This window comes from Bacteroidota bacterium (genome assembly GCA_039821555.1).
Lineage (GTDB): Bacteria > Bacteroidota > Rhodothermia > Rhodothermales > Rubricoccaceae > JBCBEX01.
Window position 1 is genome coordinate 1 of record JBCBNX010000006.1, and the last position, 230,686, is coordinate 230,686.

A 230,686-nucleotide genomic window follows, 5' to 3' on the forward strand; every position below is an offset into this window, starting at 1 on the left:
GGTGCCGATGCCCGAGAAGCCCCGCAGGCTGCCGGTGCCGGAGACGTTGAAGGCGGCTGCGTTCTCGAAGCGGGCGCCGTCGTAGACGTAGAGGATGCCGGAGCCCTCCCAGGTGGTGGTGCCTTGGTTGCGGAGCACGGCGGTGGCGCCGCGTGCGCCGCGGCTGGCGTTGGCGCCGGTGAAGCGGAGGAGGCCGTCGTTGACGAGCGTCCCCGCCTCCAGATAGCCGCTGATCCACTCCACCACCGCGTTAGCTCCCAGGGTGCTCGGCTCGGACAGCGTGACGGGGCCAGTGAGCACGAGCGTCTGCGTGCCAGCGTCGCCACCGAAGCGCAGCGACAGCGCGTCGATGCGGTTCGAGGTGATCGTGTAGGTCCCCGCGAGGAGGACGCATGCGCGGTCGGCGGTCGTGGGTATACCGCCGGACCAGTTCGAGGCGTCGCCCCACGCGCCGCCGCTGGCGCGGGTCCACGTGGTCGTACATCCGTCCTGCGCAGCGGAAGCGGGAGCGCATGCAAGGCACAGGATAACGAATAGAATATTGGTAGCTGTACGCATGACACTTGTGGGTAAGGAGGGGTCTGGTCACAATTACGTGCTTGCCTCGGCGATCTCCTCACGGTGGGGAATTTTCCCGAGGCGGCACCCGCCACCTTGCCTACCGAATCCAGATCTTAGGCCAAAGCGTAGAGCCCTCCCTCTGTCTTGACCCTCGCACGCATGTCTGTCCACGAGGACGCTTCGCCGACATCTTCCAGCCGCATGGTACGCGGAGGGTGGCTCGTCGTTGGCTTGTCGTGCGTCGGACTAGGAGCGCTGGGCGTGGTGGTGCCTGGGCTTCCCACGACGGTATTCTTTATCGGCGCGGCGGCGTGCTTCGCCCGGTCGAGTCCGCGCCTGGAGCGCTGGGTGCTCGGGCTGCCCACCATCGGGCCGCTGGTGCAGGGCTACCGCGACGGCTTGGGAATGCCGAGGCGCGCCAAAGGAATGGCCATCGCTGCCATCGCCGTGGCCGTCTCGCTGAGCCTCTGGTCGATCCCGTCGTGGATCGGGCGCTCAGCCGTCGCCACGCTCGGACTGGTCGGTGTGGCCTACATCGCCCTGCAGGTGCCCACGCGCGAACGGGTCCTGGCCGAGCGCGTCCGGCGCGACCGGATCCAACGCGAGCACGGCCGCCACGAGCGCGACCGCCACGAGCACGCAGAGTAAGCCCACGCAGAGTAAGCACGCCCGATGCTCGGAGGAAGCGCTCAGGTCGGGCGTATCCTCTGCCACTGTTCTACGTAGCTGCTCACGCCACCTACCTGTTTGTGCTATGCCTCGTTCAAGTCGTCTCGCTCTCCTCCTGATTGCTGCGTGCCTGAGCGGTTCGCACGGGTCTGCTCAGTCGGGCGCGGACTACACCGAGGTCGTGCAGGGCGTCCCGTTTGTGATGAAGGCGATCCCCGCCGGGACCTTTCAGCAAGGCTGCGGCGAGGCCGACGAGCCGTGCATCGAAGAGGAGTGGGTGGACTACGAGGCCGGCATCCGGCAGCAGTCGGTGTCGGTGGCGGCGTTCTACCTCGCCGAGACGGAGACCACCTGGGCGCTCTACCAGCGCTGCATCGACGCCGGGGCCTGCCCCGACAACACCGCCGACGGGGGCGACAACGGCTGGGGCAAAGGCACCCGTCCTGCAATCGAGATGAGCTGGAACGACATAACGACGGCGTTCCTCCCGTGGCTCAACCGCGAGACGGGCGGAGCCTATCGCCTGCCCACCGAAGCCGAATGGGCGTACGCCGCCCGCGCAGGCACGACCACCCCCTACCCCTGGGGCGATGAGGCTGATTGCTCGAAGGCGCGCTACGGCTTCATCACCGAGGACTGCGGCCGCCCGACGTCCACGGTGCCGGTCAAGAGCTACCCGCCCAATGCGTTCGGGCTCTACGACATGCACGGCAACGTGTGGGAGTTCGTCTCCGAATGCTGGCAGTCGGGGCACGCCGACGCGCTCGGGCTGCAGACGAACCTGTTTGGCGGCGAGGCCTGCGAGGAATTCGTCCTGCGGGGCGGCTCCTGGCTCAACGCGCCGCACGAAATCCGCACCACCATGCGCGCCCGGCACGTCCGCACCTACCGCGAGAGCGGCGACGGCTTCCGCCTCGCTCACGACCTGGGCTGACGGGGACGATGCCGTCCCCGCTGAAGAGAATGCCATGACGAGGCTGTTTCAAGAGGCAAAGGAGGCTTCGGCCGCGTGGAACCTGGCTAAAACGGCGCTCCAAACATCGGTCTTCTGGGCGGTGTTGCTGTTTCTCGTTCCCGGTCTGCTCGTGTGCATCGAGGCGATGCTCGGCGTGCCGTCGTTTGCGCCGCAGCGGGGGGGCGGCGTCGCCGTGTTCGTGGTGGCGAGTGCGCTCGGCCTCTGGAGCGGGGCCACGATGGCCGTCGTGGGGCAGGGCACGCCGCTGCCGCTCGACACGGCCCGGAAGCTGGTGATCCGCGGGCCCTATGCCTGGGTCCGCAACCCGATGGCGGTCGCTGGGCTGACGCAGGGGGCAGGCGTCGGCCTCGTCCTCGGCTCGTGGGGCGTGCTGCTCTACGTCCTCGCCGGGGGTCTTCTCTGGCACACGCTCGTCCGACCCGTGGAGGAAGCCGACCTTGCCGCGCGGTTTGGGGCCTCGTTCGAGCAGTACCGGCGCGCCGTGCGGTGCTGGTGGCCGCGATGGCGACGGTAGCGTGCGACGCGGCAACCTGTGGCGCGAGCGGGCGTCTCAACGCGCACACTTCTCCCCGCTGCCATGCTGCCCGTTTTCCTTTCGCTCCTCCTCGCCCTCACGACTAGCCCGGATCAGGGCGAGCCTGAAGCGCATCAACAGTCTGATCCCACCATGACCCTGTTCGAGTTCGACGCCCCCGACGACGCGGCCTGGCAGGTCGTCAACGACGGCGTCATGGGCGGGCGCTCGCAAGGTTACATCAACATCGAAAGCGGCGTCCTCCGCTTTCACGGTACGCTCGTCACGCAGGGCGGCGGCTTCACGTCCATCCGCATCAGCCGGGCAGCAGACCTGAGCGCCTACGACGGCGTCGAACTGCGCGTGCGCGGCGGCGGCCGGACGTTCGAGGTCGAGGTGGACGACGGGACGATGCGCGGGTGGCGGCGGGTGTCGCGGCAAGCCCCCTTCGAGACGACGCCTGAATGGACCTGGGTGCGCGTGCCCTTCAGCGCCCTCGGCACGACGGTCTGGGGCCAGCCGGTCAACGCCACGCCCATCGACGTAGCGTCCGTGGAGGCGTTCGGCTTCTACATCGTGGACGGTATCGATGGGCCCTTCGAACTGGAGGTCGAGGCCATCCGGGCCTACCGCGATACGACTGATTGAGGCGAGGAAGTGGCTCTCACGTGCCAGCTTCGGAAGGTGGCGCTTCAGGGGCCGTGGCTTCGGCGCATACCTGCCCGGCTCGGACCATGAACAGCCCCGCCGAGGTCGCCTCCTCGAACGACAGCTCCGGGCGGATGCGAGCGGTCTCAGCCTCGCTGTCCTTCAGGGTCGCGACGACGAAATCGTAGGCGGTGTCCGTCAACTCGGCGCGCGCGAGGTCGTCGGCGCACGTGCAGAGCGCCTCGTCCCAGTTGAGCGCGTCCAGGCAGGCCTCGACGAAGCGGTCCTCCATAGCCGTCGGATTCGGGGTAGCGTCGTCGTCCGAGTCGGAGCTACAGCGGGCGCCGAGCAGCGGAAAAACGACGAGCAGGGCGATCAGGAGCGGGGAGAGCCGACGCGGTTGCATAGGAGTGCGGGCAAGACGAAAGGGGGAACCGACAATAGGCGTCACGGCGTGCGGAGGGCGATGGTCTGCTCCGAGCCTGCCACGACCTCGAAGACGAGCGTGTCGTAGGTGCCCGGCCAGCCCTCGGCGCGGTAGGTGCCTGGGACGAGCGCGATGCGCTCGCCGGACTGCTTCGTGCGCGACCGCCCGCGCTCGCCCCGCCCGATGAACACGCGGCGGTCGCCCTCCCGCGTCCCGTCGGCGCTCTCGTAGACGAACGTTACGAACCCGACGGGCACGTCGAATTCGATGTGCTGCTCCTCTGGCGACGCAGGCACCACGACGCCCCGCTCGACATGGGGAATGAGGTCGTTGTCGAGGTGGATGTCGTAGGTGCCCGGTCGGATGTCGGCGCCGTTCGACGTGTGGACATCGTAGCGCTTCTCGCCGTCCTGGTAGAGGTCGTAGTTGCCGCGCAGCCGGACGTCCGACGAGCCCGCGTGCATGCTGAAGCGCGCGCGGACCGTGGCGACGGCCTCGAAGCGCAGCGTCTTGTGCTCGCCCGCTGCGAACGACGCGGTGACCTCCAGCGTGTTGTCCTGGTTGAGCGTGCTCTGGAACGTGTAGGTGCCCTCGTCCACGTAGACGGTGTCGAACGGGCGGAAGGTGAAGACCTCCGCGCCGTCCTGGTAGGCGCGGATGAGCGCGCCCCGCCGCTCCTCGCCGTTCTCGATGAACACGGCGCTGGCCGACGGCGGCACGACGACCTCGACCTCCACGACCATGTCGTCCGTCGCGCTGGTGGTGAGGGGGCGCGTCACGGGGCGGTAGAGCGTGCCGTTTTGCGTGCGCACGCCCACGACGAGGTCGTAGGGGCCTGCCTCTACGACGTTGCGCCCGTCGCTCGTGACGGCGAAGCGCTCGACGCCGTCCTGCACGAGATGGCCTTCGATGGGCATCGCGTTGCCCTGGGCATCCACGCCGCGCAGGGTGAGCGCCACGGAGCCGCCGCTGGGCGGAGGGCCCGGCTCGGCTTCGGTCGGGGATTCCTCGACGACGTCCTCGCGGATCTGCGCCAGCTCGGCCGCGAGTTCGTCGGCGGAAGATGCGTCGCGGTACGCGGTACCCGCGGCCTCGGCGATGCACTGGAGCGCCCCCCGTTCCTGTGCTTCAATGCCGAACCCGACCACGTGCACGTTGACGGCGATGTCCTGCTCGCGCCAGGCGCGGACGAGCGTGCACGGGTCCTCGTCGCACGTCTCGTTGCCGTCGGTGATGAGGATGATCTCGCCCGCGCGCCCGTCCATGTCATTGAGAGCTTCCCGGAGGCTATAGGCGATGGGCGTCATGCCGAGCGGGTTTAACTCGCGAGCGAACGCCTCGACCTGCGGCACGGCCGTCGCGGCGTCGCCGAGGGGGACGACGAGCTCGGAGTCGCGGCAGTTGCGGCGCTCGCGGTGGCCGTAGACGCGCAGTGCAAGGTCGGCGCTGCCGAAGTCCTGCGCCACGAAGTTCTGGAGCACGGCCTTGGCGACCTCGACCTTGCGCGAGGCGTCGGGCAGCGCGCCCCACATCGATCCCGAGCCGTCCATGATGACGTAGATCGCACGGCCCGGCGCGTCTTGCGCCAGAGCGCTCGGGCGTCCACTGACGAGCAGGAGGAGGACGGGCAAGAAAAACAGAGGGGCGCGAAGCATCGCACGGGAGGGCATCTGGGCCAAGGCACGGTGAGCAAGGTGGTCACAGAGAGATGGGACAAAGACGGGGACGAGGGCTCACCCCGTGTGACATCGTCGACCGGCCCGACCCAGGAGGGCGGTCAGTCCTGCTCCGAGCTGGATTGCAGGAAAGCAGGCCAAGCACTATGTTTTCAGTTCTCTGGGCTTGCCGAGGCGTCCCATGCCCCCACCGTCCTCTCCTGCGGTCACCCAACTCCTGCACGAGTGGTAGGGGGGCGACGAGGCCGCGCTCGACCGACTCATGCCGCTGGTCTACGACGAGCTTCGTCAGCGGGCGCACTACCACATGCGGCACGAGCGCGACGGGCACACGCTGAGCACGACGGCGCTCGTCCACGAGGCCTTTCTCAACCTGGCGGGCGACGGGCCCGCGGCGTGGGAGAACCGCGCGCACTTCTTCGCCATCGCCTCGCGCGTGATGCGGCGGGTGCTAATCTGGTATGCCCGACAGCGCAATGCGGCCAAGCGCGGCGGCGGCGCGGCACGGCGGTCCCTCGACGAGGCGATGCTGCTCACCGACGCCCGCCTCGACGACCTGCTCGCGCTCGACGATGCGCTGGAGCGACTCGAACGGCTGGATCCGCGCCTCTGTCGTGTCGTCGAGTGCCGCCACTTCGGGGGGCTGAGCGTGCAGGAGACGGCCACAGCCCTGTCCATCTCGCCCGCCACCGTCAAGCGCGACTGGCAGACGGCCCGGGCCTGGCTCCGCCGGGCACTGCACGATGAGCCGCGTGCCATCGATGCTGCACAGTAGAGAGGGACGGGATCTACGTTCCAGCTTGCAGTTCTCGCGATGAGCGCCGGGATGGACAACGATCCTTCGACTCGCGGCGCTCGCTCAGGATGACATCATTCCGAATCAATCCTCTGCAAGCTGTAGGGCGTGCATTGGGGCGAGGACATCCAAGCTCATGGAAACGCAACGCTGGCACCAGGTGAAAGCCCTCTTCGAGGACGCCGTCGGGCGCCCCCGGGCGACGCGGTCTGCCTTCCTAGACGAGGCGTGTGACGATCCCGCGCTACGCGCCGAGGTCGAGGCGCTGCTGGTCGCGCACGACGACGACACGCCCTTTCTCGACGAGCCTGTGCCGGCGGCTGTGTGGTCGCTGCTGGACCAGCCCGTGCGCCTGCCCGAGGGGACGCGCCTAGGGCCGTACCGGCTGCTCCAGCCCGTCGGCGAAGGGGGGATGGGCGTGGTCTACCTCGCCGAGCGCGCCGACGGGCAGTTCGAACGCCGCGTTGCGATCAAGCTCGTCCGCCGCGGTGCGCTGGACCGGCGGCTCGTGCGCCGCTTCGAGGCGGAACGGCGGCTGCTCGCCACGCTCGACCACCCGGGCATCGCGCGGCTGCTGGACGGCGGCGTGACGCCCGGACTCCCCGGCGCGCCCGACGGGCTGCCCTACCTCGTGTTGGACTACGTCGAGGGCGAGCCGCTCACGGACTACGCCGACCGGCACCGGCTCTCCGTCCGAGACCGCCTCGGGCTCTTTCGCCACGTGTGCGACGCCGTCCAGTACGCCCACCAAAACCTGATCGTCCACCGCGACCTCAAGCCGTCCAACATCCTCGTGACGCCGGAGGGGCACGTGAAGCTGCTCGACTTCGGCATCGCCAAGCTGTTGGAGGGCGAGGAGTCGGTCGAGAGCCCCAGCGAGAGCGCGGGCGTCCGCGCGCTGACGCCGTCCTACGCCGCTCCCGAGCAGGTGCGCGGCGAGGCGGTCACGACCGCGACCGACGTCTATGCGCTGGGCGTGCTGCTCTACGAACTGCTCGCGGGCCGCCGCCCCTACGACGTACCAGGCCGCGTCGTCGCCGAGGTCGAGCGCGTGATCTGCGAGGAGGTCCCGTCGCCGCCGAGTGCGACCGTGGGGTTGGAGGACGCCGATGTGGCTCGGCTGCGTGGCACGACTCTGCGCAGATTGCGCCGACAGCTCAGGGGCGACCTCGATGCCATCGTTGGGAAGGCGCTCGCGAAGGACCCGGCCGCGCGCTACGCCTCCGCCGCCCACCTCGACGACGACCTCCGGCGGCACCTCGACGGCTTCCCCATCCGCGCCCGACGGTCCGCGCCGCTCTACCGCGCCTCGGCGTTCGTGCGTCGCCACACGGTCGGTGTCGGAGCGACGGTGGTGATCGCGCTGGTGCTGCTCGGCGGCATCCTCGCCACCACGCGCCAGGCCCGCATCGCCGCGCAGCGGTTCGAGAGCGTGCGCGCCCTCTCCAACACGCTCCTCTCCGACATCCATGATGGCATCCGCGACCTGCCGGGGGCCACGCCAGCCCGCCGGACGCTCGTCGCCAGCGCGCTCGCCTACCTCAACGAGTTGTACCAGGAGGGGCGCACCGACCCTGCGCTGCAGTTCGAACTGGCCGAGGCCTACGCACAGGTCGGCGAGGTGCAGGGGCACCCGCACTACACCAACCTCGGCGACCTCGAAGGGGCGATCGAGAGCTACCGCCGGGCGTTCGAGCTGCGGGCTGCGCTGTGGCGCCGCGACTCGACCGACGCCCGCGTGCGGCTGGTGCTCGCCGACAGCTACGGCCACCTGGCCGCCGTTGTCGGCTGGCGTGGGGGCGAAGACGACGTGACCGCGATGCGCCGCCGGGCGATGGGGCTGCTCGCGCCCCTCGTCGCGCAGACGCCGCCCAGCGCTGACGCGCGCCACGTGCACGGCCGAATTCAGAGCGAGCACGGCTGGGGCCTCGTCTTCGACGGGCAGTACGACGAGGGACTGGCGGCGCTCCACGCCAGCATCGCCACACTGGAGCCGCTCGTGAACGATGCCCCCGACGACCTCGCGCTCGCGCTCCACCTCTGGCGGGCCACCTCCTACCTCGCCGACGGCCTGCGCTTCTCGGGACAGAACGCGGCGCTCCTCGACCTCATGCAGGCGGACGGGCTCCCACTCCTGCATCGCCTGGAAGAGCGCCATCCCAACCACGCGCGGGTGCAGTACGGTCTCCACATCGCCTACGGGTACCTCGGGCTGGCGCAGGGCCGCCTCGGTCTCCGCGACGGCGACCAGGCCCCGGCCTCGATCCGCCGCTCGCTCGCCTACGCCGACGCGATGGCGCAGACCGACCCGACCAACCAGAAGGGCGAGGAGGCGCAGGCCCGGGCGCTCTCGGCGCTCGCGCGGGTGTACGCCAACCGGGGCCGCACCGACGATGCCCTCGTGGCGCTTCGCCGCTCGCTCGCGCTGGCCGAGCGTCGCTACGAGGCCGACCTCGACAACGTGGAAGCGGGCAACCGCGTCGCGCTGCTCCACCGCTCCATCTGCCGCATGCTCGCGGGCGTCGACCGACCGGCGGAGGCGCTCCCCGCGTGCGAAGCGGCCGTGCGGGTGCAGGAGGCGGTCACGAGCGCCACGACCTCGGTGGTCTACCTCGGCAACCTGGGCTCCGCCTACGCGCACACGGCTCGGCTGCACCGCACCCTCGCCGAGCTGGCCCTCGATGCCGACCAGCGTGCGGCGCACCGCGCTGAAGCGCTGCGGTGGTATCGACTCGGCGTGGAAACGCTGCACATCGTCAAGGCCCGCCACGCCGACGCCGATAACGAGGACCACGCCTGGGAGGTGCATCCTGACTCGCTCGCAGCGGAATACGCCACGGTCCGATCGGGTAGGTGAAGTCCTCCCAATACGCGTCATGCGCCCTGGCCTGTACGAACGAGCACGTACGGCCAGCGGAAGCTCAACGGACGCGCCTATGTTGCCCCGGCCCTGAGACGCAACGTGATTGCACGCCGCCCTATGCGCACCTTGAGAGCAAAGCTCCTCCTACCACTCCTGCTATTGCTGCCGGTCCAGCTGTGCGAGGCCCAGGTCTACACAGAGAAGCAGACCCGGCACCGCTTCGCGCAGCTTCACCTGGGGCTCGACGTGGAAGCCAGCGTCGGGGGGACCACGCGGTACCTCGACGGCGCAGGCCGCGTCCAGTCCTTCGACTTGCCCAGCGCCTACGCCCCTCGCTTTGTGATCGGCGGCACCCATTTCTGGGGGCACGCGGACTTCCACATCGCGATTCCCCTCTACGCACCGCAGACCGAGGAGCGAGGCCAGGAGATCCAGTTCTTGCGCGGTGTGGAGACCGTCTTCAAGTACTACCCCTGGCGGATCCAGCACGCCAAGTTCAGACCCTACGTTGGTGTCTCCGTCGCCCCGTTCTACTTCGAGCAGTCCAACAGCAACCTAGCTTTCGGGAATGGGCCTGAGTTGTACCAGACCGCCTTTCCGCTTCTCGGTGGCGTCACCTTCAACGCCCGGAACCACCTGGTCGAACTGGGGCTCGCTTGGAATTATGCCAACGAGAACGACTATGCCATCGACCGGGCGACCCGCCAATCCGTCAGCCTCCCGCCGGTCTATGTGAACCTGGCCTACAGGTACATACTGGACACGACGATCAGCGCGGAGGCGACCTGGGAGTCAGGCCAGACGCAGGCTGTCACGGACCGTCTTGCGAGCCAGGGCAAGCTCGACGGGGTCTTTCTCGGGGTAGGCATGTCCTCCGCCTTCTGGTTGGGCCAGAGCAGCTACAACACAGCCGCGCGGCCCTACCTGGAGCCCTACGGCATCTCGCTCATGCCGGACCTCGGCATCGGGTACTATCTCCACCGGCCTGACCTCAACATCGGCCTGGCGTACCGGAGCTACGGGACCTCCACGAACGTCTACGGCGCGTCGCAGGCGCTAGAGCGGCGCTCCATGGTCTTCGAGGTCACCAAGTACCTGTTCGACTACCACGGCTTCGTCCCGTTCGTGGGGCCCGCCATCAGCTATGAACGACTCAGTTTCGAGGAGGCCTTCGAGCAGCAGCGGACCGCCGACGTGGAGGAACAGCAGGTCGGCTTCGGGCTCACCTTCGGCTGGGACATCCGGCCGAACCGGCTTCAGTCGTGGATTCTGCGCACCAACCTTCGGTGGTACCCCACCCTGAGCCTGCCGGTGGCCGAGGGTCAGGACATCGCCTTCGGCAACGTCGAGTTCAACTTCATCCAGTTGATCTTGTATCCGAACCGGATCTTCTGAGGCTAGAAGGAGAGGGTGGCGAATCGGTTTGCGTGTCCGTTACTCGGCCCCAAGGTGCACCCATGCCGAGTCGCGGCTGAGAGGTGTGTGGTCAGAGTCCACACGTCGGGCCCCTAGGCGGAATTCCGGTCGAGACGAACTCGGTCGATAGAGGGCACGTCAGACTAGCCATCCCATCGTCCAGTGCACGCGCCTCATGAAACCGGTCCTCTTGCTTTCCCTGGCACTTCTCGTTGCGGCGCCCGTCAGTGCGCAGGGCGACGACCCTGCGGCGGTGGACGTGGTCCCGGTGGCGGAGGTCGAATGGACGCCGCTCAACCCGGCGCGGGGCGATGCCAGCCCGAGGGCCGGAACGCTCTGGGGCGACCGCAACGGAGCCGGTCCGACCGGCTTCCTCGTGGCGTTCAACGACGGCTTCTCGTCGCCGCCGCACATCCACAACGTGACCTACCGAGGGGTGGTCATCCACGGTCTCGTCCACAACGACGACCCCGAGGCCGAGCCGCTCTGGATGCCGACCGGCTCCTACTGGACGCAGCCCGCGGGCGACGTGCACATCACCTCGGCGCAGGGCGTAACCAACGTGGCCTACATCGAGATCGACGGCGGGCCGTATCTCGTCAAGCCTACCGAGGAGGCTTTCGCCGCCGACGAGGTTGAAGTCAACGTCGACGCGTCGAACGTGGTCTGGCTGGGCACGTCGGACCTCGTCTGGTTGGAGGGACCCGAGACCGGTCCGGAGGTGGCGCTGCTGTGGGGGCTCCCGCGCGGCGACGACCCGAGCGGCGCGCTCGTCAAGGTGCCCGCTGGGACGGCTGCACGCGTGCACAGCCACGGCCCACGCTTTCGGGCCGTTGTCGTACAAGGAACGCTCGTCCGTCATACCGACGACGTGAGCGAGGGCACTGCGATGGAGCCCGGCAGCTTCGTCGGCTCGACGGGCGCGGTCACGCACGAGGTGGCCTGCCGCGGTGAGGTGGCCTGCATCGCCTACGTCCGCTCCACAGGCGGCTTCGATGTGGCTGCGGTCACGCCCGCTGAGTAGCCAGCCTCACGCGTAGCCTAGCCTCACGCGTAGCCTAGCCTCACGCGTAGCCTAGCCTCGCCAGGATGGCTTCGATGCCCGCGACCACGGCCTGCACCGTGGCGTCGTTGAGCGCGTCGGGGTGGGGCGGGGCGAACCGGCGGGCGTCGTTGTCGAAGTAGCGCCCGGAGGCGTCAGCGAAGTCGTCGGCGAGCGCGGCCCGCACGAGGACGTCGGCCCCGATGCCGATGTCGTGCCCGGCCATGCCGAAGGCGTCCTTGACCATCTTGGTGCCGAGGAACGAGCCCGGATTCACCGAGACGACGACGGGGTCCGTATCGCCTCTGGCCTGCCCCACCTGCCGCGACCACATCGTGAGCGCGAGCTTGCTCTGAGCATACGCTGCGCCGTCGGCGAGCGCACGGCGTCCCGCAAGCGCATCCAGGTCAACCGGAGCCTGTGCCGCCGAGGACAGGTTGACGACGCGCCCGTCGGCGGGCAGTAGCGGGCGGAGGCGCTCGGTCAGCAAGAACGGCGCGACAGTGTTGACAGCGAACCGGATGTCGAGGCCGTCGGCTGTGCGCGGCGCCGCAGCGTTGTAGACCCCGGCGTTGTTGATAAGCACGTCGAGGTGTGCGTGATTGGCAGCCACCGCATCCGCGAGGCCAGCAACCTCGGCCATGACGGAGAGGTCGGCGAGGTAGCCCTCGACGGTACCGGCCTGTGTCATCTCGGCTTGGACGCGGGCCAGCTTGTCGGCGCTGCGCCCATGGAGGAGCACGCGGTGGCCGCTCGCGACCAGCCGCCGGGCGGTTTCGAGGCCGATACCGTCGGTGGAGCCGGTGAGGAGAATCGTCTTGGGTACGGCAGTCTGGATGGACACGTCAGTCGTGGTGCGTCGGGAAGGCGGGGAGAAGGGCGTCGGCGAGGCGGCGGAGCGTGGCCTCGGTGTCGGCGCGGTTGAAGCGGAGGTTGAGCGCGACGTGGTTCACCCCCGCGTCCTCCAGCGCGCGGAGGTAGGCCGTGAGGGCGTTGGCCCCGGACCGGAAGCCAAGGTGGAGCGGGCGCGGCGGCGCATCGGGGTCGCCGTCGAGATCGACGTAGAGCGGTTGCATCACGGGCTTGTTGAAGGGGCCCGTCGCCAGGACGCGCTCGCGGTAGGCACGCACGGCCTGCGCCTGCACGGCGCTGTGGCGCGGGTAGAGCATCCAGCCGTCGCCGTGCGCTGCGATCCAGTCGGGGGCCTGGCGACTGCTGCCCGTGACGAGGAGCGGTAGCCGCTCGCCGACGGGCTTGGGCAGCAGGTCCATCCCCGCGCCGACGCGGCCATAGGGGCTGTCCACGGTGGGCGTGCGCTCGGCCATACGTCGCAGGTAGGCGTAGGCATCGCGGAACCGTTCGCCCCGCTCCTCGAAGGGCTGCGCGAGCGCGGGGTACTCGTCCGGCCGGTCGCCCGACGCGATACCGAGGAGCAGCCGCCCGCCCGAGAGTACATCGGCGCTGGCCGCCGCCCGGGCGACGTGCGCCGGGTGCCGCAGCGGGAGGATGATGCTCGCCACGCCGAGCGCGATCCGCTCCGTTGCCATGGCGAGCGCGCCGAGGTAGACCAACGGGTCGAATGGCTGCCCCGCGTCGCCGAACGACGGCACGTTGAACGGGACGTCGCGCAGCCACAGCGCGGCGAAGCCGAGGTCGTCGGCCAGCCGCGCGCGGTCGAGGTGGCGCTGCATCGTCGGCACTGGCCCGCGGTCGTACGTCTCGATCGGCACGACCAGCCCGAGCGTCAGCCGCCCAGGCTGGAAGACGGAGCCGTAGCCTCGGTTGATCGGACGAAACCCCGGAGCCTCCACCCGCTCCTCGGGGGCAGGCTGGGAGTCGGGTGTCACAGCATTTGGCATCGTAGCGTTCGGCGGTGCAGGCATACGGCTTCGCAACGTCACAGCTTTAGGCGGTAGCAGCAGGTCGAATCTGGGTTACGCAGTGTTCTCGCGAGCGAGGGTGACCTTGCCGACGGCTGCGCCGGACTCGGCGTGGGCATGGGCAGCGGCGGCGTCGAAGAGGCCGAAGCGCCGGTCGTCGAGCAGGGGGCGCAGTTGGCCCGCCGCGACGAGGCGCGCGGCTTCGCGGAGGGCGTCGCCGTGGCGCGCGCGGCCCTGTCCGCTCAGCATCGGCAGGAGCATGAACACGACGTGCAGCGACAGCCCCTTCATGTGCATCGGCGTCAGGTCGAGCGCCTGGCTGGACGTGGTCGTGACGACATGCCCGTTCGCGCGGACCGCGCCAAACGCCGTCGCGATGTTGTCGCCGCCCACCGTGTCGAAGACGACGTCGAACCCCGCGCCGCCTGTCACGCGTTCGACGAGCGCCTCGGTCGTCTCGGTGCGGTAGTCCGAGACGTAGTCTGCTCCGAGGTCGCGAGCCGTCTGGCCCTTCTCGTCAGACGAGGCCGTGGCGGTGACCTCGGCGCCGAGCGCCTTGGCGAGCTGCACCGCCATGTGCCCGACACCGCCCGTGCCGCCATAGACGAGCACGCGGGTGCCCTCGCCGACAGCAGCCTTCGTCCAGGCGAGCCCCTCCCACGCCGTCAGCCAGACGAGCGGGAGGGCCGCGGCCTCACGAAACGAGAGCGACGGTGGCTTCAGGGCGAGGAGCGCCGGGTCGCATACCATGTAGTCAGCGAGCGCGCCCTGGAGCGGCCCCTCGGCCCCGGCGATGCCGCCCGCGCAGCCGAAGACAGCATCCCCGACGGAGAAGCCCGTCACGTTGGCACCGACAGCCGCGACGGTCCCGGCAACGTCCATGTGGAGCACACGGGGGAGGTCTGGCGCGAGCATCGCGGCAGACCCGTCGCGGATCTTATAGTCGACCGGGTTGACGCTCGTCGCCTCGACGCGGACGCGGACGCCGTCCGGGCCGGGCATGGGCGTGTCAATCGTGGCCGTGCGGAAAGCCGAGGGCGTGCCGAAGTCATCGAGGACGACAGCGGTCATGGCTGCTGGGAGGTCGGGCATGTCGAAAGGGGAGAGCAGAGGTAGATGGGAGAGGCAGGCCCGCGGTGTGGACGTATGCAGGTGTGCGCGTGTGCAGGGGACCGTGTGCGTCTACACGTTCACACCTGCGCACAAGCACGAAGGCGACGATGGCTGGTCAGCAGCGAACGGTTCGGCCTGGTTGTGATGGAACCGGAACGTCCCACATCCGGTCCATCGATTGTTTTCATCCAACCCATTCGCTCTCGTTATGGACTTCGGTACGCTCGACCTGCGCCACCTGCGTCTCGTCCGCGCCATCGTGGAGGAGGGCACGCTGACGGCGGCGGCCGAGCGCCTGATGCTCTCACAGCCTGCCCTGTCTCACCAACTCCGCGACGTGGAAAACCGCCTGGGCATCGCGCTGTTCGAGCGGCGTGGACGTTCGCTCGTGCTGACCGAGGCCGGCGCGCGCGTGCTCGACTCGGCGCGCGTCGTGCTCGCCGAGGTGCAGCGGACCGAGTCTGACCTTGCCGTGCTGGCGGCGGGTCGCAGCGGGACGCTCCGCGTGACCGCCGAGTGCTACACGACCTACCACTGGCTCCCGCCAGTGCTCAGCGCGTTCCGCGCGGGCTGGCCGCTCGTGGACGTCGAGATCGCGGCCGGAGCGGCGGAGCGACCGGGGGCCGCCTTGCGCGAGCGCGCCGTCGATGTGGCATTGCTGACAACGAACGACAGCCTCGACGACCTCCGCCTCGTCGAGTTGTTCGAGGACGAGGTTGTCGCGGTCGTGGCGGAGGGGCATCCGTGGGCCGCGCAGCCGTGGGTGGAAGCCGCTGACTTCGATGGGGCGCACCTCTTCGTGTGGCACGACTGCATCGAGCGCGATTGCGTGCTGGGCCTCGTCGCCGAGGCTGGGGCCGTGCCAGGCCGCGTTACTCCGGTCCCGCTCTCGACCGAGGGGGCCGTCGGGATGGTCCGCGCCGGGCTGGGCGTCACCGCGATGGCGCGCTGGGCCGTGGCACCGTACCTGGAGCGCGGCGGCCTCGCCACCGTGCCCGTGACCGAATCGGGCGTCCGACGGCGGTGGTACGCCGCGACGCGCACCGGCGCAGAGCCTGCCTACGTTCAAGCGTTCGTGGACGTGCTCACGCGCATCGACGTGGCCACGGGCGCGGTTCGTGGTGAGGCGGTTCGTAGCGGGACGGAAGTCCAGGCCGTAGTGGGGTAGGTAGTGTCGCCGCTTACCGGCACGACATCGCCGCCTGTCGATGCGACCAACAGATTTGGTTCGTAGGCGTTACACTGCGGTGTCGCCCTTCTACCGTTGCCGCCCCGTTGTCAGCTATGCGCCGTCTTGCGTTCGCCGTCCTTTCGCTACTCACCGTGAGCGTGACCACCGGGGTACACGCTCAGTCCGTCGAGATCGAGAACGTCCGCGTTCATCTCGCCGACCAGGACACGGCGGCGCAGTCGGTCCCCGTCACCTTCGAGGTAAGGTGGGAAGAGTCGTGGCGCGATGGCGAGAGCTGGGATGCCGTGTGGCTCTTCGCCAAGTTCGAGCGCGAGCCCAGCGTGTGGAGCAGCCTCCGGCTCACGCCCGAAGTCACAGCCGAGGGCCGCACCTCCGCAACCGCGACGCCCTCGATGCTGCCCGCCGGATATGCGAACGGCCTCGTGCTGCACCGCGCCGCCGACGGCCGAGGCGAGGTCCAGGCCACTGTCCAGGCCACGTGGACCTACGGCGCGAGCTACTTCGACCTGCCCGAAGACGGCGTGCCGATCCGCGTGCTCGGCGTCGAGCTGGTGCACGTGCCCGGCGGCCCGTTCGAGGTCGGCGAGGCGGTCGTCGACAGCCTCCGCCAGCCCAACGCGTTTCGCTCGGCCGACGGCGGGACCTACCGTATCGCGTCCGAAGACGAGATCGCCGTGGGCGCGGGGCCGTCGGCGCTGTACTACGACGTGCCCGACGGCGAGGCCTACGTCGGCGGTGACCAAGCCGGGCCGATTCCCGCTGCGTTTCCGAAGGGGACTGCGTCGTTCTACGTGATGAAGTATCCCATCACGCAGGGGCAGTACGCCGACTTCCTCACGCTACTGTCACCGCGTGCCCGGTCCGCGCGTGACATCTCAACGTATCCGGGCTACGCGGACAAGGGCGGCACCGTCTCATGTGGCGATGCGGGCTGCGCGGCGCGCCTGCCGGACCGCGCCGCTAACTTCCTCGGCTGGGCCGACGGCATCGGCTGGGCCTCCTGGGCGGGCCTCCGCCCGATGACCGAACTCGAATACGAGAAGGCCGCCGCAGGCACGCCCGCCGACTCCGCCCGCTATGCCGACGGCGCACTTCCCGAGCGTGTGGGCGCGTCCGAGCGGCGCTCGCGCTGGGGCGTGGTCGATCTCCGCGGTGGGCTGTGGGAGCGCGTCGTTTCTGTCGGCACGCCGGAGGGCCGCGCGTTTCGCGGGACGCCCGGCCAGGGCTACGTGGACGACTTCGGCTACCCGTATGGCTTCGTCAACGCGGACTGGCCGGGGCCGCGCGCACTCGGCAGCGGCTACCGGGGCGGCACGGAGGGGCTGCTCGCCCTCGCCGAGGTAGCCGACCGGACGTACGGGGCCTACGAGGCGAGCTACGGCAACGAAGGGCAGGGCTTCCGGGCTGTCTTGGACGCGCCGTAGCACAACGTGGTGATTCGTCGCTACCGACAGAGTCATCCCTGCGAAGGCGCTGACAAGGGTAGGCTTCCACAAAACGAGGGTATCCTGAGCGAGCGTAGCGAGTCGGAGGATCTATCGATCAGCATCCAAGTCACTTCTTGGCGGAGAGATACGAACCAGGTCCTTCGGCTTCATCCGCTGTGCGGATTGCGCTCAGGATGACAAGGAGAGCGGATCTGAGTGAACACCTACCCTTACCGGCGCGAAGGGAGGAGACGAAGGCTGACGCCGTCAATCCACACGGTGGATGGTATGGATCCCGAAACCGCGGGTTCATGCAGTAATCAAGTCCGGGATGACAATGGTGGAGAGAAGCGGCTCCCCTGGCGACGTGGCCCAACGCCCTCAGAGGCATTGATTACCCCGTGGCTTGGAGGCGTATCATCTTCGGCCTACGGAATGATCTCACGTTGGCCCACATACCACCACCTCTCGCTGCACCTTCTCCGGCCCATGTCTCCGTCGTCTCTCTTCCGAATTGCCGTCGCTGTGTTGCTGGCGGGTCTTGTGATGCCCGCCGCGCAGGCCCAGGTCGCTGGGGGCGAGGTGGGCTATGACGAAAGCCTCGAAGCGGTCTCGCCCGATGGGGAGACGCCGGGAGCAGGACTCGCGGGGAGCGACCCGGCGGACATCGGGCGCTACCTGCTCGCCCAGAACGGCGGCGTGAGCAGCGCGCGGCTCTCGCCCGACGGCGAGACGGTCGCGTTCCTGTGGTCGATCACCGGCGAGGCGCAGGTGTGGACGATGCCCGCGACGGGCGGCCAGCCGCAGCGCCTCACCTACGGCACCGGCATCCGCTTCTTCCGCTGGACGCCCGGCGGCAACCTCCTCTACGGCGCCGACGACGACGGCAATGAGCAGGAGGCCTACTTCCGCATCAACGCTGCGGGCACCGACGAGCGGCGCGTGCTCCCAGCCGTCAGCGGTGGCTTCCGCGTCTTCGGCGACTTCCTCGCGGACGACACCATCGCCTACGCCTCCACCGAACGCAACCGCCTGGACTACGACCTCTACGTCGCGGACTTGAACGGCGGTACGCCCGAACTTGTCTTCGAAGGCACCTTCGGCTTCTTCGTCCGCGCTGTCTCGCCGGACGGGCGCTACGCCGTCGTGAGCGAGACAGTCGGCGAGGACTCGGACAACCTCTACCTCCTCGACCTCCAGACGGGCGATCTCGATACGCTCTCGACGCCGGAGCGGCGCGCCAACCACACCCGCGGCGGCATCGCCTGGGCCCCCGACGGCTTGGGCTTCTACCTCGCCACCAACCGCGACCGCGACTTCGCGGCGCTTGCGTTCTACCGTCTCGGTGCCGATGGTGAGAGCGGGGGCTTCGAGAACATCGCGGCGGCCGAGGGCGACGCCGAGGAGGTGACGCTCTGCGGCGACGGCGGTCGCTTCCTCGTGTGGAGCGTCAACGACGGCGGCTACAGCCGACTCCAGGCCCGCGACCTGAGCGCGGAGGGCAGTAATTCGGAAGAGAACGCCGCCATGCTCGACGTGCCTGATCTCCCTGATGGCGTCTACCGCCTCCAGTGCACCACCGGCTCGGACCGGCTGGCGATCACCGTCAACGGCTGGCGGACGCCCGGCAGCGTCGTCGTGTGGGACCTCGGCAGCGGTGCCGTGCACCAGCCGTTCACGGCGAGCCTGGGTGGCCTCGACCCGGACCGGCTCGTCCGGCCGCAGAGCGTCACGCTGCCCGCCCGCGACGGCGTGACCGTGCAGGGCCTGCTCTACCTCCCTGACGATGCCTCCCGCGCAGCCGCCCACACAAATGGTACAGTCACCAACGACGGCCTGCCGCCCGTGGTGTTCTTCGTCCACGGCGGCCCGACCGCGCAGTCACGGCCCACATTCGACCCCGTCGTGCAGTACCACGTCGATCGCGGCCTGGCCGTCTTCGAGCCCAACGTGCGCGGCTCGACGGGCTTCGGCCACACCTACGTCACGCTCGACGACCAGGAGCGCCGCCTCGACTCCGTGCGCGACCTCGTGGACATGCTCACCTGGCTGGGCGAGCAAGGCTTGGTGGACGCCGACCGCGCCGCCGTCGTAGGCGGCTCCTACGGCGGCTATGCCGTCAACGCCGTGCTGGCGGCCTACCCCGGCTACTTCGCCGCTGGGGCCGCGCTCTACGGCGTGGCCGACTGGGTGACCGCGCTCGAAGTCGCCTCGCCCGGCCTCAAAGCCTCCGACCGCATCGAGTACGGCGACATCACCGAGCCGCGCTGGCGGGCCTTCTACGAGGAGAACTCGCCCATCCGCCAGGCCGACCGCATCGACGTGCCGGTGCTGTATTCGCATGGCGCCCGCGACCCGCGCATCGACATCGCCGAGACGGAGGTGATGGTGCGCAACCTCCGCGCGCGCGGCGTGCCCGCCCCGTACGTGCGCTTCCTCGACGAGGGGCACGGCTGGCGCAAGCTGGCCAACCGGCTGTTCTACTATCGCTACCAGGCTACCTTCCTGGAGGACGTGCTCGGTATAGGAAGTGGTGACGTAAGCTCTGCTGCTTTAATCGAATAGCCCACTATAAGCAATCGTAGATGTTGCATAGCTCCGAGTAGCCCTAGGTTCGAAGTCGGAGCTCGATCTTGGGTTGTAGCGGGGTTAAAACATTCTGATACGAGCGGACAATTTGGTCGTAAAGGTCTTGCATGCGGTGTGCCCTTACCGTCACCACCAGAGCATATCTGAGAACGTCTGAATCTGTGGGGGCTGCTCCCTCTTCACGCTCGAACCGGTATATATCGAAGCATGGTTTCTTCAGCGATTGGGATCGCTTCCTGACTTTTGATTTCAGAACAGGCTCCCATTTATGGCTGTCACTCCTTAAAACGTAATCGGGTGGGTACATTTGCCGTTGAGTGAAGAAAGCTGCTGGTTTAGCATGATTTGAGTGGCTTCCGTCACGATACTCTGTAAAAACTTCCTCGTGAGGGCGAAAGACTACTTCCAGCCCAGAGCGCGTATATGTATTGGCATGGTTGGGATCTACTGCTGATGCTATGCAGAAAGTTGCAGCGATATCGACCATGCCTTGGTACCCTCCCTGCGGTTCGGGAATGTCCGCACGAACTTGGATCCCAAATGGGACCTCACCTTGATAGACTACGTGAACTGTGTCTCTATCTGACGTCAAGAGATCAGCAATCCCATCTGGCACTCGACCCCATCCAGCGCGTTTCTGGGTTTCATCCCCGCGATCTGAGTGATGTATGAGAAGAGCGCGGATGGCGAGTGGGCTAAGTTCGGATCCAAGGGCTGCTTTAACGCCGACACCTAAGCGCAGTACTGAAGGTGCCGCGAAGGAAGTGCCCGCCGTTGCTCCCAACTCGTCCTCTTTAGAAAGAGCAAGGAAGGGCTCAGGTGGGCTACCCCCGAACCCTACAACGTCTGGTTTGACTAAGCCCGGGCAACGCCCAGGGCCAACGCAACTGTAGTCTGCAACAGACCAATTCGGACCCGCATAAGCACTTGCTCCTACCGCAAGCACATTCACACCGTCAGAAGGCGGCTGGACTCGATTCAAGCCCAGGGCGTCGTCTAGCTGTCCATCATTACCGACAGCAACTGTCGTTAGGATATTTTTTCGACCTAACACCTCGTCTAGTTGAGCTGTCCAAAGAGTTACATCATCATCGTCTATCTCCATTCTTGGACCAAGGCTGATGTTGACAAACTCGTATGAGTTGGATTCGGATTCAATCACCTCTACGATTCTGTCGAGTACGTCGTATAGCTTGGATTCTTGTGAGCCTGCATCATCGCCTAGTACACGGTAATGGTCTACGTTGGCATAAGGAAGCTCGATGGGTAGCCTCGGGTCGAGATGGCCAAACAGCACGGCTGAAGTCACCATTAGGCCATGCTCGGTGCACTCTTTGTCCTTCGGGCCTACGCCTGTAGTGTCATATTCGGTTACCCAGTCGAGTGTAACGCCTTCCGGAATGCCACCGTCAAATACAGCAATACTCGTTTCTGAGTCTTGAGGGGCTCCATCTGGGATTGAGACGTGACTAGCTGCAGTTGAGACACGAAATACTGGGGTAATGAGCGGGCGCAACTGTGGCATCCCGCGAACGACTCGTAGGAAAGTAAATTCTGCGAGTTGCTCTATTTGCTCTCTCGCAGCATTGGCAGGCATAAAGCAAAGATTACCGACCACTCTACTGCGATCGAGATCGAGTGATACGCCCGTTGCATTTGCGTAAGCCTCAAAAGCGTCAACGATGAGACCAGATGGATCAGAGTGGAGAACAAGTTCCAACTGAACCTCTGAAGCGTCCGGTATGGCACGAATTCGCTCAGCTGAAGTCAGTGGATCTACAGACTCGAACTTCATAATGTCCCTCGCAGCACCACTGTCAGGCCAAGAGGTAAAAGCATTCGACCAATCATCGAAAGACCCTCTCTTCCCGGCCACAAATAGTACGGTCGTGACTGCTTCCTGCGGAGGGTTTGCTACACCCCAGCTATCCGGCTTGATAATAGCAGATTTACTACCAAGGGCACGTAGGCCAATCTGGTTAAGAAAATTAGCTGGATGATCGCTTTTGGATATGTAGCGGGGATGCATCGTGATAGATGCTACCGCTTCGTCTCGTGGACAAGCCAAGTCCGGTAGCGATTCAAACACGCGTGTTGCTTGGGCGACATCGGCTCCTATACGCTCAAGGGCAGTATTAAAGTCGTATGCCGGTTTTTTGCTGTCACCGCCTTGGTGACGTGCGACCCGATAGGTCAAACGCTCGCCATGTCCAAGGAGATAGTTCGTTTGCTCACTCATAGCTATGATCTGCTGAGGTACTTGGAGACGGTGTTTCGAGAGATCCCAGCGACCTCTGCTGCTCTGGTTTGGGTCTTACCGATTCGAACCAATTCAAGGGCAAGTCTGATGCGATCATTCTTATTGAGATCTCCTGACAGACCGCTCCGTCCTAGAATAGCTGCCTCAATGAGCGCTTCCTCAGGATCTATGTCTTTGATGACCGCTGCCCTCAGTGCCCGGCGTACAACTCTGTCAGCGTCTGCATAAGACTTTCCAGAGAGAGCGGACGCTACTGCATCTACAGTCGAGTTAGACACAGTAAAGGCGTCGTCGATGAATTGACGGATAGCCATTCCAATGGAATCAGATTCTGGGATAGGTAACTCCAGGACTATGTCAAACCGCCGCCACACAGCTGGGTCGAGCAGCTCAGGGTGGTTCGTGGCGGCAACCAAGAGGCCATGCGCGGGCCACTCATCGACAGATTGGAGTAGGACAGTAACGAGACGCTTGAGTTCGCCAAGCTCCACGTCGTCTCCGCGGCGTTTCGCGATGGCGTCGAACTCGTCGAGAAGCAAGAGGCATGGAGTCTTCGCGGCATAATCCAGCACTGAGCGCAGGTTACTTCCAGTCTTGCCGAGATAGCTGCTCATCACCGCTGCGAGGTCAAGCGTCATCAGAGGCAACTCGAGTGACTGAGATATCCATTGGGCTGCAAGGGTTTTCCCAACACCAGGCATGCCGGTTAGCAGAAGAGTCCTAGTAGGGAGCAACCCTCGCTCGGCAAGCTCATCAGCACGTTCCCTTTCCTGAATAATGTCAGATAGAACCTTCCCTACCTCTTCAGTCCAAACAGGCTCAATACCCAACCTAACCGAAGGCTCAAACTTAACGAGGTGAAGTCGGCTGTCCTGATCTGTTGGGAGCGCTGGGACAGCGGCCTTGCGAAGAGGCGTAGTGCTACCCGACACTAGCTCGTAGAGCGTAGCAGCGGCTTCTGGATCAGTCTTCGAAAGACGGCGGCTTATCCGTCGAACCAGAGCAACCGCGCTGGCAGAGTCACCGCTAATGGCAAGACGACTTAGGTGTGTAAAATCTTTCAGGCTAATCGGCATTTGGGCAAGAAGTTGCATTTGGGGCTGAAATGTACGGAAATAGCTGCGCAATTTTAACAACTATACTGCTGCATTGAGCATTGTATGCTACTTGCCTAAGGTGACATCTTTGTGTCATACACTTGCTTAGATGGTCGATGTGACCTTCGGGGCGTGGTCGTCCTCAGTTTCCTGCTCATCTACATCGAGACATGCGCGTACCCGGATTCGTGGGCCCGTACGCGTACGGCTTTGCGACGGAGGCGGACCGGACGACGCGGTTCTGGGGCTAGGTCCTCGCGCTCGACACGTTCTCCAGCAGATTGCCTATGCTCTAGGGCCGGGGTGACCGTCGTTCTCGGCACCTCGCTTGCACGAAGTCTGCCCTCGCCTGAACCGCCCCATGCCTACCGAATCGACCGAGCGGGTGGACAGCGTAGCGGCGCAGCGCGAGGCACCGACCACGCGCCGCCCGCGCATCACCTCCATCGATGTCATGCGCGGGCTCGTCATCGTCCTGATGATGGTGGACCACGTGCGGGAGCGGTTCTTCTACCACATCCGCATCGGCGACCCGGTGGACCTGGAGGCCGCGAGCGCGGGGCTGTTCTTCACGCGGCTGTCGTCGCACCTCTGCGCGCCGGTCTTCGTGTTCCTCGCCGGGCTGGGCGCGTGGCTGTATGCGCACCCCCGGTCGGGCGAGACGCGCTCGCCGAGCCGCTTCCTGTTCACGCGCGGGCTGTTCCTGGTGGCGCTGGAGGTCGTCCTCATCAACCAGGCGTGGTTCTGGGGCTTCCCGCCGGACACGATCTACCTGCAGGTCATCTGGGTGATCGGGCTGAGCATGATCGCGCTGTCGGTGGCCGTGCGCCTGCCGCACCGGGTCATCGCCGCGCTCGGCCTCGCGATCGTCGTCGGCCACAACCTGCTCGACCCGATTGACGTTGCCCCGGGCGAGGTCGGGTACGCGCTGTGGACGATCCTGCACGACCGCGGGATGCTGGTCGAGGGCGACGTGGTCTCGCTGTGGATTTCCTACCCCGCGCTGCCGTGGATCGGGGTGATCCTCTGCGGCTACGCGCTCGGCCCGCTCTACGGGGCGGCGGTCGACGCGAAGCACCGGACGCGGCGGCTCGTGCAGCTCGGCGGGGGCTGCCTGGCGCTCCTCGTCGTCCTGCGGGGCTTCAACCTCTACGGCGAGGCGCTCCCGTGGACGGTCGGCGCGACGCCCCTCGACACGCTGGTGACGATGCTCAACTACACGAAGTACCCGCCGTCGCTGGCGTTCCTGCTGCTCACGCTTGGCGTCGCGTTCCTGCTGCTGGCGTGGTTCGACACGCGCGACACCGCCGCCACGCGCGTGCTTCAGACGTTCGGTCAGGCGCCGATGTTCGTCTACACGCTGCACCTCTACGTGCTGCTGGTTTGCTACAAGCTGGTGCTCGTGACCGTCGGCCCCAACGCGGGCGACCTCTACCACATCGACCACGTGTGGCAGATCTGGGCACTCACGTTCCTCCTCGCTGCCGCGCTCTACGTCCCGACGCGTGCGTTCGGCGAGTACAAGCGCACCAGCGACCGGTGGTGGATTCGGTACTTCTGAGCGTTGTGTGCCGTGGCTGACGAGAGGCACCAGCGCCGAAGCTCGATGGGGCATCGCAGCGCGGCGGCTCCCCCCGCTTGACGCGCCTGATACGGCGGTCAAGCTGTCCCCCTCACGCGTGAGGGGGACAGTTTTTGGTAATGCAGGAGCGGAGCGACTGTCGCCAAAAACGGGGGGAGCCAGCCGAAGCGCAATGCATGCGGAGCCGTGGAGTAGTATAGACGCAGATCCAAGCCCTACCTCTCTCACCCGCTATCGCCATGCCTCGATATCGTGTCTTCCTCCTGCTCGCAGTCGTCCTGCTCCTCGTGGCTCCGGCTGCGCTCGCGCAGACGCCGTTCACCTACGCCGATGTGTTCGAGTTGGAGTGGGCCGACGACCCGCAGATCAGCCCGGACGGCGCGCAGATCGTCTACGTGCGGACGGGGATGGACCGGATGAAAGACAAACGCCGCCGGTCGCTGTGGATTGTCGGGGCGGACGGCGAGGGGCACCGCAAGCTGACGGCGAGCGAGGCGAATGAGTCGGCGCCGCGGTGGTCGCCGGGCGGGGGGCGCGTGGCCTACGTAGCCGCGACGGGCGAGGGCGCGGAGCTGTTCGTCCGCTGGATGGACACGGGCCAGACGGCGCGGTTGACGCAGCTCGACCGGTCGCCGCGCGGCCTCAACTGGTCGCCCGACGGGACGATGCTGGCGTTCTCGATGCTGGTCCCGAAGCCCGATCCGACGTTCGACGTGGCCCTCCCGTCGCCGCCGAAGGGCGCGGAGTGGGCCCCGAAGCCGCGCGTCGTGGACCGCGTCAAGCACGAGGCTGATGGGTCGGGCAACATCGAGCCCGGCTTCCGCCACGTGTTCGTCGTCCCCGCCGACGGCGGCACGCCGCGCCAACTCACGCACGGCGACTACCCGCACGGCACCGACCTCGCCTGGCTGCCCGACGGCAGCGGCCTCGTGGTTTCCGGCAACCGCAGTGACAATTGGCAGCTGGAGTACAACGTCACCGAACTCTACCGGGTCAGCCTGACCGACACCACGATTATCGCGCTCACCAACCGTGATGGGCCGGACCGCAGCCCCACCGTGTCGCCAGACGGCCGCCACGTCGCCTACCTCGGCTACGACGACCGCGTCCGCACCTTCCAGAACACGCGCCTCCACGTCCTCGACCAGGATACGGGCGAGATCCAGGTGCTGGCGGGCGACCTCGACCGGAGCCTCGCCAACCTCACCTGGCACGACGACGGGCTCTACGCGACCTATCTCGACCGCGGCCTCACGCACCTCATGCGGGTCACGCTCGATGGCACCGTGCGCGAGATCACGGACGCGCTCGGCGGCACGGCCATCGGGCGGCCCTACACGAGCGGGGCCTACTCGGTGTCCAACGATGGCGCGGTCGCGTTCACGCACGGCACGGCGGAGCGCCCGTCCGACGTAGCGATTGTCGAAGATGGCGAGACGCGCGTCCTGACCGACCTCAACGGCGACCTGCTGCCGTACCGCGACCTCGGTGCCGTCGAAGAGATCACGTGGACGTCCGAGGACGGGCTGGAGATTCAGGGCTGGCTCGTCCGTCCGCCGGGCTTTGAGGAAGGGCGGCAGTATCCGTTGCTGGTCGAAGTCCACGGTGGGCCGATTGCCGCCTATGGGCCGCAGTTCTCGCCCGAGGTCCAACTCTACGCGGCCGACGGTTACGTGGTGTTCTACCCCAACGCGCGCGGTAGTACCGGCTATGGCGAGGCCTTCGCCGACCTCCTCTACCACGACTACCCCGGCGGCGACTACGGCGACATCATGACCGGCGTCGACGCCGTGCTCGCGACGGGCGACGTGCACCAGGACTCGCTCTTCGTGACCGGCGGCAGCGCAGGCGGCACGACGACGGCGTGGATCGTCGGCAACACGGACCGCTTCCGGGCGGCGGCGGTCGTCAAGCCCGTCATCAACTGGATCTCGAAAACACTCGTCGCCGACAACTACTACGACTACGCCGACTACCGCTACCCCGGCCAGCCGTGGGAGAACCCGATGGCCTACTGGGAGGAGTCGCCCATCTCGGTCGTGGGCAACGTCGAGACGCCGACGATGGTTATGGTGGGCCTGTCTGACCTGCGGACGCCGCCCTCGGAGGCGCGCCAGTTCTACCATGCGCTCCGCCTGCGCGACGTCGAGACAGCGTACGTCGAGATCCCGGACGCCCCACATTTCATCGCCAACCGCCCCAGTCAGCTTGCTGCCAAGGTCGCCTACATCCTCGCCTGGTTCGACCGGTATCGCGGCGACAGCATGGGCTCCGACGAGTGATGGTGCATATCGGCACGACCGCTCCCCCCGTTTCGGTTGACAGTCGCTGCGCTCCCGTGTCAACCAAAACTGTCCCCCTCACACTCTGGACGAGAACGCAGGGGGACAGCTTGACCGCCGTCCAGGCGTGTCAAGCGGGGGGAGCCGAGCGAAGCGCGGAGTCCGTACAGCAAAGCTCTCCAACAAACATGAACCCCGAACTCCGCGCCCTCTACGAGGCCGACTACCGTGACCACGGGCAGGGGCTGCAGCACGGCACACCCGAATACGACGCCATGCGGGCCCGCGACCGCGACCGGCGGCAGCGCGCGGCCGAGATTGTGGCGGAGGAGCGCAGCTTAGTGGCGGAAGACTACTACCACGCGGCCTGGCTCTTCAACCACGGCGACACGCCCGACGACGCCTGGCAGGGCCACGTCTGGGCGAAGCAGGCGGCAGAACGCGGGCATCACCCCGCGCGGTGGCTGGCAGCGGCGGCGTACGACCGGTGGCGGATGTACAGCGGCCGGCCCCAGAAGTACGGCACGCAGTTCGTCCCCGACGGGAAGCGGCACCGGCTGTGGGACGTAGAGCCCGCGACCACCGACGCCGAGCGCGCGGCGTGGGACGTGCCGCCGCTGGCCGAGCAGCTGGAGCGCGCCGAGGCGATGACGCGAGCATGCCCGCCCGACCCCATCGGCGAGGGCGCCCCGCAGTGGCTCCTCGACGCGATAGAACGGTGGGACGCAGAGGGGGCGAGCGGTGGGCGCTAGTACGCCCGGGCGAACACCACGCGCTGCTTCGACGGCTGGCCGGTGAGCATGTCGACGCCTTCGGTGGGGTCGTAGTGCGGGTCGGATTCGAGCGGGAGGCAGCGGATGGTGGCCTTCGTCTCCTCCTTGAGGCGCGCCTCCGTCTCGGGCGTGCCGTCCCATGGGGCGAGCACGAAGCCGCCTTGCTCGATGGCCTCCTTGAAGGCGTCGTAGGTGTCGACGGTCGTCGTTTTCTGCTGGCGGAAGTTCTCGGCGCGGGCGAAGAGGTTGGCCTGGATCTGCGAGAGCGTGTCCGTGACCACGTCGGCGAGCTGGTCGCGCGGGACGCTTTCCTTGCCCGGCTCGTCGCGGCGGGCGAGCTCGACGACGTTGTTCTTCACGTCGCGCGGGCCGACCGCGAGGCGGAGCGGGACGCCCTGCACCTCGTACTCGTTGAACTTCCAGCCGGGGCGGTAGGCCTCGCGGGCGTCGGTCTTGACGCGTACACCCGCCACGCGCAGCTCGCGCTCGATTTCGGCGACGGCCTCCATGACGGTCTCCTTCTCGCCGTCCTTGCGATAGATCGGCACGATCACGACCTGCGTCGGCGCGAGGCGGGGCGGGAGGACGAGGCCCTGGTCGTCGGAGTGCGTCATGATGAGCGCGCCGATGAGCCGCGTCGAGACGCCCCAACTCGTCGCCCAGACGTGTTCGAGTTCGTTGTCCTTGTTCTGGAAGGTGCAGTCGAACGCTTTGGCGAAGTTCTGCCCGAGGAAGTGGCTGGTGCCGGCCTGGAGCGCCTTGCCGTCCTGCATGAGCGCCTCGATGCAGTAGGTGTCCACGGCCCCCGCGAAGCGCTCGCTGGCCGTCTTGACGCCGCGGATGACCGGCACGGCCATGTATTCCTCCGCGAACTCGGTGTAGACGTCGAGCATGCGCAGCGTCTCCTCGACGGCCTCGTCCTCGGTGGCGTGCGCGGTGTGACCTTCCTGCCAGAGGAACTCCATCGTGCGCAGGAAGAGCCGCGTGCGCAGCTCCCACCGGACGACGTTGGCCCACTGGTTGATCAGGATGGGGAGGTCACGCCAGGACTGGATCCAGCGGCTGTAGGTGTCCCAGATGATCGTCTCCGAGGTGGGCCGCACGACGAGGTTTTCGCCGTCGGCGAGCTTCGAGGCGGGATCAGGTTCGACGCCCGTGCCGTCGGCCGTGGTGCGTAGCCGCGAGTGGGTCACGACGGCGCACTCCTTCGCGAAGCCTTCGACGTGCTCGGCTTCTTTGGAGAGGAACGATTGCGGGATGAAGAGCGGGAAGTAGGCGTTCTGGTGGCCCGTCGCTTTGAACATGCCGTCGAGGACGCGCTGCATGTTCTCCCAGAGCGCATAGCCGTTGGGCGGCAGGATCATCGAGCCGCGCACGGGCGAGTAGTCGGCGAGCTTGGCGGCCTGCACGACATCGAGGTACCACTGCGAATAGTCTTCGGAGCGCGGGGTGATCTTGTCAGCCATCGGGAAAGGCGGTCGGGAGAGCGGAAGGGTAAAACAGACGACCAAGAAACGGCGCGCGGGCTGCGGCGTGCCATGCGGAGGTCGCCCGAGCGTGGCTTTCACGTGCTCTTTGGCACCGCGCACGGCGTTGGCACACGGCTATCGTCCCAGCCTCGTCCTTGAACAGGCGTCCATTTTCTGTGGTGACGCTGTTACTTTCGCGCTCGCCTCTGCGGCCAGGCTGCACGAGCCTGTCTCCCATCGTCCTCCCGACCCACCGCTGCCATGATGCGCCCTCCGCTACGCCCCCGGCTCTCTTCGCTGCTGCCCGCGCTCTCGCTGGCGCTCATGGCGCTGCTGCTTTCGGGCTGCTATACGCAGCTCGCCAACGCGTCCGACCGCTACGACCGGCGCCCGACCTACAGCCCGCGCTACGAAGACCCGAAGACGGACGCCCGTGACCAGGGCTATGCCGACGAGGGCTATGCAACGGCACCCGTGGAGGACGCCGAGCCCCTCTCGGCCCGCGTCGGTGTGCAGGCGCCGGTCTACACCGAGGGCGAGGTCTACGGCCAGGACGCGTACGCCACCGACGGCTATACCGAGGAAGGCTATGCCGAGGAAGGCTATGTCGGCGACGGCTACTACGACGAGGGCACTTACGAAGGCGGCTATGGCGAGGACGACGTCAACGTCACGCGCTACTACTACGACGACGAGAACGTCTACTACGAGGACGCCTACCATGGCGGCTCGTATGGCGGTGGCTATTACGATAGCTACTATGGGGGGGGCTACCACCGCCCGTATCGCTGGTCGCGCTGGCGTCCGCTGTGGTACCGTCCCGCCTGGGCCTTCCACGATCCGCTGCTCTGGGACCCCTTCTTCTACGACCCGTTTTTCCATGACCCGTTCTACCGGCCTGGTTTCTCGGTCAGCTTCAGCTTCGGGTTTGGACGCGGCTTCTACCATCGTCCGTTCTTCCACCGGCCCTTCTACCATCGTCCGATCGCGTGGTATGGCGGAGGTTACTACCAGCCCGTCTTCGTCCAGTACCGCGATGTGTACTACCGAAACGACCACTACTACGTCTTCGACGACGGCCGCGACCGCGTGCGCCAGACGACGCTGCGCCCGATCCGGTCCACGGGCCGAGACGGGCGTCTAGACCGGCCTGTCACGGGCTCCATCCGCCCGGTCCGCGGCGCCGATGAGCCAGTACGTACCGTCGTGCGCCCGACGCGTCCGGGCGCCGTATCCCCGGCGCGACCGAGCTCTGAGGGGACTCGCACCGTACGCCCGACCCGTGCGCCGGAGACACGGCCGGGCACTGTGCGCACGCCGCAGACGCGCCCGGCTCCAGGCCGCGCGCCGAACACACGCCCAACGCCGGGCCGAACCACGGAGACGCGTCCGGCGCCTCGCCCTGCGACACGCCCGACCCCGGGCCGCACCACGGAGACGCGTCCAGCACCCCGCCCGCAGACGCGCCCAACACCGTCGTCTCGTCCGGCGCCTTCGTCTCGTCCGGCACCGTCGTCGCGCCCGGCACCGTCGTCGCGCCCGGAGACGCGCCCCGCACCGAGCCGGACTCCGCAGACGCGGCCGGCACCCGCGCGTCGTCCTGAGTCGCGCCCCGCCCCGAACCGGACGCCGCAGACACGTCCCGCACCCAGCCGCCAGCCGCAGAGCCGCCCGGCGCCCAGCCGTACCCGCCGCGGTGGGAACGACGATGGCGACAACGCCCGCTCCACGCCACGGACGCGCCCCTCGTCGCGCTCGTCGGGCAGCAGCACCCGCTCGGCGCCGCGTCCGCAGAGCCGCCCGGCCCCGGCACCGCGCCCGCAGACGCGCCCGTCGCCGTCGTCGCGTCCGCGCTCGACGCCGAGCACCCGAAGCGGCGGGTCGAGCAACCGCTCGTCGGGCAACGCGCGCTCCGGTGGGTCCAGCAACCGCTCGTCGGGCAACCGCTCGTCAGGTCGCTCTAGCCGCCGCGGCGGAGGCAACGTCTAGTCGCCGGCTTCCGCTCTCCTTTCGTCTGATTGCCAAGTAGGAGGCCCGTGCGCCCCGTGCGGGCCTCCGCTATGTCTAGTCCTCACGGTGCGCGCTGCCACGTCACAGGGCCGCCCCGACCTCGCATCGAGCCGCCACGTCTCACCCGACACTCGCCCCCATGCGTAGCCTCTGCTCTCTCAAGCTTCACAGCCTTGCCCTCATGGCTCTCTTGCTCACGCCCGCCGCGGCGGCTCAGACGGCCGAGGACGTGCTCCTGCTCAGCCGCCGCCAGGCCACGCTCGGCGCCGAGTTGGCAGGGCAGGGCGGCGCGGCCATCGGCGGCATGCCCGGCTGGACGGCCTCGTTCTCCAACCCCGCCAACCTGGGCTGGCTGCGCACCTCTGAGGCCACGGCGTCCGTCGACCTGACGGGCACCGAGAGCGACGCGGCCTACCGCCTCTCCGGCGACGACGCCAGCCTCGGGCTGGACGGGCGCACCTTGGAAGGCTCCACGCGCTCCAGCGGGGCGCGCCTCGGCCACCTCGGATATGCCGCCAAGGTGCCCACCGTGCGCGGCTCGCTCGTGGTCGGGCTTGGCTACAACCGCACCAGCACCTACGACCGCGCGCTCTTCTACGACGCCGAGGTCACGGGCACGCTCGGCGACGGCACCGTCGTCGCAGACCGATTCGAGGAAGACGTGTTCGCGGAGGGGCAGGCGGGCGAACTCTCGGCGGCGGCGGCGGTGGAGATCGCCCCTGGCGTGATGGTAGGCGGCTCCGTGAACTTCCTCTTCGGCTCCTACTTCACCGAATCCATCGGCGCGGCCAGCTTCTTCGGCGACGACCCGGTGGTGTTCAGCATCGACCAGGAGGCGCGCGGCGTGAACGCCCGGGTGGGGATCTCTGCCGAAGCGCAGCGGGGGTTCCGGCTCGGCTTCGTCGTGGAGACGCCGACCTATGTCAACGTCGTCGAGGAGACCATCGACTCGTTTGGCGACCTCTTCCCTGTGGACTACGACTTCACGACGCCGTGGCGGCTCGGCGCGGGCGTCGTCTACCAGATCGCGGGCGCGACGCTCGCCGCCGACGTGGAGTACGTCGACTGGAGCCAGGCCCGCCTCCGCACCGACGGTTTCACGAGTGAGGACGACCTGCTCTTCATTGCGGACCAGAACAGCACGCTACGCCGCACCTACGACGACGCCTTCACGACGCGCTTCGGCGCCGCCTACGACTTCGGCATCGCCACGGCGCGCTTCGGGCTTGCCTACCAGCCCGATCCGCTCCGCGACGCGACGGGCCTCGTGGTGGACCGCGCGCGGCGCGAGGTCGCAGTGGACGCCGTGGCTGACCGCCTGCGGCGCACCGTCACGGCAGGCGTCGGCATCCGGGTGGGACGGTCGTCCGAGATCAACATTGCTCTCGTGAACACGCGCTTCGAGGACCAACTCGTCGCCATCGACAACGTCTTCCCGGACGGCGACGACCCCGGCACGCTGAGCAATCCGGAGAGTCTGCGCCTCGTCCTCGAAGACGTAACCCGCACGACGCTCGTTGTCGGTGCCACGTTTGGATTCTAGGGCTGACGTCTGGATTCTAGGACCTGTAGTTTGGGTTCTAGGGTCGACCTAGAGAAGGCCGGACGTGGCGCGGAACGGCATACGGTGCCTCTGCGGTAGTATCGCGGAGACACCACGTTGCACCACCCAGACGCTGCACCGCCCAGACGTTGCACCGCCAAGCACGCCGATGCCTTTTATGCCGACCTCGTACGCCGACAGCCCTGCCGACTACGTCCGCGCGCTGCTCGCGCTGCTCGGCGACCGCGATCCGGTGGCGGTGCAGCGCGCTACGCCCGACGCGCTACGAGCGGCCGTCGCGGGGCTGACCGAGGCGCAGTCCCAGCAATCGGAACAGCCGGGCAAGTGGTCAGTCGTGCAGGCCGTGCAGCACCTCGTCGATTCAGAGTTGGTCTACGGCTACCGCATGCGCGTCATTGTCGCGGAGGACGGTCCAGCGCTGGCGGGCTACGACCAGGACGCGTGGGCGGCAGCGTTCGGCCCCGACGGCGTCACGCTCGCCGAGGCCCTCGACGACTTCGCCGCGCTGCGGGCGCTCAACCTGCGCTGGCTCGCCCGGCAGCAACCCGAGGCCTGGGCGCGGGTCGGTCATCATGCCGAGCGCGGCGAGGAGTCGGTAGGCCGCATCGTCACGTTGCTCGCGGCGCATGACTTGGTGCACCTGCGGCAGGTCGAGCGCATCCGGACGGCAGTGGACGGGTAGCGACGGCCGGGCGAAACGCGGCGCGGGGTTACGGGACGTACGCCCTCGGGCGATTTCGGAAGCACTGGCCTGGACGCGTGGGCGAGTCGAGCGAGCGAGAGGGCACAGGGAGCGGCATTCTGGTTCACCAAAACGCGCTGGGAGGGCCCGTCGCACGGAAATCAGACCGGCTGACAGACATCGGCACAGCATTCGCCTCTGGGGAGATGGGCCGCTCACATCGGGGCTGCGGGTAGAAACGTGCAGGTCGAATCGCTGCATCTACCCATGCCTCTCCTCGCCGACTTGTCGATCTCCATGTATCCGAACATGCCTCGTTTCCTTCCTCGCCCTTCCTCGCTCCTGAGCGCCGCGCTGCTCGGGGTCGTCCTTCTGCTGGGCGGTTGCGACTCGCTCTCCGAACTCGACTCGGTCACCGTCGACGGGCGCGTGATCGATCAGAATGGCGACCCGGTGCAGAATGCGCTCGTGGACCTCGTCGCCAACCAGTTCGTCCGGCAGACCCGTACCGACTCGATAGGGGCCTACGCCTTCTCCTTCGAGATCAGCGACGCGGTCCAGAACACCAACACGACGCAGCAAACACAGCAGGAAGAGGCCGTCACGGTCTCGATCGAGGCCTCCTTCGGCTCCGCCGTCTCGGCGCCTGTCACCAAGCTCGTCTCCAGCGGGCAGGGCTATACGATGCGGGACCTTCAGATCACCATCGCCGAGAACACCGGCGGTCCGGCCGACGGTGGCACGACCGGCGGCGTGGAAGGCACGACGGCAGCGAGCATCACATTCGACGAGCGCTCGGCGCAGCAGGTGAGCGTCAGCGGGGTCGGCGGCTCCGAGATCGGCAAGCTGATCTTCGTGGTGTTCGACGCCAACGGCAACCCCATCACGAGCGAGAACGCCGCGTCCGTCCGCGTCCGGATCGACGCCGCGCCGGACGGCCAGGGGGCCGACGGGAGCTTCATCTTCCCCGAGGAAATCCTCACCGACAGCGACGGCAAGGCGGAATTCACCTTCACCAGCGGTACCGTCGCTGGCACGGCCCAGATCGTAGCGGAGGTCGTCGACGCCGTCAACCCGGCCGGCAACCCCGTTCGCACGGCCCCTGTCACCCTCGTCGTGCACGGTGGCCTACCGGACGCCACCCACTTCTCGGTTGTCAACGAGACGCCCAACTTCGGCCCGGCCCTTGAGCTCTCCGGGCTGACCAACGCGGTCACAGCCTTCGTAGGCGATAAGTATGGCAACCCCGTCGAAGATGGCACGCAGGTCTACTTCACCACCGATCAGGGCATCGTCGTCGGGTCCGCACCCACGGATGGCGGCATCGCCAACGTCGAACTCATCTCGGCGCAGCCTCGCCTGGACCGAGGCGGCCCCGGCACCGTCCGGGCGCGCACGAGCAACGAGAACCAGGAGGTGATCGAGGCTACCACGCGCGTCTTGTTCACGGGCTACCCGATCGTCACGATCCTCGACCAGCGGCAGCAGGAGTTCGTCGTCTCCGGCGACACGACGGGCGCCACCAACGCCTTCGACAACGTCCCCGACGGCGTGGCCGACACCGTCTTCGTCAGCTCCGTCCGGTTCGACTACCGCGTGGCTGACCGGAACACCAACCCCCTCTCGGCAGGCACCACGATCAACGTGACCTCGGAGGGGGAGAACATCGACCAGGCCGGCAATGTGAACGCCGAAATCTCGCGCCACATCATCGCCTATGGCCCCATCGCAGGCGTGACGGACTACAGCTTCTCGGTCTTCATCAACGACCAGGCGTCGGAGACGGTGCCGGTCCACGTGGAATCGAAGATCTCGGTGTCAGGACCCAACGGTGAGGGCACGGCCTCGTTCGCGGGCATCGGCCCGATGCGAAGGATCGAGGACCGCTGACGGCCCACCGCGTGCTCAGGGGAGCGCTCAGCCCCCGCCACCAAGACGAACAGGCCCGCGCTTCGGCGTTGGGCCTGTTTCTGTGAGAGCCTGCTTTCCGTGGGAGGAGGCCTAGTTCGGGGGCAGTCGGAGCGACGCCCGCGCACGGTCCGCCGTCTGTGCGGATCTTGGACGGCGCTCGTTGGTCGTCGCCCCATGCCCATCCCTGACACCGTCATCGAAGAAGTCCGCCGCTCCGTCGACCTGGTCGACGTGGTGGGCGACTACGTGCGGCTGAAGCGGCGCGGAGGTCGGTTCTTCGGGCTCTGCCCGTTCCACAACGAAAAGTCGCCCTCGTTCTCTGTCGACCCGGGCGAGAACCTCTACTACTGCTTCGGCTGCCGCCGGGGCGGGGACCTCTTCAAGTTCGTGCAGGAGGTCGAGGGGATGGAGTTCCTGGAGACGGTGCGGCTGCTCGCCGAGCGCGCCGGCATCGAGATCCCGGAGAGCGAGGGCAAGAGCGAGGCCGCCAGCGAGCGCGAGGCGCTGCACGGGGTGCTCCGGTTCGCAGCGAGGTTCTACTACGACCAACTTCGCACCGAGGTCGGAAAGCCGGGCCTCGACTATTTCGTGCAGCGCGGCTTCAGCAAGAAGACGATCACCGGCTTCGGCCTCGGCTTCGCGCCCGACAGCTGGGACGCGCTCGTGAACGCCGCGCAGGCCGCGCACTACGCCCCCGACCTGCTCGTCAAGGCCGACCTCGCGCGCGAGGGCAGCCGCGGCGTCTACGACCGCTTCCGGGGCCGCGCGATGTTCCCCATCATCAGCCACGTCGGCAAGGTGCTCGGCTTCGGCGGGCGCGTCATCCCCGGCGTCACGCCGCCGTTCAAAGACGGCGACCCGCCGAAGTACCTCAACTCGTCCGAGACGCCGGTCTACCACAAGTCGAGCGTGCTCTACGGGCTGCGGCAGGCCAAGCAGGCCATCCGCGGCGAGGGCGAGGCGCTACTCGTGGAGGGCTACACCGACGTAATCTCGCTTCACCAGGCAGGCGTCGAGCACGTGGTGGCCAGTAGTGGGACCGCGCTCACCGCCGAGCAGATCCGCCTGGCAGGCCGCTACGCGCAGGCAATCGTGCTGCTCTACGACGCCGACTCCGCAGGCCTCGACGCCGCCTTGCGCGCCATCGACCTCGTGCTGGGCGAGGGGCTCGGCGTCTTCGCCGTGGCGCTGCCCGACGGCGCCGACCCCGACGCGTTTGTGCAGCAGTTCGGCGCGGAGGCGTTCCGCAGCGTCCTCCGCGACGACCGGATGGACTTCGTGGCTTTCCGCGTAGCCGTGGCCAAGCGGCGCGGCGAACTCGACACGCCCGAGGGGCAGAGCCGCGTCGTCCACAGCCTCATGGCGTCCGTGGCGAAGATCCCCGACCCGATTGTGCAGGAAGGCTATGTCCAGCGCGCCGCTCAACTCCTGCGCGTCCCCGACGCAACGCTGCGCCCGCTTTTCCGCAACGCCCTCGCCGAGGCGGGCCGTGAGCGTACCCGCTCAGCGCGCCGCGATGGCGCGCGCCGTGACGGGTACGCTCGCGACCAGGTTCGGGGCAACGCTCGCCCGCGCGACGCCGCCCACCGCAACACAGACGGGCCGCCCCAAGAATCCTGGGCGGAACGGGCGCCGGACCTCACCACGCGGCGGCCCACGCCTCGCCCGGCGGCGTCCCCGGCCGAGCTGCTGCTCGTCAAGCTCATGCTGGAGCACGGCATGCCCATGGTGGAGCACGTCCTGACCCGCATGGCGCTTACCGAGTTCAGCGAGGGCGGACCGCAGACCACCATCGAGAAGCTCATCGAGCAGGCGCAGCAGGATCGCATTGAGGCGACGCCGTTCAAGGACGGCACCTTCGGCCCCGCCGTGCAGCAGACCGTGGCCGAAGCGCTCGTGGAGCGCCACGCCGTGTCCGACAACTGGTCGCGCGTCGGCATCGACGTGAAGGACCCGCACCGCGACCCGTTTGCGGCGGCCACGAGCGCGATGCAGGTGCTCAAGCTGCTGCGCCTCGACCAGGCCATCGCCGACGTGCAGCGCCGCATCTTCGCCGCCGACCAGGCAGGCGAGGACCTGCGCCCGCTCCAGGAACTCATGCTCCGCTACCAGCACATGAAGCGCGACGTGCAAACCGGCGCGTTCCTGGAGTGGGGCGCGGACAGCGACGCCCAAGCAGCCTGAGGCCCCGGTGGTCCCCTGACAGCGAGTGCCCGGGTGGCACGGCCGGGCCAGATCGAACTAGATTGAGCACCTCGCGTGTATGCGCATCTTGTTTGTGCTCTGTCTTTCTCCTGCCCTATGTCCGAGACGCCCGCCCCTCGTCAGGCCCCTGAGACCCCGCCGCCCGGCGCAGAGGCGACCCATGCTGGAACGACCCAGACCGGGGCCGCCCGCATGCCGGAGACCGAGGGGTCTGACGCCGACGTGCGCTGGGTCAAGTTATACGGCGATCTCTCGGAGCCCATCCGTCTGGAGGCCGAGCCGCCGCCGCCAGCCCGCTCGCCGACGGTGCCTCGCGCCGTGGTGCCGCAAGACGTCCCGGACAACCCGGACCTAGACGACCCCCGCCTGCTCTTTAACCGCGAGCTGTCCTGGCTCGACTTCAACTGGCGCGTGCTCGCCCAGGCGCAGGATGAGCGGCTGCCGCTCCTGGAGCGCGCCCGGTTCATCGCCATCACGGAGTCCAACCTCGACGAGTTCTTCCGAAAGCGCGTGGGCGGGCTGAAGCGGCAGCTCGGGGCCGGCGTGCGGATCCCCTCCCCGGACGGCCGCTCGCCCGGCGAGCAACTCGCGCTCTCGCGGGCCGCCGTCTTGCCCGTGATCGACGCCATCGCGGAGACGTGGGAGCAGGCCATCCGCCCGGCCCTCGCCGAGCGCGCCGGGGTCCAGATCCACCGCTACGCGGAGCTGTCGAAGAAAGACCGCGCCGCGCTCGACCAGTACTTCCTCGACCAGGTCTTCCCGATCCTGACGCCGCTTGCCGTCGACCCGGGGCACCCGTTCCCGTTCATCTCGAACCTGTCGCTCTCGCTCGCGATCCTCGTCCGGCATCCGGTGCGGGGTACGGAGCACTTCGCGCGGCTCAAGGTGCCGCCCAGGCGCGGTCGCTGGGTGCCACTCCCGGACCGTCCCCATGAGGTTGTCCCGCTCGAAGACCTCATCCGGCACAACGCGCACGTGCTCTTCCGCGGCATGGAGGTCGTGGCCGTGCACGCCTTCCGCGTCACGCGCAACGCTGACCTCCGGCGCAACGAGGAGGAAGCCGACGACCTGCTCGCGATGATCTCCGAAGAGGTCCGCGAGCGCCGCTTCGCCGATGTGGTCCGCCTCGAAGTGGAGGCCGCGATGCCGCAGCGCGTGCGCCACCTGCTCATGCGCGAGCTCGAACTCGACGCCGCCGACGTCTACGAGTCGCGCACGCTGCTCAACCTCACCGACCTACACGGCATCGCCGACTTCGACCTGCCGACCCATCGCTTCCCCGACTGGGAGCCGACGGTGCCGGTCCGCCTCCGCCACCGAGGCGCGAGCGAAGAGGAGGCCGACATCTTCACCGCCATCCGCGCGGGCGATCTGCTCGTCCACCACCCGTTCGAGTCGTTCGCGGCGAGCGTCCAGCGGTTCATCGAAGAGGCCGCCGATGACCCGAAGGTGCTCGCGATCAAGCTCACGCTCTACCGCACCAGCAAGGGCTCGCCCATTATCGACGCGCTCAAGCGGGCCGCCGAGAACGGCAAGCTCGTCGCCGCGCTCGTGGAGCTGAAGGCGCGCTTCGACGAAGAGAACAACATTGAGTGGGCGCAGCAGCTCGAAAAGGCGGGCGTCCATGTCACCTACGGCCTCGTCGGGCTGAAGACGCACACCAAGACGACGCTCGTGATCCGCGAGGAGGAGGACGGCCTGCGCACCTACTGCCACATCGGCACGGGCAACTACAACCCGAAGACCGCACGGCTCTACACCGACCTCGGCCTGCTCACCTGCGACCCCGTCGTCGGGCGCGACCTCGTGAGCCTCTTCCACGTCCTCACGGGCTACGCCTACGAGCAGGAGTATGAGCGGCTGCTCATCGCCCCGCGCGCCATGCGCCCGGCGTTCTACGCGCTCATCGATCGGGAAATTGAAATCGTCCGCTCCGGCAAACGGGGCCGCATCGTGGCGAAGATGAACGCCCTGGACGATGTGGGGATGATCCAGAAGCTCTACGCAGCCAGCCAGGCGGGCGTCGAGATCGACCTGATCGTGCGCGGGCACTGCCGCCTGCGTCCTGGCCTCCCCGGCGTCTCGGAGAACATCCGCCTCTGCTCGATCCTGGGGCGCTTCCTGGAGCACAGCCGCATCTACTACTTCCACAACGACGGCCAGCCAGAGCTCTTCACCGGCTCCGCCGACTGGCAGCGCCGCAACCTCGACGACCGCGTCGAGGCCATCGCGCCCGTCCTCGACCCGCACCTGCAGGGGCGGCTCGTCAGCACGCTGAAGTGCTGCCTGGAAGACAACCGACTCGCGTGGGACCTACGGCAGGACGGCCACTACGTCCAGCGTCATCCCGCCGAGGGCGAGCCGGTCCGCGCGCTCCACGATAGGCTGATGAAGCGTGCCCTCGCCCGCCAGCTGGAAGACGACGCCACGTGGGTGCTATAGCACAGTACCGCGCTCCGCAGGCAATGCCCCCGGTTTAGGCTGCGATGGCGATGGACCGGTCGCACAGCGCCGCCTCGGCCGGGTCGTTCGTGGCCACGACGACGAGCGTGCCTGCAGCTTGCTGCCCGGCGACGATGTTCCGAATCAGCGTGCGGCCCTCCGCATCGAGCGTCGCGCCGGGTTCGTCGAGGAGCAGCACCCGCGGCGCGGCGAGGAGCGCCGTAGCGAGGCGGAGCCGCTGTTGCATGCCGGAGGAAAAGGTCCCCACGCGGTCGTCAGCGCGGGGGCCGAGGCCGACGCGGTCGAGCAGGGCGAGGATGGGCGCATCGTGCAGGCCGCGAGCCTCGGCAAGGAAGGCGAGCGTCTCGCGGGCGCTGTAGCCGTCGTAGAGGCCGAGGTAGGGGCCTGCCAGGCCAACGCGACGCGGGCGCTGCGCCGTCGGCACGTCCGCGCCGTCGAGCACGAGGCGGACGGTGCCACGCACGGGCGAGACGAGGCCCGCGAGGATCTTCAGCAGCGTCGATTTGCCAGAGCCGTTCGCGCCCGTCACCGCGAGCGAGGTACCGCCCGCCACCTCGAACGATAGCGCGCGGAAGAGCACGCGCCGTCCGTAGCGCATCGCAAGAGTGTCGACGTGGAGGTGGGTGTCAGGCATGGAGCGGAGGAGTAGGCGCGGAAGCTACACCCAGCAACAGCGGCGGCTGCGAGGGGAGCGGGGCACGAAGGCGAAGCGCGAGCGAAACCGCAGGACGGGCGCGGGGTAGGGCGTGCATGTTCCGCCTCTTTGCGCTCCTCGTTTCCATGCCTGCTGCGTTGTACGCGCAGCCGACCGACGCTTTGGCCCGGCTGGACGCTGTGGCCCGGCTGGACGCTGTGGACGGCAGCGGCGTGACGGGGCAGGTCATCGCGCAGCGCATGGGCGAAGGCACACGGCTCCTCGCCCGCGTCGACGGCCTCGCGCCGGGTGAATATGGCTTTCACGTGGTCGACGCCGTCGCCTGCGCGGCCGTGCCCGGCGCCCCCACGTTCGACACGCGGGACCGCCCCCACGGGGGACCGCTTGCGCCGGCCGAAGCGCGCCGCCCCGGCGACCTCGGCAACCTCCGCATCCGCCACCGCGACCCCGTCGGGCGCTACGACCGCATCGTGCCCGACCTCCCGTTCGACCGCGCGCTCGGCCTCGCCGTCGTCGTCCGTGCGGGCCTCGACGACCTCCACACGCAGCCGCTCGGTAATGCCGGGCCAGCCGTTGCGTGCGGTCTCATCGAGGTAGAGTAATGCGCGCCAGATCGCTACTCCTCGCCTCGCTGGTGCTCCTCGCAGGCTGCGCCGAGACGGCGTCTACGGACCCGGCATCGTCGGCGGGGATCACAGATGCCGTCCTCGCCGCCGCGCTCGATTCGCTCGACACGGTCATGCAGAGGCAGCATGCCGCGCTGGAGCGCATCCGCCCCCTCGACAACGAGGAGCAACGCCGCCTACGCGACCGGCCCTACCGCCCGTCGTACAGCGCGCACCTCGCCGCAGGCCGACGTCTCGGCGTGGCTCCAGTCTCCTCCGACACGGAGTTGCAACAGCATCTTGAAGCCGGGCGACTCGTGCCACTCGTCGATACGGAGCACTACACGGTCGTCGTGCTGGAGCACTCGGCGCCGTTCGTCACGCCTGCTGCGATTGAGGCCCTCGCTGAAATCGGGCGTCGCTTCCAGAGACGGCTCGCCGAGCAGGGCCTGCCGCCGTTCCGCTACGCCATCTCGTCGGCCCTGCGCACGGGGGCGAGCCAGGCCGACCTCCGCAAGGTCAACCGCAACGCCACCTCAGGCACGTCGAGCCACGAGTACGGCACGTGCGTCGACCTCGTGTACACGCGCTATTTCTACCACCCGACCGCGCCCGACAGCACAGCAGCGCCTCTTGACGCATTTGTGCACCGCGCTCGCGAGCGCGAGACGGCGCTGCTGACCGGCGCGTACTGGGACCACCTCTCGGGACTGATGGGGCGCGTTCTCGCCGAGATGCAGGCCGAGGGCACCTGGCACGTGCTGCTCGAAGAGCGCCAGCCGGTGTACCACATCACACTCAATCGCCCATTGTAGGGCGTGCGGCGGTGCTACAGGGTGAGGCGGTGTTGCGGTGCTTTAAGCTTGATACGACGACTAGGTAGAGGCACCTTCGCCTCACCGCCTCACCGCCTCACCGCCTCACCGCGCTAGGCTGCCACGACCGGGTCCCTCAGCGCCGGGAGCGACGCTTCGAGGTGGGTGCGGCGCGACTCGTACTGCGGCGGCAGCTTGAGCGCGGTGCCGAGCGTCGACAGGTCCTCGTCGATGAGAAAGCCCGGCGGGTCGGTGGCGACCTCGAAGAGCACGCCGCTCGGCTCGCGGAAGTAGAGCGAGCGGAAGTAGTTGCGGTCCTGCACGGTCGTGACGCCGAGGCCGAGGCTCATCAGCTGCTCGCGGACGGTCGCCTGCGTCTCGTCGTCGGGCGTGCGGAAAGCGACGTGGTGCGTCGTGCCATGGCCAGAGCGCCCGCGCGTCGTGATCTGGTCGGGGGTGAGCAGGTCGATGTGAACCGCGCCCTCGCCCGCGACGGTGAAGCGCGTGCGGTGGCTCTCCGTCGCGCGTTCCTCATAGCCAAACACGTCGGTGAGGATGCGCGCCGTCTCTGCGGGGCGGTCGACGAGGAGCGTCGCGCTGTGGAAGCGGCGGATGGCCGCTTCGGCGTCGACAGGGCCATCGGTCCAGACACGCTCGGTCTCGTTCGACTCGGCGGTCAGGCCGACCGTCTCGATGAGTTCGAACGGCATGCCGTCGGCGTCGCGGAAGGCGAGCACGCGCTGGCCGAAGCGCTCCGTCGGCACGTCGAAGTCGACGGCGAGGTCGGCGAAGCGGTTCATCCAGGCGTCGAGGGCCCCCGTGGGGACGGCGAAGGCCGTCGCGATCGACTCGCCGACGCCAAGCTTGCCTGCCGCCGCCATCGGGAACGGGAAGAAGGTGAGGATTGAGCCGGGCGTGCCGACGCGGTCGCCGTAGTAGAGGTGGTAGACATCAGGCGCATCGAAGTTGACGGTGCGCTTGACGAGCCGGAGGCCGAGCGTGCCGACGTGGAAGTCGAGGTTGCGCTGGGGCGGCCCGGCGAGGGCGGTGACGTGGTGCAGGCCCGTGATTGGCGTTGACATGGCAAATAGGGGCTGGATGAAAGAATTTAATTGTTGTAACAAATAAAAGAGATGAGGTTCCCAACGTGTCTACGAGTCGTGGGTCCGGTCTTGGATCAGCGCGGCTAGCGTGGCTGTCTGGCTCCGCAGCCGCTCCGTGACCAGCGCGAGCATCCGCCGTCGCACTTCCGCGCGGTGGTGCAGGAAGAACGCGAACTCTGGCTCCGTGCACAGCCCTGCAACGAAGCCATAGAGCGTGCGCTTGAACCGCGCGTCTTGCCGGAGCATTTTCACGAGGCGCTCCTCTTGGTCGGCTGGGGCGAAGTCGGGGAAGCCCGGCGTGGTGCGTCCGAGGTGGTCGGCGACGAGCGCGAGAAGCAGGGGATTCTGGAGCTTTAGCAGCGGGCGGAGCGTGCGCGTCTGAAACGCTTCGAGGTCGTCCGGCAACGGGACGCCGGGAGCCGCTTCAGCGTAGCGCGCCTCGGCAGGAAGCGTGGGGCGCAGCGGGAGAAGGACCGCGTCTCGGTCGGACAGCGGATCGGAGAGGGTAGACATGGCGGGCGAAGTCGGGGCGAAGAGCAGAGGCAGGTTGGAACCGCATAGGAGGTGCCCCGTGCCGACGCCACCGCGGCGCGTCAGGATTCCACGCCAGGCACCGTGCGCGGCGTTTTTCCCCACCATCGCGCCCCATCGCATGCCTACCGCTGCCACCGGCCAGACCGTCCGCATCCACTACACCGGCACCCTCGCCGACGGCACCCAGTTCGACTCGTCCGAGGGCCGCGCGCCGCTCGAATTCACCCTCGGTAGCGGCCAAGTCATCCCCGGCTTCGACGTCGCCGTGACCGGCATGGAGGTTGGCGCTTCGAAGACCGTCACGATTCCTGCGGCGCAGGCCTACGGCGAGCCACGCCCCGAAATGGTGCTGGAGGTCGGACGCGACCAGTTCCCGGCGGGCGTCGTCCCGGAAGTCGGGCAGGAGTTGCATCTCCAGACGCCCGAAGGGCAGCACGTTCCCGTGCGCGTCGTGGAGGTCGCCGATGACACCGTCATGCTCGACGCCAACCATGCGCTCGCGGGCGAGGACCTCACGTTCGCGCTCGAACTCGTCGAGATCGTGTAGCTCGAACCGCCGTGTAGCTCGGACCAGGGTGAAGCGTGAACCGGGGTGGAGCGGTGAGCACACCGAACAATCCGGGGGCCGGGCGGGTTTGAAGGAGCCTCACCCTATCGGCTTCACTACGCTCTCGTCGTCATGGGCGGCTCGCTCCGCGTCGGCCGGTTCGTCGGCATCGACGTCTTTCTGCACTGGACGTTCCTGCTTCTGATCGCGGGCGCGTTCGTCTACTACGTCCTCAGTGGCAACGACCTCGCCACGGCGCTGGCGGGCGTTGGGCTGATCCTCGCCGTGTTCGCATGCGTGGTGCTGCACGAGTACGGCCACGCGCTCGCAGCCCGGCGCTACGGCGTGCCAACCCGCGACATCACGCTCTATCCCATCGGCGGGGTGGCGCGGCTGGAACGCATCCCTGAGAAGCCGCGGCAGGAGTTGGTTGTGGCGCTTGCCGGGCCAGCAGTCAACTTCGTGGTCGCGGGCCTCATCGCAGGGGGCTATCTCGTCACGCGCGGCAGCCTGCCCGACTTCAACGAGTTCGGCGGGCTCGCGGCTCCGGCAGACTACTTCCTGCCCAGCCTCATGTGGATCAACGTGGCGCTGCTCGTCTTCAACCTGCTCCCGGCCTTCCCGATGGACGGCGGGCGCGTGCTCCGAGCGCTCCTCGCCTTGAAGCTCGACTACCCGCGCGCCACGCAGATCGCGGCTAGTGTGGGACAAGGCATGGCCATCGTCTTTGGCTTTTTCGGGCTGATCCAGTTCAACCCGTTCCTGCTCTTCATCGCGCTCTTCGTCTACCTCGGCGCCCAGCAGGAGTCGAGCGCTACGCAGCTTCGCGTTGCCACGCGCGGCGTGCACGTGCGCCAGGCGATGGTGACCGACTACCACGACCTCCACCCGTGGCAGACGCTCCAGGACGCCGTAGACCTGCTGCTGGCCGTCTCGGAGCAGGATTTCCCTGTGATTCAGGACGGGCAGATGGTGGGCGTGCTCACGCGCAAGCGTCTCGTGCAGGCCCTCTCCGAGCAGACGATGCAGACGCGCGTGCAGCAGGTGATGCTGCCCGCCCCGGCGCCCGTCAACGCGGGCAACATGCTCGACCAGGCGCTCGAACGCCTCCAGGCCGACGACGTCTCGATGCTGCCGGTTGTGGATCAGGAAGGCGCGCTCGTGGGCTTGCTCACGCTCGAAAACGTCGGCGAGATGATGATGCTGGCCTCAGCGATGAGGCGGCGCACGGGCATGGCACCGTCGCTCGATTCTCTAGCGGAGGGGCGATCCTAGGGCACGAGTCCAGATCACTCGGCGTGGCTGTGGGAGGTGGGCCGACCTCGCGCCGTGCTCAGCCGCAGCATTCTGCCTGACCCGACCACGTGCTAGCTTTTCCCGCTCCGTGGCTGGGTTGGTAAGTTCCAAGCAGGCCCTCGACCTCTGCGCTACCGTCCCAGGCTCGCATCGTCCACAGGTCCTTGGCTCCTCGCTTTCTCGTTCCCGGCCGCATTGAGACGCGCATGTCAGCCCCTCACCCCGCCATCGCCCTGCTCGCCGAGACACGCGGCTTCGTGCTGCGCATCGCCGACAGCTTCACCGACGCCGAGTTGCGGACGATCCCGGATGGGTGGAACAACCACGCGCTCTGGCACCTCGCACATCTCGCCGTCACGCAGCAACTGCTGCACTATGGCTTGTCCGGGCTACCGCTATTCGTGGACGACGTCCTCGTGGCGCGCTGCCGCAAGGGCACCAGCCCCCGCGACTGGCCCAATGGCTGGAAGCCCGACGTGGCGCATGTCCGCACCTTGCTCACGGACCTCCCGCTTCGCCTCGCCGAGGATCATGCGGCGGGACGGTTCGCCAGCTTCAGGCGCTACCCGACCTCGACAGGTATCACGCTTGACTCGTTTGAGACGGCGCTGCACTTCAACAACCTGCATGAGGGCATCCATGTCGGCCTGCTCCTCGCGCTGCGCCGGGCGGTTCGGGGGTAAGTCCTCTCAGAATGGCTTGGTGACTGCTGGACATGGAGACTTGCCTAGAACTGAGGCGCCATGGTCGGTTTGGTTGACTTGAAGATGAGGGGGGACTATACTCGTTTACCCCGTGTTTTTGGTGAGCGCCTGCCGTCCCTCTGCTCACCGTGGAGGGGAACGCGGGACTAACAGGGCGGCCTCGACTATCCATCTTAGACAAAGATCTAGATCGTAACACTTTTGTTACATCTGGCCGATTTGAAAGAGGTTGGAGCCGCTGTTGTACGGTGGCAGGACGAGTCTGTCCTTCTCTAGTACATGGCCCCCTCTCGCCATGGTCGCCCTACCCGGCGCTGCACGCCCCGCCCTCAGCCGCCTTCAGCCCAGTCGCACAGCCATCGTGCACGACTGGCTCCCGGTCTATGCCGGGGCAGAACGCGTGCTGGAGCAGATGATTGCGGTGCTGCCCGAGGCCGATCTGCACAGCCTGATCGAGTTCCTCCCAGACGACCAACGGGACTTCCTGGGCGGGCGCGAGGTCAAGACCTCGTTCATCCAGCGGCTGCCGTTCGCGCGCAAAGGCTACCGCAACTACCTGCCGTTCACGCCGCTCGCCATCGAGCAGTTCGACCTCACGGCCTACGACCTCGTCCTCTCGTCGAGCTATGTCGTGGCCAAGAGCGTGCTCACGTTTGCGGAGCAGCTCCACGTGAGCTACGTCCACAGCCCGATCCGGTACGCGTGGGACCTGCAGTTCCAGTACCTCCGCGAAGGGGGACTCGAACACAGTCTCAAAGGCAAACTTGCGCGCCTCATCCTACACTACATGCGGACGTTCGACGCGGCGACGGCAGACCGGCCCGACCTCTACGTCGCCAACTCGCACTACGTCGCCAAGCGCATCCGCAAGCTCTACCGCCGGCCCGCCGCCGTGGTGCACCCCGCTGTCAACGTCGAGCGCTTCACCGTTGGCTACGACCGGGACGACTACTACTGTACCTGCTCGCGGCTCGTGCCCTACAAGAAGATCCGGCTCATCGTTGAGGCCTTCGCCCAAATGCCCAACAAGCGGCTCGTGGTGGTAGGGGACGGTCCCGAGATGGGTCGCCTGCAAGCCATCGCGACGCCGAACGTGGACCTGCTTGGGCACCAGCCGCTGGAGGTACTCGAGTCTACGCTTCGCGAGGCTCGCGCCTTCGTGTTCGCCGCGCTCGAAGACTTCGGCATCGCGCCGGTCGAGGCGCAGGCGTGCGGCACCCCGGTCATCGCCTACGGACGGGGCGGGGCGCTCGAAACCGTGCGAGAAAACGAGACTGGCATCTTCTTTGACCAGCAAACCCCCGAGGCTCTCGTCGCTGCAATTTCTCGATTTGAGAAGGACGACGCGCGCTTCGACCCCGACGCGATCCGCGCCCACGCCGAGACATTCGCCGCCGAACGCTTCCGTGCACGGCTCGCCGACCTGCTCGACCAAGCCTGGCTGGCCTTCAGCCGCGACGGCGACGCCGAGCAGATCCTCCGCTCTCCGGTGCAGTCCGCCATGCTGCCCACCCCCTCCGACGCCCTCCCTTCGCTCTCGTAGCCATGAGTCCTGTACTCGAACTGATCCGTCCCGACGCGCCGTCCCACGGCGAGGGCGTCCGCACCTCTGCCCCGACGGCCGTGAGGCCGCGCGTGCTCCGCGCCCCCGTCCGCCCATGGGCGCGCACGCTGGTGCTGATGCTCTTCGATGCGGTGACGCTCGCGCTCTGCATCGGGCTGGCCATGGTCTTCATGGAGGCCATCGGCGCGGCCCAGGAAAACCTGCGCGTGGCCGTGGCAACCGTCGTCATGGCGCTCGTGATGTTCGCGGCGTTTGGCTGCTACGCCACGTTCCCGCTGCCCCCGGTCAAGGAGGTGCGCAGCCTGAGCATCGCCTCATCGCTCGCGTACCTGATCGTGGCAACGGTGCTGATGTCGGTGCTCGGCAAGGTGTCGCCGATGGTGGGGACGCTTGCGCTTGCCTGGGTGCTCGCCATCCCGACGGTGCCCTTCGCGCGTGCGCTCGCCCGCTCCTTCTTCGGCTCGAAGTCGTGGTGGAGCTGCGCCGTCGTCGTGTTCGGAGCGGGGCGGACCGGCAAAGGCATCGTGCGCATCCTGCAGGGCCGCCCGGAGCTTGGCCTCCGGCCGGTCGCCGTCTTCACCGACACGAAGGGAGCCCCTCGCGAGATTAGCGGCGTGCCCGTGGTGGGACGCCTCTCGCGGGCCTCGACCTACGCGCGCCGCCTCCGCGTCCCGTACGCCATCGTGGCGATGCCGTCGGCTGACCGCGAGCACCTCCTCGAACTCATGGAAGAGCACGCGAGCGGTTTCGAGCGCGTCCTTGTGGTGCCGGACCTGTTCGGCTTCGCAAGCCTCTCGGTGACGGCCCGCGACTTTAGCGGCGTGCTCGCCTTCGAGGTGCGCGACCACCTGCTCAACCCGATGCACCAGCGCGTCAAGCGGGTCATCGACATTGTGCTCTCCCTGATCGCGATCGTGCTGCTGGCTCCGGTGCTGGCGCTCATCGGCCTGCTGATCCGGCTCGACTCGAAGGGCGACATCTTCTACGCCCAGGAGCGCATCGGACGGGACGGCCATCTGTTCCGGTGCCTCAAGTTTCGCAGCATGTACGTCGGCGCGCACGAGCGGCTTCAGGAGGTGCTCGACCGCGATCCCGAGGCGGCCGCCGAGTACGCCGAGTTTAAGAAGCTCACCAACGACCCCCGCGTGACGTCGGTGGGGCACTGGCTCCGCAAGCTCAGCCTCGACGAACTGCCGCAGCTCTTCAACGTGCTGCGCGGCGACATGAGCCTCGTCGGACCGCGTCCCTACATGCCCAATGAACTCTCCGAGATGACCGGGAAGGAGCGAATGATCCTCCGTACTTTGCCCGGCATCACCGGCCTCTGGCAGGTGCTCGGCCGCAATGAGTTCTCGTTCGGCAGCCGCTGCGATCTGGACGTCCATTACGTCCGCAACTGGTCGATGGCACTGGATTTGTACCTCCTCGCGCGCACCGTCCCGACCGTTCTTTCGCGCAAGGGCGCCAGCTGACCCTGCGTCCGCTGGTCCCGTCGCGTGACTTGCTGCACGCGACGAGCGGCGGTTGCACCGTTCGTCCTCTCGACCTCCCGCGACACTACCTCCCTGTATGTCTACTCCGACTAAAAAGACGGGACCCTCGGCCGCCACGGCTTCCAGCACTACCGCCTTTAGCGCAGCGGCCTTTGCGCAGATGCTCAAGCGCAACTGGCTTGTGATGGCGCTCACGGCGATGGTGACCTTTGGCGCGGTGGCTACCTGGACCTACTTCCAGACGCCGATCTATGCCACCGGCGCGATCGTCTCCATCGACACGCAGCGCACCGGCGGCGACCCGATCCAGGGCATCCTCGGCATGCGCGAGACGCGCACGCTCGCCAACGAAATCGAGACGCTGCGGCAGTCGCTCTCCATCGGCGAGCGCGTCGCAGAGCGTCTCCTGGAGCGATACAACTCGCGCGAACTGATCAAGGACGAGGCCACGCAGGAGCGCCTCGACGCGATGATGCGCAACCCGGAGACGGACGTCAACCAGGCCGTCGCCATCGGGATGCAGCAACTCGGCTTTGTGACGATTGCGCCGCTCAACCCGCAGGTGGACATGATCCGCATCGGGGCGAAGCACCACAACCGTCGCGTGGCGCGCGACATGGCGCAGTTCTACGCCGAGGAATACCGCGAGTACGCCCGCTCTAAGTCGGCCGCCGGCCGCGAAGCCGCCAGTGAGTTCCTGGAGGACCAGGTGGCGAGCAAGCGAGCCCAGCTGCGCGCGCTCGACCGGGAGATCACCGTATTTAAAGAGCGCGAAGGCTTTGTTGCCCTCGACACGGAGGCTGAGACGGCTGTGCAGCGCTCGACCGAGCTCGGCATCGCAATTAGTGACGCGGACGTAGAGCGTCAGACGGCGCAGATCCGACTAAACGCCCTGAACAACCAGCTGGCCGCGGTCACGCCGTCACTCGTCAGCGCGACCGCCTCCGGGACGCAGCGCGAGATCGACGCGCTCAAGGACAAGATCACGGGCTTCGAGACAACGCTCAGCTCCTACTACGCCAACAACCCGGCGCTGCTTCAGGACCCCTCCGGTGTGCCTGAGGTGATGCAGCTGCAGCGGCAGATCCAACAGGCGCGCCAGCAGATCCAGGTGCTCAGCGAACAACTCGTCGAGGAGAGCCTCTCGCTCGCCGACATCTCGCTCGACGGGGATGCGATGGCGGGTCTCGCTGTCAAAAAGCAGGAAGCCCTCGGGCTCGAACTCGACATCTCGCGGCTGCAGTTGCAGGCGGCCGCGCTCGGTGCGCAGCAGGCGCGCAACGACCAGCGGCTCCGCGAACTGCCCAGCCAGCAGGCGACGCTGGCCAGCCTGGAGCGCGACCTCGCCGTGGCGACCGAGTCGTTCCTGATCCTGCAGGAGAAGTACAACGACGCTCGCACGCAGGCCCAGTCAGAAGTGAGCTACGTCGAGCTGCTCCGCGTCGCGCTAACGCCAGCGGCCCCGATGTCGCCGAACATCCCGCAGAACCTCCTGCTCGGCGCGATGCTGGGCCTCGTGCTGGCCTTCGGGTTGGCGCTGCTCCGCCACGCCACCGACCACCGCATCCGCGTGCCGGAGGACGTGAAGGGCCATGGGTTTAGCCTCCTCGGTACGATCCCAGACCTGCGCGGCCTCGTCAAGAAGCACTTCAACGGGCAGCCGTTCGTCAACGTGGAAGGACGCGAGGTGTCCTCGTTGGTGGTCGCTGCGATGCACCCGCTATCGTCGGTCACGGAGGCGTTCCGCCACCTCCGCACGAGCGTGCAGTACAGCCTCCCTGACTCGAAGCTGGAGGCGATTATGATCTCGAGCCCTGGTCCGGGCGAAGGCAAGTCCACAACCGCCGTCAACCTCGCTATTGCGCTCGCGCAGGCGGGCAAGCGTACGCTCTACATCGACGCCGACCTGCGCCGCCCGACAGGCCACCGCCTCCTCGGCGTCAACCGCGACCGCGGCCTCGCCGAGTTGCTCTTCCAGGACGCCCCCATCGACTGGGAGAACTACCGCCGCCCGCTCCACATCGACTGGGGCCGCTTCGACAACCACCTCGACAACCTCTACGTGCTGCCCGCGGGGCAGGTCGTGCCAGACCCGGCCGAACTGCTCGGCTCGCATAAGATGGAGCAGCTGCTCGCGGCAGCCCGCGAGGAGTTCGATGTCGTCATCCTCGACACCTCGCCGATCCTGGCCGTCACCGACGCCGTGCTGCTCGCCACCTACTGCGACGCGACGCTCCTCGTGGCCCGTGCCGAAGAGACGAGCTGGCGGTCGCTGCAGCGTGCACGCGAACTGCTGCTCACCACGGGCGACGCGGGCGCCCCGGTCATCGGCGCTGTGCTCAACAGCATGAAGGAGAGTGGCGAGTCCTACGGCTACGGCTACGGCTACGGTTACAAGTATGGCGACAGCTACGGCGGGCGCTCTGCTGACTTCGCCGACTTCATGAAGCTGCAAGGCGGCGTCAGCGGCGATGGGGCGGGCACGGCCCGTGTGCCCACCCTCGCCAAGAAGGAAACCTCCGCCGACGCCTGAGCCGGTTGGCTTGACCCCCTGCGCGGCGGGCGAGAAGCCGCTCTCGCCCGCCGCTTTTTGTATCCCCCCGCATCTGACCACACCCCGATGCTGCTGCCCTCCGCGCTCCGGCGCGTCCTCCTCCTCTGCGCGCTCCTTGCGCCGTTCACGGTCTCCCAAGCCTTCGCGCAGAGCGGGACCCCTGGCATCGACGGGGGCACTGGTCTTGCCGCTGTCTACAGCTACGTCCCGCCCGGCATCCCCGCGATGGAAATCGACGTGTGGGGCGCCATCCGGCAGCCCGGGCGCTACCGCGTGCCACGCACCATGGAACTCCTCGACGTGCTCTCGGTGGCCGGTGGTCCCGTCATCGGCACGGACGAGGAAGGGCGGACCCAGGAAGCCATCGTTCGGCTCTCCCGCGAGGGTACCAACGGCCGCGACCTCCTCTTCGAAGCGCAACTCGCCGACGTAGAGCGTGGCACGGCCGTCCCGCCGCCTGTGACGGAGAACGACATCCTCTCGGTGCAGGTCCGCGTGCGCGCCCGCCTCTACTGGCGCGACGTGCTCTCCGTGACGACCTCTGTGGCTGCGCTGACGCTGCTGTTCCTCAACATCTTCGACCGGGGTAACTAGCCCTCTCCGCCGATCCGCCGCTCGGTTTCACCCTCCGACCCGACCCTCATGCCGATCCCGGAATTTGTCATCGTCGGTGCCCCGAAGTGCGGCACCACTGCGCTCTTCGAGTACCTCGGCGAGCACCCCGAACTCCACCTCCCGTTCAAGGAGCCGCACCACTTCGGCAGCGACCTCCGCCCCGAGTTCTACCGCGGGGGGCGGCGCGACCTCAACTGGTACTACGATAAGCTCAAGGGTGCGGCTCCCGGCCAACTCACCGGCGAGGCCTCGGTGTGGTACCTCTACTCGAAAAAGGCTGCCGAGGAGATCTACGCGCACAACCCCGACGCGAAGATCATCATCATGCTGCGCGAACCCGCGAGCATGATGTACTCGCTCTACAACATGTTCATGTGGGTACGCGACCTCGTGCCCAACGGGGTGCTCTACGAGACGAACGTCGGTGCGGTGAAGCCGCTCACGTTCGAGGAAGCCCTCGCCAACCAAGACGAGCGCAAGGCCGAGTTCGAGTCGATGCGCGATCTTGATGCGGAGCGTGGCGTACGCGCCCGGCGCATCTTCCACACCGAGGTGGCCAAGTACACCGAGCAGGTGCAGCGCTACCTCGACGTCTTCCCGCGCGACCAGGTCAAAATCGTCCTCCTCGACGACATCAAGGCCGACGTGGCGAAGGTCTACCGCGAGTCGCTCGAGTTCATTGGCGTGAAAGACACCGCGTTCAAGGCGTCGTTCGAGGTCGTCAACAGCAGCCGCGAGATCAAGAGCTATACGCTCCACCGGCTCATGCTCAAGCACGACTCGCTGCCCGCACTGCGCACCGTCATCAAGGCGCTCACGCCGCAGGGGCTCCGGCGCAAGGTGTTTCACAAGGTGTTGCGTCGCAACGTCACGCACAAGAAGCAGCCGCTGATGCAGGCCGAGACGCGTGCCTGGCTGAAGGCCCACTTCCGCGACGAGGTCGAACACCTCGCCGGAGTCATCGACCGCGACCTCGTGAAGCTGTGGTACAAGGACGCCCCGCGTCCCGCCACGCCGCCGCCCGCGAAGCTCGAACTCGCCGAGGCGTAGAGCTTAGACAATACTGAGGGTAGCAACGCTGAATCGAGAACTCGCATTTTTGTCATCCTGAACTTGTTTCAGGATCTCTGACGCTTCTATTGAGATGCTGAATCAAGTTCAGCATGACACGTAGGGGAGAATGAGAGACTGCTGAAGGCAATGACCACGATCCAGAGCAGCGTAGAACAGAAGAAATCGGCGCAAACGGTGCAGCAGACGGCGCGCCCGTCGTTTTTCATCGTCGGCAACTCGAAGAGCGGCACCACGGCGATGAGCCGCTTCTTGGAGCAGCACCCGGACCTCTTCGTGTGTCGCCCGGAGGAGCCGAACTACTTCGCGACCGACTTCTGCCGCGACCCCGACCCGGCGGGTCTCTTCCACCCGCGTCCCGAGGCCGACTACCTCGCCATGTTCGCCGGTGCCGAGCCGAACCAGCGCTGCGGCGATGCGAGCGCGTGCTACCTCTACTCCGACGAGGCGATCTCCAACATCGCAGCGTTCGATCCCGATGCACGGCTGATCGCCATCTTCCGCGAGCCGGTGAGCTTTCTGCGCTCCTACCACGTGCAGATGCTCAAGAACCCTATCAAAGAGGGCGAGGCCGAGCAGGACTTCGAGCGGGCGCTAGACCTCGAAGACGCGCGCAAACGCGGCGAGCAGATTCCTGACGGCTGCCTCGTCCCCGAATTCCTGTTCTACCGCGAGCGCGTGAAGTACGCCGAGCACCTCGAACGGGTCTACCGACATTTCTCAGAGGAGCAGGTCCTCGTGCTCCTCTTCGACGACTTCAAGGCCGACAACCCCGGCACGGTGCGCCGCGTGTTCGAGCACCTCGGCGTCGATGCCGAATTCGCTCCCGAATTCGAACAGCACAATACGGGCGGCAAAGTCGTCACGTCGCGGCGCGCGCAAGGGCTCGTCCACAAGCTGGAGCACGGTGCCGGACCGTTCGCCGCCGTCAAGGCCGTTGCGAAAGCGCTACTGCCCAAGTCGGTGCGCAAGCGGATGGTGAAGGGGGCGTACCAGAAGGTGGTGCTCCGCGACGCTGAGCGCCTCGACGATGCGCTCGTGACGCGGCTGAAGCGCGAATTCAAGCCGGGCGTGGAAGCCTTCGCCGCGCTCACCGGCCTTGATGCCGTGCAGCGCTGGGGCTACGACCAGGTCTAATCCCTCGTTATCTAGATCTTCCCTGATTGTCATGCTGAACTTGATTCAGCATCTCTCCCGAGCCGTTGAGATCCTGAATCAAGTTCAGGATAACAAGGCGGGCGTGTGGGGTTGGTACGGCATTGCAACGGAGGGGGTGCGATGAGCAAGAACGCTCCTGTCGATGTCGTCCTGAGTTGCGCCGCGAAGCCGTTCCAGCGCGGTGGGCTGAGCCAGCACCTCGCGCAACTCATCACGGCCGAGCGTGAGGCCGGGCACTCAGTTCGTTACTTCGCTTCAGCCATACCCGATGGAGATGCCGAGGGGCAGGTTGTCGCGGTGCCCTACGAGCGCGCGCTCTACCGCTATACGCCGCTGCGCTTCAGCCGACGCCTACGCGACTACGTCGGGGGCGACCTCTTCGACCGAGGCGTGGCGCGTGCCCTGCCACCCACGGAGCGGTTCGTTGGCTTCGTCGGCAAGGCGCTGCGCTCGATGCAGACAGCGAAGGTCCACGGTGCTGAGACGCATCTGCACGCGGCCAACTCGCACGTCGACAACCTCAAAGCGCGCCACGGTGAGGCACACGAGCGCTATGGTTTCGACCACTCTTGGCTCGGCGAGGCGCAGCGGAGGAAGACGCTCCGCGAGTACGCCGAGGCCGATGTGATCTGGGTGGCATCGGACTATTCGCGGCAATCGTTCGCCGAGCGCGGTTTCCCCGAGTCGAAGCTCCGTCGCGTCGTCCTCGAAACCGATCCGCGCTACCAGCCGCCTGCTGAGCGGACCGACGATGGCGTCTTCCGTATCACCTATTGCGGCAGCGTAAACGTTGGCAAGGGCGTGCCGCTTCTCATCGAGGCGTTCCGGGCGTTGCCCATCGAACGCGCCGAGCTGATTCTGATCGGCGGCCCGGCTACGCGCGGCATGCGGCAGTACCTCGACCAGCAGATCGCCGCTGACCCGCGCATCCGCCTCGCGCCGGGGGACCCGCTCCCGCACCTCCACCGCGCCGACGCGCACGTACATCCGACCTACGAGGATGGCTGGGCCTACGCACCCGCCGAGGCGCTCGCTTGCGGCGTCCCGACTATCGTGACGGAGGATACCGGCATGGCCGAGATTGTCCGCGACGGCGAAAACGGCTACGTCGTGCCCACCGGCAGCGTCGACGCCATCGTAGATCGCCTCACGAAGCTGCACGACAGTCCGCTCGCCGCGACGGTTCGGCTGGACGAAGTGCGCACGGCAGGCTGATGCGAATCGGGCACTACGTCGCGCACTGGTCGAAAGGCGGGCTGGAGAACTACGTTCGCCGCCTCGCTAGCACCCACGTTGAGGCGGGGCACGATGTCCGGATGCTGAAGCTCTCGGGCGCGCCTGGTATCGACGGGGCGGGGGAGGTGGCCGTGGTAAACGACGGCCTGGCACTCGCTGCGGCCGCGCGTGATCTCGATGCGCTCCACCTGCACTATGCGGTCGCTCCTGAGGTCTACGATGCTGCACCGGCCATCCGCACGCTCCACGTCCACACGTCATACTGCCCCTCGGGCAAGAAATTCCTAGCCCGCGCCGGGCGGCCCTGTGATCGGTCCTACAACCGGCTGACATGCCTCGCCAGCCACGTCACGCAGCGCTGCGGCTCGCTGAAGCGCGCCAACCTCCAACGCCTCTTCGGGCAGACCCGTAACGACTATGACGCGCGCGGTCGTGCGCACTGGCATGCCATCAGCACGTTCCAGGTCGAGTGGCTGCGGCGCACAGGCTATCCCGAATCGCGCACGCGGCTCATCCTCCACGCAGGCCCCGAACCGCGCGACGTGTCGCCGCCGCCCGCCGAGGGCGTTCCACGCTTTGCGTTCGTGGGGCGTCTCAGCAAGGTGAAAGGCGCCGACTGGCTCCTGCGTGCGCTCGCCCGAACGACGGCCCCGCTGCACCTCGACGTGGTCGGTGATGGGGAACTGTCGGATCGGCTGCCGACGTTGGCGGAGGAGTTGGGGATTGCAGACTGCGTCACGTTCCATGGGTGGGTGGAGCCGAGCGATGTGGCGGGCATCGTGACTCAGGCGCGCGCCGTGCTGGCGCCGTCGCTATGGCCCGAGCCAGCGGGGCTGACGGCCCTCGAAGCCGGAGCCAACGGGCGCGCGTTCGTCGCGAGCGCAGCAGGGGGCTTCCTCGATTCTGTTGTCGATGGCGAAACGGGCCTCCTCGTTCCGCCTAGCGACGACGCAGCGCTGGCCTCCGCCCTGGACCGGCTCGCCGATGACTACGAGTTCGCCGTTCGGCTGGGAAAAGCCGGGCGGGAGCGCGTCGCGCACGGATTTCGCTGGACCGACCACGTCGCGGCTGTAGATGCGCTCTACGCCGAGGCCATCGCCGCGCACCAGGTGGGAGCAAATCGGTAGAAACGCGCCCATAATGTTACGTTTCTACCGCGTCAGACTACGCCTACACCCAAAGCTGGCACGTCGGCATTAAGGTGGATAACACGGAAACGGAGGTTTCCGGGCCGGTATTGATATATATTTGAGCGCCGGGCCTTCAAGTATCGCTCGAAGGGAAAAACCTGGCACGGTGTTCGTGAACGGTTCGGGCGTGCCTACTGAAGAGCATGGTGACGTCCGGTCCACACTCTGACCGCTCGTCCACCCAGCAACCGGGACCATGTTCTGCAAGCTCACTACCCACCTTCCTTCCTTGCGCTCCCTGATCCTGCTCGCGCTGGCCGCGTTTGCGGCACTGCCGGCCCTCAGCGCCGACATCCAGCGGGTCTCGATCACCGAGCGGTCCGACGGACAAGGCTACGTGGTGCGCCTGCACACAGTGGGAGTTCTTTCCCAGTTTGAAGTACGTCAGGTCGCCCCCGAGTTGGTCGAGCTCGTCGTGCAGGATGCCTACCTCGTTGAGGGGGCGCAGCGCGACGGAGCCACTGGCATCGTACAGGACTATTCTGTACGCAACCGTGACGGCAGCGTGGTGCTCAGCTTCCAGCTAGCAGCCCCTGCCACCGCTACGGCCTACCCGGACCGCGACACCGATGACCTGCTGCTCGGCCTCGCCTACACCGAGCCCCAGCCCGTCAGTCCTTTCTTCGCAGAAGAGACCGGCGAGAACTGGCGCCTCGACTGTGTGGTGATCGACGCGGGACACGGCGGGCACGACCCCGGCACCCACGGCCACGGCATCCGCGAGAAGGATGTCACGCTGTCGGTCGCCCTCAAGGTCGGCCAGTATGTCGAGGAGCGTCTCGGCATGAACGTCGTCTACACCCGCACCAGCGACCGCTTCGTGGAACTCCACGAGCGCGGCCGGATCGCCAACGAACAGTGCGGCAAGCTCTTCATCTCGATCCACGCCAACGCGGCGGGCAGCGCCCGCGCACGGGGCACGGAAACGTTTTTCATCGGCCAGCACAAGGCCGACGATGCCCGCGAGATTATGGAGCGCGAAAACAGCGTCGTCGACCTCGAAGCGGATCAGTCGCACTACGAAGGCCTCGGCGACATGTCGATGGTGCTCCAGTCGATGGCATCCAGTGCCTACCAGACCGAAAGCGAGCACCTCGCCTCGCTGATCGAAGGGCAGTTCTCTGAGCGGGCCCGGCGCAGAAGCCGCGGCGTCAAGCAGGCGGGCTTCCTCGTCCTCTGGCGCGCCTCGATGCCGGCCGTCTTGGTCGAGCTCGGCTTCCTGAGCAACCGCAACGAAGCGCGCTTCCTCGCCTCCGAAGAGGGGCAGGACTTGCTCGCCAGCGGCCTCTACCGTGCCATCCGCGACTACAAGGAGCGCTACGAAGCCGGCCTCGGTCTCGACCCGACCGCGCCCGACCACGTCGCCGCCCGCGACTGAGCGCCACGCCCGGCGCCGACCCCGACCTGACGTTCTTTCCGATTCTCGCGCCCCGTAAGGCGCGATCCGGTTGTCCCCGGCCCGTAAGCCAGGGACATGCAACAGACCCGAGAGGGTCTGGCCTCAGCAGTCACTGATGGTGGTACATGAATGTGACTGCTGTATGGTGGGTGAGTGAATGCCGGGAGGTGGTCTCTTCGTCGAAACCCTCCATCGACCAAGGACCCCTCCCGGTATTTTTTGTCGCGGTTTGGCGGTGGAGAGGTGTCGCCCAACTCGGCGTATACCCAACTCGGCGTATAAGAGCGATTGGGGATAGCGAGACGGTACGAGACGAAGACGACAGCATGCGTGGCGTACCTTCTCGGGCCACTGCGACACCGCAACACTGCCGTACCGCCACACCCCAACCGATGACCCTCGCCGAGGCTGTCCGCACCGTTCCCGACTTCCCGAAGCCGGGCATCCAGTTCAAAGACATCACGCCGATCCTGGCCGACCCGGCGCTGCTCGTCCGCGCCGTCGACCAGCTCGTTGCGCCGTTTGCCGGACAGGGCATCACGCACGTGGTCGGAATCGAGTCGCGGGGGTTCATTCTCGGGGCGATGCTGGCCGACCGGCTCGGGGCTGGCTTCGTGCCTGTGCGCAAGCCCGGCAAGCTACCCGGCGAGACCGCCCGCGAGTCCTACGCCCTCGAATACGGCTCCGACGCGCTCGACATCCACATCGACGCCTTCGCCGCGACCATCGACGCGGGAGACGGCGCGCAGGTGCTCGTCCACGACGACGTAATCGCGACCGGTGGGACCGCCGCTGCCACGGCACGCCTCGTGGAGCGAGCGGGGGGGACGTTAGCAGGCTTCGCGTTCCTCATCGAACTCGACGTTCTCGACGGGCGCACCAAGCTGCCCGACGGGGCGCCTGTCCACGCTATTTTGCACTACGACTGAATGTTGCACCACGGCTGATCCCGGCGCCGTGTGACGCCAGCGTGGTACCGCACGGCTTGCTGTTCACCTCTCCATCGCCTTCTCCCGACTCGCACGCCCTCGCTCCGCACCATGACCCCTCTCCGCCGCTCTGCACTGCTGCGCATCGTTCTCCTGCTCGTCGCGCTGCCCCTCTTCATCCTCGGCTGCGATACCGCCGAGGACATGATGTTCCAAGACGACACCGTCTTCGTTGACGCAGCCATTGACGACCTTATCTTCGCCTACGACGCAGGCGACTTCGACGGGAACGGAACGGCGACGGTCGCCGGGCCTTCCGTCTTCCTCGACGGTGGGTTGCTGGGCGGCTTCACGCGCGACGATGTCGAGTCGATCAGTGGCCTCCCCGACAGCGGTGAACTGCTGATCGACCGGCCCCTCAATGCTTCCATCGACGAGATCGCTTCAGCGGAGCTATTCTTCGGCGACCTGCTCGTCGGTTCGGCCCAGGTCACGATGATGGATGACGACGAGGTGCTTCGCATTGCGACGACGGACCTCACCTCGCTACGAAACCAGTCTGGTTTCAACACGACGCTCCGGATCACACTCGCCGACCCGTCAGCCGCGCAAGACTATGAGTTGGAAGCGCGGGTCACCTTGCGGTTCGAAGTGCAGCCGTAGCGCTCGGCTAGCGCCCGCCGCTACTTCACAGCGATGCAGGACACCTCGACGTAGGCGCCGCGCGGGAGCATGCCGACCTCGACGGCCTCGCGGGCGGGCGGGGCGGCGCTGAAGTAGCGCGCGTAGACCTCGTTGACGCGGGCATAGTCGTTCATGTCGCGGAGGTATACGGTGCACTGGACGACGTGCCGGAAGCCCATGCCCGCCTCGCGCAGCACGGCTCCCAGGTTGTCGAGCACCTGCGTTGTCTCCTCCTCGATGTCGCTGTTCACCATCGCGCCGGTCTGCGGGTGGAGGGCAATCTGACCAGAGCAGTAGAGTGTGCCGCCTGCCAGCACGGCCTGGCTGTAGGGACCGATGGCGGCGGGGGCGTCCTTGCACTTGATGCGTTCGCGACGGGAGGGCGGGGCGATGGCCATGGCAGCGGGGTGGTTTGGGTGGAAACAAACGTCCGACGCTACGCCGGTTCTGCGCAGGCCCCAAGCGAAGAAAGGGTGAGAGCTTGCACGCCGCACTGCGGCAAGGGAACGGGGCGAGGCGTGAACGTTTGCACGTGTGCAGGCATGAACGAAGTCAACGTTCACACATCCGTACGCCCTCACCCTCACACACCATCCAGCTTCGGTGCTCCTAGCGACTGCGATGTCCCAGCCTACCACACAACCCAAGCGCGTTCTCGTCGCCATGAGCGGCGGGGTCGACTCGTCCGTCACGGCGGCGCTGCTCGCCGAGGAGGGCTATGAGGTCGTCGGGATCACGATGAAGACGTGGGACTTTGCCACGACCGGCGGCAAGGCCGAGGCGCGGGCGCGTGAGGCCGCCGCGCGCGCTGCGAACAAGGCGTCGGGCAAGGAGGTCGGCTGCTGCTCGCTGGAGTCGATGAACGACGCGCGCTCGGTGGCGCTCAAGCGCGGCTTCCACCACTTTGTCGTGGACATCCGTTCGGAGTTCGGCGATTGGGTGATCGACCGCTTCACGTCGGACTACCTCGCCGGGCGCACGCCCAACCCGTGCGTGCTCTGCAACACGCACATCAAGTGGGCTGCGCTCCTGCGCCGCGCCGACGACCTCGGCTGCGACTTCATCGCCACCGGCCACTATGCCCGCGTGAGCCAGGACGCTGACACGGGGCGTTACGTCATCCAGCGTGGCCTCGACACGAACAAGGACCAGAGCTACGCCCTCTGGGGCCTTCCGCAGGCGCACCTCGCGCGCTCGATCTTCCCGCTCGGGCACTACACGAAGCCGCAGATCCGCCAAATGGCCTCCGACTTCGGCCTCACCGAGGTCGCCAACAAGCCGGACTCCTACGAGATCTGCTTCATCCCAGACAACGACTACCGCGGCTTCCTCAAGCGCCGCGTCCACGGTCTCGCGGACGACGTCGCTGGCGGGTCCTTCGTCCTCGAAGCGACCGGCGAGGTCGTCGGGACGCACGAGGGCTTTCCGTTCTACACCGTCGGGCAGCGGCGCGGGCTTAATCTCGCGCTCGGTGAGCCGGTCTACGTCACCCGCATCGACGCAGCGACCAACACCGTCTTCGTCGGGCCGCGCGAGGCGCTCGCCGGGCGCACGCTCACGGCCCGGCAACTCAACTTCGTGAAGGTGCCGAACTTCCACTCTGGACGTGAGGGTGAGCGGCGCGCCTGGGGCAAGATTCGCTACAAGGACGCGGGCGCCCCATGCCTTGTCCGGCAGACCGGTGACGATACGCTCGAAGTCGTCTTCGAGGGGCCGCGCGATGCGATCACGCCGGGGCAGTCGCTCGTGCTCTACGACGTGAATTCTGACGGCACGCCCAGCGATGACGTGCTCGCGGGCGGCTGGATCGATACCGTCGGGGATGCGGCGCAGACAAACGCGGATTTCTTGGCGTTGCCGGTGGTGGGGTAGGGGAATCGCTGAAACAGTCGTTGCGCCGAACATTCCGGTGAGGGCGGCTGTAGAGAACAGTGCACTTCTTCTCTGCACGTCTCTGCTGTGTTTATTCTGCCTCGGTCCTGGCCGCGCGTCGCGGCGTGGGCACTCGCGTCACTTTTCGTCCTCACCGGGACGGTAGGTTGCTCCTTCGCCCCGGCATCGCGCGCGCCCGAACCTGTAGCGGCACTGCCCACGGCGTTCGCTGAAGCTGAGACGCTGGCCGTCTATGATCCGCAGGCTTGGTGGACCGGCTTCCAGGACCCGGTGCTCAACCGCCTCGTCGACTCGACGCTCACGGGCAATCTCGACCTCGCCGAGGCGGTCGCGCGGGTGGACCAGGTGGCGGCGCAGGCCCGCATCGCCCGCGCGGCGCTGTTCCCTGGCCTCAACGGCACCGGCAGCGGCTCCTACCAGAACCAGTCGGCGACGAACAACCAGTTCAGCGCGTTTCAGGGTGGCGGTGGAGAGGAGGGCGAAGGTGGCGAGGGCGCACCACCCGGCGGCGAGACGGGGCCGGCCCCCCCAGACCGCCTCGCGTTCGAGCAGTACTCCGTCGCGCTTGCCGCGTCCTACGAGCTCGACTTCTGGGGTCGCATTCGCAACGAGGCCCGCGCGGCCTACGCGAGCGCTGCTGCGACTGCCGCCGACCTCCAGACGGCCCGCCTCGGCGTGATCGCTACCGTCGTCTCGACCTACTTCGAGGTCGTGGACCTGCGCCGCCGCATCGTGCTCACGCTGGCGACGGTCGACCTCCTCGCCGAGCGTGTCGAGTTGACGGAGGAGCGCTACACGCGCGGCCTCGTGACGTCGTTCGAGCTCTACCGCATCCTTCAGGACTACCGCACAACGCAGGCGAGCCTGCCAACGCTCGAAGCGGACCTCACCGACGCCGAGGGGCGTCTCGCCGTGCTCACGGGGCGCTACGCTGGGCGGCTCGGTCCGCTTCTCCCCGACACGCTGTCGCCGCGGCTCGCGCTCGATCCCGTCCCACCGGGCCAGCCGTCGGACCTCCTCCTTCAGCGTCCTGACGTGCGTGCGGCGGCGTATCGCTTTGAGGCGGCGCGCTACACCGTCGGCGCGCGCAAGGCGGCGCTGCTGCCGACCGTGTCGCTCTCGGCGCAACTCGGCATCCAGGGTCTCGAACCGGCCGACCTTGTGGACCTCGACAACTGGTTTTCGAGCCTGACGGCGAACCTCACCGCGCCGCTCTTTCAGGGCGGTCGCCTCCGCGCGAACGTGTCCGCCGCCGAGGCCGCCTACGCGCAGCAGGCTGCGGTGTACGGCCGCACGGTCCTGACGGCGTACCAGGAGGTCGAGAGCGCACTCGAACGCTACGAAGAGGAGCGCCAGCGCTTCGACTTTCTCCGCAGCCAACTCGACGATGCCCGTGCACAGGACGCGCTCCAGACGGAACGCTTCGAGCAGGGCATCGGCGACTACACCGCCGTCCTCGACGCACAGCGCAACCGGCTGGGCGTGCTGACGAGCCTCTCGGGGGCGCGCCGCGCTGTCGCCCTGGCCCGCCTCGGCGTCTACCGCACCCTCGGCGGCGACTGGGTCGCCGAGCCCCCCACGCCTGCCGTCGATCTCGTTGATGCTCCTATCCTGTTGTCCGAGGGAGAGGACTGACGTGACGCCTCGCCGCCTCCGCTCCCCCCGTTTGACGCGCCTGGACGGCGATCAAACTGTCCCCCTCACTGGTGAGGGGGACAGCCCTGCGACCCTTCATGGGGAGCGGGGCGGGGGGAGCCGCGCCAACCTTGATTTCCACACCTGCTGATTCCGTTCATGTCTACGACGAAAACCCTTCTCATCGCAGGAGGCATCCTGGCAGCGGGCGCGCTCGTCGCGTTCGCACTGGTGAGCATGCGTTCGGAGCCACCAAGGCAGCCGCCTCCGCCGCAGACGCCGCTCGTGCAGACGGCGCAGATCGCCGTGGGAGGCGGTGCGCTGGAGGTGCGTGGGAGTGGGACAGTGCGGCCTCGCGCTGAGGTTGCGCTTGCGTCGCAGATCGCTGGGCGCGTGGTCTACGTTGCCCCGAGCCTCGCCAGCGGCGGGCGCGTGCGGCAGGGTGAGACGCTCGTGCGCATCGACCCGGCCGACTACCAGAACCGCGTGCAGCAGGCGCAGGCCGATGTCGAGCAGCAGCGCGTGAACGTGCGCCAGGCCGAGGAGGAGAGCCGCGTGGCGCGCGTCGAGTACGAGCGGTTCCAGACGCGCCAGCAGCGCCGCGCCGCCGACCCCTACGCCGGGATCGACGCCGACGACTACGCAGCCCGTGTTGTGCCATCGGCCTCCGCCAATCCGCCGCCTGGAGCCGACCCCGCACCGCCCGACTCCGCGAGGTTGGCGCTCGTCTACCGCGAGCCGCAGCGGCAGGCCGCCGAGGCCGCGCTGGGACGCGCCGAAGCCGCGCTCGCCGACGCCCAACTCGCACTCGGTCGTACGAGCCTGACCGCGCCGTTTGCAGCCGTCGTGCGCTCCGAGACGGTGGACCGCGGCTCGTACGTCGCGCCGGGGCAGGCGCTCGCGCAGCTCTACGCCGCCGATATGCTGGAGGTCGTGGTTCCGCTTTCGCAAGACGAGGCCGCGCTGCTGCCGGGGCTCTTCCAACTCCGCGCGGGCGTGGCCGACCGCCGCATCCCGGCGCGCGTCCTCGCGACCTACGGCGCGGCGCGCTACGCGTGGGAGGGCTACGTCGACCGCGCCGAGTCGGCCCTCGACGAGACGACGCGTACCATCAATGTGGTCGTTCGCGTGCCGAGCCCGTTCCGCGGCGGCGAGCGCCTGGACGACACCGCCCCCGACGCCGCAGGCAGTCAGCAGATCGGCGAGGCTCCGCCGCTGCTCGTCGGCTCGTTCGTGGACGTGGCCTTCCAGGGCGCCCAGGTCGAGGCTTACGCCATCGTCCCGCGTCGCTCGCTCCGGCGTGGCAACGAGGTCTGGACCGTCGAGCAGGACAGCCTGCTGCGCATCGTGCCCGTGCGCGTGCTCCAGCAGACCGATAGCGACGTGTTCGTCGCCGCCGGTGGGCTCGACCTGAAGCAGCGCGTCGTCACGAGCGGCCTCCAGGCCGTCACCGACGGCATGACCGTCCGCCTTGCCTCCACCATGCGCGAGGACACGGGCTCGCAGGGCGAAGCGCTAGCGCAAGAATGAACCTGTTTACCCTGGTGTCATCCTGAGCGAGCGCTAGCGAGTCGAAGGATCTATGCCTTCCTCAGTGCTTTGATCTCCGCCTGGAAGCTGGCCCGCAGATCCTTCGACTACAGCCTACGGCTTCCGCTCAGGATGACAACATTTCAATCTGACAGCTTTTACACTTCTCTCCGCCACGAACGCGCGTGAATCCCATGTCCGATTCCGACACCGGTCGCTACACCGACGAGCAGATCGAGGCCTTCGAGGCGGAGGCGCGCGCGGCCACGGGGCCCATCGCCTACATGGCGCGCAACGGCGTCGCGGCGAACCTGCTCATGCTCGCCATCATCGCGCTCGGCATCGTCGCGGGGCGCAGCATCGTGCAGGAGGTCTTCCCCGAGTTCTCGCTCGACGCCATCCAGACGACGGTGATCTACCCCGGCGCGACGCCCGAGGAGGTTGAGGAGTCGATCGTGCAGAAGATCGAGGAGGCCATCGAGGCGGTCGAGGGGATCAAGGAGATCCGTGGCACCGCCGCCGAGGGACGCGGCGTCGTGACGGCCGAACTCAAGCTCGGCACCGACGTGAGCCAGGCGCTCGACGACATCAAGTCGGAAGTCGACCAGATCACCACGTTCCCCCTGCAGGCCGAGGAGCCTGCCGTGCGCGAACTCACCAACCGGCAGTCGGTCATCCGCATCGCGCTCTACGGCGACGCCTCGGAACGGACGCTGAAGGAACTCGCCTACCGCGCCGAGGACGAACTGGCGCAGCTCGACGTGGTCTCGTTCGTGCAGGCCGCCTCGATCCGCGACTACGAGATCTCGATCGAGGTGTCGCAGGCTGCGCTCCGCGCCTACGGCCTCAGCCTCCCGCAGATCGCCCGCACGGTCGCCGCGAGCAGCCTCGACCTCCCGGCGGGCACCATCGACACGCGCGACCAGCAGGTGCGCGTCCGCACGCTCGGGCAGAACTACACCCAGCAGGACTTCGAGGACATCGTGCTCGTGAGCCGCCCCAACGGCACCGTGTTGCGGCTCGGGCAGGTCGCCACCGTGCGCGACGCCTTCACCGACGCCGACCTCATCACGCGCTACAACGGCCAGCCCGCGGCCTTCGTCGAGGTCTTCCGCACGTCCGACGAGCGCGTCCTCGAAATCGCTGAGGCCGTCAACGCCTACCTCGAAACTGAGCTACGCCCCGCGCTCCCGGCGGGCGTCGAGATTGAGGTCTGGGATGACAACTCGGACGTGCTGCAGGATCGCCTGAGCTTGCTGCTCAAAAACGCAGGCATCGGACTCGCGCTGGTGCTGCTCGCGCTGACGATGTTCCTTAACCTGCGCCTCGCCTTCTGGACGGCCATCGGTATCGGCGTCTCATTCGTCGGGACGCTCTTCATCATGTACCTCCTTGGCGTGAGCATCAACCTGCTCTCGCTCTTCGGCTTCATCCTCGCCATCGGCATCGTCGTGGACGACGCCATCGTCTCGGGCGAGAACATCTTCGCGGAGCGCGAGAAGGGGCTCTCCGGCATGGCCGCTGCGATCCGCGGCGCGCGGCGCATCGCGGTGCCGGTCACGTTCGCCGTCCTCACGACGGTGGCCGCGTTCTCGCCACTCCTGTTCGTGCCGGGGACGCTCGGCAAGATCCTCGGCGCGATCCCGATCGTCGTGATCTCGGTGCTCGGGCTCTCGCTCGTCGAGTCGCTCTTCGTGCTCCCGCACCACCTCTCCAACCTGCCCGCCCCGGGCGAGGCGTCAAAAAACCCGGTGTCGCGCTTCTTCGAGCGGCTGCGCACCGGCACCGACCGCCAACTCAAGCGCTTCGTCAACGGTCCGCTCGACCGCGCGCTGCAGTTCTCGACGGACGCCCCGGCCGTCGTCATTGCCGCCGCCATCGCGGTCCTGATCGTCGCGTTCTCGCTCATTCCAGCGGGCATCCTGCGCGTGCAGTTCTTCCCCGCCGTCGAGGGCGACGTGGTGATCGCGAGCCTGGAGATGCCGGTCGGGACAACGATCGAGGAGACGGAGGCCGTCGCGCTGCGGATCGAAGAGGCGGGCCGTCGCGTGGCCGCGCGGTTAGAGCAGGAGCGCGACGAGGACGCCGCGCCGCTTTTCGAGGCGCTCTATACGACCGTGGGGCAGGGGCCGGTCGATGGCGGGCCAGGGGGTGCAACGGGAGGGCAGCCGCAGGCCAACCTCGCGGCGGTCAACCTGCGGCTCCTGACGGCTGAGCGGCGCGAGATCTCCGCCGTCCGCTTCGAGCAGTTCTGGCGCGACGAGGTCGGGCCGCTCCCCGAGGCGCGCTCGTTCACGATCTCGTCCAACCTGATCTCTGTCGGCGAGCCCGTGTCGGTGGAGCTGTCGCACCCTGAAGCGGCCACGCTCGACGAGATCACGGCGCAGGTCCAGGGCGAGCTCGCGCGGTTCTCCGGCGTGTTCGACATCCAGAGCGACGCCGACGCGGGGCTCCAGGAGGTGCAGGTGCGGCTCAAGCCCGCCGCGCGCACGCTCGGCCTCACGCTTCAGGACGTGGCTGGGCAGGTCCGCGCCGCCTTCTTCGGCGACGAGGCACTGCGCGTCCAGCGCGGCCAGGAGGACGTGCGCGTCTACGTCCGCCTCCCCGAGAACGAGCGCGACGCCATCGCCGACGTGGAGCAATACCGCATCCAGGTGCCCACCCAAAACGGACTGCCGGGCGGCCAGGTGCCGCTGCGCGAGGTCGCCGAGGCGAGCTTCGGCACCGCGCCGTCGGCGATCAACCGCAAGGACGGGCGGCGCGTCGTGACCGTCACCGCCGACGTGGACGCCGCCGTCGTGACGGGCCAGGAGGTCACGGCGCAGCTTCGCAGCGAGATCCTGCCCGCCGTCCAGCGCGACTATCCGCAGATGGTCTTCGAGTTCGGCGGCGAGCAGCAGGAGCAGGCCGAGTCCGGCGCGGCGCTCGGACGCGGCTTCGGGCTGGCGTTGCTCGTGATCTTCGCGCTCATCGCGATCCCGTTCCGCAGCTATATCCAGCCGCTCGTCATCATGGCGGCGATCCCGTTCGGCATCATCGGCGCGTTCATCGGACACCTCTTCCTCGGCATCTCGGTGGGCATCCTAAGCCTGTTCGGCATCATCGGCCTCTCGGGCGTCGTCGTGAACGACTCGCTGGTCATGATCGACTTCATCAACGAGCGAAGGCGCAACGGCGCGGCCATGCGCGAGGCGATCATCGAGGGCGCGAAGGAGCGCTTCCGCCCGATCCTGCTCACCACCGTGACGACGTTCCTCGGCGTGGCCCCGATCACGTTCGAGCAGAGCCTCCAGGCGCAGTTCCTCATTCCGATGGCCGCGAGCCTCGGCTTCGGGATCGTGTTCGCGACAGGCGTGCTGATGCTCCTCGTGCCCGCGCTCGCAATGGTGGAGTACAACACCGAGAAGGGCTTCAAGACGAGGATCCTCGGCCGCGACGAGGAGGAGGTCGAGGTCGTCCACAGCGCGTTCGGTGAAGACAGTCACGGTGGCAATGGGGCCAACGAAGTCGCCGAGCGCGAGCCCGCGTGAGGCGAACCCATCGGTCAGATTGTCTCGACTAACTCCACGAGCACGCCGCCGCACGCCTTCGGGTGGACGAACGCGATCCGCGTGCCGTCGAGGCCGACGCGTGGTACCTGGTCAATCAACGGCACGCCGCGGGCGTGAAGCCGGGCGAGCACCGCGTCGAGGTTTGGCATACAGAAGCCGATGTGGTGCAGCCCTGGCCCGCGCCGATCCAAGAACTTCGCGACGGGCGACGCCGTGCTGGTTGGCGCGAGCAGTTCGAGACGAGGCGCGACGATGGGGGACGCCTGCGACGCCGTGCTCAGGAGCGCTACCGCGACACCGTCGTCTGGCGCCGTGCCATGGCCGACGGTTGGCAAGCCGAGCATCGCGTCGAGGCGAGCCGCCAGCGCCCCAACGTTCAGTGTGGCGATGCCGATGTGATCGAGAATGGCTGCTTCAGGCGTAGACACGGCGCGCGGCGGTAGGCGTAGAGACTAGAAATGGGGCTGCAAGGTAGACCCTGCGACCCCATTCGGCCGTGTCGCCGTGGCGAGTTGAGCTACGCCCGTTCGACCTGCGCCATGCGTTTGCCGAAGCGGTAGCTGTCCTGCGCGAGCACGGCCCCAACGTGCTCCTGCGGTACGTCCACGTAGGTCGTCTGGTGATCGATCACGATGCGCCCGAGCGTCTTGCCGGGGATGTCGGCCGTTCGTGCGAGCGCGCTCACGACCTGGCCGGGGCGCACGCCGTTGACGCGGCCCGCGCTGATCTGGAGCCGCACCATGCCGTCCTCGTGGGAGTCGCTCGGCGTCGAGCCCCGGCGGTTGTTGCCCCGACGGTCATTGCGGTGCCCGTGGTCGTGGTGCGCACGCGCGCGCCGGTCATCGCGCCGGTTCGAGCGGCCGTCGCGGCTCTTGTGGTTGCGCGGCTTGCCCATCTCCGGGACGGGGCGCTGGTCGTCGGCCCCGGCGAGTGCGAGGGCGGCGGCGGCGATGTCCATCGGGTCGTGGCCCTCGGCGACGAGCGCGAGGATGCGCTTGCGGCTGGCCTCGCCGTGTGCCTCGGTGCCAGCAGCCTGCGCGTTCGTGAGCTGCGTGCGGAGGCGGTTTACGAGGCGCGCCTCGCGGCGGGCCTCCACCTCGGCGACGCTTGGGACCTCGGCACGGGGGATGTCGCTCCGCACGGCGTCCTCGATGCCGCGCAGCGCGCGCCGCTGGTTGTGTGTCACGAGCGTGAGCGCCGTGCCGGAGCGGCCCGCGCGGCCCGTCCGCCCGACGCGGTGCACAAACACCTCCGGGTCGAAGGGCAGGTCGAGGTTGATGACGTGCGAGATGTGGTCGATGTCGAGGCCGCGCGCGGCGACGTCGGTGCCGACGAGCACGCGGATCTCCTGCGCGCGGAAGCGGCGGAGTACCTCGGTGCGGGCGGGCTGCGTCATCTCGCCCGAGAGCGCCTCGGCGGTCCAACCGAAGCTCTGGAGCAGGTTTGCCACCTGCGACGTCTCGGCGCGTGTGCGGACGAAGACGAGTGCGCTCTCGACGTCTTCTGTCTCCAAGAGCCGCACGAGGGCGGCCTGCTTGTCGCGCCCGTGAACGAGGTAGTGCCGGTGCTCGATGTTCGAGGCCGTCTCAGTGGAGTGGGCTACCTGGCAGACCTCCGGGTTGCGGAGGTACTGCTTGGCGAGGCGGCGGATGCCCGTCGGCATCGTGGCTGAGATGAGCACCGTCTGCCGCTCGGCGGGCGTGGCGTCGAGGATGGCGGCGAGATCTTCGGCGAAGCCCATCGAGAGCATCTCATCGGCCTCGTCGAGCACGACCGTCTTGACGGTGCTGAGGTCGAGCGCGCCCTGGCTGATGAGGTCGAGCAGGCGGCCCGGCGTGCCGACGACGACCTCGACGCCGCGGCGGAGGCGCTTCACCTGGCGGTGGTACGGCGCGCCGCCGAAGATGGGCAGCACGGCCAGCCCGAGCGGCTTGCCGTAGGCGTAGACGGCACCGGCGACCTGCGTGGCGAGTTCACGCGTCGGGACGAGCACGAGGACTTGCACGCCCGTGTCGCCGCCGTCGGCGATGGGCTCGATGCGCTGGAGCGTGGGCAGCGTGAAGGCGGCCGTCTTGCCGGTCCCAGTCTGGGCCTGCCCGATGGCGTCGCGGCCGTCGAGCAGGACGGGGATGAGCGCTGACTGGATCGGCGTCGGCTCGGTGTAGGTCAGGCTCGCAACCAGGTCGTCGGCGAGGCCGAGCCCTGAGAAGGCGTGTGCCGGGTGATGGCTGGCGGGGGCCGACGCGTCGGTAGGGGCGTCCGCGTGGGGGGCGCTACCGTCCGTCGAAGCCATATCCGTGGTGGGGGTGCCCGCGAAGGCATCCGTCGTTGGGGTCGTCATGCGTGTGCAGTGTGGAGAGCGAAACCGCCGTCGCACCCTGCGCCGCCGTTTCAACCGTATGGATTCCCTTTCGGGAGAGGAGCACATGCAAACACGCCACTATCGGCATCGTTGCACCGCCGCCGTGACGACTCCGCGAAGAGTGGGAGGTCTTGCCGGTCGGGTTCTCCCCGTTTTTGGCGACGGTCGCTGCGCTCCCCCGTCGCCAAGAACTGTCCCCCTCAGAGTTGAGGGGGACAGTCCGAGGAGCGGAGTTTGTCAGAACGGAGGCGACGCAGGACGGGGGGAGCCACGCCGCCTCGAAGAACCCAACCCGGCACTCCTCCACCACGCCTGTCATCCCGAGCGAGCGCAGCAAGCCGAGGAATCTTCGGCCAGCTTCCAGGTCAGGAACAGGGCATCGAGTCAGGCAGAGATCCTTTGCGCGTGAATCTGGGGTTTGACTCCAACCCGCGGTCAGCGCTCAGGATGACATAGGGAGGAGGTCGAGACCGGCGGCGGCTCTTCCTCCATAATCCACGCGCGGGGGGCGTCCCGGGACGGCGGCGGGGTGTAGGATCGGCGCACTTCCTCTCTGCACGTCTCCCACGCTCCTCCACACGGGGCTCCTCCGCATGGAACGGATCGCCGACCTCCTCCTCCGCTACCCCCGCGCCATCGTGGCGGTGCTCGTCGTGGCGCTGCTTGCCTGCGGCGGCGTCCTCCTACGCACGGGCATCGTCTTCGACTACAACCTCGAAAACTTCCTCCCCGCCGACGACGCCTCCATTGAGCTCTACCGCGCTTTTGTCGAGGAGTACGAGGAGGACGACGCGGTCATCGTGATCGGCTTTGCCGTGGACGACGCGTTCGAGGAAACGACGTTGCGCGACATCGAGGCGATGACGGCGGCGCTCGACACCATCGCGGGCGTGCAGGAGGTCACGAGCATCGCCAACGTGCAGGGGCTGCGCGGGACGGCGGGCGGCATCGAGATCCGCGAACTCGTCGGTGACGACCTGTCGAATCGGGACAGCCTCGTCGCCTACCGGGCGCGCGTGCTCGCGGACAGCCTCGCCGCCGGGTACGTCGTCAACCGCGAAGCCGATGCCGCGACGCTACTCATTCGCCTGGAGGCCGACGCCAACGACTACACCGGGCGCAAAGTCGTCCTCGACCAGAGCCGCGCCGTCCTAGCGGGCTTCCCGGCCTACGACTTCCGGATTACCGGCTTCCCGTTCCTGCGCAACAACTACGTCGACAAGCTGCAGGTCGAGACGATCAAGTACGTCGTCATCTCGTCGCTCATCAACGTGCTCATCCTGCTGTGGATGTTCCGCACGCCCGTGGGGGTGCTGCTGCCGATGGCGATCGTCTACCTCGGCATCCTCGCCACCGTGGCCGTGATGATGACGGCGGGCGCGGGCATCGACGTGCTCGGGAGCACCATCTTCGCGCTCATCCTCGTGGTCGGCATTGCGGACTCGATGCACTTCCTCGTGAAGTACTACCACAGCCTCGAACGCGGCCTCGCCAAGCGCGCGGCGGTGCAGCGGATGGTGGTCCGCCTCGGCGCGGCGACGTTCCTCACGAGCATCACGACGGCCATCGGCTTCGGGACGCTGCTCACGGCGAATGTCATCCCGATGAAGCGCTTCGGGCTCTACACGGCCATCGGCGTGCTGCTCACGTTCGTGATCTCGCTCATCGTCATCACGGCAGTGCTGCTCTGGACGAAGCCCCCCACGGCGGCGCAGATCGACCGGCTCAGCCGCGCGGGCTTCCGGCCGCTGCTGATGCGCCTCGACGGGTTCACGCAGCGCCACCGCTGGCCCATCGTGGCGGCGTTCGCGGTGCTGCTCGCCGTGAGCGCGCTCGGCGCGACGCAGCTGCGCATCAACACGTTCATCAACGACGACCTCGGGCCGCAGTCGCAGGCGTACAAGGACATGCGGTTCGTGCAGGACAACATCGTCGCGCCGTTTGGCTACGAGATCCTCGTGGAGTCGCCCGACCTCGACACGTTCAAAGAGCCCGAGCGGCTGCGGCAGATCGACAGCCTCGCGGCCTACCTACGCACGCGCCCCGAGGTGAGCCGCGTCGCGAGCGTGGCCGACCTCCTGAAGCAGCTCAACGTGGCGATGCATGCCGACTCGTCGCAGTTCTACCGCATCCCCGAGAGCCGCGACCTGGCGGCGCAGTACCTCTTCCTCCTCGAACTCACCGACGAAGACGCGGTGCGGCGGCTGGTGGACTACGACTATGCTGAGGCGCGCGTGGCCATCCTCATGGACGACATTGGCTCGGCGCACATGAAAGGCTTCCAGGCCGACCTCGACTCTGCGCTCGCGGCGCTCTTCCCCGGCGCGAACCTCGACCCGCCGCCGCCGGACACGACGGGGGTGGCCGCGCCGGTTGAGCGCGTCACGATCACGCAGACGGGCACCGTCGTGCTCGGCGCGCGGATGGCCGACAGCATCGTCACGGACCTGCTGACCAGCATCGGGCTGGCGTTCCTGTTCATCTCGCTGCTGATGGGGCTGCTCTTCCGCAACGTGCGCTTCGTGCTCATCTCGCTCGTGCCGAACATCGTGCCGCTGGTGGTGATCGCGGGCGTGATGGGCGTGATGGGCATCGACGTGAAGCCCGCGACGGCGGTGATCTTCACCATCGCCTTCGGGATCGCCGTGGACGACACGATCCACTTCCTCGCGCGCCTGCGTCAGGAGCTACGCCTCGGCCTCTCGCTCGAAGCCGCCGTCCGCGAGACGATGCTCGGCACCGGCAAGGCGATTATCCTGACCTCGATGGTGCTCCTCGGCGGCTTCGGCTCGCTGATGACGAGCGTGTTCCAGAGCACAGCCTACCTCGGCGGCCTCGTCGCGCTGACGATCTTCATGGCTGTCCTTGCCGACCTCGTCCTGCTCCCCGCGCTGGTGCACATCCTGAAGCCGAAGCTCGCTGGCGCTCGGTCTGAACGTGTGGACGTGTGAAGGTGTGGACGTGGTGGAGCGGACCCGGCGCACTCCCTGTTTCCCTCCCCCTGAAGGGTCGGAAAACTGTCCCCCTCGCCGGCGAGGGGGACAGATCGAGCGGAGCGAGATCAGGGGGTGGCGCGTTGGCGAGGTCCCCCACGCTCGCATATGTCCAAAACAGCGACGATGCTCAACCGACCTGCGCACCCCATCCACCGTGCCGCGCTCGCCGTGTGGCGGCTGCCGCGGTTGCTGCTGATCGGCGTCGTGCGGTTCTACCAGGTCGCCATCTCGCCGCTCACGCCGCCGTCGTGCCGCTACACGCCGACGTGCTCCGAGTATGCCATGATCGCGCTGCGGGAGTATGGTTTCGTGCGTGGGACTATCCTCGCGGTGTGGCGCATCCTTCGCTGTGCGCCGTGGGGCGGGCACGGGCACGACCCGCCGCGTTGGTTCGGCGAACCCAAGCCGCCCCAGCCCGTCACGGCGGCGGGGGTGGAACCCAGCGAGGTCACCCACTCCGCAAGCCCGTCGGCGCTGGAGGACCGTGCCGAGAAGCACGAACCGGAGGCTTCTGTGCGGCCGCCACTGACCTGAGATATGCGGGCGTGCTGCGCAGGCGCGCTACCCCATCGCCGGAGCGCTGTCTAGGTCCAGCCAGGCGAGGGCATCCCCGAAGACGAGAAAGACCTGCACGTCGCGCTCAACGCCCGGCGGGAGGTCGCGCTTGACGAGCGTCGCGTAGAGCACGGCGATGCCTTTGTCCTGCGGGCGCATCACGAGGGCCGTACGGGACGCGCTCGAGGCATCATGGAGGGCGCGGCGGTGGGCGCGCATCGCGTCGAGGTCCTCGCGCGCCAGAATGAGCGCCGTGATGCTCTGCATGTCGATGAGCCAGTCGAAGCCGAGGGTCCACGCCGGGTCGGCCAGCACCGCATCGACGCCGCGTGTATGCTCGGCGCCGTCCACGACATCGGTGTAGCGGAGAAAGACAGTGTGCCGCGTCGCGTCGATCCGGTAGGTGAACGACATAAGCTCAGGGGGGCGGGTGAAAATCTGAGTTCGTTACGTAACCGCTACTAGATATGTCGCTTTAGTTGAATGTTTTGAATGATTTGTGCCTAAGGTAAGAAATGATGAACGGTATACCTAGGGCCGTAGGGGGGGATTGTTTCTGAAACACGAGAGTCCCAAAAAGCGCCGCGCCGGGAGGGGGCCGGCGCGGCGCTGGGCACATCGCCTTACGGGGCGATGTTGCTAGGGAGTAGGGGTCAGCCGCCCTGCTGCTGCTGGACCTGCTGGACGTAGTTCGGATTCGGATAGAGCGCGATCTCGACGCGGCGGTTCTCCGGGCTGGTGCCGGGGATGCCCGCCAGCGGCTGCGACTCGCCGAGGCCCATCGCCTCCAGGCGCACGGGGGCGACGCCCTGGCTCATGAGGAAGCTGCGGACCGCCGTGGCGCGCTGCTCCGAGAGGCGCTGGTTGAGCTCGTCCGGACCGTCTGTGGAGGCGTGGCCAACGATCACGGCGTCGTGGTCGCTGTACTGCACCATCGAGGCGGCGAGGCCGCGCAGGTCAGCCTGCACGCCCGGGCGGAGCGTGGAGGCCCCCACGTCGAAGAGGAGCGCGTTGTCAAAAACGAGCTGGATGCCCGTCGCCTCGCCCGTGTCCGGGTTCATGATCGGCTCGACGGAAGCGTTTTCGAGCTCCTCGTCGAGCTCCTCGGCTTGCTCCTCGATGCGGCTGCCGATGACGGCGCCCGCCGTGCCGCCGACGGCCGCGCCGATGATGGCGCCCTTGGCAGGCGAGCCACCGAGGATCTCACCGAGGATGGCCCCAGCGACGGCTCCGCCACCCGCGCCGATGGTGGCGCCCTTGCCGGTGTTGCTCATCGACTCGCAGCCGGTCAGAGCGAAGGGAAGTGCCAGGAGAAGCGCCAGAAGCGGAACGAGTCGGAGGTTCATAGTCATGGTCGTGTTCGGAACGTCGGAGAGGTGGTGGAGCGGGAGTCGCCGCGTCGGGCAGCCCCCTGCAAGGTCGGGTTCATTCAACCAAGCAGCAAGCCGGGCGAGTTCCGGGCCGGGTAACGCGCCCGCGGCCCTCGTGACGATTTCGGGACAATTCAGCGCGTGCGCTCCCCGCGCTTCGCCCTCAAAGCAGGACACGACCGGGGCGGATGGTGGGCGCCCGGCGGCGTTACCCCTGCGTAATGACCGCCGGGATGCGGTATCCGTACCTTTTTGGCCGTTCGCCCGCCACCGAACCGACATACCTCCTCCGCACACTCGACACGCACCCCATGAAGCTCATCATCCCGATGGCCGGTCGCGGGACCCGGCTCCGCCCGCACACGCACGTCACGCCCAAGCCGCTGCTCCCGGTCGCGGGCACCACGATGGTCGAACGCATCGTTGACACGTTCGCCGCCACGCTCCCGACGCCGATCACCGAGGCCGTCTTCATCCTCGGCCCCGACTTCGGCGATGCCGTCCGCGCGCAGCTTTCCGACATTTCTGAGCGCCACGGCATCGTGCCGCACTTCGGTGTGCAGGCGAAGGCCCTCGGCACCGCCCACGCCGTTGCGATGGCCGAGGAGCACCTCGCGGGCGAGTGCATCATCGTCTTCGCCGACACGCTCTTCTTCATGGACGAGTCGCCGAGCCTCGACGCGGACGCCGTCTTGTGGGTTAAGCACGTGGACGACCCCAGCCGCTTCGGCGTCGTCGTGAAGAACGGCGCGGGCGAGATCACCGACTTCGTCGAGAAGCCTTCCGAGCCGATCTCGAACGACGCCATCATCGGCATCTACTACATCAAGGAAGGCGCGGCGCTCAAGCGCGAGATCGACTACATCATCGACCAGAACATCACCGGTCACGGCAGCGAATACCAGCTCACGGACGCGCTTGACCGGATGCTCAAGAACGGCCAGGTCTTCAAGACGGCCTCCGTCTCCGAGTGGCTCGACTGCGGCACGATCCCGGCGATCAAGGACACGTCGAAGGTCATCCTCGACAAGGAGCAGAGTGCCGAGAAGGCCGGCACCGTCGAGGACTGCGTGGTCATCGAGCCCGTCTACGTCGGCCCCGACGCCGTCGTGCGTGGTTCGACCGTCGGCCCCTACGTCGCCATCCACGGCGGCGCGGTCGTCGAGGGCTCGGTTGTGAAGAATACCATCGTCTTCGGGGAGGCCCACGTTGCAGGTTCCTCGCTCGACGACTCGGTCGTTGGCCACTACGCCCACGTGCACGGCTTCGCGGGCGCTGCCAACATCGGCGATCACAGTACGATCGGATAGTTGGAGTGCTAGTGGACGGTGTCGCAGTGAACGGTGCGTAAGCGGTCAGCGCTTCACAGGCAAGTCGGCCTAGCTCAACAGCTCTATCGTGTCATCCTGAGCGAGCGTAGCGAGTCAAACCGCAGGTTCACGCAGTAAAGGATCCACGTCTCAGCGTTGTAGCTCTGGTCAGGGCATAGAGACGGACATAGGATCCCCCGCGTTCGCGAGGGCAGGCTCTTCGACTCCATCCGCCTCGCGGTTTTCGATCAGGATGGCAATGTGGGGTCGGCGCAACCCAGCACTTCCTTCGTCGGTTAACGGAGGCTGCTCCACCTCACCCCCCGCTTGACACGCCTGAACGGCGGCCAAGCTGTCCCCCTCACGCGTGAGGGGGACAGTTCGAGCGAAGCGAGAACAGGGGGTGCCCGAACCACCGTTCACCGACGAACCGCGCTGTGCACCTCTATCCCCCCGACGCTGCCGACCGCCTCGGCTTCGACATGCTCCGCGCCCGCCTCGACGGCTACGCGCAGTCGGAGCTAGGCCGCGCCGTGCTCGCCGACCTTGCGCCGTCGTCGGATCGGGCCCGGGTGGCGGGTGAGCTCACGCGCGTCGGGCAGATGCAGGACGTGCTCGGCTTCGACGACCCGCTGCCGATGGCGGGCGTGGCCGACCTGCGCCCGCTCCTGAGACGCATCGCGCCGAAGGGGGCCGTCGTGGACGCCGAGGACCTGTCGCTCGCTCTCAACGCGCTCGTCACGCTGCGGCGGCTGCATGGGTACCTGCGGACACGGAAGGCGAAGTATCCCGACCTGTGGGCCGTCGCCGAGGGCATCGTGCCCCAGAAAGAGTTGGAGACGCACCTTGCCAAGATCGTCGACGAGCGCGGGCAGCTCCGCGACAACGCCTCGGCCGAGCTGCAGAAGCTCACGCGGCAGATCAACGCGCGCAGCGAGCAGCTCCGCAACAGCGTGCTCAAGGCGCTCCGCGACGCCGTGGCCAAGGGCTACGCCACCGAGGACCAGCCAACGATCCGGGGCGGGCGCGCCGTGATCCCCGTTCGCGCCGAGGCCAAGCGCAAGGTGCAAGGCTTCGTCCACGATGTCTCCGCCTCGGGCCAGACCGTCTACATCGAGCCCGCCGCCGCGCTCGACCTCAACAACGAGGTCCGCGAACTCGAAGCGGCCCGCCGCCGCGAGATCGAGCGCATCCTCCGCGAGGCGACGGCCCACCTCCGCAGCCGCCGCCAGGACCTCGCGCCGAGCCTCGACGCCTACGCGCAGTTGGACGCCTACGCGGCGCGCGGGCGGCTCGCCAACGACCTCGGCGCGCTCGTCCCGGCGCTCAACGACGACGGCCACCTGCGCATCGTGCGTGGACGCAACCCCGTCCTGCTGCTGCACTTCCAGAACGAGGCTGCCCGGAAGCGCCAGAGCGCGGAGGCTGCCGCCGAGAAAGCTGCCATCGAACCGCGCGCCGTCGTTCCGCTCGACCTCAACCTTGGCGATCCACTCGAAGGTGATCCCGACGAGGGAGGGACAGCCTACCACACGCTCGTCATCACCGGCCCCAACGCAGGTGGCAAGTCGGTGGCGATGAAGACCGTCGGCGTCCTCGCGCTCATGGTCGCGCATGGCCTCCCCGTCCCGTGCGACGCCGGCAGCAGCTTCCCGCTCCTCGACCGCCTCTACGTGGACATCGGCGATCAGCAGTCGATGGAGGAGGACCTCTCGACGTTTACCTCGCATCTCACCAACATCCGCACGATGTTGGAGGACGCCGGGCCGCGCTCGCTCGTCCTCATCGACGAGGCGGGCACCGGCACCGACCCGGCAGAGGGCGGCGCGCTCGCGCAGGCCGTCCTCGAAGGGCTGCACGAACGGGGTGCGCGGACCATCGCCACGACGCACCACGGCACGCTGAAGGCGTTCGCGCACAACACGCCGGGCGTCGAGAACGGCTCGATGCAGTTCGACCGGACCACGCTCGCCCCGACTTACCGCTTCCGGGCGGGCATTCCCGGTTCGTCGTACGCCTTCGACATCGCGGCCCGGGTGGGACTCGACGGCGATACGATTGGGCGGGCGCGTTCGCTCGTCGGCGAGGGCAAGGCGTCGCTCGAAGACCTCATCGCCGCGTTCGAGGCACGGGCGCAGGAGGCCGAATCGCGCGTCGAGGAAGCCGAGTCGCGCGCAAAAGAGGCCGAGTCGGTGCGAAGGAAATACGACGACCTCCTCGAACAACTCCGCGCTCGCAAGGACGCATACCGCGCCGAGGCCATCGCCCAGGCCGACCAGATCGTGAAGGACGCCAACGCGCGTATCGAGCGGGCCGTTCGCGAGATCAAAGAGGCGGAGGCCGAGAAAGAGACCACGAAAGAGGTCCGCGCTGACATCGAGAAGCTCAAGCGCACCGTCCGCAAGAAGCAGCAGCAGGTCGAGCAGCGGCAGCGCACCCGCAAGCGGCGCACGCAGAAGAAGGACGCGCCGCCCGCTGTCGCCGGGCCGATCCGCGAGGGCGACCAGGTACGCATCGACGGGGCTGGGGCCGTCGGCGAGGTGCTCGAACTCGGGCACAACGAGGCGCTCGTGGCGCTCGGCGCGCTCAAGACGCGCGTCAAGACGAAGCGGCTCACCAAAGTCGGCGGCCCGCGCGAGCAGCGCGTCGAGGTACGGGCTCCCAAGTCACAAAGCAACGGGGCTGGCGCGGACCTGCCTGCCATCCACGCCCGCACGCGCATCGACCTACGTGGACAGCGAGTGGAAGAAGCGCTCCCTGAAGTCGACCGGCTGGTGGACGAGGCGCTCGCTGCCGGGCTGCCGAGCGTGGAGGTGCTCCACGGCAAAGGCACGGGGGCGCTGCGCATCGCCATTCAGCGGCACCTCCAGCAGCGCCGCGATGTGGCGGGCGTGAGCGAGGCGGCGTGGAACCAAGGCGGGGCCGGCGTGACGGTCGTCGAACTCGGCTAGCACGGGTATGTCTGGCTGCGAGGGGGTTGCAGTGCGCCACACTGTGCAGCCGCTTGGATAGCGGCGTCTGCTTCGCTGCACAGCCGTTGCGGGCGACGGGGCGTGCCAACTGAGCGTAGAAGCCGTGCACGCGGCCTCTGGAAAAAGGCGTGCTTTTTGTCGCGAGGGAGGCTCGTCCCCTCTACTGCACTGCTGTCCATGTCTGTCACATCGCCGAGCCGTTCCCCCATGCGTGTGCCGAGTGCGTGGTGCGCACTCGCAGCGGTCCTGGTGGGGCTCGTGAGTACGCTAGGGCTGGGGCATACGGCGGCGGCTAGCGGCACTCTGGTTGATCTGAGGGCGCAGCACTCCGGCACCGACACGTTGCTCGTCCCACATTTCGAGGCGGCCTTTGGCGACGGCAACGCTGAGGCGTTGCTGGAGAGCGCCGCACCGCGCCTCGAACTCTCGATCTTCGGACGCGCGTCGTTCTACAGCCGGACGCAGGCGCTCTTCGTGATGCGCGACTTCTTCCGGCGCTATCCGCCTGAGTCGGTCTCGTTCCGCGACCAGTCCATTGGCGAGAATACCCGTACGCTGCTGGGGCAGTATGAGGAGCTCGGCGGCGGTCGCTGCCGTGTGGCGGTGCGTTTGCGCTGGCGGGCGGATGCCTGGGAGGTCCGCGCCGTACGCCTCGACCGGTCCGCCGATACGGTTGCGGGGGCGAAATAGGCTCTGCAGGAGAGAAACAGCACCGGGGAGGCAGCGAGGATGCGCGATATTGGGGCCGCGGCCTGCGCGACCTCGCGCTGGCGGCCCCTCCTTGATCTGCCCTGCAGGTCCGCTCTGACGATGTGCCCTCTCAGCCGGTAGCTATGGCTGTTTCCTCTTCGGCTTCTGCGCTTCCTTTGTCCGAAAGCCTGACGGCCTCGGCGCTGGGGCGACGGCTGCTGCTGGGTGGGCTTTTGCTGCTCGGCGTGCTGGGGGGGACATGGATGGCCGAGCAGGCATCGCTCCGGGCGATCGCTGCCGACGCCGAGCGCGAGGCCACGCAGACCGTCTCCGCGCTGGAGCGCTCGGCAGCCCGCCGGCTGGCCGTGCTGGAAGCGCAGCAAGGCGACCTTGCGCAGCGGGTGGCGCGAGCCGCGGCCGTCCAGGCAGGCCTGCGGGCCGCGGTGGGACGCGCCCCGACGGCCACGCCCGAAGCCGACACCGACGCGATGTATCGCTACCTCGGTGGCCTCGCCCTCGGCGAGCGCCTCGCCGTCGAGGTGTACACGCCCACGCAGGAACTGATCGGGTGGCAGGGCTTCAGCCTGCCGCTCGGCTCGGCGGCCGAGGACTCGACGTGGCTGCGGGGGCGACGGACGGGCATCGTCAACGACGGCGTGGCGCGGCGCGCGCTGGTGGTCTGGGAGCCCGTGCGGAGCGGCCTCGACACGCTTGGGGCCGTCCGGGTGATGCGGCTCGTGGAGCAGCGGGTGCCGGTCCGCAACCGCTACCTCCAAGACTATAGCGTCACCGACGTCTGGCGTGAGGCGGCGGGCCTGCCGTTCGCGGTGGCGTTCGATCGTCCGGAGACGCTCGTGGCGATGGAGCAGGGGGTCCTGCTGCGGGGCAGCGACGGGACGCCGCTGGCGCGCCTAGCCGTGGCCGAGCCCTCGGCGGACGTGTTGCTGTCGGCGGCGGCGGCGCGGTGGCACGCGGTGGAGGTGTTCTGGGTGGTGGTGCTGCTCGGCTGGATCGTGGCGGGGATGTGGCAGGCGCACGGCCTGGTGCTGCGGCACGCGCAGGACGAGCGCACCTGGGCGGCATGGTGGCGCGGCGTGGTGTCGCTGACAGCCTGCACCGTGGCGTTCGTGGCGGCCCGCTACGGCCTCCTCGCCGCCGACGCGCCGGCACTCTGGATGCGGACCACGCCGACCTTCGATGCACTCTTCGACCCCGCCTATCTCGCCTCCGACTTGGGCGCTGGGCTCGCCCGAACGCTCGGCGACCTGCTCGTTACCTCCGCTGCGGCTGTCTTGATCGCCCTGGCCGTGCTCGACCTCGCGCTCCGTCTTGGCCGGCGGTTGGAGTACGCGACGGTGCACTCCCGTTCTGGACTACGAAGCCTGCTGGCGGGCATGGGGCTCGCGTCGCTCGGGGGCGGGCTCCTTCTGCTCGTTGCGCTCGGCGTGCGCTTCGTGCTCCGCGATGCGACGCTGGACTACTTCGAGCGCAGCGGTCCCATGCCGGAGCCGCTCACGCTCCTCGCGTTTGCGGCGCTGCTGGCAGGGGTGCTCGCCTGCGTGCTTGTGCTCGCGGCGCTGTTGCGCTTCGCCGGGGCCTGGCTTGGACGCGGGGAGATGCGCGGGCGCTACCGTGCGGTATTCCTCATGGGAACGGGTGGTGCTGTCGTGATCGCCTTCGGCTACTCTACGGGGACCGTGAGCGAGCTCCTACCCGTCGAGGCCCTCGCCCTATTCCTGGCAGCGTCGTTTGCGCTCGCGGCCTACCTCCGCCGCACCCGTTTCGGGTGGGCGACGTTGCTCTCGCTGCGGGTGCTCCCGTTGGCCGTGCTCGTCCTCTCGATGCTCGCCTATCCATTGCTCTACCAAGCCGACGAGACGCTGCGCCGCGAACGTATGGTTGAGGCCGCCTACGGCTTCCGCAGCGGCCAGGACCCCCGCGTGGTGCTGGCGCTCGAACAGGTGCTGGCCGACGCGCGCGCCAACCCCGCGCTCCAGCGCGCGCTCGCCGAGGCCGCGCCTGGGGTCGTGGACCCCGACAGCCTCGACCCGGAGCCGACGATCCCGACGCCGGTCATCCCGGCCGACAGCCTCCTGGACGACCCCGACGCGCCGGCCGTGCCGCGGATATCGCGCCGTGCCCTCATGCGCCAGCGCCTCGACTCGCTCGCGACGGACCTCGTCACGGGCTCGCTCCTCTCCGCGCTCGGGGACTATACGGTGGCCGTGGAGCTGCGCAGCCCCGTATCGCGCCGCTTCCCAGAGGGGCGCACGCTGGGCCGCTTCGAAGAAACCAGCCCCGTGCCGCTGCGGCGTAGCCGCGGCAGCGACCCGCTCCGCTTTGGTGCGCTGCGGCAAACCTACGTGGACGCGGGCGAGATCGGATTCTTCGTCCAACACACGCTCGCCCAGGACCGACGCGGCGTCTACCGCTACGCCGGCGTCGGCCCCGTGCGCGTGGGCGACGACGACGAGCCGACGGGCTGGCTGCTCATCCGCGCGGAGCCCAAGCCAGCGCGCTACGTCTCCGAGACGCCCTTCCCGCGCGTGCTCGTGCCTGCGGGCCTGTTCGAGGAAGACGAGGCCGCGTTCTCCTTCGCCGAGTACCAGGACGACGTGCTCGCCCGGACCCGCGGGGCGCTCGGTGGCCCGCTCGCGCTCGACCCAGCGCTGCGCGCCGACCTGACGCAGACCCGCATGATGTGGCGAGACGAGTCCGTGGAGGAGCGCCCGACGCTGGTCTACTATTGGGTGCCCGGCGGCTCCGACGCTACTGTGATTGCGGTGCGCGCCCCCGCGCTGGTGCTCTACGACCATCTCTACAACCTGCTACGCCTCGCGCTCTCTGGGCTTCCGTTCGCACTCGGGGCCTGGGTGTTCGGGGTGGTGCTCCGGTGGCGGGCCGGGCTCTTCCCGCCCCGCAAGACGCGCTTCCGCGACAAGGTGCTCAATCGGTTCTTGCTCGTCGGCGTGGCCGGTGTGATCGTGGCCGGGCTGGTCGGGCAGCGCGTGATCGTGGAGCAAAACCGCCAGGCCACCCAGGACCGGCTCCAGCAGCGCCTCCAACGCGTCGAGGCAGCCATCCAAGACCTCGCGCTCGACGACCCCACGCTCGCCGACGCGCCCATCACGCGCCTCCTCGAAGCGGTCCGTCCCGACGTGCTCGGTCAACGCCTCGGCCTCGACGTGAACCTCTACCGGGGCCCGCTTCTCTCGGCGTCGAGCCGCTCCCAGCTCGTCCGGCAGAACCTCATCGACCGCCGCCTTCCGATGCCGGTCTACGCCGCGCTCTTCGTGGACGGGCAGCGGTTCGCGTTTGGCGAGGACCAGATCGGCACCTACACCTACACCACGGGCTACAAGGCCATCGCCAACGAGCGGGGGCAGCCGATCGGTGTCATCGCCGTGCCGACGCTGCCCGAGCAGCTCACCATCGAGGAGGAGCAAGCCCGCATCGTGGCCTACCTCTTCGGCACGCTGCTGGTGCTCTCGCTGGCGATGGTGCTCATCACCGTCCTCCTCACGAACCGGCTCACACGCCCGTTTCAGCGGCTCCGCGAGGGCCTGCGCGCCATCGGCGAGGGCCAGGAGGCCGAGCCACTGCCCGTCGAGGAGCGCGACGAGGTCGGCGAACTCGTGGAGTCGTTCAACACGATGCAGCGGCAACTCGTCGAGAGCCGGCGCCAACTGGCCGCGCAGGAGCGCGAGCTCGCCTGGCGCGAGATGGCCCGGCAGGTAGCGCACGAGATCAAGAACCCGCTCACGCCGATGAAGCTCTCGGTGCAGCACCTCCGCCGCGCCTACCAACCGGGCGACGAGCGCTTCACCGATGCTCGCTTCGAGGGCCTCCTCGACCGCACCTCCGGCACGCTCATCGAGCAGATCGACGCGCTCAGCCGCATCGCGAGCGAGTTTGCCAGCTTCGCACGCCTTCCTCGCCGCCGCATCGAGCGGGTCGACCTCAACGCCGTTGTGCGCGAAGCCGCCGCGGCCATCCGTGACGAGGCGGCTGGGCTCGCCCGCGCCGAGATCCGCCTCGCGCTCCACGGGGCACCGCTCTGGGTCGAGGCCGACCGGGAGGAGTTGCGGCGGGTCTACATCAACCTCCTCAAGAACGCGCTCCAGGCGATGCCCGAAGAGCGCCCAGACGATGCACCTCCGGATCACATCACGGTCTGGACCGAGCGCCGCCGCCGTGCGTGGAGCGCCGTCACAGACACCGGCCTGGGCATCCCTGAGGACGTGCAGCCGCGCATCTTCACGCCCAACTTCTCGACGAAGAACAGCGGGATGGGCCTCGGGCTGGCTATCGTCAAGAAGGCGATCGAAGACCTCGGCGGGACGATCCGCTTCGAGACGGAGGCCGAAGCCGGCACCACCTTCTTCCTCGACCTCCCGCTTTCCGACGAGGAACAACCGCTTTCCGACGAGGAACACGGCGAGGACCAGAGGGCGCAGGGCAGCGTCACCCCAGCCGGAGGTGCCGCCTCAGGCGATGGCGCGGTGCTAGATGCCACGCCCAAGCGTGAGCCGCCGAACCCGGCGTCTAGCCGCTGACGCGCACCACCACGCGCCCCGTCGTCTCGCCCGCGAGGATCTTCTCGCTGTAGGCGGTCACGTCCGCCAGGTCGATGTCGTCGATGAGCGGGGCGAGGGTGCCGTCGTCGAGATCGGGGCCGAGGAGCGCGGCTAGGCGCTGCCACGCGGCCTCGCGGCGGGGCGTCGGGCACGTGTTGGAGTCGATGCCTGCGAGCGTGACGCCGCGTAAGATGAACGGCATCACCGTGGTGTGGAGGGCGTGGCCCGCCACCAGGCCGTAGGCAGCCACGCAGCCGTGACGGTCCGTGTGCGCGAGCAGGTTGGCGAGCGTGTCGCCCCCGACGCCGTCGATGGCCCCGGCCCACATCGCGCTGCCGAGCGGGCGCGCGGGTGCGTCGCCGATCTCGCGGCGGTCGAGGATGCGCGTGGCTCCGAGGCCGCGCAGGAAGTCGTGTGCCGCCGCGCTCCCAGTCGAGGCAACGACCTGGTAGCCGAGGCGCGCCAGCAGGGCTACGGCGAGGCTGCCCACCCCGCCCGACGCGCCCGTGACCACGACCTCGCCCTTCTCCGGCGTGATGCCATGCTCCTCCAGCGCCATCACAGAGAGCATCGCCGTGAGGCCGCCCGTGCCCAGCGCCATCGCTGTCCTCGGGGTGAGGCCGTCCGGGAGGCGCACGAGGTGGTCCTCGTCGGCCCAGGCCAACTCGGCGTAGCCGCCCCAGCGCTCCTCGCCCGTGCCCCAGCCCGTCAGCACGACGGCGTCGCCGGGCTCCCATGCGTCGCTCGCCGACTCCACGACGGTCCCCGCGAGGTCGATGCCGGGCACGAACGGAAATGGCGCGCGCACGATGCGGCCTCGGCCCGTGACGGCCAGCCCGTCCTTGTAGTTGAGGCTCGAATAGGCGACGCGCACGAGCACATCGGCCTCGTCAGGGACCCGCTCGTCGTCCCAGTCTTCGAGGGCAGCGACGGTGCCCTTGGGATTGTCTTCGGGGCGACGGAGGATGAGCGCACGCATGGGAAGGGGCGGTGTGAAGTGAGAAGTAGGGAGTCAGAAGTGAAGGTAGGGCGCGGCACCCCACCCGAGCCGTGGCAGGATGCTGGAGACCTACGGCTTTAGACCTGCGACCCACGACCTCGAAGCGAAACAAGTCCGGCGGCGGCGGCTAGGTGGGGCGCATCGCTCCCGCTTGTGTGTGGCGCGGTGTCCCCTCTCCATCTTGCTCTTCTCCAGCCCCACTCTGCCATGCACGCCTGGCACGACCTCGACCCCGGCCGCGACCCCGGCCAGCAGTTCAACGCCGTCATCGAAGTGCCGAAGGGCGGCACCGTCAAGTACGAACTCGACAAGCGCACCGGCCTCATCCGCGTCGACCGTGTGCTCTACAGCGCGGTCTACTATCCGGCCAACTACGGCTTCATCCCGCGCACGCTCGGCGGCGACGGCGACCCGCTCGACGTGCTCGTGCTGATGAGCGAATCCGTGGACCCGCTCTCGATTCTCCGCGCCCGCGTGATCGGCGCCCTCCCGATGGTGGACGACGCGGGCGACGACGAGAAGATTCTCGCTGTCTGCGCCGACGACCCTGGCTTTGCGCACATCCAAACCATCGACGACCTCCCGAAACACCAGCGTAACCAGATCGAGCGCTTCTTCCTCGACTACAAGACGCTCGAAGGCAAGATGGTTAAGACGAAAGGTTACCTCGACAAGGAAGAGGCGACCCGCGTCATCGAGGAGTGCATCGACCGCTACACCGCGAAATTCCCCGAGCGCGCCTGGAAGGGAGCGTAGGGACGTGTGGACGTGTGGACGTCACCCTTCCATCCCGAAAGCATCGCGGAAGTGCTCGATGACGGGGTCGCGGCCGGGCGGTAGCAACACGGCCACCACGTCGAAGCGACAGACGGTGCTGTCGAGCTTCCGCTCATAGAGGTAGGCCTCGGCGACGCGGCGAATGGCGGCTTGCTTAGAGGGGGTGACGGCGGCTTCGGGGCGCCCGAAGCCCGTGCCGCGTCGCGTCTTGACCTCGACGAACACGAGTGCGCCGCCGAGCCCGAACAGGTCGTCGCGCTCCCAGACGATGAGGTCGATCTCCTCGCGCTCGAAGCGATAGTTGCGGTCCATCACCACGAAGCCCTGCGCTTCGAGGTAGGCGGCGGCCAGGTCTTCGCCGTGGTCGCCCGTTTCCTTGTTGCGCGATGCGTTTCCGCTCCGCGATGCGGGATCGTTGGAGGGGGACGCCATCGCCGTCAGCCTGCGTTGCCGCGCGTGCCGTTGCCGTTGGCGCCGCTCCCGTTGAGCCGGTGGGCGAAGGTGGCGAGACGCTGGAGCTTCTTCTCGTTCTTCGCCTGCACGAACGGCAGCAGCGCGTCCGTGATCGCATCGAAGACGCGCAGCAGGTCGGCGAGATTGTGCAGACGCGTGTCGAGTGTCTGGGCTGACTCGGTAGTGATCGGCCCGTCGGCGTGCAGCGTGCCGAGGGTGTCCGCGACGGCGACCTGGACCGGCTTGATCTCTCGGCGCTTGCGCTCCTCGATCACGGTAGCGCAGATCTTCCAGACGTCCGTCTCGGCAACGTAGAAGTCCTTGCGCGACCCCGGCCGGTTGACCTTGTCGACGAGCCGCCAGTCGACGAGGGCCCGGAGGTTCATGTTGGCGTTGCCCCGGCTGACCTGGAGCCGTGCCATGATGGTGTCCGTGTCGAGTGGCTCGGCGGTGGCGTAGAGCAGCGCGTGGATCTGACCCATCGTGCGGTTGATGCCCCAGTGGCCGGCCATGTCGCCCCAGAACTGCACGAATTCGTCGAGGGCGCGCTCCGCAGCGGCGGGCACGGTCGGCGTCAGGGCGGCGTCGGAAGAGAGCGGGGTAGACACGGGGGGCGAAGGCTAGGGTAGGCGAAGGTACGCGGACGGGAGGGCGGAAGAAAGGTGGGCTGATTCGTCGGCGAACAGGGGTGGTTGCGGGTTGGTATGCCAGCGGGGGTAGATTCCGTTCGAAATCGCCGTACGCGGTCACCCTAGCCTACGTGGGCGCCGTGCGTTTGTCAGTTACTCGTTGCCGTCCACCGTCCACCGTCCACTGTCCGCCGTGCTCATCACTTTGCTCACTGACTTCGGCAGCCAGGACGGCTACGTGGCTGCCATGAAGGGCGTGGTGCTGGCGCGGGCCCCTGGCGCACGGCTCGTGGACGTGAGCCACGAGGTCGCTCCGCAGGACGTGATGGCGGCGGCGTTCGTGCTGCGGCAGGCTTGGCCGCACTTTCCACCAGGCACCGTGCACCTCGTGGTCGTGGATCCAGGCGTTGGCACGGAGCGGCGGGCCGTGGCTGCGCGCTTCGGCGACCACCTCGTCGTGGGGCCCGACAACGGGTTGTTCCCGCTCGCGTTTGCGCCCAGCATCGTCGGCGACGTGGCGAGTGCGCAGCCGGATGAGGCTGTTGTGCTCGACGACCCCAAGATGTGGCGCACGGCGGAGCCTAGCCGAACCTTCCACGGGCGCGACCTGTTCGCCCCAGCCGCCGCCGCCTTGGCCTCGGGCGCGCCGCTCGCCGACCTCGGGAGCCCTCTCGACGCGCTGCGCCCCATGCATTGGCTTCAGCCCCAGGCCGACGCGCATGGCATCCAGGGCTGGGTGCTCCACCTCGACCGCTTCGGCAACGCGATCACAAACATTCCCCGCGCGTTGGTGGAGGCACACGCCGACGGTCGCGCGGTGAAGGGCTATGTGGGCTCCACGATCCTGCGCGGCATCCAGCCCACCTACGGCGCCGTGGCCGAGGGCGACCCGCTGCTGCTCTACGGCTCCGACGGCCTCCTCGAAGTGGGAGTGCGGGGCGGGAGCGCGGCGTCCCTGCTCTCGCTACGCCAGGGCATGCGCCTCCAGCTTGTTTTTTCCTGACACCGCCTCCGATGACCGACCCGCTGCACACGCCCCTCATCCCGCACGCGCGGGTGGTCCCTCCCGTGGCACCGTCGCCCGCACGAGCCACGGCGCGACCGATGGAGGCACCGATGGAAGCGTCCACAGAGGCATTGCCTGAACCACCCGGTGGGGTGCCCGTCGCAGACGAGGCCCCGATCGCTGTAGTACGCACGGTGGCCGCGTCAGCGACGCCAGCCACAGTCCAGTACACGGCGATTGGTCCCGTTGCTGGGCGCGGGCCACTCCAACAGACACCGGAGCTGCAACCGAACCAGGAGCCGCATCCGGTCCGTGAGCCGCATCCAGATCAAGAACCGCATCCAGATCAGGAGCCAGAGTCTGCGCAGAAGCCGAGTGCGGCGCGGCGGTGGGGCATCGCCCTCGCGCTCATCCTGGCGAGCGCAGTGATCGGCGTCCTCCTCGCCGATCCGCCCGCGCGGTCGGGCCTCATTTCCGCACAGGGCGGCGATCTCCTGCTGCTCGTGGCAGAGCGGGGCCTCGACGTCGAGCCAGAGCAAGCGCTGACCGACCGGGAGGCTGCGCGTGCGTTCGTGCAGGACCAGACGGGGCTCCGCATCCAGCCGCCTCGCCTCGATGGGTCGGCGCTGACCGGCGCCGGCGTGGCGCGGTTCGCGGAGGCGTTTCCCGTGCCGATGTTCGTCGTCGAGGTGGCGGACGAGCGGGTGCCGATCTACGCGGTGACCTACGCACACCTTGACGCGGCAGAGGGCGCGGTGACACTCGCGCGGCCCATCGCCAACCGCATCGTCGCGCGCAACGTGCACGTGCAGCCGCTCGGCCCGGCGGGCGACGGGACGCTGACCTCGCTGGTGTGGCGGGACCGCGCCACCATCTATGTGGCGCTCACCGACGCCCCAGACGCGGTCGTGGGCGCCATCGAACTGTGACGCGCTGCGTGCTCATAGGGCTGCTGGGCGTCGCGCTCGGTACCGTTGGCTGCGCTTCGACCACGCCACCGGAGGCCGCGCCGCCCGTCTCCGAGGTGGCGGCGACCCCATCGATACGCACCGAGGCTCCAGTCCGCTCGGCGGCCGAGCAGGTGCAGAGCGCCGTACGGTACGCGTTCGGGTTGGAGGCCGCGCTCTTTGCACAGGCCGAGGCAATGACCTCCCAGGAGGACGTGGCGACGCACTTCCGCCAAGGCTTCGCCCCAGCGCTCGCCGACGACTTTGCCGCTTATTTCTGGGACCGCGACCGGCTCCGCACCGGCGACCCAACTCTCGTCCCGCCCGACGAGGTCGTCATCCTGTCGTCCGGCGCTGACGCAGCCATCGCCTATTTCGAGACGCCGGTGGCGTTGCGGCAGACGTGGGGCTTGCCGCGCTACACCCGCGTGGAGATGGCCCAGCGGAGCGGACGGTGGATCGTCGCCGCGACGCGGCAGCAAGACGCTCGCCCGCGCTGACCAGGCGACATCAGGGTTCCCGTCGGATTTCGCCAAGGGGGACCGTCGGGGATCGCTCCGGCAAGGTCGTCCGTATGTTTCCTCCCCACCTGCTTCCCCTTTGGATTGACTGACGTCCCCCAACGATTCCGGCGCTGGGCGCTGCTGTTCCTCGCCGATGCCCTCGTCGTGTACGTCGCGTTCGTAGGCGCGCTGGTGTTGCGGACCGGGCGCGCCGTGTGGCTGCCCAGCGAGGTCGGCTACGAGGCAACGTTTGCGATTACAGCGCTGGTCTCCCTCGCAGCGCTGCTGGTTGCCCGAGGCTACACGCAGGCCCCGTGGACGATGCGCCTCGGCGACTACGCGCGGTTGACCAAGGCGCTCGCCGTCGGCGGCATCCTCGCGGTCGGGCTCGACTACCTCGCGGGGCCGTTCCGCATGCCGATGCGCGGGATCGTGGCAGGGCAGTGGCTGCTGACGGTGGTGGGTGTCCTCGGCGTTCGGATCGCAGCGCGGCTGGCCGTGGAGCGCTGGCCGAAGCTCGCTGGCGACCTCCTGCCCGTACCGCTCACGCTCCACCACCTGTTCGATCGCCCGGACCCGACGGTGGACCGTCCGGCGCTCGTGCGCTACCTCGCGCCGCGTACCGTCCTCGTCACGGGGGCCGGCGGCTCCGTGGGGTCCGAGCTGGCTCGGCAACTCGCGGCGTTTGGGCCGGCGCGGCTCGTGCTCGTAGACATCGGGGAGTTGGGCTTGTTCAACCTCGAACCGCAGCTCGCGGCCTACGACGGCGACCTCGTGCTCCGTATCGCCGACCTGCGCAACGAGCAGGCCGTGCAACGGCTCCTGACGACCTACCAGCCCGACGTAGTGCTGCACGCTGCCGCCTACAAGCACGTCCCGCTGATGGAGGCGCACCCGCGCGAGGCGTTCGCCAACAACACCTTGGCCACGGCGCGGCTCGTGCGCGCCTGCGAGGCCGCGGGCGTCGAGCAGTTCGTGTTTATCTCGACCGACAAGGCCGTTGCGCCCACGAGCGTGCTCGGCACCACGAAGCGGCTCGCCGAGTGGGCCGTCCGCGCGGGAGGCCGCACGATGCGCCGCAAGGCCGTCCGCTTCGGCAATGTCTTCGGCAGCCAGGGCTCTGTCGTGCCCCGCTTCGTCCAGCAGATCGAAGCCGGCGGCCCGGTCACGGTGACGCACCCCGAGATGACGCGCTACTTCATGTCCGCCGAGGAGGCCGCGACGCTTGTCCTCCACACGCTCGTGCTGGACGAGGCGCCGCTCTTCCTGCTTCGGATGGGCGAGCCGATGCGTATCGTGGACCTCGCCGAGCGGCTCATCCGTCACCTGGCGCCTGGGCAGGACATCGCCATCGAGTTCACAGGCATCCGGCCGGGCGAGAAGCTGCACGAGCAACTCTGGGAGCCCGACGAGCGCCCGACGGAGACGCGCCACCCCGCGATCCTCGGCCTCACGAGCACCCCGCCCCTCAGCCACGCCGAACTCGACACGCTCTTGCATGACCTGGCCGCCATCGACGAGGACGAAGCGCTTCGTACGGCGTTGCAGCGCGCCACCCAGCAGCACGCATAGACGCCTCGGTCTTCATCGACGTGGTCGCCGAGACCGTTCGTCTTCGATCTCGGCGAAGTAGCGAGCGGGGTTCAGGAAGGCGCCGGACCGGCCGCGCAGCCCGAGCCAGAACGCGCGGGCATTCCAGCGGAGCCGCGTGCGCCACGCCCACCCGAGACGTCGCGCCGCGAGCGCGTCGGTGACGAGGTAGCCCGCATGCAGCGCCGCGTGCCGCCAGCGACGGCGGCGCCACCCCAGGTGCTTCCAGACGAGGTGCCGATTGCGAAAGTAGTAGACCCGTTTCCAGTGGGCGCGGTCGGGCCAGAGGTCGAGAGCCGGTTTGCCCGTGAGCCAGCCTTTGAGCGCGGAGCGGACGAGCACGGTGTCGGTAGGCGGTGGGACCTGGCGGCGGAGGCCCGCGTCCGGCACGAGCGCTGAGGCACCGGGACCGAGCGCATGGTAGACAGCGATGGCGAAGTGCGTATCGTCAGCTGTGATGAAGAGTCCGGCGTCTGGCTGCGCCGCCTCGCTGTGGGGGCCCGCCGCGTCCAGCGCACGACGATGCACGAGCGGCCCCTCGAACGTGAATACGTCCGTGGCGCACCAGCGCGGTGGTGATTCGGGTTCGGTTGCAGGGGCGTCGAGCGAGGTGGGGCAGTCGAGCGGGACGTAGCGCTGCCGAGCGTCGTCGAGGCGGTGCTCGGCGCGGCGGACGGTACCGTCGGCCTCCCGGCGCTCTGGGACGACGACCGCCTTGCCACTCGACGCAGCAACCGCGAGGAGCAACGCCAGGCAGTCGGGCTCCGGGACCACGTCGTCGTCCATCACCCAGACGAAGTCGAACGGTCGGCCTTCGTGCACGGCGTGCTGTGCGTGAGCGAGCCCCGCATGGAAGCCGCCCGCCGAGCCCGTGTTACGATCGAGGCGTAGGTGCTCCACGGCCGGATGCTGCGCGGCGAGGAAGGCCGCCGTGTCGTCCGTCGAGGCGTTGTCCACCACGAGCACGTGGTCGAGGGCGTGCGTCTGCGCAGCGAGCCCCGCGAGGGTATCGGCCAGCAGCGCCCGGCGGTTGTAGGTGACGATGAGGGCGCAGACTCTGGACACAAGCGTCATTGCGGCGCATCGTCGCTCTTCGTGAACCACCGCGCCAGCACGCGCTCGGCGGAGTGCCCGCGCGGCGTGAAGCCGAGGTCGATGCCGTCCTGCGGCGCGCCGTCCACGTCGGCTTCGTGGTGCCAGTCAGGACGGGTGGCGAGCGGCGGCTTCCATTTCCAGAACACCGCGCCGGCCACGGCCGGGTCGTCCCACCACGTCTCGAAGAATGCGGCGTAGAGCTGCCGCTGGAGCGTCGTGTCGGGCTGGACGACGCCGCGTTCGCCGCGCTCCGGCCAACGCCACGGCTCGGCGGCGGCGTAGGGCACGCTGCGGTAGCCGACCTCAGTGAACAGGATCGGGCGGTCCCATTGCTCGGAGAGCGCGCGGATCGTCTCCGCGTGCGGTTTCCACCCATCGCAGAGCGACGCGACCGTGTGTGTGGTGTCCCCGGATGCCGCGAGCGGGTAGTAGGCCTGCAGGCCGATCACGTCGAGGGCATCCCAGAAGGTGACGAACTCAGCGTCGTCGTGCCAGTTGGCGGCGTAGGTGAGCGGCCCGTCGTACACGGTGCGGAGCGTGTCGGCGAGGCTGCGCCAGAAAGCCGGGCGTTCCTGGACAGCGCGGCTCATCTCGGTGCCAATCACGAGCAGCGCCGCGTCGATTTCCTGAGCGATGCCGGCGTGGTAGAGCAGGTAGTCGCGGTAGCGCGCCTCCCAGGCCCGCCAGCGCTCCTCAGAATCAAAGCCGATGGTGGCCGACCACTCGCCCTCGTCCCGCCCGAGCCAGAGCTGCGGCTTGACGATGAGCTGCATCCCGAGCGTGTCGGCCTGGGCTGCGAGGGCCCGTGCGCCCGTCGTGCTCTCGGAATACCAACCCGGCTCGGGGTTGAAGCGCAGGTTTGGGTCGTCGTGCGTGCGTTGGAAGGCGTAGGGGATGAGCGCGAGGTGCGTCACACCCAGCGCGGCGAGCTCGGGCAGCGCGTCGTCGGTGGGTCGCCCGACGGCGTCGAGCGTCATGCCGCGCACCTTGGCCGGGAAGGGCGAGACCGGCTCTCCAGCGGCTGCAGCGGACGCGAGTGGTACCGCCTCGGCGTCTGACGCGCTCGTGCTGAAGAAGAGCACCGGGGCGACGAGCAAGGCCGCCGCAGCCAGCGTGAAGACGAGGACGAGGAGCAGGCGGCGCATGGCGAAGAGTGCAGCGGTGAGGTCGCGTTGCCGTGCAGCGGCGGAGCCGCCCGGCCAAACAGCGCGGAGAGGTGAACGTACGGCAGGCTCGTTTCCCTGTTTCTGCGATTGACACGGCGCTCAAGCCCGAGCACCTTTCACCGCTTCACCGCTTCACCGCTTCACCGCTTCACCGCTTCACCATGCCTCGCATCCTCCTCTTCACTGGCAAAGGCGGCGTCGGCAAGACGACTACCGCCGCCGCCACGGCGCTCGCTGCCGCCCGACGCGGCCTCCGCACGCTCGTCCTCTCCACGGACCCCGCCCACTCGCTCGCCGACGCGCTCGACCGGCCGCTCGGCCCTGAACCGGTTGCCGTTGCCGACAACCTCTGGGCGCAGGAGATCGACCTCTACTACTCGATGAAGAAGCACTGGGCGAGCCTGCGCGACCTGCTGCTCGTCCTCTTCAAGTGGCAGGGCGTCGAGAAGGTGGCCGCTGAAGAACTCGCGGCGCTGCCCGGCATGGGCGAGGCCTCGGCGCTGCTGTGGGTCGAGCAGGTCTACGAGGCGGGCACCTACGACCTCATCGTGCTCGACGCGGCGCCGACGGGGGAGACGCTCACGCTGCTCACCCTCCCCCAGGTGACGCAGTGGTGGGTGGCGAAGGCGTTCCCGTTCCAGAAGGCCGCGATCAAGTCGGTCGGCCGCGCGGTCCGCGCCACCACCGGCATCCCGCTCGACAAGGGCTACGAGGAACTCGACCGCCTCTTCGGCAAGCTCGAAGCCATCCAGGCGGTGATGCAGGACCCGGCGGTGACCTCGGTGCGGCTCGTCTGCAACCCCGAGCGCATGGTGATCGCCGAGGCGCGGCGCGCGCACACCTACCTCCAACTCTACGGCTACCACGTCGATGCGGTCGTGGTGAACCGCGTGCTGCCAGACACGGAGGCGACCGCCGACGGCTTCCTCACGAAGTACGTCGCCGCGCAGCGGGGCTATCTCGACGAGATTGCCGACAGCTTCGCCCCGCTGCCCATCCTCCGCGTCCCGCACCAGGGCCAGGAGGTGTTCGGCCTCGATCTCCTCGACCAAATCGGCGACACCCTCTACCCAGTCGAGGGCGACGACCCGCGCGACCCGGCGTCCGTGCTCCACCGCGAGCCGACCACCAAGCTCACCGAAGTCGGCGACGCCTACGACCTCGCGCTCCGTGTCCCTTTCGCCGATGCCGACGAGATCGTGGCCGAGCAGTTTGCCGACGAGGTCGTCGTGCAGGTGCGCAACCAGCGGCGGCACGTGGCGCTGCCCAACTTCCTCGCCTACTACACGCTCACGGACGCCGAGCACGACCAGACCTGGCTCCACCTCCGCTTCGAGCCTTCGTCATGAGCGATCGCTAGGTCTAGCATGGCCGACCATGCATCTGACGAACTGGATGGTAGTAAGTTGGTTACGTGTTCTCTACCCTCACGTTCTGGTTACGTAGCTATGTATGGCCCTCCGACGAGCGGATATGTGCGCGCACCATCTCGGTTCGCGCTGGTACTCCTTCTGCTGTGCGCTGCCCTGGCCGGGTTGACGGCACCTGCTGCCGCTCAGTGTGCAGGCTCGGTCTACCTATCTTCTCAGAGCGACGTGGAGGCGTTTGATTGCGAGGTCGTGGGCGATTCGCTCGTGATTCGCAGCCTGGATGACGCCATCACCAGCGTGGAGGCTCTCAGCCAGTTGACGCGCGTCGACGGTCCCTTGTTAGTCCTCGACAATGGCAGCCTGGACGACCTTGCTGGGCTAGAGGCGCTGACGATGGTTGGCGGCGACCTTGTTGTCAGGGACAACGCAATAGTTCGTACCCTAGACGCGCTCTCAGCGCTCACAGCGGTAGGAGGTACCCTGCTCGTTGAAGCGAACGCCAGCCTTGAGAATGTGGACGGCCTGACCCGGGTGCGTACGGTCGGCGGCGACGCCGCCCTCGTGGATCTCCCCGCACTCGACCGGCTCGGGGCATTCGACCAACTCGTCTCAGTGGGTGGGACGCTTCGATTTGACGGACTCAGCATGCTGAGCGCCCTCGACGACTTCGCCGCGCTCAGCACGCTGGGTGGTCTCGAAGTGACGGGCCTACCTCTGCTCCAACAGTTCCGGTCACTACCCCTGGTCGAGCGTGTCGAGGGCGCTATCAGATGGGTGGACAATGCGGCGCTGGAGGGCATCACGGGATTGGGCCGCCTGGAGGAGGTTGGCGCTAGCCTGGAGCTTCGTGCCAGCCCCGAACTCGACGATCTTAGCGGGTTGGCACAGACGCAGACCGTTGGCGGGGATCTCCGCATAGAGTTCCTGAACGCACTTCGGACGCTCGACGCTTTCGGCAACCTCCAGCGCGTCGGCGGTGACCTCCGCGTCGAACTCAGCCGTAGCATTACCACCCTGGGCGACCTCGCCTCCCTGGAGCGCGTCGATGGCGGCTTCTTCGTCCGTAGCCTATCGAGTCTGACGCGTCTTGGGACGCTCTCGGCGTTGGCGTCGGTCGGAGGCGACTTTTCGATATCCAGCGTTCCGGTGCTCACTAACCTAAGCGGCCCATCGGCGCTTACCGAGGTCGGGGGGAGTTTCACGGTAGCCGAGGCGCTTGAGCTGCGTAGCACGAACGGGTTGCCGTTGCTCGAGTCCGTCGGCGGCTCGTTCTCGATTTTCAGCACGTTCAAGATTGCAGCCCTCAGTGGGTTTACCTCTCTGGCACGGGTTGGAGGCAATGTTGTCATCGAGTCAAACGACTTCGTCAACTTGAATGGCCTGCGGGGGCTCACCGAGATCGGAGGCAATCTGGACCTGCAGAACAATCAGCTCACGAGCCTCAATGGCCTTACATCCCTCACCCGGATCGGTGGTCGGCTGGTGCTGAGTGAAGCACTCCTGCAAAGCATTAGTGGCCTGGACGCCGTGGAGGCGATTGGAGGCAGCGTGTCTGTGAGCTTCACCAGCTTGCCCGAAATCAATGGGCTGCGTTCGCTGACCCGGATTGGAGAAGACCTGCTCATTGAGAACAACTCACGCCTCACTAATCTCGACGGTCTGGCTGGACTGCAGAGCATCAATGGTGAACTGGTCGTGGTCGGAAACCAATTCCTCTCGTCATGCACGTGCGGCATCGGTCGACTGTTGTCTGAGGGAGGAGGTGTCACGAGCGCAAGGATTCAAACCAATGCGCCTGGATGCAATACGCCAGAGGAGGTGCAGGCCTCCGATTCGTGCGCGACGAGTGCCGAGGAGAACACCCCGGAACCGTCCGTGGCGACTCTTGCAAATGGCTACCCAAACCCAGCGTCTGGAGAGGTCACGGTAGCCTATGAGATTCCCAGTGTAGGCATGGTGGAACTAGCTGTGTTCGACCTCATGGGGCGCGAGGTAGCACGCCTAGTCGACAGGGTGCAAGCAGCCGGGGTCTATGAAGCTGACTGGGCCGTGAACAACGTAGCGCCTGGGTTCTATCTCCTCAGGCTACGCCATAAAGACGACGTACGGACTAGTCGAGTGACCCTAGGCCACTAGCCCGTCCCCAACATGAGTGGGTCGCGCTCCGCGTCCCCTTCGCCGACGCTGACGAGATCGTGGCCGAGCAGTTTGCCGACGAGGTCGTCGTGCAGGTGCGCAACCAGCGGCGGCATGTGGCGCTGCCCAACTTCCTCGCCTACTACACGCTCACAGACGCCGAGCACGACCAGACCTGGCTCCACCTTCGCTTCGAACCGACCACGGAATGAGTGGGAGCGCGCGCCCAGCAACTTTAGGAAATGGGACCCTCAGAGTGCGTGCCTACACGGTACATATGAACTACTCTTCCTTCAGAATGGTAGTGCGAATCTAGCTACGTTCGCCGCCTTTATCTGATCACTTTGAGACAGTAGAAAATTATTTTGCACATACCATTCAAAACGTTCGGTAGCTTCGTTCAAAACGTTCGTGTCAAGCATAGTAAATCTATAGACTCTCTTGTTCTGAGACGAAATTCTACGGTCTATTCTGCACGGTTTCTTGGATTTAGATGGGCATAGTGGTTGAAGGTTAGCGTGGTCGAGCCATCGCGTGCTCCTCCTATGAACCCCCGGCGTCTGCGCCTGCACTTTGAGTGCGCTGCCCGTACGCCTTCACCCATGCCCCGAGCAGTCCCATGCAACTCGACACCCTTCCTCTTCAGACCGCCCTCGCCGAAACCATGCAGATCAACGGGGCCGTCGGTGCGGCCATCGTGGACTACGAAACCGGCATGTGCCTCGGCAGCATCGGCGGCGGCTCCCTCGACATGGAACTGGCCGCCGCTGGCAACACCGAGGTGGTCCGTGCGAAGAAGAGCATCCGCGACCAACTCGGCATCAACGAGGAGATCGAGGACATCCTGATCACGCTCGAGTCGCAGTATCACCTGATCCGGCTGGCCCACAACAACCAGAACCTGTTCTTCTACCTCGTCATCGGGAAGAACACGAACCTGGCCTTGGCCCGGATGCGCCTCAAGCAGATCGACGCGGCCCTCGACCTCTAGCGAGTGCGGACCGGCTTGGTCCTGCGAACTAGACCCAACGCCCTGCTGCGGTTCGACGCGGCAGGGCGTTCGTGTGCGTGGCCACTGCGCGCAAGTGGGACGGGTCCACGCAAGCCTTAGCCACGTAAGGCGCTGCATCCGAGGCTTTCCCTCGCTGCGGTTGTGGCGTAGACTTCCGGGCTACCATCTGACTTGCCTTCCGCCCGCCATGCTCGTTCGGTTCCGACTATTCCTCCTCGCCCTCCTCGCGTTCGCCACTGTGCCCACTATCGCCCAAGACGCCGATGCGCCTGACGACCCCTTCCTCTGGCTCGAAGAGGTCGAGGGCGACCGTGCCCTCTCCTGGGTCGGCGAGCAGAACGCCGAGACGGTCACGGCGCTGGAGGCGCACCCGGCCTACGACGACCTCTACGGGGACATCCTCGCGGTGCTCAACAGCGACGACCGCATCGCCTATCCGGGTCTGCGCGGCGACTTCGTCTACAACTTCTGGACGGACGCCGACAACCCGCGCGGCCTTTGGCGCCGTGCCTCCGTGGAGGACTACCTCGCTGGCGACCCCACCTGGGAGACGCTGCTCGACATCGACAAGCTGGGCGCGGAGGAGAACGTCAACTGGGCTTATAAAGGCTCGACCTGCCTCGCACCGGACTACGACCGCTGTCTCATCCGTCTCTCGCGCGGCGGGGCCGACGCTGCCGAACTGCGCGAGTTCGACGTGCCCTCGAAGACGTTCGTGGACGGGTTCTACGTGCCCGAGGCGAAATCATCGCTGGCGTGGATCGACGCGAACACGCTGCTCGTCTCGACCGACTGGGGCGAGGGCGCGCTGACCGACTCCGGCTACCCGCGCATCGTGAAGCGCTGGACGCGCGGGACGCCGCTGGACGACGCCGAGACGGTCTACGAGGGCGCAACGAGCGATGTGGGCGTGTGGGCGGCGAGCGCACGCATGGGCACGACGAGCATACCCGTCATCGCGCACCGGCCGAGCTTCTTCGAAGGTACCACCTACGTGCTCCGTGACGGCGCGCCCGTCGCGCTCGACCTTCCGATGGACGCCGACCCATCGCTCGTGGACGGCCAACTCGTCGTCTACCTCCGCTCGCCGTGGACCGTCGGCGAGACAGCCTACCCGACCGGCGCGCTCGTCGCCACGGACTACGAGGCGTTCCTCGCGGGCGAACGCGCCTTCGAGACCGTGTTTGTGCCGACCGAGCGGCAGACGGTGCAGTACGTCGCCTCGACGGCGCACTCGATGATCGCGTCGGTGCTCGACAACGTGCAGGGGCAGCTCCACCGTTTCCGCTTCGCCTCCTCGTCAGACGGACAGGGCGGCGCGTGGACGAGCACCATGATCGACGCGCCCGAACTCGGCAGCGTCAACGTCGTGAGCACGAGCAGCGAGGACGACCGCTTCTTCTTCACCTACAGCTCCTACCTCCAGCCGACGACGCTCTACCTCGCGGGCGGGGACGACACCGTTGCGGAGGTGACCAAGCTCCCCGCGCTCTTCGACACCGAGGGGCTGACGGTCGCCCAGCACGAGGCCACGTCCGCCGATGGTACGCAGATCCCGTACTTCATCGTCCACCGCGAGGACATCGCGCTCGACGGCACCAACCCGACGCTGCTCTACGGCTACGGCGGCTTCGAAATCGCACTCACGCCGTCGTACAGCGCCACGGCGGGGCAGGCGTGGCTCGAACGCGGCGGCGTCTACGTGGTCGCCAACATTCGGGGTGGGGGCGAGTTCGGCCCCGAGTGGCACCGCGCCGCCCAGAAGGCGAATCGTCAGCGCGCCTACGACGACTTCATCGCGGTCGCCGAAGACCTCGTCGCGCGCGGCGTCACGTCGCCGGACCACCTCGGCGTTCAGGGCGGCTCCAACGGTGGCCTCCTCACAGGCGTCATGGTGACACAGCGCCCTGACCTCTTCAACGCCGTCGTGATCGCGGTGCCGCTGCTCGACATGCGGCGCTACCACACGCTCCTCGCCGGCGCCAGCTGGATGGCCGAATACGGTGACCCCGACAACCCCGACGAGTGGGCCTACATCCGGCAGTATTCGCCTTACCACAACCTCGACGCCGACGCCGACTACCCGCGCGTGCTCTTCACCACCACCACGCGCGACGACCGCGTGCACCCGGGCCACGCCCGCAAGATGGCCGCGAAGATGCGCGGTCTCGGCCACGAGGTCTACTACTTCGAGAACACCGAGGGCGGCCACGGCGCGGGCGTCACACCCGAGCAGCAAGCCCAGATGATGGCGATCACGTACGCTTATCTACTCGAACGCTTGCAGTAATCGAGCGTACGCGTTCTCCCACTTGATTCTTTACCATGACTTCGACCCTGACCAAGCGCCAGATCGTTCGCGCCGTCGAAAACTTGCCCGACGACGCTGCCGTCGACGATGCCATCGAGCGGTTGCTGTTTCTAAGCAAGATTGAGGAAGGGCTACGCCAAGCCGAACACGGCGAAACGAGTTCGTACGAGGAAGTAAAGCGTCGGCTTGAAGCCCGCATCGCGTCGTGGCAGTCGTAGTCTGGACGCCGCGTGCCTACGCCGACCTGGAGGCCATTGGAGACTACCTAGCGCGCGACAGTCCTGGCGCGGCAGAACGCTTGTTGCGTCAACGCTACACAGCAACGGATCGGCTCGTTGCGTTCCCAGCTTCAGGGCGAGTGGTGCCCTAGATTGGCGACGAGGCACTTCGCGAAGTGATCCACCGCAATTACCGCATCGTCTATCTACACATCCCAGGCGACGATCGCGTGGAGGTGCTCAGCGTCTTTCATGCGTCCCGCCAATTCGGCGGGCTGTCGGATTCAGGCGCGTAGCGTTCGAGGAACGAAACGGCGTTGGCTACGCCGTCCTCGGCGCGAAGCTGTTTGCCGAGCGCAGCGGCCCGTGCGTGCATCGTGGCGTCGTTAAGCGCGGTGCGGATGCGCCCGGCGAGCGTCTCAGCGGTGAGGTGCTTCTGGCGGAGCGGCTCGGGTCCGGCCCCGAGTGCGTGGACGCGGCGCCCCCAGAACGGCTGGTCGCCGAAGAACGGGCACACCACCGTCGGGCGGCCTGCGCGGAGTCCTGCCGCCGTGGTCCCAGCCCCGCCGTGGTGGACGACCGCTGCCATCCTCGGGAAGAGCCAATCATGCGGGGCGCCGCGCAGCGCGAAGCACGTGGCGGGCAACGTCACCTCGGCGAGGTCGAGGCCACCCCAGCCGAGCGCGAGGACTGCCCGTACCCCGGCCAACTGTACCGCCTCAATGACGGCGCGCGCACGATCCGCACCGCGCTGCCCCTTCATGCTCCCGAAGCCGACGTACACGGGCGGTGGTCCCATGTGGAGGAATGCAGCGAGGTCGTCGGGCGATGTCCAGTGGGGGTGCGCGAGGTGCCAGAAGCCCGTCGTGGCGACGTGCGACGGATAGGTCGCCGGGACGACGTGGGGGCTGAACGCCTGCAGGAGCGGTAGCGGCGAGCCGTCAGGACGCGCGAGCGCGGGGCCTTGCGGCAGATGGTGCTCCTGATGCCAGTCGCGGAGGTAGCGGCGCGTCCCCCAGTCGGCGAGGCGGCCCGTCAGGCGGTAGGTGCCCCGGTTGTAAGCGCGGTGCAGCGGCCCCGTCCAGCGTGGCGGGGCTGCGATGCCGAGCACGGGGAAGTCAGAGGTGGGGCCGAAGATGGGCTGCAGGGTGGCAAGCACCGCGTGCGCGCCGAGCCGCTGCGCGAAACCCGAGCCCCAGAACGCCTTCTGGTGGAAGACGATCACGTCAGGTTGCGCGGCCTCGGCGGCGGTCCACGCCTCGTCCACCATGCTGCGCTGGGCGGTGCTGATGGCGCGGTACGACTTTGCGATCGTCCGGAGCCACCCGAGCGGGGTGGACGAGTTCTCGATGGCGTCCCGTCCGAGGTCGGAGTCGAGGAAGTCGAGGATCGCGTCCGAGAGTGGCGCGAACACCAGCCCGGTGTCCTCGACGAGCGAGCGGAAGCGCGTGTGCGTGTTGACCGTCACCGTGTGCCCGGCCGCAGCGAGCCCAACCCCGAGTGCGACAAACGGCTGCGCATCGCCCCGCGACCCAACAGTGGTGAGCAAGACCCTCATTTCTTCGCCAGCTCCCACACCGAGTCGCCCTTGCGGGAGAGCGCGCGGGCGGCGGGTTCGAGGCCCTGCTTCACGAGCGCGCCGATGTCGTCAATGAGCTGCTTGAGGTCTGCATAGTACGAGTGGCCGAGTAGCGACGGGTCGAGCCCGGAGGCGTCGATGGTGGTGACGCCGGGGGCAATGACGAGGCTGTTGCCCGCGCGCGGGGCGCCGTGGAGGGCCTGCGAGACGCGCAGCGCGGTGTCGTCGGCGGAGGCGTAGAGGGTGACCTGCTGGGCCGCGCCCGTGATCGCCGGGGCGATGTCGCGCTGGAAGACCTCGGCGTCCACGTCGGGCGCGGCGAGGATGACCTGGTTGAACTGCGGCGCCTTGAACTCGCACGCGAATTCGCGGAGCGCCTGCGTAACGGCGCGGTTGCCCATGCTGTGCGCCACGATATGCACGTCTTCGGCGCCCGAGCGGAGCGCGATCTCGCGGAGGAAAGCCTTCAGGTGGAAGACGCTCCACATCACGTCGTTCTCGTCGGCGAGGTAGCGCAGCAGCGAGGCGTCCGAGGGCCACGAGTAGAACGCCGGGACGCCGTCGAAGCTGAGGTCGTAGGCCATCTGGGCGGTGCGCCGGGCGGCGTCCTCGAACGAGACGTTGAAGCCGTGCACGTAGAGCAGCACCGCCCGGCTCGAGGTCGAGTCTAGCGCGGTCTGCATCGCGGCGACGGCCTCGTCCGAGTCGAGCGGGGAGACGTCCTGGAGGATGATGTGCCGGGTGGGGTCGGCGCGGAACTGGAGGCGCAGCCAACTCGGCGACTCCATCGCGCCCGGCTCGTGGGTCTTCGGGATCGTGACGGTCGCGGTGCCCATCTGAAGCTCGCCGCCGCGTTGTCCGCCATAGAACCGACGCGGGCTGCGCCTGCCAGTCCGCGCGCGGTCGGTGCCGTAGAACACCTCGACCTCCACATAGTCCTCGGGCCCGGCCTTGGTGCCGAAGCCCGGCAGCGTCGGCGCGAGGCCGTCCGAGAGCCATCGCCCGGTGAGGTCCCAGATGTAGACGGCGCCGGCCTCGTCACCGCCGACGCCGTCCGCAGCGCCGAGGCCAAGCGCTACGAAGCGTCCGTTAAAGGTGAGCTGCGCAAACGTGCCGAGGATCTCGTCGTGCAGCAAATCCTCAGGCGCAAGTTCGGAGTCCGAAACGGAGGCGGCGAGTGTGACTTCAGTGAGACGTAGAGGATTGTCGTCGTGTCGGGCCGAGAGGCTGACGCCCTCCTTGACGAGATAAACCTCGATGCTCACCGTGCTGTCTGGCCGCACGGTCGTGCCCACGAGGTATACCCGGCCGTTGAGGTCTGAAAAGGAGGTGCGTGGTCTAGGGAAGGTGCCGTCCGTCGCGAGCCAGTAGAGTTCCTGATCCGAAAGAGGGCCGCCGTCGTTCCCTTGCACCTCATGCGTGCCCGCGTAGCGCCAGCCAAGTGTGTCTGCTACGAACGCGTGGCTGCCTGCATTGGCACTACCGCGCGCGTAGCTCACAAAGAGCGTGTCTCCGCGAGCTGCAAGGGGTGCACCGAAGCCGTCCCTGGGAAGTCCGCCTGGGGCGGCGAGCTTGGCGGTCTCGACCCAGGCGAGTCGGTCGCGGTCGTAGGCGTAGACGTAGGCCGCGCCGGTGCCAGGACGTTCGCCCGTGGCACCGGGAGCCCCGACGATGAGGCGGCCGTCGGGGAGAAGTGCCACATCAGCGCCGAATCGAGCGGCGGGCACGGCGTCGCTGGGCGTCAGCCAGTCGGCGGCGGGCTGCGCGTGCAGGACCGCGGGCACGGCGAGGAACAGCGCGAGGAGCGAGCAGGCGCGGAGGAGTCGATCGCGCATAGTAGGTCAGATTGCGCGTGAGGTCGGCGAAGGGCGTGCACGGCGTGGGCACCCTGCAAGAAACAACGGAAGAGCCGAAATCCCTCGCATCCGGAGCGCGGACCACGTCGGCGACGGCGCAATGCCTCCGCTGCAAAATCGAACAGCGAGGGGGGCGTCGTGTGCCGATTCGAAACGTACCGTAACCGGGTAGGCCAGGGTGTAGGAAAAACGCGGACATCGGCGATGGGCAAGGCTTCGCGGCGATACCGCGACACGCCACGGTGACATCAGAGCGGGGTGATGCGTGTCTCAAAATCGCGGTGGTGGACTTGCAAGACAGGGGAAACGCCGTCTACCACCCGGCGCTCACCTACCGCACCCATCCCCTCCGGTCACCATGGCCCGCCTTCGCCTCGCCGCGCTCGTGGCGCTGCTTCTGGGCGCTGCTGCCACCTACCTCGTAAGTGGCGACGCCCCACCATCTCCCGATCCTCTACCCGCGATGGTGGTGTCCTTGTCCGAAGCGCCACGCGTGGAGCAGCAGGCAACGCCGCCGAGAGCGAGACCATCGCCTACTCTGGCAGCTTCCGGCATCGACGAGGCCCAAGACGGTGCCGCGTTGCAACGGCTCGGTACCGATGGGCCGCGGGTGTCGGCCCCCATGGTCCCGACGCCGCTCTGGCTCGACGCGCCCTACGCCGCGCTTGCCCTCGACCCACGGGCGCAAGTTGTGCAGGGCGAGGCGCCGCTCCCGCCGCTGCTCGACCGCACGAGCTTCGACGTGCTCATGCTCGACTCGCTGATCTCGATGCGCCGCATGCGCAGCGGCTTGCAGCACGCGATGGGCGGATCGCACCGCTTTCGTGTTCCCGCCGACACCCGAGCCGAAGTAGAGGCGCCCTACCTCATGCCCACGCTCGACGTGCTGGCCGAGCGTGCTCGCGTGGCGTCGCGCTTGACCACGCGCCACGCTGGCGGGCTGCACCTCACGCGCGGAGACACGGTGCAGGGTAGGGGAACGCTCCTCATCGAAGGCGACCTCCACGTGCCGGAAGGGGCGTCGCTCTACTGGGACGGCCTCGTGCTGCTGCACACGGACCGCGCGCCGCATCAGCTGCGTGCCGACCTCCTAGGCGACGTGCAAATCCGCGGCGCGATGGCCATGCGGCAGACCATCACCGACACGCTGGCCTGGCAGGCGACGCTCAGCCACGACATGACGACCGGACTGTACGTGAGCCTGGGCAACGAGGCCCGCCTCTACTACGACAGCCAAAGCCTCCGTATGGCGCTCGACGCAGTACTGCCGGTGCCTGGGTGAGGCCTGGCATGTCGGCTAGCATGTCGGTAGCCCATCTCGCGCACGCTAAGCTGACAGGAGCCTACAGGGCACCACGGTAGCTGAGCCGATGCGCGAGCCGGTTGGGCTCGGGCAACTTGGTTCGCATGGCGGCCCGCAAGCTGAGAGCCGTGGCCTCTTCTAGGGTGATCCGGTGCCCGACAGAGACGAAGACGGGCTTCACCCGCGTGCGCGTGCGCAGTACCGTCCCGATGACCTCGTCCTGATGCATCAGAGGCGACTGGGCGCCTTTGTCGGGACCAGGTTCGTCGTAGGTGCCCACAAACCGTTTCTTGGCGACCCCGAGGGCAGGGCGGTCGAGCAGGACGCCGAGGTGGCAGGCCAGGCCGAAGCGACGGGGGTGGGCGAGCCCGTGCGCGTCGAGCATGAGCACGTCTGGCAGAGCCCCACGTTGCGTAGCCAGGTCGTCAAGCACGGGGAGCAGGGCAGGGATCTCGCGGAAGGAGAGGAGGCCTGGGACATAGGGAAACGCGACGGGGCCTTCCCAGGTCGCGGTGGCAAGGGGCGTCCAGTCCTCCGTCTCCGTGACCACTCCGGCAGCGCGCACGCGGTCGCCTCGCACGCTCACGTCGAGGCCGACCACCGTTGATGGCTGGGCATGAAGGGGCTCGACCCGGACCTCGGGGGCGAGCTTGCGCTGTACCTCGATGGCCTCGCGCGGGGCAAGGTCCCACGGGTGGGCGTGACGAAGGGGGAGCGGCATGAGCGAGAACGGCTGCAAAAACGTCCCCTACTCGCAGCGCGCCCGGCGTGTTCACCGACGCCGGTTGGGCATGCCTGCTGGGCGTGCCTCGTCTGCTCCCACAGGAAGGCCAGCGCTGCGTGCTACACCGCCTGGATCTCGTTGGGCGGGGGAAGCTGGTCGGCGTCTTCGCCGAACCAAAGCACCCCGATTACGAACTCAGAGGCGGGGTCTAGTTCCAGCTGCTCTGCGACGACGGGCGCGTCCTTGATGTCAGGCTGCGCCCAGCGGGTGTGGAAGTCTTCGGCCCAGAGGGACAGGGAGAAACGCTGCACGGCGGTCAGGCTGCGCTCTTGGACGTGCTCGGCTTCCTGCGGGTCTTCGGCGCGTGCGCAGGTGACCACGACCCACCCAGGGATTTGCCCCCAGAGCGAGCGGGCGCGGGTCGCGGCATCGGCCCCTCGGCGCTGCTCTACGGCGTGGGCATGCGCTCTAGTGAGGACCGTCACGGCGTCGTCGGTGAGGACGTGGAAGCGCCAGGGCGGACTGGTGTAGTTGCCCACCACGTCCCAGGCCGCCTCGCGGGCGCGCTCCAGCGCAGCCTGGATGGAGTCCTGCGGGCGGGGCATCGAGAAGGGAGACGGCAACGTGGGAGTGCAGAGAAGTCGCATAGCAAGATCGGGGGGCGGCCCGCACATTTGCACATGCACACGTGCAAATGAGTGAGGAGGGTCCGGTGGTGGAACGCCCGCCCCAAGTCCAAAGCGTATGCCAGCGCAAGGGCAGGGCCTCGATGCCACCTGGAATGGCGATATGCGCGGACTCAATGTCACGAGGAGGCACGCTGGAGCCGGCCTAATTCACGCGTTAGCGCAAACGCGCGGGTCTTGGGCGCGTCGCAATGGCAGAGGTGCCGGACCGATTCGTAACCCGCCCGCCGCGCGGCTCCGCTACGGGTCCGCGTGCCAGCTTCACGTCGGGTTCGCTTGCCCAGCCTTCCCGGGTCATGCTATATTTGAGACTTCTTGCACGCCGCCTCCGTGCGGCATAAGCGGGCTCTTAGCTCAGTTGGTTAGAGCGCTACGTTGACATCGTAGAGGTCACTGGTTCGAATCCAGTAGAGCCCACCGAGAGGTCCTGTGAGCATCATGTTTGCAGGGCCTTTTTCTTTGGCGGGTGGATCGTGCACCGGATTTCGCTGCTCAGGTGCCCGACATCTAGAAAGGGCGCGCCCCTGGAAGCGAGCCGTGCCAACCTCCCCGATCACCGCCGCTCGAAGAACACGAGGCCCCCGCTGCTCCCGCCCGTGAGGAGGTCGAGATCGCCGTCGCCGTCGAGGTCGGCAAAAGCAGGCGTGGCGAGATCGGGGGTGAGCACGTCCAGGGTGCCGGCCGGGGTGAACTGGGGGGCAGCGCCAACGCCGTCGTTGCGCAGCACCTGGAAGCCGTCGGCCTCGCTGCCCACGACCAGGTCGAGGTCGCCGTCGCCGTCGAGGTCGGTGAACGTCGGCGCGCTGCGGCGGCCCGCGTCGAAGTCCCCGAACGCCTCATCCACGGCCACGAAGCGAGGAGACTCGGGCGTCCCCTCGTTCCTGAACAGATTCAACTCACCCGACGACTCACCCACGACGAGGTCGAGGTCGCCGTCGCCGTCGAGGTCGGCCAAAGCGGGGACGGTGTTGCTGCCGCGGTCGATCTGCGCGATGGCGTCCGTGGCAAGCACGAACCGCTCCGCGCCCTCGCCAGCGGTGGGGTCGTTGCGGTAGAGGAGGAGGCGGTTCTTCCAGGTACCGAGCACGAGGTCGAGGTCGCCGTCGCCGTCGAGGTCGCCGAGCGCCGGGGCGTAGTGGTAGCCGACTGGCAGGGCGAGGGTGTCGGCTAGCTGGAACGCTGGAGCGCCGGGACGGCCGACATTCTCGAAGCGAACGACGCGCGATGTCTCAGTGCTGTCAGGGTCGAGCTTGTTGGCGATCAGGAGGTCGAGGTCGCCGTCGCCGTCGAGGTCGCCCAGCGCCGGGGTGCTCTCCGCACCGACGTCGAGCATGGACAGGAAGCGCTCGGTCCGGAGGCGATAGCCGTCGTCGGTGCGCTCGTAGTAGAGCAGGTTGTCGATGGTGGAGCGGTTGGCGTTGAACGCGCCGCCGAGAACGCCCACCAGCAAGTCGAGGTCGCCGTCGCTGTCGAGGTCGCCTTTGGCGGGCGCGTTGTAGCCGGTCGTCGAGATGGGGTTGTCGAGGGGGAACGGCAGCGGCACTGAGCGGAGGTTGGGCCGCGCGCACGTGCCACGGTTTTCGATGAGAAGCAGGCTCGGCTCGAAGAAGTCGCCCCAGAGGAGGTCGGGGTCGCCGTCGCCGTCCACGTCCGCAAAGGCGAGCGTGTTGGCGCCATGCATCGATCCGCCCGGCAGCGAGCCGTCGGGGGTCATCCCACCCCCAGGAATGTTCGCGCCTGGAACGTTGGGCAGAGAACGACCTGGGACAGGGTTGCCGCCTTCTGGCTGGCCAAATTGGCCGATGATCTCGATCCCCTCGAATCGGTCCGTCACCAACCGGAATCGCGGTAGGCCCTCCTCGTCCGTGCCTATGCTCTCGTAGCGGCTGACGGTGCCGTCGATGCGGCCCAAGAAGAGGTCGAGCCGGTCGTCGCAGTCGAGGTCGGCGATGTTGAGGATGTTCTGCCGGTCCGCGAAGAGCGGCGTCCCGTCGGTGGTAAGCAGGGTGTCGGTGATGGACCTGAAGCGTGGCCCGCTGCCCGACGACTCGTTGAGGTACGCTTTGACGTAGCTGTAGCGCCGCTCGCCCAGAAGGTCGGGGTCGCCGTCGCCGTCGAGGTCTGCGAACCGGTACCACTCACCCACATCGAGGTCCTGAAACCGCTCGTCGCGGAATGTGAACGTGGGCGTTGCGGGCGTGCCTGTGTTCTCGAAGAACATGATCTCGCCGGTGTACTCCTGCACGAACAGGTCGAGGTCCCCATCCCCGTCAACGTCGACGAGTTGGGGGCGTGGCACGTTGAGGCCGCCCAACGTTGGGTAGGTGTAGGGCGTGCCGTCAGCGTCGCGTATCTCGAACGGGGCCGACTGCCGCACAAACGTGGGCACAGCTCCATCCGAAGCCGTGGGCGCGGCCGTCTCGGAAGTCGGTGTGCTCGCGGGCACCGCGCTGGAACACCCGGCCAGCACGAGCAGGATAGCCAGGTAGAGGATCGGCCCGCCATGATCAAGAAAGCGGGACGCCCACGCCGCTGCAGATCCGTTCTTCAAAGCGATCATCCGCGACACCGGCTTACTGGAGGCCTGCGCTCATGCCTGACGGCATGCGGCCCAACTCGATCACCTTCACGATGGCGTACGTCTGGGTGTCGATGATGGCGAGCGTGCCGCCGAAGTCGGGGTTGTCGTTCATCACCATGCCGCCCATGTCATGATCGCCGTGGTCACCCATACCGTCCATGTCGTGGCCGTCGTGCTCGTTAGCGTCCTCCATCTCAGCCATGTCGTGGCCGTCGTGCTCGTCCATGTCATGCCCTGCGTGTTCATCCATGGCTTCCACCGTGCTCATGCCGTCCATGGTTGCCACGTTGTGGCCGGCGTGTTCGTCTGAGGCTTCCGGTGCAGGGGCGCCGTCAGGGCGGTAGGTGCCCTTGAGGTTGCGGTTCGAGACGTAGAGGAAGCGGCCGTCCGGGCTTACTGCGCTCCCATGCGGCTCGGCCAGCCCACGACCCTCGACGGTCGCCACGACTTCCCGGGTGGCCGCGTCGATGACGTTGACGGCATCGATGCCCTGGTTGGGCACGTAGATGCGGCGCCCGTCTGGGCTGTAGCTCGGATGCCACGGCATGCCGCCCAACTCGACCGCGCCCGAAACCGTGGGGTTCGCCGGGTCTGCGAGGTCGAAGAAGAGCACCTGGCCGGTGAGCTGTCCCGTCCCTACCATCGTCTGCCCGTCGGGCGCGATGGCGAACTGAACGAGCGTGTGAATGGGGCCGTCGAGGGTGAGAAGCTCCAGCGTTTCCTCACGGGTGCTGAGGCTGCCCACGCGGTTCTCGACGAGGCTCGCCGCGTATACCTGCCCAAACTCGCCCGAGACAACGAGCGCGTGCGGGCGCGAGAAGAAGATGTCGACCTCGTCGGCGTTCATGGTCGAGCGCTCCACGACGCCGATCGAGGGGGGCGAGTTCACGGCCGACATCGAGCGGCCCACGTAGAGCAAGTCCGTCGTCGGGTCGAGCGCGAGCATGCCTGGCGTCTCGATCTCGGCTGTCGCTACGACCTCGTTCGCCCGGTTGAACTTGACCACCTTGCCGTCCCCAATGAGGGAGACGTACCAGTGCGAGCCGTCTGGCTCAACGGCGATGTGGTGGGGCTTGGCGTTGGCCGAGAAGCCGAGCGCCTCCAGGTCGACCGTAGCGGCGACCTCGTTCGTCGACATGTCCACGACGGTGACGGCGGCGTCGAGCTGGTTGGCGACGTAGACGTACGGCCCGCCGGTTAACCCGGCCGCCGCGCGCGGCGCCGCAGCGAGCAGGAGCGGTAGGAGAAGGAGGCGAAGGATGCGCATGCGGAAGCTCCGGAAAGTGCAAACGACACGCGCCAGGGTAGCCCGTAGTGGTAGCCGAGCCCCCTGACGCGTGACGGAAAACGAGGGACGACTAGCTATCGACGCCGCTCTCTTTGAGAACGAAGAGGCCCTCGCCGATAGAGGAGACGACGACGGTGCCGCTCGGGAAGTACGGGAAGTTGCTCCACGACCCAGAGAAGCCCGCGTCGTTCGTGCCGAACGGGTTCGTGTCGAAGTAGCCGACCTCGACCGGGTTCTCCGGGTCGGCCACGTCGAAGACCCGGAGGCCCGCGGCGTAGTTCGACTGATACATCGTGGTGCCGCGCACGTACAGGTTGTGGTCCGAGGCCGGGATGTCGTGCATGAACTCGCGCACGAGCTGCGGATCGTCGAGGTCTGTCAGGTCCCAGATGAGCGTCCGCGTCCGGTCGATCGTTCCGGATAGTTCGTCGATCTCGTCGTTCAGGTAGAAGTACCGGTGGTCTTCGGTGAGCCAGCCCTGGTGCGCGTACGCGACGTTGGGGTAGCTCTGCGCGGCGATGGCCTTCGGGTTCTCCTTGTCCGTGACGTCGGCGATGGAGAGCGCCGTCTCGTTCGAGCCGAGGCAGATCTCCCGGCCCACGTAGTCCTCGTCCGGCCCGTTATAGACGACGCACTGGGCGTCGTGCGAGTAGCCGGTGCCGCGACGGCCCGTCGAGGTGTCGGCGAAGCAGCCCGCGAACGTGGGGTTGAGCGGGTCCTGGATGTTGACCATGTGGAGCCCACCGCCGCACGTCTCGCCACCCGAGCGGGCACCGACGACGTAGGCGAAGCCCGTGTCCTCGTTGATGACGATGTTGTGGGCGCTGTAGATGTTGCCGTACCACGCGTCCGGCTCGAAGGTCGCAGGCGTGCCGTCGAAGTCGCGCAGCCGCGTCAGGTCGAACACCTGCATGCCGTGGTGCTGCGAGGCGTCGGCGACGATGAACGCGTGATCCTGGTACACCTTGATGTCGCGCCAGGTAGCACCGGGCGAACCCTCGGTCTTCGGCAAGTCACCGAGGTAGACGGGCGCCATCGGGTTGGTGACGTCGACGAAGGAGGTACCGTCTACACGGCCCACGAGCGCGTACTCCCGGTCGGTCGTCGGGTCGGTCCAGCCCCAGATGTCGTTGAGGCGCACGCCGCGCTCGCCCCCGATCTCGCCGATGGGGAGGTACGACATCAACTCCATGCCTGCACAGTCGAAGCCAGCAGCTTCGCCCGTCTGGCACCCCATCCGCTCGCCGGTCACGGCCTGCAACGTCTCGATGTTGCTGTAGACCGTCGACGCCGAGGCCCATCGGGTGTCGGAGCCCGGGAGAAAGAGCGCAGCCGTCCCGGCGCCGTAGTCGTCGCCGGGGGCGCCCACGATGGCTACCTCCTCGCTGGCAGCGACCCTGGCCCCGAAGGAGTCGCCCGCCGCGCCATCGGGCGCGCCCATCTTGGCGGCGTCGGCGAAGGCGCCCGTCTCGGCGTCCCGGCGGTAGACATAGACGTGTCCGTTCGTGCGAGCGCGGTAGGCGCCCGGCGCGCCCACCCAGATCGAGGAGGGCGCGACGGCGAGGGCACTGCCGAAGCGCTCGCCCTCGACGCCGTCGAACGGGCGCATCGTGCGCGCGAGGTCAAGCGTGCCCTCGTCGCCGATGGTGTAGGTGAACACCGCACCAGTACCGCTGTCGTTCGGAGCCCCCACGTAGGCAAGGCCGCCGTCGATGGCAAGCGTGGAGCCAAACCCGAACGGCGGGTTCTCGCCGACGGGCTTGAGCGGGTCGGTGCCCGTCCAGGTGCCGTCCGCCTCGTTCCAGCGATAGGGGTAGACGACCGGGGCGCTCCCGCCACGAATGCTGCCGGGAGCCCCGACAAGAATGAGGCCGTCGCCGAGGGCTAGGGCCGACCCGAAGCTGGGGTGCGCGCCCGCGGCCGTGCCGTCAAGGAGGGCGACCTGCGACCACGCACCCGCCGAGGCGTCATGGCGGTAGAGGTAGACGGCATTCTGCATCGACGGATCAGGCATGCCCCACGGGTTCTGCTGCGATGCCGTGCTGACAGCCAGGAGGCCATCCTTGAGCGCGACGGTGGTGCCGAAGCCCATCAGCGTCACGTCGGCGGGCGGGGCCAGGCGGCTCACCACGTCCCACCCGTCGTCGGTGCGTGCGAACACGAACACAGCGCCGCGGTCCCCGTCCATGCCGGGGGCTCCAACAGCGAGCATGTCGCCGTCGGCGGCCAGGTTGGTGCCGAAGCCATCGCCCTCGAAGCCGTCGGGGGCAGCGAGGCGAACCTGCTCGGCCCAACTGCCAGAGTCAGGACGATAGACGTAGACGGCGCCGGGGGAGCGGTCGCCGCCCGAGGCACCGGCAAAGGCGGCACCGTCTGCCACGGTCACAGCGGACCCGTAGCGCGATTGTGCCCAGGCTGGTACGGCCAGCACGAGGGCGAGCACGAAGACAAGGAGGTGCTTCATCGGATCAGAGAGCATGAGTGAGATATAGGAATCGGGAGCGCGCGCGTAGGGGAAAACCGGCAACGCGACCCAGCGCGATAGGTTTTGCCAATTCCGGCTAGACGACCGGCTAAGCTGTCAATTGGGTCCGCCACCCGTGGCTCGGTAGGCGATTGAGGAGCGTCGAGGTCTGCTTTGCATAGCTCACAACTGGCCGAGGTAGCTCACCTTGAAGATGACCTGCTGCTCGGCGGCAAAGGCGTCGGGCTGTGCCAGGCGGTCCGTCGACGACACGAAATAGCGGGCGTCGTTGACGACGAGGTAGAGAAACGACAGCGGCGCGAACTCCCACGAGAGCCGCGCATTGAGCGAGGCCAGGTCGGCAAGCGTGTTGTACTGCCAGAACGCGGTTGCCTGCAACTGGGGCGAAAGGGCCACCCGCGCATCGACCCCGACGAGATGGCTGTCCACGTCGAGGTTGTCCACGCCGAGGCTCCGCGCGCCGTTGTACTCGTAGCGCAGGGTGAACGCCAAGTTGGGGATCGGGGCGACCGACCCCAAGGCGCGCACGGTGGTCAGCCGGCCATCGAAGTAGCCGCCTGTGGTGGCGTCGAGCACGCCGCTGAAGCGGCGCGAGGGGTCCGACGATAGCTCGGCGCTGGCCTGCGTGTAGCGGTATGAGCCGGGGGTGAGTTCAGCCCCAAGCGGGCGGAAAAAAGCGACCTCCTCGGCGTCGAGTTCTTGCCACGACGGCCGCACGGCCGCCGAGACACGCGCGCCGCTCTGGAAGACGATGGCGAGCGGTTCGACCGTGAGGTCAGCTTGCAGGAAGGCGCCGTCGCTGGGGCGATGGTAGACAAACGCCGACGACGAGGGGGCAAGCGACCGGACCGAGGGCGGGAGCCAGCCCGGTCGAAGGTCGAGTGTGATGGCCGGGCTGTTGAGGAAAATGTCGCGGCGGAAGATGAAGCCTGTCGCGGCCTCGTACTCTGCCGTGGCGACGTCTTGGATGAGGCCGACGTAGCCCCAGTCAGCCTCGTTGCGGAGCCATAGATAGTGCGCGTAGCCCTCGCCGCCCTTGCCGCTCGTGCTGGATGCAGAGACGAAGCCGGTCGCTGCCGCCGTCGTACCGAGACGCGTATACCCATCGAGCACGGCCACGGTGTTAGTGCGTCCCGCGAGGTCACCCGTGGGCGTGTCGAGCGCCTCATCGTGGCGGGCCACGACCATCCCACCGACGCGACCCTCGGTGCCCACGTTCAGGCTTGCCCGACCGACACCGAACCACGCTGCGGCGACGTCATCGGTGCCCCGCTGGCGGACGCCGAGCGCACCGGCACGTCCCCATGCCCCACTCGACACAAGTCGCAACCCACCATCAAGCGGAATCGGCCGGCCGGCGTCTAGTCCAATGCGGCGGCTGTAGAACGGGGTGAAGAAGCTGTAGCCCACGTCGAACACGTCAGCGCTTTCTAGGAAGAACGCGCGGCGTTCGGGAAAGAAGACCGAGAACCTCGAAAGATCGATGACCTGTTGGTCGGCGTCGGCCTGCGCGAAGTCCGTGTTGACTGTCAGGTCGAGGACCGTCTGCGGAGTTACGGCCCATCTGAGATCGCCACCGACCTGGACGCCTGCGCCCTCGGTCAAGGCAGCATCGCCCACCCGCGCAGCGTCGGCGAGCACGTAGGGCTGCACGCGGAGGTTACGACCCGGCGGCGGCGGCTCGACGCCCAAGAGCGTCCCCGCGTAGGCCAGGTGGTAGGGCGTAAACGCACGCGGCCACGGGTTCCAGGCATGGAGCTCACGGCTCCGGCGGAGATTGCGCGAGAGTTGCAGGCCCCAGGCCTGTTGGAGGCGGTCCGAAGACGCCCCGGAAGGGTAGCGGAGTGTTTCCCAGGGAATCCGAAATTCGGCAATCCACCCGGCCTCCGTGCGTGTCGTGCGGGCGTCCCAGAGTCCAGCCCAGTCGCGGTTAAAGTCCACGCCGTCGCGAACCTGAAGGTCGCGCAGGGCGCCATAGGGGTTGACCTGGAAGACCACGGCATTCCTGCGGTCGCCGAACGGGTCGAGCGTGACCGAGACGTGGTCGTTGTCGAAGTAGTCAAAGTCGCGGCGGAGGTCGCGGATGCGGAGGCCCTCGACCCCGATGGTGTCCCGCATCACCGCACCGACGTAGAGCGCGCTCCCGTCGAAGACCACGCGTACCTCCGTGTCGAGCGCCACCGGTTCGCCCGCGTTGGGCTCGACCTGCCGAAACCCGCTCGCGACGGGCGCCTCGGCCCAGGCCTCATCGTCAAGGCGTCCGTCCAGTCGGATGGCTCCCTCGGCGACGCGAATGGCGCGGAGCGTCAGCCGGTCGCCATCCGACGTCGTTGGGCTCTGAGCCCAGAGAGGCGCTGGGGACGCGGTGGCAGCAACCGCCAGGCAGGCGAGGAGGTGGGAGGACCGGTTCATGGCAGTTCTTCCACCGATGCGGTGTGCAGTTGGTAGCGCACGCCCTGTCCGTTCCCCGCTGCCAGGGCGAACACGCCCTGCACGGCCACGGGCTCGTAGGTAAACCGAGCCGGAGCATCCGCGAAGACCTCAATGGTGGACGCCGGTCCGCTGGGAGCGTGGAAGGCGCAGCCAGCGGGGTAGGGCGAGAGCAGGAAGCGCCGCTGGCCCTGCCGCTGCTCAAGCGGATGCATGAATCCAGTGAGCTGGATGGGCTGGCCGACGAGCGTGCGTAGCGTGTCGGGCACGACGGGGGACGGGCCGTCTAGGTTTTCGGCCTGCATCAGCAGCGCCCACGGCGTGTCGGGCGGCAACTCGTGCGAGGGCCGTGGCCACGCTACCAGCGCGACGGCAATCACAGCCAGAGCAGGCCAAACCCACGGGGATGAAGAATCGACGAGCGGCATGGTCAAAGGTGGGGCAGCGTGCGTCAGGACGTGGTGACCTCGCGCAGTCGGGTGGGCCACGGATCGCGGAAGGCACCGCCTCGCTCCCAGCGGCGCACCTCGGCGGGCGTACACAGGGCGTCCTGGAAGCGCTGTGTCACGCCCCGCACAGCCTCTTCGACGCCGATCAGCACAAGCTCTGTGGTGCGGTCGCCGAAGGTGGGGTGCGTGCTGGCTGCTACGAGGGCTGCGCGCTCCTCGTCGAGCAGCGCCAGCGGGCCGTCGAGCAGGCTAGCCTTCCAGTAGCCGGCCAGTTCTAGGTCGAGGCGGGCACCAGCCAGGTTCCAGTGCAGGATTTCAGCGGGGCGCGAGGCGAGCCACAGGATGCCCTTCGCGCGGAAAAGACCACGCGGCAGGACTTGCAGCACCCCATGGAGGCGCTCGGGGTGAAACGGGCGTGGGTCCGAGATCACCGCCGCCGTGAGCCCAGCGTCAGCAGCGTCGGCGGGCCGAGAGCTCGCCAGGCGCGCGCGTGCCCCTTCGATGGTGGCACCTTGTGTCGGGAGGAGCAGCCCCGGTGGTAGGTTGCCGCGGACACTCGCAACCACCTCCGCTACGGGGTTGAGCAACTGCGCTACCACCCCCGCATGCCGCGTGGCGGCGTCCCCAGCAAGGTCGGGCTTGGTGAGCACGACGAGGTCGGCCGCCTGGACTTGCCGCGCCAGGAGAAGCTCGGGCGAGGCCGTGCCTGCCTCCTCGTCCTGCACGAGGCGCGCGAAGAGCGCCCGGCCGTCGTCGTAGTCGCGGACTAGGTTGAACGTGTCGAGCGTGGCGGCCACGCGGGCGAGCGCCACCCCCGGGACGGCGGCGATCGCGTCGAGCAGGGCGGCGGGGTCCGTCGTGCCGGAGGTCTCGACGAGGAGCCGGTCGTAGCGCCCGCTCGCGGCCAGGCGGCCGAGCGCCTCGGTGAGCCGCCCGCCCAGCGTCCCCCCGACCGAGCCGCCTGAGAGATTCACGAGGTCGTCCTGCTCCACAGCGTGGTGGCGCACGAGCGTCTCGGCGTCCACGCCCGGTGCGCCGAGGTCGTTGACCACGACGCCCACGCGGAGGCCCGCCGCTCGCGCGTCGGCAAGTACGGCGCTGACGAGCGTCGTCTTGCCAGAGCCGAGGAAGCCGGTGAGAAGCGTGACGGGGACCATGGGTCAGGAGGGGATGGGTCGAGAGGCCGCGCAGGTGGGTGGGGTGGGCACGGTCCGCTTGGGCGCTCATTGGTCCCACCGGGCCGCGCCTGTCGTTCTGGCTCAGGCGCTGGGTTTGAATTCGACGACGAGGAACTCGGCCACGGTCGTGCCTGCGTTCTCGACGGTGTGGTCACCCGGGTCGTGGTAGTGGGCCTGGCCGGCCTCGTATCGCTGTACATGAGAGCCCTCGGCATCCGTGAACTCGACCGTGTAGCCGCTCAGCGAGTACACCGCGCGGGCGAAGCCCTGATGCGGCGGCAGCGAGGCCCCCGGCTGCAGCGTGACGCGGTGGACCTCGGCGAAGTCGTTCTCGAAGATGACCTCGTCGGTGGCCCCCTCCGCAGCGGGGATCTCGCCGGGGACGGCCCCCTCTGGCAGTGCACCGCCGCGGCGCTCGAAGACGAGGAACTCCGCCGTGCCCTCGCCGACGTTGGCGACCGCGTGGGTGCCAGCCTCATGATAGTGGACGCCGCCTGGCTCGAAGGTGTGCTCAGCGGCGTCGCCGTCCGTGGTGAAAGCCAACGCGAGGTCAGAGATGGCGTAGACGACGCGCTCGCCGCCGTCGTGAGCCGCCAGCGCCGCGCCCGCCGGGAGGGCCACACTATGGACGTGGACCAGGTCGTTCTCGAACAGCGTGGCAACGGCGTCACTCCCGAGTGCGCCAAGGTCACCGACGGTGTCAGACATGGCGTCTACAGCCGTCGTGTCAGGCGGCGTGTCGAGAGTCGGGGTGTCTGCCGGGTCCGCGCAGCCGAGCGCGAAGAGGAGGAAGGAAAAGGCGAGGGCGCGCATGAATCGAGGGTGGTAAAGGATGGGGGTGAGGAACGCGTTCATCCGAGGGCGAGCTGCACCAGACGGGACGACAGCAGTTCGGACGCGGTGGCCGGGCATCGCATCCTTCTTGGTATTCGAACAAGGCAAGACGGCGAACCGCCTAGGCGGAAGCGGTTACGGAGTCGCGGGGCGTCGCTGGAGGACGGCGACAACTCCGAGTAGCAGGAGGGCGGCCAGACCGAGGCCTGCGAGCGGGCCTGAGACCCGGCGTACCGCGTCGGCGGTCGGGTCGGGGGGCGGCGCGAAGGTGGGAGCCTCGGCGTAGGCAGCAGCGCGGAACGGGCGGGCGGCGAAGGTGAGCGGCTCGACGTAGTCCTGCCAGGCGCGCTGGTAGGCCGTCACCGCGTCGAGGGCCTGCCGCTGCTGCGCGTCGCCGGTCCCGGCGAGGTTGAGGAAGGCGGCGTGGGCGAGCACGGTCGGCGAGAGCGCCCCGACCGTGCGCACGAAGCCGACTTGCTGCTCGCGCTGCTCGGCGAACCGCGCCACGACCGGCCCGACGGCCTCCGCCACGAGCGCGTCGCGGGCAATGCGGGTCATCGCGTAGGTCTCCCCGCCACCGCCGCCCTCGACGGCCTCCGCCATCTCGGGGTGGTCGGCGAGGAAGAGCGACAGCGGCTCGTCGCCACGCCGCAGCACCTCGCCCTCGGCCGTCCGCGCTGCGGCCACGAACGCTGCGCGCGTCGGGACGGGGTGCACCTGCCCGGCTAGCAGCGTCACCGTCGCTGGAAAGACGACAGCCAGACCGAGCCAGCACGTCGCGAGCACGACGGCGTTGGACGCGGCCGATGTACCGCGCGCGTCCACGAGCGCCGCGAGGGCGAGCCAGAAGAGGCCGTAGCACAGCGCCGCCGCTGTCCACAGCGCCCACCGCGCGACGTCGCCGCCCGCGAGCACGAATCCGGCCGTCGTAGCTACGACGACGAGGAGGGCGAGCAGGCCCCCTCGGGCGAGCAGCTTTCCTGCCACGAGCGTGCGCCGCGACAGCGGCTGCGCGAGGACCAGGCGCAGGGTCCCGCGCTCGCGCTCGGAAGCGGTCAGATCGTACCCCAACGCGAGCGCTAGGAGCGGCAGCAGATAGAGCAGCACGAAGGCGAGGTCGAACGCGCCTGCCGCGAGCCGGAGCGGGCTCGTGAGTGCATCGCTGGAGCCCACAGAGACGGTGCTCGCCGCGACGATCCGGTGCGCTGCCGGGTAGAGGTCGGCCTGCCCCACGGCGAGCGCCGAGAGCGGCGGCGGCGGGACCGCTACCTCGCGCCCGTAGAACATCCCGACGGTGTACGGTGAGCGCACACCCCACTCATAGGTGTCGAGGGCGACGCCTTCGGCTTGCATGTCCTGCTCGAGCGAATCAGCCTCGGCGTGCCATCCCGACCAACGTTCGTTGTCGGCAGTGACAAGGGCGCCCACAGACGCGTCCCTGTCGGCGCGCATGCCTAGGCCGGAAGCCAGCGCGTAGGCGGTGGCCGCGAGAAAGACGAGCGAGGCCCAGAGCGCCGTGCGGTCGGCCCAGAGCAGGCGGATCTCAGTGCGGGCAACGGTGAGCAGTGGCGACATGGGAAGTTCGAAGGGAGAAGTCAGGAGTTTGAAGTGGGTAGCAGGTCGTCCCCGCGTTGCTGTACGGCCTGCCTCACGCTCAGACGTGCTTACCGCGGGTCGAGCGGCATCCGGGCCACGGCGACGGGCACAGCGACGACGAGTCCAACCAGCCACAGCCCCAGCAGCACGAGGGCCGTTGCGTGGCCGCCGAGCGCCCATCCGGCACCAGGCAGGTCGTAGCCGAAGGGCGGGATGGCCGCCCAGAGTTCTTCCCCAACCGCGTAGTCACGGTCCCACGTCGCGCCGGGCTTGGCGTGGTCAATCAGGTCCTGATTCAGCATCTGGACGTAGCCGTAGCGGTACGTCTCGGCGGCGTCGGCGAAGTGGCGGTGGTGGCGGTAGTCGGTCCCGGTGAGCGCGGTCGAGAGCGGCGCGACGGCGAGGAGCGGCGCAACGACGGCCCCGACCTGCGCCACGCGGCTCTGCCCCTCGAACCCGTCCGCCACGCGCTCGAAGAGTGCGCGGTAGGCTGCGGTCTCCATCTTCTCGCCCTCGTAGAGTCGCACGGCCGGCATGTTTACCGAGGCCGAATCCAGCGTCGAGACGTCGTCCTCGGCGAGGATCTGCTCGGTCACGCGCACGGTGAGGTCGTCCCAGGAGAGTTCGCCGATCTCGGCCTCGGCCTCCGCAAACGCCTCGACAGACAGGCCGGGGTGGACTCTTTCGGCCACATCCGCCGCCAGCCGAGGGGCAATGAATCCATTCGCAAACCAGAAGCCGAGCAGCACGAGCAGCGCCGCCCGCAGCGACCGAGCAAGGGCACTCACGAGCAGCGACACGCCTACGAACACGGCGAAGTAGGCGAGGTAGACGAGCGCGAGCAGCGCGACGCGCGGCACACTCCACACAGCGGCTGCAGGCGGGGATGCCACCGCCATTGCCAGCGCACCGAGGATCGCTGCAGGGACGAGCACGAGCGCCAACGGAGCCGCCGCCCCAAGTGCCTTCCCTGCCGCGAGCGCCCGGCGCGACACGCCGAGGCTGAGCAGCGGACGCAGCGTCCCCCGCTCCCGCTCTCCCGCGAACGCGCCGAACGTGAGCAACACGATGAGTAGCGGGACGAGCCACTGCAGCACTGCTGCCGCGGTCAGTTCACCCAGCCGTGCCGCCGCCGAGGCGTCCTCCGCCGGACGATACCGCGCGTCCTGAATGGCATGGCCCTCCATGAACAGCGCGACGCCTGTGTAGGCTGTCAGCCCACGATCCACAGCGAGGAGCGGCGTCACGGGCTTGAATGCATACGACCCGAAGTGCGCTGCCGAGTGCGGGTTTTTCTCCTCCTGGCCCGTCCAGACCGCCCGCTCGGCTTCGGCCGCCTCGGTGTGCTGTGAGGCAAGCCGCTCGGTGTGGAGCCAGCCGGTGGCGAGCGCGCCGATGAGCAGGATCAGAACGATAGCGGCGGTCCACCAAAAGCGCCCGTCGCGGAGCGTCTCGGCGGCTTCCTTCTTGGCGATGGTGAGGGTCATCAGGGGCAGCGGTTGAGCATCGAGGTCGGCAAGATGGAGATAGGGTGCGCTGGGCTAGTTGTAGGGTATGAGGGGTAGGGAGAGAGGCGCCCAGAGCAGTGACTTCCTCTCGTCCCTACGCCCTCTACCCCACGGTTCTCAGAGGCGCGGTATTCAACAGCTAAGCTGCAAGCGCGGCATGGCTGAGGTAGAGTGCTTCGAGGTCGGTCACGGCGAGGGCTTCGCTCGCGATCTCGTCGCGCAGCCGTCCATCCACGAGCACGCCCACACGGGTGGCCGTGTCTTTGACGCGGAAGAGGTCGTGCGTCGCCATAAGCACGGCGGCCCCGTTGTCGGCTAGCCGCTGGACGAGGTCCGAGAACTCGACCGACGCGGAGGGGTCGAGGCCGCTCGTGGGCTCGTCGAGCAGCAACGCCTGCGCACCCTTGGCGAGGGCGAGCGCCACGCCCACCTTCTGGCGCATACCTTTCGAGTAGGTCCCCGCGCGGCGGTCGTGTGCCTCACGCTGGAGCCCCGCCCGGTCGAGGAAGCCGGCGAGCGCACTGTCGTCGAGGTCGTGCCCGGCGAGTGCGGCGAAATACTTCAGGTTCTCACGCCCGGAGAGCGCTGGGTAAAGCGCGACCTGCTCGGGGAGGTAGGCCAGCCGCCGCTTCGTTTCCAGCGGCTCGGCCTGCACGTCGAGGCCGTCCACGAGGGCGCTCCCGCTGTCTGGGGCGAGGAAGCCGAGGAAGAGGTTGATGGTGGTGGTCTTACCCGCGCCGTTGGGGCCGAGCAGGGCGTACACCTCGCCCGCGTGGATCGCGAGGTCGAGGCTGTCGAGCGCCGTCTGCCTGCCGAAACGCTTCGTCAGGCCGCGTGCGTGGAGGATGAGATCGGACATGGTCGTAGGGGCGAGGGCCGAAGGGAGTGGGCTTCCTAGGCAGTGAGGTTGCGGGCGGCCTGCTCCCAGTCCACCACGTCCCACCAGCGTTCGAGGTAGTCGGCGCGCCGGTTCTGATAGCGGAGGTAGTAGGCATGCTCCCACACGTCGACGCCCAGCACCGGCACGAAGCCGAATGCGTGCACGGGCTCTTGCTCGGGCGTCTGGATGATCTGCAGCGTGCCCGACGGGTCGCGGCCCAGCCAGGCCCAGCCGCTGCCGAAGACCCCGAGTGCGGCGGCCGTGAACTGCTGCTTGAAGGCGTCGAACGACCCGAAGTCGCGCGCGATGGCATCGGCCAGCGGCCCTGTGGGTGTGCCCCCGGCCCCAGGTCGCATCATCGGCCAGAAGAGGGCGTGGTTGAGGTAGCCACCCCCGTTGTTCAGAATCGCCGTGCGCACGTCCTCGGGCAGGGTCGAAATGTCCTGTAGCAGCTCTAGGAGAGGTCGGCTCTGTAGGCCTGGCTGGTCTTCGAGCGCTGCGTTGAGCTTGGTCGTGTAGCCCTGGTGGTGCCGCCCGTGGTGAATCGTCATCGTTTCCGCGTCGATAGCGGCGTCGAGCGCATCGGGCTCATAGGGCAAGGCAGGCAGTTCATAGGGGTAGACGAGCGAGGCCCCTGGCGCAGCGACGGACAGATCGAACACGGCGCCTGAACGGACCAGGATGTCGCCGCCCGGGGCGCCGGAAGCCTGCGCACTCGGTGGCGCGTCCGTGTTCTGCTCGATCGTGCAGCCAGTGACAAAGGGCAGCACCGCCGCCCCCATCGTTCCAGAGGCCACGATGCGGAGGGCCTGCCTGCGCGAGATGCGGTCGCGGGCGAGCGTGGAGTCAGCGGCCACAGCGTGACGCTGTTGAAACAGATGCTCGGGAGTCATAGGAAGAGAGAGGGCTAGGACTGGCGTTGGGGGTACATGCACTCGCCTAGCCCGGCTGCATCGCCGTCCGTCCACTCGTGGCCGAGGACGAGGAGAGCGCCGCTAGGAGCGTCGAGGTCGAGGCGGAGCACGCGATAGCCGTCGTGCGGACAGAGACCCTCGTCAGAGCGGGCGGCGTCCCACGCGAAGACCGAGAGCGAGTCCGGGCTCCAGCGCCCGGTCAGTTGGGAGGACGACCGGGAGGGCGACACCTCAGGCTCCGACGCACGCACTCGAAGCGCCTGCACATCGACCGTGGGTGGTCCATGCGAGGGCTCCTGGGGCACATGTGGAGCCGACACCCAGGCGCTATGGGCGTGCGTACCGTGCGTGACACATCCAGGGTGGAGTAGCACTACAGTCAGGACAAGCAGAAGAGCGAGGGCGCGCATGGCTCAGACAGTGCTGGGCACGAGGGCGTGAAAGGCGTCGTGGAGGGCGTCGTTGTCGAGGGTGCCGGCGGCGCCGAGCACGGCGAGGCGGCTCGTGCCCGCTGGCCAGTCGGGGGGCCATTCGTCGGCGAGGCGCGTGGCGAGCATCCGGCCGACGAGGTGGAAGCGCGCGGGGCGCTTGCTGTCGGCCACGGCCACGAGGCCCTTGGCGCGGACGACCTCCGTGGGCAGGTCGGCCAGCGTCCGGCGCAGCGCCGCGAGCGAACGCAGTGGCTGGTCGGCCTCGAACGTCCACGTGTCGAACGTGTCGAGGTGGCGCGCGACCGGCCGCGTCCGGGCAGCCGGGTCGAGGAGGCCCGCGAGCACGTCGTCGTCGGTGTCGAGCAGCAGCGCGGGGTCGAGATCGTCGGCGTCCAAGAGGCGCGCGGCGGGCGCGAAGCCGCGCACCCAGTCTTCGGCCGCCCAGCGGGCTGGCTCGCCGTGGACGCCCACCTTGGTGAGCACAACGACGCTCGCGCCGCCGACCTGGGCTTCGGCCAACGCTTCTGCATCAGCCGAGGGCCACCGGCCCACCTGCCCTACATCGACGACGGCGATCACGGCGGCGAGCCGGACGACCGGCTGCAGCCCAGCCCCCATCAGCGGTAACACGATGCCGAGCGGGTCCGACACGCCGGAGGCTTCGATGAGAATGTGCTCGGGGCGCGGCTCGTGCCCGACGAGGGCGAGGAGCGCTGTAACTAAGCCCGCCGAGAGCGAGCAGCACACACAGCCGCCTTCGAGCGCCATCACCCGTCCGCCACCGGCATCCACCTCGGTCGCGTCGAGGTTGACCGCGCCGAAGTCGTTCACGACCAGCCCAAGCCGCCGCCCGCGCGCGGCTGCGCTCGACGTGATCGCGTTGACGAGCGTCGTCTTGCCGGCTCCGAGGAAGCCAGTGACGACCGTAATGGGCACGGGGCGGTCGGGGAGGGAGGGCAGCGGGGTCGCCATGGGCTATCGACTCTCGGTGAACGGGCAGAGGGACCAACTCGCATCCCCCGCGTAGACCTCGTCTTCGGTGAGTAGGCAGCGGTTGAGCGCCAGCGTGAGACCGGGCTCGTCCAGACCGATTCCGATGAACACGATTTCCTGTCGCCGGTCGCCGAGGACGGGGTCCCAGACGCGCTCGGTGTCGGCCCGCAGCGTCTCGTCTTGCGGCCAGTGCTCGCGGGGTACGTCGGCCCACCACTTGCCGACCGCGTGGTACTGTCGGTGGCGGCCTGCCTGGCTCCACACCCACATGGTCTGCGGGGCGGACCCGAGCCAGAAAACGCCTTTCGAGCGGAGCACGCCGGGTGCGTCCGGCACGGCAGGCCAAGCTCCGCGCAGGAAACGCGCCAGCTTGGTCGGGTGAAACGGCATCCGCGCACGGTAGACAAACGACGTCACGCCATACTCCTCCGTCTCGGGCACGTGCTCGCCTCGCATCTCGACCAGCCAGCCCGGCGCGTCCGCTGCCGCGTCGAAGTCGAAGCGCCCTGTCTCCAGCACCTCGCCGAGGGGCACCTTGCTGTACGTAGCCGGGACGATGTGCGCGCGTGGGTTGAGCCGCCGCAGCGTGGCCTCGATCGTCGCCGCCTCGGCCTCGCTGACGGTGTCGAGCTTGTTGAGGATCATCACATCGGCAAACTCGATCTGGTCGAGCAGCAATTCGCTGATCGAGCGGACATCGCCCTCGGTGGCTTCGAGGCCGCGGTCGCGCAGCTGCTCCACCGAGTCGATTTCGTCGAGGAGGTTGCCCGCGTCCACGACGGTCACCATCGTGTCGAGACGCGCGACCTCGTTGAGCACGCGCCCCGTGGCGTCCTCGAAGGTGAACGTCTCCGCGACCGGCAGCGGCTCCGAGATGCCCGACGACTCGATGACAATCGCGTCGAAGCGCCCCTCTTCAGCCAGGCGGGCGACCTCCACGAGGAGGTCTTCGCGGAGCGTGCAGCAGATGCATCCGTTCGACATCTCGACAAGGCGCGCGTCGGTGCGCGTCACGTCCGGTGCGAGCGTCGGGTCGAAGTCGGCCTCGCCTTGCCGCACGAGCGCGGCGTCGACGTTGACCTCGGACATGTCGTTGACGATCACGGCCACGCGTCGGCCCTCGCGGTTGGCGAGGACGTGGTTGAGGAGCGTCGTCTTGCCCGCGCCGAGAAAGCCGGACAGAACGGTGACGGGGATGGGGCGCGCTGGACGACTTGGCTGCATGGTGTGTCTGTTTGGAGTAGGACTGCTTACTCAGACTCGGTGTGAGCGAGGGTGCGCGCGAATGCTTCTTCGAAGCGCGCCATGGGCTCGTTACCGTAGAACAGGTCGGCGGGCTCTTCAGCGTCGGGAGCCATGAAGACGAAGGTGGGTGTGCCCCCCGCGCCGAGCGTGGCCCCCAGGCGCGTGTCGGCGATCATCAGCGGCGCGGTCACGTCCCGCGCGAGGCACTCTTCGAAGGCTCCAGCGTTGAGGTCTGCGTCGCTCGCGGCCTGACGGAAGGCCGGGGTCGGGTCGCGAAGGAACCGCCAGTCGGGCTGGGTCAGATAGAGGCGCTGCTGAAGGAACTCAAAGCCGGCGCGCCCGCCGATGGCTCCTGCGCAGAAGACGGCCTCGGTGGCGTGCATCCCGCGCATCAGGCGAGGAATCGGATAGGCCCGCACAACGAGGTTGGCCCGGCCCGTCTCCACGAACACGGCCTTGACCGAGTCGAGCTTCGTCTCGAAGACGTCGCGGCATGTCGGGCAGGCGAAGTCCACGAACTCGTGGATCGTGGGGAGCGTCGGGTCGAAGGCCCCGTTGAGGCCGCCCCCGTAGGTGCGTGCGGCATCGGCGTTGGCCAGCCAGGGTGCATCGGCGCTGGAGCTGTCTGCGGCAGCCATCTGGGCGAGTGCTGTCGGGGCACTCAGCACGAGCAAGAGGGCCAGGATGCACCGGCGGGGGTGGGTGGCGTCATGCATGGGCGGTCGGGAGGCGAAGGTTGAGCAGGTGCCCGGCGACTAGGGTTGCTGAGCCCACCAGGGTGACCGCCGTCTCGCCCACTTCGCCGAGGGCCTCTTCCAGGACAACGGCACCGACGAGCAGCGCGACGCCTGCGACGAGCAAGCCAGGGACGAGCGCCCGCCGATGCCGTCGATACCCGGGCAGCGCGACGAGGAGGACGACTGCGCCGAGCGCGAACGTGAGGCCGAGGTGGACGCTCTCAGAGGCGGCCCACGCCAGCGCTCCCGTGGCGAAGAGCGGCAGCGCGAGGCAGTGAATGACACATAGCACCGAGAGAACGATGCCGACCAGATCGAGGGGAGAGCGTACTGGGGGAGTGGCCACAGGGCTATTCATAGGCGGAGAGGGCTACGATGAGGTGGGAAGCAACGACAGCGTAGGCGCGTAGCGGGTGCCACGCTGGACGAGGTCGTGGTTGAGAAAGGCAGCGGCGGCAAAGCCCGAGGCAGCGGCCATCTGGACGGCCTGCATCGGCGTGATCATGTCGCCGCAGGCCCAGACGTAGGGCGTGCTCGTCCGGTAGGTTTCGTCGACCTCGATGTGGCCGGTCGCTGTGCGTGCGAGCGCGAGGGCATCGGGGAGGGGGCCACGCGCTCGCTGCGGCGGCTGGACGTACACCGCCGTGGCGTGAAGACGCTCGCCGCCCTCGAACGCGACGGAGCGCACCGCGCGCCCCGTCACGTCAAGGGCAGCCACGGGACGCGCGTCCACCACAACGCCGAGCGCCCCGAGTTTTTGTTGAGCGTCTTCAGAAAGGTCCTCTGGAAGGCCTGGCACGCCTGTGCAGAGGGTCACGTTTGTCGTCCAGCCGAGCAGCAGTTCAGCGAGATGGGCGCCGCGCTCGCCGGTGCCCAGAACGGCCGTCGCGCGCCCACGCAGTTCGTGCCCGTGGCAATACGGACAGTGCACCACCGTCGCGCCCCACGCTTGCGCGACACCGGAGAGGTCGGGGAGCACGTCCGTGACGCCGGTGGCGAGAAGGAGCCGCTTCGCAGTGAGCTCGGAGCCGTCGGCGAGCTCGATCCGCACGCCGGTGGCCTCGGAGGTCGCAGTCACGGCCTCGGCGTCGACGAACCGCGCGCCGTAGTGCCGGGCTTGCGCCCGTCCGATGTGGCGTAGCTCGTCGGGCGAAGTGCCGTCGCGGGTGAACACGTTGTAGCTGTGCGCCGCGGGGGCATTGCGCCCGGGCCCACCGTCGAGCACAACGACGGAGCGCCCCGCACGCGCCAGCACCAGCGCGGCCTCCAGGCCTGCCGGGCCGGCGCCAACGATGATCGCGTCCGTGGTTCGTTGTGCAAGCATGGTGGTACTCAAGCTTGGCGGCGCTCAGGTAGCGCCTGTCGGCATGCGGGTTTGCGAGGGGGTGGGCGTCTTCAGGGGGAGTGAGGTCTCAGCGCGAGGCCTAGTCGTCGCCTAAGCTGTATTGTGCGTCGACCAAGCGGTAGAGCAGGCCGTAGGGGTCGTCGCGGAGCAATTGCAAGCGTCCCTCAACCGTGATGAGGTCGTAGCTGAAGGCCACGCCGCGCGTCGCCTGCACCTCGATGATGGATTCCGGGCCGCCTGGCATGTGGAAGAAGCACCCGTGGCCAGGAAAGGCACTCAGGAGAAAGACGGTCTGCTTCTCCTCATAGTCCAGCGGGATCATGTAGCCGGTGAGACGGATCTCCGTCTCGTCGAGCCGCTCTACGTCTTGGGGAAACAAGGGATTCCATAGCGTGCCCTCTGGAGTGGATACCTCTTCGAAGCCGGCCTGCATCAGGAGAATCCAGAGCTCGTCGTCGGCCTGTGTGGCCATGAGGCTCTGCAGATCACTACTCACGCTGCCCGACGCAAAGGATCTCTCCACCGATGCGGGAGCGAGCCGCGTCTTGCTCAGCGTGAACAAGGCAAGGCTGATGGAGAGGACCACCATCACGGCCAGGAAGCCCCCGGAGCGCACGATGGACAGCAGCTTGGTCATAGGAAACGGTGGCCGTTGGGGGAAGGGCTAGCCCTGAGCGAGTACGCGGGCGATGTCGGTGCGGTAGGCCTGATAGGCTGGGATGAGCGCGGCCACGACGCCCGCCACGAGTGCCAGCGCCACGACGAGGAGGACCCTCGGATCGAAGGAGAAGCCGCCGATCGCCATGCCCTGCGCCTGCTCCACGGCGCCGCCCAGGGCGGCCGCAGCCAGATGGCCGAGCACCAGCCCCAGGAACGCGCCGAGGCTCGCCAGCAGCAGGCCTTCCAGCAGGACGTGGGCCATGAGCCGGCGACGTGGCGCCCCGAGCGCCCGCATCATCGCGAGGTCGTAGCGCCGCTCCTTGAGCGCGTTGATGAGCGCCACGAAGACACTCAGCACGGCCACGAGAACTAGGATCAGTCCAAAGGCACGCACCGCGTCGATGCCCACGCCGAGGAGGTTGAAGAGCCGCGCCGTCTCGAATGCCGGGGCGGCCGCTTGGAGGTCGGTCTGCGTGTTGACATAGCGCGGGAACGAGACGGCTGCCAGCGGGGAGGCATAGCGGATGAGCACCGCGGTGTACTCGCGAGCAGGGGCCGAGGCCGTCTGCCCTGTCGAGCCGGGCGGTCCAGACGCGCTGGATGCCAAGACTGGTGTCGCGTCGTCTTCGGTTGATTCGTCGTGCGCATGGTCCTCGTCGTGCGCATGGTCCTCGTCGTGCGCATGGTCCTCGTCGTGCGCATGGTCCTCGTCGTGCGCATGGTCCTCGTCGTGGTCATGGTCCTCATCGTGGTCATGGTCCTCATCGTGGTCATGGTCCTCGTCGTGCACGCCATGCACATCCCAGACTGTATCGATGCTCGTCAGAATGAGGCGATCCAGGACAGTCCCGGTCTCCGCAAAGACGCCGACTACTTCGATGGGGTACTCCTCATGGGCGTGCCCTCCTTCGCTCAGGCCGTGGGCGCTGAAGAACGTATCGCCCACGTCGAGGCCGGCCTCGAGTGCCACGGCCGCCCCTACGGTTGCCTTCAGGGTGCCTGACCACAACGCTCCGCGATCGACCTCGCCGCCGTAGTGCGCGGCGTAGGCATGGGTGGTGCCTACGATGCGATAGCCGCGGTATGAGTCTCCGAGAGCCAGCGGCATCGCCTCGGCAACGATGGGGTCCTCCATGAGCGCCTCCGCCTCGGCAACGGGGATGTTGCCCGTCGGCGAGTCGATGTGATAGACCGCCGAGAGGATGAGTTGGAGTGGGCTGCCCTTCGCGCCCACCACGAGGTCGATGCCCTGCGCGTTACGCGTGAGGTTCTGCTCCACGCGGTCGCTCACGAGGAGCAGAACCACGATTGTGGCGATGCCGAGCGCGAGGATGAGCACGTTCAGGACGCTGCTGAAGGTGCGCTGCCGTAGGTAGGAGGCGCTGAGTTTGAAGAGGTTCATGGCTGCGACGGTTTGCTGGTAGCATGGTCGTGGGACGCCTCGTCGAGGGCGAGGTAGTCGCTGAAGGCGCTTGTGATGCGCGCGTCGTGGGTGGCGACGAGGAGGGTGGCGTCGTGCGCCTCGGCCTGGTCGCGCAGGAGGGTGAGCACCTGACTGGCGCGGACATCGTCGAGGCTGGACGTGGGCTCGTCGGCCAGCAGGAGGCGGGGCCGGTTCATCACCGCCCGCGCGATCGCGACGCGTTGCCGCTGTCCCACCGACAGCTCGTGGGGGTAGGCCGCCGCTTTCTCCTCCACGTCTATGCTGCGGAGCACCTCGCGGGCACGGCTCGCGTCTTGGGGTAGGCCGGCCATGTAGGGCGCGAGCAGTAGGTTCTGCTCCACCGTCAGCGTCGGGAAGAGGTGCAACTGCTGGAAGACGATGCCGATGTTGCGCCCCCGAAAACGGTCGAGGGCATCGCCCTTGAGCGCCGTCAGCTCTTCCCCGGCCACGACGACGCGGCCTTTGCTGGGCCGCAGCAGGCCTGCCAAGATGTGGAGGAGTGTCGTCTTGCCGCTCCCCGAGAGGCCCAGCACAAGCCGGTGCTCGCCTTGGGCAACGCTGAAGTGGGGCAGGTCTAGGACGGCGTCCTGACCGTACCGATGCTGTACGTCTTCGAGCAGGATCATTCCGTACGAGGCGGTCTGGATGTGGTGTGTTGAGAACGGAGCGGCAGCACATATGCCGCCGAGCCAACTCCGTTCGAATGCTAGATCAAGAGTCAGTCGTCGAAGGCGAGGACAACCTGAGGCTGGCCTGCCAGTGTGACGACGGGCTCGGTGGTGGCCGTCTCCGTTGCGATGTCATAGGCGTAGATCCCCCGGGCGGTCTCCGTGCTCAGCCCGAACAGCACGCGGCCGTCCATGAGGCTCACGGCCGTCGAGAACCCGTTTCCGGCCGGGAGCGGGAGCATCTCACCGGTCTGCTGCGCGAGGTTGAACCGGACCGGCTGCCAGTTGAAATCGGTCAGGTAGTTCGGAGGATTGGAGCGCCCGGCGAGCACCTCAACGGTGCCGTAGACGTAGCCATCGCCGCCGTAGACCATGCCGTTGAGCGTGCCGATCGCGCCCCCCTCAACGGGCATCGAGATCGTGGACGTATCGAGGAAGTAGTCGTCGAACTCGGTCTCGCCGTTCTTAATGCGGAGGAAGCCAGGGCTCTGATCGGGGGCGAAGCCGAACGAGGCGATACCATAGACGTAGAGGTCGCCGTTCTGGTCGACGAACATCGTTTGGTTGAACCCATAGCGACCGGGACTGGCCGAGTCGTCCGAGCGGATCACGCGCTCGTAGGCCCCCGTCGCGGCGTCGAAGACCGCCACGTCGACGCCACTGGCGGAAGCAAAGGGCGCCACGAACTGCTGGAGCCCGACGTAGAGCTTACCGCCCGTAATGGCCATCACGCCCGGCTCGGGGTTGGTATCCTCGTCGTTGGTCGGGTTGCGGGCAATCCCGAGCGTATTCAGGTCGATGACATCGATTTCCTCCATCGTCTGCGGGTTAAAGACGATGAGTTGTCCCGCGAATAGGAGGCTCACGTAGGCGCGCGTCGCACTCGCCCAGACGACGTTGGAACCGGCTCCGCCTGCCGGAAGCGTCATCCGGCCCGCCTCGGTCAGTGTGCCGTCGCTGCCCCGTACGTAGCGCACCATCTCGTCGCCCGCGATGTTCTGCGTGACGATGACCTCGTTGCCCCACCTGTGGGCATAGACGAAGAACGTCTGTTCGAAGGCGTCGTCGTGGGTGGCGCTGCCCTGGTCGAGCGAGATGGTCTGGACGAACGACGAGCCGCTCTGCCCGGTCTGGTCGGGCACGGTCGTCACGAGGAGTACGTCCGGGACGACGGGCACGGGGTCAGGGTCGACGGAGTCGGCGGTGTCGCACGCCGAGAAGACGAGCGCGAGCGTCAGGATGGCGACGAGCGCCGTGGGAGTGAAACGAGTCATGGGTTGCCTGTGTGTGAATGAGACTGGCGGGTGCCGGTGTTTGGGTCAGCGAGTGCCGACGAGGGTGTAGCGGAGTTTGAGCCGAAACGTCCGGCCCGGGAGGGGAAAGTTGAACTGGTTCAGGACAGTGGCATCGGCCAGGTTTTGGACCTCCGCCGAGACCGTGATGCCGCTGTCGAGCCAGGCCGCCTCGGCCCCGATCGTGTGGGTGAGCGTGCGGGGGATGCGCCGCTCCTGACGACTGCTCACCTCGAACGCGTAGAAGTATTCCCCGGTGAACTGCGCCTCGTAGAAGGCCTTCGCGCGCGAGTTGCGGCCGACGAGGCCGTTGCGGTAGACCTCGGTCTGGAGGCCGCCGAAGAGGTAGGGCAGGTTGGGGATGCGGAGGCCATAGGTCGCGCTCGGCACCGACGACCCAGGCTCCGTCTCCAGCACGTCGCGGGCGTCCAGGTAGGTCGCGTAAGCACGGGCGAAGAGCCAGTCGGTCACGTCGCTCTGGACCTCGGCTTCTAGGCCCGCGATGCGGGCAGCGCCGAGGTTGGTGTGGGTCGCCGTCCCGCCGATCCCCGCTCCGAGGCGGATGAGGTCCCGGATCGACTGCCAGAACGCCCCGACCTCCACCTGGACGCGGCGCCCCGCGAAGGTGCGGTCGAGTTGAGCCCCAACCGTGACGTTGAGCGCGCGCTCGGGCTTGAGCGAGGGTGCGGCCTGGACGAGGAGGCCGTCGCCGAAGAGTTCGGTCGAGGACGGAAGCCGCCGTGCATGCTCCACCGCCGCCTTGGCGAGCACGCCGCCCCGGAATCGGTAGCGAAGCGCGAGGCTGCCCCCCACGTCCATCGATTGGCTCTCAACGCGCTCGGGGTTGGTCGCGGACGGGTTGAAGAGCGACGAGGGCGTGCCGCTGGCAGAGAACGCATAGCCTCGGACCCCTGTCACAGCTACGAATCGCCTGCCGAGCGGCCGCCACTCATGTGACAGCCCCACCACAGCTGCCGCTTGGTCGCCGGGAAAGTCGGCGACGTTGCGCCCGGCATACTCGCTAGCGATTGGGTTCGAGGGCCGGAACGCTATCCAGTCGAGTACGCTCGTGACGTTGAAGGTGTGGACCGGGCTGGCCTCGTACGCGGCGGCCAAGCGGTAGCGGTAGATGGTCGTCCGGTTGTCAGAGTCCGACGGGAAGAAGCCGAGCTCGCCGCGGCCGTTGGGGCTTGGACTCGGCGTCCCGTCCCACCCATACCGGACCGCTGAGGTGTCCACCAGCACGCCGCGCGCCCAGGCTCCGATGAGCGCAGTCCTCAGGGCGAGGCGTCCGCCCATCGCCCCCTCGCGATCGCCGGTCAGGATGAGCACGCCGAGACTCGATCCTGCCTCGGCGTGCTGGATGTTGGTCTGGATGCCCTGGACCTGGCGGTTCTCAGCGATGATGGCCCCCTCGACGCCGACCTCGTCGAACCACGTTCGGCTGTTCGTCAGCGCACCGCCCACGAGCACGCGCTGGATTTGGTCGTGGTCGCGCCGCACAACGAGGCCCGGCTGGAACGGGTTCTCCATCATGAAGTCGTTGTCTGCGCGGTCCACGTTGACCGAGGCCGCTGCCTCGAAGCCGAGTCCCAAGGGTCGTTTGCCGGTCACCGAGAGCTGCTGCTGCCCGAACGAGCCGAGTGTGTAGCCCGCGTCTAGGTAGCCCCCCTCTGGATGAATCGTGACGACGTTGATGGCCGAGCCGAGGCCATCGCCGCCGAACTGCGCGGGCACGACGCCCTTGTAGACCTCCACCCGCTCAACGAGTTGGAGTGGGATGTTGTCGAGCGTGAAGGCGTCCCCGGCAACATCGGCCGCGTTACCGTTGACGTAGATCTGGACCCGCTGGCCTTCCAGTCCGCGCACCGAGAACACGGAGGGCGACCCCAGCCCACCGGAGCGGCGCACTTGCACGCCCACCGCCCGGCTGATCGCCTCGTCTACGGTGAGCCCGCGCCCGGCCAGCTGCTGTCCATCGATGATGGTCACGGCGAAGGGGCTCTCGCGGATCTCTTCAGCTTCGGCGAAGCCTTCAATATCGACCTCGTTGAGGGCATCGGACTGCGCAGCGAGCGTGAGGTTGAGCGTGACGGTGGCGCCCGCGCGCACATGTATCGTGGTGTCGCGCGGCGTGAAGCCCACGAACGAGAACCGAAGCGTCTGCCGACCTACGGGCACCCTTCCGATCCGATACCGGCCGTCGAGGTTCGTAGCTGCACCGAGCGAAGTCCCGGCTACGACGACCGCAGCGCCTGCTAGCGCTTCGCCTGTCTCGCCATCGGTCACGATGCCAGAAAGGGTGCCGGTCTGCGCGCTCGCAGCGGTCGCAAGCAAGAGAGAGAGGACGAAGAGTCGCATGGGTCTGCAGGAAACAGGACAGAGCGCCTAGATTGGCCCGTCAAGGTGCTTCAGGGCGCAGAAAGTCGTTTGGCCGCGGCGCGCGCGCCTGCGATGTTGCGAGCCGTTGGTCCGAGTTCGAGTTCGGCGAGCGCACCAGTCGCATAGAGGCCCGAGGCCCATGCCAGGGATGCGTCCACGCGCGGAAATCCGCACGGCGCAATGGGCAGCCCTTCGCGTTCCACCGCGGCATCCAGCCAGGCACCACCGGGGCGTCCCGCTGCGAAGCCCGTCGCCAGCACGACGCGGTCCACGGTGCAGGTCGATGAACCTGCCGATCGCTCAGTGACCGCCTGGCGGGTGGCTCGTCGGCGGGAATCAGTGTGACTGGTGCGGGCCGGTTCGGCGTGCCGCAGGTCGAGGCGAATCGCCCCCTGCGCGTCGAGTCTTGCCGCCTCGATATCGGCCGTCACGCGTTGGACCCCATGGCGGTCGGCGGCCCAACGAAACGAGCGCAGCACATCGGGGGGCGCCGAGCCACGGTGCCGTGCGGCGTCGATAGTAGCGCGGCGTCGGGCTGGGCACACCTCCGCCCGGAAGCGGGTCATACGCTTCGGTCCGAGCCAGCCGGGGTCTGCGTCGAGTTGCGCCACGCGCGGCGCATGCCGGGCCACCAAGACGGTCGGCCCGCGTTGCGCCAGCGCGACGGCTGCCTGCATTGCCGAGATGCCGCCTCCTACTACGGTCACGCGCTCCGTTTCGGAGACGGCACCCCGACAAAAATCAAGATCAAATAGGTGGTCCACGCGCGCACCTTGCTCTTGCAAGTCCAGCGCCCATCCTGGCCAGCACAGCTGCTCGCTTGTTCCGAGGGCAAGCACGACGCGCCTCGCGTCAAGCGCGCCGTCTTCCGTCTCAACACGCCAGCCCTCGTTCAACCGCTGCAAGCCCGTCGCGCGCCCCTCAACACGGAGCGTGTCCAGGGCATGTGCCTCCACGACGGCTGCTACATACGCCTGGAACAGTGCGTAGGAAGGGCGGCGGAAGGGCGGCGCAAAGCGCGCCACGCCCGAAGCCTCCGGCGACTTCGCGAAGCGCTTGAGGCCAAACGGATCAAGTCCGAGATGATGAACGAAGGACGACCGGAGGAAGGCCATCCCCGTGTTGGTCGTCTGGTGGTCCCAGACGGCAAGCGGTGCGGGGTGCGGATCGAGCACCCGGACTCGCTCGCGTGGCCAGCCAAGGCGGGCTGTGAGCGCAAGCGAGAGGTGGGTGCCGTGGACGCCGCCCCCGACAATGAGCCAGTCGAGCACGGGCGGGCAAGCTGTAGACCATAAGGTGCCCCTTCCGGCTGCTTGTGCGGTGAGCACGAAGTGCGGAGAGGCAGTGTGCGCGCCACTACGCCACCTGCTATGCAGCAGACTGCAGCAATGCAACGGGGAGGCGCGCTAGCTGACGTGGCCCCAGCCCGTTCCTAGGCGTCTGTGCGAGCGCCCGGGTCGGGTCAGGAGGTACGTCGGCGGATCAGCCTACCTGCGGGGGACCTCGCTCCCCTGGAACAACAACGTCGGCCTCGGTCGCCGGGGCTTCGGGAACGGGCACGGATTGCTCCAGCCCGATAACTATAGCGTAGAAGGGCTGCGTAGTTGCCTCGGCGCCATGCACCTTCTGGAGGTAGGCGCAGTCCAAGCATGAACCACGGTGCTCAGCGACGCTCGCGTCTATGATATTTGGACCGTGATCATGCGGGCAGTGGTGGAGCGCGGCATGCGTGGCCCCGCCATGCCCCTCTAGCCCGTGGCTCGCCCAGTGCACAGCCGGTGCCAGCGTGCCGCCCAGCAGGACAACTGCTAAGAGCACCGACGCAAACAAGGGACGATGGTGATTCATGCCCGAAGATATAGCGTCCGCGCCGTCGCTAGGCAAGTGGGGCGCGATGTTTTGTGTGAAGGAGCCGTCCCGGCTGGCACCGGTCGATTAACGACGGCCCCCCTAGGTTCTTCGGCGGCTAGCGGGAGCCTGCTCCTCGGTAGTTTTCGATCGGTCGGACCTGCATGTAGACCGGGATCGGCGGCTGGTCAGCAAGCCAGACGGGAGCCGGACGCCGCTCGTTGCGACGAGTGGGTAGGCTGGCGATGCGGTCCAACACGGAAAACCCCTCCATCAATTCGCCGAAGACGGTATGGAGCCCGTCCAGGGAGGACGCATCGCCTTGGACAATGTAGAACTGGCTTCCCGACGAGCGTCGACGTGGGTCCTGCCCGTCGCCAGGCCGGGCGGCGGCAAGGATGCCACGCCGGTGGGTGAGGTCGTCGCGGATCTCCGAGGCGATGGTATAACCTGGGCCGCCTTGGCCGTCGTTGGTGAGGTTCTGATCCTTCGAGTTGGGGTCGCCTCCCTGGATGAGGAAGCCGTCTACAACACGGTGGAAGGTCGTCCCGTCGTAAAACCGCTGCTGCACGAGCCGCTTGAAGTTGTCCCGATGGCCCGGCGTCTCGTCGAAGAGCCGGACCACCAGTCGTCCATATTCGGTGCGGATCTCGTAGTAGTTCGTGCGCGGCAGGTTCGGATCTTGCGACGCCGCGGGGTTATCGTCAGCGACAGTGCTGCCCCCGCCACAGCCGAGCAGAAGTCCGGCGAGGACGAGCAGGACCAGCGTGGCCGGTGCAAATCGGGGGCGGCAGGCAGAGACGAGCACGAACGGCGGAGGTGTGGGGGACAGGTTGCCCAAAATACGAGGCGGGTGCGCCGTGGATTCCTCGATGCCTACGACCGGACCGACTCAGGCCGCGCACCGCCGAGTCTCTGCTCGGAGCATGTCACGGTGGCGAGCAAGGACTGAGGACACGTCGTCGGCAAGAAGGCGCGATGGTGCTTGGTCGGGTTGGCCACTCGCCAGCGTTTGCAGCCGGTCGACCTGCTCGTCGAGGGCTGTGAGGAGATGAGTGACGGCCGCGCCCCAGGAGAGCGGCGAGGGTGCCGGGCTGGCCTGTGCAGGCGGAGGCGTAGGACGGCGCCAAAGCCAAAGACGGGGACGCTCCACCCGATCGGACTGGTAGGGCGGCGCGCTGGGCTGCGTGTCCGCGTCGACGAGGCAGCGCCCCGAGGCTTCCAGTACAGCGTCGAGTGCAGAGTTGAGCGCGTGCAACTCTGAAGCCATGGCATCGAGGCGCTCGTGCTGTGCGAGCGAGAGCGCCGCCGTGCGGGCTGTCGCCGTGTGGTGGAGCACATCTCGCAGGCCGCAGCGCTCGGCAGCTACGACCGCCTGAAAAGCCGACGGGGAGCCGTGGTCGCGCGCATCACCAGCAAGGGCTAGCAGGCGCGAGGTTACGCCGGTCTGAGCGTCAACGGCTGCAGCGACAAGTGACGGGGTGGGAGTTCCCATGCGTGTGCGGGATTGACAGCGGTAAGGTGGTGGCGCCGTGTCTCCTGCGTAGGTGGGTAAAATATTGGTTCCGCGAGACATAAGGCGGATTTGATCTCGCTCCGAAAACGACGCTCTCACCCTGCGCCGCTCCGGTGGTTCCGCGCCTCGTCCACGGCTTCACGGAACTGTCATCTGGCCGAAGGCAATCGTCGAGGCTTCACGCGGCAGCCATGGCGTCTTCGCACAAGAATGAAGGCGCCAACACCCGTGTTCGTCGATATCTTTCGAAACCGGGCCGTTAGCTCAACGGTTAGAGCATCCGACTCATAATCGGCAGGTTGCGGGTTCAAATCCCGCACGGCCCACTACCCCTCCAAGAGGCACTCCGAAAGGGAAACGCTTCCAATAAAAAACGCCCGGCTCCGATCAGAGCAGGGCGTTTGGGTTGGCTACCGGGCATGCGTTAGAAGACGCGGCGACGCGCAGGCGTGCGTGCGCGCATGCGAGGCGCGGGGGCCCGGTCTAGCGCGTGGCGAGGTGCCGTCGGAAGCACAGGACGCGGTTGGCGTGGAGTCGGCGGCGGCGGCGGGTCGTCTGACTGGGACGGCCCACCCTGGTTGAGCACCGTCCACGCGTACATGCCAAGCGCCATCGGCATTATGCCGAAGAAGAGGACGAGGAGTCCGAACATGGCTGTGGTGGTTGTGGTGTGCGGGAGGAGAAGATAGGCGGTGCAAGCGACTGGCGGTGGAGAGATTTTCGTACCCGGAGGCACAGAAAAGCCCTTTTGGTCGGCACTGCACGATTCAGACGGCTGGTCCCGGAGGCCACAGGCCCCAACGCGGGGGTCGGACACTGCCACCCACCTGTATCTTGCCCAGGCAACAGTCAAGCAACGTGCCGGACCGGCGCTCTGGTCCGCGAGCCCCATCATTTTCTCCTCATGACCACCTACCGTGACGCCGGGGTCGACATCGACGCGGGCGACGAAACCGTCCGAAGAATCAAGCCGCTCGTGCGCCAGACCTTCACACCGGGCGTATTGACCGACATCGGCGCGTTCGGCGGCTTTTTCTCGCTCGACCCGTCTGCCTATCGGGAGCCCGTGCTGGTTTCCTCGGTGGACGGGGTCGGAACGAAACTGAAGGTAGCGTTTCGTACCGGGCGCCACAGCACCGTCGGGCAGGACCTCGTCAACCACTGCGTCAATGACATCGCCGTCTGCGGCGCCCGCCCGCTGTTCTTCCTCGACTACTTCTCCGTTGGCAGGCTCGACCCTGCCGTGGCGGAGCAGATCGTGTCGGGTTTCGCCACGGCGTGCAAGGAGAACGGCTGCGCGCTCATCGGCGGCGAAACGGCGGAAATGCCGGACCTCTACCGCGAAGGGGAATATGACCTCGCAGGGTGCATCGTTGGCGTGGTCGAGCGGAGCCAGATCGTGAACGGCGAGGCCATCCAGGAGGGCGACGTGCTGCTCGGCCTGCCCTCGACGGGCCTGCACACCAACGGCTACTCGCTCGCGCGCAAGGTGCTCTTCGGTAAGTACGACGTGCACGACGCGCCCGAGGCGCTCGGCGGCGACACCGTCGGCGCGGCGCTGCTGCGGGTGCACCGCTCCTACCTGCGCGCCTGCCAGGCACTCATCGACGCGGACGCGGTGAGCGGGCTCGCGCACGTGACGGGCGGCGGCCTCGAAGGCAACACCCGCCGCATCCTCCCGGACGGGCGTACGCTCGATGTGGACTGGGCCGCGTGGGAGCGCCCCGCGCTCTTCCGGCTCATCCAAGACCTCGGCGGCGTGCCCGAGGACGACATGCGGCGGACGTTCAACTGCGGCCTCGGCCTCGTGGCCGTCGTGCCGGAAGCCAAGCTCTCCGCCGCGCGACGCGTGCTGGAGACGCTGGGCGAGCAGCCCGTCGTGATCGGCACCGTACGATAGCCCAGCTAGGCAACGAGGCTACAGGCCAACCACGAGCCCGGCGTGGACCTTGCCCTGCGTGGCTCCGTCCTCGGGGTTGAGCGCGTACGAGAACGTGAGCAAGCCGAGCGGCGTGCGCTGCTGGATCCCAAACCCAAACCCGGGCTCGATGCCACGCTGCGCCTCGATGCGCGTCGGGTCATCGGGGTTGGTCATCGCGGGCCGCCCGACGATTTCCGGCGTGGCGACGTAGCCGACGTCGGTAAAGACGAACGCAAACGAGGTGCGGTCGAGCTGGTAGCGGTACTCGAAGACGGCGCGGGCGACGACGTTGCCGAAGAACCGCTCTTCGTCATAGCCGCGCAGCGAGCGCGCCCCGCCGTAGCGGAACAGTTCGGCCGTGTCGTAGACGTCGCTCAGCAGCACCGCGATGTCGCCGCCTGTGACGAAGACCTGCCGGGCAAACGTCGGGACAAACACACGGGCGTCAGCCACCAGGCGCTGCTGCGGGAGGCTCGTCGCGAACGCCTGGGCGACAGAGTCCGAAGCTCCGGGGAAGCGCCGTGTCTTGCGACCCTGCTCAATGATCGCCTCCACGACGAGGCCGCGCCGCGGGTTCACCGCACGGTCGATGCGGCGATAGCGTAGCCCGATGCCGGCGAACGTCGCGTCAGCAGCGGGCACGAGGGGCAGGCCGTCGAGCCCGAGCCGTCGCCCAGCGGGGCCCGGGTCGGTGTTCTCCCGCGTGAACGCGCCAAAGACGCTCAGGCCGGGCGCGAATTGGTAGCCGATCTCCAGCCCATAGCGCTGCCGTGCAAACGTCGAGTCTTGCCCGCGTCCCTCAAACGACGCCTCGATGCGCAGCGGGAGGCCCGCCACAAACGGATCGGCCGCGCGCACATCGACCGACGAGACGAGGCCGGGGTTGCGCACCAGTCGGAGGCTGAAGAGCCGCCCCCCGCCGAAGACGTTCACGAGTTGCAGGAGCCCGTTGCCGACGAACTGACCGGACTCGCCGGGGACCGTCGGAGGCAGGTAGCCGAGGATGAGGTCGAACGTGCCAGGCGGGCGCTCCTCGACCGGGATGCGGAGCGTGGCGGCGTTCGGTGAGGCTGGGTCCGCGAGGACGAGGTAGGGGGCACCGACTGCTTCGTAGAGGTCCGTCGCTTCGAGGCGCTCGCGGATCGCAGCGGGGTCGTACGACTGGAGCGGTGCGCCAGGGCGGAGGTCGGCGATGCGGGCGGCAAAGCGGCCGGAGGTGCGCGCCCGCGCAACTGCGGTGTCCTGCGGCACAGCCTCTACGGCCGCGAGACGCAGCGTGCGGCCCTCGTCGACGCGCACGGTGACGGCGAGCGAGGGCACCCCCGCGCTGTCGGTCACGATGGTCGTCTCGACGCGTGCCTGCGCAAGCGGGTAGCCCGCCCGTTCGTAGGCGGTCAGCAGCCCGTCGAGGTCGCGCTCCAACTGGGCGGCGTCGAAAACGGTGCCGGGGCGCATCGTGAAGTCGACACGTGCGCGGTTCTCGTCGAGCGCGGTGACGCCGACGAAGTCGAGGCGGCCCACATCGACGCGAGGCCCGCGTGTGGCGTAGAGCGTGCCGATGTCCTTGTCCACGAGCGCCGAGTCGACGCGGGCGAGGTAGTAGCCCCCGCGTTGCAGGTGACGCAGCGCCCGCACAGCCACCGAGTCGAGTGGCAGCGACCGCGGCGGGGTCCAGGCGACCGCGCTGCCATCGGCGACGAGCGACCACGACGTTGAGGTTTGGCGCGTCGTGTCTGCCGAGGTTTCCTGCGCGCGTACCGGCGCCGTCGCCAGCAGCGAGAGGCTCAGCACGGTGAGCGAGAGGGCGAGGGAACGCACATCGTGAGCTGGACTAGGGCGGGCGTATCTTGCCCGCGCCCGCCTCCACCGTCGCTGTTTGCTGTGCTTCATTTTGTGCTCCCGCGCAGGCTCGTCCTGATCGCCGCGTGCGTGCTCGTGCCGCTCATCGGCGCGTGCGGGTCCTCCGAGGAGGTCACTGCGCCGCCGCCGCAACCCAGGGTGGTCCCGCCCGGTTCCGAGGGCGCGCCTGGCCTGGAGACGCTGCCAGAGACCGGCACGCGCACCACCGACGGCACCTTCCGGCTGCGGCTCCCCGACACGCTGCGCTATGCCGTCACGCCCGGCGAGGCGTGGGTCGAGGCGCTCCCGCGCGAGGCTGAGGACAACCTCATCGTCTACCGGGCGCTCAGTGCGCCAGCGCTCAGTTGGGTCGTGGACGGTGCGCTGTTCGCACAGACGCTACCCACCCAGCGCGGCACGCTCCGCTTCGACTTCCAGCGCTCCGTCGGCGGCTACACCGACACGCTGGTCGTCTTCCTCAACCTGGACGAGGAGCCCGACGGCGGCGACGCGGGAGCCACGAGCGTTGCAGGTGATGGCTAAGCGCCCCACGTTCGACTACGTCGCCCATGTCGAACCGCGCCACCGGGACGCCTTCCGCGGACCGCTGCTGGACTGGTTCGAGCGCGTGCGCCGCCCCATGCCGTGGCGCGCCGAGGACGAGCACGGCCGCCGCGACCCTTACCGCGTCTGGCTCTCGGAGATCATGCTCCAGCAGACGCGCGTGGACCAAGCAACCCCCTACTTCGAGCGCTTCACTACGACCTTCCCAACCGTCGACGCCCTCGCCGAGGCCGACCTCGACGATGTCCTGAAGCAATGGGAAGGGCTCGGTTACTACTCGCGCGCGCGCAACCTCCACCGGGCTGCGAAGCAGATAGTCGAGGAGCACGACGGGCGCGTACCCGACACCGAGGCGGCGATCTCGGCGCTCCCTGGCATTGGCCCCTACACGGCGGCAGCGGTGCTCTCGCTCGCCTACGGCGTCCCGCTGGCCGTCCTCGACGGCAACGTGATCCGTGTGCTCACCCGCGTCTTCGCTATCGATGACGATGTCAAACGCAGCCCGGTCACAAAAGCGCTCCGTCGGCTCGCCAACGATCTGCTTCCGGTCGAGCAGCCCGGTGCCTTCAACGAGGCCGTTATGGAACTCGGCGCGACGGTCTGCACCCCCGCGACGCCGCAGTGTCCGGGGTGCTCGCTGCGCTCGGCCTGTGCAGCCTTCGCCGAGGGCAATCCCACGCGCTATCCGGTCGCAGCAAAGAAAAAGCCGGTACCGCACTACGACATCGCAGTCGGCGTGGTCTACGACGACGAGGGTCGGGTGCTCATCCAGAAGCGTCCTGAGGACGCCATGCTCGGCGGGCTGTGGGAGTTTCCCGGCGGCAAGCACGAAGACGGCGAGACGCTGGCCGACACCTGCGCGCGCGAACTCCGCGAGGAGCTTGGCATCGAGGTCGCAGTCACGGAGCCGGTGGCGCGCATCGACCATGCCTACTCGCACTTCAAGATCACGCTGCATGCGTTCCGCTGCCGCCTCATACGCGGCACGCCGGAGGGGCGCGAGGGCCAGCCGCTCCAGTGGGTCGCCGTGAGCAGCCTCGACGACTACGCGTTTCCCCGCGCCAACCGCCGCCTCATCGAGACGCTCCAGGCACAGCTGCGCAACCCGACGCTGTTCTGACGGAGACACGTACGGCGGCGGCGTGAATGCAACGCGGACGGCCCCCGAAGGAACCGCCCGCGTCGTCTGGTCGACGGGTCCAAGGCCTAGTAGAAGCGGACCCGCACTGGCTCGGCCTGGGTGACGGCGAGGCTCGACGCCAACTCCATCGCTTCGAGGATGGCTTCGGGCTCGGCGTCGCGCGCGACGGCCACTTCCGTCTCGGTGGTGCCTGCCGAGGCGCTGCCCGAGGCGCACGTCACCGTGATGTGCATCGGCGTCACGATGCCGAACGTGAGGGCGCTCACAACCTGGTTGAGGAAGCTGAGCTGGGTTTCCACGATGGCGACGCCGCCGCTGCATTGCGAGCTCGCATCGACGGTTTCAGGCGGAACGAGGCCGTAGATGAAGCCCATGGCCCAGGGCTTGTCGATGACTTGCGAGCCTGGGGTGAGGCCGGTTTCAACGCGGGCGTGGTAGCAGCCCGTGGCGGTCACGGCGAGCAGGACGACGACGAGAAGAGGCGTGAGACGACGCATGGTATGGGGTAGAGATGAGAGGGTTAGCACGGACAGTGCAAAGCAGTAAGCTAATCGCTACCGTCCGATTTCTGCATAGCCCTTTCGTTACGCGTTGGTCGTCCGAACGGACACATTTTTTTAGCAGGCCTATCGCGCCAGCGTGACGCGTCGGGTGAGGGCAAGGTCGTCGCCGAGCACGCGGACGACGTAGACGCCTGCCGGGAGCCGCGCCGCCTCGAACGTGAGCGCGTGCGTGCCTGCTGCGAGCACGCCCTCGTGCAGCACCGCCACGCGCCGCCCGAGCACGTCGTAGGCCACGGCTTCCACGTCGAGGGCAGCGGGGAGCGTGAGGGACAGCGTCGTCTGCGTCGAGAAGGGGTTGGGAGCCGCGGTCAGCGCCGTGCCGACCGGTGTGTCGTCGGGCTCATTCGCGACGGCGGGGACGACCCGCACGAAGAACGAGACCGGTGCATAGTAGTCGGTGGCGTAGGCGTTGAGGATGTAGTCGCCTTCACCGACGCCGCATTCCCGAGGGACGTAGGAGAAACAGCGCGCATCGTTCTCGCCTTCGGGCCAGGCAACGCGCTCGCTAGGCTGCACGTCGCGGTCGTGCGTCTCGGTGACTCCGAAGCAGTAGCAGTCGATACCGCTGACGCGCTCGGGGTCGGGGCCAACCGTGAGCAACTCGTAGGTCGCTTCAAGGCCGCCCGGGTACGCGAGGCGTAGGGGCGCATCGGTGTGGTTCGTCAGCGCAACCGAGAGCGTGAGCGTCGCGTCCTCCTGGAACAAAAAGCCGCCGCGCTCGCCTCCTTCCAGGGCGGCCGTGACCACGACATCGTCGTCGACTTCGACGAGCTTGCGAAGACTCCACAACTCATTGGGCTGCGGGCGGGTCGCCTCGAACCAGTCGAAAAGCGGGTTGTCTCCGTATTCAGCTACGGCTTGTTCCGGCGTCACGCCCTCGATCTGCCAGTAGGTGCCTGCACTGGTGTTCGGCGAGGAGATGGTCACGTCGGTGACGTTGAGAGCCTCTCGGATCGCCTCGACCTCGCCAGGGCTGGCTCCGTCGGCGAGGTCCACGCTGAGCAAGCCGCCGAGATACTGCGGGGCGTTGATCGTGAGCGTCTGGGTCACGAACTCGCCGCGGACGGTGATCGTGTGGGTGGTGCCGTCCGAAGCCGGAAACCCTTGCAGCGATGGCTCGATGACGAAGGCTGACTCTGTGCCTGCGTTGGGACCGAGCATCCCTTCAAAGGACATGGGGAGGCAATAGGACCGGGCTTCAAGCCCGTCGAACTCGCGGAAGGGTTCGCACGAGCCGTCGTTGGTGTACGTCAGCGAGTCGTCGCTCGGGTTATAGCGGTGGTAGTAGACCGTAATCGCCTCGCCGTACTCGTAGGTGCTTTTGTCCGTAAAGAATCGCTCTTGGATCGGACTCTGAGCCACCAGCGAGAGGGGGCACAGCAGAAGGAGGACAGCGACGACAACGCGCATGGCAATAACCAGACATAGGTGAAAACACTATCCCTTGATACGCCAAGGTCTAACGTAATTCCAAATAGCGTCAGGGTCGCGCCTACATACCGTTCAACTCGTCCAGACTAGCCGCCGAGATACGTCTAGATCGTCACTTGCATTGCATTCCGATGGAGGTCCGCGAGCTACCGAGCCAGCGTGACGCGCCGGGTGAGAGCGAGGTCGTCGCCGAGCACGCGGACGACGTAGACGCCTGCCGGGAGCCGCGCCGCCTCGAACGTGAGCGCGTGCGTGCCTGCTGCGAGCACGCCCTCGTGCAGCACCGCCACGCGCCGCCCGAGCACGTCGTAGGCCACGGCTTCCACGTCGAGGGCAGCGGGGAGCGTGAGGGACAGCGTCGTCTGCGTCGAGAAGGGGTTGGGAGCCGCGGTCAGCGCCGTGCCGACCGGGACGGTTTCGGCCTCATTGGCGACGGTGACGTTGAGGTAGTCGATCTCGCGGAGGACGACCTCAAGACCGTACGAGTCGGAGCCTGCGAAAGCGGGATCGTCGGCGAACAGTTCGACGGCTTGCTCCCCGGAGAATCCCTCGACCGCCCATTGCTCTTCGAACCGAGGAGGAATCACGCCGCCTCCCGCGAGAAACCTGCTGGATAGCACCGTCGCGCTCAGGGTCACTCTGATGGTCTCGATCGCCGACGCCTGTTCTTCGGCATAGCGTACCCAAATACGCCCTTCCTCAAACTGAGGGGCGTTGATCTCAACGGCGGCCTCCAGCCCGTTGCTGTACGTCGCTGACAGCGTATGCGTCTCGCTCTCGGCGTAGGGAAGGAAATGCTCCGCGGGGACGATGTCGTAGGTGTGGACCATCTCCCGACCAGGGCCAAGGATGGCATAGTCGCCATCGCACATCGTGACGCAGATCGGCAAGGAGTTGTCGACCTCGTCGAAGCGAAGCGGCGGGCTCACGCACTCGAAGCCGGGGCATCCCAGGTAGACCCGGTCGTCGGACACGTTGCGAACCCGTGTGGTCACGATGATCGTCTCGCCGTAGGCATAGGTGTCCTTGTCCGTCTCGATGGTGAGGGTGAGGTCGCCAGGGTCAGGAACCGGAGGCGGTACGAACTGCGCGACGCTGGCGGGCGCCAGGAAAGCGGCGAGCAGGAAGCGAACAGCGCGCATGGGGACTACTAGGCTGTGAAGGGATACCTACGCCTTGATACGCCACAGTCTAACGCGATTCCAAATGGCGTCAGGGCTACCCCTACATACCGTCCAAGTCGTCTGCAATCAGCCGCCAAGCCACGTCCGGAACGTCTCCCACAGCGCGCCGGGGCCGATGCCGTCGACGCCCGTGCGGAAGCGCAGCGTGCACCAGAAGTCGAGCGCGAGCATCTGGAAGCTGTGGATCGGCACCGCGATCCAAAACGAGCGGCAGCGCCAGCAGAGCGCGCCCAACGCGATGCCGCCGAGGATCGAGAGGTAGGCTTCGGCAGGTGGTTTATCGGCGTGCAGGAGCGCAAACGGCACCATCTGCACGAACACGGCCATGAAGCCGAACGTCCGCGCTGTGCCGAAGAGCACGAACCCGCGCCAGAGGTACTCCCAGCCGATCCAGTAGAACAGGTACAGCAGCTCGTAGGCGAGGAACAGCCCCCAGTCGACCTGCGCGTTGTCGAAGTGGGGATACTTGTCCTGAAACGCCTGGTCGTTGGAGAGCACCCACGTCCCGATGGTCACGATGGGCGCGTAGATGAGCGCAATCGTGCCCGCGAGCTTCCAGTCGCCGAGGCCCAGTCCGATGTCCGTGAGGCGCTGCTTGAAGACGAGCATCAGCAGCGCTACCGGGAGCACGAAGCCGGTCACCCCCTGGATGCCGAACCACCACGCCCACGCCCCGATGCCGTACGGGTCGATGTCGAGCGCGGGCGCAATGGTTTCGCGGAAGAAGCGCCGCCCCCCGAAGTCGAGCTGCAGAAACACGAGCGCGACGCACACCGTGAGCACCACCGCCGTCTGCGCGTCGATGCGCTGGACGGTCGTGCGGAGCCACAGCCATTCGTCGCGGAGCCGAGAGCGCATCAGAAGGAGGAGAGCGGTGCGATGGGAAGCGAAAGGGTGCAGGCACGGCGATGAATGCAGCCTGCGCTGGAACGTACTGACGGCGAGGCCTAGCGCCTATGGCCGTCACACAGCCACGGCCTCGACGCGGAGGCCGCCCGAGGCGTCGTCGATGAAGCCCGCGAGCGTGTCGGTCGAGTGGTAGAAGAGCGCGAGGTGGCCGCCGTCCGCGGCTTCGCGGGCGAGCTGCGTGCGCCACGCCTGCGAGGCGGCGCCGTCGTGGTCGTACTTCGCCTGGAAGCGGCGTGTCACCTGGCCGGGCGTCGGGAGCACATCGCCGCCGAAGAGGACGGTGCGCCCGGCCGTGTGGAGCCGAAAAAGCTGGTGGTCACGTGAGTGCCCGCCCGTGTGGGCGTGCTCGATCTCGTCGGTCAGCCAACCATCGCCCTCAACGGTCACGAGTTGGCCCTCACGGTCGAGCGCCGTCACGATGCGGTCGCGCGCCGCGTCGGAGAGGTCGCCGTAGGGCGCGGACAGTTCGCCAGCCTGAACGACGTACTCGGCGTTGGGAAACGTGGGCGTGGCTTCGCCCATCACGGTCGCCACGCAGCCGCCCGCGTGATCGAAGTGGAGGTGCGACAGCAAGACCTTGGTGACAGCCTCCCGGGTAACTCCGTGGTGAGCGAGGCCGTCGAGGAGGAAGTCGGTGCCACGACCGGTGGCGTACTCGCCGAGGCCCGTGTCCAAAAGCAGCACCTCGCTGGGCGTCTGCACGAGGAACGGCGAGACCGAGACGAACAGCGTGCCCGGGCGCGGCGGGTCGCCGTCGGCATACGGGACGAAGACCTTGTCCACGCCGACGGTGAAGCGCCCCTCCGGCAGCGCGTGGATCTCGAGCTCACCGTAATTCATTGATGATTCTGGATTTGTGATTTTCGATTTGAAGAGCAGAGCTTAGACCAGAGCCATCGAAAATCGTCCATCAAAAATCATCTATCCTCACTGTCGCGTTCGTAGGCGTCGATGATGTCCTTGACGAGCTTGTGGCGGACCACGTCGCCCTTGTCGAACTGCAAGAAGCCGATGCCGTCCACGCCGCGCAGGATGCGGGTGGCCTCGATGAGCCCAGAGTCGCCGCGGCGGGGGAGGTCGGTCTGCGTGGCGTCGCCCGTGACGATGGCGCGGCTGCCGACGCCGAGGCGCGTAAGAAACATCTTCATCTGGCTCGTGGTCGCGTTCTGCGCCTCGTCCAGGATGACGAATGCGTTGGAGAGCGTGCGCCCGCGCATGTAGGCGAGAGGCACGATCTCGACGGTGTTCTGGTCGGTGTGCGCGCGCAGCTTCTCGCGCGGAATCATCTCCTCAAGCGCGTCATAGAGCGGGCGCAGGTAGGGGTCGATTTTGTCGCGGAAGTCGCCGGGGAGGAAGCCGAGGCTCTCGCCCGCCTCAACGGCCGGGCGGCTGAGCACGATGCGCTTGACCTGTCGCGACCGCAGTGCCGAGACGGCCAGCGCAACGGCCGTGTAGGTCTTGCCCGTGCCGGCGGGACCGACGGCGAAGACGATGTCGTGCGAGCGGGCGAGCTGGACGAGCTTCGCCTGGTTGGGCGTCTTGGCCTTCACGACGCCGCCAGCGGGCGTGTAGAGGATAACGTCGGAGTGGTCGGCGCGCTGGACGCCCTGGCCGAGCGTGCTCAGGTCGAGGACGGTGTCCACGTCGCGCTCGGTGAGGGTGCCGTTGCGGTTGAGCACCATCGTCAGCTCGCCGATCACGCGCTCGATGCGGTCGAGTATGGCGGCATCGCCCTGGAGCATCACCTGGTTGCCGCGCGCCACGATGCGCGCGTCGCCGAAGGCGGATTCGATCTTGCGGAGGTAGACGTCGTTGAAGCCGAAGAGCAGCAGCGGCTCGACGCCGTCGATGGAAAGGGTGCGGTCGGCCAAAACCGGGGAGAGAGCAGGTCGTTAAGAATGCGGACGGTGAAGGTACGGGGACGCTGGCGTGTGGGTGTGTGAGAGTTTGTGAGGATGAACCTGGAGCGACCGGGGCACGGAGAAACGCCGAGTTCGACGCGTTGACTTGACCCGCGACGAACGTGCAGACACCTTTTCCCACGTCCCACGTCCCACGTCCCACGTCCCACGTCCCACGTCCCACGTCCCACTCATGCCCAACCTCGTCGTCCCCTTCACCAAGATGAACGGCGCGGGCAACGACTTCGTCGTGCTCGACAACCGGTTTCTGTTCTTCTCGGACGACGAGTTGGTGGCACTCGCGCAGCGGTACTGCCCCCGGCGCACAGGCGTCGGGGCGGACGGCCTCCTCGCGCTCAACGCGCCGGACGAGGAGGGGGCCGACTACCACATGCGCTACGTCAACGCCGACGGCTCGTGGGCGCGGATGTGCGGCAACGGCGCACGCTGTCTCGCCCGCTTCGCCCGCAGCGCTGGCATCGGGGAAGGCGAAGGCACCGCCACGCTCACCTTCGACTCCGACGCGGGGCGCTACACCGCTGCGGTCCCCGAGCGCGTCGATGCGGCCGTGCGCCTCCACGTGCCGCCGCCGCGCGACTACGGCCGCCGCACCCTCGCTGATGGCACCGAGGTCGTCTACGTCTGGACGGGCACCGACCACGCGGTCGTCTTCGTGGACGACCTCGGCGCGGTAGACATTGCTACGCTCGGAGCTATGATTCGTCGCGACCCGGCGTTCGCCCCCGCTGGGGCCAACGCCAACTTCGTGGAGGTGAGCGAAAAAACCGCGCGGGCGAAAGTGGGCAACGTGCGCGTGCGGACGTTCGAGAAGGGCGTCGAGGGCGAGACGCTCGCCTGCGGGACGGGCGCCCTTGCAGCGGCAGTCGCCTCGCACCTGACCCGGCGCGTCCAGGCGACCTGGATCAACGTCGCGATGCCAGGTGGCACTCTTCAGGTCACCTTTCAACGCGGCGGCGCCTCGGAGCACAGCGGCATCCGAGACCTCACCCTCAGTGGCCCCGCCGAAACCGTCTACCAGGGCACCCTCGACGTAGACGTATCGAGTCTCGGCAAATGACGAGCCGGTAGCCTTCCCACGCCTCCGCACTCCCACACACCCCCACATTCGCATGCTTCCCCCCGATCTCGCCACCTTCGTCGAAGAGAGTGCGTCGCTCGACAAGCTCACGCGCACGATGCTGCTCCTCGACTACGCCGACCGCCTCGGCACCTACCCCGACGACGCTCAGGACGAGCGGCACCGCGTGCGCGGCTGCACGTCGCTCGTCTACCTCCACGCCGACTACGACGCCGACACCGACGCCATGCGCTACCACGGCTTCGCCGACGCCCAGATCGTCAAGGGCATGGTGGCGCTCCTGGTGCGCGGCCTCGACGGCTTGCCGCCGCGCCAGATCGTTGCCCTCGACCCGAGCTTTCTGAAGGACTCTGGCCTCACTGAAGCGCTTACCGCCACGCGCCAGGGCGGCCTGTTCAACATCCTCCGCCGCATGCAGGCCGAGGCCGAAGCGTTTACCGAGGCGACCAGTGAATAGGGACTGGTGAATGGGGGAGGAGTGGCGAGGAGAAACTGAAGAGGGAAGAGCGGAGCGGTTCTTGGCGCGGCTGCCGAAGTCAGTTTGCTTCGTCCGCCGCACCGCTCGTATCCCCGGAACTGGGGAGGCGATGGTTGCACCAACCAGGCGAGGCCCTGCGTTTCTTGACGAGCGTGGTACCTTTCGCGCTGTTCCACCCCTTTGGACTTCCCCTTCCGACCATGAAGCGATTTTCTCCCCTTGCCTTGCTCGCAGCGCTGACCCTGTGGGCGGCGTGCGGCACCCCTTCGCTGACCACCGACAACGTGGACCCGATGGCGAGCCTCCCCGACACCCTCGGCGCATGGCAGGGCGAGCGCCCAACCATCGAGGACCGCGCGGCGCTCGAGACGTACCGAGCCCAGCGCGCGGCCCTCTTCGCCGAGGGTACCGAAGATGTGTCCGGTGTCGAATTCATCACGCTGGATGTCGAGCGCATGACCGACGTCGATCTGCCCGGCTTCGCCGCGGAGGGCGATCCATCCGAGGCAACCTACGGGGGCATGGAGAGCGACCTTGGGCCGGTCGACCTCGACCTTGACATCGAGAAGCAGTCGAGCCGCGCCATCTTCGGGCGCGACGACCGCGGTATCCCTGAGTTCGCGGCACCCTACAGCCGCATCGGCCGACTCATCACCGAGGGCGGCACCTGCACCGCGGCGCTCGTTGGGCCGCGCCACATCCTCACGGCCGCGCACTGCTACGGCCGCAAGCCCGACGGCGGCCTCACCAACGCCATCTTCGTCCCGCTCTACGACCAGGGCGGCACGCCGCTCGACACCTACGCGACCGTCGTCTCGACCTACGCCGAGGCCGTCCCGCCGCGCACGGCCAATTCGGAGGACTTCGCGATCAGCATCCTCGACAAGCCGCTCGGCAACGAACTCGGCTACTTCGGCCTCCGGTCGATCGAGGACGAGTGGATGGTGCCCGTCGCGGGCAAGTCGGCCCCTGAGTTCGCCGCCGTGGGCTACTCCGGCGACTGGTACGACGGCGAGCGCATGGGCGCCGACTGGGGCACGCAGTTTTACGGCCGCATGGGCGGCGACCGCACCGTAGTTGCGCACGACGGCGACACCACGCCCGGCGCGTCCGGTGGTCCCGTGCTCGGCTACTTCCCGAAGGCGGGCTGGCAGATCGTCGGCATCATCGTCGCTGGGCCGGCCGAGCGCTTCCTCCCGATGGAAGAGATCCTCCAAGGCCGCTCGGCCAACTGGCTCGTAGACGTCGAGCGCTTCGCAGGCGTCGTCGCGGAGATGCGCCAGCGCTACCCGTAAGCATCCCCTCGGCTCTCTACGGCGACAAAAAACAGAGGCGGCAGCAGGCTTTGCGCTTGCTGCCGCTTCCGTCGTTCTGGCCTGCGTCGTGCTAGGCCGTGGGCAGCGGGCGGACGGGTTCGGCTTCCCAGACGCCCCGACGGATATAGCCCGCCACCATCGCCTTGGGCCACGACTTGTAGCGGACGGGCGGAGGATAGTCCACCACGGCCTCGTCTTCGGTCACCCACTCGAAGTAGACCGCCACCGAGTCTTCGAAGAGCACGCCCAGCACACAGCCCTTTCCACAGAGGAGATACTTGTAGGAGGTCGCCGCGCTCGGGCGCTCGGTGAGCGTCAGGGAGGCGGGGCAGGCCTTGCAGAAGGTGTCGAAGCAGGACATGCGGTCGGAGCACTTTATCTAGACTGGGTCTAATGTAGTGTGCCGACCAGCCAATTGCACGTCGGCTGTGCAAAGCGCCGGTGAGGATCGCGTGCGGAGCCGAGGGAGCGCACGCGATCAGCGCACAAGCACAACCCTGGTCGTTCGTACTGCGCCATCGGTCCGGAGGTGCACGACGTACACTCCTGCCGGAAGTGCGCGGCCTGACCAAACGTGTTCGTGTAGCCCCGCGCGGTGTGGTCCCTGAGCGAGGCTGGCGACATGGCGTCCGAGCGCGTCGAATACGTCGAGGGCGGCCATGGTCGGACGGGCGACTGTGTAGGCGAGCGTGACAGAGCCCGAAGCCGGGGAGGGATAGGCCGCGGTGAAACGCGTACGGCGGTCCGGGGCGCTGCCCTCGTTGCCGGTGTAGCGCGCCAAGATCTCGTCGACGCTGTTGCAGCCGGTGGCGTTGTCCCGGATGTCGGTCGTACCCAGCAGGCCTTCCCCGCTGAGGATCGGTCCGAGCCCGCGCGCACAGCCGTCCAGCAGAGGGTTGGCGGTCACGAGAAGGTCGTTGCCGATCGAGGCGACGGCCTGCAGCGCGTCAACCTCGGCGAGCACGGCGTTGGCTCGGAGGTCGATGTTCCGGACGACCGAGACGAGCCGCTCCAAGCCGTCGAGGCTCGTCAGGGCCGCGTTGCCCGCGATGGTGAGTGTGAAGGCGACGGTGGCGAGGTCGCCGAGGCCCGCGAGGCTGACGAGCGCGTCGTTGTCGCTGATGACGAGCGTACGCCCGACCGCCGCGAGACCGCGCAGCCCGTCGAGGTTCGTCAGCGCCGGGTTGCCCGCGATGAGCACGCTCGACCCGATGCTTGACGGGGCCGCGAAGCCGTCGAGCGTAGCCAGCCGGTCGTTGTCTTCGATGAAGAGGCCGCCGCCGATGGCTTCAAGGCCGCCTAGGCTATCAAAGTTGGTGAGTCGGTCGTTGTTGCGGACCGCGAGGCTCACGCCGATGCTAGCGAGGGCATCCAGGCCGCGCAAGCTCAGTAGTGCGCTGTTGTCCTGGATCGTCAGCGACCGGCCGACCCGCAGGAGCGCGCCCAGTCCCTCGATGTTGGCAAGGGCCTCGTTACGGACGATCGCGGCGAACCGCCCGATTTCGGTGAGGTTGTCGAGACCGTCGAGGCTCGTGAGCGCCTCGGTGTCCTTGATCGAGAGCGCCCCGCCGATCCGCTCCAGCCCCCGGAGCCCAGCGAGACTCTGAAGTGGCGTTGTGCCGTCCTCGATGGTGAGGGTGCCCTCGACCTCCGCGCAAGCAAAGGCGTCGATCTCCGCCTGCGAGGTCAGCGTCACGTCGCCAGCGCAGGCCTGGGCCAGCACGCCTGGTGCTGTCAGGAGCAGAGATAACGAGAGGATGAGACGAGCGGCCACGGTTTCGGCTGGAAGGCGAGAGGCTCCAAGAACGCACCCAGCCAAGCGTAGGTCAACGGCCGAGGCGCATCCATATGGCGGGGCGCTCGTAGGTTCGGGCCGCCCGGTTCCTGTTCCACCCCACGACCCCGCCCGCGTGACTCCTGCCGCCATCGAGACCCTCGGCCTCGCCAAGACCTACGGCAGCCGCTTCGGCACGCGCGTCGAGGCGCTCAAGCCGCTCGACCTCTCCGTGTCCGTGGGCAGCATCTTCGGCTTGCTCGGCCCCAACGGCGCGGGCAAGACGACGCTCGTGAAGCTGCTCCTTGGCATCGCACACCCGACGGCGGGGAGCGCCACGCTGATGGGCCGCGCCATCGACGACGCTGAGGCACGCCGAGCGGTGGGTTTCCTCCCCGAGAACCACCGCTTCCCGGACTACCTCACCGCGCGCCAGGCGATGGACCTCTACGGCCGCATGTCGGGCCTAAGCGACACCGCTGCTCGCTCGATGCGCGCTGACGAGTTGCTCGCCCGCGTCCGCCTCACAAAGGCTGCCGACCGCCGGATCAAGACGTTCTCGAAGGGCATGATGCAGCGCCTCGGCATCGCGCAGGCGCTCCTCCACGAGCCCACGTTGCTCTTCCTCGACGAGCCCACCGACGGCGTCGATCCGGTCGGGCGGCGCGAGATCCGCGACCTCATGCTCGAATTGCGCGCCGAGGGCATGACCATCTTCCTCAACTCGCACCTGCTCAGCGAGGTCGAGCAGGTCTGCACGCAGGTCGCCATCCTCAAAGACGGCACGCTGGCCCGCCTCGGCACCGTGGAGGATCTCACCACGCAAGCCCGCCGCTTCCGCCTCCGTGCCACGCCGCTGCCCGACGCGCTCCGCACCGACCTCGGTGGCGTCCTCCATCCGAGCGACGAGCCGCCCACCAGCGACCTAGCCACGTACGTCCTCCACGTGGACGACCGCGCGCACCTCAACGCGCTTCTCGACCGCCTCCGCGCCGCCGGCGTCGAGATCGAAGCCGTGCAGCCCCTCAAGCAATCCCTGGAGGACTATTTCATCGAAGTCGTGACGGAGTGACGAGGTGGATGAGTGCTGCTGTGCGGCGGTGTTGCTGTGCGGCCGTGCCCTCTGGAATGACTACCGATATCGCCCTCATCCACCGCAAAACGGCCTCACGGCGACACCGCAACACTCATGATTGGACTTCTCCTACTCACCCTGCGCGAGTTGCGCGCCAAGTGGATCGTCGTCGGGCTCTTCGGCGTGGCGACGGTGCTCTGGGTGCTGCTGGCTTCGCTGCTCAACCTCGACGTGGTGGACGGCACGCTCGCCGGGATGCGGGTCGCGGGCGGCACCGTGTCGATGGAGGGGGGTGGGCCACAGGAGTTGGCGGGCTTTTCGGCGCTGCAGCAGGTCGTGATCGTCGTCGAGACGGGCGTGGCGGGCGGGGCCTACTGGCTCGGCATCCTGCTCGCCCTCTTCGCCACAGGCGCGCTCGTGACCAGCCTCATGGAGCGCGGCCAGATCGACCTCACGCTCTCGAAGCCGCTCAGCCGCACGCAGGTCCTCGGCGGGCGCGTGCTCGGCGTCTGGGGCGCGATGCTGGTGCTCTTCGCCTACCTCTTCGTGATGGTGTGGATCGTGATGGCGTTTAAGAGCGAGATCTGGAACCCGCGCTTCCTGCTCACCATCGGCATCGTGTTTGGCATGTTCGTGACGATGTACAGCGTCACGACGCTCGTGAGTGTGATCTCGGGCTCCACGGCGCTCGCGCTGATCGTGACCTACGGCGTGCTCTTCGCGTCGCTGCCGCTCGGCGCGCACTCCCAACTCGCGCCGGTCCTGTCGCCCGGCTTCCGCGAAGTCTACCTCGCGGCCTACCACGTGCTCCCGAAGTTTCCCGAGGTGACCGGCATCGTCGGCCGCTTCACGCTGCGCCAGGAGATCCCGACGTGGTACCCGTTCCTCTCGTCACTCGGCTTCGGCGCGGTGTGCTACGGGATCGCGTTCTGGCGATTCAGCCGAAAGGATTTTTGATTTTCGATGTGGAATTTGCGAGTAGGAATCCTGTACATCATCCATCGTACATCGCCGATCGGAAATCACACATCCACCTGCCCGAACGTGACGATCACGTCGGCAATCTCGATGCCAGTCTGCTGCATGATGCCCTGGAGGTAGCCCTTCAGCGATGCTTCGCACTCTTGTTGCACGGCGGGGTCCGTTTCGAGCTTGTCCTCGCCGAAGTCCTCCAGCCGCTCGGTGAGGTACTCCAGGATCTCGACGGCCTCGGCCTCTTCGTTGACGAGCAGCCCGCGTCGCGGGTAGGTCACCTCGGAGCTGTTCACGATGGGCTTCTGCACCCGGATCGGTGGCGCGTCGAAGCGGAGCACCTGCGCGCTCTCCCTCTGCCCATCGTTGGGGCTGTCGGTTGGGATGAGCGCCATGCTGTAGCCGTCGTTGCGGAAGTCGAGGAAGTACTTGTACGTCACGTTCGCGTCCACGCGGATCTCGGCGTCGGACTTCAGGAACACGAACGCGCGCTCGCTGACCGTCTCGGTGAACGTCACGTCGAGGATCACTTCCGCAAGGTTGAGTTCGGTGAGCGGTGCCACATCCTCGACGCCAAGCGTGCGGACGAGCCGCTCCTGCTTCTTGCACCCGACGAGGAGCAGCGGGAGCACGAGGACGAAGACTACGAGGCGCATGGGAGCGGGTGGTGGGCGAACGGGGGAGCACCCCGAAAAAACGGCGCTGCCGGGGGCCCGCACAAGCGGTTTCCAGCAGCGCCGTCGATTTCGGCGGTCGATGGCCTTCCGGCGCCTACGCCATTGCGGCCAGGGCTTCCTGCATCTGCTCCGGCGTGACCTCGCGGACGTGGGTGGCAACCTCCCACACGTGCCCGAATGGGTCGATGAGCTTGCCGTAGCGGTCGCCCCAGAACTGGTCCTCGACCGGCATCAGCATGCGCGCACCGAGATCGAGCGCCTTGGCGAACGTAGCGTCCACGTCCTCGACGTAGACGTGTAGGGCTACCGAAGCCGTACCCCGTGCCGGGTCCGGCGCGGACTTGCTGCCGTACTCGGGGAAGTCGTCGGCCAGGAACACCTGCGCGCCGCCGATCTCAAACGCAGCGTGCATCAGGCGCCCGTCGGGCCCCGGCATGCGCATCAGTTCGGTGGCGCCGAAGACTTCGGTGTAGAACGCGAGAGCGCGATCGGCCCCCTTCACGACGAGGTGCGGCGCGACGACGCTGACGCCTTCAGGGATGGGCTGGACGGAGGACATGGACATGGAAACACCTCAGGGAATATTGGTGAGAGTTGACTCGCCGCCTGATGGGCGACGCCCGCAGGGGCAACATCCCGCCTTGTGGTGACACCTCTGTGTCACCGTTGAAATACCTGAGGTATTTGTGTTTAGGTGTTGGCTAGGTCGACCTCGTGACGCTCGCTGTTGACCTCGCATGAGGCCGTGATCGTGGCCGTCTTTTCGAGCAGCTTCGAGACGGAGCAGTACTTCTCCAGGCTCAGCTTCACCGCACGCACGACCTTCATCGCGTCGAGGTCGCCCGTGAGGACATAGTGCACGTGGAGCGCGGTAAATTCCGAGTAGGTGCCCTTCTTCTCGCGCGCGGCGTTCACGTCGGCGGCGAAGGAGGCGATGGGCTGGCGGCCCTTTTCGAGGATGTCCACGATGTCGATGCCGCTACAGGCGCCCATCGCCATCGCGAGCAACTGCATCGGGCTCGCGGCCTGCGCGCCCTCGCTCGCCCCGTCCATCTCAACAACGTGGCCGGCCTCGTTGGTGCCTCGAAAATGAAAGCCCGCGACGCGCTCGATGTGGTAGGTCATAGCAGCAAATGAATGGAGGCGATTGCGAGCGGTCTCAGACGTCGTCGCCGTAGAACATACGCTGGGCGCTGGGCGGCCCCATCGTGCCCGAGTCGTAGGGCTGCGACGTCAGTGAGCCGTTGAGGAGCGGCGTGAACAGCTCCCAGGCGGCCTCCACCTCGGCGGCGTGCACGAAGTGCGTCTGGTCGCCCTCGGCGATGTCGTGGAGGAGCGTCTGGTAGGCGTCGGGGAGGTTGCCGAACGCGTCGCCGTAGGAGAACGCGAGCGTCTGCGAGGTGGTGAAGAACCGCTCGCCGGGGCCCTTGACCTCGAAGGCGAGCGAGAAGCCCTCGTCGGGTTGGAGGCGGATGCGGAGCACGTTGTTCGAGAGGCGGCAGGCGTGCCCGCCCGCTTCGAAGAGCCGGACTGGGGGGCGGCGGTAGAAGACTGAGATCTCGGTGTAGCGGCTCGGCATCCGCTTGCCGGTTCGCAGGAAAAACGGGACGCCCTGCCAGCGCCAGTTCGCCACGTCGAGACGCAGCGCCACGAACGTCTCCGTGTTGGAGTCTTCGGAGATGGCCTCTTTGTCCGTGTAGCCGTCGTCCCCGTTGGCGGCGACATACTGCCCGAAGACGACCGAGCGCGGGTCGATGGGGAGCGTGGAGCGGAGCACCTTCAGCTTCTCCTCGCGGATCGAGTGCGCGTCGAAGGCGGCGGGCGCCTCCATCGCGGCGAAGCAGAAGAGCTGCGTGAGGTGGTTCTGCACCATGTCGCGCAGCGCGCCCGTCTGGTCGTAGAACCCGGCGCGGTCCTCCACGCCGAGCGTCTCCGCGACGGTGATCTCGATCCGCTCGACGTGGTCGCGGTTCCAGAGTGGCTCGAAGAGCGCGTTGGCGAAGCGGAAGACGAGCACGTTCTGCACGGTCTCCTTGCCGAGGAAGTGGTCGATGCGGTAGACCTGGTCCTCCGAGAAGTGGTCGTGGACGAGTTCGTTGAGCTCCTTCGCCGTGTCGAGGTCGTACCCAAAGGGCTTCTCGACGACGAGCCGGGTCCACCCCTCCGCCTCGTCGCTGCGGGCCCCGAGCGCCTCGATCACGTTCGGGTAGACGCTCGGCGGCAGCGCGAGGTAGAACGTGAGGTTGTCGGCCCAGCCTCGCTCGTCCAGGATTGCGTCGGCGCGCTCGAAAACGGGACCGAGTTCGTCGTAGGCGTCGACTTGCGCGTAGGCGAAGCGGTCTGCCGCCCACGCCTCACGCTCCGCCTGGTCGATGCCAGCGCCTTCGAGCGCGCTCAGGGCCGCATTGTGGAGCCGGTCGTCGTCCCAGCCTGAGCGCCCAACGCCCAGCACGACGAACGGAGCCTCGGCGGCAGCGTGGCCGTCCTGGCAGCTCATGTGGTAGAGCGCGGGGAGCAGCTTCCGCTGAGTGAGGTCGCCGGTGGCACCGAAAAGGACGAAGACGTGGGGTTTCATAGGACGGGCGGCAGGGAAGATGGAGAGCGACGGAGGGAACTAGGGCGGCGGGGGCCGAAGAGATGCGCTGGGAGGCGGTTCAGCTTACGCGATGCGTTCCAAACCAGCGTACTAAGCTAGGCACCACGCCGCACACGTCCTCGACCTCGGCGAGCGCCGCGGCGCCTGGCCCGACGGCGAGGAGCGGGACCGGATGGCGCGTGTGGCTCTTCGTAGCCAGATCCTCGATGTTACCATGGTCGCTGGACAGGACGAGCGTCACGTCGTTGGCCAGGCCGTCGAGGAGCGCTCCGAGGAACCGGTCGAGGCCGGCGAGGAGCGTAGCTGCGGTGCCTGGGTCCTGCGCGTGGCCGACCTTGTCGGTGAGCCAGAACTCGAAGAGCGTGACGTGGCGGCGGGCGGCGAGCGCGAGCAGATCGGCCGCGGCCTCCGCCTCGGAGCGGACCGGGAGTGCGGCGCCGGGCCACGAGGCCCCGGTGAGGTCGGCGAACAGCGCGCGGCGGCGTTCGAGGTCGGCGGCGCGGCGCAAGCGGACGCCCGAGGCATAGCAGCAATACGACGTGACGGTCCACCGCTTGCGCTGGCGCATCACCTCGAAGAACCGCGACGGGTAGGCGTTGGCGAAGGCGCACGTCGCGTCGACCGGCTGGTCCGTGCCGAGGGCAGCATGGAGCTGGGCGAATAGGTTGCGCTCCTTGAGGACTGGCTTTGAGGTGGAGTGGGGATAGGGGCCGTAGTGCCGCCCGGCCCGCTCCGCGCAGTTGACGCCGGTGAACAGCGAGGCCTGCCCGGTGCCACTCTGGGGTAGCCCCTCCACGCCCAGGTTGGCGTCGATAGGCCGGAAGAGGTGGCGCGGCGCGGTCAGCACCGGCGCTGCGTCGGTCCAGGCGTGTCCACCCGCGAGGCGGGCGAACGCGGGCAGGTCGTTGGTGGCGAGGGGGTTGGCGTCCGTCGCCGGGCCGAGGCCGACGCCGTCGAGGAACACAAAAAGAAGGCGGGGGAGCACAGAGTGGAGGGGAGAGGGACGCGGGAGGGTAGGCGTGAGGAGCTAGTTTTTCGACGGGAGCGCTGGCGGGTCGTCGGACGGCGAGTCGTCGGACAGTGGGGCCTCGTTGCTGGTTCGGGCCGCAGCCACCACCCAGTCGAAATCGACGGGCCGGTCGAGGCGATGGACGCGCTCTGAGAGCGCCTTGGTGTCGGTGCCCGCAATGGCAAACACCGGACGGTCGGCGTCGAGCGCCCAAGCGAGGGCCTTGTGCTCGGGGGTGTCGGCCTGTGGCTCCACGACTACCACGGCTGCCGCCAGGGCGGCCTGCGTGAGCGCACGTTCGCGATCGTCGTGTGCGAACGGACCGTGGTGCATGTCGAACGGCGCGCAGACGAGCCCGCCAGCCCCCACGACGGCACTCGCGTGGGGCCGGATCGAGGTGGGTAGCTTGGCTAGCCCGCTCGCCGCCACCACGACCGACGGGTGGCGCTGGGTGTAGCACAGCTTGTGCATCACCACGTCGAAGCCATCGGCGGCGCCGGCAACCACGGGCAGCCCAGCGCTGATCAGGTGTCGCACCAGCGCCTGCGCGGCCTCGAAGGCGGGGCCCGAGAGCCCAGCGCGTCCCAGCACGGCGACGGTCGGCTGCTGTAGGAGCGCCGAGGTGCCGTAGCTGTAGAGCGTTACGGGACGTTCCGCCCGAGGAAGCAGGTCGAGACCGGCGGGCCAGCCTGGCGCGGCCGGCGTCCAGACGCGAACGTGCCGCCCCGCGTGGATCTGGAGCGCTGTCCGTACCTCGTCGAGCACCGGCGCCATGGCGTCCTCGTCGAAGAGACGGGTGACGAGCGCCTCGGCCTTTGCGACGCCCTTGAGCCGGACGAGCACCTGCTCGCGCGGGGTGTCGAGCAGCGCCTCCCACGTTGGGAAGTGCTGCAGGAGGCGGTGCGTCGTCACCCGCCCGACCCCGTCGAGGCGCAGCAGGGCGAGAGCAAACAGCGTGGACGGGTTCATAGAAAGCCTTGGCCTGCGGCGATGGGATGGAGAGGTAAGTTCGTAATCCTGAGGCGACAGAAAACAACGTTGACCGCATCTGGAGCGTGCCTGGATGCTTGGCACCGGCTTTGAGGGTGAGACGGTCTACTCCGCCATCTGCCTGCCCGCCATGTCAGACGCCCTTCCCGTTCTGGTCGTCCCGGACGCCGACGATACTACCCGGCGCGTACTCAGCGCGCTGCGCGCTGCCGCGCTCGCCGAGGCCCCGTTGCCTGCCGGTGCAACCCTGCCCGACTTGTTGCTGCGGTGGGACCGGCCCGCGGCGCTCCGTCTCGGTCCATCGGCAACACCGGTGCGCGGCGCTGATGGGCGCGTCCTCTTCGTCGAGGGTACTCTGACTGAGTCGGCCGGGGAAGACAGCGCAGCAGAAGCAGAACACGAAGGCACCCCCAAGCCTCAGCCAGAGTCCTCGGACCAGTCGCTGGTGTCGGCGCTTCTCGCCTACGCCGAGGCAGCAGACCGCGCAGACACGCCCGCCGATGTCTGTGCGGCAGCAGTGATCGCGGCCGAGCAGATCCTCGGCGCGGAGCGCGTTGCCGTCGTGCGGATGGACGAATCAGGCCAGCTCGTGCTCGGTGGTGCCTCGCGCGCCTTCGAGGCGCCGCTCTATGCGTTGCTGTCCGATGCCAAGCGCTGGCACGACTATGAAGTGCCACGCCTTGCGTCTGCCGTGCCCCAGCTTGGCCAAAAATCGATCGCGCGGCTCCCCGAAACGCTCCGCCCGCTGTTCACGCACGCGCGCCACCAGGCGGCCCTCATCCTACCGATTTGGCACCGCAACCAGCCCGTCGGCGCCGTGTGGGCGTTCTACGAGACGCCGCAGTCGTTCGGACTCCATGCGCGCCAGCGTGGCGGGCTGCTGGCCCACCATGTGGCCATCACCCTCGCCGACTCTGGCGTGCAGCGGCCCCCCTTGTCGAAGGCAGCGCTCGACTCTGCCAAGATGGATGGGGCGAGAGCGACGACCCCTACCTTCGATAAGGGCCCTGCCTTCGACAAGGGGTTGGAGCCGTCAGAGCAGGTGATGTCAGAGGCTCCGCTGCCGCTGAAGGCGCTCGTAGGGCTGGCCACCGTGGCAGCCTACGGTATGGAATGCAGTGATGAGGGCACGTGGACTATCGCATGGGCTACGAAGTCGTTTCGGAGGCTGCTCGGCGCAGCTTCAGCGCGGGCGCTCTCGTTCGACGACGTGCTGGCCGCCGTCCATCCCAACGACGCCGGAGGCGTTCGGGCGGCGATAAACGAACTCGGACTAGGCGCTCCGACTCGGTTTGACCACCGCCTCGTGACGCCGCGCGGCGAGGCGAGGTGGGTGCGCCAGGCCGTCGTACGCCGCGAGGTCGACGGCCGCGCAGAAGTCCTCGCCGTGTTGATCGACATTGACCCGGACCGCGCCGCACTCCGCCGGGCTGAACATGCGCTTGCCCAGGCACGGCATCGAGCCAGCACCAGCGTGCTGCCGGCGCTCAGCGAGTCGCTGCGCGCCCCGATCGCAGCCATTGTTGACCAGGCGCAACGTCTCAGCCAGCCCGGTCCGCTCCGGGACAACGACCGGCTCCAGGTTGCCCAAGCCATCGCCGAGCAGGGGCGCGCGCTGTCGTCGTCGCTGAACCTGATGGTGGACCTTGCCCGCATCGAAGCCGGGGAAGTCGATCTGGTGCGTGCAGACTTGGACTTCCACGAGGCGGTGGGACGCGTCTTCGATGTGCTCAGCCCGCTCGCGGCGCGGAAGGGGCTCACCATCAAAGCGCAGCGCGGCACCGCCCGCCCTATCGTGCACCAGGATGCCCATGCGCTCAGCCGTGTGCTGCACTACGTCGTCTCGATGGCGATCAAGGAGGCTCCGGCCGGTACGCTCCGCGTGCGCACCGACGAGAGAGCCGGCATGGTAAGCCTCGCCTTCCGGAGTGAAGCGATCCCCCAACCCGGGGCGGCGCCCATGCCGGACCACGCGCTGACGAGCCCGCTAAACGGCCTCGTGGCCGAGCGGCTGCTCGCGCTTATGGGTGGACGGCTGCACCGCGAAGCCACCGCAAACGCTTCGTACTACCTCCGTCTCGACGTGCCGCTCATCGAGCGAACAACGGACGCGGAGGATGGACAGGCTGCGGCGCACACCGCCGTTCCAGCAGCTCCCCCTGTGTCTGTCGAAGAGCAGCCGGTGCCTGTCGAAGAGCAGCACGGCCAAGCGTCCCAGATCCGGAAAACCGTGGGCTCTGCGCCGGGGGTCACCGCTCCTGAGCGTGAAATTCTACAGCCAGTCGTGGCAGCGTCAGCCACGTCGGAGTCTGATCCCTTAGAGGTCGAAAAGGCAAAGGATACCGTGCTGGAGACGACGCCCTCTCCGCTGCCTGAAGAGGCGACGGCGGCTTCTAGCGCAATGGATGCCGAGCCTGAGACTAGCGATGCCCTACGCTTCGGTGCCGAGGCACCGCCGACGGAACAGGCGGGCCAGGAGGAGGAGCCGCTCCGAAGCATGCCGCATCGCCAGCACGCGTCTCTAGAGGCGGCGGCCAACGCACTCATGCTGTTCGATCCGTTCGACGAGGAGCCTGCCGGCGCGGATGATGAGCCGACCTACATAGACATGAGGCTTGGCAGCACCGACGTAAAGCCTACCAACACCGACGACAGGCCCGCAGTCGAGGACGAGCAGCGTGTAGATACCAAAGAAGACTTCCATGGCCCTTCAGTCGCAATCGATAGCGATGTAGAGCAGGTGGCTACAGGGAGGCCATACGCGCGCACGGAGGTCACGCTGCCTGTCGGTGTGAAGCTGCCCTATTCAGAGCATCCGCCTCGCAAAGTGGCTACGCCGATAGCCCGCACGACGGACCTGGCGCTCGACACCGCGCTCGACGCGTTTGCTGGTGTGGAGGTAGAGCCGCCGGTCGCCGAGCCACCGGTGGCTGAGGAGACCGACACCGAGGACGCAACACCGCGCCCCCGCGTGCTGGTGGTGGAAGACAACCCAGAGACCCGGCTCCTGCTCGAACGTCTCATCTCCCGCGAGTTCGACGTGGTGGCCGTCGACTCGCCGCGCGCCACGCTGGATGCGCTCACGCGCTATCCCTTCGATGCCCTCGTGCTCGACATCAACCTCGGCGGGCGCGAGACGGGCATCGACGTGCTGCGTATTGCGCGATCCCTCGACGGCTATGCAGACGCGTTCGCCATGGCCGTGACGGCCTACGGCGACGAGGTCGACCGCGACCGCTTCCTCACGGCAGGCTTCCAGGCCTACATTCAGAAGCCGTTTGAACCGCACCGCATCTTGGAACCGCTCCGCGCAGCCATCGCAGCGAAGCGAGGCGCCGCCTGAACCGGCTGAGTCCTAGTCGCGCACGCCGAAGATCGAATCCACGTCCAGCGTTTCGAGCGGCTGGCCGTCCACATGGACGGGCACGTGGTGGGCCTCGGCGTACTCGACGATGCGGTGGCTCAGCGTGGCAAAGGCGGGGTAGGAGTGGGGAATCTTCAGCACGGTCGGGAGCGGCTTCTCGCTAGGTTCGCCGACCAGCAGCAGCCCTTCGGCGTCCAGTTCCACACGAGCCACGTTGGTCCAATCGAGCTCCAGCGTGCGCCGCGCGAAGTCATAGCCGATGACGTGCTGCATCGAGAGCTTGACGCACCACACGACGCAGCGCTGATGCAGGTAGTCCAGCGCAGCCCACCCGAGGGCCGCGGCCAAGACTGCTGCCATGAGGCCAGCCCACACCAGGCCGTGGTCGAAGTGGAGCACGACGAGGGGCGCAAACGAGACCACGGCGCCCGCCAGCAGCGACGTGCCGATGGTCAGCTGGCCCACACGCTCGCGGGTTTGCACGAGTGCCTGCTCGTTGTCGAAGACCTCGTACCAGTCCGGCATGGCGGGGGCGGCTGAGTGGGTAGGCGGCTGCGGTGAACGTGCGGAGTTCAGTAGGTAGGCCTGGCTTCCTGAAAGGTTCACCCCGGCGCCGATTTTGTCCCCTCGCTTGCGGGGGCCCAGGTGCTCAGCCAGCCAGCGCTCAGGCAGCTAGCGCGCGGTCCACGGCTTGCAGGGCGTCGCAGGCCAGGACCACATCGGCGTCGCTCAGGTCCCGGTGGAACGTGGCGCGGATGGTGCGCGGGCCGAACGCTACCATGTGGACATCGCGCGCCTCCAGCTTTGCCAAGACAGTCGCAGCGTCGCAGGGCACCGTGTCGAAGAGGACGATGTTCGTCTCGACAGTCGCCAGGTCGATGTCGAAGCTGGGGAGGGCGGCTACCGTTTCAGCCAGGCGCAGCGCACGGGCATGGTCGAGCGCGAGGTCCCCGAGGTGATGGTCGAGTGCGTGGAGCCCGGCCGCGGCGAGGAGGCCGATCTGCCGCATGCCGCCGCCGAGCCGCTTGCGGATCCGCCGCGCCTCACGAATAGCGGCGGCGCTGCCTGCCAGCACCGACCCGACCGGCGCGCCTAGCCCTTTCGAGAGGCACACATTGACCGTGTCGAAGGGCGCGGCCCAAGTCGCCGCAGCGATGCCGGTCGCAGCGACGGCGTTCCACAGCCGGGCGCCGTCGAGGTGCAGGGCGAGGTCGTGTCCGCGTGCCGTCTGTGCCGTGGCACGGAGTAGATCGAGCGGGAAGACGCGGCCGCCGGCTTTGTTGACCGTGTTTTCGAGACAGAGCAGGGTGGTGCGCGGCTCCCAGTCGTAGGTGCCGCGCACCGCCGCCGTCACGTCGTCCGGTGCCACGTAGCCGCGCGCGTCGCCGACGGGCTTGAGCTGTACGCCGGAAAGCGCGGCGGGCGCTCCGGACTCATAGTGGTAGATGTGGCCGCGTTCCGCCACGATCACCTCGTCGGCCGGACGCGTGTGGAGGTGCAGCGCGATCTGGTTGCCCATCACGCCCGACGGAACGAACACAGCCGCCTCTTTGTCCAGCAGCGCGGCTATGCGTGCTTCCAAGCGTGCCCCAGTCGGGTCCTCGCCAAACACGTCGTCGCCGACCTCGGCGGTGGCCATCGCCTCCCGCATCGCGGGCGTAGGCTTCGTCACGGTGTCACTGCGCAGGTCGATCATGAGGAGGGCATGCTGGTGTGCTTCAGGCTTCCTAGTACCCCAGCTGCCACATGCGGCGGAGGATGAACTGCGCCGTCCGGTCGGCCGCGTGAGGCTGGCGCGTCTGCGGTGCTGGGATGATAGCAGCCAGGCGCGCGGCCTGGTTGCGCGAGAGTTGCGCCGCCGTCAAGCCGTAGTGCACCTGCGCAGCAGCCTCCGCGCCGAACACCCCGTCGGGGCCCCACTCGATGCTGTTGAGGTAGAGTTCCAGGATGCGCTCTTTGGGCAGCAGCAGTTCGATGACCACGGCGAGCGGCACCTCGGCCGCCTTGCGGAGCCACGACCGATCCGTGGTGAGGAATAGGTTCTTCGCGAGCTGCTGGGTGATCGTCGAGGCCCCCCGCAGGTGTTCGCCGCGCGCGGCTTCCTCGCGGGCCTTGCCGATTTCCACCCAGTCGAAGCCGTGGTGCTGGTAGAACCGCGCGTCCTCCGACGCCACGACGGCACGCTCCAACTGATCCGAGATTTCCGCGAGCGGGACGATGGCGCGGCGGTAGTCGTAGTCCCCGTCACTGCCCCACGACTCCACCCACCGCTCGACGTGCACGGTCGTGAATGGCGGATCGATGACGCGGTAGGCGGCGATGAGGAGCGTGCAGCCGAGGAAGTAGCCCGCGACGAGCCACACCACCAGGCGGACGCTGCGTCCGAGCCAGCGCCGGAGCGGCGAAGCAGAGCGAGGGGCGGCGGCGTCGGGCATCAGGGTGAAAGCAGGGGGGCGCGACTACCGGCTGATGTCGAGCACTTCGAGCTGCACCTTGCCCGCGGGCACTTTCACTTCCACTACGTCACCTACTTCGGTGCCGAGTAAGGCCTTGCCGATGGGGCTGGTGACGGAAATTTTCTTCTGCGCCATGTTGGCCTCGCGTGCTGAGACGAGCGTGTAGATGGCCTCGGCCTTCGCCTTGATGTTCTTCACGCGCACCTTCGAGAGGATGCGCGCCTTCGAGGTGTCGACGTCGCTCTCGTCCACCACGCGGGCGTTGGCGAGCGTGTTCTCGAGCTGCACAATGCGGGCTTCCAGGTGGCCCTGCGCCTCTTTGGCGGCGTCGTACTCCGCATTTTCTGAGAGGTCACCTTGGGCCCGCGCCTCCGCGATGGCCTGCGCGATTTCCTGACGCTCGACCGTGCGGGCGCGCTGTAGCTCGGCCTTCAGGTCATCGAGGCCTTCCTGAGTCAGATAGACGGTGTTCGACATGGGTGTGGGAGTGGCTGGCGACGGGGGAGCAAGCCGACGGCGACGGCAGCGAGGGCGCAGCGATCGGTCGGGCACCAAAAAACAAGAACGCCACGCCCCGATAGACCGGGATGCGGCGAACTGCTTCTCAATATACGTCCGCAAGCCCCGCCGGTTCGGCAGCGGGCCTGCGTGACGCTACCATCCGGGGCGGAGAGCGGGCGAAGTCGGGCGCACGGGGACGGGCGACACAGGGACGTCGGGCGCCTCGGCGACGACGGGCTGCAGCGTCCCAAAGCGGGGCAGCACGCGCCGCGCGGTCCAGTACTTCCGGGTGTAGTACCCTTCGAGTGACGAGACGGTGACGCCCTGGCTGCTGGACGCGTGCACGAACATACCGTCGCGGAGATAGACGCCCACGTGGTTGCGGCGGCGGCCGGTCTTGAAGAAGATGAGGTCGCCGGTCTGGAACTCGCCCCAGGCGACCTCTTGACCGACAAGCACCTGGGTGTGCGTGGTGCGTGGGAGCGGTACGCTGAACGTCTCCTGGTAGAGCGCACGAACGAACGCCGAGCAGTCGATGCCGTTGCGGGTGGTGCCGCCCCATTTATAGGGCACGCCCAGCCATCGGTCGGCGGTGGCGCGGAGGCGGACTTCCGTCTCGGCCTCTGTGTGCGGAGCCTCGGCGGTGGGGACGAGGGGCGTCAGCGGCGCATCGAGACGGGCGCTCCCTGCGCAGCCAGCCCACAGCCCAAGGGCCAGCAGCAGCGCACAGAAACGCATCGTCCGCGAGGCGACGTGTACGCACGCCCGGTCGGCGTACAGTCGGGTCATTGGAGATGTGAAATGAGTGAGGTGGATGCAAGATACGGCAATTCTTGTCGAAACAAGCACAGATCATACCGGGACGCGCCCAGAGCCCACTGGCTACGGAACCGCCCTGGACTGGCGCGAATTCCTGAACCCGACCATGCCGACGCTCCCTGTTCTAACCTCCACGCTGCCGCATGCTCCGGTTCTCCCGCCCCACGCCCGTCCCCCGCGCCTCCCGGCTCGAACGGCTCGTGGTAGCCGGCCTCGCCTTCGCCAGCGGTCTCTGTTTTGGGATGCTGCTGGCCCCGCGCTCGGGGGCCGACACCCGTGAACGGATCGGCGAGCAAGCGCGCACTGCCTCGACGTGGCTCGAAGACCAGGCGCGTGCCGTGACCGAGCCGACCGCCGATGCGCTGCGCGAGACGACCGAGGCCGCCCGCCGCCGCTACATCCCGCTCGCCGGGAGCGAGTGGGACCTGGTCGACGGCCGTGCCATCATGGCCGATGTCCAGCGGAGCCGCTAGCCCCAGCTTTCCCCAACCCTGACCGATCCTACCCATGCCTTACCCTGAAGCCCTCGTCGCGCCGATGCGCGCAGAACTGACCCGCCTCGGCGTCAACGAACTCCGCTCCGCCGACGAGGTGGACGCGCTCTTCGATGCGCCAGACGGCACGACCCTCGCCGTCGTCAACTCGGTGTGCGGGTGCGCCGCGGCCAACGCCCGGCCTGCCGTCGCGCTCGTGAGCCAAGCCCCGATCCCGCAGCCGGACCGCATGGTAACGGTCTTCGCCGGGCAGGACCTCGACGCCACGGCGCGCCTGCGCGAGCACCTCGCGGGCATCCCGCCGTCCTCCCCGTCGATGTTCTTGCTGGTGGACGGCGATCCCGTCTTCGCCGTCGAGCGTCGCCACATCGAAGGGCGCAGCGCCTCGGCCATCGCTCAGGACCTCGCGCAAGCCTACCAGAAGTTCTGCGGCGAGGCGGCCAGTGCTGAGGCAGCCGGTGCTGAAGGCGATGGCGCCACCGAGCGCCCCGAGGTCAACGAGGCCCCGAACCAGCGCGGCGACCTACCCTCGACGTTTAAGTCGATTCTGTCCTAGCGGTCGCTTCCGTAGCGACTCCGCTCCGACTCAAGAAGGAGGGTGCTCGTCCGAGTGCTCTCCTTTTTTGTGGGCCAGCTGCTCGCTACGAGGTGTCCGGGCACTCCGAAGCGCTCGTCTGCCCAGTGCCAGTGTGACGAGGCCTCCCAAGACCGTGGCCGTAAATGTCCAGGCCAGTCCAAGCGCGCTCCACTCGACGACCGCGACGAGCGCTACGAGAGGAATAGCGCGAACGAGCGCGGCGCCAGCGTCCGTGAGGACGCCGCGATAGGGGACGCGGGCCAGGTGCAGCATCCAGGCGAGGTGCGCCACCCGTAGCACCGCGCCGAACACGCCCGCGACGAGCACCGTGCCCACAGCATCGAGCGAGAGGCTAGCGGTCGTAATCGCCCCCGTCAGCACCACGAACATCACGATGCTGAAGCCGAGGTCGGCACGCTGACGTTCGAGGACATCGAACAGGGCCGTCATGGGCGCGGCGATGGCGGCGAGCAGCACCCACGGCGCGGTGAGTTGGGCGTAGCGCCCGGCCTCCGCCCACACATCGCCGAAGACGAACGCGAATAGCGACGGCCCAGCGACCAACACCGCGAGGCTCGGGAAGAGCGTCACGGCCCACATCCCGCGCAGCACCGTCCGCGTCAGCGACGGCAGCGTCCCGGCCCGGTGCGCATCGGCGGCGCGCACGAAGAACACCTCGCCCACAGCGCCTGTGACGAGGCCGAGTGGCAAGGCCAGCGCGCCGAAGGCCACACCGAACTGACCGACGACGGCGCTGCCAAAGAACACCGCGAGCAGCAAGACCGGCGCGCGTGTGGCCGCCACGTTGAGCAAGGCCGCCGGTGCTGAGAAGCGAGGGAAGCGCTGGTAGCGCCCGGCGAGGCGCACGACGCCCGCTCTCGACACGGCACCGAAGCGGGCACGGTCGCGCGTGAGCAGCCAGACGCCGCCGACGAGCGCGCCGACGAGAAAGCCAACCACCACGCCGCCCACGAGGCCCAGCGCAGCAAGCCTGGAGCCCGCGCCCCCGGCGATGACACCCGCAGCGAGAGCGATCCCGACGCCTAGCTGGACGGCCAGCGTCGTGCCGCTCTGAACGACCCGCAGGGTGGAGACGAGGCGGAACCGGTCGAAGCGGCTATGCCAGACGGTCAGCGTCTGCACGGCCTCCGCGGCGAGGAGCGCTACAGGAAACAGCACCAAGGCCATGCGCGCGACGGGGTCAGCGAGCACGGTCGGAGCGAGACCCGCCGGAACGAGCGGCACGAGCGCACTCAGTAGCGAAACCGCCGTCGCGCAGCCGAGCGCGAGCACGAACAGGCCCGCAGCGCGGTCGTCGGAGCGAGGCAGGAGGAGCGTCGAGCGGTAGCCGCCCGAGGCGACCGTCGCCCCAAGCGAGACGAGCGTGGTGAAGACCGTCAGCACGCCGAAGTCGTCGGGTGTGTAGAGCCGCGTCAGGACCGGCCGGGCGGCGAACACGAGCGCCTGCGCTGCTGCCGTCCCGCCGACGAGCGTGAGGATCGGGGCGAGCAGCGAGGACCGTGCCCATGCCGTTCGCGAGCGTGCGCGCCACCCTCCGGGCTGGTCCGATTCCGTCACCGGAGCGCTCGGAGGAGACGTAGCGCCCGCGACGGTGCCACCTCGACGCGCGCCGAGGCGACCAGCGGGAAGCCCAGCCGCCGCTTGAAGGACGAGACCGTCTGCAGATTGCCACCGACGAGGTCGATGGTCGGGATACCGTCGTCGGCGAGGGCGTCGGCGGTCGCGGCCATGAGCATGAGCATCCCCGCGCCAGGGTCTGCGCTGCCGGCCCAGAAGTAGCCTGCGAGGTCGTCGACCGTCGTGGCAACCGCGCCGACCGGCGTGCCATCGCGCTTCGCAGCGACCAGAATGCGGCCTAGTCCGCTCGCAACGTGGGCGCGGACAAGCTGTTCGAGGGGATCCTCCGCGAACCCGAACTCGCGCCCTTGCCTGCGAAACGGCCGCGTCACGAAGTCGGCAACGAGCGCGGTGGCGCTGTCATCGCGCTGGAGCACGAGGCCATTCGGGCGCGGCGAGCCATCGGTGCGGGTGGCGCGGTTCTCCCGGACCATCTTGCGCACGTAGGGCGGGACCGTGCCGCCCCAGTCCGAGGCGCCCGCGTAGGTGTGGCGTGGGGTCACGTCCCACCCAGCCCAGGCAAACGGTCGCGTGTCCGCAAACGCAGGGGGCAGGTGCAGTTCGACGAAGTCGGCGCGGTCACCGAGCGCCTCAATCCAACACGTGAGCGCGCCCTCAGGCGTACCTAGCGGGTTCGACCCCGACAGCGTATCGCTGAGCGAGGTGGCGCACACAGGGCCGCCGTAGGGCGTCAGCGGCGGTACGACCGCGAGGCGAAACGGCCCCCGCTGCTTCCAGAACACCACACCGGCAACGCGTGGGTCCTCACCTGGGATACCGACGCTGAGGAGTTCCCCGGTCAGCCCAAAGGCCGCGCAGGCTGCATCGGCATGCACGAGCGTGTGGAACGGCGTTCGCTGCGGACTCGCACCGAGCAGCGCCGCATACGCCGCCCGCGCCGAGGCGTTGTCCAGCGAATGCCACGTGGCGCGAAGCTCGCTCATGCTGGAAAAAAGAAGCAGCGAGGGGGTCGCTTTACCTTTGAGGTGCAGACAGGCTCAGTCCGATGCGCAACAAGGAACGCGCAACACCTGCTGAGACGCTGAGCCTGCCAGACTGGACCGGGAAACGGCTAGAGGATATACTGGCTCAGGTCGCGGTCCTCGACGATGTCGTGTAGGCGCTCGCGCACGAACGCGCCATCGATCTCGACGGTATCGCCCTCGACGCCCTCGGGCATCTCGAAGAGCAACGCTTCCAGGAGCGTCGTCAGGACCGTGTGCAGCCGTCGCGCGCCGATGTTCTCGACCTCCTCGTTGACGCGCGCCGCTGTTTTGGCAACCTCGCGGACGGCGGCGTCGGTGAAGGTGAGCGTCACGCCGTCCGAGGCGAAGAGCGCCTGGTACTGCTTCGTGAGCGCGTTCTTCGGCGCCGTCAAGATCTGCACGAACTCGTCCTCGCCGAGCGTGCTCAGCTCCACGCGAATCGGGAAGCGGCCCTGCAACTCCGGGATGAGGTCGCTCGGCTTCGAGACGTGGAAGGCGCCCGAGGCGATGAACAGGATGTGGTCGGTCTTGACAATACCGTGTTTGGTAGTCACGGTTGAGCCCTCGACGATGGGCAGCATGTCGCGCTGGACGCCTTCGCGGCTCACGTCAGGGCCGCTGCCGCCACCCGTGCCTGAGCCGCGCCCCGCCACCTTGTCGATCTCGTCAATGAAGACAATGCCCGACTGCTGGACGCGCTCAATAGCCTCGGCCGTCGCCGACTCGTGGTCGATGAGCTTCTGCGCCTCCTCCTGAATCAGGATCTCGCGGGCCTCCTCAATCTTGACACGCCGCTTCTTGCGTTGCTTGCCGCCGAGGTTGCCAAACATCTCCTGCAGGTTGATGCCCATCTCTTCCAGCCCCATCGGGCCAAACATCTGGAGGGTGGGGTTGTTGGTCGCGGTCACCTCGATCTCGACTTCCCGTTCGTCGAGTTCGCCGGCACGGAGCATGTCGCGGAACCGGGCCCGGGTGCGCTCTCGGAGCTCGGCCTCGCTTTTGGGTTCGCTGTCGTCTTGCTCTTCCTCCTGGGGCGTGAACACGAAGCCGGGGCCCTGGATAGCAGGGCGGTTCGACTTCTTCGCGTTGGCGGGCGGGATGAGCAGGTCGAGGATGCGCTCCTCGGCGCGGGCGCGGGCGGGCTCCTGCACGCGCTCGGCCTGCTCGGCCTTGACCATATTCACGGCGAGGTCCGCGAGGTCGCGCACCATGCTCTCCACGTCGCGGCCGACGTAGCCAACCTCGGTGAACTTCGTGGCCTCCACCTTGATGAACGGGGCCCCGGCGAGGCGGGCCAAGCGGCGGGCGATCTCCGTCTTGCCCACGCCCGTCGGGCCGATCATGATGATGTTGTTGGGCATGATCTCGTCGCGCATCTCGGGCGGCGCGTTGAGCCGCCGCCAGCGGTTGCGCAGCGCGATGGCGACCGATTTTTTCGCCTCGGTCTGCCCGACGATGTACTTGTCGAGTTCCGCGACGATCTGCCGCGGGGTGAGTTCTTCTGTCATGGGAATGCTGTGCGTCGGTGGACGATGGAGACGGAGCGGCGCTGGGCGCACCTACTCGTCGTCGTCGAGCGAGCCTGTGGCTTCCAGGGTTGGCGCGGCGGCGCCAGCCGTGCCACCGCGCTCGGCATACTCGGCGCGCACTTCCAGCACGGCCGGGTGCTCGTCGTTGACGATGAGCACGGTGTAGTCATAGGGCATCCCGCGGCGGCGCTCTAGGCGAACGGCCCCGCACTCTTCGAGGTCGCCGATGAGCGACTTCGGGTCGTGGTCGTCCATCTCGCCGAGCTCCTCCGAGAGGCGGCGCAGCAGCGGCGTGAGGTAGATCTCGTCGTACTGTCCGAAGAACTCCTCGATGATTTCCAGGGCGTCGTAGTCGCGCTCGTTGGGCGGGTCGGTGATCTCCGCAAAGTCGGTGATGGTACCCGCGGGCGCCGCCGTCTGGTTCTCCTCCTCCAGGAGGTCGACGGTGTCCTCGCTCAGGAGCGACTCGGCGAAGACATAGGTGCCCATGCCGGTCTGTTCGAGGAGGCGCGCCGAGAGGTGCTCGCGGAAGGCGATCACGCGCACACGGCGGCCGCGCGCCTTGAGCGCCTGCACGACGGGGACGTAGTCGCGGTCGCCCGAGACGAGCACGAACGGGTCGATGTCGTCGAAGCGCTCCGAGTAGCGGATCGCGTCGATGGCCATCTGCAGGTCCGTCGTGTTGCGGTGCATCGTCGAGGGGACGAACTGCGGCTGGATGCCGTTGAGGTAGAGCGCCCGCTGGACGTGGCGCACGTGCTCGTCGATGCCCGCGAAGTCGGCGTAGGCGAACCCGCGCCCAACGTGAATGCCCTCGCCGTCGAGGTGGCGTCGCAGCCCCTCGATGAGCTCGATGGTGACGTCGCTCGGCGAGCCGGGGTGCATAAGGCGGTTCTTGAGGTAGTAGTAGAGGTTTTGGTAATCGATCAGGACGGCTGCGGCCTGAGGATGACTAGGAGACGTGGTCATAGCTGGATGCCTGTGTGCAGAGTCAGGAGTAAAGCGTGAAGAGGACTGGAGTGAGGCGCTGGACGAAGTCGCTGACAGCCGTCATTCGGCGTCGAGTTCGAGGATGGTGAGGCGGTCGTTGGTGTAGATGCAGATGTCGGCGGCGATGCGGAGGCCTTCGTCCACAACCTCGCGCGCGGTGAGGCCGTCGGCGTGCTTCATCATCGCGCGGGCGGCGGCGAGCGCGTAGGGCGCGCCGGAGCCGATGGCGAGGATGTCGTCGTCGGGCTCGATCACGTCGCCGGTGCCGGAGATGAGGAGCAGGCGGTCGGGGGCCGCCACGGCGAGGAGCGCTTCGAGGCGGCGGAGGTAGCGGTCGGTGCGCCAGTCCTTGGCGAGCTCGACGGCCGAGCGCGCGACGTTGCCACCGTGCTGCTGCAGCTTTGCCTCGAACCGCTCGAAGAGGGTAAAGGCGTCGGCCGTGGCCCCGGCGAAGCCTGCCAGGATCTTGCCGCCATGGAGCGGGCGCACCTTCTGCGCCGTGTGCTTGAGGACGGTGTCCTTCATCGTGGCCTGCCCGTCGGACCCGAGCGCGACCTTGTCGCCGACCCGGACGCCGAGGACGGTTGTAGCGTGTATCGTCGGCGCGCCGACAAGCGGGCTGTGCCCGGAAGCCGGGCCGTAGAGATGCGTCATGCGAAAACGAGTGGAGGAAGCGCCACCGTGCGTTCCGAGGACCCGTAGGACGTCGTCAAACCAGGGGCGGCATCAACGGCCGCTGTGGAGAAGGACTGCACTAGAAATCATCGGAGCGCCCGCGAATATTGGCGGCGCGATCATGCCCCTTATCGAGGCCAGCTTGCTAGAAGTTCCACGATGGCGTCCTGCGTGGCGTTCACCTGGCGCGTGCGGACGCTGTAGTGGTTGGCGAGGAGCGCGAAGCCGAGCCGCGAGCCGCCCGCCGTGGTGACGACGCCCACGAGCGCCCGCGCGCCGGTGATGAAGCCCGTTTTTGCACGGACGTTGCCCCCCGCGCGTCCCGTCTGGAAGCGCCGCGCGATCGTGCCGTCCCGCCCGCCGACCGGCATCGAGTCGAAGAACGCCGCGCGCACGGCGGGCTCGGGATGGCGGTCCATGTAGGTGAGCAGCGCCGTGAAGTCTGCCGGGCGCACGAGGTTCTGGTAGGACAGCCCCGAGCCGTCCCGTACCCGCACGCGGCTCGTGTCGACGCCCGCGCGGCCGAGGAACGCCCGCGTGGCGAGCGCGCCTGCCCGGAAGCTGCCTACTTCGGGTGCATCGTCCTCCTGGGCCTCCGACAGGGCTGGGTAGATCTGCGCGCCGAGCGTCTTGAAGAGGTGCTCGGCCGCCAGGTTGTTGCTGCGCACGTTCACGTCGCGCGCGATCTCGGCCAGCGTCGGCGACGCATGCGACGCGAGCGTCGCCATCTGGGCGTAGTCGAACGTCGCATCGGAGAGCGCGTCCGCGTCGAAGGCCTGGCCGTCTACCTCAATGCCTTGCGTTTCGAGTGTTTCGAGGAGCACCTGTGCGAAGTAAGCCGTCGGGTTGTGCACGGCGATGGCCTCGAAATCTTGGCGGCCTGCAGCAACTGTGCTCGATACGGTGATCGTGTTGCCGGAGAGGTCGCGCGCGTAGCCTTCGTCGTAGGGCGTCCCGGCGACGGCCGTCTGGCTCGTGTTCTCGACGCGCACGTAGGGCGTCATGGCAGGCTCCCAGGTGATCCGCGTCGGCTGGCCCGGCGTCGTAGCCTCCACGAGCAACTCGACAGTGCCCTCGTTGTAACTCAGGCCCGCGATCTCGGCGGCGTAGTAGAACGGCAGGTCGTCCCAGGACCAGGCCGGGCCGAGCGCCGTCTCGTCGAACACGTCGTCGTCGCCCAGGATATCGCCGGTGATGCGGGTGATACCGCGCGCCCGGAGCGCGTCTGCCCAGGCGCGGAAGGTGAGCGTCTTGTCGCCCTCGGTGTAGCGCCCGCCGATCGTCGGGTCGCCCACGCCGCGCACGACGAGATTGCCAACCAGCGTGCTACCCTCGATCCGCCCATCGAGGTAGAGCGGCGTCACGTAGCGGAACGTGGGCCCGAGTAGGTCGAGCGCGGCGGCAGTCGTGAGCAGCTTCTGCGTGGATGCCGGGATGAAGAGCTTGCTCTCGTCGCGGCGGTAGAGCGTCTGGCCGGATTCCAGGTTGACGACCTGCACGCCCCAGTGCGCGTCCTCGTAGGCAGGCACGTCCAGCAGCGCGTCGATCTGCGCGGTCAGGTTGGGCTGGGCCGCTGCGACCGGAGTTAGGGAATAAGGAATAGGGGATAGGGTGAGCAGAAACCAGGCAGCAGCACAGCATCTATACACGGCTCCAACTTCTAACTTCATACTACAAACCTCTAGCTTCCCTCAGCTTCGAGGGCGGCGCGTTCGGGGTCGGGGGTGCGGAGGACGACATACACGTAGTCCACGGTGCTGATCGGCGCGGCGGGTTCGACGAAGAGCACGTAGTCGTTGCGCCCGCCCGCTACGAGCACCGAGTCGATGCGACCGATGGGCAGGCCGGGCGGGAAGACGTCGCTGAAGCCGCTCGTCACGACGCGCTGCCCGACGCGGACGGGCTCCGTGCGGACGATGTAGTCCATCGTGAGGCGGTCGTAGGCGGTCCCGTCCCAGCGCACGAGGCCGTCGCGGCCCAACTCGTTGATGCGGGCGGGGACGGCGAAGTTGGTGTTCTGGTGCGGCAGCACGAGGCTGTAGTTGGCGCTCACGAGGCTTACCTTGCCGACGAGCCCGCGCTCGTCCATGACGGGCATGTCGAGCGCGACGCCGTCGTTGCGGCCCACGTTGAGCGTGAGTTGGTTGCTCTGGCGCGTGAGGTCCTTGCCGACGACGCGCGCCGGGAGGAGGTCATAGTCCGAGGAATCGCTCAGGGCGAGCAGGCCGCGCAGCCGCCGGTTCTCCGCGCGGGCCTCACGCAAGAGCGCCGCCTCAGCCGCCAGATCAATGGTCGCGGCGCGGAGCCGCTCGTTTTCCTGGAGGGCCGCGGTGTAGCGCCCGGCCCACGAGAAGACGCCCTCGACGCGCGCCGTGAGGTCCAGCGCCGCCGCCCGAGCGGTGCGCAGCGCAGGACCGTTCTGCCGGAGCAGCAGGAGCAGACTCGCCACGAGCAGCACCGCGAGCAGCACGAAGTCGCGGGCGCGTTCCCAGAGCCGTCCGGCGAGGGTCATAGCGAGGAAGCTAGCGGCAGGTGGGGAGGGCTGGTCCCGGCCAACATACCGAAGGGCGAGGGCGGGAGAACAGCCACGGAATTCGTTCGACGACGAGGCGAAAGCCGATGTGCTTCATCGCCAATCGCCAATCGCCCTACTTATTTGCTCAGCACCTTGTCGAACTTCTCGATCTCCTCCAGCACCTGACCCGTGCCGCGCACGACGGCCGTGAGCGGGTCCTCGGCGACGAAGACGGGCATCTCGGTCCGCTCGCGCAGATGGCTGTCGAGGCTCTTGAGCATCGCGCCGCCGCCCGTGAGCATGATGCCGCGCTCCAGGATGTCGCCGCCCAACTCCGGGGGCGTCCGTTCGAGCGCGCGCATGACGGCCTGCACGATCTGCTGGACCGGGGCGCGGAGCGACTCGCGGACGTCCTCGCTCGTGATCTCGCGCGTCTTCGGCACGCCCGAGACGAGGTCGCGGCCCTTGACGGAGAGCACCAACTCGGGATCAAGCTCGGACGCGCTGCCGATCTCGCACTTGATGCGCTCGGCGGTGCGCTGCCCGATGAGCAGGTTGTGGTGTTTGCGGAAGTACTGCAGGATCGCCGCGTCCAGTTCGTTGCCGCCCACGCGGATCGACTCGTCCACGACGATGCCTGAGAGCGCGATCACGGCGATCTCCGTCGTCCCGCCGCCGATGTCCACGATCATGTTGCCGATGGGCGCCTGCACGTCCAAGCCGATCCCGATGGCGGCGGCCATGGGCTCGTCGATCAGGCCGACCTGCTTGGCCCCGGCGTTGATGGCCGAGTCGCGCACGGCGCGGCGCTCGACCTCGGTGATGCCGCTCGGCACGCAGATCACCATCCGGCGCGGATTGGTGAACCGCTTGTTGACAGCCCGCTTGATGAGTTCCTTGATGAGCACCTCCGCTACGTCGAAGTTGGCGATCACGCCGTCGTTGAGCGGCCAGATCGTCTCGATGTCCTTGTGCGTGCGCTCGTGCATCTGGAGCGCGTCGAAGCCGACGGCCTCGGGCTGGCCGGTCTTGCGGTTGAGCGCGACCACGCTGGGCTCGTTGAGCACGATCCCCTGGTCCTGGATGTGGATCAGCGTGTTCGCCGTGCCGAGGTCGATGGCGACGTCCGTCGAGAAAAACAAAGCGGTGGGGGCTGGAAGAGAAGCGGAGGGCGCAGAGCCGCAAAAAGTACGGGCACCAACGTGGCAGAAGGGCGAATCTGCATGCCCCGCGCTTGAGTTTTCAGCGGAATGTGGAAAAAGCCGCCGTGCGCCGCCTGCGATTCTCGGCTACGCGACGAACGTGAGCCAGACGAGGCCGAAAATGCCGACCGTGTAGCAGTAGTAGGCGAAATACTGCAGCTTGCCGCGCTTCACGAAGTCGATGACGACCTTGATGGCCCACACGCCGGAGACATAGGCCACGGCCGTCCCGACGAGCAGCGGCACCCAGTCCACGGTCGCGCCCGTTTCGAGCAACTCCAGCGTCTTGAGGAGCGTCGCGCCGAGGATCACGGGCAGCAGCATCAGGAACGAGAAGTCGGCGGCCTCGCGGCGGTCCACGTTGAGGTAGATCGCCGTACAGATCGTCGAGCCGGAGCGCGAGATGCCGGGAATCATTGCCATCGACTGCGCGACGCCGACGAGGATCGCCTTGACAGGACTCAGCTGTCCCTGCGGGTTCTTGCGCAGCAGCGTGAGCAAGAGCAGCGTGCCCGTCACGAGCAGCATGCCACAGACGAGCCGTGGGTCGCTGAAGGCAGCTTCGAGTTGGTCCTTGAAAAGGACGTAGACGAGCCCCGTCGGCACCATCGAGATCAGGATGAACGCGATCAACCGCAGCGACACCACCGGCGATGGCGCGCCCACGCCCGTCGACTCGATGCGCCCGGCCCGCAGCGATTCACCCCACGTCGAGGGCTGCGTGAGCGCCTTGAGGCCGCCCGAGATGAGCCGCAGGATGCGCCGCCAGTAGACCGTCACGATGGAGAGCGTCGTCCCGAAGTGGACGAAGACCTCGAAGGTGATGTCGTTGGCGGCGTCGCCGGAGAGGCCGAGCACGTACTCGCCGAGGACGAGGTGGCCGGAGGAGGAGATCGGGAGAAACTCTGCGAGGCCTTGGACGAGGCCCAGGATCGCGGCTTGCCACCAAGTCATAGGGTGTTGCGGTGTGGCGGTAGGGCAGTAGTGCGGTGGGGCAGGGGGGCGATGACGCGAGCGGGCGGCAGCGCTGAGAACAGCCAAGCTAGGCGCGTCAGGGCAGGGGACGTCAAGCGCTGTGCCGCTTTCCCGCGGCTCTTCGCACAACAAGCGCCGTGGTTTCGCTCGCGTGCCGGAGCAGAACTCGGGTCCTGAAGAACTAGCGTACGGCCTCGAACGTTGACATCGCCCATCTCGTCTCTTTGCCTCTCTCCTGTCTCATGCGCGCTACGCACTCGCCCGCCTCGCCCCCCGCACCCATTGACCTGGGCGACGCCCTCCGCCACGCGATGCGGCATGTCGCCAGCCCCGTGACCGTCGTGACGGCGGCCTCTGGCCCGACAGCGACGGACGCCGTCGTGCGCGGGGCTACCATCGGCTCGTTCACGAGCGTCTCGCTCGACCCGCCGTTGGTGTCGTTCAACGTAATCCGGGGCACCGGCCTCCACGGCGTGCTGGAAACGGCGGAGGCGTTCTGCGTGCATCTACTCCACGCAGGGCAGGCTCACCTCGCCACGCACTTCGCGGTGCCCGACCTCACGAGCGCCGAGCAACTCGCTACGATCCCGCACCGTCTCAATGACGCAGGCGTCCCTGTCCTAGACGGCGCGATGGGCGTCTTCCATTGCCGCGCCTGGGCCCGTCACCGCGCGGGCGACCACGACCTCATCCTCGGCGAAGTCACCCGCGTCGAGGGCGGCTCGGGCGAGGAGCCGCTGCTCTACTACGCGCGCAGCTACCGGACTGTGGGCGAGGCGCCCTTGGACTGACATGGTGCAAGGCTGTCCGCAGGACCTCCTCAGAGGAAGGTCTTGGTACTTCCCAAGCGTGCATTCTGCGGTGTGGATGTTCGTATTCGACCGGGTCGTCTTGCCTCAGTCGAACTTTCGCGTCTACGTTAGCGCACGCGACAGCCTCTCGCTGCGGCTGTGTGGCAACCCGTTGTATGTCTACCGAACGAAGCCTACCGAACGAGCATGAGCGATGTCTACGTCCACGGTTACGAAGCCCGCGAAAACGAGCGGCTACAAGACCAAGCCGATACCCTCGTCGATCTCCTCCACGGAGACACCGCGTATCCAGATGGCAGCCGCGTGCTGGAAGCTGGGTGTGGCGTCGGCTCACAGACCGTGACCTTGGCGCAACGGAGCTCCGGCGCGCACTTCACCTCGGTCGATGTCTCGGCAGCATCCCTGGCCGAGGCCGAGCGGCGGGTTCGAGCCGCTGGATTCTCGAACGTCGAGTTTCAGCAGGCCGACATCTTTGCGCTTCCGTTCGCGCCCGCTTCCTTCGATCATGTCTTCGTTTGCTTCGTTCTGGAGCACCTCGCTCGCCCTGTAGCTGCGTTGAGCGCCCTCGCCGACTTAGTTCGTCCCGGTGGGACTGTCACCGTCATCGAAGGAGACCACGGCTCGACGTATTTCCACCCTGACAGCAGCGCTGCCCACGCGGCGATCCGCTGCCAGGTCGAACTCCAGCGCCGGGCAGGCGGCAACGCGAACATTGGGCGTCAGGTATACCCGCTCATGGCAGCGGCCGGGCTCGCCGATGTGCGCGTCGCACCTCGCACGGTCTACGTGGACGCGAGTCGCCCGGGCTGGGTCGAGGGGTTCATCCGACGGACGTTCACAGCCATGATCGAGGGCGTACGGGCGCCGTCGGTGGAGGCGGGGCTCCTGAGCGCCGAGACGTTCGACGAAGGCGTCCGCGACCTCTACCGGACAGCTGAGCCGGACGGGACATTCTCGTACACCTTCTTCAAAGGCGTCGGACACCGAGCGGCCGCAACGTGAGGCCGGGCCGTGGCGTCCTATGCGCCGGTTCTATGATCGGCCTACGAGAGCTGCACGCGACTGATAGTCGTGGGCCATGGGTCCGTGTGCTTGGCTGATTAATCCACTCTAGCCTGATGTCCGCCGTGCGTTTCGCGCTACTTTTCGTAGTCCTGCTGACCGCATCGGCCCGCGCGCAGGAGTCGCTCTACATGCCGCCGGCCTCGGAAATACCGCCCGTAGAGGGTCCCATACTGCCCGTGCGCGTCCTCACCGACGGGGCGGCGCACGTCGATGGCGTGGTGGCAGACTCCGCCCGAGTCGTTGCGGCCGTGCGCCAGCATATTCGCGCGCACCCCGACGGCGCCGTCTCCTTCTCGATGGCCTCGGGTGCTCTATATGCCCGCTACATTCACGTTCTCGATGCGATAAGGACGGCCTGCCGGATCGAGCGGGACCTCGTCGCCGTCCGCGACTTCGGGGCACCGTTCGCCGAACCGAGCGACGCAGCGCGCGCAGCAGTCCGGAAGCAGGTTCCAATACGAATAATCATGGAGAGGCCTGAGTAGCGCGGTTCAGCATCGCCGTAGCCTCGCCCTCCGGTACGAAGGGCGCGGCGGAGCCTCTTACCGAGCCGCGAGGCCATCGCGCGTGGGCACGACCTCGTCCAACGCGTCGAGGACGACGCCAGGGGTCAGCACCTCGGGAAGCAGCACGGGCTCGCCGTCGGGTGGGTAGAGGACGTAGAGGGGGACGCTGGAGCGGCCGAAGCGCGCCAGCTCGGCCGCGATGACGGGATCGCGGTTGGTCCAGTCGGCGGTGAGCGGCGTCACGCCATGCGCGTCGAAGGCGTCGGCGACGGTCTGCGTGCGGAGCGCGACCTGCTTGTTGACCTGGCAGGTGATGCACCAGGTGGCGGTGAAGTCCACGAACGCCGCTCGGCCCTCGTCGTTGATGGCGGCCACACGCTGGGGGGAGAACGTGCCCCAGTCTACATCATCCGCTGCGCCTCGCACGACCCCGGAGGAGGACGCGCCGGATGCCTCAGCCCCACGCAGCGTGAGCGCCACGACCGCTACCAGCGCCGCGAGTGCTAGGCCGCGCGTCACGAGGCGAACGGTGCCGTAGGCGTGCTGCCAGCGACCATAAAGCCACGCGGCTAGGCCAAGTGCTGTGGCCGCGCCGAGGAACAGCGCCACGCCGTTCGGGCCGACTTGGAGGCTGAAAACCCACACGAGCCACACCACCGTCGCGAAAAGCGGGAAGGCGAGCGCCTGCTTGAACGTCTCCATCCACGGGCCGGGGCGCGGCAGGCGGCCGAGCAAGCGGGGCGCATGGCTCAGCGCGACGTACGGCAGGGCCATCCCGAGCCCGAGCGCAGAGAACACAGCCAGGGTAGAAGTCGCGGGCTGGCCGAGCGCCCACCCGAGTGCGGGGCCCATCGTGAACGGGGCCGTGCAGGGCGTCGCGACGAGCGTGGCGAGGACGCCGCTGAAGAACGCCCCCGATGCGCCCTCGCCCTGGTCCAGCCGGCCCGCTTTCGACTGCACGCCGAGGCCGAACTCGAAGACGCCGAGCAGGTTGAGCGCGAGCGCGAAGAAGAGCAGCGCCATCGCTGCGACGAAGAGGGGGCTTTGGAGCTGGAAGCCCCAGCCGAGCGCCTCGCCGCCCGCCCGCAGCGCGAGCAGCACGCCCGCGAGCACCCAGAACGACACCAGCACGCCCGCGCCAAATAGCCAGCCGTTGCGGCGCATCGTCTGCGTGCCGTCCGCGGAGCCGCCGTGCTGCGCGAAGCCGAGGACCTTGATCGAGAGGATCGGGAAGACGCAGGGCATGAGGTTGAGCAGGAGTCCGCCCAGGAGCGCGAAGCCAAGCGCGAACAGCAGATTGCGTGGCATCGTCGTGCCCGTCAAGCCCATCGCGCCGGTGGTGCCCGCGCTCGCGCTCGCGCCGAGCGGGGCCTCGATCCAGAGCGCGCGGTGGGTGCCGTCGAACGTTGTGCCCTCGCTCGCGACGAGCACGCCTGCAATCAGAGCCGGGTCCGTCTGCGCATACTCCGAGCGCGCGAGCGCGAGTTGGACTGTGCCGTCGTCGGCGCGTGCGATCGCTTGGGGGGCGTTGTGCTGGATGACCTGCTCCTCGCTCGCAAAGAAGTAGGCGTTTGCGAGAGCGCCCGCTTCCATCTCCAGACCACCGAGTACGAGGGCGAACGTGTCGCCTGAACGCGACGCGGTCGCCGTGAGACCGTCGAGGTCGTGCGGGAGTTTGGTGCGCGTCTCGGCTATGCGGGACGCCCAGACTGGATCGGGCGTGGCTGCGCCAGCGACGGAGAGCGAGAGGGCGACGTCCTGGGTAGCGGTGAGGCAGACCTGCTCGCAGATGAGCCAGTCCGCAGTGCCCGCCAACGTGATCGATGTGCCGGGTGCTAGATCAGCGGGGGGCGTGACCTCGATGAGGTGCAAGACCTCGTCGTAGTAGGCATAGGTCATGAATGGCTCCACGGGGACCTGCTCTGGGTACGGCCATTGGATCGGACCGGCCTCGAAGCCGTCGGGGAGCCGCCAGTTGATCACCGTGGGGAGCCCCGAGTCGCCGGGGTTGAGCCAGTAGCTATGCCACTTCGGCTCCATCGTAAGTCGTAGCGCGACCGTGAACGGCTGCCCTGGTGCGAGCTGGGCGACCTCGCTCACCAGAGACGCATCGGAGTGTGGGCTGGAGTCCTCCGCCGCCGCAGGGGGCGCGCCGAGCAGCATCCCGCCGCCCTGCGCCATGGCAGGCGGAGTGACAACCGGCGAGGCGAAAAGCGCCGTGAGTAGGGCAACGCCACAAAAAAGCGCCGTGCGTGTCATAAACGTCGAAATTCGGCGACGAGGTGCTTCATTGAAAGACGCGAAGCGATGAGGTCGGTCAACGCAGCGGGCCACGGTCTTCTCACAACGGAGTCCCTACTGCAGAGTTCATAGGCCTCGCGCGGATCCGCTCATTCTTACCAGAGCGCTGCGCAGTTGGAAGAGGCCTGCATCGGCAGAACGACGAGGCTCTAACGGATGACTGAGATCTTCTCGACCACCTGACGATCCTGAGCGGAAAAGGCGATGTAGTACTGCCCCGACGGGAGGCTGAGCCCGCCCAGGTCCAACGAGCCGGTGCTGGTCGTCTGCGGCTCCTCGGCGAAGCGTCGTGCGAGGTAGAGGCGGCCTAGCGTGTCGTAGATCCGCACGTCTACGATGGTGGCGTTGCCGAAGGAGATCGTGAAGTCGACCCGACCGCCGGAGCGCACGAGCCGAGGGCCGAAGTCGTCGAGTCGAAACACCTCGATGGTAGGGTTCGGCGTTGGGGGCGGCGGTCCGGTGCCCACACACGCATCGTTGCCCAGGTCGATCACGACGGGGCTTTGGGTACTCAGCAGGCGGAGACACTCCCCCGCGAGTTCCCAGCCGAGATCCTCCATCACGGCACACGTGAGCGCTCCGGGCGAGAGGATGCGCTCGCCCTGCACGAAGAAGGGCGTCATCAACGACTGCGGGCTCGGCTCGCTAAACGTGCTTTCGTTAAAGTGGGAGTAGGACGAACCCGGGTTCCACGAGGTCGGTGCGTAGAGAGGCGTCGGCGTCCCGTCGGTGGTAGAGTCGATCGTGGGCCCCGTCAGAAAGAGTGCCTCGCCGGTTAGGAGTTCGCGTAGCGCTCTGGAGGGGCGCGGGTACAGCGTCTCGTCGAGGGCGCGGTTGCCATCACAGTCCCGAGCCAGCAGGTCAAACGCGAAGGGGTCGCGGTTGCCCGAGGTGGAGACGAGGGTGCCCTGGTTGCCCTCGACGGTGAGGCCGCCGATGAAGCCGAGACCATGCGCAAGCTCGTGCAGCACGACGGTCGTGAAGTCGAACTGGGAAGGACCTGGCGTCCCCGTTCCAAAGTGCCAGCGGTTGAACGCCGCGTTGAACTCGGCGCTGATGTCGGGGCTGCCCGGCGCCACGTCGCGACCGGCTCGGCTGTTGAGGAGCGCAATCGGGTACCACACGTTGGCCTCGAAGCCTGCCGGTCGGCTGTCGCCCTCGTCGAACTGCGCGATGAACGGACCCGCGGCGCCGAGCGTGGTCTCGCTGTCGAATTCCACCCACTCGGCGTTGACCCGTATGGGTACGGCCGAGACTACAAAGTCCGCCCAGAGGTCCACCGCGCGCTGGAAGGCTGCCTGAGCCTGAGCGGGAAACCCGGTGTAGATCACCTCGAAGGTTGCGGCAGCTCCCCGCGACTGGACCACCACCGTCGGTGTCGTTCGAGCGTCTGGACGCGGCGTGTCGGGCAGCGCGTGGGCGTAGACCGGACCGGCAATCTCAGAGGGAGCCTGGCCTAGAACGGGTCCCCCCAGGAGTAGGGCGAGAGCCGGAAGGACGAGGCGGAGGCGCGGGACCATCAGGACAGGTGGAGAAGTGGCAGAAAAGGGCAGGGGAGAGGCGGTACGCTGGCAAGTTCGGTGCCGGGTGCGCGAGCACGCCAAACGATACGGGATGTCGGAAAAGACCCGTCAGTGGTCGAGGCGGTCGAGCGCGGCGCGGGCGCGTTGTTCGAGGGCCCGGTGGTAGTCGAAGGGCTCGTCGTAGCGCAGGACGGCCTCGTAGGCGGCCCGCGCTTCGGCGCGGTTGCCCTGCTGCTCGTGCACCTCGCCGGTGTAGAACTGGGACCAGGGGCCCCAGCGCGCGAGCGCGTCACCCGGGTTGGCGATGGCGATGGCATAGTGGCGGAGCGCTTCTCGGGGTTCGCGGTCTTCGTGGAAGGCCCGTCCGCTGCGGTAGGCGGCTTCGGCATACTCCACGGGGGAGGCCGCGCCCGGGGCGAGGAGCGGCTGCATCGTAGTCACGGCTTCGGCATAGCGCCCCCCGTCGAAGGCGTTGCCGCCGCGCAGCAGCAAGCGCTCGGTGGTCGTCAGCGGGGCGTCGATGCGACGTTGCGCCTCGCGGAGGGCTGCCGCGTCGGCGTCGAAGTCGCGCTCGGATCGGATGCTGCGATAGTGAATCAGGGCACGGTCGCGCTGACCATTCATCTCGCGGGCGAGGCCAGCGCTCAGGTGGGCGCGGGCGCGGAGGGCCTCGCCGCCGAAGTCGGCCAGGTAGCGCTCGAAGGTGGTCGCAGCATCGGCGAAGCGGTTCTGGCGGTAGAGCGCGTCCCCGAGGTAGTAGCGGCTGTAGCGGAGCGGAAAGACCGCGGCGCGCTCCTGGGCAGCGAGGGCCGTGCGTAGGTGCCGCTCGGCATCGGCAGCGCGTCGGCGCTTGAGGAGAGCGTAGCCGTAGAGATGGTTGACGAGGGCGCTCTCGGGGTGCCGGGCGTGCAGCCGCTCCATGTAGCGCAGGCCGCCGCGCCGGTTGTTGTTGAGCGTGAGGTCGGTGATGGCGAGGGCGACGAGGGCCTCCTCCTGCTGCGTCTGGCTGCGCGTGGCGGCGCGCTCCAACTCGTCCATGCCTGCTTGGACGGTGCCGTCGAACCCGGCTAGCTTGGCAAGCCAACGATAGCCCTTGGGGACAGAGCCGACGGCCACGTGGCAGAGCCCAAGGCCTTTGTAGGCGTCGTGGAAGTCGGGATAGTCGCGCACGAGCCGCTCGAAGCCGCGGAAGGCGGCCCGGCCGGCCAGGGCCGCCCGCGTGTACTGGGCGAGCTTCAGGTGCGCCGTGGCCCGGGAGAGTTCGCGCTCGGCGGCGATGAGGCCGCGCCACGGGGAAGCGGCTGCGTCGTCCAGCGCCGTCTCGGTACGGTCGCTCCAGTCGAAGAACGCGTCGAAGTGGCGAGCGTCTTCAGTGACGAGCCCGCGCCAGAGCGCGATGGTGGCTAGGTGGTGGTAGGCCGCCGGGCCGCCGGGCTCCAGTTCCGCGAGGCGCTCGAACTGCGCGGCAGCCTGGTCAAGTTCGAAGGCGAGCAGGTGCGCGCGCCCAGCCGTAAGCAGCGCCGCGCCCTCGTCGGTCGCTACCATCATGATGCGGTCGCGCGGCGCGGGCATGATGCGATCACGCAGCACGAGGTCAGTACTCGGAACCTGGTTCGAGGCATCCAGAGCACGGAGGCGGACCTCGTCACGCTCAGTGCCCAACATGGGATCGAGGCCAGGTGCGGCGAACGCTGCAGCGCCCGGGTGCGCGCCGACGAGCCACGCTACGAGGAGCCAAAAAACTTGGTGGTGGATCATGCTACACCCAACGCTGAGAGCAGGCGGCATCGTGCGTGAAAACAAGAACGAAGAGCAGTCGCAGGGAAGTCACTTCACGCTCCCATAAGAAAATGAGACAGCAACGTCCCACAGGGGAGCACGGTGTTCCTGAGTTTACGGTGATGTGCACGGGGATGCGTATGTTGCGCCGATACGTGCTGGGTCTTCTTGGCGCACTTTAGACCCAGTCCCTCCTTCATTCTACCTCTCTCGCACCATGAAGCTCGCTACTCGTCTTGGGACCGGGCTGCTCGGCACCCTCCTGCTCTTCTCACTCAGCACCCCTGCACAAGCCCAGTTCACCTGCGAGAACGACGTGTTCATCTCGCAGTCCTTCGACAACGGAGCAACCTTCCAGCTCAGCCGCCTCGACCAGTCCGTCTTCCCCTACACGCTCAATTCGATCGGAACAACGACGGTCGAGTACAATGCGCTCGGTTTCAACTACCTCGACGGGTTCGTCTACGGCATCAGGCCGACCGCACCCAACAGGATGTACCGCATCGATAACACGGGCACGCCGATCTCCATCGGCACCGTGGCGGGGCTGCCGCCGCAGAGCTACTTCTCCGGGACCATCTCCCGCAATGGCACGCTCTACCTCATCAACGGCGGGGACCCGCTCGTGACACCCCGCAACCTCTACGTGATCTCGGGCCTCGACACCGGGACACCCACCCTGGACGCCACGATTCCGATCGGGCTGATCGGAGGCACCACGGGAGCGCGCGTGTCTGACATCGCCCTCACCAACGACGACAGCTTCCTCTACGGCTTCACGCGCAACACCAACCAGGTCGTCCAGATTGATCCGGCGGACGGCGCGGTGGTCGCACTCCCCGCGACGAGCTCGCTTGGCACCATCGGTGGCATGTGGTTCAACAGCTACGGTGAGCTCTTCGGGCGGCGCGGCACGGTCGATGGCAGCTACTACCAGTTCGACCTCGTCTCGGGCGCGGCCACGGTGGTCTCGACCGGCGTCGTCTCGCGCTTCAACGACGCTGCCTCGTGTCCCTACGCGGTCGGCTTCACGAAGGAAGCAAGCCCCACCACCGTGGATCCGGGCGACGCGTTCACCTACACGTTCACGCTCTTCAACAACGGCGCGGAACTGACGGGTATCGACTTCTCGGACGTGCTGCCGAGCCCCCAACTCGCGTTCGTGGACGGCACGCTCTCGACCACGCTCGGCGGGACGACCAACGCCTTCGGCGGCACCAACACCCTCACCATCACCGACATGACGCTCCCGGCCAACACGGCCTCGACGATCACGGTCGATGTGTTTGTACCTGCCACCGCGCCGGCCGTCACGTTCGACAACCAGGCTACGCTCTCGGACCTGGGCGTCTTCCTCGGCGAAACGCTCAACTCCGACGATCCAACCACGGTCATCTTCGGTGACCCGACCACGGTGAGCATCAACATTCCGGTTGAACTCACGACGTTCGACGTGCAACTCGACGGCCGGGCGGCACAGCTTGCGTGGGCGACGGCCTCCGAGACGAACAACAGCGGGTTCGAGGTGCAGATGCGCGGTCCCCAGGGCGCGGACTTTAGCGCCCTCGCGTTCGTCGAGGGCACGGGCACCACGACGGAGGCTCAGGCCTACCGCTTCGCCACGGATGCCCTCTCGCCGGGCACCTACACGTTCCGTCTGAAGCAAGTCGACTTTGACGGCGCGTTTGCCTACAGCCCTGAGGTCGAAGCGACCATCGAGCTCCTGGACGCCTTTGAGCTGGCCGATATCTACCCGAACCCGTTCGGCGCCCGCGCGGCCACGCTGTCCCTCGCTGTCCGCGAGAGCCAGGCGGTCACCGTGACGCTCTACGACGCGCTCGGCCGCGCCGTAGCCACGCTACACGACGGGTGGATCGAAGCCGGCGCGGCCCTCCCGATGGAGATCGACGCCACGAGCCTGGCCAACGGCGTCTACGTCGTGCGCGCTGCCGGCACCGACTTCGCGACGACGCGCCGCGTCACCGTGGTGAAGTAGCACAGTAAAGCAACCACGTTCACGTGGTCTCTTGCACCTGCCACGGGTCCGGCTCCACCACGGAGTCGGACCCGTATTTTTTGAGACGGCCGCGCGGTGCAGTTCTGCGCAACACGGACGGATCTGCTTCGTTGCTCTGGGGCAATTCACCCGTTCGGCTGTTCTCTCACACATCCATGTCTGCTACCTCCATGAAGCGCTTTGTCCTCCCCGTGCTTGCTGTGGCGCTCGTCGCCCTCGTGACCACCGGGTTCACGCTCCCGTCCACTTCCTCCGACGCGACCCTGCCCGACGGCCCTGAGATCGGCGCCGCGGCTCCCGCCTTCACGCTCACCGATACCAACGGTACCGAGCACGCGCTCGCTGACTTCGCCGGCCAGTATGTCATCCTAGAGTGGCTCAACTTTGACTGCCCATTCGTCAAGCGCCACTACCAGACCGGCAACATGCAGCAACTTCAGCAGCGTGCGGCGGAGAACGACGTCGTGTGGTTGTCCATCGTCTCGTCGGCGCCGGGCAAGCAGGGCCACTTCTCGAACGAAGTCATGAACGAGCGCGCTGCCCAGGTGGAGGCGCAGCAGGCGGCTATCCTGATGGACGAAAGCGGAACTGTCGGCCGTGCCTACGAGGCCGCCACGACTCCGCACATGTACGTGATTGCACCGGACGGCACGCTGATCTACAAAGGTGGCATCGATGACAAGCCGCGCGGCCCGATCGCCGAGGCGACCGATTATGTCGGGGCCGCCGTCGAGGCGCACATGCAGGGCGAGCCGGTAGCCGTGCCTACCTCGGTGCCCTACGGCTGCTCCGTCAAATACGCCACGGCGGGCTAGCGCTACGCCTGTGGTCAAATAGTCGCGGGCGGCTCTCCCCAGAGGGCCGCCCGCGCTCGATTCTACGCTCGTAGGCTGAGTCCGTTACGACTCGGTGCTCGCCACGCGCTCAGCCAGCGTCTGTTCGGCAACCACTTTGTCCTCCCCGTCAAGGAGGAGACGGTTGTCGTGGAACAGGGGCAGGACCGGGACCGCGTCCATCGTCGCACAGTAGTCGAGATCGGCTCCCTGGCCGAGCCCGATGAGGCGGCGCGCGTGCTCGCTTTCCTTCAGCGCCTTAGCGAGGCGGCGGCGGTCGGCACGGTATTGCGCGTGGGCGATTCGGCAGGCATCGGTGGCATCGGCGGGAACGGTTCCGTCCCAGAGGCGGTGCAGCACGTAGCCAGCGAAGAGCGTGTCTTCGAGGGCGATACGGCCCTGCCAGCCCGCGCAGTGGAGCACGATGTCCGTCTCGCAGGTGCGCAGAAAGTCGATCACGCGGCTGGCGTTGAGGAAACAGCCGACAGTGACGGCGTGGGCCTGCTTGGCCTGCGCGATAGTCTGCGTGCCGTTGGTCGTAGTCAGGACTACGGTGCGGTCGTGGACGGCCTCGGGCGTGTACTCTGCGGGCGAGTTGCCGACCTGGAAGCCGTCGATGCGCTTCCCGCCGCGCTCGCCGCCTAGCAACCCGGTGTCCGCGTCGAGGTTGGCTGCGAGCCGACCCGCCTGCACCATGTCCGAGACGGGGATGACAGCCTTAGCGCCGTTGGCGAGGGCCGTCACAATGGTCGAGCACGCACGCAGCACGTCGATAGCGACTACGGTGGTCCCGCGTAGGTCGTCCTCAGACGGCGAGTTGGCAGTAAAGAATACCTCGACGTTCATGCGGAGGGCGGAGGGGTGGAAACGTAGAGTGAGGGGGCGCATGTAGGCCAGGTCCCGCAGGCCTAACAAGCGCGGCGAGCAAGGTACGCCCGTTCGGGTGCCAAGCGGTATGTCACCCCCTAGAATGCCCCCGTTGGGTTCCAAATACGCAGGGCCTACCTACAGTTTGTGGAAGGGTGGCTTGCGCACCGTGCCGCGCTTGAGGCGGTTCCGCACGCTGACGTGGACGGTACTCCCCGGCTTCGTGTAGGCCGGGTCGTTCGGCACGAACCCGAGGCCGATGCCCCGGCCGAGCGTCGGCGACTGGGAGCCGCTGGTGACCTCGCCGATAGGCTCGCCGTCAGGCGTGGCGAGGCCGTGGCCCTGGCGCGGGATCGCGCGCTCGTCCATGACAAACCCGACGAGCTTGCGGGAGAGGCCGTCAGTCTTCTGCTGGGCGAGGGCCTCGCGGCCGACAAAGTCGCCAGCGTTCAGCTTGACGACCCAGCCCAGGCCTGCTTCGAGCGGATTGATCGCCTCGGTGAGTTCGTGGCCGTAGAGGCAGTACCCCGCTTCGAGGCGGAGAGTGTCGCGGGCGCCGAGCCCGGCCGGCTGAAGCCCGTGGGCCTCGCCCGCCTCTACGAGGGCGTTCCACAGCCGCGTGGCGTGCGCAGCATCGGCGTAGAGTTCGAGCCCCTGCTCGCCGGTGTACCCTGTGTGTGACACCAGCATCGGACCCATCCCGAGCAGCTCGTCGATGGTCGCGAAGTGGTAGTACTTCAGCCCGCTGAGGTCGAAGGGCACGCCCTCGCTGGCCAGCAGCGCCTCGAAGACGCGGTGCGACGCAGGGCCTTGGAGCGCCAGCAGCGCCGTCTGCGCCGACTCGTCCGTGAGCGCGGCATCGAAGCCGCTTTCGGCAAGGACCGCCTCCATGTGGGCGAGGTCCTTGCCGATGTTCGACGCGTTGATGACGAGGAGGTATTCCTGCTCGGTGATGGCATAGACGAGCAGGTCGTCCACCGCCCCGCCGTCGTGCTGGCACATCACCGAGTAGAGCGCCTTGCCGTCGTAGAGCTTGCTGACATCGTTGGTGACGAGGTACTGCACGTAGTCGAAGGCCTGCGGTCCTGTGACGCGGACTTCGCCCATGTGGCTCACATCGAAAAGCCCGGCGGCCTCGCGCACGGCGCGGTGCTCGTTGAGGATGGACGTGTATTGGACGGGCATGTCGAAGCCGCCAAATGCCATCATGCGAGCCCCGAGGGCGGTGTGGATGGCGTGCAACGGGGTGACTTGAAGCGACTCGGCCATGGGATGGGACGATAAGAGAAGCAGGCCTGGAAGGGGTTTCGGAAGCAGCAACCAAACTACGCGCCGGTCTTCACTGCGAGCAACCAGAGGTTTCCGGACGACTGCCCCACGCGGCGTGCAACCCAGGCCCGCTGCGCACGAACAGAGGCGTCGAGCCTTTGCTACGTGTCCATGTCCCAGCCTTCGCCCGTGCGCGTTCCTCTCCACGCGATCCCCGTTGCCCTTCAGACCCTTCGCACCAACCCCCTGCACACGGCCCTCTCCACGCTCGGCATCGTCATCGGCGTCGGGGCGCTCGTTGCCATTCTAGCGCTGGGCGACGGCCTGGAGCAGTATGCCCGCGCTCAGATCCTGGAGACGACCGACCTCCAGGCGATCTCATTCACGCCGCGCACTACCGAGGTCATCGATGGCCTGCGGGTATCCCTCGACACGCCCGCACAGCTGACGCCAGACGATGCCGCGGCGCTGCAGTCCACGTTCACGGACGGTACGCTCACCACCCTCGTGCAGTCGCGTTCGCTACTCGTACGGCCGGCGGGTGCCGCCGACACGATGCGCTTGGCCACCAGCGTGGAGGCAGTGCTCCCCAACCTGCTCGACTATCGCGAGCGATACGCCCACACCGGGCGATTGCTCACCGAGGACGACCTCCTCACTTCGGAAGGTCCGGCAGCCGCGCTCGTGAACCCGGCGCTGGCCGCGCGTCTCGGGTTCACGCACGACGAGGCCATCGACCAACGACTGGTCCTCGGAGGCGACACCGTGGAAATCGTGGGCGTGATGGACGATCCCCGCGAGGACCCACAGCCGCTGGTGGTCGTCGGGGTCGGGACTGCGCCGCAGGCATTCGAAAACGGAGCCCCGCCCACGCTGATCGTGCAGGCAGGGGGGATCGAAGATGTACCTGCTGTGCAGGCGCAGGTCGAGGCCTGGCTCGACGAGCACACCGACGCGGGCACGGCTAGCTTCACGGTCGCCACGAACACCGGGCGCGTCGAGCAGGCGCGGCGAGGCATGCTGGCGTTCAAGATGATCATGGGGCTCATCACGGGCATCTCGGTGGTGGTCGGGGGCGTGGGCGTGATGAACGTGCTCCTCGTGTCGATCACGGAGCGGACCCGCGAGATCGGCGTCCGCAAGGCAACCGGCGCGCGTCGCCGCGACGTGCTGGCGCAGTTCCTCGCCGAGTCCGTTGCTATCTCGCTCGTGGGCTGCGGCGTTGGCCTCGCGCTCGGGCTGCTCACGGTGTGGGCCGCGACGCCCCTCATCCGGCAGTGGGCCGAGATTCCCTTCGAGGCGGTGCTCACGACATCGACGGTGGTGGTGGTGCTGGGGGTAGCGCTCGTGATCGGACTGGTTTTCGGGACCTATCCGGCCTGGCGTGCCGCCCAACTCCCGCCCATCGAGGCGCTGCGCCACGAATGAGCGAGCGGGTTCGCCCAAGCGTGGCGGCGCGCGCTAGATTGCGGGCGTCACGTCTACGGTCCGCTCTGCCCATGCTTCGCCTCGCTCCGCTCGTTCTCGCCACGCTCTTCGTCGCCTGCTCTGGCGACGCGCCTACCCCGTCGTCTCCTGCGACAAACCCTGACGACGCGGACCTGCCTGCGGCCTCAGAGGCTATCTCTGCGGATGTTGAGGCCAGCGAGCCTGATACCACCACCTACGTCCTCGTGCTCGGCAATAGCCTCACGGCGGGCTATGGTCTGGCGAACCCCGAGGCCGACGCCTACCCCGCGCTGCTCCAGACGCGAATCGACGACGCAGGGCTGGACGCGCAGGTGGTCAACGCAGGCGTGAGCGGCGACACCTCCGCTGGCGGGCGACGGCGCATCGACTGGGTGCTTCGGCGGCAGCCGGTCGACGTGCTCGTGCTCGCGCTCGGCGGCAACGACGGCCTGCGCGGCCTGTCGCCCGACTCGATGCAGGCCAACCTGAGCGCCATCATCGCCTCCGTCCGCGAGCTAAACGCCGAGGCAGATGTCGTCGTCGCCGGGATGGAAGCGCCGCCCAACATGGGCGATACCTACACCTCGGCCTTTCGCCAAGTCTTCCGCGACCTCGCCGCCGAGCACGACGCCGCCCTCGTTCCGTTTCTCCTCGACGGCGTCGGTGGCATCCCGGCGATGAACCAGCCCGACGGCATCCACCCGACTACAGGGGGGCAGGAGCGCCTCGCATCGAATGTCTGGCCGGTCCTCCGAAGCGTACTCCAGAACGGCTAGTCGGTGGCGTCCCGGTGAGGCGCGCGGGCCTCGTCCTCTAGGTCCTCGATCTCGCCAGGCAAGAGGTAGTCCGGGCCCCGCTTCAACTCGTCGGCCCGGTAGCGCTCCATCAGGTCCTGCGTCCTCATTTCGTAATCAGGCTTGGCGGCCTCGCGCAGCTTGGGCGCGACGAACGTCTGGTAGAGGTAGAGTGGGATCGCGATGGCCGCGCCGATGTAGAGCGCGAGCAGCAGGAGGTCGTTAGACGCAGTCGGGATCGGCAGGTCGGACAGCATGGGCGGGCGTGCGACGGTGGACGAGTCGGGTCCGGTCGCCGCAAGAAGCGCGCCATGGCCGAGGCGTTAGCCGAGGCCGTGCTGGTCAGCCAAGGCCGTGCAGGTCGCGCACGTTGCCGATGAGTGTGCTCAGGTCGTCCGTCGTGGTGCTGCTCGGCGCACCGAACGGGTCTGAGGTCGGCGCGTGCGGGTCCTGCAGCAGCCGCAGGGTGGTGAGGACGCTGTGGGCGACCACGTCCACGTGGTAGCCGCCTTCGAGCGCGCAGACGAGCCGGTCGTCGCAGTGCTGGTCGGCAATCTCCATGCAGAGGAGCACGAGGTCCGCGAAGCCGCGGATGCTGAGCGCCGTCTCGCCGAGCGGGTCGAGGTGGTGCGCGTCAAAGCCCGCCGACACGAACACCATATCGGGCTTGAATCGATCAGCGGTAGGCAGGACCGTACGGCGGTAGAGCTCCAGGATGCCTGCATCGCCTACGTTGGGTGGCAGCGGGAGGTTGAGCGTTGCGCCGACGCCACGCCCCTCGCCCGTCTCCTGGAGGGCGCCCGTGCCGGGATAGAACGGATACTGATGCGACGAGACGACGAGCACATTGGGGTCGTCGTAGAACACCTCCTGCGTGCCGTTGCCGTGGTGCACGTCAAAGTCGACCACGAGCACGCGCTCGGCGCCTTGCACGGCGCGGGCGTGCTGCACGGCGATGGCCACGTTGGCGAAGAAGCAGAAGCCCATCGCTTCGAAGGGGCGCGCGTGGTGGCCGGGCGGCCGGACCAGCGCGAAGCCGTTGTCGACCGCCCCGTCGGCGACGGCGTCGGTGAGCGAAAGGAGCGCCCCAACGCCACGCTCGGCGATGCCGAACGATTCGGGTGTGACGTAGGTGTCGAAGCCAAAGAGAAACGGCGCGCGCTTCTGGGTCTCGCGCAGGAGGTCATAGTAGTCCTGCGGGTGCACGCGCGTGATGGCTGCCTCCGGGTTGGGAACCGGATCGAGGCAAGCCAGGGTGCCGAGGATGCCATCGCGCTCCAACGTGTTGAAGGCGAGGTGCGCCCGCTGCGGCTTCTCAGGATGGTTCGCGTGGACGTGACCGACGTGCGTCGGGTCGTAGGTGTACGCGGTGTGCATGACGGGGTGAGGCGCGACGGGCAGGAGCCTCGGCGCGCGTGCGCAGGGGAAGCGCGCGTGCCGATCGCCCGAAAGTACGGACGCGCACCCCTATGGCGGCGTTCAAGCCCTGATGAACATGGCCGTTGTCCGGTGCTTCGCCGTCAGGCCGGTAGGACCAACGAAAACGCACGCGGCTGGCCCAGAGGCCCCGATACTCCGTACGTCTGCTCGGTGAACCGTGCGCGTCCGTCTGCGATCTGAAGCACGGAGGCCGCTCTGGTGCCATATGCCTCCGAGGCGATGTGGATGGACGACAGCCGCCGCTCCCAGTCGAGCCCGACGCCGGTGTCGGGCAGCGCTCCGTCAGGGGCCTGGGTGGCATCGGCTAGCGCAGCGAGAAGCGCCTCGTCGACCGGTCCTTCGTGGGTGTCCAGAACGCGGGCGAGGTGAGCCTTGCCCTGCACTACCTTCGGCCAAGGCGTGTCGAGCGCGGCATTGCTTAGCCCGTAGCGCCCCGCGTCAAGGCGGCGCAAGTCCTCAACACGGTTTGAGACATACCACAGCTCGGAACAGCGTTGGCTTACCTCGCCGAGAAGCAGGTTGAAGCCATTGTAGGTGTAGCCGCGCTCCGAGACGGCATGAGCATAGGCCTCGGGCGAAGCGCCTCCACGCAGGTAGTCGGCGACGAGGTCGCCGCGCGAGGGAGCGTTTTCGACATGCGGCTGCGTCTCGCGGACGTTGGTGAGCGCCGCCCACCTCCCGCTCCTTGTAAGACCCATCCAGGTGCCGCCGCCACGTAGGTCGCGCCCGGCTAGAAGGCCGGCAGTGTCACGGTCTGCGTGCGTGCCTTCGGCCCAGAAGTGCGCAGGCTCTGTAGGGCGCTCGTAGAACTCGTCCCGATTAGAGGCAAGCGTCAGGCGCCGCGCGTCCGGTCGCCAGTCGAAAACGATGAAGCACACAGGCTAGGTCAGGTGCGTGGGCGAGCAGGGATGCTCAGGCGGTCTCCAGAACTGGTCGATCCCGGGGCACGGAGACCGATCGGGCGACGGAAGGGGGTGCTGGAGGTGATTGCGGGGACGGCGCGAGCACGCGGGCTACGAACCACACCTGGCAGATCCAAATCGCATCGGAGCCCGCCAGGTGAACGATCTGCATCCACACCGGCGCTTTGAGCGCGACGTTGGCCAGCCCAATCCCCATCTGCACGAGGAACAGCGCTACGACGGTAGCGCCTAACAGCTGCGTCACCCGGTCGAGCCCCCGCTGGTTCGCATACCAAACCACGGCCAGCACGCCGAGGACGACTGCGCAGGCGAGCAGCGGGTGCACGATCCGCAGTCCCACAAGCGTCGCCACGATGGGGTCGTCTGCCGGATCAATGCCGCCGCCGAGCGTGAGCGTGTCGCCGAGCGCCGCGACGGCCCCAGAGGCGCCCAGGAAGGTCGTCGCCGCGAGCGAGGCGACGAGGCCATAGCCCAGGGCCGACCGGATGCGCGGGCGCAGGCCCCCGTAGGCGGCGTGGAGCGTGAGCGTCTGCGCCCCCAGCAGCAAAAACGTGTTGACGAGGTGCGCCGCCATCCAGTAGCCGCGCGCCACCGAGACGTTGTAGGCGACGTATTCCAGCAGCACCAACCCTGCGCCGATCGCCGCCTCCGTGCCCATGAAGAAGAGCGACCAGCCCGCGTAGCGCCGGACGGTCGCACCCGACGTGCCGCGCGGGTGCATCGCTTTCGGGAAGGCTCGACGGCTAACAATGAACACCGCCAAGGCCATGAGCATCACGAGTCCGCTCGTGACCCGGTGCGTGAACTCGATGATGGTTTCCGCTGTGGGCGAGCGCGGGATCACGTCGCCGTTGCACAGCGGCCAGTGGTCGCCGCAGCCCGCACCCGAACCGGAGGCCCGCACAAATGCCCCCCACAAGATCACGAGCACCGTCACGCCGAGCGTAGCCCAGGCAATGCGGCGAAAGGCGAGGGGGGAGCGAAGCATGGAACGCAGGGGCAAAGGCGACAGGGCGGAAAGGAAGCGAAAAAGCGGAGCGTGGTTCCTCGTTCAAGCGGACTTCGAGACGGTCAGGCGCCTTCGGTTGCGCTGTTGAGAGGTCGGCACAGCGAGACGCCAGGTCCCCTCTTCGATAATGAACGCCGTGTACGACACCCTAGGGCGACAAATGACTAGCCATAAACCTGGAGATTTAAGTACGGCCCAGCCCTCGCAGGTGTGGCGGATGTTCTCTGCTCTCACCCTGCTCTCTACTCGTCATGCGAATCGCTCTGTGCATGCTCGCGGCGGTGCTCTTCGCCGCATCCGGCTGCGACTCTACCCTCGTGCCGCGCGAAAATCTGACGCCAGGCGACGTGGTAGGCACGTACGTGGGGTCGGCTGAGATAGCAGACGGCCTCGCCAGCCGCTTCACGATGACGCTGACGCCGACGGCCGGGGTGACCTCCGGCACGGCGGCGAGCGCGACGGCAGGCAACCTCGACATCGAGGGCCTGCTTCTGCACAACAGCGTCGCATACGCGATGACGGGCTCAGGCGTGTTCGAGTACCCCAGCGTGTCCCTCGCCGCAAAGGCGCCCAGCTTCGGCGACGACGGGTTCAGCTTCGCCCTCACCGCCGACGCCTCTGGGACGGTGCTGCAGGGCGAGGTCAACGGCCAGTTCATCAAGCTCAACAAACAGCGCTAGCCCGTTCAGGCGGCAACTCGAAACCCGCGGCGGACGGCGGAACTTGGCGGTACCCCGCCCCAATCCCCGCGATTAGACGAGGCGACCTCCCGCGTCGGAGAGGTCGCCTCGTTGCGTTTGGTCTACTGCGAGGCGACGAGGATGCAGCGGGGCGACGAGGGGCTGAGCGGAGTCCCGCCGCACCCAGACATCGTAGCCTCCGGCCAGTCATCCCCGCGCACGCGCTGAGAGGGGTAGGTATTCACACAACGTGGTCGTCTTGTCATCCCGAGCGGCATGCGCGCAGCGAATGGAGTCGAGGGATCTAGGTCGTATCTCCGGGTCAAGAAGAGGCGTGGATGCTGGCCCGGAGACTCTTCGACTCGCTGTGCTCGCTCAGAATGACTTCGTTTTGTGAAAGTCTACCCTTAGCAGCGCGCACGCGGGAATCCACGAGATCACGAGGAGGATGGAATCGGCTCCTTGGGTCCCCAACTGGCAGGAACCAGGGAGGGACCGCCACCTCTCGGAGCTTCGGTCTGCTCGAACTAAACGAGGCGACCTCCCGCATGGGGAAGCCGCCTCGCAAACGCTAAGCGTTCAGGTGCTAGAGCGTTGGGCGTTGGCCTTCGGTTAGAAGTCCATGCCACCCATGCCGCCCATGCCCGGCGCGCCGCCCGGCATCGGGGCTTCCGGCTCCGGCTTGTCGGCGATGACCGACTCCGTGGTCAGCAGCAGCGCCGAGACGCTGGCCGCGTTCTGGAGCGCGGTGCGCGTCACCTTGGTCGGGTCGATAACGCCTTGCTCGATCAGGTCGCCGTACTCTTCCGTGCGAGCGTTGAAGCCGAAGCTGCCCTCGCCTTCCTTGACCTTCTGGACGACGATCGAGCCTTCCAGCCCGGCGTTGCCCGCGATCTGGCGGAGCGGCTCCTCGAGCGCGCGGCGGATGATGTTCACGCCGATGCGCTGGTCTTCGTTGATCGCGTCGACACCGTCGAGCGACGCGATGGCGCGGACGAGCGCGACGCCGCCACCCGGCACGATGCCCTCCTCGACGGCGGCACGCGTGGCGTGGAGCGCGTCCTCGACGCGGGCCTTCTTCTCCTTCATCTCGACCTCCGTGGCCGCGCCGATCTTCAGCACGGCGACGCCGCCTGCGAGCTTGGCGAGGCGCTCCTGGAGCTTCTCGCGGTCGTAGTCGCTGGTCGTCGTCTCGATCTGGCCGCGGATCTGGCCGATGCGGGCCTTGATCGAGTCCTCGGTGCCAGCGCCGTCCACGACGGTCGTGTTGTCCTTCGAGATCACGACGCGCTTGGCGCGGCCGAGGTAGTCGAGAGTGGCGTTCTCAAGACGGTAGCCTTTCTCCTCGGAGATGACCGTGCCGCCCGTGAGGACTGCGATGTCTTCGAGCATGGCCTTGCGGCGGTCGCCGAAGCCCGGGGCCTTCACGGCCGCGACCTTGAGCGTGCCGCGCAGCTTGTTCACCACGAGCGTGGCGAGCGCTTCGCCCTCGGTGTCCTCCGCGACGAGGAGCAGCGGCGCACCCATCTGGGCAACCTTCTCCAGCACGGGGAGGATGTCCTTCATCGTGCTGATCTTCTTGTCGTGGATCAGGATGTAGGGGTCCTCCAGGACGACCTCCATGTTGTCGGGGTCAGTCACGAAGTAGGGCGATAGGTAGCCGCGGTCAAACTGCATGCCCTCGACCGTGTCGAGCTCGGTCTCGGTACCCTTGGCCTCTTCGACCGTGATGACGCCGTCCTTGCCGACCTTGTTCATCGCCTCGGCGATGAGGTTGCCGATCTCGTCGTCGTTGTTGGCCGAGATGGCGCCGACCTGGGCGATCTCGTTCTGGCCATCGATCTCGCGGCTCTGCGTGCGCAGATTGGCGACGATGGCGTCAACGGCCTTGTCGATGCCGCGCTTGATATCCATCGGGTTGGCGCCCGAGGTGACCGAGCGGAGGCCCTGGTTCATGATTGCCTGGGCGAGGACCGTGGCGGTCGTCGTGCCGTCGCCAGCGACGTCCGAGGTCTTGGAGGCGACCTCCTTGACCATCTGCGCGCCGACGTTGGCGAGCTTGTCTTCGAGCTCGATCTCCTTGGCGACAGTGACGCCGTCCTTGGTGACGGTCGGGGCACCGAATTTCTTCTCGATGATGACGTTGCGGCCCTTCGGGCCGAGCGTCACCTTGACGGCGTTGGCAAGCGTATCGACACCCTTCTTGAGGGAGTCGCGCGCCTCGACGTCAAAAATGATTTGCTTAGGCATAATGGTGTTCAGGTTCTAGGTTGGAATGGGGGAGAGCGTTCGGTGAGCGCAGCGGCCTCGCAGAGAAAAAGCTCCCGGAAGCGGCGCTTCTACCGAGGCTCTTAGCTGACAACGCCGAGGATGTCGCTCTCGCGCATGATGAGCACGTCGTCGCCGTCGAGGGCGATCTCGGTGCCAGCGTACTTCCCGTAGAGGACGGTGTCGCCCTCCTGGACGGTCATGTCGATCTTGGTGCCGTTCTCGACGCGGCCAGGGCCGACGGCAACGACGGTGCCGCGCTGGGGCTTTTCTTTGGCAGTGTCGGGGATGTAGAGACCACCGGCGGTCTGGGTCTCGGCCTCCTGGGGCTTGACGACCACGCGGTCGGCCAGCGGCTTGAGCTGTGCCATGGTGCGTAGGGGGATTGGTTTAAAAAGGAAAATGTGAGGTGTCGAGAAATGACGTTGGCACTCGCTAGTTCCAAGTGCTAGCACTCTTTTTTATCTGGTGCAAAGGTGGAACGGGAGCCCCCGTGCAGTGATTCAGGCTCGGCCATGAACCTCCCGTTAACCTCGTCTGGCTCGCACTCCCGCCGTCCTCGCCTCGTAGCCTGGACGCTGGCCTTGGGCGCGACGCTCCTGCTCGCGGTCCTGGCAGTCGCACCGCCGCACGTACCAGAAGGGCTGCGTGGGGCCATCATGCACGGGTTTCACCTCGCCTGCCACCAACAGCCCGACCGCTCGTTTGCGATACACGGCATCGCGTGGGCGCTCTGCCACCGCTGCGCGGGCATCCTCGGCGGCCTGCTCCTCGGCCTGCTCACCACTCGCTCGATCACTACCTCTGCGCAGGCGCTCTACATCCGCGGCCTTCGCAAACCTCTCTTGATCGGCACCATCGCGCTTGTGTCGCTCGACTGGACGCTGGGCGCGGTGGGCGTGTATGACCTCGTCGCCACGCGCATCATCACGGGTGCGCTTTTCGGCTGCATTGCCGGGCTAGTCTTGGGAGAGGGACTCGCTTGGGGACACGTGAGGGACGGGGTCGGGGAACAGGGGATAGGGGATAGGGGATAGGGATAGAGTGCAGGTAATCTCGGTGGACCGGCCTGCTTGCACCTCCTACTTCGCACCTCTCACTTCGCACCTCCCATGCCTGTCGTCCGTGTTGCTGCTGCCGTTGATCTCGCCGAGGGCGAGATGCAAGAAATTGAGGTCGAGGGCACGAAGCTGCTACTCTCCAATGTCGGTGGCCAGTTCTATGCTACGTCGGCCTTCTGCACGCACTACGGTGCGCCCCTCGCTACGGGCGTCCTCGCCGGGCCGAAGGTGATCTGTCCGTGGCACCACGCCGTCTTCGACGTCACCGACGGCGCGCTGGACGAGCCGCCCGCGCTGGACGACCTCGCCCGCTTCAACGCGACCGTCGAGGGCGGCGAGGTGTTCGTCGACCTCCCCGAAGATGGGGTAGGCGATGGTGTGGCTCCGCACCAGGGCTGCGTGCCCGCGATGGTCGACCGTGACTTCGACGCCGACTCGCGCACGTTCGTGATCGTCGGCGGCGGTGCCGCGGGGCAGGCGGCGGCCGAGACGCTGCGGCAGGTCGGCTTCCAGGGCCGCGTCGTGCTCGTCACCGATGCTGGCGGGCGCCCCATCGACCGCACCAAGCTGAGCAAGGGCTACCTCAGCGGGGCGAGCCGCGACAGCCTGCCGCTGCGCGCGCCCGACTTCTTCGAGCGCTACGGTATCGAACTACGCACCCAGCACCGTGTCGCTACGCTCGACGTCGATGCGAAGACCCTACACTTCGCGGGTAGCGGTGACGGAGCCGCGCCCGAGCCACTTAGGTACGACGCCGCGCTCCTCGCTACGGGGGGGACGCCACGCCGTCTTGGCATTCCCGGCACCGACCTCGACGGCGTCTTTTTACTGAGGTCAACGGAGGACGCGACGCAAATCGTCGAGGCGGCTGAGGCGGGTCAATCGGCCATCGTGATCGGGACGGGCTTCATCGGCATGGAGGCGGCCGCCGCGCTGATCGGGCGTGGTCTCAGCGTCACCGTCGTCGGCATCGAAGCCGTGCCGTTCGAGCGCATCCTCGGGTCCGAGGTGGGCCGCGTCTTCCAGGATCTCCACGAGGAGAACGGCGTTGCCTTCCGCATGGAAGCGTCCGCCGACGCGGTCTCGAAGACCGACGGCGGCCTGCGCCTCACCCTCGGCGACGGCTCCACGCTCGAAGCCGACTTCATCGTGATGGGCGTCGGCGTCACCCCGGCAACCGATTTCTTGGACGGTCTGCCCATGGACGACCGCGGCGCGCTCGTCGCCGATGCCAACCTGCAGATCGGCCCCGACCTCTACGCCGCGGGTGACATCGCCTCCTATCCCGAGGCACGTCTCGGCGAGCGCGTGCGCATCGAGCACTGGCGGCTGGCGCAGCAGCACGGCCGCATCGCCGCGCGCAACATGGCCGGGCAGGCCGTCCCGTTCGAGGCCGTGCCCTACTTCTGGAGCGGCCAGCTCGGCATGAACCTCCGCTACCTCGGCCACGCCAAGTCCTGGGACGAAATCCTCATCGACGGCAGCCTGGACGACCGGCAGTTCGTGGCGTACTACGTCAAGGATGGCCGCGTCATCGCTGCCGCTGGGGTCAAGCGCGACAAGGTCATCGCCTCGCTGCACGCGCACTGGATGACGGGCGGCACGACATCCGCCGATGAGGTGCGGGGGTAGGTGCACGTATCTTCGTCGCTCTTTTTGCAACCTCAACGTGTGTGAGGGTATGAGAGTGTGGGCGTGTGCGATGAGCTACGTTCACGCCCCCCTGTACCCCAGACTCCCGACTCCGTGAAGCTCCGCGCTCGACTTCTTCTCCTCAGCGCCGTCGTGACGGTCATTCTCGTGATCGATCAGGTCACGAAGCGGCTGGCGGTGGAGCACCTCTACGGCGAGCCGGTCGTCTCGCTCTTCGGCGGCTTCCTGAAGCTCCTCTACGCCGAGAACGAGGGTGCCATGCTCGGCCTCGGCGGCACGCTCGCCGACGAGACGCGCTTCATGCTGTTTGTGGTCATGAACGCGGTGCTCCTCGGCGGTCTGACCATCTTCCTGCTTACGCGATCCGTGCTGCGCCGCGGCGAGGTCGTCGCGCTGGCGCTCATCCTCGGCGGCGGACTCGGCAACCTCTGGGACCGCATCGTCAACGAGGGGCATGTCGTGGTCGACTTCCTGCTGCTCACGGCCTTCGGTCGTCAGATCACGGGCGTCTTCAACATTGCCGACATGGCGATCATGGGCGGCGTCATCACGATGCTCATCCTCTCGTTCTTCCCGCCGAAAGAGCCCGATGCGAAAGAGAGCACGCATGAAGCCAGCGTCGCTGAGCCCCAGCCTGAGGGCTAGCCCAGGATCTGATCGTACTCAGCGTGCGAGCCGATCCAGATCCAGACGACACCTTCTGGTTTGTCCATCCCGAGGGCGCGGTAGTGCAGCCCGACGCGTACAGACCACAACTGCTTCCGGTCGCCGACCTTCTTGAACTGAAGCGACGGATGCGACGGGTTCTCCTGGAGCAGCTTGAACTGCTTGTCGGCGAGCGCTCGAACGTGGCCGGGGAGCGCGTGGTAGTGTTTCCAGTAGACCGGCAGCGTGAAGTGGTTCACAACGGCTCGGTTTTGCCTGCTTCGTATTCGGCTTCGGCCTCAGCGAGGAATGCGTCCAGGCGTCCCGTATCGAGGTCGTTTGCGATTCGCTCATCCCACCCAATCGATCTCTCGATGCGTAGATCCTCAACCAGAGATGGGAAGTCATCAAGTAACCAAGCAGCGAAAAGCTGAGCTGCTAGGATTAATCCATTTTTTGCGTCTTCACCTCGGACAAAACTGTCTCTTGCAAACAGAAAAAGAGGTGTAGGATGCACATACTTCGACAAAGGCTTGTAAAAGCGATAGTACTCTTCGAGGCAATTCGTTTCCTTGGCAAGTCTGTGCTGGTTGAAGCGAACTGGAACGTCTAGGCCCCACTCCAATGCGAGCGATTCCATGCGCTCGACGGACTCCTTAAAGTCTAGGATAGCTTTGTCATGATCCTCTTCGGGCAAATCTGAAGTCCAAGACCGTCGAAGCTCTTTGTACTCGCCAATCGGCCGAAGCAATACTTCTTGAAGCCTTTCTGGCGAAGAGAGTGCATAAAGAGATAAGAGTCGTATCTCGAATATTGAGCGGGCAATCCAGGCAAGAAGGTCTGTATCCTCGCTTTGGAGACGATCTAAACGAGCAAGCTGCTTCCTCAGATAGATGAGAACGGTCGTTGAGAACCGTTTTAAATCTCCATCGCCCAGATCTTGGCGCAGGCCCAAGTCTATGTAGGCAATCATCTTCGCGATGTTGCCGCTGATCTCCTCTTCAGACTCGAAGGGAACAGAGCCTGCGTCAGTTGCGAAGGTCTTAGCCATATCGCACTTTGAAAGCTACGCTGCTTCCGCCTGAAGCCCAGCGTCCACGAGCGAGGCAGCGGCGTCAACCAATCCGTCCGGCCCGATGCCGACCTCGTCATGCAGTTCGCGCTGCGTGCCGTGCTCGATGAAGCGGTCCGGCATGCCGAGGCGGACGACCTTCGTGCCGTGGAAGTCGTTCTCCATCGCCCACTCCACGACGGCCGTGCCTGCCCCGCCCACGATCACGCCGTCCTCGACGGTGATGACCTTGTCAAACGTCGAGAAGACCTCGGTGAGGAGGTCGTCGTCGAGCGGCTTGCAGAAGCGGAGGTCGTAGTGCGCGGCGGAGATGCCATGCCCGGCGAGGCGCTCGCGGGCCTCGTAGACGTACTGCCCGATAGCGCCGTAGGTCACGAATGCTACGTCCGAGCCGTCGGCGATCTTGCTGCCCTTGCCGATCTCGATCTCGTGGAACTCGTCGCGGAGGTCCATGCCCGTGGCCTGGCCGCGCGGGTAGCGGAGCGCGATGGGGCCATCGTCGTAGAGGGTGGCCGTGTACATCAGGTCGCGGAGGTCCTGGTCGTCCAGCGGCGCGGCGCAGATCATGCCCTGCACGGCGCGCATGTAGGCGATGTCGAGCGCGCCGTGGTGCGTTGGGCCGTCGGCCCCGGCGAAGCCCGCCCGGTCCATGCAGAAGACGACCGGTAGGTGTTGCAGCGCCACGTCGTGCACAATGCCGTCGAAGGCGCGCTGGAGGAACGTCGAGTAGATCGCCACGAACGGCTTGAGGCCCTGCGTCGCGGCCCCGGCGGCTTCGACGACCGCGTGCATCTCGGCGATGCCCACGTCGAAGGCGCGGTCGGGCATGGCGGCCATCATCAGCTTGAGGCTCGTGCCACTCGGCATCGCAGCGGTGTAGCCCACAATGCGCGGGTCCTCCTCGGCCAGCTCGATGATCGCCTCGCCGAAGATCTGCTGCCACTTCTTGGCAGCGGTGCCGTTGGAGGTCGCCTTCACGAGCGTCTTGCCCGTCACCTTGTCGAACGGCGACGACGACGCGTGCCACTTGACCTGGTCGGCCTCGGCGGGCGCGAAGCCCTTGCCCTTGACCGTGAGCGCATGCAGGAGGATCGGGCCGGGCAGCTTGCGGATCTCCTTGAGCCGCTTCGCGAGCTGCTTTACGTCGTGCCCGTCGACCGGGCCGATGTAGCGGAAGCCGAGCGCTTCGAAGAGCATCCCGGGCGTGATGGCGGCCTTGACGCCATCCTCGACGCGGCTGGCGATGCGCTGGAGCGTGCCGCCGCCCATGCCTTTGAGCTTCTCGAAGAACTCCCAGACGTCCGTCTTGAGGTCGTTCCAGCCCTCGGATGAGGAGACGCGCGCGAGGTACTCGTGCAGCGCACCCACGTTAGGGTCGATGGAGATGCGGTTGTCGTTGAGCACGACCGTCATGTCGGTCCCCGCCACGCCCGCGTTGTTGAGCCCCTCGAACGAGAGCCCGCCCGTCATCGCCCCGTCGCCGACGATGGCGAGGATCTTCTGGTCGGTGCTCAGGATGTCGCGCGCCCGCGCCATGCCGAGCGCCGCTGAGATCGCCGTCGACGCGTGCGCCACCCCGAAGGCGTCATACTCCGACTCGCTGATCTTCGGGAAGCCCGAGAGGCCGCCGTACTTCCGCTGCGTGTGAAACTGCTCGCGGCGCCCCGTGAGGATCTTGTGCCCGTACGCCTGGTGGCCGACGTCCCACACGACCGGGTCGGTGGGCGTCTCGTAGGCCCAGTGCGCGGCGACCGTGAGCTCGACGACACCGAGGGACGCCCCGAAGTGGCCGCCGTGCACGCTCACCACATCGATGATGTGCTGCCGGAGCTCGTTGCAGAGCTGGGGGAGGTCGTCGAGCGGGAGGCAGCGGAGGTCCTTTGGCGTGTGGATGCTTGCGAGGAGCGGGCCGGGGGTGAACGGGGTCGCGGGCATGAGAGCGTCGAGTGGGTAGCGGGAAGTGCGGGTCCGAAGAAGTGCAGAGGACCCTAGTAGAGAGGCGGGGAGGGGCAGCGCGCTATTCGAGCGCGAGTTCTTGCACGCGCAGTTCCGCGGCGTCGAGGCGGGCGAGCAGGTCGCGCGCGAGCCCGACGCCCTCTTCGTAGCGAGCGAGGCTCGTGTCGAGGTCTGCGTTGCCGTCTTCGAGCGCCTGGACGAGCGATTCGAGGCGCTGGAGGGCAGCTTCGAACGGGAGCGGGGCGTCGTCAGGCATAATGAAAGGCGTGGGCTACAGATGTGCAAGATAGGCGTGGGGCCTATTCCAAACAGCCGGGGAAACCCCGTGGGCTTTGAGCGTGTGGGAAAAGCCTACGCGCCTCAGAGACGTGCGAGGCGACCGTCGGTTTCGCCCGGTTAACACCGTTCGTTCGTGTAAGCGATTACATCGGGGGCCTTGGACGGTTTGGTGCGGCGTGCACCGACAATCCACTAAGCCCGTGATGGCGCAGCGCTATTTGATCGGCTGGTCGTCGTAGGCACCGAGCCCAAAGAGCGCGAAGTCGTAGCGGCACGGGTCGCCGGGGTCTAGCGCGCGGCAGCGAGCCGTGAGCGCCTGGGCGGCTCGCCAGTCGTCCTGCGTGCGAAGTAGGAGCCCGAGTTTGCGGGCCTGCCGCCCGGTGTGCACGTCGAGGGGCAGCACGAGTTGGGCGGGGCGGATCGCGGTCCACAGCCCGAGGTCGACGGGGCCGGGGCGCACCATCCAGCGGCAGTACATCGCCAGGCGCTTGCAGGCGCTTTTGGTGGACGGGCGGGCGACGTGTTTGCGGAGCCGCGGCAACTGTGCGTGCTGGAGAACGGTATCGGAGAAGCCCTGGATCGCGGGGCCGATGTCCGGCGCGTCGTTTGGCAGGTGCGCGGCGAACGCGCCTTCGAGGGAGCCGTGCGCATGTATGACGTGCGAGAGCGCGCCGGTGAGGGCAAGGACGTCCTGCGGCTGGAAGGTGCGGTGCTTGAAGCCACCGAGCCGCGCCCCGTCGCGCTCGGCGTTGAAGTCGCGGACGAACGCGTAGGGGCGGTAGTCCATCCGCTCGGCTAACTCGGCAGCCTTTTTCAGGATGACCGAGCGGCGGCCCCAGGCGAGGAGCGCCGCGTAGAACCCGATCACCTCCTGATCGCGCGGGTCGTCGAAGCCGTGCGGTACCGAGATCGGGTCGTCGGCGATGAACGCAGGGCGCTCGTACCGCTCGACGAGCGCGTCTAGGCGAGGCTTGAGTTCTAACAGGAAATCGTCCGCAGTCTCCACGTCAAGCTTCCTACTTCTCACTTCGCGCTTCCCATGTCAACGGTCGGGCGTTCGAGGTCGAAGACGCCGTCTTTCACGCGCACGTAGCCGGTGCCGCCGAGGCGCCCGACGGGGTCGAGGAGGTGCGTGTCGGCGTAGCGCCCGTTTGCGGTGGCCCCGTCGGTGAGGTGGGCGAGGGCGATCCGGACGAAGACGGCCTGTCCCGCGCGTGGCCCGTCGCCGAACGACACGATGCGGTCAAGCACGGCCTCGAAGGCCACGGGCGCTTCGGCGACGCGCGGGGGGGCCACACTCTCAGATGGCACGGGCGTCAGCCCACACGCCTCGAACTCGCTCGTGTCGGCGGGCCAAGCGGCACTCGTCTGATTCATGGCGTCCGCGAGCGTGTGCGGGACGATGTGAACGACGCACTCGCCCGTGGCGCGGAGGTTGGCAAGGGTGTCCTTCATGCGCGCGCCTCCGTCGGGCTGTGGGGCCATCTGCGGAGCGAACATCAGCACCGGCGGGTCGATGGAGGCGACGTTGAAGAACGAGTAGGGGGCCAGGTTGGCTATACCCTCCTCACTCAACGTGGACACCCACGCGATGGGGCGGGGGACCACGGCCGAGACGAGCAGCTTGTAGACCTCCGCGGGCGGATGGCCGTCGATGCGAAACGTAGGCATTAGGCGTCCTCGTCCGGGGAAAGGCCCGGAGCCAGGTTGCGCGCCTCCGAATCAGGCGCGTCGCGCTCAACGACGAGCGTGATGTCTGTCACGAGCGCCGCGATTGCGCCGAGCGCCGCAAGCATGGGCGTGAGCAGCACCGCAGCCGCACCGGCACCCACGCCGACCGTGAGCGGAATTTCGAGCAGCGTCCGCTCGTCTTTCTTGATGGCGATGCGGCGGACGTTGCCTTCCTCGATGAGGTCGCGCACCTTGTCAACGAGTTGTGAGCCGGCCACCTTGACCTCCTGGAGGGTCTTCTCACCGACGGCCTTGGCGTCGTCGAGGGGGGAGCGGTCGTTGGACATGGGAGGGGCCGTGAGCGGCGTGCGTTTTGGGGAAAAGCGAGCGCCGCTATTACGAAAGGGAATCGGCCGGGGTTCTTTCGCCCGTGTCGAAAACAGGGGACACTCTGGGTGGAAGGGTGCGCTATCAAAATCTGCCCCTAGCGCGTAAAAAAAGCGAAACAGCAGGCGCTAGTAAACGGCGTGGCCCCTCGAAAAGCGCTGGGGACGGACTCGGGCACCCGAGAACAGGCACGGTCCTGGTACAGGTCCCCCTCGAACACGCAAAGGGGCACCTGCTCCGAAAGCGGCACCCCGTCGCACCGTGATTCACACCCAACCACACAGCGGCGGTTACCACCGCCACCCCACAACCAACCCCTCCAGGAGGTACCCAACATGGGACAGCAGCAACTTCTCCTTCTCGTCCTCGGCATTGTCATCGTCGGCCTCGCGGTCGTCGTCGGCATCCAGTCGTTCAGCGAGAACCAGGTCAAGGCCAACGCTGACGCGCAGGTCAACGACGCCATCCGCATCGCTTCGGACGCGCAGGCTTGGAACCTCAAGCCGACGGCCTTCGGCGGCGGCAACGGCGCCTTCACCGCCCTCACGCTCGCGAAGCTCGGCTACGAGACCAACACCGCCGGTGCGTACACCAACCTCAACGGTGAGTACACACTCGCGATCAACTCGGGTGCGGTTCGCATCACCGGCTTCAACACGACCCTCGGGACCGGCGTTGCGATGGTCGTCTGCGGCACCACGCCGTCGAACATTGCCACCCAGGTGAGCACGGGTCTGACGGCCGCGCCGACGACCTTCCCGACCTGCACGTAAGGTCTGCGCGCTAGCGCAACCCGGCCCCGTAAGGCCGGACATCTTGGCGGCACTCTCGTCGGGGCTCAGGTCTCGGCGGGGGTGCCGTCTCTCGTTGGGGAAAACCTGCCCAATCCGGCCCTGCGAGCACGTGTGCTGGCAGGGTCTTTGAACTAGAAGAGAGCCCTGCCACGACTCCATCGCCTCAGAACCGTCCCCACCCGATGCGTTCGTCTCTCCACGCTCTCTTGAGCCGGTTTCGACCTGCTTCACTCTCGTCCAAGCGTTCCCGACGGGCCGTCGATGGCGTGTGGCTCGCGTCGCTGTTCGCGCCGCTCGTGTTCCTGGTGGTAGTGAGTCGCCTCATGGAGATGAGCAACGTGGGCATGATCGGGCTGGATGGGTTCCTGGGGCGCATCTGGATGTATGCGCCGCTGCCCGCGCTCGGGCTGGGCATCGGCGTGACCACCATCGCGATGACGCGCAGGCGGCACCCGGCCGTAGCCGTCGCTCTCGGGCTGGGGGCGTGCGTGCTGACCTGGCAGGCGGCGAAGGCGCTGCCCGTCTGGTGGCTCCAGGGCTGGCTCTCCACGCTGCCGCTGGCCTACATGCAGTGGGACCTCGTGTGGGTGAGCCTGTTGCTCCTCGCCTCGACGGCTTGGCTGGCCGCGCCGCCGCGCGCCGGATCGCTCGCCCTGCGCCGTACCGCCATTCAACTCGGCGCGGTGGGCGTGGCGGTGTTCTATGCCTTCGAGGCGATGCTTTGCCTGACGATTGGGATGCCTGGGGTCTACTACCCCGCCATGGATGTCGTCGCCAATGCGCGTGCGTTGCTGCCGGTGTTGCTAGACAGCGCGTCACCGACGAAGGTGATGGTGGCGCTGCTGCCGGGGAGCATTCTGCTCGGTCCCATGCTCGTGACAGCGCTGCGACGGCGGCAAGCAGCCCTCCCGGAAGCACCGAGAGCGCACAGCGGCGCGGCCTACCTGGTGTGGGGAACGACCGCCGTGATGCTCGGCCTGATGGTCATGCCGCCTCCTGCGACGGAGCGAGTGGTCGAGAGCGCGGTCGCCCGCTTCCTCGCGACGGCCTACCACGACACGCAGCAGCCGGTCCCCGAGGCCAGCGGCGACGCGATGGCTTTCGACACCCACCACCTCCGCCTGGTCCCGGGCGCGGAGACCTCTGACGCCGCGACGCCCGACTCGACAGCACAGACGAAACGGCGCAACGTCGTAGTGATCCTGCTCGAATCCGTCCGCGCCACCGCCACCACGCCCTACGACAGCACGCTCGCCACCATGCCGTTCCTGAACGGACTCGCTAGGCGCGGCACGGTCTACGAGCGGACGTACGCCTCGGCGTCGTACACCAACAAGTCGATTGTGACGGTCTTTGGCGGCGTGCCGCCGAGCCCCGTCCCGTTCGTTGAGAAAGCCGAAGCGTTCCCCGGTGGGCTGCCGACGCCTGGGCTCCCGTCCATGCTTCGCGCACATGGCTACCGCACGGCGTTCATTACCCCAGCCACGTTCGAGTTCGAGCGCAAGGACCTCATCCTCGAAAACCTCGGCTTTGAGGAAATGCTAGGGGACGGCGACCACGACACGGACGGGTACACACCGAAAGCCTACTTCGGCTACGAGGACCGGATCACGCTCCCCACACTCGAACGCTGGCTCGACGACCCCGACCCGCGTCCCTTCTTTCTCAGCCTCCTCACGCTCTCGGCCCACCACCCCTACGATACACCGCCCGACTTCCCTCTCCGCAGGTACGTCCGCGACGATGAACTGAACGCCTACTACAACGCGATTCGCTACACCGACGTCTACCTCCGCGAGGTGTTTGCGCTCTTCCGCGACCGCGGCCTGCTCGACGAGACGCTCTTCGTTATTACCGGGGACCACGGCGAGGCCTTCGGTGAACACGGCGCACGCACACACGGCGATGTGCTCTGGGACGAAGTGCTCCACGTACCGATGGTCCTCTTCGGACCTGGTATCCCTGCAGGCATCCGCGACGGAGAGGGACGGCATCACATCGATGTCGTGCCCACCATTGCAGAATGGCTCGACTACGACCTCGTGGACGGGACACTACCTGGGCACTCGATGTTTGCGCCGCCGCCGCCTGGACGCCGTGTCTACCACACGATGAAGAGCGGCCGCAATGCCCTTGCCCTGCGTGTCGACGGGAAGAAATACATCTACTGGGGCCGCCGCCGCCCCATGATGGTCTTCGACACGATCGCCGACCCGTTCGAACTGCGCAACATCGCCCACGAACTCCCTGAGGGCGAACGCCGCGCCGTCGAGGCCGAACTTGTCCGGTGGCGTCACAGCGTCGAGTTGGCCTACGAAGAGGCCCGCGCGCTCGCTACCGAGCGTCAGAGCGTAACATCATCCTCGTAGCACCAGCCCCATGTCTCGCCGGGTTCAAGCGAGCGGATGATGGCGTGGCCGGTCGCCTCGTAGTGCTTCCTCGCGTGCTGGTTGGGCGACGAGTCGCAGCAGCCGACATACCCGCAGACCATGCAGATGCGGAGGTGCACCCACCAGTCGCCGGTCTTGAGGCAATCCTCACAGCCGTGGGCCGAGGGCTGGACCGGCCGGATCTGGTGGAGGTGTGAGCACTTCTTCGCGGCCTCTGGGTCGGGTTCCAGCGTGTACGTTCGCTCGGTGTCGATCCGCCGCCGCATCGAAGGCGTAACCTGCGAGGGCGTTGGGTACGGGTTCGGTGGTGGCGGTCCTGCATCGCCACCGTCGTTGCCTGCCGAGCCCTCGCCCGGGTCACTACGGAAGAGCGGCGCGAGATGCTTGAACGCGTCCGTCGGCCCTTCGAGTGTGAGCGTGTTGCCGGGATGCAGCACCGTGCTAGGTCCGGGGTGCTCGTAGGTCGTCCCGTCCTGCACGACAGCGAGCGCCGTCACGTCGTGCTCGTCGAGGTGAAGCTCGTCGAGCGACCGCTCTGCGGCCATCGCGGTCTTGCGGATGGTGACCGTGCGCGTCATGTGGCTGGCCTCGTCGGTCACGACGGGCTCGACCGTCTCGGCATCGCGGTCGAAGGCCGCGTAGTTGCCCGCGCGGAGCGCTTCCTCTGCGTCCAGGATGCGATCCGGCTCGATCTGGTACTGACGCAGGACCTCCTCGAAGAGCGCCACGAGCGCTTCGAGGTCCTCGGCGATCACGCGGTCTACACCGCCCTCGTTCAGGTGGTGGATGTCCAGGTGCGTGCGCGTGCTCGCGATGATGCGGGTGGTCGGGCTGAGCACACCTGCTACGGCGGCAACGCGGTGTGCCATCGCCGGGCCGTCGTCAGGGATGACGAGCAGCTTGGCACGGTCGAGGCCGAGCGCGTTGAGGATGTGCTGCTTCGAGTAGTCGCCACGCAACACGTGTAGGCCCATGGCTTCGGCTTCGCGGGCGCCCTCTGGCGAAAGCGTCGCCACCACGAAGGGCACGCCCGAGCCGCGTAGCACCCGGACGAGCTTCCGGGCGGCTCCGCCGTAGCCCGCCACGATCACGTGGTCGTGGAGGTGTGCGAAGTGCGCGTCGTCGACGGTGGGCATCGGCGCCGCGGCGTCGCTGGCTGCGCCCATCTTGTCCCGAAGCTTGCCCTGCACGCGGCCCGCGAGCGCTACCAGACCCGGCGTCGCAGCCATCATCAGGACCGTCGCGGCGATGAACGTCTGCGCGCCGTCCGCCCCCATGCCTGCAGGGGTGAGCCCGACTTCGCGGCCTGCGCGCTCCAGCACGAACGAGAACTCGCCCACCTGCGCCAGCGTCAGGCCGGTCGCCGCCGCCACCGGCAGGCTGTAGCCCAGCATCCGCACGCTCGCCATCGCGATCACGGCCTTCAGCAGCAACAGCACCACGACGATGCCGAGCACGAGCGGCAGGTTCTGCACCAGAAAGCCGAGGTCGAGCAGCATCCCTACGGAGACGAAGAACGTCGCCGAGAAGAGGATCTGGAGCGGCAGGATCTCTCCGAAGGCGTGCTCGGAGAACTTCGACTCGCTCACGACGAGGCCCGCGAGGAACGCGCCTAGCGAGATCGACACGCCCGCAAGGCCGACGAGGTAGGCGGTCCCGAGGCAAATGCCTACAATCACGAGCAGGAACACCTCCGACGAGCACGTCCGCGCCACCGCTTCGAGAAGGGGCGGCATGAGCCGCTGCGCCACCACGAACACGAGCACGATCACGCCGAGGGCCGTCCCGAGCGCCTGCGCGATGTCGAGCGGCCCACCGCCCGCGCCCGCCAGCATCGGCACGAGCAGCACCATCACGATGATCGCAATGTCTTGGAAGATGAGCAGGCCCACCGACGCCTGCCCGGCCTCGGTGCCCGTCTCGTTGCGGTCGCCGAGCAGCTTCAGGACGATGGCCGTCGAGGAGAGCGCGACGAGGAAGCCCGTGAAGATGCCCACTTTCCAGTCAACGCCGAAGGGCAGCAGGATGAGCGTCACTGCCGCGGTCGTGAGCCCGACCTGCAGGCCGCCGCCGCCCACGATGAGGCGCCGGATCTTGGCGAGCTTCTCTAAGCTGAACTCGATGCCGATGGTGAAGAGCAGCAGCAGCACGCCGATCTCCGCCGTCGCGTCGACGAGCTCGATGTCCTTGACGAGGCCCAACTGGTTCGGCCCGATGATGACGCCCGCGATGAGAAAGCCCACGATGGGCACCAGCCCGATCCGCTTGGAGACGTAGGCGATGACGGCCCCCGCCAGCACCAGCGCGACGACTTCGGTGAGGTAGGCGGGCAGCGCGCCGGCTGCGAAGACGGGGTAGGGCATGGGGTGAGGAGTTGGGGACCGGATGCCAGAGAATACCACCCCGGGTGGATTGTTCACGGGTCCTACCCGAAGTGGTTGGTGAGTGGGCCGGTGTCGCGGTGTGGCGGTGTCACCATGGGACTTGGCGTGGTAAATCGGGCGCACACCTTTTCACTGCCTCACTGCCTCACTGCCTCACTGCCTCACTGCCTCACTGCCTCACTGCCTCACTGCCTCACTGCCTCAGTCACCAACCCCTACCTTGTGACCTTTCGCCGCCGCGTGGCGGCTCCCCTCGCAAAACCACCCCTGCCCATGTCCGCGCCTCGGTCCAAGTCCGTGTTGGACGCCGCGTTCGTAGTCCGTGCCCAGAACGGCGATGAGATCGCCCGGTCTCGGCTGTTGCGCGCCCTGGAACCGATCCTCCGGGGCTTCTTCATCAAGCGCGCCGGCCACCGCGCCGAGATCGACGACCTCGTCCAGAACACCCTCGTGCGCGTCCACACCGGCCTCGGTGACCTCAACGACCCCGCCCGCCTCAAGGCGTTCGCGATGAAAGCGGCCTTCTTCGAACTGCAAGACCTCTACCGGGGCCGCTACACCGCCCGCGAGTCGCTGTTCGACCCCGACCTCCCCGGCCCCGCCAGCCCCGACACGACGGCGAGCACCGGCCTGGGTCTCGATCTCGACCGCGCCCTCTCCGAGCTGACCGACCACGCTCGTGAGATCATCGAGCTGCGTGAGCAGGGCTACCGCTACACCGAGATCGCCGAGACGCTCGGCACCACCGAGGCCGCTGTCAAGATGCAGGTCAAGCGCGCCTTCCAAAAGCTGCGCGACCTCCTCGCAGTCTTCGCGGTGATCCTCGCCGGCTCTGTGACGCTGCCCACGCTGGGCGCGGCTCTCAAAGGGCTGGCTTGACCTTGTACAACGCTCGCACAACGCACCCCCCGCGTCCCCGACTTCTCTCCCACGCCCAACGGGCTGCCAACCACGCTGACGCCGCCGACTCCGATGGCTTCTTCTCCGATGTCTCCGGACACCCTCGCCCTCTACGACTCCCTCGCACCCGCCGAGCAGGCCGCGCTCCGTGCTGCCCTGGCCGAGGACGCTAACCTCCGCGCGGCGTTCGATCGGTGGCGCGCCGTCCGCGTGACCGTCCGCGCCGACCTCGACGCGGCGGTGCCCGACCGGCACCTCTTTGTGCTCTACGCGCTCGGCGAGGACGACCCCGCACTCTTGTCAGACGACGAAGCAGCGCGCGTAGCCGCTGCCAAGGCCGATCTCGACGCCGCCGTGCATCGCTATCCGGGCCTCCGCGCGGCCGTGCGCCGGGTCTGGGCCGACCGCATGGCGTTCGACGCGGCCTGGGACGAACTTGCCGAGGCGTCCTTTGCTGAAGCGGCGATGGCTGATGTCCGTGCGGAAACGCCGACGAACCTGACAGTCAGCACGACCTCGACGTCTGATCCTGCCGTGAAGCGCCGCGCTGCGGATCGAGGTAGCCTCGGACGCGCGACGACGCTGCGTGGGGGCGCGCGGTGGGTCTGGCGCATCAGCGCCGCCGTGGCCGTGGTGGCCTTCGTGGCCGTGGCCATCTCCATTCTGGTGCGCGACAGCGGCTTCGACACGATCCAGACGGCGTCGGGCGTGACCCAAGTCATCGAGCTCGCCGACGGTTCGACGGTGGAACTGGCCGAGAACACGACGCTGATGGTGGCCGCGGCCGGCAGCGACCGCTCGCCGCGCTACGTCCGGCTCCGCGCAGGCACCGCGCTCTTCGACGTGCGGGAGAGCTCCGAGCCGTTCATCGTGGAGACGACGCCAGCCCGCACGACCGTCCTCGGCACCGTGTTTACCGTCGAGACGACGGACGCACAGACCGAGGTGACGCTGCTGAGCGGCGCCGTGGAACTCGTCTCGCGGGTGCAGCCGGGGCAGGCGGTGACGCTCTCGCCCGGCCAGCGTAGCGAGGTGGTCGGCGGCGATGCCCCGACGGCACCGGAGCGCGTGGATGCCCAGTTGGCCGCCTCGTGGGCCCGCTACTTCTACTTCGAGCAAACGCCGCTCTCCGTAGCGGCGGCTGAGCTGAGCGCGCACTACAGCGTCGCCATCGACGTGGGCGAGACGCTGGCTGCCGAGACGTTCACCTCCGCTGGTAGCCTGGAACGCGCCATGCCCGTCGAGGACCTCCTCGATCTCTTGGCCCGCTCGCAAGGCTCCCGCGTCGAGGCTGTCGAGGGTGGCTATCGCCTCGTGCCGTAGGGCCGACGCAAGAAAAGAGGGTGTAGCCGTTTCTCAACCACAGTAGGCGGCGTCCCTCGTCATGAGTCCTGGGTAAGGCCCTTCATGGTGTGCGGCCTGCTTTCGTTGGCCAGAGTATCCCGATGGGATCTCGGTGGCGGACGTCCAGGGACCACAGGCACGGGGACCTAAACGAACGCCCCCGACCGCCGCAGTGGCAGCCGGGGGCGTTGTGGTTTGAGGGGGCGTGAGCCCTGGCGCCTTAGCGCAAGCGGAAGGTCACCGGCAGCGAGAACTGCACCTTCACGGGGCGACCGCGCTGCATGCCGGGGCGGAACTTCAGATCGCGGACGCAGCGGAGCGCCTCGTCGTCCGTGCCGCCGCCGATGCCGCGCACAACCTGCGGGCTGACCACGTTGCCACGCTCATCCACGACGAACTGCACGAACACACGGCCTTCGATGCCAGCGCGTTTGGCCATCTCCGGGTAGCGGATGCAGCCCTGGAGTGCAGCCATGCCCTCAGCCTCGTTTGGCAGCAAGACCGGCTGTTGCTCCACGATGCGAAAGATCTCCGGCTCTTCGGGCTCGGGCTCGGGCTCGTCCGCAGCCGGCGGCGGGGGCGGCGGGGGCGGCGGCGCGTCATTCAGGTCGAGATCCATGTCGAGGTCGATCTCCTCGTCTTCGAGGAGTTCTTCGTCGGGGACTTCAACGGGGGACGGCGGCTTGGGCGGCGGCGGCGGCGTCTCGATCTGCTGCGTCTGCTCGATCTCCTCGATCTCGATGCGCTCCATCTCCATCTCGACGATCTCGAACTCCGCCTCGGCGCGGTACGGCGTGATGAAGGCCGCGAGCACGAGGCCGAGCGAGAGCAGCATGCCGATCTGAACCACGATCGGATACTGTCGCTTCAGGTCGGCTTCCGGGGCTTTGCGAAGGGCCATGGGATTCCTCTGGGCAGGTGGGCGAACGCGTTCCAAACGGATGGAGCGTCCAGGCTAGTCTTTTCGGGAATGGGAAAGGGGTCCGCCGCGTTCCGAAATCGGTCGGATCAGCACGTCGCGAGCGTGCACGAACCTACGGAGCGCGGGTCCCTTCAATCAAGCCAGACACGTCACGTGTCCGAAAGTTGCTCACGATGCTCGCGACGTCGCTCCCACCACAGCCAGTAGCCTACGCCGAGTACCATCCCGAGTCCGTCTGCCAGGGCGTCGTACGGGTCCGGCTTGCGCTCCCACGGGAGCATGCCCTGGTAGAGTTCGGTCCCGATGCCAAACACGATGCCGCCGACGAGGACCCAAGGCCATGCCTCTCGGGGCATCGCACGCATCCACAGTACCCCGAGCACGGCAAACAGCCCCAGGTGGGCCACCTTGTCGAACGAGAGCAAGTCGGGTGGCAGGTCCTGACCTGGAATCGAGAAGAGCGCAAGACACAGGAGCGTCCAGGCGAAGGCGGGGGATTTGCGATTTGAGATAGACGATTTTTGATTGGAGGACATGGTCGGACAGAATGGGTGGACCACCGCAAATCAGAAATCGAAAAGCACCTGCGGTAACAGGTTGACCAAGTCGCTCGCCTGCATCGAGCGCCCGTCCCGGCTGGCGGTGTAGCGGTCGGCGGCGGCAAGGCCGAGGTGGAGCGCGCAGACGGTGGCCTCGGAAGGAGCGGCGCCCTGGGCCAGGAGTCCGGCGATGCTGCCCGCGAGCACGTCGCCCGAGCCTGCCGTCGCGAGTGCGCTGTTGACCGAGGCCGCTACAAACGTGGGACCACCGGGCTGCCCGATAACGCTCGGTGCGCCTTTGAGCAGCAACACCGCGTTCCAGGCAGCGGCCCACTCTGGTACGATACACGTCCGGCGGTTCAGGTCGAGGTTGTCTGGATCCCCGCCCGACCCGGCGACGAGGCGGCGGAACTCGCCGAGATGGGGCGTGAGCACCCAGCGCGGTGAGTCGTAGCGATGGGCAATCTGCCACACCGAGTCGTCTGCCTCAGCGAGCGCATTCAGGCCATCCGCATCCAGAACGACGGGCGTGTTGGGGAAGTCAGTCGCGAACGCATCGAGCAGGCGAAGGACGAGGCGCACCGTCTCTGGGTCACGTCCCAGGCCCGGGCCGATCAGCACCGACTTGGCCTTGTCGGCGCGTTCCAGGATTGCGTCGAGCGCAGCCTCAGCGATGCCACCGCCTTCCGTCGTGGGCAGCCCGAGCGTGGCGATGGCGGGCGCCTGCGCGTCGATAGCGCGCTGCGTATCCGGCGTGGTGGCGCAGACGACGTAGCCCGCCCCGATCCACGCCGCGGCCTGCGCCGCGAGCACGGCTGCGCCCGTGTAGCCGTTCGAGCCCGCTACGACGAGCGCCATACCGACTTCGTACTTGTGCGCGTCCGGGGCACGTCCTGGCAGTGCCGCGCTCACGTAGGCATCGGTGGGGAGGTACGCGCACCCCGGCATCCGCATCACCTCGTCCTCAATGTGCTTCGGAATGCCAATGTCGACGGTTACGACATCGCCTGCGCAGACCTCGCCGTCGCCATGCAGGAGCCCCGTCTTTTGACGCCCCATCGTCACGGTGAGATCGGCGATGACAACGGCTTCGTCTTCTTCGACGCCCGTGTCGCTGTTGATGCCGGTGGGGATGTCGATCGATACCACCTTGGAGTACAGCACGCTCAGCGCCGCCATCGACTGGATGGGTTCCCGAAGCTCGCTGTTGACCCCGATGCCGAGGAGCGCGTCGATGGTGAGCTGGGGCCAGAACTTGTATTCGATTAGGTGTCGCATAGCGACCGCATCATGACTCTCATCTACATGGCGTAGTTCGAGCAAGCGTGTAGTGGAGGCAGCAAGGCGTTTCAGCAAGGCAAAGTTGAGCGCGGTCTCCGGGCTTGCGTTGTGCTCGGTGGCTGTCGTGAGGACGATGACCGACGCTCCCGCCTGGCTCAGGAGTCTTGCGACGGCTAACCCATCGCCGCCGTTGTTGCCCTTGCCCGCGAGGACGAGTACGTGCTTGTGCTTCATTGGCCCGTAGCGTTCCGCGATGGCACGCACGGCCCCGCGTGCTGCTGTCTCCATGAGCGTGAAGCCGGGGATGCCGAAGTCCTCCATCGTCGCGCGGTCCGCCTCGCGCATGGCGGCGGTGGAGTAGACGGGCGTGCAGAGGTCGAGGTGGCGCATGAGGTCGTGTGATCTGTCATCCTGAGCGAGCGCAGCGAGTCGAAGAGCTTGCCCTCGCGGAGGCGGGGGATCTGGGTCCAGCATTGCGCTCCGAAAAGGTCTGGAAGCTGGTACCAAGATCCTTCGACTCCGGTCCTGCGGACCCACGCTCAGGATGACACCGGGGAGAAGGCAATGGCTGGCTGCACCCTAACGTATTCTTACCCTCACACACTCTCGTCGCTACTTTCACACGTCCGCACCTCCATACGTCCACACTTCCCCCATGCCCCTCTGGACGCCGCCCGCCTCATGCCTCGACCGCGCGCACCTCACGCAGTACCGGGCCTGGCTCGCCAATCGCCCCGGGCTCGGCGTGCCCGACGCCGCACTGCAGCCCGACGCCGAGGGCTACGAAGCGCTCTTGCGCTGGTCCGTCGCCGACGTGGACCGCTTCTGGCAAAGCCTCTGGCGCTACTTCGACGTGATCGCGCACACGCCCGCGACGCGCATCCGTAGCGGTGGCCCAGAAGACGGCGGCGTTGGGCCGGGCACGCGCTGGTTCGAGGGCGCGACGCTCAACTACGCCGAGCATTCGTTCCGGCACCAGAACAGCAAGCATCCAGCGCTCATCTTCCAGTCGGAGCGCGGAGCGGCGGCCGGGAGCGCGCCTGTCGAGGTGTCGTGGGACGACCTCACGGCGGCTGTGGCAGCGTTTCAGGGTTTCTTGCGGAGCGAGGGCATCGGCCCTGGCGACCGGGTGGCGGCCTACCTCCCGAACGTGCCGCAGGCGGTCGTCGCGTTCCTCGCCACGGCGTCGCTCGGCGCGGTGTGGTCGTGCTGCTCGCCCGACTTCGGCGTGCGGACCGTCATCGACCGCTTCGCGCAGATCGAGCCGACGCTGCTGATCGCCACGGACGGCTACACCTACGGCGGCAAGCCGTTCGACCGCAGCGCCGAAGTCGCCGAACTCCGCGCCGCGCTGCCGAGCGTCCGGCAGACGGTCTTCCTCCCGTACCTCGACCTCGACGCGCCCACGCCGCCGCCCGTCAACGAAATGGGCGCGATCCGATGGGCCGACGCCCTCGCCGCGCACCGCACCGACGCGCCGCCGACGTTCGAGCCGGTGCCATTCGACCATCCGCTGTGGGTGCTCTACTCGTCGGGCACGACGGGCAAGCCTAAGGCGATCACGCACAGCCACGGCGGCGCGCTCCTGGAGCACCTGAAGTATCTCGCCTTCCACAACGACACGCATCCCGGCGAGCGCTTCTTCTGGTTCACGACCACGGGTTGGATGATGTGGAATGTCCTCCAGGCGAGCCTGCTCCTCGGCGGCGTGCCGGTGCTCTACGACGGCAGCCCCGGCCACCCCGACCTCGGCGCGTTGTGGCGGCTTGCGGGCGCGCTCCCGATCCACCACTTCGGCACGAGCGCGCCCTACCTCACGGCGTGCATGAAGCAAGACCTGCGCCCCGGCGACATCACCGACCTCTCCGCGCTCCGCTCGCTCGGCTCGACTGGCGCGCCGCTCCCGGCCGAGGCGTTCGACTGGGTCTACGACGCCGTCTCGCCCGACGTGTGGCTCTGCTCGATGTCGGGCGGGACCGACGTGTGCACGGCGTTCGTGGGCGGCTGTCCGGGCAAGCCCGTCCACCGAGGCCGCATCCAGGGCCGCGCGCTCGGGGTGGCGCTCGCATCGTGGGGCGACGACGGCGAGCCGGTAGGAGAGGGGTTAGGGGAGATGGTCGTCACCGAGCCGATGCCCTCCATGCCTGTCTTCTTCTGGGGCGACGCGGACGATGCTCGCTATCGGGCGGCGTATTTCGAGACGTACCCCGGCGTCTGGCGGCACGGCGACTTCATCGAGTTGTTCGACGACGGCAGCCTCGTCATCCACGGGCGCTCTGACGCGACGCTCAACCGCCGCGGCGTTCGCATTGGGACCGCCGAGTTGTATGCGGTCCTCGACGGTCTCGGCTTTCTCCAGGACAGCCTCGTACTCAATCTCGAACGGCCCGATGGCACCGACGTGATGCCGCTCTTCGTCGTCATGGCCGAGGGCGAGACGCTGACCGACGAACGCATCGCCGAGATCAAGCGCACGCTGCGTCAGGAATGCTCGCCGCGCCACGTGCCGGATGTCGTCGTCGCGGTGCCCGACGTGCCGTACACGCTCAGCGGGAAAAAGATGGAGGTGCCCGTCAAAAAGCTGCTCCTCGGTCTGGACACCGGCACCGCGCTCAACAAGGATGCTACGCGTAACCCTGCGGCGGTTGAGCACTTCGCTCAGATGGCAAATAGCTTCCGAGGCACCTATCTCGCGGAAAGTTGAGTTCGAGCGGAACCGAGCAAGGATTCATTGATTGACAATTTGTCTACAAGCGAACGTATGTCGATATGACCGCTCCGTCCATCACCGCGCAGCGCCGCGCCGAAGAGAAAGAACAGCGCCGCCAGTCGATCCTCGACGCGGCGGCGGTGGTGGTGGCGCGCAAGGGCGTCGATGCGCTCACGATGGGCGACGTGGCCCGCGAGGCACGGCTTAGCCGGGGGCTGGTTTACTTCTACTTCCAGGACAAGCTCGACCTCCTCGACGGCCTCGCGCACCGCGCCGTGGCGAGCCTCGCCGACCGCTTCCGTGCCGCCGTGAGCGCCCACGCGACCGGCTTCGACCAACTCAACGCCATCGGGCGGGCCTATGTCCAGTTCGCCCACGAGCGCCCGGTGCTCTTCGAGGCGCTCGCCCGCTTCGAGACGCGCGAACTCGACCCCGCCGAAGCCGAGCACAACGAAGCCGCGGCCATGGACCGGAGCCAAGAACTCATGGGACTGATGGTCGAATCCATCCTGCGCGGGCAAGCCGACGGCTCCGTACGCGCAGGACTCGACCCGATGAAGACCGCGATGACGCTCTGGGGCTTCACGCACGGCATGATCCAGGTCGGCGCCATGAAGGAGGCCATGCTCGAACAGCAGTTCGGCTTCGACGCCGACGCGCTTCTCGACCACGCGTTTGAGACGATCAACCTCGCGCTCGCCCCCGCTTGATCCTCTTTTTTTTGTACCTCTCATTGACGTTCTGTCAGCAAGCGACATGACGAAAGTACTAGCACCTCTCCTCGCCATCGCAGCGCTCCTCTTCGGGCCTGCACTGCGCGCCCAGGACGCGCCCGTATCCGCCCCCACCGCTGTGCTAGACGCCTACGTGGCCGAGGCGCTCGCGAGCAACCTCGCGCTCCAGCAGCAGGCGCTCGACCTCGACGCGGCCCGCTACGCGCTCGACGCGGCTCGGCGCAGCTTCTTCCCCACGCTCTCCGTCGAGGCGCGCTTCTCCCGTGCAGGAGGGGGGCGCACGATCGACCTCCCGCTCGGCGACCTCCTCAACCCGGCGTACGGCACGCTCAACGACCTCCTCGGGGCGCAGGGCGAGGACCCGTCGTTCCCAACGCTCTCCAACGAGACTGTTCCATTCCTCCGCGAGCAGGAGCAGGAGACGCGCCTCCGCGTGATCCAGCCGCTCTACGAGCCGCGCCTGAACGCGGCGGTCCGGCTCAACCGCCACCTCGTCGCGTCGCAGGAGGCCGGGGTCGAAGCGCTCCGGCAGCAGCTCGTGCGCGATGTCAAGGTGGCCTACTTCCAGTACCTCCAGGCCGAGCGCGCCACCGCCATCTTCGCCGCGGCGGGCGACCTCGTGACGGAGAATCTGCGTACGACCGAGCGGCTGCGGCGCAACGACCGCGTTCTCGCCGACGCCGTGCTGCGGGCACGCGCCGAGACGTTCGCCGTCGAGCAGCAGCAGGCCGAGGCGGCCGCCGACCGCGACCGAGCGCGCTCCTACGTCAACTTTCTCCTCAACCGCGCGCTCGACACGCCGCTGGAGCGCATCGAGGCCGAAACGCTGCCGGACGCTGCGCCGTCGACGTGGGTGCAGCCTGTCGTCCTGGCCAGCGCTGAAGCGTCCGTGGCAGACGACCCTGCGTTTGACGTAGCCCTCGCGGCCATGCAGGACGCGGCCGTGGCGCAGCGCCGCGAGCTCACCCAGCTCGGCGCCGCTATCGAGGCACAGCAGGCGAACGTATCGCTGAGCCGCGCGAGCTACCTCCCAAGCGTCGCGCTCGCCGTAGATGGTGGCATTCAGGGTGAGGGGTACGGCTTCACCGGCGACGCGCCGTACTACCTCGCCTCGGTCGTGCTCTCCTGGAAGCTCTTCGACTTCGGTGCGGACCGAGCCCGCATCCGCGAGGCGCAGGTGGCGGTCGAGCGGACGCGACTGACACGGACCGAAGCCGCGCAGCAGATCCGCCTTCAGGTGCAGGATGCCTACGACGCGGTCCAAGTCGCGCGGGCCACACTTACGACGGCCGAAGAACGGGTCGCGGCAGCGTCGGAGGGGTTCCGGCTCACGCAGCGACGTGTCGCAGAAGGCCAGCTCAACCAGGTCGCCTTCGTGGACGCCCGGACCGCGCTTACCAGTGCCGAACTCAACCTCAACGTCACCCGCTACGCCCTTCTCGCGCGCCTCGCCGATCTCGAATTCGCGGTCGGGAGCGCGGTGCTGGAGTGAGCAGCCTCCCCCCGCCTCGTTCCCCATGAAGGGTCACGAGGCTGTCCCCCTCACCTGTGAGGGGGACAGTTCGGCCGCCGTCCAGGCGTGTCGAACAGGGGGAGTCGCCGCAGCACATGCTCTCATCTCAACAGCTTCGCCTGTCATCATCATCGAGTCTAGTTATGCCGTTCTACCTTCGTCTCCTCATTGCTAGTGCTGGTGCGTGCGTCGTGCTGCTCCTCTGGAGCGGGTGCGGCGAGGCTATTGCTGATACGCCGCCGGTATCGCCCGCCATCCCTGTCGAAATCGCTGCGGTGGAGCAGGCGGAGGGGGCCTTGCCAATTCGCACGAGCGGGCGGCTCGCGCCTAAGTCCGAGCGCGTGCTCTCGTTCAAAGTTGGCGGCCTTGTCGCCCGCATCAATGCCGATGAGGGCGACCTCGTACGGGCGGGACAGGTGCTCGCCCGCATCGATCCCCGCGAGATCGACGCGCAGGTGCTCCAGGCCGAAAGCGCGCTCGACAAGGCGCAGCGCGACCTCGCCCGCGCGGAGCGGCTGCTCGCGGACTCGGTCGCCACGCTCGAACAGGTACAGGACGCACGCACGGGCGTGGAAGTGGCGCAAGCAGGCTACGACATCGCGGCGTTCAACCAGCGCTTCGCGACCATTACGGCCCCGGCATCGGGGCGCGTGCTGCGGCGGATGGCAGAGCCGAACGAGCTCGTCCAGCCCGGTCAGCCGATCCTCGCCCTCGGGACGACCGGCGACGGCTGGGTCGTCCGCGCCGGGCTGGCCGACCGCGACGTGGTGCGCCTCACCGTGGGCGACGTCGCCAAGGTCCGCTTCGGAGCCTACCCAGGCGAAGTGTTCCAGGGCCGCGTCACGGAGATCGCCAGCGCTGCCGACCTGGCGACGGGCACATTCGAGGTCGAGGTCGCCGTGCCCGACCCCGGCGGGCGGCTGAAGGCGGGCTTCGTCGCGGACGTCGAGATCCAACCCAGCACGGGGAGCGGCTATGCCGTCATCCCCATCGACGCGCTCGTGGCGGGCGACGGGACGACGGGCGCGGTCTTCACCGTCGATGCTGCCGAGATGGATAGCACCGGCTCGCATACCGTAGCCCGCCGCACGGTCGAGATCACCGCGCTCTCCAGCGACCGCCTCGCCGTGCGGGCTGGACTGGACGGGGCTGCGCACGTCGTCACGACCGGCGCGGCCTACCTCGCCGACGGCGACCGTGTGCGCGTGGCCGACGCGCCGTAGCTGACTCAGAAGAAACCCCCTGCTTGACACGCCTGAACGGCGGTCAAGCTGTCCCCCTCGCACGCGAGAGGGACAGTTCGAGGAGCGCATGCGACGAGAACAGGGGGGGTGCCACGCCAGACTTCGAACATTCACCTCGCCACCCACTCCAATGAACCTCCCCAAGCTGGCGATTGAGAACTACCAGTTCACGCTCGTCGTGGTGCTGCTCGCTACGCTGCTCGGCGCGCAGAGCTTCCTCTCGATGCCGCGCTCCGAGGACCCGCAGTTCGACATCGCGACCTCGCGCGTGATCGCCGTCTTCCCCGGCGCCAACCCCGAAGACGTCGAGAGCCTCGTCGTGGACCCGCTCGAAGCGGCGCTCTACGAACTCGACGACCTCAAGAAGCTCGAAACGACGATCCAAGATGGCCTCGCTGTCGTCGTCGCCGAGTTCGAGGCGTACGCCGATGCTGACGAGACGCACGACGAGGTGACGCAGGCTGTCGCGCAGGTGCGCCCGACGCTGCCGGACGGCGTCGCGGCGGTCAACATCATCCAGACCTCGCCGACGGATGCGACCATCTTCCAGGTCGCACTCACGAGCGAGACAGCGAGCTATCGCAGCCTGAAGCGCGAGGCCGAGCGGCTGGAAGACGCCTTCGAGCAGGTCGCGGGCGTGCAGCGCGCCACCGTGTGGGCGATCCCCGATCCGGAGGTGCGCGTCAGCCTCGACCTCGAAGCGATGCGCGCGCGCGGCGTGACGCTCGGCGAGGTGATGCAGGCCGTGCAGGGGCAGGCGCAGAACCTCCCCGGTGGGACCGTTGATGCCGGGACGAAGCGGTTCACGATCCAGACCTCCGGCGACTATGCCAGCCTCGACGAGATCGCGCAGACCGTCGTGCGCGCCGCCGACGGCCAGGCGCTCTACCTCCGCGACCTCGCTGACGTTGGGATCGCCTACGCCGACGACACCCACCGCGCTCGCCTCAACGGGATGCGTGCGGCGTTCGTCACCATCGTGCAGCGCGAGAGCACGAACATCTTCGACGTGCGCGAGGGGATCGACGAGGTGCTCGCCGCCGTGACGCCGACGCTTCCTGACGACATCGGCCTAGCCGTCGCGTTCGACCAGTCTGAGAGTGTCGACCGCCGGGTGGGCGGGTTCTTCGGCAACCTGCTCCAGGGGGTGCTGCTCGTCGGCATCGTGGTGCTGCTCGCGCTCGGCTTCCGCGCGTCGCTGATCGTGATGCTCGCGATCCCATCGTCTATCCTCATCGCGATCAACTGGCTAGACCTCGCCGACTACGGCCTCCAGCAGATCTCCATCGTCGGTCTCGTGATCGCGCTCGGACTGCTCGTGGACAACGCCATCGTGGTGACGGAAAACGTCGCGAGGTATCTCCGGGAAGGGCACAGTCGCTTCCGGGCGGCGGTCGCGGGAACGCGCGAGGTGGCGCTGCCCATCGTCGCAGCGACGGCCACGAGCGTGCTCGCCTTCGTGCCGATGATCTCGATCCAGAGCGGCACGGGCGACTTCATCCGGTCGATGCCGCTCACGGTCGTGTTCGCGCTCGGCGCGTCGCTCGTGCTCTCGCTGACGCTGACGCCGATGCTCGCGAGCCGACTGCTGAAGGGGAGAGGGAGTAGGGAGGAGGGAGTGGGGAGTGACGTGTTGCCTGCGGAACCAAATGAGTCACGCCCCACCCCCTACGCCCCACCTCCTCCAGCGAAGCGCCCGCCGCTCCAGCGGCTCCTCGACGCGCTGTCCGATCGGGCCTACGTCGGAACGCTGAACTGGGCATTGCGCCGGCCTCGGACGGTGGTAGCGATTGCCGTCCTCGCGCTGCTGGGAGCCGGGGCGCTGTTCCCACTCATCGGCGTGTCGCTCTTTCCGAAGGCGGGTAAGCCGCAGTTCCTCGTCAGCATCGAGACGCCCGAGGGCTCGAACCTCGACTACACCGACCGCGCCACGCAGACCGTCGAGGGCGTGCTTCGAGAACGACCGGAAGTCAAGACCGTCGCGGCAAACGTGGGGCGCGACAACCCGCGCGTCTACTACAACGTGATCCCGCGTCGCGAGCGCGCCAACGTCGCGCAGGTGCTCGTGGAGACGTACGACCCCAACCAAGTCGAGCCGCTGGTTGCGGGGCTGCGCTCACAGTTTGCGGCGATGGCCGGGGTGGACGTCGACTTCGAGGTGTTCGAGAACGGCCCGCCCGTGGAGGCGCCCATTGCGGTGAAGGTGCTGGGGCCGGACCTCGCCACGCTCGACCGGCTGGCGAGTGAGGTCGAGGCCATCCTCGACGGCACCGAAGGCACCGAGAACGTCACGAACCCGCTGGCGCAGCCGAAGACCGACCTCGCCGTGCGCATCGACCGCAACAAGGCGGGCCTGCTCGGGGTGCCCATCGCCGAGGTGGACCGCACCGTGCTCGCCGCGATGAACGGGCTGCCGCTCGGCACCTTCCGGGACCGCGAGGGCGAGGACTATGACATCGTCGTCCGCCTCCCGCTCACCGGCCCCGATGGCCAGCCGCGTCGTCCCGCACTCGGCGACTTCGACCGCATCGCCGTGGCGTCCATGCACGGCGGGGCGGTCCCGCTGCGGCAGGTCGCCACGCTCGAATTCGAGCCCGTCCCGACGCGCATCGACCACGTCGACCTCGCGCGAGCCGTCACCATCACCTCCGACGTAGACGTGACGGGTGGCTACAACGAGATCGCGGTCACCCAAGACGTCGTCCAGCAGGTAGATGCGCTCGCACTGCCGCCGGGCTACCGGGTCGTCTACGGCGGCAAGCTCGAA

The 230,686-nt window shown here is 67.6% G+C and carries 189 protein-coding genes, 2 tRNA genes and 3 pseudogenes (1 of these 194 cut by a window edge); 91 read left to right on the forward strand and 103 right to left on the reverse strand.

Translation table 11 applies throughout. The annotated features are described in order from the left end of the window. Positions 1 to 558, reverse strand: a 558-nt coding sequence (locus AAFU51_08985) for a hypothetical protein (GenBank protein MEO1571391.1), incomplete at its 3' end; no start/stop codon positions are given. A gap of 162 nt (positions 559 to 720) precedes the next feature. Between AAFU51_08985 and AAFU51_08990 the strand changes: the two genes are divergently transcribed. From AAFU51_08990 to AAFU51_09005, 4 genes are all read left to right on the forward strand, one after another. Next, the gene (locus AAFU51_08990) at positions 721 to 1,209 is read left to right on the forward strand and encodes a YbaN family protein (protein MEO1571392.1); all 489 of its coding nucleotides are present in this window, start codon (positions 721 to 723) and stop codon (positions 1,207 to 1,209) included. A 106-nt stretch (positions 1,210 to 1,315) separates the two neighbouring features. Next, the gene (locus AAFU51_08995; GenBank protein ID MEO1571393.1) at positions 1,316 to 2,164 is read left to right on the forward strand and encodes an SUMF1/EgtB/PvdO family nonheme iron enzyme; all 849 of its coding nucleotides are present in this window, start codon (positions 1,316 to 1,318) and stop codon (positions 2,162 to 2,164) included. A 34-nt stretch (positions 2,165 to 2,198) separates the two neighbouring features. Then, positions 2,199 to 2,720, forward strand: coding sequence for an isoprenylcysteine carboxylmethyltransferase family protein (locus AAFU51_09000; protein ID MEO1571394.1), 522 nt, complete (start codon positions 2,199 to 2,201; stop codon positions 2,718 to 2,720). Positions 2,721 to 2,783: 63 nt separating this feature from the next. Further along, positions 2,784 to 3,368, forward strand: a complete 585-nt coding sequence (locus AAFU51_09005) for a CIA30 family protein (GenBank protein ID MEO1571395.1) — start codon at positions 2,784 to 2,786, stop codon at positions 3,366 to 3,368. Positions 3,369 to 3,384: 16 nt separating this feature from the next. Here the strand turns inward: AAFU51_09005 and AAFU51_09010 are convergent, their stop codons facing one another. Together AAFU51_09010 and AAFU51_09015 are read right to left on the reverse strand one after the other, a co-directional pair. Then, positions 3,385 to 3,774: a hypothetical protein gene (locus AAFU51_09010; GenBank protein ID MEO1571396.1), complete on the reverse strand. Its 390-nt coding sequence runs from the start codon at positions 3,772 to 3,774 to the stop codon at positions 3,385 to 3,387. A 41-nt stretch (positions 3,775 to 3,815) separates the two neighbouring features. Then, positions 3,816 to 5,450 (reverse strand): VWA domain-containing protein, encoded by a 1,635-nt coding sequence (locus tag AAFU51_09015; protein ID MEO1571397.1) that lies wholly within the window; start codon positions 5,448 to 5,450, stop codon positions 3,816 to 3,818. A gap of 268 nt (positions 5,451 to 5,718) precedes the next feature. Between AAFU51_09015 and AAFU51_09020 the strand changes: the two are divergent. From AAFU51_09020 to AAFU51_09035, 4 genes and pseudogenes are all read left to right on the forward strand, one after another. Continuing rightward, positions 5,719 to 6,246: pseudogene (locus tag AAFU51_09020) on the forward strand (ECF-type sigma factor). A gap of 157 nt (positions 6,247 to 6,403) precedes the next feature. After that, positions 6,404 to 9,124: a serine/threonine-protein kinase gene (locus tag AAFU51_09025; protein MEO1571398.1), complete on the forward strand. Its 2,721-nt coding sequence runs from the start codon at positions 6,404 to 6,406 to the stop codon at positions 9,122 to 9,124. A 123-nt stretch (positions 9,125 to 9,247) separates the two neighbouring features. After that, positions 9,248 to 10,525 carry a hypothetical protein gene (locus AAFU51_09030; protein ID MEO1571399.1) on the forward strand — a complete coding sequence of 426 codons (1,278 nt, stop codon included), beginning with the start codon at positions 9,248 to 9,250 and terminating at the stop codon, positions 10,523 to 10,525. A gap of 196 nt (positions 10,526 to 10,721) precedes the next feature. Beyond that, positions 10,722 to 11,570, forward strand: coding sequence for a DUF4437 domain-containing protein (locus AAFU51_09035; protein MEO1571400.1), 849 nt, complete (start codon positions 10,722 to 10,724; stop codon positions 11,568 to 11,570). Between the two features lie 40 nt (positions 11,571 to 11,610). Here the strand turns inward: AAFU51_09035 and AAFU51_09040 are convergent, their stop codons facing one another. From AAFU51_09040 to AAFU51_09050, 3 genes are all read right to left on the reverse strand, one after another. After that, positions 11,611 to 12,432, reverse strand: a complete 822-nt coding sequence (locus tag AAFU51_09040; protein ID MEO1571401.1) for an SDR family NAD(P)-dependent oxidoreductase — start codon at positions 12,430 to 12,432, stop codon at positions 11,611 to 11,613. 1 nt (position 12,433) lies between these two features. Then, complete coding sequence (locus AAFU51_09045; protein MEO1571402.1) at positions 12,434 to 13,435, reverse strand: LLM class oxidoreductase; 1,002 nt, start codon at positions 13,433 to 13,435, stop codon at positions 12,434 to 12,436. 87 nt (positions 13,436 to 13,522) lie between these two features. Next, a complete protein-coding gene (locus AAFU51_09050) occupies positions 13,523 to 14,560 on the reverse strand; it encodes a zinc-dependent alcohol dehydrogenase family protein (GenBank protein MEO1571403.1) in 1,038 nt (345 codons plus the stop codon). A 229-nt stretch (positions 14,561 to 14,789) separates the two neighbouring features. Between AAFU51_09050 and AAFU51_09055 the strand changes: the two genes are divergently transcribed. The 3 genes from AAFU51_09055 (at position 14,790) to AAFU51_09065 (ending at position 19,765) form a co-directional block, all read left to right on the forward strand. Beyond that, entirely contained in the window at positions 14,790 to 15,749 is a 960-nt protein-coding gene (locus AAFU51_09055; GenBank protein MEO1571404.1) for a LysR family transcriptional regulator, read from the forward strand. Between the two features lie 116 nt (positions 15,750 to 15,865). Continuing rightward, a complete protein-coding gene (locus tag AAFU51_09060; protein MEO1571405.1) occupies positions 15,866 to 17,197 on the forward strand; it encodes an SUMF1/EgtB/PvdO family nonheme iron enzyme in 1,332 nt (443 codons plus the stop codon). Positions 17,198 to 17,689: 492 nt separating this feature from the next. Continuing rightward, positions 17,690 to 19,765 carry a S9 family peptidase gene (locus AAFU51_09065; protein ID MEO1571406.1) on the forward strand — a complete coding sequence of 692 codons (2,076 nt, stop codon included), beginning with the start codon at positions 17,690 to 17,692 and terminating at the stop codon, positions 19,763 to 19,765. Between the two features lie 43 nt (positions 19,766 to 19,808). Here AAFU51_09065 and AAFU51_09070 read toward each other — a convergent pair whose 3' ends face one another. Beyond that, entirely contained in the window at positions 19,809 to 21,818 is a 2,010-nt protein-coding gene (locus AAFU51_09070; protein MEO1571407.1) for a S8 family peptidase, read from the reverse strand. Between the two features lie 212 nt (positions 21,819 to 22,030). Further along, complete coding sequence (locus AAFU51_09075; GenBank protein ID MEO1571408.1) at positions 22,031 to 23,143, reverse strand: AAA family ATPase; 1,113 nt, start codon at positions 23,141 to 23,143, stop codon at positions 22,031 to 22,033. A 364-nt stretch (positions 23,144 to 23,507) separates the two neighbouring features. Here AAFU51_09075 and AAFU51_09080 point away from each other — a divergent pair, with 364 nt between their 5' ends. The 3 genes from AAFU51_09080 (at position 23,508) to AAFU51_09090 (ending at position 27,762) form a co-directional block, all read left to right on the forward strand. Continuing rightward, a complete protein-coding gene (locus tag AAFU51_09080) occupies positions 23,508 to 24,707 on the forward strand; it encodes a heparan-alpha-glucosaminide N-acetyltransferase domain-containing protein (GenBank protein ID MEO1571409.1) in 1,200 nt (399 codons plus the stop codon). Between the two features lie 260 nt (positions 24,708 to 24,967). Continuing rightward, on the forward strand, positions 24,968 to 27,010 hold the full coding sequence (locus AAFU51_09085; GenBank protein ID MEO1571410.1) for a S9 family peptidase: 2,043 nt from the start codon (positions 24,968 to 24,970) through the stop codon (positions 27,008 to 27,010). A gap of 188 nt (positions 27,011 to 27,198) precedes the next feature. Further along, positions 27,199 to 27,762, forward strand: a complete 564-nt coding sequence (locus tag AAFU51_09090) for a hypothetical protein (protein MEO1571411.1) — start codon at positions 27,199 to 27,201, stop codon at positions 27,760 to 27,762. On the opposite strand, the gene proS is transcribed toward AAFU51_09090, so the two are convergent. Next, entirely contained in the window at positions 27,759 to 29,249 is a 1,491-nt protein-coding gene (proS, locus tag AAFU51_09095) for a proline--tRNA ligase (GenBank protein ID MEO1571412.1), read from the reverse strand. The two genes, AAFU51_09090 and proS, sit on opposite strands and share 4 nt — an antisense overlap. A gap of 264 nt (positions 29,250 to 29,513) precedes the next feature. Here proS and AAFU51_09100 point away from each other — a divergent pair, with 264 nt between their 5' ends. From AAFU51_09100 to ppk1, 6 genes are all read left to right on the forward strand, one after another. Then, complete coding sequence (locus AAFU51_09100; GenBank protein MEO1571413.1) at positions 29,514 to 31,241, forward strand: hypothetical protein; 1,728 nt, start codon at positions 29,514 to 29,516, stop codon at positions 31,239 to 31,241. 202 nt (positions 31,242 to 31,443) lie between these two features. Beyond that, positions 31,444 to 32,805, forward strand: coding sequence for a hypothetical protein (locus AAFU51_09105; GenBank protein MEO1571414.1), 1,362 nt, complete (start codon positions 31,444 to 31,446; stop codon positions 32,803 to 32,805). Between the two features lie 178 nt (positions 32,806 to 32,983). Then, entirely contained in the window at positions 32,984 to 33,508 is a 525-nt protein-coding gene (locus AAFU51_09110) for a DinB family protein (protein ID MEO1571415.1), read from the forward strand. Between the two features lie 309 nt (positions 33,509 to 33,817). Next, positions 33,818 to 35,398, forward strand: a complete 1,581-nt coding sequence (locus AAFU51_09115) for a hypothetical protein (GenBank protein MEO1571416.1) — start codon at positions 33,818 to 33,820, stop codon at positions 35,396 to 35,398. A gap of 195 nt (positions 35,399 to 35,593) precedes the next feature. Next, positions 35,594 to 37,603 (forward strand): DNA primase, encoded by a 2,010-nt coding sequence (dnaG, locus tag AAFU51_09120; protein MEO1571417.1) that lies wholly within the window; start codon positions 35,594 to 35,596, stop codon positions 37,601 to 37,603. A 117-nt stretch (positions 37,604 to 37,720) separates the two neighbouring features. Then, the gene (gene ppk1, locus AAFU51_09125; GenBank protein MEO1571418.1) at positions 37,721 to 40,066 is read left to right on the forward strand and encodes a polyphosphate kinase 1; all 2,346 of its coding nucleotides are present in this window, start codon (positions 37,721 to 37,723) and stop codon (positions 40,064 to 40,066) included. Between the two features lie 34 nt (positions 40,067 to 40,100). Here the strand turns inward: ppk1 and AAFU51_09130 are convergent, their stop codons facing one another. Beyond that, on the reverse strand, positions 40,101 to 40,721 hold the full coding sequence (locus AAFU51_09130; GenBank protein MEO1571419.1) for an ABC transporter ATP-binding protein: 621 nt from the start codon (positions 40,719 to 40,721) through the stop codon (positions 40,101 to 40,103). A 146-nt stretch (positions 40,722 to 40,867) separates the two neighbouring features. On the opposite strand from AAFU51_09130, the gene AAFU51_09135 reads away from it, so the two are divergent. Beyond that, a complete protein-coding gene (locus tag AAFU51_09135; protein ID MEO1571420.1) occupies positions 40,868 to 41,344 on the forward strand; it encodes a superoxide dismutase family protein in 477 nt (158 codons plus the stop codon). Then, positions 41,344 to 42,162, forward strand: coding sequence for a DUF5715 family protein (locus tag AAFU51_09140; protein ID MEO1571421.1), 819 nt, complete (start codon positions 41,344 to 41,346; stop codon positions 42,160 to 42,162). The genes AAFU51_09135 and AAFU51_09140 overlap by 1 nt, the downstream gene beginning before the upstream one ends. A 113-nt stretch (positions 42,163 to 42,275) precedes the next feature. On the opposite strand, the gene AAFU51_09145 is transcribed toward AAFU51_09140, so the two are convergent. Beyond that, on the reverse strand, positions 42,276 to 43,244 hold the full coding sequence (locus AAFU51_09145; GenBank protein ID MEO1571422.1) for a ring-cleaving dioxygenase: 969 nt from the start codon (positions 43,242 to 43,244) through the stop codon (positions 42,276 to 42,278). Between the two features lie 69 nt (positions 43,245 to 43,313). Beyond that, entirely contained in the window at positions 43,314 to 43,778 is a 465-nt protein-coding gene (locus AAFU51_09150) for a hypothetical protein (protein MEO1571423.1), read from the reverse strand. A gap of 139 nt (positions 43,779 to 43,917) precedes the next feature. Between AAFU51_09150 and AAFU51_09155 the strand changes: the two genes are divergently transcribed. From AAFU51_09155 to AAFU51_09220, 14 genes are all read left to right on the forward strand, one after another. Beyond that, complete coding sequence (locus tag AAFU51_09155; GenBank protein ID MEO1571424.1) at positions 43,918 to 44,346, forward strand: peptidylprolyl isomerase; 429 nt, start codon at positions 43,918 to 43,920, stop codon at positions 44,344 to 44,346. Between the two features lie 132 nt (positions 44,347 to 44,478). Beyond that, positions 44,479 to 45,621 carry a site-2 protease family protein gene (locus AAFU51_09160; protein ID MEO1571425.1) on the forward strand — a complete coding sequence of 381 codons (1,143 nt, stop codon included), beginning with the start codon at positions 44,479 to 44,481 and terminating at the stop codon, positions 45,619 to 45,621. A 227-nt stretch (positions 45,622 to 45,848) separates the two neighbouring features. After that, positions 45,849 to 46,325, forward strand: a complete 477-nt coding sequence (locus AAFU51_09165) for a DinB family protein (protein ID MEO1571426.1) — start codon at positions 45,849 to 45,851, stop codon at positions 46,323 to 46,325. A 316-nt stretch (positions 46,326 to 46,641) separates the two neighbouring features. Then, positions 46,642 to 47,889 carry a glycosyltransferase family 4 protein gene (locus tag AAFU51_09170; GenBank protein ID MEO1571427.1) on the forward strand — a complete coding sequence of 416 codons (1,248 nt, stop codon included), beginning with the start codon at positions 46,642 to 46,644 and terminating at the stop codon, positions 47,887 to 47,889. Positions 47,890 to 47,891: 2 nt separating this feature from the next. Continuing rightward, positions 47,892 to 49,382, forward strand: coding sequence for an undecaprenyl-phosphate galactose phosphotransferase WbaP (gene wbaP / locus AAFU51_09175; GenBank protein MEO1571428.1), 1,491 nt, complete (start codon positions 47,892 to 47,894; stop codon positions 49,380 to 49,382). A gap of 97 nt (positions 49,383 to 49,479) precedes the next feature. After that, positions 49,480 to 51,936, forward strand: a complete 2,457-nt coding sequence (locus AAFU51_09180; GenBank protein ID MEO1571429.1) for a polysaccharide biosynthesis tyrosine autokinase — start codon at positions 49,480 to 49,482, stop codon at positions 51,934 to 51,936. A gap of 87 nt (positions 51,937 to 52,023) precedes the next feature. Further along, complete coding sequence (locus AAFU51_09185; protein ID MEO1571430.1) at positions 52,024 to 52,551, forward strand: hypothetical protein; 528 nt, start codon at positions 52,024 to 52,026, stop codon at positions 52,549 to 52,551. Positions 52,552 to 52,599: 48 nt separating this feature from the next. Then, on the forward strand, positions 52,600 to 53,622 hold the full coding sequence (locus AAFU51_09190; protein ID MEO1571431.1) for a sulfotransferase domain-containing protein: 1,023 nt from the start codon (positions 52,600 to 52,602) through the stop codon (positions 53,620 to 53,622). 150 nt (positions 53,623 to 53,772) lie between these two features. Continuing rightward, a complete protein-coding gene (locus AAFU51_09195) occupies positions 53,773 to 54,780 on the forward strand; it encodes a sulfotransferase (GenBank protein MEO1571432.1) in 1,008 nt (335 codons plus the stop codon). 141 nt (positions 54,781 to 54,921) lie between these two features. Beyond that, entirely contained in the window at positions 54,922 to 56,016 is a 1,095-nt protein-coding gene (locus AAFU51_09200; protein ID MEO1571433.1) for a glycosyltransferase family 4 protein, read from the forward strand. Further along, the gene (locus AAFU51_09205) at positions 56,016 to 57,164 is read left to right on the forward strand and encodes a glycosyltransferase family 4 protein (GenBank protein MEO1571434.1); all 1,149 of its coding nucleotides are present in this window, start codon (positions 56,016 to 56,018) and stop codon (positions 57,162 to 57,164) included. The genes AAFU51_09200 and AAFU51_09205 overlap by 1 nt, the downstream gene beginning before the upstream one ends. Before the next feature lie 292 nt (positions 57,165 to 57,456). After that, entirely contained in the window at positions 57,457 to 58,605 is a 1,149-nt protein-coding gene (locus AAFU51_09210; GenBank protein MEO1571435.1) for an N-acetylmuramoyl-L-alanine amidase, read from the forward strand. 413 nt (positions 58,606 to 59,018) lie between these two features. Beyond that, positions 59,019 to 59,555 carry an adenine phosphoribosyltransferase gene (locus tag AAFU51_09215; GenBank protein MEO1571436.1) on the forward strand — a complete coding sequence of 179 codons (537 nt, stop codon included), beginning with the start codon at positions 59,019 to 59,021 and terminating at the stop codon, positions 59,553 to 59,555. Positions 59,556 to 59,666: 111 nt separating this feature from the next. After that, positions 59,667 to 60,218 carry a hypothetical protein gene (locus AAFU51_09220; protein ID MEO1571437.1) on the forward strand — a complete coding sequence of 184 codons (552 nt, stop codon included), beginning with the start codon at positions 59,667 to 59,669 and terminating at the stop codon, positions 60,216 to 60,218. 20 nt (positions 60,219 to 60,238) lie between these two features. Here the strand turns inward: AAFU51_09220 and AAFU51_09225 are convergent, their stop codons facing one another. Then, a complete protein-coding gene (locus tag AAFU51_09225) occupies positions 60,239 to 60,637 on the reverse strand; it encodes a RidA family protein (protein ID MEO1571438.1) in 399 nt (132 codons plus the stop codon). 223 nt (positions 60,638 to 60,860) lie between these two features. Here AAFU51_09225 and mnmA point away from each other — a divergent pair, with 223 nt between their 5' ends. The 4 genes from mnmA (at position 60,861) to AAFU51_09245 (ending at position 68,827) form a co-directional block, all read left to right on the forward strand. Then, positions 60,861 to 62,111 carry a tRNA 2-thiouridine(34) synthase MnmA gene (gene mnmA, locus AAFU51_09230; protein MEO1571439.1) on the forward strand — a complete coding sequence of 417 codons (1,251 nt, stop codon included), beginning with the start codon at positions 60,861 to 60,863 and terminating at the stop codon, positions 62,109 to 62,111. 87 nt (positions 62,112 to 62,198) lie between these two features. Next, entirely contained in the window at positions 62,199 to 63,767 is a 1,569-nt protein-coding gene (locus AAFU51_09235; protein MEO1571440.1) for a TolC family protein, read from the forward strand. A gap of 159 nt (positions 63,768 to 63,926) precedes the next feature. Further along, a complete protein-coding gene (locus AAFU51_09240) occupies positions 63,927 to 65,297 on the forward strand; it encodes a biotin/lipoyl-binding protein (protein ID MEO1571441.1) in 1,371 nt (456 codons plus the stop codon). Between the two features lie 194 nt (positions 65,298 to 65,491). Then, a complete protein-coding gene (locus tag AAFU51_09245) occupies positions 65,492 to 68,827 on the forward strand; it encodes an efflux RND transporter permease subunit (GenBank protein MEO1571442.1) in 3,336 nt (1,111 codons plus the stop codon). Between the two features lie 14 nt (positions 68,828 to 68,841). Here the strand turns inward: AAFU51_09245 and AAFU51_09250 are convergent, their stop codons facing one another. Together AAFU51_09250 and AAFU51_09255 are read right to left on the reverse strand one after the other, a co-directional pair. After that, positions 68,842 to 69,276, reverse strand: coding sequence for a VOC family protein (locus tag AAFU51_09250; GenBank protein MEO1571443.1), 435 nt, complete (start codon positions 69,274 to 69,276; stop codon positions 68,842 to 68,844). Between the two features lie 89 nt (positions 69,277 to 69,365). Further along, positions 69,366 to 71,189 (reverse strand): DEAD/DEAH box helicase, encoded by a 1,824-nt coding sequence (locus tag AAFU51_09255; protein ID MEO1571444.1) that lies wholly within the window; start codon positions 71,187 to 71,189, stop codon positions 69,366 to 69,368. 614 nt (positions 71,190 to 71,803) lie between these two features. On the opposite strand from AAFU51_09255, the gene AAFU51_09260 reads away from it, so the two are divergent. Both AAFU51_09260 and yidD read left to right on the forward strand, forming a co-directional pair. Next, complete coding sequence (locus AAFU51_09260; GenBank protein ID MEO1571445.1) at positions 71,804 to 74,161, forward strand: MMPL family transporter; 2,358 nt, start codon at positions 71,804 to 71,806, stop codon at positions 74,159 to 74,161. A gap of 168 nt (positions 74,162 to 74,329) precedes the next feature. Next, a pseudogene (yidD, locus tag AAFU51_09265) lies at positions 74,330 to 74,587 on the forward strand (membrane protein insertion efficiency factor YidD). Between the two features lie 180 nt (positions 74,588 to 74,767). Here the strand turns inward: yidD and AAFU51_09270 are convergent. Next, positions 74,768 to 75,175, reverse strand: a complete 408-nt coding sequence (locus AAFU51_09270; protein MEO1571446.1) for a hypothetical protein — start codon at positions 75,173 to 75,175, stop codon at positions 74,768 to 74,770. A 239-nt stretch (positions 75,176 to 75,414) separates the two neighbouring features. After that, entirely contained in the window at positions 75,415 to 76,113 is a 699-nt protein-coding gene (locus AAFU51_09275) for an OmpA family protein (GenBank protein ID MEO1571447.1), read from the reverse strand. Between the two features lie 329 nt (positions 76,114 to 76,442). Between AAFU51_09275 and AAFU51_09280 the strand changes: the two genes are divergently transcribed. The 4 genes from AAFU51_09280 (at position 76,443) to AAFU51_09295 (ending at position 85,659) form a co-directional block, all read left to right on the forward strand. After that, entirely contained in the window at positions 76,443 to 77,441 is a 999-nt protein-coding gene (locus AAFU51_09280; protein ID MEO1571448.1) for a sugar phosphate nucleotidyltransferase, read from the forward strand. A gap of 437 nt (positions 77,442 to 77,878) precedes the next feature. Then, entirely contained in the window at positions 77,879 to 80,392 is a 2,514-nt protein-coding gene (locus AAFU51_09285) for an endonuclease MutS2 (GenBank protein ID MEO1571449.1), read from the forward strand. A 228-nt stretch (positions 80,393 to 80,620) separates the two neighbouring features. Next, complete coding sequence (locus AAFU51_09290; GenBank protein MEO1571450.1) at positions 80,621 to 81,103, forward strand: DUF4783 domain-containing protein; 483 nt, start codon at positions 80,621 to 80,623, stop codon at positions 81,101 to 81,103. Between the two features lie 176 nt (positions 81,104 to 81,279). Continuing rightward, positions 81,280 to 85,659, forward strand: a complete 4,380-nt coding sequence (locus AAFU51_09295; GenBank protein MEO1571451.1) for an ATP-binding protein — start codon at positions 81,280 to 81,282, stop codon at positions 85,657 to 85,659. Here AAFU51_09295 and AAFU51_09300 read toward each other — a convergent pair. Further along, positions 85,649 to 86,659 (reverse strand): MDR family oxidoreductase, encoded by a 1,011-nt coding sequence (locus AAFU51_09300; GenBank protein ID MEO1571452.1) that lies wholly within the window; start codon positions 86,657 to 86,659, stop codon positions 85,649 to 85,651. The genes AAFU51_09295 and AAFU51_09300 overlap by 11 nt on opposite strands. 228 nt (positions 86,660 to 86,887) lie before the next feature. Between AAFU51_09300 and AAFU51_09305 the strand changes: the two genes are divergently transcribed. Further along, positions 86,888 to 87,436, forward strand: coding sequence for an inorganic diphosphatase (locus AAFU51_09305; protein ID MEO1571453.1), 549 nt, complete (start codon positions 86,888 to 86,890; stop codon positions 87,434 to 87,436). Positions 87,437 to 87,457: 21 nt separating this feature from the next. On the opposite strand, the gene AAFU51_09310 is transcribed toward AAFU51_09305, so the two are convergent. Continuing rightward, complete coding sequence (locus AAFU51_09310) at positions 87,458 to 87,889, reverse strand: YraN family protein (protein ID MEO1571454.1); 432 nt, start codon at positions 87,887 to 87,889, stop codon at positions 87,458 to 87,460. 5 nt (positions 87,890 to 87,894) lie between these two features. After that, positions 87,895 to 88,518 (reverse strand): hypothetical protein, encoded by a 624-nt coding sequence (locus AAFU51_09315; GenBank protein MEO1571455.1) that lies wholly within the window; start codon positions 88,516 to 88,518, stop codon positions 87,895 to 87,897. A gap of 214 nt (positions 88,519 to 88,732) precedes the next feature. Here AAFU51_09315 and AAFU51_09320 point away from each other — a divergent pair, with 214 nt between their 5' ends. From AAFU51_09320 to AAFU51_09335, 4 genes are all read left to right on the forward strand, one after another. Next, positions 88,733 to 89,542: an SAM-dependent chlorinase/fluorinase gene (locus AAFU51_09320; protein ID MEO1571456.1), complete on the forward strand. Its 810-nt coding sequence runs from the start codon at positions 88,733 to 88,735 to the stop codon at positions 89,540 to 89,542. An 11-nt stretch (positions 89,543 to 89,553) separates the two neighbouring features. Then, positions 89,554 to 90,474: a hypothetical protein gene (locus AAFU51_09325; protein ID MEO1571457.1), complete on the forward strand. Its 921-nt coding sequence runs from the start codon at positions 89,554 to 89,556 to the stop codon at positions 90,472 to 90,474. Then, positions 90,471 to 90,992 carry a hypothetical protein gene (locus tag AAFU51_09330; GenBank protein ID MEO1571458.1) on the forward strand — a complete coding sequence of 174 codons (522 nt, stop codon included), beginning with the start codon at positions 90,471 to 90,473 and terminating at the stop codon, positions 90,990 to 90,992. Before AAFU51_09325 ends, AAFU51_09330 begins: the two co-directional genes overlap by 4 nt. A 105-nt stretch (positions 90,993 to 91,097) precedes the next feature. Further along, on the forward strand, positions 91,098 to 92,567 hold the full coding sequence (locus AAFU51_09335) for a polysaccharide biosynthesis protein (GenBank protein ID MEO1571459.1): 1,470 nt from the start codon (positions 91,098 to 91,100) through the stop codon (positions 92,565 to 92,567). Between the two features lie 12 nt (positions 92,568 to 92,579). Here AAFU51_09335 and AAFU51_09340 read toward each other — a convergent pair whose 3' ends face one another. Both AAFU51_09340 and AAFU51_09345 read right to left on the reverse strand, forming a co-directional pair. After that, positions 92,580 to 93,659: a glycosyltransferase gene (locus tag AAFU51_09340; GenBank protein ID MEO1571460.1), complete on the reverse strand. Its 1,080-nt coding sequence runs from the start codon at positions 93,657 to 93,659 to the stop codon at positions 92,580 to 92,582. Beyond that, entirely contained in the window at positions 93,656 to 94,825 is a 1,170-nt protein-coding gene (locus tag AAFU51_09345; GenBank protein MEO1571461.1) for a hypothetical protein, read from the reverse strand. Before AAFU51_09345 ends, AAFU51_09340 begins: the two co-directional genes overlap by 4 nt. 182 nt (positions 94,826 to 95,007) lie before the next feature. Between AAFU51_09345 and AAFU51_09350 the strand changes: the two genes are divergently transcribed. The 6 genes and pseudogenes from AAFU51_09350 (at position 95,008) to AAFU51_09375 (ending at position 101,893) form a co-directional block, all read left to right on the forward strand. Further along, on the forward strand, positions 95,008 to 96,195 hold the full coding sequence (locus AAFU51_09350; GenBank protein MEO1571462.1) for an ArsA family ATPase: 1,188 nt from the start codon (positions 95,008 to 95,010) through the stop codon (positions 96,193 to 96,195). Between the two features lie 285 nt (positions 96,196 to 96,480). Then, positions 96,481 to 98,352 (forward strand): T9SS type A sorting domain-containing protein, encoded by a 1,872-nt coding sequence (locus tag AAFU51_09355; GenBank protein MEO1571463.1) that lies wholly within the window; start codon positions 96,481 to 96,483, stop codon positions 98,350 to 98,352. Between the two features lie 32 nt (positions 98,353 to 98,384). After that, a pseudogene (locus AAFU51_09360) lies at positions 98,385 to 98,564 on the forward strand (hypothetical protein). A gap of 407 nt (positions 98,565 to 98,971) precedes the next feature. Continuing rightward, positions 98,972 to 99,343 carry a hypothetical protein gene (locus AAFU51_09365; GenBank protein ID MEO1571464.1) on the forward strand — a complete coding sequence of 124 codons (372 nt, stop codon included), beginning with the start codon at positions 98,972 to 98,974 and terminating at the stop codon, positions 99,341 to 99,343. Between the two features lie 208 nt (positions 99,344 to 99,551). After that, positions 99,552 to 101,654, forward strand: a complete 2,103-nt coding sequence (locus AAFU51_09370) for a prolyl oligopeptidase family serine peptidase (GenBank protein MEO1571465.1) — start codon at positions 99,552 to 99,554, stop codon at positions 101,652 to 101,654. A gap of 35 nt (positions 101,655 to 101,689) precedes the next feature. Continuing rightward, positions 101,690 to 101,893, forward strand: coding sequence for a hypothetical protein (locus AAFU51_09375; GenBank protein MEO1571466.1), 204 nt, complete (start codon positions 101,690 to 101,692; stop codon positions 101,891 to 101,893). A gap of 250 nt (positions 101,894 to 102,143) precedes the next feature. Here the strand turns inward: AAFU51_09375 and AAFU51_09380 are convergent, their stop codons facing one another. Next, positions 102,144 to 103,451: a glycosyltransferase gene (locus AAFU51_09380; protein ID MEO1571467.1), complete on the reverse strand. Its 1,308-nt coding sequence runs from the start codon at positions 103,449 to 103,451 to the stop codon at positions 102,144 to 102,146. Next, on the reverse strand, positions 103,448 to 105,307 hold the full coding sequence (locus AAFU51_09385; GenBank protein ID MEO1571468.1) for an alpha/beta hydrolase: 1,860 nt from the start codon (positions 105,305 to 105,307) through the stop codon (positions 103,448 to 103,450). Before AAFU51_09385 ends, AAFU51_09380 begins: the two co-directional genes overlap by 4 nt. Before the next feature lie 379 nt (positions 105,308 to 105,686). Here AAFU51_09385 and AAFU51_09390 point away from each other — a divergent pair, with 379 nt between their 5' ends. Beyond that, complete coding sequence (locus tag AAFU51_09390; protein MEO1571469.1) at positions 105,687 to 106,610, forward strand: hypothetical protein; 924 nt, start codon at positions 105,687 to 105,689, stop codon at positions 106,608 to 106,610. Positions 106,611 to 106,671: 61 nt separating this feature from the next. On the opposite strand, the gene AAFU51_09395 is transcribed toward AAFU51_09390, so the two are convergent. Beyond that, complete coding sequence (locus tag AAFU51_09395; protein MEO1571470.1) at positions 106,672 to 107,352, reverse strand: endonuclease V; 681 nt, start codon at positions 107,350 to 107,352, stop codon at positions 106,672 to 106,674. Between the two features lie 122 nt (positions 107,353 to 107,474). Beyond that, positions 107,475 to 107,960 carry a hypothetical protein gene (locus AAFU51_09400; protein MEO1571471.1) on the reverse strand — a complete coding sequence of 162 codons (486 nt, stop codon included), beginning with the start codon at positions 107,958 to 107,960 and terminating at the stop codon, positions 107,475 to 107,477. A gap of 424 nt (positions 107,961 to 108,384) precedes the next feature. Between AAFU51_09400 and AAFU51_09405 the strand changes: the two genes are divergently transcribed. Continuing rightward, positions 108,385 to 108,458, forward strand: a tRNA-Val gene (locus AAFU51_09405). 136 nt (positions 108,459 to 108,594) lie between these two features. Here AAFU51_09405 and AAFU51_09410 read toward each other — a convergent pair. From AAFU51_09410 to AAFU51_09530, 25 genes are all read right to left on the reverse strand, one after another. Then, the gene (locus AAFU51_09410) at positions 108,595 to 110,601 is read right to left on the reverse strand and encodes an FG-GAP-like repeat-containing protein (protein ID MEO1571472.1); all 2,007 of its coding nucleotides are present in this window, start codon (positions 110,599 to 110,601) and stop codon (positions 108,595 to 108,597) included. 13 nt (positions 110,602 to 110,614) lie between these two features. Then, the gene (locus tag AAFU51_09415) at positions 110,615 to 111,889 is read right to left on the reverse strand and encodes a beta-propeller fold lactonase family protein (GenBank protein ID MEO1571473.1); all 1,275 of its coding nucleotides are present in this window, start codon (positions 111,887 to 111,889) and stop codon (positions 110,615 to 110,617) included. 91 nt (positions 111,890 to 111,980) lie between these two features. After that, complete coding sequence (locus AAFU51_09420) at positions 111,981 to 114,389, reverse strand: choice-of-anchor B family protein (GenBank protein ID MEO1571474.1); 2,409 nt, start codon at positions 114,387 to 114,389, stop codon at positions 111,981 to 111,983. 168 nt (positions 114,390 to 114,557) lie between these two features. Next, a complete protein-coding gene (locus AAFU51_09425) occupies positions 114,558 to 116,807 on the reverse strand; it encodes a DUF5916 domain-containing protein (protein ID MEO1571475.1) in 2,250 nt (749 codons plus the stop codon). Then, positions 116,804 to 117,253 (reverse strand): DUF3299 domain-containing protein, encoded by a 450-nt coding sequence (locus AAFU51_09430; GenBank protein MEO1571476.1) that lies wholly within the window; start codon positions 117,251 to 117,253, stop codon positions 116,804 to 116,806. Before AAFU51_09430 ends, AAFU51_09425 begins: the two co-directional genes overlap by 4 nt. A 23-nt stretch (positions 117,254 to 117,276) precedes the next feature. Continuing rightward, a complete protein-coding gene (locus AAFU51_09435; protein ID MEO1571477.1) occupies positions 117,277 to 118,431 on the reverse strand; it encodes a GTP-binding protein in 1,155 nt (384 codons plus the stop codon). A gap of 102 nt (positions 118,432 to 118,533) precedes the next feature. Next, entirely contained in the window at positions 118,534 to 119,265 is a 732-nt protein-coding gene (locus AAFU51_09440; protein MEO1571478.1) for a hypothetical protein, read from the reverse strand. A 156-nt stretch (positions 119,266 to 119,421) separates the two neighbouring features. Further along, on the reverse strand, positions 119,422 to 120,861 hold the full coding sequence (locus AAFU51_09445) for a DUF3526 domain-containing protein (GenBank protein MEO1571479.1): 1,440 nt from the start codon (positions 120,859 to 120,861) through the stop codon (positions 119,422 to 119,424). Between the two features lie 89 nt (positions 120,862 to 120,950). After that, a complete protein-coding gene (locus AAFU51_09450; GenBank protein MEO1571480.1) occupies positions 120,951 to 122,369 on the reverse strand; it encodes an ABC transporter permease subunit in 1,419 nt (472 codons plus the stop codon). Positions 122,370 to 122,529: 160 nt separating this feature from the next. After that, positions 122,530 to 123,237, reverse strand: a complete 708-nt coding sequence (locus AAFU51_09455) for an ABC transporter ATP-binding protein (GenBank protein ID MEO1571481.1) — start codon at positions 123,235 to 123,237, stop codon at positions 122,530 to 122,532. 47 nt (positions 123,238 to 123,284) lie between these two features. Next, on the reverse strand, positions 123,285 to 123,923 hold the full coding sequence (locus tag AAFU51_09460) for a superoxide dismutase (protein ID MEO1571482.1): 639 nt from the start codon (positions 123,921 to 123,923) through the stop codon (positions 123,285 to 123,287). A gap of 254 nt (positions 123,924 to 124,177) precedes the next feature. Continuing rightward, complete coding sequence (locus tag AAFU51_09465; protein ID MEO1571483.1) at positions 124,178 to 124,594, reverse strand: hypothetical protein; 417 nt, start codon at positions 124,592 to 124,594, stop codon at positions 124,178 to 124,180. A gap of 3 nt (positions 124,595 to 124,597) precedes the next feature. Next, positions 124,598 to 125,587, reverse strand: a complete 990-nt coding sequence (locus tag AAFU51_09470; protein MEO1571484.1) for a CobW family GTP-binding protein — start codon at positions 125,585 to 125,587, stop codon at positions 124,598 to 124,600. Positions 125,588 to 125,590: 3 nt separating this feature from the next. Continuing rightward, positions 125,591 to 126,832, reverse strand: a complete 1,242-nt coding sequence (locus AAFU51_09475; GenBank protein MEO1571485.1) for a GTP-binding protein — start codon at positions 126,830 to 126,832, stop codon at positions 125,591 to 125,593. Between the two features lie 26 nt (positions 126,833 to 126,858). Further along, positions 126,859 to 127,569 carry a thioredoxin domain-containing protein gene (locus AAFU51_09480; GenBank protein ID MEO1571486.1) on the reverse strand — a complete coding sequence of 237 codons (711 nt, stop codon included), beginning with the start codon at positions 127,567 to 127,569 and terminating at the stop codon, positions 126,859 to 126,861. Further along, on the reverse strand, positions 127,562 to 127,936 hold the full coding sequence (locus tag AAFU51_09485; GenBank protein MEO1571487.1) for a MerC domain-containing protein: 375 nt from the start codon (positions 127,934 to 127,936) through the stop codon (positions 127,562 to 127,564). The genes AAFU51_09480 and AAFU51_09485 overlap by 8 nt, the downstream gene beginning before the upstream one ends. A gap of 24 nt (positions 127,937 to 127,960) precedes the next feature. Further along, entirely contained in the window at positions 127,961 to 128,914 is a 954-nt protein-coding gene (locus AAFU51_09490) for an NAD(P)/FAD-dependent oxidoreductase (protein MEO1571488.1), read from the reverse strand. Between the two features lie 100 nt (positions 128,915 to 129,014). After that, positions 129,015 to 129,572: a DUF3299 domain-containing protein gene (locus AAFU51_09495; GenBank protein ID MEO1571489.1), complete on the reverse strand. Its 558-nt coding sequence runs from the start codon at positions 129,570 to 129,572 to the stop codon at positions 129,015 to 129,017. 27 nt (positions 129,573 to 129,599) lie between these two features. Beyond that, positions 129,600 to 130,997: an FtsX-like permease family protein gene (locus AAFU51_09500; protein ID MEO1571490.1), complete on the reverse strand. Its 1,398-nt coding sequence runs from the start codon at positions 130,995 to 130,997 to the stop codon at positions 129,600 to 129,602. Further along, positions 130,994 to 131,665, reverse strand: a complete 672-nt coding sequence (locus tag AAFU51_09505; protein MEO1571491.1) for an ABC transporter ATP-binding protein — start codon at positions 131,663 to 131,665, stop codon at positions 130,994 to 130,996. Before AAFU51_09505 ends, AAFU51_09500 begins: the two co-directional genes overlap by 4 nt. 92 nt (positions 131,666 to 131,757) lie before the next feature. Further along, positions 131,758 to 132,981, reverse strand: a complete 1,224-nt coding sequence (locus AAFU51_09510) for a hypothetical protein (protein ID MEO1571492.1) — start codon at positions 132,979 to 132,981, stop codon at positions 131,758 to 131,760. A 45-nt stretch (positions 132,982 to 133,026) separates the two neighbouring features. Then, the gene (locus AAFU51_09515; GenBank protein ID MEO1571493.1) at positions 133,027 to 135,360 is read right to left on the reverse strand and encodes a TonB-dependent receptor; all 2,334 of its coding nucleotides are present in this window, start codon (positions 135,358 to 135,360) and stop codon (positions 133,027 to 133,029) included. A 50-nt stretch (positions 135,361 to 135,410) separates the two neighbouring features. Then, positions 135,411 to 136,652, reverse strand: a complete 1,242-nt coding sequence (locus tag AAFU51_09520) for an FAD/NAD(P)-binding protein (protein ID MEO1571494.1) — start codon at positions 136,650 to 136,652, stop codon at positions 135,411 to 135,413. Between the two features lie 695 nt (positions 136,653 to 137,347). Further along, positions 137,348 to 138,037, reverse strand: coding sequence for a peptidylprolyl isomerase (locus AAFU51_09525; GenBank protein ID MEO1571495.1), 690 nt, complete (start codon positions 138,035 to 138,037; stop codon positions 137,348 to 137,350). 84 nt (positions 138,038 to 138,121) lie between these two features. Beyond that, positions 138,122 to 138,724 carry a hypothetical protein gene (locus tag AAFU51_09530; GenBank protein ID MEO1571496.1) on the reverse strand — a complete coding sequence of 201 codons (603 nt, stop codon included), beginning with the start codon at positions 138,722 to 138,724 and terminating at the stop codon, positions 138,122 to 138,124. Between the two features lie 274 nt (positions 138,725 to 138,998). On the opposite strand from AAFU51_09530, the gene AAFU51_09535 reads away from it, so the two are divergent. Next, positions 138,999 to 139,071 (forward strand) — tRNA-Ile (locus tag AAFU51_09535). Positions 139,072 to 139,169: 98 nt separating this feature from the next. Here the strand turns inward: AAFU51_09535 and AAFU51_09540 are convergent. Further along, entirely contained in the window at positions 139,170 to 139,397 is a 228-nt protein-coding gene (locus AAFU51_09540; GenBank protein ID MEO1571497.1) for a hypothetical protein, read from the reverse strand. Between the two features lie 252 nt (positions 139,398 to 139,649). Between AAFU51_09540 and purM the strand changes: the two genes are divergently transcribed. Beyond that, the gene (gene purM / locus AAFU51_09545; GenBank protein ID MEO1571498.1) at positions 139,650 to 140,645 is read left to right on the forward strand and encodes a phosphoribosylformylglycinamidine cyclo-ligase; all 996 of its coding nucleotides are present in this window, start codon (positions 139,650 to 139,652) and stop codon (positions 140,643 to 140,645) included. A gap of 18 nt (positions 140,646 to 140,663) precedes the next feature. Here the strand turns inward: purM and AAFU51_09550 are convergent, their stop codons facing one another. After that, positions 140,664 to 142,484, reverse strand: a complete 1,821-nt coding sequence (locus AAFU51_09550) for a BamA/TamA family outer membrane protein (GenBank protein MEO1571499.1) — start codon at positions 142,482 to 142,484, stop codon at positions 140,664 to 140,666. A gap of 63 nt (positions 142,485 to 142,547) precedes the next feature. Between AAFU51_09550 and AAFU51_09555 the strand changes: the two genes are divergently transcribed. Together AAFU51_09555 and mutY are read left to right on the forward strand one after the other, a co-directional pair. Continuing rightward, entirely contained in the window at positions 142,548 to 143,048 is a 501-nt protein-coding gene (locus AAFU51_09555) for a hypothetical protein (protein MEO1571500.1), read from the forward strand. After that, the gene (gene mutY / locus AAFU51_09560) at positions 143,041 to 144,189 is read left to right on the forward strand and encodes an A/G-specific adenine glycosylase (GenBank protein ID MEO1571501.1); all 1,149 of its coding nucleotides are present in this window, start codon (positions 143,041 to 143,043) and stop codon (positions 144,187 to 144,189) included. Before AAFU51_09555 ends, mutY begins: the two co-directional genes overlap by 8 nt. An 86-nt stretch (positions 144,190 to 144,275) precedes the next feature. Here mutY and AAFU51_09565 read toward each other — a convergent pair whose 3' ends face one another. The 6 genes from AAFU51_09565 to AAFU51_09590 form a co-directional block, all read right to left on the reverse strand. Next, positions 144,276 to 144,707, reverse strand: coding sequence for a hypothetical protein (locus AAFU51_09565; GenBank protein ID MEO1571502.1), 432 nt, complete (start codon positions 144,705 to 144,707; stop codon positions 144,276 to 144,278). A 129-nt stretch (positions 144,708 to 144,836) separates the two neighbouring features. Further along, complete coding sequence (locus AAFU51_09570; protein ID MEO1571503.1) at positions 144,837 to 146,183, reverse strand: T9SS type A sorting domain-containing protein; 1,347 nt, start codon at positions 146,181 to 146,183, stop codon at positions 144,837 to 144,839. A gap of 167 nt (positions 146,184 to 146,350) precedes the next feature. Next, positions 146,351 to 147,346, reverse strand: coding sequence for a T9SS type A sorting domain-containing protein (locus tag AAFU51_09575; protein MEO1571504.1), 996 nt, complete (start codon positions 147,344 to 147,346; stop codon positions 146,351 to 146,353). 108 nt (positions 147,347 to 147,454) lie between these two features. Beyond that, on the reverse strand, positions 147,455 to 148,246 hold the full coding sequence (locus tag AAFU51_09580; protein MEO1571505.1) for a CPBP family intramembrane glutamic endopeptidase: 792 nt from the start codon (positions 148,244 to 148,246) through the stop codon (positions 147,455 to 147,457). Positions 148,247 to 148,351: 105 nt separating this feature from the next. After that, positions 148,352 to 149,137: an MBL fold metallo-hydrolase gene (locus tag AAFU51_09585; protein MEO1571506.1), complete on the reverse strand. Its 786-nt coding sequence runs from the start codon at positions 149,135 to 149,137 to the stop codon at positions 148,352 to 148,354. A 77-nt stretch (positions 149,138 to 149,214) separates the two neighbouring features. After that, positions 149,215 to 150,168 carry a PhoH family protein gene (locus AAFU51_09590; protein MEO1571507.1) on the reverse strand — a complete coding sequence of 318 codons (954 nt, stop codon included), beginning with the start codon at positions 150,166 to 150,168 and terminating at the stop codon, positions 149,215 to 149,217. 223 nt (positions 150,169 to 150,391) lie between these two features. On the opposite strand from AAFU51_09590, the gene dapF reads away from it, so the two are divergent. The 3 genes from dapF (at position 150,392) to AAFU51_09605 (ending at position 153,070) form a co-directional block, all read left to right on the forward strand. Then, positions 150,392 to 151,276: a diaminopimelate epimerase gene (dapF, locus tag AAFU51_09595; protein MEO1571508.1), complete on the forward strand. Its 885-nt coding sequence runs from the start codon at positions 150,392 to 150,394 to the stop codon at positions 151,274 to 151,276. 52 nt (positions 151,277 to 151,328) lie between these two features. Then, positions 151,329 to 151,754, forward strand: coding sequence for a SufE family protein (locus tag AAFU51_09600; protein MEO1571509.1), 426 nt, complete (start codon positions 151,329 to 151,331; stop codon positions 151,752 to 151,754). Positions 151,755 to 151,975: 221 nt separating this feature from the next. Beyond that, positions 151,976 to 153,070 carry a trypsin-like serine protease gene (locus AAFU51_09605; GenBank protein ID MEO1571510.1) on the forward strand — a complete coding sequence of 365 codons (1,095 nt, stop codon included), beginning with the start codon at positions 151,976 to 151,978 and terminating at the stop codon, positions 153,068 to 153,070. A gap of 91 nt (positions 153,071 to 153,161) precedes the next feature. Here the strand turns inward: AAFU51_09605 and AAFU51_09610 are convergent, their stop codons facing one another. Together AAFU51_09610 and AAFU51_09615 are read right to left on the reverse strand one after the other, a co-directional pair. Continuing rightward, positions 153,162 to 153,452 carry a hypothetical protein gene (locus AAFU51_09610; protein MEO1571511.1) on the reverse strand — a complete coding sequence of 97 codons (291 nt, stop codon included), beginning with the start codon at positions 153,450 to 153,452 and terminating at the stop codon, positions 153,162 to 153,164. Positions 153,453 to 153,569: 117 nt separating this feature from the next. After that, positions 153,570 to 154,865, reverse strand: coding sequence for a T9SS type A sorting domain-containing protein (locus tag AAFU51_09615; GenBank protein ID MEO1571512.1), 1,296 nt, complete (start codon positions 154,863 to 154,865; stop codon positions 153,570 to 153,572). A 136-nt stretch (positions 154,866 to 155,001) separates the two neighbouring features. Here AAFU51_09615 and AAFU51_09620 point away from each other — a divergent pair, with 136 nt between their 5' ends. Beyond that, the gene (locus tag AAFU51_09620) at positions 155,002 to 155,937 is read left to right on the forward strand and encodes an ABC transporter ATP-binding protein (protein MEO1571513.1); all 936 of its coding nucleotides are present in this window, start codon (positions 155,002 to 155,004) and stop codon (positions 155,935 to 155,937) included. Positions 155,938 to 156,054: 117 nt separating this feature from the next. Further along, on the forward strand, positions 156,055 to 156,897 hold the full coding sequence (locus AAFU51_09625; GenBank protein MEO1571514.1) for an ABC transporter permease subunit: 843 nt from the start codon (positions 156,055 to 156,057) through the stop codon (positions 156,895 to 156,897). Positions 156,898 to 156,962: 65 nt separating this feature from the next. On the opposite strand, the gene AAFU51_09630 is transcribed toward AAFU51_09625, so the two are convergent. The 6 genes from AAFU51_09630 to AAFU51_09655 form a co-directional block, all read right to left on the reverse strand. Further along, the gene (locus AAFU51_09630; protein MEO1571515.1) at positions 156,963 to 157,568 is read right to left on the reverse strand and encodes a hypothetical protein; all 606 of its coding nucleotides are present in this window, start codon (positions 157,566 to 157,568) and stop codon (positions 156,963 to 156,965) included. A gap of 115 nt (positions 157,569 to 157,683) precedes the next feature. Then, positions 157,684 to 158,148 carry a VOC family protein gene (locus AAFU51_09635; protein ID MEO1571516.1) on the reverse strand — a complete coding sequence of 155 codons (465 nt, stop codon included), beginning with the start codon at positions 158,146 to 158,148 and terminating at the stop codon, positions 157,684 to 157,686. Between the two features lie 131 nt (positions 158,149 to 158,279). Further along, entirely contained in the window at positions 158,280 to 158,714 is a 435-nt protein-coding gene (locus AAFU51_09640) for an OsmC family protein (protein MEO1571517.1), read from the reverse strand. A 34-nt stretch (positions 158,715 to 158,748) separates the two neighbouring features. Beyond that, positions 158,749 to 160,164, reverse strand: coding sequence for a glucose-6-phosphate dehydrogenase (zwf, locus tag AAFU51_09645; protein ID MEO1571518.1), 1,416 nt, complete (start codon positions 160,162 to 160,164; stop codon positions 158,749 to 158,751). Between the two features lie 79 nt (positions 160,165 to 160,243). Then, positions 160,244 to 161,170: a peptidase gene (locus AAFU51_09650; GenBank protein ID MEO1571519.1), complete on the reverse strand. Its 927-nt coding sequence runs from the start codon at positions 161,168 to 161,170 to the stop codon at positions 160,244 to 160,246. A 42-nt stretch (positions 161,171 to 161,212) separates the two neighbouring features. Beyond that, positions 161,213 to 162,163, reverse strand: coding sequence for a DNA-processing protein DprA (locus AAFU51_09655; protein ID MEO1571520.1), 951 nt, complete (start codon positions 162,161 to 162,163; stop codon positions 161,213 to 161,215). A gap of 151 nt (positions 162,164 to 162,314) precedes the next feature. Here AAFU51_09655 and AAFU51_09660 point away from each other — a divergent pair, with 151 nt between their 5' ends. Continuing rightward, a complete protein-coding gene (locus AAFU51_09660; GenBank protein ID MEO1571521.1) occupies positions 162,315 to 165,527 on the forward strand; it encodes a response regulator in 3,213 nt (1,070 codons plus the stop codon). A 12-nt stretch (positions 165,528 to 165,539) separates the two neighbouring features. Here AAFU51_09660 and AAFU51_09665 read toward each other — a convergent pair whose 3' ends face one another. The 5 genes from AAFU51_09665 to AAFU51_09685 all read right to left on the reverse strand — a co-directional run bounded on the left by AAFU51_09665 (position 165,540) and on the right by AAFU51_09685 (position 169,294). Then, positions 165,540 to 166,073, reverse strand: a complete 534-nt coding sequence (locus AAFU51_09665; protein ID MEO1571522.1) for a hypothetical protein — start codon at positions 166,071 to 166,073, stop codon at positions 165,540 to 165,542. Between the two features lie 139 nt (positions 166,074 to 166,212). Further along, positions 166,213 to 167,244 (reverse strand): GntG family PLP-dependent aldolase, encoded by a 1,032-nt coding sequence (locus AAFU51_09670; protein ID MEO1571523.1) that lies wholly within the window; start codon positions 167,242 to 167,244, stop codon positions 166,213 to 166,215. Between the two features lie 31 nt (positions 167,245 to 167,275). Then, positions 167,276 to 167,983 carry a monofunctional biosynthetic peptidoglycan transglycosylase gene (gene mtgA / locus AAFU51_09675; protein MEO1571524.1) on the reverse strand — a complete coding sequence of 236 codons (708 nt, stop codon included), beginning with the start codon at positions 167,981 to 167,983 and terminating at the stop codon, positions 167,276 to 167,278. A 24-nt stretch (positions 167,984 to 168,007) separates the two neighbouring features. Continuing rightward, positions 168,008 to 168,481: a transcription elongation factor GreA gene (gene greA, locus AAFU51_09680; GenBank protein MEO1571525.1), complete on the reverse strand. Its 474-nt coding sequence runs from the start codon at positions 168,479 to 168,481 to the stop codon at positions 168,008 to 168,010. 177 nt (positions 168,482 to 168,658) lie between these two features. Continuing rightward, entirely contained in the window at positions 168,659 to 169,294 is a 636-nt protein-coding gene (locus tag AAFU51_09685; GenBank protein ID MEO1571526.1) for an NlpC/P60 family protein, read from the reverse strand. A 173-nt stretch (positions 169,295 to 169,467) separates the two neighbouring features. Between AAFU51_09685 and AAFU51_09690 the strand changes: the two genes are divergently transcribed. Both AAFU51_09690 and AAFU51_09695 read left to right on the forward strand, forming a co-directional pair. Continuing rightward, entirely contained in the window at positions 169,468 to 169,797 is a 330-nt protein-coding gene (locus tag AAFU51_09690; GenBank protein ID MEO1571527.1) for a YtxH domain-containing protein, read from the forward strand. Between the two features lie 34 nt (positions 169,798 to 169,831). Continuing rightward, complete coding sequence (locus AAFU51_09695; GenBank protein ID MEO1571528.1) at positions 169,832 to 170,374, forward strand: BrxA/BrxB family bacilliredoxin; 543 nt, start codon at positions 169,832 to 169,834, stop codon at positions 170,372 to 170,374. Positions 170,375 to 170,404: 30 nt separating this feature from the next. Here the strand turns inward: AAFU51_09695 and AAFU51_09700 are convergent, their stop codons facing one another. The 9 genes from AAFU51_09700 to AAFU51_09740 form a co-directional block, all read right to left on the reverse strand. Beyond that, a complete protein-coding gene (locus tag AAFU51_09700; protein MEO1571529.1) occupies positions 170,405 to 171,973 on the reverse strand; it encodes a lipopolysaccharide biosynthesis protein in 1,569 nt (522 codons plus the stop codon). Next, complete coding sequence (locus AAFU51_09705) at positions 171,970 to 172,977, reverse strand: GNAT family N-acetyltransferase (protein ID MEO1571530.1); 1,008 nt, start codon at positions 172,975 to 172,977, stop codon at positions 171,970 to 171,972. Before AAFU51_09705 ends, AAFU51_09700 begins: the two co-directional genes overlap by 4 nt. 128 nt (positions 172,978 to 173,105) lie before the next feature. Next, positions 173,106 to 174,527 (reverse strand): ATP-dependent protease ATPase subunit HslU, encoded by a 1,422-nt coding sequence (gene hslU, locus AAFU51_09710; GenBank protein MEO1571531.1) that lies wholly within the window; start codon positions 174,525 to 174,527, stop codon positions 173,106 to 173,108. A 51-nt stretch (positions 174,528 to 174,578) separates the two neighbouring features. Beyond that, positions 174,579 to 175,517 carry an NYN domain-containing protein gene (locus AAFU51_09715; protein MEO1571532.1) on the reverse strand — a complete coding sequence of 313 codons (939 nt, stop codon included), beginning with the start codon at positions 175,515 to 175,517 and terminating at the stop codon, positions 174,579 to 174,581. An 81-nt stretch (positions 175,518 to 175,598) separates the two neighbouring features. Further along, positions 175,599 to 176,192, reverse strand: a complete 594-nt coding sequence (gene hslV, locus AAFU51_09720) for an ATP-dependent protease subunit HslV (GenBank protein ID MEO1571533.1) — start codon at positions 176,190 to 176,192, stop codon at positions 175,599 to 175,601. 149 nt (positions 176,193 to 176,341) lie between these two features. Next, a complete protein-coding gene (gene dacB / locus AAFU51_09725) occupies positions 176,342 to 177,862 on the reverse strand; it encodes a D-alanyl-D-alanine carboxypeptidase/D-alanyl-D-alanine-endopeptidase (GenBank protein MEO1571534.1) in 1,521 nt (506 codons plus the stop codon). Positions 177,863 to 177,894: 32 nt separating this feature from the next. Then, positions 177,895 to 178,725, reverse strand: a complete 831-nt coding sequence (gene mreC, locus AAFU51_09730) for a rod shape-determining protein MreC (GenBank protein ID MEO1571535.1) — start codon at positions 178,723 to 178,725, stop codon at positions 177,895 to 177,897. A 140-nt stretch (positions 178,726 to 178,865) separates the two neighbouring features. Next, on the reverse strand, positions 178,866 to 179,870 hold the full coding sequence (locus tag AAFU51_09735; protein MEO1571536.1) for a rod shape-determining protein: 1,005 nt from the start codon (positions 179,868 to 179,870) through the stop codon (positions 178,866 to 178,868). A gap of 147 nt (positions 179,871 to 180,017) precedes the next feature. After that, positions 180,018 to 180,884 (reverse strand): undecaprenyl-diphosphate phosphatase, encoded by an 867-nt coding sequence (locus AAFU51_09740; GenBank protein ID MEO1571537.1) that lies wholly within the window; start codon positions 180,882 to 180,884, stop codon positions 180,018 to 180,020. Positions 180,885 to 181,147: 263 nt separating this feature from the next. On the opposite strand from AAFU51_09740, the gene AAFU51_09745 reads away from it, so the two are divergent. From AAFU51_09745 to AAFU51_09755, 3 genes are all read left to right on the forward strand, one after another. Beyond that, positions 181,148 to 181,696, forward strand: coding sequence for a flavin reductase family protein (locus AAFU51_09745; protein ID MEO1571538.1), 549 nt, complete (start codon positions 181,148 to 181,150; stop codon positions 181,694 to 181,696). Between the two features lie 207 nt (positions 181,697 to 181,903). Then, a complete protein-coding gene (locus AAFU51_09750; GenBank protein ID MEO1571539.1) occupies positions 181,904 to 182,719 on the forward strand; it encodes a methyltransferase domain-containing protein in 816 nt (271 codons plus the stop codon). A 125-nt stretch (positions 182,720 to 182,844) separates the two neighbouring features. Beyond that, positions 182,845 to 183,267, forward strand: a complete 423-nt coding sequence (locus AAFU51_09755; protein ID MEO1571540.1) for a biopolymer transporter ExbD — start codon at positions 182,845 to 182,847, stop codon at positions 183,265 to 183,267. A 57-nt stretch (positions 183,268 to 183,324) separates the two neighbouring features. Here the strand turns inward: AAFU51_09755 and AAFU51_09760 are convergent, their stop codons facing one another. The 3 genes from AAFU51_09760 to AAFU51_09770 all read right to left on the reverse strand — a co-directional run bounded on the left by AAFU51_09760 (position 183,325) and on the right by AAFU51_09770 (position 188,870). Then, complete coding sequence (locus AAFU51_09760; protein ID MEO1571541.1) at positions 183,325 to 185,547, reverse strand: protein-disulfide reductase DsbD domain-containing protein; 2,223 nt, start codon at positions 185,545 to 185,547, stop codon at positions 183,325 to 183,327. A 191-nt stretch (positions 185,548 to 185,738) separates the two neighbouring features. Beyond that, on the reverse strand, positions 185,739 to 187,109 hold the full coding sequence (locus AAFU51_09765) for a hypothetical protein (protein ID MEO1571542.1): 1,371 nt from the start codon (positions 187,107 to 187,109) through the stop codon (positions 185,739 to 185,741). Between the two features lie 111 nt (positions 187,110 to 187,220). Further along, on the reverse strand, positions 187,221 to 188,870 hold the full coding sequence (locus AAFU51_09770) for a tetratricopeptide repeat protein (GenBank protein ID MEO1571543.1): 1,650 nt from the start codon (positions 188,868 to 188,870) through the stop codon (positions 187,221 to 187,223). Between the two features lie 238 nt (positions 188,871 to 189,108). Here AAFU51_09770 and AAFU51_09775 point away from each other — a divergent pair, with 238 nt between their 5' ends. Together AAFU51_09775 and AAFU51_09780 are read left to right on the forward strand one after the other, a co-directional pair. Continuing rightward, entirely contained in the window at positions 189,109 to 190,887 is a 1,779-nt protein-coding gene (locus AAFU51_09775; GenBank protein ID MEO1571544.1) for a T9SS type A sorting domain-containing protein, read from the forward strand. A 176-nt stretch (positions 190,888 to 191,063) separates the two neighbouring features. Then, positions 191,064 to 191,723: a redoxin domain-containing protein gene (locus AAFU51_09780; protein ID MEO1571545.1), complete on the forward strand. Its 660-nt coding sequence runs from the start codon at positions 191,064 to 191,066 to the stop codon at positions 191,721 to 191,723. 84 nt (positions 191,724 to 191,807) lie between these two features. Here the strand turns inward: AAFU51_09780 and AAFU51_09785 are convergent, their stop codons facing one another. Then, a complete protein-coding gene (locus AAFU51_09785; GenBank protein ID MEO1571546.1) occupies positions 191,808 to 192,629 on the reverse strand; it encodes a 2-phosphosulfolactate phosphatase in 822 nt (273 codons plus the stop codon). 117 nt (positions 192,630 to 192,746) lie between these two features. Next, positions 192,747 to 193,877: a glycine cleavage system aminomethyltransferase GcvT gene (gene gcvT, locus AAFU51_09790; GenBank protein ID MEO1571547.1), complete on the reverse strand. Its 1,131-nt coding sequence runs from the start codon at positions 193,875 to 193,877 to the stop codon at positions 192,747 to 192,749. A 189-nt stretch (positions 193,878 to 194,066) separates the two neighbouring features. Here gcvT and AAFU51_09795 point away from each other — a divergent pair, with 189 nt between their 5' ends. Both AAFU51_09795 and AAFU51_09800 read left to right on the forward strand, forming a co-directional pair. Then, positions 194,067 to 195,305 (forward strand): ABC transporter permease, encoded by a 1,239-nt coding sequence (locus AAFU51_09795; protein MEO1571548.1) that lies wholly within the window; start codon positions 194,067 to 194,069, stop codon positions 195,303 to 195,305. 71 nt (positions 195,306 to 195,376) lie between these two features. Further along, a complete protein-coding gene (locus AAFU51_09800) occupies positions 195,377 to 196,102 on the forward strand; it encodes an arylesterase (GenBank protein MEO1571549.1) in 726 nt (241 codons plus the stop codon). On the opposite strand, the gene AAFU51_09805 is transcribed toward AAFU51_09800, so the two are convergent. The 4 genes from AAFU51_09805 to AAFU51_09820 form a co-directional block, all read right to left on the reverse strand. Next, positions 196,099 to 196,377, reverse strand: a complete 279-nt coding sequence (locus tag AAFU51_09805; protein MEO1571550.1) for a hypothetical protein — start codon at positions 196,375 to 196,377, stop codon at positions 196,099 to 196,101. The genes AAFU51_09800 and AAFU51_09805 overlap by 4 nt on opposite strands. An 85-nt stretch (positions 196,378 to 196,462) precedes the next feature. Beyond that, entirely contained in the window at positions 196,463 to 197,497 is a 1,035-nt protein-coding gene (locus AAFU51_09810; protein ID MEO1571551.1) for a histone deacetylase, read from the reverse strand. Positions 197,498 to 197,640: 143 nt separating this feature from the next. Continuing rightward, entirely contained in the window at positions 197,641 to 198,438 is a 798-nt protein-coding gene (locus AAFU51_09815; GenBank protein ID MEO1571552.1) for an NRDE family protein, read from the reverse strand. Positions 198,439 to 198,472: 34 nt separating this feature from the next. Then, complete coding sequence (locus tag AAFU51_09820; GenBank protein ID MEO1571553.1) at positions 198,473 to 199,471, reverse strand: COX15/CtaA family protein; 999 nt, start codon at positions 199,469 to 199,471, stop codon at positions 198,473 to 198,475. A 272-nt stretch (positions 199,472 to 199,743) separates the two neighbouring features. Here AAFU51_09820 and AAFU51_09825 point away from each other — a divergent pair, with 272 nt between their 5' ends. Next, the gene (locus tag AAFU51_09825) at positions 199,744 to 200,172 is read left to right on the forward strand and encodes a hypothetical protein (GenBank protein ID MEO1571554.1); all 429 of its coding nucleotides are present in this window, start codon (positions 199,744 to 199,746) and stop codon (positions 200,170 to 200,172) included. A 612-nt stretch (positions 200,173 to 200,784) separates the two neighbouring features. On the opposite strand, the gene groL is transcribed toward AAFU51_09825, so the two are convergent. After that, positions 200,785 to 202,425, reverse strand: a complete 1,641-nt coding sequence (gene groL, locus AAFU51_09830; GenBank protein ID MEO1571555.1) for a chaperonin GroEL — start codon at positions 202,423 to 202,425, stop codon at positions 200,785 to 200,787. A 98-nt stretch (positions 202,426 to 202,523) separates the two neighbouring features. Continuing rightward, entirely contained in the window at positions 202,524 to 202,811 is a 288-nt protein-coding gene (groES, locus tag AAFU51_09835) for a co-chaperone GroES (protein MEO1571556.1), read from the reverse strand. 144 nt (positions 202,812 to 202,955) lie between these two features. Between groES and AAFU51_09840 the strand changes: the two genes are divergently transcribed. The 3 genes from AAFU51_09840 to lspA all read left to right on the forward strand — a co-directional run bounded on the left by AAFU51_09840 (position 202,956) and on the right by lspA (position 205,799). Further along, the gene (locus tag AAFU51_09840) at positions 202,956 to 203,477 is read left to right on the forward strand and encodes a DUF2085 domain-containing protein (GenBank protein ID MEO1571557.1); all 522 of its coding nucleotides are present in this window, start codon (positions 202,956 to 202,958) and stop codon (positions 203,475 to 203,477) included. Positions 203,478 to 203,552: 75 nt separating this feature from the next. Then, positions 203,553 to 205,133: an FAD-dependent oxidoreductase gene (locus tag AAFU51_09845; GenBank protein ID MEO1571558.1), complete on the forward strand. Its 1,581-nt coding sequence runs from the start codon at positions 203,553 to 203,555 to the stop codon at positions 205,131 to 205,133. Between the two features lie 114 nt (positions 205,134 to 205,247). Beyond that, the gene (gene lspA, locus AAFU51_09850) at positions 205,248 to 205,799 is read left to right on the forward strand and encodes a signal peptidase II (GenBank protein ID MEO1571559.1); all 552 of its coding nucleotides are present in this window, start codon (positions 205,248 to 205,250) and stop codon (positions 205,797 to 205,799) included. On the opposite strand, the gene AAFU51_09855 is transcribed toward lspA, so the two are convergent. The 7 genes from AAFU51_09855 to AAFU51_09885 form a co-directional block, all read right to left on the reverse strand. Continuing rightward, the gene (locus tag AAFU51_09855; GenBank protein MEO1571560.1) at positions 205,796 to 206,059 is read right to left on the reverse strand and encodes a hypothetical protein; all 264 of its coding nucleotides are present in this window, start codon (positions 206,057 to 206,059) and stop codon (positions 205,796 to 205,798) included. The two genes, lspA and AAFU51_09855, sit on opposite strands and share 4 nt — an antisense overlap. After that, complete coding sequence (locus tag AAFU51_09860) at positions 206,056 to 206,850, reverse strand: DUF5677 domain-containing protein (protein ID MEO1571561.1); 795 nt, start codon at positions 206,848 to 206,850, stop codon at positions 206,056 to 206,058. Before AAFU51_09860 ends, AAFU51_09855 begins: the two co-directional genes overlap by 4 nt. Before the next feature lie 15 nt (positions 206,851 to 206,865). Continuing rightward, positions 206,866 to 208,806 (reverse strand): 1-deoxy-D-xylulose-5-phosphate synthase, encoded by a 1,941-nt coding sequence (gene dxs, locus AAFU51_09865; protein MEO1571562.1) that lies wholly within the window; start codon positions 208,804 to 208,806, stop codon positions 206,866 to 206,868. A gap of 82 nt (positions 208,807 to 208,888) precedes the next feature. Next, complete coding sequence (gene xseB / locus AAFU51_09870) at positions 208,889 to 209,083, reverse strand: exodeoxyribonuclease VII small subunit (GenBank protein ID MEO1571563.1); 195 nt, start codon at positions 209,081 to 209,083, stop codon at positions 208,889 to 208,891. A gap of 237 nt (positions 209,084 to 209,320) precedes the next feature. Next, positions 209,321 to 210,112, reverse strand: a complete 792-nt coding sequence (locus AAFU51_09875) for a TIGR02757 family protein (GenBank protein ID MEO1571564.1) — start codon at positions 210,110 to 210,112, stop codon at positions 209,321 to 209,323. A 17-nt stretch (positions 210,113 to 210,129) separates the two neighbouring features. Next, a complete protein-coding gene (locus tag AAFU51_09880) occupies positions 210,130 to 210,777 on the reverse strand; it encodes a flavin reductase family protein (GenBank protein ID MEO1571565.1) in 648 nt (215 codons plus the stop codon). Beyond that, entirely contained in the window at positions 210,777 to 211,124 is a 348-nt protein-coding gene (locus AAFU51_09885; protein ID MEO1571566.1) for a DUF4342 domain-containing protein, read from the reverse strand. Before AAFU51_09885 ends, AAFU51_09880 begins: the two co-directional genes overlap by 1 nt. 375 nt (positions 211,125 to 211,499) lie before the next feature. Between AAFU51_09885 and AAFU51_09890 the strand changes: the two genes are divergently transcribed. Further along, the gene (locus AAFU51_09890; GenBank protein ID MEO1571567.1) at positions 211,500 to 211,937 is read left to right on the forward strand and encodes a hypothetical protein; all 438 of its coding nucleotides are present in this window, start codon (positions 211,500 to 211,502) and stop codon (positions 211,935 to 211,937) included. 203 nt (positions 211,938 to 212,140) lie between these two features. Beyond that, positions 212,141 to 214,327: a sulfatase gene (locus AAFU51_09895; protein ID MEO1571568.1), complete on the forward strand. Its 2,187-nt coding sequence runs from the start codon at positions 212,141 to 212,143 to the stop codon at positions 214,325 to 214,327. Here the strand turns inward: AAFU51_09895 and AAFU51_09900 are convergent. After that, complete coding sequence (locus AAFU51_09900) at positions 214,303 to 216,711, reverse strand: cation:proton antiporter (protein MEO1571569.1); 2,409 nt, start codon at positions 216,709 to 216,711, stop codon at positions 214,303 to 214,305. The two genes, AAFU51_09895 and AAFU51_09900, sit on opposite strands and share 25 nt — an antisense overlap. 294 nt (positions 216,712 to 217,005) lie before the next feature. Here AAFU51_09900 and AAFU51_09905 point away from each other — a divergent pair, with 294 nt between their 5' ends. Beyond that, the gene (locus AAFU51_09905) at positions 217,006 to 217,611 is read left to right on the forward strand and encodes a sigma-70 family RNA polymerase sigma factor (GenBank protein ID MEO1571570.1); all 606 of its coding nucleotides are present in this window, start codon (positions 217,006 to 217,008) and stop codon (positions 217,609 to 217,611) included. 108 nt (positions 217,612 to 217,719) lie between these two features. Further along, entirely contained in the window at positions 217,720 to 218,955 is a 1,236-nt protein-coding gene (locus tag AAFU51_09910; GenBank protein MEO1571571.1) for a FecR family protein, read from the forward strand. A gap of 241 nt (positions 218,956 to 219,196) precedes the next feature. Here AAFU51_09910 and AAFU51_09915 read toward each other — a convergent pair whose 3' ends face one another. The 3 genes from AAFU51_09915 to AAFU51_09925 form a co-directional block, all read right to left on the reverse strand. Beyond that, positions 219,197 to 219,877, reverse strand: a complete 681-nt coding sequence (locus AAFU51_09915; GenBank protein MEO1571572.1) for an energy transducer TonB — start codon at positions 219,875 to 219,877, stop codon at positions 219,197 to 219,199. A 170-nt stretch (positions 219,878 to 220,047) separates the two neighbouring features. Beyond that, entirely contained in the window at positions 220,048 to 220,434 is a 387-nt protein-coding gene (locus AAFU51_09920; GenBank protein ID MEO1571573.1) for a VanZ family protein, read from the reverse strand. 30 nt (positions 220,435 to 220,464) lie between these two features. Continuing rightward, positions 220,465 to 222,108, reverse strand: a complete 1,644-nt coding sequence (locus AAFU51_09925) for an NAD(P)H-hydrate dehydratase (protein ID MEO1571574.1) — start codon at positions 222,106 to 222,108, stop codon at positions 220,465 to 220,467. Between the two features lie 265 nt (positions 222,109 to 222,373). Between AAFU51_09925 and AAFU51_09930 the strand changes: the two genes are divergently transcribed. The 5 genes from AAFU51_09930 to AAFU51_09950 all read left to right on the forward strand — a co-directional run. Then, positions 222,374 to 224,422: an acetoacetate--CoA ligase gene (locus AAFU51_09930; protein ID MEO1571575.1), complete on the forward strand. Its 2,049-nt coding sequence runs from the start codon at positions 222,374 to 222,376 to the stop codon at positions 224,420 to 224,422. Between the two features lie 65 nt (positions 224,423 to 224,487). After that, the gene (locus AAFU51_09935; protein MEO1571576.1) at positions 224,488 to 225,138 is read left to right on the forward strand and encodes a TetR/AcrR family transcriptional regulator; all 651 of its coding nucleotides are present in this window, start codon (positions 224,488 to 224,490) and stop codon (positions 225,136 to 225,138) included. 46 nt (positions 225,139 to 225,184) lie between these two features. Beyond that, the gene (locus tag AAFU51_09940; GenBank protein ID MEO1571577.1) at positions 225,185 to 226,654 is read left to right on the forward strand and encodes a TolC family protein; all 1,470 of its coding nucleotides are present in this window, start codon (positions 225,185 to 225,187) and stop codon (positions 226,652 to 226,654) included. Positions 226,655 to 226,818: 164 nt separating this feature from the next. Further along, positions 226,819 to 227,898 (forward strand): efflux RND transporter periplasmic adaptor subunit, encoded by a 1,080-nt coding sequence (locus AAFU51_09945; protein ID MEO1571578.1) that lies wholly within the window; start codon positions 226,819 to 226,821, stop codon positions 227,896 to 227,898. A 151-nt stretch (positions 227,899 to 228,049) separates the two neighbouring features. Continuing rightward, positions 228,050 to 230,686 carry the 5' portion of an efflux RND transporter permease subunit gene (locus AAFU51_09950; GenBank protein ID MEO1571579.1) on the forward strand. 525 nt of this gene lie beyond the right edge of the window, so 2,637 of the gene's 3,162 nt are visible here — the first part of the coding sequence; it begins with the start codon at positions 228,050 to 228,052; its stop codon lies off the right edge, out of view.

Bases quoted from the DNA above. Each gene is read 5' to 3' on its own strand.
- AAFU51_08990 (MEO1571392.1), top strand. From the start codon at position 721: ATGTCTGTCCACGAGGACGCTTCGCCGACATCTTCCAGCCGCATGGTA.
- AAFU51_08995 (MEO1571393.1), top strand. From the start codon at position 1,316: ATGCCTCGTTCAAGTCGTCTCGCTCTCCTCCTGATTGCTGCGTGCCTG.
- AAFU51_09000 (MEO1571394.1), top strand. From the start codon at position 2,199: ATGACGAGGCTGTTTCAAGAGGCAAAGGAGGCTTCGGCCGCGTGGAAC.
- AAFU51_09005 (MEO1571395.1), top strand. From the start codon at position 2,784: ATGCTGCCCGTTTTCCTTTCGCTCCTCCTCGCCCTCACGACTAGCCCG.
- AAFU51_09010 (MEO1571396.1), bottom strand. From the start codon at position 3,774: ATGCAACCGCGTCGGCTCTCCCCGCTCCTGATCGCCCTGCTCGTCGTT.
- AAFU51_09015 (MEO1571397.1), bottom strand. From the start codon at position 5,450: ATGCTTCGCGCCCCTCTGTTTTTCTTGCCCGTCCTCCTCCTGCTCGTC.
- AAFU51_09025 (MEO1571398.1), top strand. From the start codon at position 6,404: ATGGAAACGCAACGCTGGCACCAGGTGAAAGCCCTCTTCGAGGACGCC.
- AAFU51_09030 (MEO1571399.1), top strand. From the start codon at position 9,248: ATGCGCACCTTGAGAGCAAAGCTCCTCCTACCACTCCTGCTATTGCTG.
- AAFU51_09035 (MEO1571400.1), top strand. From the start codon at position 10,722: ATGAAACCGGTCCTCTTGCTTTCCCTGGCACTTCTCGTTGCGGCGCCC.
- AAFU51_09050 (MEO1571403.1), bottom strand. From the start codon at position 14,560: ATGCCCGACCTCCCAGCAGCCATGACCGCTGTCGTCCTCGATGACTTC.
- AAFU51_09055 (MEO1571404.1), top strand. From the start codon at position 14,790: ATGGACTTCGGTACGCTCGACCTGCGCCACCTGCGTCTCGTCCGCGCC.
- AAFU51_09060 (MEO1571405.1), top strand. From the start codon at position 15,866: ATGCGCCGTCTTGCGTTCGCCGTCCTTTCGCTACTCACCGTGAGCGTG.
- AAFU51_09065 (MEO1571406.1), top strand. From the start codon at position 17,690: ATGTCTCCGTCGTCTCTCTTCCGAATTGCCGTCGCTGTGTTGCTGGCG.
- AAFU51_09070 (MEO1571407.1), bottom strand. From the start codon at position 21,818: ATGCATCCCCGCTACATATCCAAAAGCGATCATCCAGCTAATTTTCTT.
- AAFU51_09075 (MEO1571408.1), bottom strand. From the start codon at position 23,143: ATGCAACTTCTTGCCCAAATGCCGATTAGCCTGAAAGATTTTACACAC.
- AAFU51_09080 (MEO1571409.1), top strand. From the start codon at position 23,508: ATGCCTACCGAATCGACCGAGCGGGTGGACAGCGTAGCGGCGCAGCGC.
- AAFU51_09085 (MEO1571410.1), top strand. From the start codon at position 24,968: ATGCCTCGATATCGTGTCTTCCTCCTGCTCGCAGTCGTCCTGCTCCTC.
- AAFU51_09090 (MEO1571411.1), top strand. From the start codon at position 27,199: ATGAACCCCGAACTCCGCGCCCTCTACGAGGCCGACTACCGTGACCAC.
- proS (MEO1571412.1), bottom strand. From the start codon at position 29,249: ATGGCTGACAAGATCACCCCGCGCTCCGAAGACTATTCGCAGTGGTAC.
- AAFU51_09100 (MEO1571413.1), top strand. From the start codon at position 29,514: ATGATGCGCCCTCCGCTACGCCCCCGGCTCTCTTCGCTGCTGCCCGCG.
- AAFU51_09105 (MEO1571414.1), top strand. From the start codon at position 31,444: ATGGCTCTCTTGCTCACGCCCGCCGCGGCGGCTCAGACGGCCGAGGAC.
- AAFU51_09110 (MEO1571415.1), top strand. From the start codon at position 32,984: ATGCCGACCTCGTACGCCGACAGCCCTGCCGACTACGTCCGCGCGCTG.
- AAFU51_09115 (MEO1571416.1), top strand. From the start codon at position 33,818: ATGCCTCGTTTCCTTCCTCGCCCTTCCTCGCTCCTGAGCGCCGCGCTG.
- dnaG (MEO1571417.1), top strand. From the start codon at position 35,594: ATGCCCATCCCTGACACCGTCATCGAAGAAGTCCGCCGCTCCGTCGAC.
- ppk1 (MEO1571418.1), top strand. From the start codon at position 37,721: ATGTCCGAGACGCCCGCCCCTCGTCAGGCCCCTGAGACCCCGCCGCCC.
- AAFU51_09130 (MEO1571419.1), bottom strand. From the start codon at position 40,721: ATGCCTGACACCCACCTCCACGTCGACACTCTTGCGATGCGCTACGGA.
- AAFU51_09135 (MEO1571420.1), top strand. From the start codon at position 40,868: ATGCCTGCTGCGTTGTACGCGCAGCCGACCGACGCTTTGGCCCGGCTG.
- AAFU51_09140 (MEO1571421.1), top strand. From the start codon at position 41,344: ATGCGCGCCAGATCGCTACTCCTCGCCTCGCTGGTGCTCCTCGCAGGC.
- AAFU51_09145 (MEO1571422.1), bottom strand. From the start codon at position 43,244: ATGTCAACGCCAATCACGGGCCTGCACCACGTCACCGCCCTCGCCGGG.
- AAFU51_09150 (MEO1571423.1), bottom strand. From the start codon at position 43,778: ATGTCTACCCTCTCCGATCCGCTGTCCGACCGAGACGCGGTCCTTCTC.
- AAFU51_09155 (MEO1571424.1), top strand. From the start codon at position 43,918: ATGCCTACCGCTGCCACCGGCCAGACCGTCCGCATCCACTACACCGGC.
- AAFU51_09160 (MEO1571425.1), top strand. From the start codon at position 44,479: ATGGGCGGCTCGCTCCGCGTCGGCCGGTTCGTCGGCATCGACGTCTTT.
- AAFU51_09165 (MEO1571426.1), top strand. From the start codon at position 45,849: ATGTCAGCCCCTCACCCCGCCATCGCCCTGCTCGCCGAGACACGCGGC.
- AAFU51_09170 (MEO1571427.1), top strand. From the start codon at position 46,642: ATGGTCGCCCTACCCGGCGCTGCACGCCCCGCCCTCAGCCGCCTTCAG.
- wbaP (MEO1571428.1), top strand. From the start codon at position 47,892: ATGAGTCCTGTACTCGAACTGATCCGTCCCGACGCGCCGTCCCACGGC.
- AAFU51_09180 (MEO1571429.1), top strand. From the start codon at position 49,480: ATGTCTACTCCGACTAAAAAGACGGGACCCTCGGCCGCCACGGCTTCC.
- AAFU51_09185 (MEO1571430.1), top strand. From the start codon at position 52,024: ATGCTGCTGCCCTCCGCGCTCCGGCGCGTCCTCCTCCTCTGCGCGCTC.
- AAFU51_09190 (MEO1571431.1), top strand. From the start codon at position 52,600: ATGCCGATCCCGGAATTTGTCATCGTCGGTGCCCCGAAGTGCGGCACC.
- AAFU51_09195 (MEO1571432.1), top strand. From the start codon at position 53,773: ATGACCACGATCCAGAGCAGCGTAGAACAGAAGAAATCGGCGCAAACG.
- AAFU51_09200 (MEO1571433.1), top strand. From the start codon at position 54,922: ATGAGCAAGAACGCTCCTGTCGATGTCGTCCTGAGTTGCGCCGCGAAG.
- AAFU51_09205 (MEO1571434.1), top strand. From the start codon at position 56,016: ATGCGAATCGGGCACTACGTCGCGCACTGGTCGAAAGGCGGGCTGGAG.
- AAFU51_09215 (MEO1571436.1), top strand. From the start codon at position 59,019: ATGACCCTCGCCGAGGCTGTCCGCACCGTTCCCGACTTCCCGAAGCCG.
- AAFU51_09220 (MEO1571437.1), top strand. From the start codon at position 59,667: ATGACCCCTCTCCGCCGCTCTGCACTGCTGCGCATCGTTCTCCTGCTC.
- AAFU51_09225 (MEO1571438.1), bottom strand. From the start codon at position 60,637: ATGGCCATCGCCCCGCCCTCCCGTCGCGAACGCATCAAGTGCAAGGAC.
- mnmA (MEO1571439.1), top strand. From the start codon at position 60,861: ATGTCCCAGCCTACCACACAACCCAAGCGCGTTCTCGTCGCCATGAGC.
- AAFU51_09240 (MEO1571441.1), top strand. From the start codon at position 63,927: ATGTCTACGACGAAAACCCTTCTCATCGCAGGAGGCATCCTGGCAGCG.
- AAFU51_09245 (MEO1571442.1), top strand. From the start codon at position 65,492: ATGTCCGATTCCGACACCGGTCGCTACACCGACGAGCAGATCGAGGCC.
- AAFU51_09255 (MEO1571444.1), bottom strand. From the start codon at position 71,189: ATGACGACCCCAACGACGGATGCCTTCGCGGGCACCCCCACCACGGAT.
- AAFU51_09260 (MEO1571445.1), top strand. From the start codon at position 71,804: ATGGAACGGATCGCCGACCTCCTCCTCCGCTACCCCCGCGCCATCGTG.
- AAFU51_09270 (MEO1571446.1), bottom strand. From the start codon at position 75,175: ATGTCGTTCACCTACCGGATCGACGCGACGCGGCACACTGTCTTTCTC.
- AAFU51_09275 (MEO1571447.1), bottom strand. From the start codon at position 76,113: ATGACTATGAACCTCCGACTCGTTCCGCTTCTGGCGCTTCTCCTGGCA.
- AAFU51_09280 (MEO1571448.1), top strand. From the start codon at position 76,443: ATGAAGCTCATCATCCCGATGGCCGGTCGCGGGACCCGGCTCCGCCCG.
- AAFU51_09290 (MEO1571450.1), top strand. From the start codon at position 80,621: ATGCGTGTGCCGAGTGCGTGGTGCGCACTCGCAGCGGTCCTGGTGGGG.
- AAFU51_09300 (MEO1571452.1), bottom strand. From the start codon at position 86,659: ATGCGTGCGCTCATCCTCCGTCGCCCCGAAGACAATCCCAAGGGCACC.
- AAFU51_09305 (MEO1571453.1), top strand. From the start codon at position 86,888: ATGCACGCCTGGCACGACCTCGACCCCGGCCGCGACCCCGGCCAGCAG.
- AAFU51_09310 (MEO1571454.1), bottom strand. From the start codon at position 87,889: ATGGCGTCCCCCTCCAACGATCCCGCATCGCGGAGCGGAAACGCATCG.
- AAFU51_09325 (MEO1571457.1), top strand. From the start codon at position 89,554: ATGACCGACCCGCTGCACACGCCCCTCATCCCGCACGCGCGGGTGGTC.
- AAFU51_09340 (MEO1571460.1), bottom strand. From the start codon at position 93,659: ATGACGCTTGTGTCCAGAGTCTGCGCCCTCATCGTCACCTACAACCGC.
- AAFU51_09345 (MEO1571461.1), bottom strand. From the start codon at position 94,825: ATGCGCCGCCTGCTCCTCGTCCTCGTCTTCACGCTGGCTGCGGCGGCC.
- AAFU51_09350 (MEO1571462.1), top strand. From the start codon at position 95,008: ATGCCTCGCATCCTCCTCTTCACTGGCAAAGGCGGCGTCGGCAAGACG.
- AAFU51_09365 (MEO1571464.1), top strand. From the start codon at position 98,972: ATGCAACTCGACACCCTTCCTCTTCAGACCGCCCTCGCCGAAACCATG.
- AAFU51_09370 (MEO1571465.1), top strand. From the start codon at position 99,552: ATGCTCGTTCGGTTCCGACTATTCCTCCTCGCCCTCCTCGCGTTCGCC.
- AAFU51_09375 (MEO1571466.1), top strand. From the start codon at position 101,690: ATGACTTCGACCCTGACCAAGCGCCAGATCGTTCGCGCCGTCGAAAAC.
- AAFU51_09380 (MEO1571467.1), bottom strand. From the start codon at position 103,451: ATGAGGGTCTTGCTCACCACTGTTGGGTCGCGGGGCGATGCGCAGCCG.
- AAFU51_09385 (MEO1571468.1), bottom strand. From the start codon at position 105,307: ATGCGCGATCGACTCCTCCGCGCCTGCTCGCTCCTCGCGCTGTTCCTC.
- AAFU51_09390 (MEO1571469.1), top strand. From the start codon at position 105,687: ATGGCCCGCCTTCGCCTCGCCGCGCTCGTGGCGCTGCTTCTGGGCGCT.
- AAFU51_09395 (MEO1571470.1), bottom strand. From the start codon at position 107,352: ATGCCGCTCCCCCTTCGTCACGCCCACCCGTGGGACCTTGCCCCGCGC.
- AAFU51_09400 (MEO1571471.1), bottom strand. From the start codon at position 107,960: ATGCCCCGCCCGCAGGACTCCATCCAGGCTGCGCTGGAGCGCGCCCGC.
- AAFU51_09410 (MEO1571472.1), bottom strand. From the start codon at position 110,601: ATGATCGCTTTGAAGAACGGATCTGCAGCGGCGTGGGCGTCCCGCTTT.
- AAFU51_09415 (MEO1571473.1), bottom strand. From the start codon at position 111,889: ATGCGCATCCTTCGCCTCCTTCTCCTACCGCTCCTGCTCGCTGCGGCG.
- AAFU51_09420 (MEO1571474.1), bottom strand. From the start codon at position 114,389: ATGCTCTCTGATCCGATGAAGCACCTCCTTGTCTTCGTGCTCGCCCTC.
- AAFU51_09425 (MEO1571475.1), bottom strand. From the start codon at position 116,807: ATGAACCGGTCCTCCCACCTCCTCGCCTGCCTGGCGGTTGCTGCCACC.
- AAFU51_09430 (MEO1571476.1), bottom strand. From the start codon at position 117,253: ATGCCGCTCGTCGATTCTTCATCCCCGTGGGTTTGGCCTGCTCTGGCT.
- AAFU51_09435 (MEO1571477.1), bottom strand. From the start codon at position 118,431: ATGGTCCCCGTCACGCTTCTCACCGGCTTCCTCGGCTCTGGCAAGACG.
- AAFU51_09440 (MEO1571478.1), bottom strand. From the start codon at position 119,265: ATGCGCGCCCTCGCCTTTTCCTTCCTCCTCTTCGCGCTCGGCTGCGCG.
- AAFU51_09445 (MEO1571479.1), bottom strand. From the start codon at position 120,861: ATGTCGCCACTGCTCACCGTTGCCCGCACTGAGATCCGCCTGCTCTGG.
- AAFU51_09450 (MEO1571480.1), bottom strand. From the start codon at position 122,369: ATGACCCTCACCATCGCCAAGAAGGAAGCCGCCGAGACGCTCCGCGAC.
- AAFU51_09465 (MEO1571483.1), bottom strand. From the start codon at position 124,594: ATGCGCGCCCTCGCTCTTCTGCTTGTCCTGACTGTAGTGCTACTCCAC.
- AAFU51_09470 (MEO1571484.1), bottom strand. From the start codon at position 125,587: ATGGCGACCCCGCTGCCCTCCCTCCCCGACCGCCCCGTGCCCATTACG.
- AAFU51_09475 (MEO1571485.1), bottom strand. From the start codon at position 126,832: ATGCAGCCAAGTCGTCCAGCGCGCCCCATCCCCGTCACCGTTCTGTCC.
- AAFU51_09480 (MEO1571486.1), bottom strand. From the start codon at position 127,569: ATGCATGACGCCACCCACCCCCGCCGGTGCATCCTGGCCCTCTTGCTC.
- AAFU51_09490 (MEO1571488.1), bottom strand. From the start codon at position 128,914: ATGCTTGCACAACGAACCACGGACGCGATCATCGTTGGCGCCGGCCCG.
- AAFU51_09495 (MEO1571489.1), bottom strand. From the start codon at position 129,572: ATGACCAAGCTGCTGTCCATCGTGCGCTCCGGGGGCTTCCTGGCCGTG.
- AAFU51_09500 (MEO1571490.1), bottom strand. From the start codon at position 130,997: ATGAACCTCTTCAAACTCAGCGCCTCCTACCTACGGCAGCGCACCTTC.
- AAFU51_09505 (MEO1571491.1), bottom strand. From the start codon at position 131,665: ATGATCCTGCTCGAAGACGTACAGCATCGGTACGGTCAGGACGCCGTC.
- AAFU51_09510 (MEO1571492.1), bottom strand. From the start codon at position 132,981: ATGACTCGTTTCACTCCCACGGCGCTCGTCGCCATCCTGACGCTCGCG.
- AAFU51_09515 (MEO1571493.1), bottom strand. From the start codon at position 135,360: ATGCGACTCTTCGTCCTCTCTCTCTTGCTTGCGACCGCTGCGAGCGCG.
- AAFU51_09530 (MEO1571496.1), bottom strand. From the start codon at position 138,724: ATGGGAACTCCCACCCCGTCACTTGTCGCTGCAGCCGTTGACGCTCAG.
- AAFU51_09540 (MEO1571497.1), bottom strand. From the start codon at position 139,397: ATGTTCGGACTCCTCGTCCTCTTCTTCGGCATAATGCCGATGGCGCTT.
- purM (MEO1571498.1), top strand. From the start codon at position 139,650: ATGACCACCTACCGTGACGCCGGGGTCGACATCGACGCGGGCGACGAA.
- mutY (MEO1571501.1), top strand. From the start codon at position 143,041: ATGGCTAAGCGCCCCACGTTCGACTACGTCGCCCATGTCGAACCGCGC.
- AAFU51_09565 (MEO1571502.1), bottom strand. From the start codon at position 144,707: ATGCGTCGTCTCACGCCTCTTCTCGTCGTCGTCCTGCTCGCCGTGACC.
- AAFU51_09570 (MEO1571503.1), bottom strand. From the start codon at position 146,183: ATGCGCGTTGTCGTCGCTGTCCTCCTTCTGCTGTGCCCCCTCTCGCTG.
- AAFU51_09575 (MEO1571504.1), bottom strand. From the start codon at position 147,346: ATGCGCGCTGTTCGCTTCCTGCTCGCCGCTTTCCTGGCGCCCGCCAGC.
- AAFU51_09580 (MEO1571505.1), bottom strand. From the start codon at position 148,246: ATGCGCTCTCGGCTCCGCGACGAATGGCTGTGGCTCCGCACGACCGTC.
- AAFU51_09585 (MEO1571506.1), bottom strand. From the start codon at position 149,137: ATGAATTACGGTGAGCTCGAGATCCACGCGCTGCCGGAGGGGCGCTTC.
- dapF (MEO1571508.1), top strand. From the start codon at position 150,392: ATGCCCAACCTCGTCGTCCCCTTCACCAAGATGAACGGCGCGGGCAAC.
- AAFU51_09600 (MEO1571509.1), top strand. From the start codon at position 151,329: ATGCTTCCCCCCGATCTCGCCACCTTCGTCGAAGAGAGTGCGTCGCTC.
- AAFU51_09605 (MEO1571510.1), top strand. From the start codon at position 151,976: ATGAAGCGATTTTCTCCCCTTGCCTTGCTCGCAGCGCTGACCCTGTGG.
- AAFU51_09610 (MEO1571511.1), bottom strand. From the start codon at position 153,452: ATGTCCTGCTTCGACACCTTCTGCAAGGCCTGCCCCGCCTCCCTGACG.
- AAFU51_09625 (MEO1571514.1), top strand. From the start codon at position 156,055: ATGATTGGACTTCTCCTACTCACCCTGCGCGAGTTGCGCGCCAAGTGG.
- AAFU51_09630 (MEO1571515.1), bottom strand. From the start codon at position 157,568: ATGCGCCTCGTAGTCTTCGTCCTCGTGCTCCCGCTGCTCCTCGTCGGG.
- AAFU51_09635 (MEO1571516.1), bottom strand. From the start codon at position 158,148: ATGTCCTCCGTCCAGCCCATCCCTGAAGGCGTCAGCGTCGTCGCGCCG.
- AAFU51_09640 (MEO1571517.1), bottom strand. From the start codon at position 158,714: ATGACCTACCACATCGAGCGCGTCGCGGGCTTTCATTTTCGAGGCACC.
- zwf (MEO1571518.1), bottom strand. From the start codon at position 160,164: ATGAAACCCCACGTCTTCGTCCTTTTCGGTGCCACCGGCGACCTCACT.
- AAFU51_09655 (MEO1571520.1), bottom strand. From the start codon at position 162,163: ATGAACCCGTCCACGCTGTTTGCTCTCGCCCTGCTGCGCCTCGACGGG.
- AAFU51_09660 (MEO1571521.1), top strand. From the start codon at position 162,315: ATGTCAGACGCCCTTCCCGTTCTGGTCGTCCCGGACGCCGACGATACT.
- AAFU51_09665 (MEO1571522.1), bottom strand. From the start codon at position 166,073: ATGCCGGACTGGTACGAGGTCTTCGACAACGAGCAGGCACTCGTGCAA.
- AAFU51_09670 (MEO1571523.1), bottom strand. From the start codon at position 167,244: ATGATCGACCTGCGCAGTGACACCGTGACGAAGCCTACGCCCGCGATG.
- mtgA (MEO1571524.1), bottom strand. From the start codon at position 167,983: ATGCCCGACGCCGCCGCCCCTCGCTCTGCTTCGCCGCTCCGGCGCTGG.
- greA (MEO1571525.1), bottom strand. From the start codon at position 168,481: ATGTCGAACACCGTCTATCTGACTCAGGAAGGCCTCGATGACCTGAAG.
- AAFU51_09685 (MEO1571526.1), bottom strand. From the start codon at position 169,294: ATGACCCGACTGTACGCCGACCGGGCGTGCGTACACGTCGCCTCGCGG.
- AAFU51_09690 (MEO1571527.1), top strand. From the start codon at position 169,468: ATGCTCCGGTTCTCCCGCCCCACGCCCGTCCCCCGCGCCTCCCGGCTC.
- AAFU51_09695 (MEO1571528.1), top strand. From the start codon at position 169,832: ATGCCTTACCCTGAAGCCCTCGTCGCGCCGATGCGCGCAGAACTGACC.
- AAFU51_09705 (MEO1571530.1), bottom strand. From the start codon at position 172,977: ATGAGCGAGCTTCGCGCCACGTGGCATTCGCTGGACAACGCCTCGGCG.
- hslU (MEO1571531.1), bottom strand. From the start codon at position 174,527: ATGACAGAAGAACTCACCCCGCGGCAGATCGTCGCGGAACTCGACAAG.
- AAFU51_09715 (MEO1571532.1), bottom strand. From the start codon at position 175,517: ATGACCACGTCTCCTAGTCATCCTCAGGCCGCAGCCGTCCTGATCGAT.
- hslV (MEO1571533.1), bottom strand. From the start codon at position 176,192: ATGACGCATCTCTACGGCCCGGCTTCCGGGCACAGCCCGCTTGTCGGC.
- mreC (MEO1571535.1), bottom strand. From the start codon at position 178,725: ATGACCCTCGCCGGACGGCTCTGGGAACGCGCCCGCGACTTCGTGCTG.
- AAFU51_09740 (MEO1571537.1), bottom strand. From the start codon at position 180,884: ATGACTTGGTGGCAAGCCGCGATCCTGGGCCTCGTCCAAGGCCTCGCA.
- AAFU51_09745 (MEO1571538.1), top strand. From the start codon at position 181,148: ATGCGCGCTACGCACTCGCCCGCCTCGCCCCCCGCACCCATTGACCTG.
- AAFU51_09750 (MEO1571539.1), top strand. From the start codon at position 181,904: ATGAGCGATGTCTACGTCCACGGTTACGAAGCCCGCGAAAACGAGCGG.
- AAFU51_09760 (MEO1571541.1), bottom strand. From the start codon at position 185,547: ATGACACGCACGGCGCTTTTTTGTGGCGTTGCCCTACTCACGGCGCTT.
- AAFU51_09765 (MEO1571542.1), bottom strand. From the start codon at position 187,109: ATGGTCCCGCGCCTCCGCCTCGTCCTTCCGGCTCTCGCCCTACTCCTG.
- AAFU51_09770 (MEO1571543.1), bottom strand. From the start codon at position 188,870: ATGATCCACCACCAAGTTTTTTGGCTCCTCGTAGCGTGGCTCGTCGGC.
- AAFU51_09775 (MEO1571544.1), top strand. From the start codon at position 189,109: ATGAAGCTCGCTACTCGTCTTGGGACCGGGCTGCTCGGCACCCTCCTG.
- AAFU51_09780 (MEO1571545.1), top strand. From the start codon at position 191,064: ATGTCTGCTACCTCCATGAAGCGCTTTGTCCTCCCCGTGCTTGCTGTG.
- AAFU51_09785 (MEO1571546.1), bottom strand. From the start codon at position 192,629: ATGCGCCCCCTCACTCTACGTTTCCACCCCTCCGCCCTCCGCATGAAC.
- gcvT (MEO1571547.1), bottom strand. From the start codon at position 193,877: ATGGCCGAGTCGCTTCAAGTCACCCCGTTGCACGCCATCCACACCGCC.
- AAFU51_09800 (MEO1571549.1), top strand. From the start codon at position 195,377: ATGCTTCGCCTCGCTCCGCTCGTTCTCGCCACGCTCTTCGTCGCCTGC.
- AAFU51_09805 (MEO1571550.1), bottom strand. From the start codon at position 196,377: ATGCTGTCCGACCTGCCGATCCCGACTGCGTCTAACGACCTCCTGCTG.
- AAFU51_09810 (MEO1571551.1), bottom strand. From the start codon at position 197,497: ATGCACACCGCGTACACCTACGACCCGACGCACGTCGGTCACGTCCAC.
- AAFU51_09820 (MEO1571553.1), bottom strand. From the start codon at position 199,471: ATGCTTCGCTCCCCCCTCGCCTTTCGCCGCATTGCCTGGGCTACGCTC.
- AAFU51_09825 (MEO1571554.1), top strand. From the start codon at position 199,744: ATGCGAATCGCTCTGTGCATGCTCGCGGCGGTGCTCTTCGCCGCATCC.
- groES (MEO1571556.1), bottom strand. From the start codon at position 202,811: ATGGCACAGCTCAAGCCGCTGGCCGACCGCGTGGTCGTCAAGCCCCAG.
- AAFU51_09840 (MEO1571557.1), top strand. From the start codon at position 202,956: ATGAACCTCCCGTTAACCTCGTCTGGCTCGCACTCCCGCCGTCCTCGC.
- AAFU51_09845 (MEO1571558.1), top strand. From the start codon at position 203,553: ATGCCTGTCGTCCGTGTTGCTGCTGCCGTTGATCTCGCCGAGGGCGAG.
- AAFU51_09860 (MEO1571561.1), bottom strand. From the start codon at position 206,850: ATGGCTAAGACCTTCGCAACTGACGCAGGCTCTGTTCCCTTCGAGTCT.
- dxs (MEO1571562.1), bottom strand. From the start codon at position 208,806: ATGCCCGCGACCCCGTTCACCCCCGGCCCGCTCCTCGCAAGCATCCAC.
- xseB (MEO1571563.1), bottom strand. From the start codon at position 209,083: ATGCCTGACGACGCCCCGCTCCCGTTCGAAGCTGCCCTCCAGCGCCTC.
- AAFU51_09880 (MEO1571565.1), bottom strand. From the start codon at position 210,777: ATGCCTACGTTTCGCATCGACGGCCATCCGCCCGCGGAGGTCTACAAG.
- AAFU51_09885 (MEO1571566.1), bottom strand. From the start codon at position 211,124: ATGTCCAACGACCGCTCCCCCCTCGACGACGCCAAGGCCGTCGGTGAG.
- AAFU51_09890 (MEO1571567.1), top strand. From the start codon at position 211,500: ATGGGACAGCAGCAACTTCTCCTTCTCGTCCTCGGCATTGTCATCGTC.
- AAFU51_09895 (MEO1571568.1), top strand. From the start codon at position 212,141: ATGCGTTCGTCTCTCCACGCTCTCTTGAGCCGGTTTCGACCTGCTTCA.
- AAFU51_09900 (MEO1571569.1), bottom strand. From the start codon at position 216,711: ATGCCCTACCCCGTCTTCGCAGCCGGCGCGCTGCCCGCCTACCTCACC.
- AAFU51_09905 (MEO1571570.1), top strand. From the start codon at position 217,006: ATGTCCGCGCCTCGGTCCAAGTCCGTGTTGGACGCCGCGTTCGTAGTC.
- AAFU51_09910 (MEO1571571.1), top strand. From the start codon at position 217,720: ATGTCTCCGGACACCCTCGCCCTCTACGACTCCCTCGCACCCGCCGAG.
- AAFU51_09915 (MEO1571572.1), bottom strand. From the start codon at position 219,877: ATGGCCCTTCGCAAAGCCCCGGAAGCCGACCTGAAGCGACAGTATCCG.
- AAFU51_09920 (MEO1571573.1), bottom strand. From the start codon at position 220,434: ATGTCCTCCAATCAAAAATCGTCTATCTCAAATCGCAAATCCCCCGCC.
- AAFU51_09925 (MEO1571574.1), bottom strand. From the start codon at position 222,108: ATGCGCCACCTCGACCTCTGCACGCCCGTCTACTCCACCGCCGCCATG.
- AAFU51_09930 (MEO1571575.1), top strand. From the start codon at position 222,374: ATGCCCCTCTGGACGCCGCCCGCCTCATGCCTCGACCGCGCGCACCTC.
- AAFU51_09935 (MEO1571576.1), top strand. From the start codon at position 224,488: ATGACCGCTCCGTCCATCACCGCGCAGCGCCGCGCCGAAGAGAAAGAA.
- AAFU51_09940 (MEO1571577.1), top strand. From the start codon at position 225,185: ATGACGAAAGTACTAGCACCTCTCCTCGCCATCGCAGCGCTCCTCTTC.
- AAFU51_09945 (MEO1571578.1), top strand. From the start codon at position 226,819: ATGCCGTTCTACCTTCGTCTCCTCATTGCTAGTGCTGGTGCGTGCGTC.